203 protein-coding genes, 1 tRNA gene, 1 pseudogene and 1 riboswitch (2 of these 206 cut by a window edge) are annotated in these 229,766 nt (G+C 68.6%); of the genes and pseudogenes, 113 read left to right on the forward strand and 92 right to left on the reverse strand.

All coding sequences use genetic code 11. The features are described 5' to 3' along the window. Together NWFMUON74_RS03185 and sigJ are read right to left on the reverse strand one after the other, a co-directional pair. On the reverse strand, positions 1–895 hold the 5' portion of the coding sequence (locus NWFMUON74_RS03185; protein WP_187686504.1) for a pyridoxal phosphate-dependent aminotransferase. The gene continues 299 nt to the left of window position 1, outside the view; 895 of the gene's 1,194 nt are visible here — the first part of the coding sequence; the start codon lies at positions 893–895; its stop codon lies off the left edge, out of view. Positions 896–1,007: 112 nt separating this feature from the next. Beyond that, positions 1,008–1,931 (reverse strand): RNA polymerase sigma factor SigJ, encoded by a 924-nt coding sequence (gene sigJ / locus NWFMUON74_RS03190; protein WP_187686505.1) that lies wholly within the window; start codon positions 1,929–1,931, stop codon positions 1,008–1,010. Positions 1,932–2,071: 140 nt separating this feature from the next. Between sigJ and NWFMUON74_RS03195 the strand changes: the two genes are divergently transcribed. Genes NWFMUON74_RS03195 through NWFMUON74_RS03210 form a run of 4 tightly spaced genes read left to right on the forward strand, consistent with a single transcriptional unit; the run spans position 2,072 to position 6,610 of the window. After that, positions 2,072–3,730, forward strand: a complete 1,659-nt coding sequence (locus NWFMUON74_RS03195; protein ID WP_187686506.1) for a DNA repair helicase XPB — start codon at positions 2,072–2,074, stop codon at positions 3,728–3,730. Positions 3,731–3,782: 52 nt separating this feature from the next. Next, positions 3,783–4,448 (forward strand): DUF3239 domain-containing protein, encoded by a 666-nt coding sequence (locus NWFMUON74_RS03200; RefSeq protein ID WP_187686507.1) that lies wholly within the window; start codon positions 3,783–3,785, stop codon positions 4,446–4,448. 41 nt (positions 4,449–4,489) lie between these two features. Further along, a complete protein-coding gene (locus tag NWFMUON74_RS03205; protein ID WP_187686508.1) occupies positions 4,490–5,131 on the forward strand; it encodes a LysE family translocator in 642 nt (213 codons plus the stop codon). Positions 5,132–5,185: 54 nt separating this feature from the next. After that, positions 5,186–6,610, forward strand: a complete 1,425-nt coding sequence (locus NWFMUON74_RS03210) for a M1 family metallopeptidase (protein ID WP_187686509.1) — start codon at positions 5,186–5,188, stop codon at positions 6,608–6,610. 6 nt (positions 6,611–6,616) lie between these two features. Here NWFMUON74_RS03210 and NWFMUON74_RS03215 read toward each other — a convergent pair whose 3' ends face one another. Further along, on the reverse strand, positions 6,617–7,468 hold the full coding sequence (locus tag NWFMUON74_RS03215) for a hypothetical protein (protein WP_187686510.1): 852 nt from the start codon (positions 7,466–7,468) through the stop codon (positions 6,617–6,619). Between the two features lie 328 nt (positions 7,469–7,796). On the opposite strand from NWFMUON74_RS03215, the gene NWFMUON74_RS03220 reads away from it, so the two are divergent. Beyond that, positions 7,797–8,228 carry an LppU/SCO3897 family protein gene (locus NWFMUON74_RS03220; protein ID WP_232110814.1) on the forward strand — a complete coding sequence of 144 codons (432 nt, stop codon included), beginning with the start codon at positions 7,797–7,799 and terminating at the stop codon, positions 8,226–8,228. 9 nt (positions 8,229–8,237) lie between these two features. On the opposite strand, the gene NWFMUON74_RS03225 is transcribed toward NWFMUON74_RS03220, so the two are convergent. Then, positions 8,238–10,586, reverse strand: coding sequence for a helicase-associated domain-containing protein (locus tag NWFMUON74_RS03225; RefSeq protein WP_187686512.1), 2,349 nt, complete (start codon positions 10,584–10,586; stop codon positions 8,238–8,240). A gap of 101 nt (positions 10,587–10,687) precedes the next feature. On the opposite strand from NWFMUON74_RS03225, the gene NWFMUON74_RS03230 reads away from it, so the two are divergent. Continuing rightward, on the forward strand, positions 10,688–10,876 hold the full coding sequence (locus NWFMUON74_RS03230) for a hypothetical protein (RefSeq protein WP_187686513.1): 189 nt from the start codon (positions 10,688–10,690) through the stop codon (positions 10,874–10,876). 83 nt (positions 10,877–10,959) lie between these two features. On the opposite strand, the gene NWFMUON74_RS03235 is transcribed toward NWFMUON74_RS03230, so the two are convergent. After that, positions 10,960–11,607 (reverse strand): transglycosylase family protein, encoded by a 648-nt coding sequence (locus NWFMUON74_RS03235; protein ID WP_187686514.1) that lies wholly within the window; start codon positions 11,605–11,607, stop codon positions 10,960–10,962. Positions 11,608–11,616: 9 nt separating this feature from the next. Then, positions 11,617–11,803: riboswitch (cyclic di-AMP (ydaO/yuaA leader) on the reverse strand. A 272-nt stretch (positions 11,804–12,075) separates the two neighbouring features. Continuing rightward, positions 12,076–12,297, reverse strand: a complete 222-nt coding sequence (locus NWFMUON74_RS03240; RefSeq protein ID WP_187686515.1) for a hypothetical protein — start codon at positions 12,295–12,297, stop codon at positions 12,076–12,078. Positions 12,298–12,477: 180 nt separating this feature from the next. Between NWFMUON74_RS03240 and NWFMUON74_RS03245 the strand changes: the two genes are divergently transcribed. After that, complete coding sequence (locus NWFMUON74_RS03245; RefSeq protein ID WP_187688894.1) at positions 12,478–12,891, forward strand: cold-shock protein; 414 nt, start codon at positions 12,478–12,480, stop codon at positions 12,889–12,891. Between the two features lie 85 nt (positions 12,892–12,976). Here the strand turns inward: NWFMUON74_RS03245 and NWFMUON74_RS03250 are convergent, their stop codons facing one another. The 3 genes from NWFMUON74_RS03250 to NWFMUON74_RS03260 are packed head-to-tail and all read right to left on the reverse strand — an operon-like array spanning position 12,977 to position 16,092. Beyond that, complete coding sequence (locus tag NWFMUON74_RS03250) at positions 12,977–13,510, reverse strand: DUF2771 domain-containing protein (protein WP_187686516.1); 534 nt, start codon at positions 13,508–13,510, stop codon at positions 12,977–12,979. A 26-nt stretch (positions 13,511–13,536) separates the two neighbouring features. Further along, positions 13,537–15,276 carry an MFS transporter gene (locus tag NWFMUON74_RS03255; RefSeq protein WP_187686517.1) on the reverse strand — a complete coding sequence of 580 codons (1,740 nt, stop codon included), beginning with the start codon at positions 15,274–15,276 and terminating at the stop codon, positions 13,537–13,539. 33 nt (positions 15,277–15,309) lie between these two features. Next, positions 15,310–16,092 carry a glutaminyl-peptide cyclotransferase gene (locus NWFMUON74_RS03260; RefSeq protein WP_187686518.1) on the reverse strand — a complete coding sequence of 261 codons (783 nt, stop codon included), beginning with the start codon at positions 16,090–16,092 and terminating at the stop codon, positions 15,310–15,312. A gap of 17 nt (positions 16,093–16,109) precedes the next feature. Here NWFMUON74_RS03260 and NWFMUON74_RS36810 point away from each other — a divergent pair, with 17 nt between their 5' ends. Next, a complete protein-coding gene (locus tag NWFMUON74_RS36810) occupies positions 16,110–18,443 on the forward strand; it encodes a DUF3027 domain-containing protein (protein ID WP_197986961.1) in 2,334 nt (777 codons plus the stop codon). Positions 18,444–18,496: 53 nt separating this feature from the next. Further along, complete coding sequence (locus tag NWFMUON74_RS03270) at positions 18,497–21,241, forward strand: sacsin N-terminal ATP-binding-like domain-containing protein (RefSeq protein ID WP_187688895.1); 2,745 nt, start codon at positions 18,497–18,499, stop codon at positions 21,239–21,241. 55 nt (positions 21,242–21,296) lie between these two features. On the opposite strand, the gene NWFMUON74_RS03275 is transcribed toward NWFMUON74_RS03270, so the two are convergent. Then, on the reverse strand, positions 21,297–21,911 hold the full coding sequence (locus NWFMUON74_RS03275) for a TetR/AcrR family transcriptional regulator (RefSeq protein ID WP_232110815.1): 615 nt from the start codon (positions 21,909–21,911) through the stop codon (positions 21,297–21,299). A 103-nt stretch (positions 21,912–22,014) separates the two neighbouring features. Next, positions 22,015–22,251: a DUF2530 domain-containing protein gene (locus NWFMUON74_RS03280; protein WP_425300383.1), complete on the reverse strand. Its 237-nt coding sequence runs from the start codon at positions 22,249–22,251 to the stop codon at positions 22,015–22,017. 63 nt (positions 22,252–22,314) lie between these two features. On the opposite strand from NWFMUON74_RS03280, the gene NWFMUON74_RS03285 reads away from it, so the two are divergent. Continuing rightward, on the forward strand, positions 22,315–22,752 hold the full coding sequence (locus NWFMUON74_RS03285; RefSeq protein ID WP_187686521.1) for a MarR family winged helix-turn-helix transcriptional regulator: 438 nt from the start codon (positions 22,315–22,317) through the stop codon (positions 22,750–22,752). 5 nt (positions 22,753–22,757) lie between these two features. Here NWFMUON74_RS03285 and NWFMUON74_RS03290 read toward each other — a convergent pair whose 3' ends face one another. The 9 genes from NWFMUON74_RS03290 to pdxH form a co-directional block, all read right to left on the reverse strand. After that, positions 22,758–23,147 carry a YccF domain-containing protein gene (locus tag NWFMUON74_RS03290; RefSeq protein ID WP_197987030.1) on the reverse strand — a complete coding sequence of 130 codons (390 nt, stop codon included), beginning with the start codon at positions 23,145–23,147 and terminating at the stop codon, positions 22,758–22,760. A gap of 97 nt (positions 23,148–23,244) precedes the next feature. Continuing rightward, positions 23,245–24,453 (reverse strand): GNAT family N-acetyltransferase, encoded by a 1,209-nt coding sequence (locus tag NWFMUON74_RS03295; RefSeq protein WP_187686523.1) that lies wholly within the window; start codon positions 24,451–24,453, stop codon positions 23,245–23,247. A 338-nt stretch (positions 24,454–24,791) separates the two neighbouring features. Beyond that, positions 24,792–25,946, reverse strand: coding sequence for an AI-2E family transporter (locus NWFMUON74_RS03300; protein WP_232110816.1), 1,155 nt, complete (start codon positions 25,944–25,946; stop codon positions 24,792–24,794). Positions 25,947–25,995: 49 nt separating this feature from the next. Next, a complete protein-coding gene (locus tag NWFMUON74_RS03305) occupies positions 25,996–26,256 on the reverse strand; it encodes a hypothetical protein (RefSeq protein ID WP_187689626.1) in 261 nt (86 codons plus the stop codon). A gap of 2 nt (positions 26,257–26,258) precedes the next feature. Then, positions 26,259–27,980, reverse strand: coding sequence for an nSTAND1 domain-containing NTPase (locus NWFMUON74_RS03310; protein WP_187686524.1), 1,722 nt, complete (start codon positions 27,978–27,980; stop codon positions 26,259–26,261). A gap of 124 nt (positions 27,981–28,104) precedes the next feature. Then, positions 28,105–29,322, reverse strand: a complete 1,218-nt coding sequence (locus NWFMUON74_RS03315; RefSeq protein ID WP_197986962.1) for a S1 family peptidase — start codon at positions 29,320–29,322, stop codon at positions 28,105–28,107. 314 nt (positions 29,323–29,636) lie between these two features. After that, on the reverse strand, positions 29,637–30,950 hold the full coding sequence (locus NWFMUON74_RS03320) for a citrate synthase (protein WP_187686525.1): 1,314 nt from the start codon (positions 30,948–30,950) through the stop codon (positions 29,637–29,639). A 235-nt stretch (positions 30,951–31,185) separates the two neighbouring features. Next, positions 31,186–32,469: an MFS transporter gene (locus NWFMUON74_RS03325; RefSeq protein WP_187686526.1), complete on the reverse strand. Its 1,284-nt coding sequence runs from the start codon at positions 32,467–32,469 to the stop codon at positions 31,186–31,188. A gap of 78 nt (positions 32,470–32,547) precedes the next feature. Then, positions 32,548–33,198 carry a pyridoxamine 5'-phosphate oxidase gene (gene pdxH, locus NWFMUON74_RS03330; RefSeq protein WP_187688898.1) on the reverse strand — a complete coding sequence of 217 codons (651 nt, stop codon included), beginning with the start codon at positions 33,196–33,198 and terminating at the stop codon, positions 32,548–32,550. A gap of 322 nt (positions 33,199–33,520) precedes the next feature. Between pdxH and NWFMUON74_RS03335 the strand changes: the two genes are divergently transcribed. Next, positions 33,521–34,666, forward strand: a complete 1,146-nt coding sequence (locus NWFMUON74_RS03335; protein WP_187686527.1) for a citrate synthase 2 — start codon at positions 33,521–33,523, stop codon at positions 34,664–34,666. A 12-nt stretch (positions 34,667–34,678) separates the two neighbouring features. Here NWFMUON74_RS03335 and NWFMUON74_RS03340 read toward each other — a convergent pair whose 3' ends face one another. Then, positions 34,679–35,449 carry a hypothetical protein gene (locus NWFMUON74_RS03340; protein WP_232110817.1) on the reverse strand — a complete coding sequence of 257 codons (771 nt, stop codon included), beginning with the start codon at positions 35,447–35,449 and terminating at the stop codon, positions 34,679–34,681. A gap of 261 nt (positions 35,450–35,710) precedes the next feature. Here NWFMUON74_RS03340 and serC point away from each other — a divergent pair, with 261 nt between their 5' ends. The 3 genes from serC (at position 35,711) to NWFMUON74_RS03355 (ending at position 39,539) form a co-directional block, all read left to right on the forward strand. Next, a complete protein-coding gene (gene serC, locus NWFMUON74_RS03345) occupies positions 35,711–36,838 on the forward strand; it encodes a phosphoserine transaminase (protein WP_187686528.1) in 1,128 nt (375 codons plus the stop codon). 170 nt (positions 36,839–37,008) lie between these two features. Beyond that, positions 37,009–38,148: a septation protein SepH gene (gene sepH, locus NWFMUON74_RS03350; RefSeq protein WP_187686529.1), complete on the forward strand. Its 1,140-nt coding sequence runs from the start codon at positions 37,009–37,011 to the stop codon at positions 38,146–38,148. A 656-nt stretch (positions 38,149–38,804) separates the two neighbouring features. Next, positions 38,805–39,539: a DUF6928 family protein gene (locus tag NWFMUON74_RS03355; protein WP_232110818.1), complete on the forward strand. Its 735-nt coding sequence runs from the start codon at positions 38,805–38,807 to the stop codon at positions 39,537–39,539. A gap of 8 nt (positions 39,540–39,547) precedes the next feature. Here the strand turns inward: NWFMUON74_RS03355 and NWFMUON74_RS03360 are convergent, their stop codons facing one another. Together NWFMUON74_RS03360 and NWFMUON74_RS03365 are read right to left on the reverse strand one after the other, a co-directional pair. Continuing rightward, positions 39,548–39,844 carry a DUF2537 domain-containing protein gene (locus NWFMUON74_RS03360; protein WP_187686531.1) on the reverse strand — a complete coding sequence of 99 codons (297 nt, stop codon included), beginning with the start codon at positions 39,842–39,844 and terminating at the stop codon, positions 39,548–39,550. Then, on the reverse strand, positions 39,841–40,644 hold the full coding sequence (locus NWFMUON74_RS03365; protein ID WP_187686532.1) for a TrmH family RNA methyltransferase: 804 nt from the start codon (positions 40,642–40,644) through the stop codon (positions 39,841–39,843). Before NWFMUON74_RS03365 ends, NWFMUON74_RS03360 begins: the two co-directional genes overlap by 4 nt. Before the next feature lie 145 nt (positions 40,645–40,789). Between NWFMUON74_RS03365 and NWFMUON74_RS03370 the strand changes: the two genes are divergently transcribed. Beyond that, positions 40,790–41,149 (forward strand): FKBP-type peptidyl-prolyl cis-trans isomerase, encoded by a 360-nt coding sequence (locus NWFMUON74_RS03370; RefSeq protein WP_187686533.1) that lies wholly within the window; start codon positions 40,790–40,792, stop codon positions 41,147–41,149. Between the two features lie 7 nt (positions 41,150–41,156). On the opposite strand, the gene NWFMUON74_RS03375 is transcribed toward NWFMUON74_RS03370, so the two are convergent. The 5 genes from NWFMUON74_RS03375 to NWFMUON74_RS03395 all read right to left on the reverse strand — a co-directional run bounded on the left by NWFMUON74_RS03375 (position 41,157) and on the right by NWFMUON74_RS03395 (position 47,465). Next, a complete protein-coding gene (locus tag NWFMUON74_RS03375; protein ID WP_187686534.1) occupies positions 41,157–42,326 on the reverse strand; it encodes a YhgE/Pip domain-containing protein in 1,170 nt (389 codons plus the stop codon). 79 nt (positions 42,327–42,405) lie between these two features. Beyond that, positions 42,406–43,758 carry a sensor histidine kinase gene (locus NWFMUON74_RS03380; protein WP_187686535.1) on the reverse strand — a complete coding sequence of 451 codons (1,353 nt, stop codon included), beginning with the start codon at positions 43,756–43,758 and terminating at the stop codon, positions 42,406–42,408. After that, positions 43,755–44,474, reverse strand: a complete 720-nt coding sequence (locus NWFMUON74_RS03385; RefSeq protein WP_187686536.1) for a response regulator transcription factor — start codon at positions 44,472–44,474, stop codon at positions 43,755–43,757. The genes NWFMUON74_RS03380 and NWFMUON74_RS03385 overlap by 4 nt, the downstream gene beginning before the upstream one ends. Positions 44,475–44,807: 333 nt before the next feature. After that, positions 44,808–45,194, reverse strand: coding sequence for a hemophore-related protein (locus NWFMUON74_RS03390; protein WP_187686537.1), 387 nt, complete (start codon positions 45,192–45,194; stop codon positions 44,808–44,810). A gap of 162 nt (positions 45,195–45,356) precedes the next feature. Next, positions 45,357–47,465, reverse strand: coding sequence for an AMP-binding protein (locus NWFMUON74_RS03395; protein WP_187686538.1), 2,109 nt, complete (start codon positions 47,463–47,465; stop codon positions 45,357–45,359). 318 nt (positions 47,466–47,783) lie between these two features. Here NWFMUON74_RS03395 and NWFMUON74_RS03400 point away from each other — a divergent pair, with 318 nt between their 5' ends. The 6 genes from NWFMUON74_RS03400 to NWFMUON74_RS03425 all read left to right on the forward strand — a co-directional run bounded on the left by NWFMUON74_RS03400 (position 47,784) and on the right by NWFMUON74_RS03425 (position 54,821). After that, entirely contained in the window at positions 47,784–52,019 is a 4,236-nt protein-coding gene (locus NWFMUON74_RS03400) for an ATP-binding protein (RefSeq protein WP_187686539.1), read from the forward strand. Continuing rightward, positions 52,016–52,429, forward strand: coding sequence for a roadblock/LC7 domain-containing protein (locus NWFMUON74_RS03405; RefSeq protein ID WP_011207200.1), 414 nt, complete (start codon positions 52,016–52,018; stop codon positions 52,427–52,429). The genes NWFMUON74_RS03400 and NWFMUON74_RS03405 overlap by 4 nt, the downstream gene beginning before the upstream one ends. 7 nt (positions 52,430–52,436) lie before the next feature. Continuing rightward, positions 52,437–52,811 (forward strand): DUF742 domain-containing protein, encoded by a 375-nt coding sequence (locus NWFMUON74_RS03410; protein WP_024800684.1) that lies wholly within the window; start codon positions 52,437–52,439, stop codon positions 52,809–52,811. Beyond that, positions 52,792–53,394 carry a GTP-binding protein gene (locus tag NWFMUON74_RS03415; RefSeq protein WP_174411295.1) on the forward strand — a complete coding sequence of 201 codons (603 nt, stop codon included), beginning with the start codon at positions 52,792–52,794 and terminating at the stop codon, positions 53,392–53,394. The genes NWFMUON74_RS03410 and NWFMUON74_RS03415 overlap by 20 nt, the downstream gene beginning before the upstream one ends. Positions 53,395–53,736: 342 nt before the next feature. Further along, positions 53,737–54,087: a DoxX family protein gene (locus tag NWFMUON74_RS03420; protein WP_187686540.1), complete on the forward strand. Its 351-nt coding sequence runs from the start codon at positions 53,737–53,739 to the stop codon at positions 54,085–54,087. A gap of 89 nt (positions 54,088–54,176) precedes the next feature. After that, positions 54,177–54,821, forward strand: coding sequence for a cysteine hydrolase family protein (locus NWFMUON74_RS03425; RefSeq protein ID WP_197986963.1), 645 nt, complete (start codon positions 54,177–54,179; stop codon positions 54,819–54,821). A gap of 6 nt (positions 54,822–54,827) precedes the next feature. On the opposite strand, the gene NWFMUON74_RS03430 is transcribed toward NWFMUON74_RS03425, so the two are convergent. From NWFMUON74_RS03430 to NWFMUON74_RS03445, 4 genes are all read right to left on the reverse strand, one after another. Then, entirely contained in the window at positions 54,828–57,086 is a 2,259-nt protein-coding gene (locus NWFMUON74_RS03430) for an ATP-dependent DNA ligase (protein WP_187686541.1), read from the reverse strand. Positions 57,087–57,190: 104 nt separating this feature from the next. Next, a complete protein-coding gene (locus NWFMUON74_RS03435) occupies positions 57,191–57,463 on the reverse strand; it encodes an antitoxin (RefSeq protein ID WP_187686542.1) in 273 nt (90 codons plus the stop codon). A 35-nt stretch (positions 57,464–57,498) separates the two neighbouring features. Further along, positions 57,499–58,659 carry an MBL fold metallo-hydrolase gene (locus NWFMUON74_RS03440; protein WP_187686543.1) on the reverse strand — a complete coding sequence of 387 codons (1,161 nt, stop codon included), beginning with the start codon at positions 58,657–58,659 and terminating at the stop codon, positions 57,499–57,501. Continuing rightward, on the reverse strand, positions 58,659–59,384 hold the full coding sequence (locus NWFMUON74_RS03445; RefSeq protein WP_187686544.1) for an enoyl-CoA hydratase: 726 nt from the start codon (positions 59,382–59,384) through the stop codon (positions 58,659–58,661). Before NWFMUON74_RS03445 ends, NWFMUON74_RS03440 begins: the two co-directional genes overlap by 1 nt. Before the next feature lie 87 nt (positions 59,385–59,471). On the opposite strand from NWFMUON74_RS03445, the gene NWFMUON74_RS03450 reads away from it, so the two are divergent. Beyond that, entirely contained in the window at positions 59,472–60,614 is a 1,143-nt protein-coding gene (locus NWFMUON74_RS03450) for an FAD-dependent oxidoreductase (RefSeq protein WP_187686545.1), read from the forward strand. A 16-nt stretch (positions 60,615–60,630) separates the two neighbouring features. Here NWFMUON74_RS03450 and NWFMUON74_RS03455 read toward each other — a convergent pair whose 3' ends face one another. Next, positions 60,631–61,488 carry an aldo/keto reductase gene (locus NWFMUON74_RS03455; protein WP_187686546.1) on the reverse strand — a complete coding sequence of 286 codons (858 nt, stop codon included), beginning with the start codon at positions 61,486–61,488 and terminating at the stop codon, positions 60,631–60,633. 68 nt (positions 61,489–61,556) lie between these two features. Then, the gene (locus NWFMUON74_RS03460) at positions 61,557–63,278 is read right to left on the reverse strand and encodes an acetyl-coenzyme A carboxylase carboxyl transferase subunits beta/alpha (protein ID WP_187686547.1); all 1,722 of its coding nucleotides are present in this window, start codon (positions 63,276–63,278) and stop codon (positions 61,557–61,559) included. Positions 63,279–63,466: 188 nt separating this feature from the next. On the opposite strand from NWFMUON74_RS03460, the gene NWFMUON74_RS03465 reads away from it, so the two are divergent. Further along, the gene (locus NWFMUON74_RS03465; protein ID WP_187686548.1) at positions 63,467–64,696 is read left to right on the forward strand and encodes a lipase family protein; all 1,230 of its coding nucleotides are present in this window, start codon (positions 63,467–63,469) and stop codon (positions 64,694–64,696) included. Positions 64,697–64,764: 68 nt separating this feature from the next. Here the strand turns inward: NWFMUON74_RS03465 and NWFMUON74_RS03470 are convergent, their stop codons facing one another. The 4 genes from NWFMUON74_RS03470 to NWFMUON74_RS03485 all read right to left on the reverse strand — a co-directional run bounded on the left by NWFMUON74_RS03470 (position 64,765) and on the right by NWFMUON74_RS03485 (position 70,010). Next, the gene (locus NWFMUON74_RS03470; protein WP_187686549.1) at positions 64,765–65,412 is read right to left on the reverse strand and encodes a DUF8020 domain-containing protein; all 648 of its coding nucleotides are present in this window, start codon (positions 65,410–65,412) and stop codon (positions 64,765–64,767) included. Positions 65,413–65,618: 206 nt separating this feature from the next. Then, entirely contained in the window at positions 65,619–66,356 is a 738-nt protein-coding gene (locus tag NWFMUON74_RS03475; RefSeq protein WP_187686550.1) for a CbiQ family ECF transporter T component, read from the reverse strand. Further along, positions 66,353–68,491 (reverse strand): ABC transporter ATP-binding protein, encoded by a 2,139-nt coding sequence (locus tag NWFMUON74_RS03480; protein WP_187686551.1) that lies wholly within the window; start codon positions 68,489–68,491, stop codon positions 66,353–66,355. The genes NWFMUON74_RS03475 and NWFMUON74_RS03480 overlap by 4 nt, the downstream gene beginning before the upstream one ends. 55 nt (positions 68,492–68,546) lie before the next feature. Beyond that, positions 68,547–70,010 (reverse strand): flavin-containing monooxygenase, encoded by a 1,464-nt coding sequence (locus tag NWFMUON74_RS03485; RefSeq protein WP_187686552.1) that lies wholly within the window; start codon positions 70,008–70,010, stop codon positions 68,547–68,549. 85 nt (positions 70,011–70,095) lie between these two features. Between NWFMUON74_RS03485 and NWFMUON74_RS03490 the strand changes: the two genes are divergently transcribed. Next, positions 70,096–71,193, forward strand: a complete 1,098-nt coding sequence (locus NWFMUON74_RS03490) for an AraC family transcriptional regulator (RefSeq protein WP_187686553.1) — start codon at positions 70,096–70,098, stop codon at positions 71,191–71,193. 16 nt (positions 71,194–71,209) lie between these two features. Here NWFMUON74_RS03490 and NWFMUON74_RS03495 read toward each other — a convergent pair whose 3' ends face one another. Continuing rightward, entirely contained in the window at positions 71,210–71,989 is a 780-nt protein-coding gene (locus tag NWFMUON74_RS03495) for a metallophosphoesterase (RefSeq protein WP_187686554.1), read from the reverse strand. Between the two features lie 78 nt (positions 71,990–72,067). Further along, positions 72,068–72,817, reverse strand: coding sequence for an RluA family pseudouridine synthase (locus NWFMUON74_RS03500; protein WP_187686555.1), 750 nt, complete (start codon positions 72,815–72,817; stop codon positions 72,068–72,070). A 126-nt stretch (positions 72,818–72,943) separates the two neighbouring features. Here NWFMUON74_RS03500 and NWFMUON74_RS03505 point away from each other — a divergent pair, with 126 nt between their 5' ends. Continuing rightward, complete coding sequence (locus NWFMUON74_RS03505) at positions 72,944–74,497, forward strand: amino acid permease (RefSeq protein WP_187688901.1); 1,554 nt, start codon at positions 72,944–72,946, stop codon at positions 74,495–74,497. Here the strand turns inward: NWFMUON74_RS03505 and NWFMUON74_RS03510 are convergent. From NWFMUON74_RS03510 to NWFMUON74_RS03530, 5 genes are all read right to left on the reverse strand, one after another. Further along, positions 74,494–75,846 carry a WS/DGAT/MGAT family O-acyltransferase gene (locus tag NWFMUON74_RS03510; protein ID WP_187686556.1) on the reverse strand — a complete coding sequence of 451 codons (1,353 nt, stop codon included), beginning with the start codon at positions 75,844–75,846 and terminating at the stop codon, positions 74,494–74,496. The two genes, NWFMUON74_RS03505 and NWFMUON74_RS03510, sit on opposite strands and share 4 nt — an antisense overlap. Positions 75,847–75,982: 136 nt before the next feature. Next, on the reverse strand, positions 75,983–77,782 hold the full coding sequence (locus tag NWFMUON74_RS03515; protein ID WP_187686557.1) for an acyl-CoA dehydrogenase: 1,800 nt from the start codon (positions 77,780–77,782) through the stop codon (positions 75,983–75,985). A gap of 99 nt (positions 77,783–77,881) precedes the next feature. Further along, on the reverse strand, positions 77,882–78,520 hold the full coding sequence (locus NWFMUON74_RS03520; RefSeq protein WP_187686558.1) for a TetR/AcrR family transcriptional regulator: 639 nt from the start codon (positions 78,518–78,520) through the stop codon (positions 77,882–77,884). A 70-nt stretch (positions 78,521–78,590) separates the two neighbouring features. Then, the gene (locus NWFMUON74_RS03525; RefSeq protein WP_187686559.1) at positions 78,591–79,811 is read right to left on the reverse strand and encodes a cytochrome P450; all 1,221 of its coding nucleotides are present in this window, start codon (positions 79,809–79,811) and stop codon (positions 78,591–78,593) included. A 44-nt stretch (positions 79,812–79,855) separates the two neighbouring features. After that, positions 79,856–80,533 carry a phosphoribosyltransferase gene (locus NWFMUON74_RS03530; protein WP_187686560.1) on the reverse strand — a complete coding sequence of 226 codons (678 nt, stop codon included), beginning with the start codon at positions 80,531–80,533 and terminating at the stop codon, positions 79,856–79,858. Positions 80,534–80,757: 224 nt separating this feature from the next. On the opposite strand from NWFMUON74_RS03530, the gene NWFMUON74_RS03535 reads away from it, so the two are divergent. From NWFMUON74_RS03535 to NWFMUON74_RS03550, 4 genes are all read left to right on the forward strand, one after another. Continuing rightward, the gene (locus tag NWFMUON74_RS03535) at positions 80,758–82,029 is read left to right on the forward strand and encodes a hypothetical protein (protein WP_232110819.1); all 1,272 of its coding nucleotides are present in this window, start codon (positions 80,758–80,760) and stop codon (positions 82,027–82,029) included. Next, positions 82,026–82,994, forward strand: coding sequence for a glutamate ABC transporter substrate-binding protein (locus NWFMUON74_RS03540; protein WP_187686561.1), 969 nt, complete (start codon positions 82,026–82,028; stop codon positions 82,992–82,994). Before NWFMUON74_RS03535 ends, NWFMUON74_RS03540 begins: the two co-directional genes overlap by 4 nt. Positions 82,995–83,004: 10 nt before the next feature. Then, positions 83,005–83,844 (forward strand): PP2C family protein-serine/threonine phosphatase, encoded by an 840-nt coding sequence (locus tag NWFMUON74_RS03545; RefSeq protein WP_187686562.1) that lies wholly within the window; start codon positions 83,005–83,007, stop codon positions 83,842–83,844. 96 nt (positions 83,845–83,940) lie between these two features. Then, positions 83,941–85,371 carry an amino acid permease gene (locus NWFMUON74_RS03550; RefSeq protein WP_187686563.1) on the forward strand — a complete coding sequence of 477 codons (1,431 nt, stop codon included), beginning with the start codon at positions 83,941–83,943 and terminating at the stop codon, positions 85,369–85,371. Here NWFMUON74_RS03550 and NWFMUON74_RS03555 read toward each other — a convergent pair. After that, a complete protein-coding gene (locus tag NWFMUON74_RS03555; protein ID WP_187686564.1) occupies positions 85,355–86,251 on the reverse strand; it encodes a DMT family transporter in 897 nt (298 codons plus the stop codon). The genes NWFMUON74_RS03550 and NWFMUON74_RS03555 overlap by 17 nt on opposite strands. A 329-nt stretch (positions 86,252–86,580) precedes the next feature. On the opposite strand from NWFMUON74_RS03555, the gene NWFMUON74_RS03560 reads away from it, so the two are divergent. The 3 genes from NWFMUON74_RS03560 (at position 86,581) to NWFMUON74_RS03570 (ending at position 89,171) form a co-directional block, all read left to right on the forward strand. Next, on the forward strand, positions 86,581–87,306 hold the full coding sequence (locus NWFMUON74_RS03560; RefSeq protein WP_187686565.1) for a ParA family protein: 726 nt from the start codon (positions 86,581–86,583) through the stop codon (positions 87,304–87,306). Next, a complete protein-coding gene (locus NWFMUON74_RS03565; protein WP_187686566.1) occupies positions 87,306–88,157 on the forward strand; it encodes a hypothetical protein in 852 nt (283 codons plus the stop codon). Before NWFMUON74_RS03560 ends, NWFMUON74_RS03565 begins: the two co-directional genes overlap by 1 nt. 267 nt (positions 88,158–88,424) lie before the next feature. Further along, complete coding sequence (locus tag NWFMUON74_RS03570; protein WP_187686567.1) at positions 88,425–89,171, forward strand: C40 family peptidase; 747 nt, start codon at positions 88,425–88,427, stop codon at positions 89,169–89,171. A 17-nt stretch (positions 89,172–89,188) separates the two neighbouring features. Here the strand turns inward: NWFMUON74_RS03570 and NWFMUON74_RS03575 are convergent, their stop codons facing one another. Beyond that, positions 89,189–90,442 (reverse strand): epoxide hydrolase family protein, encoded by a 1,254-nt coding sequence (locus NWFMUON74_RS03575; protein ID WP_187686568.1) that lies wholly within the window; start codon positions 90,440–90,442, stop codon positions 89,189–89,191. Between the two features lie 81 nt (positions 90,443–90,523). Between NWFMUON74_RS03575 and NWFMUON74_RS03580 the strand changes: the two genes are divergently transcribed. Beyond that, positions 90,524–90,973: a MarR family winged helix-turn-helix transcriptional regulator gene (locus NWFMUON74_RS03580; RefSeq protein ID WP_187686569.1), complete on the forward strand. Its 450-nt coding sequence runs from the start codon at positions 90,524–90,526 to the stop codon at positions 90,971–90,973. Here NWFMUON74_RS03580 and NWFMUON74_RS03585 read toward each other — a convergent pair whose 3' ends face one another. Further along, positions 90,974–91,207: a hypothetical protein gene (locus NWFMUON74_RS03585; protein ID WP_232110820.1), complete on the reverse strand. Its 234-nt coding sequence runs from the start codon at positions 91,205–91,207 to the stop codon at positions 90,974–90,976. 326 nt (positions 91,208–91,533) lie between these two features. Between NWFMUON74_RS03585 and tuf the strand changes: the two genes are divergently transcribed. Next, on the forward strand, positions 91,534–92,715 hold the full coding sequence (gene tuf / locus NWFMUON74_RS03590; RefSeq protein WP_187686570.1) for an elongation factor Tu: 1,182 nt from the start codon (positions 91,534–91,536) through the stop codon (positions 92,713–92,715). A 345-nt stretch (positions 92,716–93,060) separates the two neighbouring features. On the opposite strand, the gene NWFMUON74_RS03595 is transcribed toward tuf, so the two are convergent. Further along, positions 93,061–94,032, reverse strand: a complete 972-nt coding sequence (locus tag NWFMUON74_RS03595) for an MHYT domain-containing protein (RefSeq protein ID WP_232110821.1) — start codon at positions 94,030–94,032, stop codon at positions 93,061–93,063. Positions 94,033–94,123: 91 nt separating this feature from the next. After that, positions 94,124–95,818, reverse strand: coding sequence for a hydrogenase maturation protein (locus NWFMUON74_RS03600; protein WP_187686571.1), 1,695 nt, complete (start codon positions 95,816–95,818; stop codon positions 94,124–94,126). A gap of 214 nt (positions 95,819–96,032) precedes the next feature. On the opposite strand from NWFMUON74_RS03600, the gene NWFMUON74_RS03605 reads away from it, so the two are divergent. Next, positions 96,033–96,449, forward strand: coding sequence for a low affinity iron permease family protein (locus NWFMUON74_RS03605; RefSeq protein ID WP_187686572.1), 417 nt, complete (start codon positions 96,033–96,035; stop codon positions 96,447–96,449). 118 nt (positions 96,450–96,567) lie between these two features. Here the strand turns inward: NWFMUON74_RS03605 and NWFMUON74_RS03610 are convergent, their stop codons facing one another. After that, entirely contained in the window at positions 96,568–97,092 is a 525-nt protein-coding gene (locus NWFMUON74_RS03610) for a hypothetical protein (RefSeq protein ID WP_187686573.1), read from the reverse strand. 239 nt (positions 97,093–97,331) lie between these two features. Here NWFMUON74_RS03610 and add point away from each other — a divergent pair, with 239 nt between their 5' ends. Next, the gene (gene add, locus NWFMUON74_RS03615) at positions 97,332–98,366 is read left to right on the forward strand and encodes an adenosine deaminase (protein WP_187686574.1); all 1,035 of its coding nucleotides are present in this window, start codon (positions 97,332–97,334) and stop codon (positions 98,364–98,366) included. 278 nt (positions 98,367–98,644) lie between these two features. Further along, complete coding sequence (gene rpoB, locus NWFMUON74_RS03620; protein WP_232110822.1) at positions 98,645–102,106, forward strand: DNA-directed RNA polymerase subunit beta; 3,462 nt, start codon at positions 98,645–98,647, stop codon at positions 102,104–102,106. 82 nt (positions 102,107–102,188) lie between these two features. Here the strand turns inward: rpoB and NWFMUON74_RS03625 are convergent, their stop codons facing one another. Genes NWFMUON74_RS03625 through NWFMUON74_RS03635 form a run of 3 tightly spaced genes read right to left on the reverse strand, consistent with a single transcriptional unit; the run spans position 102,189 to position 103,475 of the window. Next, positions 102,189–102,386, reverse strand: a complete 198-nt coding sequence (locus NWFMUON74_RS03625; protein WP_197986965.1) for a DUF397 domain-containing protein — start codon at positions 102,384–102,386, stop codon at positions 102,189–102,191. Position 102,387: 1 nt separating this feature from the next. Continuing rightward, positions 102,388–102,594, reverse strand: coding sequence for a DUF397 domain-containing protein (locus tag NWFMUON74_RS03630; RefSeq protein ID WP_187686577.1), 207 nt, complete (start codon positions 102,592–102,594; stop codon positions 102,388–102,390). Beyond that, a complete protein-coding gene (locus tag NWFMUON74_RS03635) occupies positions 102,591–103,475 on the reverse strand; it encodes a helix-turn-helix domain-containing protein (RefSeq protein WP_187686578.1) in 885 nt (294 codons plus the stop codon). Before NWFMUON74_RS03635 ends, NWFMUON74_RS03630 begins: the two co-directional genes overlap by 4 nt. A 266-nt stretch (positions 103,476–103,741) precedes the next feature. Between NWFMUON74_RS03635 and NWFMUON74_RS03640 the strand changes: the two genes are divergently transcribed. From NWFMUON74_RS03640 to NWFMUON74_RS03650, 3 genes are all read left to right on the forward strand, one after another. Beyond that, on the forward strand, positions 103,742–104,080 hold the full coding sequence (locus tag NWFMUON74_RS03640) for a hypothetical protein (protein ID WP_187686579.1): 339 nt from the start codon (positions 103,742–103,744) through the stop codon (positions 104,078–104,080). Positions 104,081–104,461: 381 nt separating this feature from the next. After that, a complete protein-coding gene (locus NWFMUON74_RS03645) occupies positions 104,462–104,668 on the forward strand; it encodes a hypothetical protein (protein WP_187686580.1) in 207 nt (68 codons plus the stop codon). A 57-nt stretch (positions 104,669–104,725) separates the two neighbouring features. After that, positions 104,726–105,775 carry a TfoX/Sxy family DNA transformation protein gene (locus NWFMUON74_RS03650; protein WP_187686581.1) on the forward strand — a complete coding sequence of 350 codons (1,050 nt, stop codon included), beginning with the start codon at positions 104,726–104,728 and terminating at the stop codon, positions 105,773–105,775. A gap of 82 nt (positions 105,776–105,857) precedes the next feature. Here NWFMUON74_RS03650 and NWFMUON74_RS03655 read toward each other — a convergent pair whose 3' ends face one another. Then, positions 105,858–106,760, reverse strand: a complete 903-nt coding sequence (locus tag NWFMUON74_RS03655) for a LysR family transcriptional regulator (protein ID WP_187686582.1) — start codon at positions 106,758–106,760, stop codon at positions 105,858–105,860. A 114-nt stretch (positions 106,761–106,874) separates the two neighbouring features. Here NWFMUON74_RS03655 and NWFMUON74_RS03660 point away from each other — a divergent pair, with 114 nt between their 5' ends. The 3 genes from NWFMUON74_RS03660 to NWFMUON74_RS03670 all read left to right on the forward strand — a co-directional run bounded on the left by NWFMUON74_RS03660 (position 106,875) and on the right by NWFMUON74_RS03670 (position 109,832). Further along, positions 106,875–107,933, forward strand: coding sequence for a beta-propeller fold lactonase family protein (locus NWFMUON74_RS03660; protein WP_187686583.1), 1,059 nt, complete (start codon positions 106,875–106,877; stop codon positions 107,931–107,933). Between the two features lie 8 nt (positions 107,934–107,941). Further along, positions 107,942–108,700 (forward strand): 2-keto-4-pentenoate hydratase, encoded by a 759-nt coding sequence (locus NWFMUON74_RS03665; protein WP_187686584.1) that lies wholly within the window; start codon positions 107,942–107,944, stop codon positions 108,698–108,700. A 376-nt stretch (positions 108,701–109,076) separates the two neighbouring features. Continuing rightward, positions 109,077–109,832: a class I SAM-dependent methyltransferase gene (locus tag NWFMUON74_RS03670; RefSeq protein WP_187686585.1), complete on the forward strand. Its 756-nt coding sequence runs from the start codon at positions 109,077–109,079 to the stop codon at positions 109,830–109,832. Between the two features lie 16 nt (positions 109,833–109,848). Here NWFMUON74_RS03670 and NWFMUON74_RS03675 read toward each other — a convergent pair whose 3' ends face one another. Further along, on the reverse strand, positions 109,849–110,166 hold the full coding sequence (locus NWFMUON74_RS03675; protein ID WP_232110823.1) for a DUF222 domain-containing protein: 318 nt from the start codon (positions 110,164–110,166) through the stop codon (positions 109,849–109,851). Positions 110,167–110,535: 369 nt separating this feature from the next. Between NWFMUON74_RS03675 and NWFMUON74_RS03680 the strand changes: the two genes are divergently transcribed. Continuing rightward, on the forward strand, positions 110,536–111,093 hold the full coding sequence (locus tag NWFMUON74_RS03680; RefSeq protein ID WP_187686586.1) for a TetR/AcrR family transcriptional regulator: 558 nt from the start codon (positions 110,536–110,538) through the stop codon (positions 111,091–111,093). Between the two features lie 37 nt (positions 111,094–111,130). Here NWFMUON74_RS03680 and NWFMUON74_RS03685 read toward each other — a convergent pair whose 3' ends face one another. Then, positions 111,131–112,252 carry an alpha/beta hydrolase gene (locus NWFMUON74_RS03685; protein WP_187686587.1) on the reverse strand — a complete coding sequence of 374 codons (1,122 nt, stop codon included), beginning with the start codon at positions 112,250–112,252 and terminating at the stop codon, positions 111,131–111,133. 464 nt (positions 112,253–112,716) lie between these two features. Here NWFMUON74_RS03685 and NWFMUON74_RS03690 point away from each other — a divergent pair, with 464 nt between their 5' ends. Beyond that, positions 112,717–113,451 carry a dienelactone hydrolase family protein gene (locus tag NWFMUON74_RS03690; RefSeq protein ID WP_187686588.1) on the forward strand — a complete coding sequence of 245 codons (735 nt, stop codon included), beginning with the start codon at positions 112,717–112,719 and terminating at the stop codon, positions 113,449–113,451. Between the two features lie 177 nt (positions 113,452–113,628). Here NWFMUON74_RS03690 and NWFMUON74_RS03695 read toward each other — a convergent pair whose 3' ends face one another. The 3 genes from NWFMUON74_RS03695 to NWFMUON74_RS03705 all read right to left on the reverse strand — a co-directional run bounded on the left by NWFMUON74_RS03695 (position 113,629) and on the right by NWFMUON74_RS03705 (position 115,900). Further along, positions 113,629–113,838, reverse strand: coding sequence for a hypothetical protein (locus NWFMUON74_RS03695; protein WP_187686589.1), 210 nt, complete (start codon positions 113,836–113,838; stop codon positions 113,629–113,631). A gap of 204 nt (positions 113,839–114,042) precedes the next feature. Continuing rightward, entirely contained in the window at positions 114,043–114,915 is an 873-nt protein-coding gene (locus NWFMUON74_RS03700) for a LysR family transcriptional regulator (RefSeq protein WP_187686590.1), read from the reverse strand. 13 nt (positions 114,916–114,928) lie between these two features. Continuing rightward, entirely contained in the window at positions 114,929–115,900 is a 972-nt protein-coding gene (locus NWFMUON74_RS03705; RefSeq protein ID WP_187686591.1) for an AraC family transcriptional regulator, read from the reverse strand. Between the two features lie 144 nt (positions 115,901–116,044). Here NWFMUON74_RS03705 and NWFMUON74_RS03710 point away from each other — a divergent pair, with 144 nt between their 5' ends. Continuing rightward, the gene (locus tag NWFMUON74_RS03710; protein ID WP_187686592.1) at positions 116,045–117,088 is read left to right on the forward strand and encodes a saccharopine dehydrogenase NADP-binding domain-containing protein; all 1,044 of its coding nucleotides are present in this window, start codon (positions 116,045–116,047) and stop codon (positions 117,086–117,088) included. A gap of 79 nt (positions 117,089–117,167) precedes the next feature. Then, complete coding sequence (locus tag NWFMUON74_RS03715; protein ID WP_187686593.1) at positions 117,168–118,664, forward strand: MFS transporter; 1,497 nt, start codon at positions 117,168–117,170, stop codon at positions 118,662–118,664. Here the strand turns inward: NWFMUON74_RS03715 and NWFMUON74_RS03720 are convergent. Next, positions 118,598–119,707, reverse strand: a complete 1,110-nt coding sequence (locus tag NWFMUON74_RS03720; RefSeq protein WP_187686594.1) for an NAD(P)H-dependent amine dehydrogenase family protein — start codon at positions 119,705–119,707, stop codon at positions 118,598–118,600. The genes NWFMUON74_RS03715 and NWFMUON74_RS03720 overlap by 67 nt on opposite strands. Positions 119,708–120,069: 362 nt before the next feature. Continuing rightward, positions 120,070–120,672: a TetR/AcrR family transcriptional regulator gene (locus NWFMUON74_RS03725; protein WP_187686595.1), complete on the reverse strand. Its 603-nt coding sequence runs from the start codon at positions 120,670–120,672 to the stop codon at positions 120,070–120,072. A gap of 215 nt (positions 120,673–120,887) precedes the next feature. Between NWFMUON74_RS03725 and NWFMUON74_RS03730 the strand changes: the two genes are divergently transcribed. The 6 genes from NWFMUON74_RS03730 (at position 120,888) to NWFMUON74_RS03755 (ending at position 124,592) form a co-directional block, all read left to right on the forward strand. Then, positions 120,888–121,631 (forward strand): hypothetical protein, encoded by a 744-nt coding sequence (locus tag NWFMUON74_RS03730; protein WP_187686596.1) that lies wholly within the window; start codon positions 120,888–120,890, stop codon positions 121,629–121,631. Further along, complete coding sequence (locus NWFMUON74_RS03735; RefSeq protein WP_187686597.1) at positions 121,628–122,329, forward strand: hypothetical protein; 702 nt, start codon at positions 121,628–121,630, stop codon at positions 122,327–122,329. The genes NWFMUON74_RS03730 and NWFMUON74_RS03735 overlap by 4 nt, the downstream gene beginning before the upstream one ends. Before the next feature lie 13 nt (positions 122,330–122,342). After that, a complete protein-coding gene (locus NWFMUON74_RS03740) occupies positions 122,343–122,924 on the forward strand; it encodes a cytochrome c oxidase subunit 3 family protein (RefSeq protein WP_187686598.1) in 582 nt (193 codons plus the stop codon). A 2-nt stretch (positions 122,925–122,926) separates the two neighbouring features. After that, positions 122,927–123,214 carry a cytochrome C oxidase subunit IV family protein gene (locus tag NWFMUON74_RS03745; RefSeq protein ID WP_187686599.1) on the forward strand — a complete coding sequence of 96 codons (288 nt, stop codon included), beginning with the start codon at positions 122,927–122,929 and terminating at the stop codon, positions 123,212–123,214. A gap of 34 nt (positions 123,215–123,248) precedes the next feature. Continuing rightward, complete coding sequence (locus NWFMUON74_RS03750; protein WP_187686600.1) at positions 123,249–124,169, forward strand: undecaprenyl-diphosphate phosphatase; 921 nt, start codon at positions 123,249–123,251, stop codon at positions 124,167–124,169. Between the two features lie 108 nt (positions 124,170–124,277). Further along, a complete protein-coding gene (locus NWFMUON74_RS03755; RefSeq protein WP_187686601.1) occupies positions 124,278–124,592 on the forward strand; it encodes a hypothetical protein in 315 nt (104 codons plus the stop codon). Between the two features lie 6 nt (positions 124,593–124,598). On the opposite strand, the gene NWFMUON74_RS03760 is transcribed toward NWFMUON74_RS03755, so the two are convergent. Next, entirely contained in the window at positions 124,599–124,766 is a 168-nt protein-coding gene (locus tag NWFMUON74_RS03760; protein WP_187686602.1) for a hypothetical protein, read from the reverse strand. Between the two features lie 18 nt (positions 124,767–124,784). Here NWFMUON74_RS03760 and NWFMUON74_RS03765 point away from each other — a divergent pair, with 18 nt between their 5' ends. Together NWFMUON74_RS03765 and NWFMUON74_RS03770 are read left to right on the forward strand one after the other, a co-directional pair. Then, entirely contained in the window at positions 124,785–125,435 is a 651-nt protein-coding gene (locus NWFMUON74_RS03765; RefSeq protein WP_187686603.1) for a hypothetical protein, read from the forward strand. Between the two features lie 65 nt (positions 125,436–125,500). Continuing rightward, complete coding sequence (locus NWFMUON74_RS03770) at positions 125,501–126,220, forward strand: DUF6882 domain-containing protein (protein WP_187686604.1); 720 nt, start codon at positions 125,501–125,503, stop codon at positions 126,218–126,220. Between the two features lie 18 nt (positions 126,221–126,238). Here the strand turns inward: NWFMUON74_RS03770 and NWFMUON74_RS03775 are convergent, their stop codons facing one another. The 3 genes from NWFMUON74_RS03775 to NWFMUON74_RS03785 all read right to left on the reverse strand — a co-directional run bounded on the left by NWFMUON74_RS03775 (position 126,239) and on the right by NWFMUON74_RS03785 (position 127,995). Beyond that, entirely contained in the window at positions 126,239–126,922 is a 684-nt protein-coding gene (locus NWFMUON74_RS03775; protein ID WP_187686605.1) for an LppU/SCO3897 family protein, read from the reverse strand. A 102-nt stretch (positions 126,923–127,024) separates the two neighbouring features. After that, positions 127,025–127,405 carry a PPOX class F420-dependent oxidoreductase gene (locus NWFMUON74_RS03780; protein ID WP_187686606.1) on the reverse strand — a complete coding sequence of 127 codons (381 nt, stop codon included), beginning with the start codon at positions 127,403–127,405 and terminating at the stop codon, positions 127,025–127,027. Next, positions 127,402–127,995, reverse strand: a complete 594-nt coding sequence (locus tag NWFMUON74_RS03785) for a dihydrofolate reductase family protein (protein WP_187686607.1) — start codon at positions 127,993–127,995, stop codon at positions 127,402–127,404. The genes NWFMUON74_RS03780 and NWFMUON74_RS03785 overlap by 4 nt, the downstream gene beginning before the upstream one ends. Before the next feature lie 91 nt (positions 127,996–128,086). On the opposite strand from NWFMUON74_RS03785, the gene NWFMUON74_RS03790 reads away from it, so the two are divergent. From NWFMUON74_RS03790 to NWFMUON74_RS03815, 6 genes are all read left to right on the forward strand, one after another. Next, on the forward strand, positions 128,087–128,539 hold the full coding sequence (locus NWFMUON74_RS03790; RefSeq protein WP_187686608.1) for a winged helix-turn-helix transcriptional regulator: 453 nt from the start codon (positions 128,087–128,089) through the stop codon (positions 128,537–128,539). 144 nt (positions 128,540–128,683) lie between these two features. Continuing rightward, positions 128,684–129,115 carry a VOC family protein gene (locus NWFMUON74_RS03795; protein WP_187686609.1) on the forward strand — a complete coding sequence of 144 codons (432 nt, stop codon included), beginning with the start codon at positions 128,684–128,686 and terminating at the stop codon, positions 129,113–129,115. Positions 129,116–129,256: 141 nt separating this feature from the next. After that, a complete protein-coding gene (locus NWFMUON74_RS03800; protein ID WP_187686610.1) occupies positions 129,257–129,667 on the forward strand; it encodes a DUF4254 domain-containing protein in 411 nt (136 codons plus the stop codon). A gap of 453 nt (positions 129,668–130,120) precedes the next feature. Further along, positions 130,121–131,065 carry a ParA family protein gene (locus NWFMUON74_RS03805; protein WP_187686611.1) on the forward strand — a complete coding sequence of 315 codons (945 nt, stop codon included), beginning with the start codon at positions 130,121–130,123 and terminating at the stop codon, positions 131,063–131,065. Next, entirely contained in the window at positions 131,062–131,781 is a 720-nt protein-coding gene (locus NWFMUON74_RS03810) for a hypothetical protein (protein WP_187686612.1), read from the forward strand. The genes NWFMUON74_RS03805 and NWFMUON74_RS03810 overlap by 4 nt, the downstream gene beginning before the upstream one ends. Positions 131,782–131,803: 22 nt before the next feature. Beyond that, positions 131,804–133,408, forward strand: coding sequence for a restriction system modified-DNA reader domain-containing protein (locus NWFMUON74_RS03815; RefSeq protein ID WP_197986966.1), 1,605 nt, complete (start codon positions 131,804–131,806; stop codon positions 133,406–133,408). A 322-nt stretch (positions 133,409–133,730) separates the two neighbouring features. Here NWFMUON74_RS03815 and NWFMUON74_RS03825 read toward each other — a convergent pair whose 3' ends face one another. Further along, positions 133,731–134,684 (reverse strand): hypothetical protein, encoded by a 954-nt coding sequence (locus NWFMUON74_RS03825; RefSeq protein ID WP_187686614.1) that lies wholly within the window; start codon positions 134,682–134,684, stop codon positions 133,731–133,733. Positions 134,685–135,022: 338 nt separating this feature from the next. Here NWFMUON74_RS03825 and NWFMUON74_RS03830 point away from each other — a divergent pair, with 338 nt between their 5' ends. Both NWFMUON74_RS03830 and NWFMUON74_RS03835 read left to right on the forward strand, forming a co-directional pair. After that, the gene (locus tag NWFMUON74_RS03830; protein ID WP_187686615.1) at positions 135,023–135,652 is read left to right on the forward strand and encodes a TetR/AcrR family transcriptional regulator; all 630 of its coding nucleotides are present in this window, start codon (positions 135,023–135,025) and stop codon (positions 135,650–135,652) included. A 163-nt stretch (positions 135,653–135,815) separates the two neighbouring features. Continuing rightward, on the forward strand, positions 135,816–136,790 hold the full coding sequence (locus tag NWFMUON74_RS03835; RefSeq protein ID WP_187686616.1) for a hypothetical protein: 975 nt from the start codon (positions 135,816–135,818) through the stop codon (positions 136,788–136,790). 100 nt (positions 136,791–136,890) lie between these two features. Here the strand turns inward: NWFMUON74_RS03835 and NWFMUON74_RS03840 are convergent, their stop codons facing one another. Beyond that, the gene (locus NWFMUON74_RS03840; RefSeq protein WP_187686617.1) at positions 136,891–137,430 is read right to left on the reverse strand and encodes a maleylpyruvate isomerase family mycothiol-dependent enzyme; all 540 of its coding nucleotides are present in this window, start codon (positions 137,428–137,430) and stop codon (positions 136,891–136,893) included. Positions 137,431–137,546: 116 nt separating this feature from the next. Between NWFMUON74_RS03840 and NWFMUON74_RS03845 the strand changes: the two genes are divergently transcribed. The 5 genes from NWFMUON74_RS03845 (at position 137,547) to NWFMUON74_RS03865 (ending at position 143,431) form a co-directional block, all read left to right on the forward strand. Continuing rightward, positions 137,547–137,987 (forward strand): MarR family winged helix-turn-helix transcriptional regulator, encoded by a 441-nt coding sequence (locus tag NWFMUON74_RS03845; RefSeq protein WP_187686618.1) that lies wholly within the window; start codon positions 137,547–137,549, stop codon positions 137,985–137,987. A 103-nt stretch (positions 137,988–138,090) separates the two neighbouring features. Continuing rightward, positions 138,091–139,335, forward strand: coding sequence for an MFS transporter (locus NWFMUON74_RS03850; protein WP_187686619.1), 1,245 nt, complete (start codon positions 138,091–138,093; stop codon positions 139,333–139,335). A gap of 189 nt (positions 139,336–139,524) precedes the next feature. After that, the gene (locus tag NWFMUON74_RS03855; protein WP_187686620.1) at positions 139,525–140,736 is read left to right on the forward strand and encodes an esterase/lipase family protein; all 1,212 of its coding nucleotides are present in this window, start codon (positions 139,525–139,527) and stop codon (positions 140,734–140,736) included. 327 nt (positions 140,737–141,063) lie between these two features. Next, complete coding sequence (locus NWFMUON74_RS03860) at positions 141,064–141,429, forward strand: hypothetical protein (protein WP_232110824.1); 366 nt, start codon at positions 141,064–141,066, stop codon at positions 141,427–141,429. A gap of 781 nt (positions 141,430–142,210) precedes the next feature. Continuing rightward, positions 142,211–143,431 (forward strand): MFS transporter, encoded by a 1,221-nt coding sequence (locus NWFMUON74_RS03865; protein ID WP_187686621.1) that lies wholly within the window; start codon positions 142,211–142,213, stop codon positions 143,429–143,431. A gap of 30 nt (positions 143,432–143,461) precedes the next feature. On the opposite strand, the gene NWFMUON74_RS03870 is transcribed toward NWFMUON74_RS03865, so the two are convergent. From NWFMUON74_RS03870 to NWFMUON74_RS03880, 3 genes are read right to left on the reverse strand one after another with little or no spacing between them, the layout of a single operon-like run. Further along, positions 143,462–145,210, reverse strand: coding sequence for an ABC transporter ATP-binding protein (locus tag NWFMUON74_RS03870; RefSeq protein WP_187686622.1), 1,749 nt, complete (start codon positions 145,208–145,210; stop codon positions 143,462–143,464). After that, positions 145,207–145,488 carry a P-loop NTPase family protein gene (locus NWFMUON74_RS03875; protein ID WP_187686623.1) on the reverse strand — a complete coding sequence of 94 codons (282 nt, stop codon included), beginning with the start codon at positions 145,486–145,488 and terminating at the stop codon, positions 145,207–145,209. The genes NWFMUON74_RS03870 and NWFMUON74_RS03875 overlap by 4 nt, the downstream gene beginning before the upstream one ends. Continuing rightward, a complete protein-coding gene (locus tag NWFMUON74_RS03880) occupies positions 145,485–147,284 on the reverse strand; it encodes an ABC transporter ATP-binding protein (RefSeq protein ID WP_232110825.1) in 1,800 nt (599 codons plus the stop codon). The genes NWFMUON74_RS03875 and NWFMUON74_RS03880 overlap by 4 nt, the downstream gene beginning before the upstream one ends. A gap of 137 nt (positions 147,285–147,421) precedes the next feature. On the opposite strand from NWFMUON74_RS03880, the gene NWFMUON74_RS03885 reads away from it, so the two are divergent. Further along, entirely contained in the window at positions 147,422–147,985 is a 564-nt protein-coding gene (locus tag NWFMUON74_RS03885) for a TetR/AcrR family transcriptional regulator (RefSeq protein WP_187686624.1), read from the forward strand. Positions 147,986–148,257: 272 nt separating this feature from the next. Here the strand turns inward: NWFMUON74_RS03885 and NWFMUON74_RS03890 are convergent, their stop codons facing one another. Then, complete coding sequence (locus tag NWFMUON74_RS03890) at positions 148,258–148,455, reverse strand: hypothetical protein (RefSeq protein ID WP_187686625.1); 198 nt, start codon at positions 148,453–148,455, stop codon at positions 148,258–148,260. Positions 148,456–148,566: 111 nt separating this feature from the next. Then, complete coding sequence (locus NWFMUON74_RS36815) at positions 148,567–149,718, reverse strand: hypothetical protein (protein WP_187686626.1); 1,152 nt, start codon at positions 149,716–149,718, stop codon at positions 148,567–148,569. A 149-nt stretch (positions 149,719–149,867) separates the two neighbouring features. Here NWFMUON74_RS36815 and NWFMUON74_RS03900 point away from each other — a divergent pair, with 149 nt between their 5' ends. From NWFMUON74_RS03900 to NWFMUON74_RS03920, 5 genes are all read left to right on the forward strand, one after another. Continuing rightward, positions 149,868–150,239: an ArsR/SmtB family transcription factor gene (locus NWFMUON74_RS03900; RefSeq protein WP_187686627.1), complete on the forward strand. Its 372-nt coding sequence runs from the start codon at positions 149,868–149,870 to the stop codon at positions 150,237–150,239. Then, positions 150,236–151,330, forward strand: a complete 1,095-nt coding sequence (gene arsB / locus NWFMUON74_RS03905; RefSeq protein WP_269475316.1) for an ACR3 family arsenite efflux transporter — start codon at positions 150,236–150,238, stop codon at positions 151,328–151,330. The genes NWFMUON74_RS03900 and arsB overlap by 4 nt, the downstream gene beginning before the upstream one ends. A 73-nt stretch (positions 151,331–151,403) precedes the next feature. Beyond that, positions 151,404–151,832 (forward strand): arsenate reductase ArsC, encoded by a 429-nt coding sequence (locus NWFMUON74_RS03910; RefSeq protein ID WP_187686628.1) that lies wholly within the window; start codon positions 151,404–151,406, stop codon positions 151,830–151,832. Between the two features lie 271 nt (positions 151,833–152,103). Then, complete coding sequence (locus NWFMUON74_RS03915; RefSeq protein ID WP_232110826.1) at positions 152,104–152,781, forward strand: class I SAM-dependent methyltransferase; 678 nt, start codon at positions 152,104–152,106, stop codon at positions 152,779–152,781. A 50-nt stretch (positions 152,782–152,831) separates the two neighbouring features. Continuing rightward, positions 152,832–153,419 (forward strand): class I SAM-dependent methyltransferase, encoded by a 588-nt coding sequence (locus NWFMUON74_RS03920; protein WP_187686629.1) that lies wholly within the window; start codon positions 152,832–152,834, stop codon positions 153,417–153,419. A 71-nt stretch (positions 153,420–153,490) separates the two neighbouring features. Here NWFMUON74_RS03920 and NWFMUON74_RS03925 read toward each other — a convergent pair whose 3' ends face one another. The 4 genes from NWFMUON74_RS03925 to NWFMUON74_RS03940 form a co-directional block, all read right to left on the reverse strand. Continuing rightward, the gene (locus tag NWFMUON74_RS03925; protein WP_187686630.1) at positions 153,491–153,841 is read right to left on the reverse strand and encodes a DUF3703 domain-containing protein; all 351 of its coding nucleotides are present in this window, start codon (positions 153,839–153,841) and stop codon (positions 153,491–153,493) included. Between the two features lie 40 nt (positions 153,842–153,881). After that, positions 153,882–154,607 (reverse strand): cation efflux transmembrane domain-containing protein, encoded by a 726-nt coding sequence (locus NWFMUON74_RS03930; RefSeq protein ID WP_187686631.1) that lies wholly within the window; start codon positions 154,605–154,607, stop codon positions 153,882–153,884. Beyond that, positions 154,607–154,936 carry an ArsR/SmtB family transcription factor gene (locus NWFMUON74_RS03935; protein ID WP_187686632.1) on the reverse strand — a complete coding sequence of 110 codons (330 nt, stop codon included), beginning with the start codon at positions 154,934–154,936 and terminating at the stop codon, positions 154,607–154,609. Before NWFMUON74_RS03935 ends, NWFMUON74_RS03930 begins: the two co-directional genes overlap by 1 nt. Positions 154,937–155,511: 575 nt before the next feature. Continuing rightward, positions 155,512–155,724 (reverse strand): hypothetical protein, encoded by a 213-nt coding sequence (locus NWFMUON74_RS03940; protein WP_187686633.1) that lies wholly within the window; start codon positions 155,722–155,724, stop codon positions 155,512–155,514. Between the two features lie 380 nt (positions 155,725–156,104). Between NWFMUON74_RS03940 and NWFMUON74_RS03945 the strand changes: the two genes are divergently transcribed. The 3 genes from NWFMUON74_RS03945 (at position 156,105) to NWFMUON74_RS03955 (ending at position 163,830) form a co-directional block, all read left to right on the forward strand. Further along, entirely contained in the window at positions 156,105–160,670 is a 4,566-nt protein-coding gene (locus NWFMUON74_RS03945; protein WP_197986967.1) for an NACHT domain-containing protein, read from the forward strand. 710 nt (positions 160,671–161,380) lie between these two features. Next, entirely contained in the window at positions 161,381–161,830 is a 450-nt protein-coding gene (locus tag NWFMUON74_RS03950; protein WP_187686634.1) for a hypothetical protein, read from the forward strand. After that, the gene (locus NWFMUON74_RS03955; protein ID WP_187686635.1) at positions 161,827–163,830 is read left to right on the forward strand and encodes a recombinase family protein; all 2,004 of its coding nucleotides are present in this window, start codon (positions 161,827–161,829) and stop codon (positions 163,828–163,830) included. The genes NWFMUON74_RS03950 and NWFMUON74_RS03955 overlap by 4 nt, the downstream gene beginning before the upstream one ends. A 159-nt stretch (positions 163,831–163,989) precedes the next feature. On the opposite strand, the gene NWFMUON74_RS03960 is transcribed toward NWFMUON74_RS03955, so the two are convergent. The 3 genes from NWFMUON74_RS03960 to NWFMUON74_RS03970 all read right to left on the reverse strand — a co-directional run bounded on the left by NWFMUON74_RS03960 (position 163,990) and on the right by NWFMUON74_RS03970 (position 166,650). Further along, entirely contained in the window at positions 163,990–164,925 is a 936-nt protein-coding gene (locus NWFMUON74_RS03960; RefSeq protein ID WP_232110827.1) for an AbiTii domain-containing protein, read from the reverse strand. Positions 164,926–165,704: 779 nt separating this feature from the next. Then, a complete protein-coding gene (cutA, locus tag NWFMUON74_RS03965; protein WP_187686636.1) occupies positions 165,705–166,028 on the reverse strand; it encodes a divalent-cation tolerance protein CutA in 324 nt (107 codons plus the stop codon). Further along, positions 166,012–166,650 (reverse strand): helix-turn-helix transcriptional regulator, encoded by a 639-nt coding sequence (locus NWFMUON74_RS03970; protein WP_197986968.1) that lies wholly within the window; start codon positions 166,648–166,650, stop codon positions 166,012–166,014. Before NWFMUON74_RS03970 ends, cutA begins: the two co-directional genes overlap by 17 nt. 245 nt (positions 166,651–166,895) lie before the next feature. Between NWFMUON74_RS03970 and NWFMUON74_RS03975 the strand changes: the two genes are divergently transcribed. The 5 genes from NWFMUON74_RS03975 to NWFMUON74_RS03995 all read left to right on the forward strand — a co-directional run bounded on the left by NWFMUON74_RS03975 (position 166,896) and on the right by NWFMUON74_RS03995 (position 171,094). Further along, positions 166,896–167,288, forward strand: coding sequence for a hypothetical protein (locus tag NWFMUON74_RS03975; protein ID WP_187686637.1), 393 nt, complete (start codon positions 166,896–166,898; stop codon positions 167,286–167,288). Between the two features lie 44 nt (positions 167,289–167,332). Further along, positions 167,333–167,953, forward strand: a complete 621-nt coding sequence (locus tag NWFMUON74_RS03980; RefSeq protein ID WP_187686638.1) for a helix-turn-helix domain-containing protein — start codon at positions 167,333–167,335, stop codon at positions 167,951–167,953. After that, positions 167,950–169,068, forward strand: coding sequence for a hypothetical protein (locus NWFMUON74_RS03985; RefSeq protein WP_187686639.1), 1,119 nt, complete (start codon positions 167,950–167,952; stop codon positions 169,066–169,068). Before NWFMUON74_RS03980 ends, NWFMUON74_RS03985 begins: the two co-directional genes overlap by 4 nt. A 590-nt stretch (positions 169,069–169,658) precedes the next feature. Beyond that, positions 169,659–169,880, forward strand: coding sequence for a helix-turn-helix transcriptional regulator (locus NWFMUON74_RS03990; protein ID WP_187686640.1), 222 nt, complete (start codon positions 169,659–169,661; stop codon positions 169,878–169,880). A 2-nt stretch (positions 169,881–169,882) separates the two neighbouring features. Next, the gene (locus tag NWFMUON74_RS03995; protein WP_187686641.1) at positions 169,883–171,094 is read left to right on the forward strand and encodes a tyrosine-type recombinase/integrase; all 1,212 of its coding nucleotides are present in this window, start codon (positions 169,883–169,885) and stop codon (positions 171,092–171,094) included. Between the two features lie 15 nt (positions 171,095–171,109). Here the strand turns inward: NWFMUON74_RS03995 and NWFMUON74_RS04000 are convergent. Together NWFMUON74_RS04000 and NWFMUON74_RS04005 are read right to left on the reverse strand one after the other, a co-directional pair. Further along, a tRNA-Arg gene (locus NWFMUON74_RS04000) sits at positions 171,110–171,182 on the reverse strand. A gap of 47 nt (positions 171,183–171,229) precedes the next feature. Continuing rightward, on the reverse strand, positions 171,230–172,735 hold the full coding sequence (locus NWFMUON74_RS04005; RefSeq protein ID WP_187686642.1) for a flavin-containing monooxygenase: 1,506 nt from the start codon (positions 172,733–172,735) through the stop codon (positions 171,230–171,232). A 259-nt stretch (positions 172,736–172,994) separates the two neighbouring features. Here NWFMUON74_RS04005 and NWFMUON74_RS04010 point away from each other — a divergent pair, with 259 nt between their 5' ends. The 4 genes from NWFMUON74_RS04010 (at position 172,995) to NWFMUON74_RS04025 (ending at position 177,442) form a co-directional block, all read left to right on the forward strand. After that, a complete protein-coding gene (locus NWFMUON74_RS04010) occupies positions 172,995–174,629 on the forward strand; it encodes a long-chain fatty acid--CoA ligase (RefSeq protein ID WP_187686643.1) in 1,635 nt (544 codons plus the stop codon). Positions 174,630–174,716: 87 nt separating this feature from the next. Next, positions 174,717–175,187 carry a PaaI family thioesterase gene (locus NWFMUON74_RS04015; RefSeq protein ID WP_187686644.1) on the forward strand — a complete coding sequence of 157 codons (471 nt, stop codon included), beginning with the start codon at positions 174,717–174,719 and terminating at the stop codon, positions 175,185–175,187. A 148-nt stretch (positions 175,188–175,335) separates the two neighbouring features. Beyond that, positions 175,336–176,952: an acyl-CoA synthetase gene (locus tag NWFMUON74_RS04020; RefSeq protein ID WP_187686645.1), complete on the forward strand. Its 1,617-nt coding sequence runs from the start codon at positions 175,336–175,338 to the stop codon at positions 176,950–176,952. A gap of 112 nt (positions 176,953–177,064) precedes the next feature. Next, positions 177,065–177,442 carry a DUF2255 family protein gene (locus NWFMUON74_RS04025; protein WP_187686646.1) on the forward strand — a complete coding sequence of 126 codons (378 nt, stop codon included), beginning with the start codon at positions 177,065–177,067 and terminating at the stop codon, positions 177,440–177,442. A gap of 63 nt (positions 177,443–177,505) precedes the next feature. Here NWFMUON74_RS04025 and NWFMUON74_RS04030 read toward each other — a convergent pair whose 3' ends face one another. Both NWFMUON74_RS04030 and NWFMUON74_RS04035 read right to left on the reverse strand, forming a co-directional pair. Next, complete coding sequence (locus tag NWFMUON74_RS04030) at positions 177,506–177,898, reverse strand: SCO5389 family protein (protein ID WP_187686647.1); 393 nt, start codon at positions 177,896–177,898, stop codon at positions 177,506–177,508. A 58-nt stretch (positions 177,899–177,956) separates the two neighbouring features. Beyond that, positions 177,957–179,018, reverse strand: coding sequence for a nitronate monooxygenase (locus tag NWFMUON74_RS04035; RefSeq protein ID WP_187686648.1), 1,062 nt, complete (start codon positions 179,016–179,018; stop codon positions 177,957–177,959). A gap of 247 nt (positions 179,019–179,265) precedes the next feature. Here NWFMUON74_RS04035 and NWFMUON74_RS04040 point away from each other — a divergent pair, with 247 nt between their 5' ends. The 6 genes and pseudogenes from NWFMUON74_RS04040 to NWFMUON74_RS04070 form a co-directional block, all read left to right on the forward strand. Next, positions 179,266–180,078: a M23 family metallopeptidase gene (locus tag NWFMUON74_RS04040; RefSeq protein ID WP_232110828.1), complete on the forward strand. Its 813-nt coding sequence runs from the start codon at positions 179,266–179,268 to the stop codon at positions 180,076–180,078. Between the two features lie 122 nt (positions 180,079–180,200). Next, a complete protein-coding gene (locus tag NWFMUON74_RS04045; RefSeq protein ID WP_232110829.1) occupies positions 180,201–181,115 on the forward strand; it encodes a helix-turn-helix transcriptional regulator in 915 nt (304 codons plus the stop codon). Positions 181,116–181,323: 208 nt separating this feature from the next. Next, entirely contained in the window at positions 181,324–188,691 is a 7,368-nt protein-coding gene (locus tag NWFMUON74_RS04050) for a non-ribosomal peptide synthetase (RefSeq protein WP_187686651.1), read from the forward strand. A 141-nt stretch (positions 188,692–188,832) separates the two neighbouring features. Then, a complete protein-coding gene (locus NWFMUON74_RS35835) occupies positions 188,833–202,944 on the forward strand; it encodes a non-ribosomal peptide synthetase (protein WP_232110830.1) in 14,112 nt (4,703 codons plus the stop codon). 181 nt (positions 202,945–203,125) lie between these two features. Beyond that, positions 203,126–204,169, forward strand: coding sequence for an alpha/beta hydrolase (locus tag NWFMUON74_RS04065; RefSeq protein WP_425300427.1), 1,044 nt, complete (start codon positions 203,126–203,128; stop codon positions 204,167–204,169). Positions 204,170–204,243: 74 nt separating this feature from the next. Then, positions 204,244–205,521 (forward strand): annotated as a pseudogene (locus NWFMUON74_RS04070) (Nramp family divalent metal transporter); the annotation flags it as partial. Between the two features lie 8 nt (positions 205,522–205,529). On the opposite strand, the gene NWFMUON74_RS04075 reads toward NWFMUON74_RS04070, so the two are convergent. Further along, positions 205,530–206,393, reverse strand: coding sequence for a polysaccharide deacetylase family protein (locus tag NWFMUON74_RS04075; protein ID WP_187686653.1), 864 nt, complete (start codon positions 206,391–206,393; stop codon positions 205,530–205,532). Between the two features lie 65 nt (positions 206,394–206,458). On the opposite strand from NWFMUON74_RS04075, the gene NWFMUON74_RS04080 reads away from it, so the two are divergent. Then, positions 206,459–206,848, forward strand: a complete 390-nt coding sequence (locus NWFMUON74_RS04080) for a MerR family transcriptional regulator (RefSeq protein WP_187686654.1) — start codon at positions 206,459–206,461, stop codon at positions 206,846–206,848. Here NWFMUON74_RS04080 and NWFMUON74_RS04085 read toward each other — a convergent pair. Continuing rightward, positions 206,832–208,349, reverse strand: a complete 1,518-nt coding sequence (locus tag NWFMUON74_RS04085) for an aldehyde dehydrogenase family protein (protein ID WP_187686655.1) — start codon at positions 208,347–208,349, stop codon at positions 206,832–206,834. The genes NWFMUON74_RS04080 and NWFMUON74_RS04085 overlap by 17 nt on opposite strands. Before the next feature lie 593 nt (positions 208,350–208,942). On the opposite strand from NWFMUON74_RS04085, the gene NWFMUON74_RS04090 reads away from it, so the two are divergent. From NWFMUON74_RS04090 to NWFMUON74_RS04100, 3 genes are read left to right on the forward strand one after another with little or no spacing between them, the layout of a single operon-like run. Further along, the gene (locus NWFMUON74_RS04090) at positions 208,943–210,007 is read left to right on the forward strand and encodes an ATP-binding cassette domain-containing protein (RefSeq protein ID WP_187686656.1); all 1,065 of its coding nucleotides are present in this window, start codon (positions 208,943–208,945) and stop codon (positions 210,005–210,007) included. Positions 210,008–210,048: 41 nt separating this feature from the next. After that, positions 210,049–210,816 carry an ABC transporter permease gene (locus NWFMUON74_RS04095; protein WP_187688915.1) on the forward strand — a complete coding sequence of 256 codons (768 nt, stop codon included), beginning with the start codon at positions 210,049–210,051 and terminating at the stop codon, positions 210,814–210,816. A gap of 41 nt (positions 210,817–210,857) precedes the next feature. Continuing rightward, the gene (locus tag NWFMUON74_RS04100) at positions 210,858–211,721 is read left to right on the forward strand and encodes an ABC transporter permease (RefSeq protein WP_425300797.1); all 864 of its coding nucleotides are present in this window, start codon (positions 210,858–210,860) and stop codon (positions 211,719–211,721) included. A gap of 102 nt (positions 211,722–211,823) precedes the next feature. Here the strand turns inward: NWFMUON74_RS04100 and NWFMUON74_RS04105 are convergent, their stop codons facing one another. After that, positions 211,824–213,080, reverse strand: coding sequence for a TetR/AcrR family transcriptional regulator (locus tag NWFMUON74_RS04105; protein WP_187686657.1), 1,257 nt, complete (start codon positions 213,078–213,080; stop codon positions 211,824–211,826). 131 nt (positions 213,081–213,211) lie between these two features. Here NWFMUON74_RS04105 and NWFMUON74_RS04110 point away from each other — a divergent pair, with 131 nt between their 5' ends. The 3 genes from NWFMUON74_RS04110 (at position 213,212) to NWFMUON74_RS04120 (ending at position 216,246) form a co-directional block, all read left to right on the forward strand. Beyond that, complete coding sequence (locus NWFMUON74_RS04110) at positions 213,212–213,994, forward strand: enoyl-CoA hydratase-related protein (RefSeq protein ID WP_187686658.1); 783 nt, start codon at positions 213,212–213,214, stop codon at positions 213,992–213,994. Positions 213,995–214,386: 392 nt separating this feature from the next. Beyond that, positions 214,387–215,145 (forward strand): SDR family oxidoreductase, encoded by a 759-nt coding sequence (locus tag NWFMUON74_RS04115; protein ID WP_187686659.1) that lies wholly within the window; start codon positions 214,387–214,389, stop codon positions 215,143–215,145. 75 nt (positions 215,146–215,220) lie between these two features. Beyond that, complete coding sequence (locus NWFMUON74_RS04120; RefSeq protein ID WP_187686660.1) at positions 215,221–216,246, forward strand: SDR family oxidoreductase; 1,026 nt, start codon at positions 215,221–215,223, stop codon at positions 216,244–216,246. Here NWFMUON74_RS04120 and NWFMUON74_RS04125 read toward each other — a convergent pair. Together NWFMUON74_RS04125 and NWFMUON74_RS04130 are read right to left on the reverse strand one after the other, a co-directional pair. Then, positions 216,212–217,417, reverse strand: a complete 1,206-nt coding sequence (locus NWFMUON74_RS04125) for a lycopene cyclase family protein (RefSeq protein WP_187686661.1) — start codon at positions 217,415–217,417, stop codon at positions 216,212–216,214. The genes NWFMUON74_RS04120 and NWFMUON74_RS04125 overlap by 35 nt on opposite strands. 30 nt (positions 217,418–217,447) lie before the next feature. Then, positions 217,448–217,924: a hotdog fold domain-containing protein gene (locus tag NWFMUON74_RS04130; protein ID WP_187686662.1), complete on the reverse strand. Its 477-nt coding sequence runs from the start codon at positions 217,922–217,924 to the stop codon at positions 217,448–217,450. A 519-nt stretch (positions 217,925–218,443) separates the two neighbouring features. On the opposite strand from NWFMUON74_RS04130, the gene rpsJ reads away from it, so the two are divergent. The 14 genes from rpsJ to NWFMUON74_RS04200 all read left to right on the forward strand — a co-directional run bounded on the left by rpsJ (position 218,444) and on the right by NWFMUON74_RS04200 (position 225,933). Then, a complete protein-coding gene (rpsJ, locus tag NWFMUON74_RS04135) occupies positions 218,444–218,749 on the forward strand; it encodes a 30S ribosomal protein S10 (RefSeq protein ID WP_003938093.1) in 306 nt (101 codons plus the stop codon). A 14-nt stretch (positions 218,750–218,763) separates the two neighbouring features. After that, positions 218,764–219,429 carry a 50S ribosomal protein L3 gene (rplC, locus tag NWFMUON74_RS04140; protein ID WP_187686663.1) on the forward strand — a complete coding sequence of 222 codons (666 nt, stop codon included), beginning with the start codon at positions 218,764–218,766 and terminating at the stop codon, positions 219,427–219,429. Beyond that, positions 219,426–220,115 carry a 50S ribosomal protein L4 gene (gene rplD, locus NWFMUON74_RS04145; protein WP_187686664.1) on the forward strand — a complete coding sequence of 230 codons (690 nt, stop codon included), beginning with the start codon at positions 219,426–219,428 and terminating at the stop codon, positions 220,113–220,115. Before rplC ends, rplD begins: the two co-directional genes overlap by 4 nt. Further along, positions 220,112–220,417, forward strand: coding sequence for a 50S ribosomal protein L23 (rplW, locus tag NWFMUON74_RS04150; RefSeq protein WP_187686665.1), 306 nt, complete (start codon positions 220,112–220,114; stop codon positions 220,415–220,417). The genes rplD and rplW overlap by 4 nt, the downstream gene beginning before the upstream one ends. A 33-nt stretch (positions 220,418–220,450) precedes the next feature. After that, on the forward strand, positions 220,451–221,281 hold the full coding sequence (gene rplB / locus NWFMUON74_RS04155) for a 50S ribosomal protein L2 (RefSeq protein ID WP_187686666.1): 831 nt from the start codon (positions 220,451–220,453) through the stop codon (positions 221,279–221,281). Between the two features lie 15 nt (positions 221,282–221,296). After that, the gene (rpsS, locus tag NWFMUON74_RS04160; RefSeq protein WP_024800475.1) at positions 221,297–221,578 is read left to right on the forward strand and encodes a 30S ribosomal protein S19; all 282 of its coding nucleotides are present in this window, start codon (positions 221,297–221,299) and stop codon (positions 221,576–221,578) included. Continuing rightward, positions 221,575–221,973 (forward strand): 50S ribosomal protein L22, encoded by a 399-nt coding sequence (gene rplV / locus NWFMUON74_RS04165; RefSeq protein WP_187686667.1) that lies wholly within the window; start codon positions 221,575–221,577, stop codon positions 221,971–221,973. The genes rpsS and rplV overlap by 4 nt, the downstream gene beginning before the upstream one ends. After that, positions 221,974–222,783, forward strand: a complete 810-nt coding sequence (rpsC, locus tag NWFMUON74_RS04170; protein WP_187686668.1) for a 30S ribosomal protein S3 — start codon at positions 221,974–221,976, stop codon at positions 222,781–222,783. Positions 222,784–222,786: 3 nt separating this feature from the next. After that, positions 222,787–223,203 carry a 50S ribosomal protein L16 gene (gene rplP / locus NWFMUON74_RS04175; protein WP_187686669.1) on the forward strand — a complete coding sequence of 139 codons (417 nt, stop codon included), beginning with the start codon at positions 222,787–222,789 and terminating at the stop codon, positions 223,201–223,203. Further along, positions 223,203–223,442 carry a 50S ribosomal protein L29 gene (gene rpmC, locus NWFMUON74_RS04180; RefSeq protein ID WP_187686670.1) on the forward strand — a complete coding sequence of 80 codons (240 nt, stop codon included), beginning with the start codon at positions 223,203–223,205 and terminating at the stop codon, positions 223,440–223,442. Before rplP ends, rpmC begins: the two co-directional genes overlap by 1 nt. Positions 223,443–223,512: 70 nt before the next feature. Continuing rightward, positions 223,513–223,809, forward strand: coding sequence for a 30S ribosomal protein S17 (gene rpsQ / locus NWFMUON74_RS04185; RefSeq protein ID WP_067581284.1), 297 nt, complete (start codon positions 223,513–223,515; stop codon positions 223,807–223,809). A gap of 151 nt (positions 223,810–223,960) precedes the next feature. Beyond that, positions 223,961–224,326 (forward strand): type II toxin-antitoxin system RelE/ParE family toxin, encoded by a 366-nt coding sequence (locus tag NWFMUON74_RS04190; RefSeq protein WP_232110831.1) that lies wholly within the window; start codon positions 223,961–223,963, stop codon positions 224,324–224,326. After that, on the forward strand, positions 224,323–224,649 hold the full coding sequence (locus tag NWFMUON74_RS04195) for an XRE family transcriptional regulator (RefSeq protein ID WP_187686671.1): 327 nt from the start codon (positions 224,323–224,325) through the stop codon (positions 224,647–224,649). The genes NWFMUON74_RS04190 and NWFMUON74_RS04195 overlap by 4 nt, the downstream gene beginning before the upstream one ends. A 273-nt stretch (positions 224,650–224,922) precedes the next feature. Further along, positions 224,923–225,933 carry a DUF6585 family protein gene (locus NWFMUON74_RS04200; RefSeq protein ID WP_187686672.1) on the forward strand — a complete coding sequence of 337 codons (1,011 nt, stop codon included), beginning with the start codon at positions 224,923–224,925 and terminating at the stop codon, positions 225,931–225,933. A 3-nt stretch (positions 225,934–225,936) separates the two neighbouring features. Here the strand turns inward: NWFMUON74_RS04200 and NWFMUON74_RS04205 are convergent, their stop codons facing one another. The 3 genes from NWFMUON74_RS04205 to NWFMUON74_RS04215 form a co-directional block, all read right to left on the reverse strand. After that, positions 225,937–226,542, reverse strand: a complete 606-nt coding sequence (locus NWFMUON74_RS04205; RefSeq protein WP_187686673.1) for a maleylpyruvate isomerase N-terminal domain-containing protein — start codon at positions 226,540–226,542, stop codon at positions 225,937–225,939. Between the two features lie 35 nt (positions 226,543–226,577). Then, positions 226,578–229,043, reverse strand: a complete 2,466-nt coding sequence (locus NWFMUON74_RS04210) for a hypothetical protein (protein ID WP_187686674.1) — start codon at positions 229,041–229,043, stop codon at positions 226,578–226,580. Between the two features lie 241 nt (positions 229,044–229,284). After that, positions 229,285–229,766: the 3' portion of a CPBP family intramembrane glutamic endopeptidase gene (locus NWFMUON74_RS04215; protein WP_187686675.1), read on the reverse strand. The gene runs 274 nt beyond the window's last position; the window shows 482 of its 756 coding nt (coding positions 275–756); the start codon falls outside the window, past its right edge — the gene reads right to left on this strand; it ends in the stop codon at positions 229,285–229,287.

Genomic DNA, 229,766 nt, shown 5'->3' on the forward strand with positions numbered 1-229,766 from the left:
GCTTGTCCGCCAAGCCGTCACGCAGTGCCGCGACCCAGGGCAGCTCGTTGTCGAGGGCATAGGCGACCGCCGGTTGGAACGGGCCGCCGCCGACGAAGGTGAGGAACTGCTTGGCCGCGATCACCCCGTCGATCAGCGGCGCGGGTCCGCACGCCCAGCCGATCTTCCACCCGGTGACGCTGAAAGTCTTGGCGGCACTGGAGATCACGACGGTCCGCTCGGACATGCCCGGCAGGGTGGCGATGCTGATGTGCTCGTGCCCGTCGAAGGTGAGGTGCTCGTAGACCTCGTCGGTCACCACCAGCAGGTCGTGCTCGCAGGCCAGCTCGGCCACGGCCCGCAGCTCCGCGCGGCCGAGTACCGTCCCGGTCGGGTTGTGCGGCGAATTCAACAGCAGCAGTCGGGTTTTCGGTGTGATCGCGGCACGCAGGCTGTCCAGGTCGAGGGCGAAGCCGTCGCCGTCCGGCACCAGCCGGGCGGTGCGCCGGGTAGCGCCCGCCAGCGCCACCGCGGCGGCGTACGAGTCGTAGTACGGCTCGATCAGCACGACCTCTTCGCCCGGCTCCACCAGACCGAGCATCGACGCGGCGATGGCCTCGGTCGCGCCCACGGTCACCAGCACCTCGCGGTCCGGGTCGTACCGCATGCCGTAGCGCCGCGCCCGGTCCGCGGCCACGGCCTGCCGCAGCACCGGCATGCCCCGGCCGGGCGGGTACTGATTGCCGCCGTCGGCGATGGCCTGCCGGGCGACCTCCAGCATCGCGGCCGGTCCGTCACTGTCCGGGAATCCCTGCCCCAGATTCACCGCCCCGTGCCGTACCGCCAGCTCGGTCATCTCGGCGAAGATCGTCGCCCGGAAGGGGCGCAGGCGGGCAACGGTCGGCATCTGCTGCATGCGCACCACGGTAGCCCGCCCCGCCCCCACGGCCCGGCACCGCCGGACTCGTACGCCGACGCTGGACGCGCGCAGGCGGTACGGCGGGCGGGTCGACGTAGCGGAGGGTCGATCAGTGCGGCACCCGGATGCCCTTGAGTTTGGCCGGGTTCACCAGGTCGTAGGCGCCCGAGATCAAGCCGTCGGTGACGGTGAAGGCGAGGACGCGGGTGGGGGAGCCGGGGATGCCGTCACGCGGGCCGCGCTCGTGTAGTAGCAGGCCCAGTTGACCGTTCACATCGACGAATTCGGACTCGAGTTCGCTCGGGTCGGCGAGATCCACGTCGTACTTGCGCAGCAGGCCGAGACCCAGCCGGGCCAGCTTCTCCGCTCCCACAACGGAATTGAGCGCGGTACGGGTGGTGCCGCCGGAGTCGGCGATGAACACCGCGTCCGGATGCAGGGCCGCCACCACCTGCTCGATGTCGCCGGAATACAAGGCCTCCAACAGCTTCTGCACCGCGGCCGCGTGCTCGGCGTCGGAGACCGGCTCGGGGCTTCGCGCCGCAGCCTTACGCGCCCGCGTCGCCAGCTGGCGCGCCGCCTCCACCGAGATGTCGAGAATGTCGGCGATCTCCTCGAACGGGACCGCGAAACCGTCGTGCAGCACGAACGCCACCCGCTGCGGCGGGGTCAGCGACTCCAGCACCACCAGCGCGGCCAGACGGCAGTCCTGCTTGCGGACCACGGCTTCCAGCGGGTCGGGGGCCCCCGACGGCTTGCGGGCCGTGACAATCGGTTCCGGCAACCATTGCCCCACATAGCTTTCCCGCCGTGCCGCCGCACTACGCAGCCGATCCAGGCAGATGCGGCTCACCACGGTCGTCAGCCAGGCCCGCATGTCCTCGATCTCCGACTGCCGAGCCGTCGCCAGCCGCAGCCAGCTCTCCTGCACCGCGTCCTCGGCATCGGCCACACTCCCCGTCAGCCGATAGGCCACCGAGAGCAGGTGCGCTCGGTGTGATTCGAACAGATCGGCGAGCAGAGCGGCAACCATTGCGCAGATTCTACGGCGGTGGTAATAACACCCCCCGCTCCCCCCGAGAGCTGCGCCGACAGCGAAACGCGACCCAGCCCACACAGCCCTGTCGGTCCGTTCGGGAACAATGGACCACGGCCCACAACCGAGGAGGTGCCGTGACCGAGGGACCACTCATCGTCCAGAGTGACAAGACCCTGCTGCTCGAGGTCGATCATGCGCAGGCGGATGCGGCTCGGCAGGCTATCGCGCCGTTCGCCGAGTTGGAGCGGGCGCCCGAGCATGTGCACACCTATCGGGTGACGCCGTTGGCGCTGTGGAACGCGCGGGCGGCGGGGCACGACGCGGAGCAGGTGGTCGATGCGCTGGTCAGCTACTCGCGGTATGCGGTGCCGCAGCCGTTGCTGGTGGACATCGTCGACACCATGGCCCGCTACGGGCGGTTGCAGCTGGTCAAGCATCCGGCGCATGGGCTGGTGCTGGTCAGCCTGGACCGCGCGGTGCTGGAGGAGGTGCTGCGGCACAAGAAGATCCAGCCCATGCTGGGCAGCCGGATCGACGACGACACGGTGGCCGTGCACCCGTCCGAGCGCGGCCGGATCAAGCAGATGCTGCTCAAGATCGGCTGGCCCGCCGAGGACCTGGCGGGGTACGTCGACGGCGAGGCGCACCGCATCGAACTCGACTACGAGACCACCGAGTGGCACCTGCGCGACTACCAGGAAATGGCGGCCGACTCGTTCTGGGCCGGTGGGTCCGGCGTGGTGGTGCTGCCCTGCGGCGCGGGTAAGACCATGGTCGGGGCCGCCGCGATGGCCAAGGCCGGGGCCACCACGCTGATCCTGGTCACCAATACCGTCGCCGGTCGGCAGTGGCGGCGCGAGCTGCTGGCCCGCACCTCCCTGACCGAGGACGAGATCGGCGAGTACTCCGGCGAGCGCAAGGAGATCCGCCCCGTCACCATCGCCACCTACCAGGTCATCACGCGCAAGACCAAGGGCGAGTACAAGCACCTGGAGCTGTTCGACAGCCGTGACTGGGGCCTGGTCATCTACGACGAGGTGCACCTGCTGCCCGCCCCGGTCTTCCGGATGACGGCCGACCTGCAGTCCCGCCGCCGCCTCGGCCTGACCGCGACGCTGGTGCGCGAGGACGGTCGCGAGGGCGACGTGTTCTCCCTGATCGGGCCGAAACGCTACGACGCGCCGTGGAAGGACATCGAGGCGCAGGGCTGGATCGCCCCGGCCGACTGCGTCGAGGTGCGGGTCACGCTCACTGAGGCCGAGCGGATGAGCTATGCCACCGCCGAGCCCGACGAGCGCTACAAGCTGTGCTCGACCGCCCGCACCAAACTGCCCGTGGTCGAGTCGATTCTGGCCCGGCACCAAGGCGCACCGGCTCTGGTGATCGGCGCCTATCTGGACCAGCTCGAGGAACTGGGCGAGCATCTGAACGCCCCGATCATCCAGGGCTCCACCCGGACCAAGGAGCGCGAGTCGCTGTTCGAGGCGTTTCGCAACGGCGAGATCCCGGTGCTGGTGGTGAGCAAGGTGGCCAACTTCTCCATCGACCTGCCCGAAGCGTCGGTGGCCGTGCAGGTTTCGGGCACGTTCGGCTCCCGCCAGGAGGAGGCGCAACGGCTCGGCCGCCTGCTGCGCCCCAAACAGGATGGGGGACAGGCGCATTTCTACTCCGTGGTGGCGCGTGACACGCTGGACGCCGAATACGCCGCCCACCGGCAGCGTTTCCTCGCCGAACAGGGGTATGCCTATCGCATTACCGACGCGGACGACCTGCTCGGCCCGGCGCTCGGATAACCGAGGCGGTTCATCGGAGAAAATGCCTCCGCATACGTGTTAGGAATAGGACGTGCGACGCTTCGAATTCGCGGTGGACCGCGAACACGCCCGAGCGGTGAACGAAGTGCTCGCGGCCATCCGGCGATTGCGGATCCTGGCGTTCGCCGCCGCGATCGTGCTGGGCCTCGGCACCGCCGGCCTGATCCGGTTGCAGCACCCGTACTCGTTCCTGCTGGCGGTCGCGTTCGCTCTGGGCACCATCACCGCGCTGTTCGTGGCGGTATGGACGCCGTACCGCTCGCGCATCGAGAAGCTCTACGCCGAGGGCGAACTGGTGCCCGCGGTGGTGTCGGGCAAGCACGCCCGCGGGGTGACGCTGCTGGCGCTGGTCAATATCGCCAAACCCGGCTGCGACCCGAGCTACGCGCTGATCACGCGGGTGGTGCGGGCACTGCCCGGACACCGCCAGTGGCCCGGCGAGCAGGTACCGGCGGTGACGGTGCGCGCCGACCGGGCGCCGAGTTCGGTCGGCGACCTGCGGCAGGCGGTCACGGCCATGCCGATCGCCTGGGGCACCCGCGATCCCGGCGTCATCGAGCGTGCCCGCGCGGCAATCAGCGACGTGGAGTGGAAACTGCTGGCCGACAATCTCGATCTCGCCGAGAAGGTCCGGCGCGCGGATGCCAAACGACTGCTGCTGGATCCGCAACAGCTGCCGGGCGAGCTGCACGGCTGAAATCCGTGGAAGCCGGGGGCGGTGTTCTCTAGAATTGGCCGGTGATTCCCGCTGGAAATATCGCGGCGTTCCTGGTCGCGGCGACCGTCCTCATCGTGGTTCCCGGCCCGGGTGTGCTGTTCACCATCGGCCGCGCGCTGACCGACGGCAAGCGGGCCGCCCTGGTGTCGGTGGTCGCCCACTCCCTGGGTGTACTGCTGGTGCTGATAATGGTCGCGGCGGGCCTCGGCGCGGTCGTCGCGGCATCCTCGATCGCGCTGACCGTCGTGAAGTTCACCGGCGCGCTCTATCTGATCTACATTGGCGTGCAAGCGATTCGGGAGCGCCACTCGCTGCGCGAGGCGCTCGAGACCCGGGCGCGGCAGCCGGAGCGCACGCGCCGGGTGGTTCGGCAGGGCTTCGTGGTGGGCGCCACCAACCCCAAGGCGATCATCTTCTTCTCGGCCGTCCTGCCGCAGTTCGTGGACCCGGCCGGCGGCCCCATTCCGGTGCAGATGCTGATGCTGGGCGGCATGTTCCTGGTGATCGCGCTGGTGTCGGACAGCGTGTGGGCGATGCTGGCGGGTACCGCCCGCAACTGGTTCGCGCGCTCCCCGCGGCGGCTGGAAGCGGTCGGTGGCGCGGGCGGCGTCATGATCATCGGGCTGGGCGCGAGCGTGGCGGTGACGGGCAGTAGCAACTGAGCGCACTAGCATCGAGCGTCGGTCGGCACGCCGTGCCGGAAAGGGGCTCGCTGCATGGGTGCGTACAACTGGACGCGTTGTCTCACGGTCACGGCCCTGATCGCGGGCGCGCTGGCCCTGCCCGGACACGACCGGGCCGCGCACGCCCAGACTCCGGCCGACCCGTTCGTGGGTGCGCCGGGCCTCGGTGATCCCTACTATCCCGACGACGGCAACGGCGGCTATCAGGCGGAGCACTACGACGTCGCGATCGACTACGACCCGCCCAGCCGACGGCTCACCGGCACCGCCCGCATCGACGCCGTCGCGACCCAGGCGTTGCGCATGTTCGACCTGGACTTCGCGGGCCCCGCGGTGTCCAGGGTGACCGTCAACAATCTGCCCGCCGGCTTCGCCCGCAGCGGTGAGCACGAGTTGGTCGTCACCCCGGCGGTGCCGGTGCTGCCGGGCCTGCCGTTCACCGTCACCGTCGAATACTCCGGCATCCAGGACGACCACCGGGAAGCCGGCTGGACCATCTCACCCGGCGGCGGCGCTTTCGTTGCGGGCCAGCCGCATTCGGCCACCACCTGGTACCCGCTCAACGACACGCCGCTGGACAAGGCGACCTTCGACCTGACCGTGACGGTCCCGCGGGAATGGGACGTGATCTCCAACGGCCTGCGGGTGCGCGACACGGTCGACGGGGCCACCCGCACCGCGCGCTGGTCGACACAGCACCCGACGGTCGGTTACCTCACCACGGTCGCCATCGACCGTTTCGAGTTCCTGGAGCAGCGCCGCGCCGACGGCACGCCGCTGGTCAGCGCCTTCGCCCCGGACGCCGTCCGGCACCGGAAATTGGAGCAGCGGCTGCCCGAGGTGCTCGACTTCCTCGAATCCCTCTACGGCCCTTACCCGTTCGAGAGCGCGGGCGGCATCTACATCGACACCGACCTGCGCATCTCGCTGGAGACCCAGACCCGCCCGACCTACGCGCCGTGGACGGACCTGAACACCCTCGTCCACGAGAACGCGCATCAGTGGTGGGGCGACTCGATGTCGGTGCGGCAGTGGTCCGATATCTGCCTGAACGAATGCTTCGCCAGCTATACGGCCGACTATCTGTGGCCGGAGCGGAAGGAGGGCGAGGACGTCGACGCCCGGTATCGAGAGACGGTCGAGAAGTTCCGCGATGAACCCCAGCGCTGGGAGACCCGCTTGCAGGACCCCGGCGTCGGAAAGGAATTCACCGCCGTCTACTACCGCGGACCGCTGTTCCTGCACGCGCTGCGCCACACGATAGGCGACGACGTCTTCTTCCCGGCGATCGCGCAGTTCGTGCGGTCACACGCGTACGGCAACGCCACCATGCCGGAGTTCCGGCAGTTCATGCAGTCGAAGACCGCGGTGGATCTCTCGGGTTTGTTCACCGCGTGGCTGGACCAGGCGGCCGTGCCCGCGGACGAATACCTGTACCCGGGGTCCTTGCGCGGCTGATCCGGCTCACTGCCCGGGTGCCCGCGAGCGGGCCTTCTCCACCCAGCGCCGCACCCGGTCCAGTTGCCGCTCGGCCTTGTGCGCCGCCTCCTGGGCCGAGCGCTGTGCCGCCGCGGCGAAGCGGCGCTGTTCCTCGGCGCGCTCCAATTCCGCGCGCAGGGCAGCGATCCGGTCATCCGCCTCGGTCACCCGCGCGGCGGCGCGGTCGAGGTCGGCCTGCGCCGAATCGATTGCCTCGCGGGCGGATTCGAGGGCCGCGAGCGCATCGTCGAGTTCCTGCCGGGCGGCCGCGTCGCGGTCCTCGGCGGATTTCGCCCGACCCGGCTTCGGCCGCTCGGATGCGGGCGCGGCGGCGCGATCCGGTACCGCGGCCAGCTCCGGTCCGGCCGGACCGAAGCCCTCGTAGTTGGCCGCGGCAGTCAGCGTCCCCGCGCGCACGTGGTCAGCCACGGCGGGATCGGCCAGCGCGGCGTGCAGGGTCTGGCCCACCTCGCGCAGGACCGACTCGCTGAGCGTGCGGTCGTGCCCGGCGGCGAGCTGACCGGCCTTGCGGGCCAGCGCGTTCACCACCTGCTGCCGCTGAGCGGTCAAGTCGCGCAACTGTTCTCCGGACAGTCGGCGCTGGGCGTCGCGTAGCGCGTCGCCGAGTTCGAGCAGTGCGGTGACCTCCTCGGGCGCCTCGTGGGCCAGTAGGTTCACCGCCCAGGCCGCCACGGTGGGTCTGCGCAGTTTGCCGATCGCGGCCGCGAGCTTCCGATCCCCGTCGGCGCGCGCGGCTTTCGCCTGCTCATCGCGCGCTGCGGTGAACTGTGCGGGGTCGAGCGCGTAGAGCCGGCGGGTCGCCTCCTCGAGCGTCATGGTGCCGAGCGTAACGATTTCGTAGCCGATTCCGACCTAAGATCACGATCCGCGCGGCTATGGTGCGGGCAGAGCGTGAAAGGTATCGAGCGTGAACCTCTTCGAACTGCAACTGCTGACCGGCTTCCTGCCGCGGATGCTCAATTTCAATCTGCTGGCCCTGTACGGCCTCGGCATGTTCCGCTGACCCTGCGGCATTTCCGGCGTCCGATGTTCCCGTCCTCCCCGCGATCGGCGTAAAGCATTGGGCGCGAAAGGTTTTCGGGGGAAACGCGCCGTTGTTCCCGTACTGCTGGCAACGGCCGCCCTGGCGGCGGGTTGTGCGGCCGTGCAGAGCGCGAGCCGGACCGACACCGCCAGGGCACAGGTCGGCGACTGCATCCACGTCATCGAGGGCTCGACCACCGACTCGCGGACCGAACCGGTCGACTGCGCGTCGGAGCGGGCCGTCTACACGGTGATGTCCACCTCGCCCACCCGCGCCGACTGCGGCCGCGAATATTCCTCCTACGAGGAGACCTTCCACGGCGGCACCACGGCGTTTCTGTGCCTGGCACCGAATCTCAAACCCGGCAGCTGCTATCACCAGGACCGCGACACCGGCTTCGCCTACGCGGACTGCGCGTCCGCGGCGGCGACGGTCCGGGTGGTCGCGCGGATCGACGGGCGCCACGACTCGTCGCTGTGCGACCCGAGCGCGACCTACCTGTTGCTGTCCGAGCCGAAAACCACGTTCTGCATGGTCAATCCGAAGGCCTGAGCGGGCCGCCTACTGGTCCACCAGCGCCACCGAGGCGATGCGGTGCAGCACGAAATGGCGGACCGATCCGGTCACCGGATCCAGCGCGTCCAGCTGCCCGCCCGCCACTTGCAACGGCTCCACCACCCGCTGACTGGCGACACCCTGGGCATCGACGTAACCGATGTGCACCGGCCGCCGCACCCGCGCCGCCAATTGCAGCAGGGCCATGGTGGCGGCCGTGCTGTTGCGGCTGCCGTCCGACCGGACCGCCTGCCCCGATCGAGCCTGTGCCGCCTTCTCCCCGGCACGCAGCTCACCCACCAGCAGCCGCAGTTGCGCACTGCTGGGCGGGGTGGGCCGCCACGCCTGCCGGGCATTGGTCCGGGCCGGGATGCGCGCGCCGCGCGGACGCAGGTCGACGATCGTGCCCGACGAATCCTCGCCCGCCGGAGCGAAACCCGCGGCGCGCAACTGGTCGAGCACCTCGCCGAGCGAGGCCTGCGAGATTGCCACGGTCGGGGCGACCGCGCGCAGCGCCAGCCGCTCGGCGACCGGGGTGGCCAGCACCTCGGCGAGCAGCGCCGGGTCCTCGCTGCGCACGAACGACTGCGCCATCCCGGCGCGCAATCGGCCGTGGCGGCGCGCGACATCATCGATCAGATAGGTCAGCGACTGCGGCACCGGGGTGCGCGAGTGCGCCGCGAACAGCTGATGCAGTTCGGCCGCCGTCATCCCGGCGTCGAGCGCCCGCCGCACCGACGACTCGCCGATCCGGTAGACCGTCGCGGCGCCCGCGGATTCGACATCGGCCACCAGTGCGATGCGGCTCTGCAGATCCGCCACCAGCGGCCCCGGTGCGACGATCGTCAGATCCGCCTGCACCAGTACATGATCCACCGGGTCGGGCAGAGCGGACTCCATCTCGGCCTCGGCGTCGGAGGTGCTGCCGTGCAGCAGGGCGCGTCCCGCCGAGGTGAGGGCGCCGCGCCCGATCAGCCCGAGGGCGCTCGCTTCCGCCAGGGTGCGCTCGACCGCCTCGGTGCGGAAATGCCTGCGCCAGCGCGGTTGCCGCCACGCCAGCACCCGGGCGATATCCGGCGGTGATACGGCGGCCCCGGGCGGCTGCTCGGCCAGCAGCGCCAGCACGGCCCGCCGATCCCGGATCGCGTGCACATTGCGCAGCTCGAGCGAGAGCGCGGCCAGCGGTTTGTCGTTCGCGTCGCGGCCGCCGATCATCCACGGGAACCGATCCAGCTCCAGCCACGCCTGGGCGAGGACGGTCCAGCGCCGGGCCGCCGGGCCGTCCAGCCAGCCGTCCGCGGCCGCGGTGGGAGCCCAGTAGTCGTCGACGGGGTCGCCCGGCGGCGGTGGTTCGGGAGTGCCCTTGTCCAGCAGGCGCGCCGCCGCCAGCACCTCCACCAGCAGGCCCACCCGGCTCTCCTCGATTCCGGTGGCCTTGGTGATGCGCCGCAGCTCGCGCACGCCCAGACCGCCCGAGCGCAGCGCCGGCGCGGGCGCCTGCGCCAGCACCTCGATGATGTCGGCGCAGTGCCGCAGCAGTTCGCCGGTCTCGGTCGCGGCGGCCGCGTTGGTGTCGGCCGCGGTGTGCTTGTCGAGTTCGGGCCGCGGTGGCTTCAGGGCGTGCGGGTCGGTGACCGGTTCGCGGCGTAGCACCTGGCCCACCGCGGGCGGTAGTTCGACGGTCTCCTTGTCGACCCAGTCGAGCAGCCGCGCCGCCAGCAGACGCTGGATCGGCCGGTCCGGCGGCGTGCCCGGCGCGGCGTCGCGAGTGCGTCCCCGCGGCCCGGTGGTCGCCAGTTTGTCCAGCAGTGCCCGTTCGGGGGAGCCGATTCCGGACAGGGCCGCAACGATTTCCGGTTCGGTGAGCGCGTCGGGGATCTCGGTGGTGCTGCCGAGTGGCCACGGCAGCGCGTCCTTGGCGGCGGCCACCAGGTACAGCTCGGCGGTGCCCCACGCGAGGGCGCGGGCGGTCAGCCGATCGACGGCGGCGTCGACGGCGGCCCGCGCCACCCGGTCACCCAGCAACTCGTGCAGGCGGGCGCGGGGGAGCGGGGTGGTGTGCCGATCCGGGACCGCCGCGTGGTGCACGGCCAGGGTCTCGATCACCGCGAAATCGAGGGTGTCGAGTTCGTCGGTGGCGCGCAGCACCGAGGCGCGCTGCTCGGCGCGGGCGGCCAGCACCGACATCGAGGACGGCAGCGGCACCGCCAGATCGGGCCGCAGCTCGAGCAGCGTCACCAACTCGTCGTCCGAGCGGGCGGCCAGCCAATCGGCCAGCGACGCGACGTCGACGGAACCGGTGGCTGTCGTGGAGTGCTCGTCCCCGGCCCGGGGTGCGTCGTCGGTCGTGGTCATCCCATCCAGCGTACGGCCGGGCGCGGTGCGCCGCTGGGCCGCCGTCACACAGCGCCGCGGCGGCCGGACACGACCGCTCGGTTCCATGCCAGAATTGGGCCGTGGTGAACAAATCGAAGAAACCTTATGTCGACAACGGCTGGCCGCAGGTCGCCAATGGCGACCACGCGGTGACCGAACTCTCGTCGACCCGTTCCGGTGGGCTCTCGCCCTACGGGGAGGACACCGAATTTCCGGTGCCTGCCGAAGAGGTGCCCTACGTGCACCCGCACACGGTCATCAACCGCTGACCGATCGACGACAAGGCCCCCGTACCGTGCCGGTGCGGGGGCCTTGTTGTAAGGATTCGGGCCGTAAAGGGTTCGGGGAACGCTCAGTTGGGCAGCAGGCCCTTGTTCGCCTCGAAGAAGTCGACCACCTGCGGGTCGAGCTTGACGCCGTTGGCCTTCGCGGCGTTCAGCACGTCGAGGGCGGGCTGGGGCACCTGGATGCCCTGCGACTGCGCGACGGCGATGGCCTTGTCGACGGCCTGGAAGACTTCCTGGCTGCGGTCGGCGGGCGCCTGGGTCTGCTGCGGGGCCGCCTCGCTCTGGGCCGTGGGGCTCCAGTGCGGCGTCTGCCGGGCGGGGGCCGGAGCGGTGCGCTCCTCGGCGGCGCCGTTCAGCCCGAGACGGGACGAGCAGGACGGCCACGCGCCCCAGCCCTGGGAGGCGAGGACCTTCTCGGCGACGGCGATCTGCTGCTCGCGGCTGGCCTGGTTGGCGGCCGGGGCGTACTCGGTGCCGCCGTGCGCGGCCCAGGTGCCCTGCGAGAACTGCAGTCCACCCTGGTACCCGTTACCGGTGTTGATCCCCCAGTTGCCGCCGGACTCGCACTGCGCGAGTTTGTCCCACTCCTGGTCGGGTGCCGCGGCGGCGTTCCCGGCGAGAGCGATACCCGCGCCGCCCACGATCGCGCCCGTGACGGCGACCTTGGCGACGGTGCGGCCGGTGTTGGTCGGCTTGCGATGGCGTCCACTCATATCGGGTCGTCTTCCTCTCGTACGCGCCTGCGAGGTGAGCTGTCGGGTTCGGACTGAGAGGCCGTCCGGTCCCGGTGCACCTCGCGGTGCGGTGGGACTTCACCCCAAGGAACCGATCGGTGGCGAACGGTCCCGCTTCCCTGCGTAGGGAACGTGGGTTCCCCGCCCTCGCCCCTGCTTCCGTCGGGGTCCGTACCCGCGGGGCGAGGCTCGGTGCGGCGGGCCGGTGGTTCCGGGACTGCTCCCGGCTGCGTTAGACCGTACGACGATTGCCGCGAAAAATCACCATTTGGTAACCGGCGTGTATGGCCGGGTCTCGGTCCGCCGCAACGCCTTCCGTATCGCGTCTGCGCTGGTGAGTGCGGCGTGTCACGGTGATGCATCGGCCGTGACCGTCCCGTGACCCTTCCGTGATGTGATGAGAATCACATGTGTAGCGCGATAACGAACTGGGCAAATACCGGACGGCTACCGTGACCGGCGGCCGGACCAGAGCGCGAAGACCACCGCGAGCAGCAGTCCCAGCGGCGTTCCGATCATCGCGACCAGGTACAGCCACAGTCCGGGCTCGCCGTCGGACACGATCGGTGTGAGGAAAATGGCGACGACGGCCAGCACGCCGATCGCGAACAGACCCAGGGCCGCGTACAGGAGCGGATCGCCGGAACGGCGCGGGGAGGACTCGGGCATTACTGCACCGTAAAACTGGTGTGCTCGGCGGATCGGCACCGGGGTAGACTCGATGCCAATCGCGTCCTGCATAGCTGTGTAGGGCGCGTTCTTTTCGCACGCAGACGAGTCCCGGAATCGATTCCGGGACAAAGGTTGTGCCCGGGAGGTCCGGGCATCGATGACGAACGGGTGAGCGCAGTGCCGACCGGCAGGGTGAAGTGGTACGACGTCGAAAAGGGCTTCGGCTTCCTTTCCCAGGACGAGGGTGAGGACGTCTATGTTCGGTCGTCTGCGTTGCCCAAAGGTGTCGAGGCGTTGAAGCCCGGGCAACGAGTCGAGTTCGGGATGGCGGCCGGGCGGCGCGGTCCGCAGGCGCTGAGCCTGAAGCTCCTGGAGCCGCCGCCCTCCGTGCGCGGCGGTCAGGCGCGCAAGGAGCCCGCCGCGCATCCCCGCCAGGCGCCCGACGACCTGCACGGCATGATCGAGGACATGATCACGCTGCTGGAGGCGAAGGTGCAGCCGGATCTGCGCAGGGGCAAGTACCCCGATCGCAAGACGGCCCAGCGCATCGCCGAGGTGGTGCGGGGCGTCGCCCGCGAGCTGGATCAGTAATCCCGGCGCCGCGTGTTCGCGGGCCTGCGGCTCGCGTCGGAGCGGCCGCGAGGTCGTGCCGAGAGGTTGTGGGGGCAGGCGCTTTTCAGGCGGTTCGGATGGACCAGGCCTGGTACGGGGCGAAGGATTCGGCGCCGGTCTCGTCCCGGGTGGGGACGACCAGTTGGACTTCCACGCCTGCCAGGCGCAGGTCCGGTTCGGGGTGGGAGGGGACGGTGATCGCGAGCGTGCCCTCGGGGTAGTCGCGGTAGGAGGCGAGGCGTTGCACCGCGGTGCCGTCGGGCAGGTCGTACTCGAGCACCATCACCCAGGGGGCATCGGCGATGTGGCGGGGCAGCGAAAGTTGCAGGGGCGCACCGGCTGGGGTGGGCAGGGTGACCGTGGTGGCGCCCTCGCGGCAGTTCAGGCCGAGCTGGCCGCTCGCGTCGGACTGCGTCACCTCGCAGAAGCGGTACGGCGGCACGGTGGCGGCGGTGCCGTGCGCGTAGGCGGTGATCTCCGGGTCCGGCTCGTCGGCATTGCGGACCGCCACGGCCACCACGGCGGCGACGGCGACCACCACCACGAGTACCGCAGCCGCCGCCAGCGCGAGGATCGTGCGGGTACCGAGCTTGGGCATGGCGTATTTCCTGTCGGCTCGTCGGGTCAGTTCGAGGTGGCGGGGCGGGCCGAATCGCCGGACAGGCCGGGAACTTCCTGTTTCGCGTGTTGCGGCCGGTTGCCGCCCCAGCCGGGCAGCAGCGAGTGACCACGGTAGCTCACGTAGGTCTGGATCAATCCGATCGCGAGTACCGCGGTGACGACGGCGAAACCCTTCCAGTACACGGTCGGCAGCAGCACGCCGCCCGCGCCGCCGATCACCCACGCCAATTGCAGCACCGTCTCCGAACGGCCGAAACCGGAGGCGATCGACTCCGGCGGCAGGTCGTCCTGGATCGACGCGTCCAGCGACACCTTCGCCAGCGCGCTCGCGCCGGACGCCACCAGCGCCGCGGCCGCCGCGCCCAGCAGATTGTCGAGCAGCGTCGCGAACAGGGCGACGATCGTGCACGCGGCCGTGCAGGTCACGACGATCAGGGCCGGGCGGCCCAGCTTCATCCGAGCGCCCGAGGCATTGCCGACGAAGTTGCCGACCGCGGCCGCCGCGCCGACCACACCCAGCATCGCCGCCTGCTGCACCGGGCGGTGCTCGGTCGATTTGGCGACGAAGGCCACGTAGAAGGTGAGGAAGCCGGTCAGCACCCGGACCGTGCCGTTGCCCCACAGCCCGGTCACCACCGCCCGGCCCAGCGGCTGACGGCGGCGGCTCGGTTTCACCGGCTGCCCGTCGCGCGACACCGCGGTGCGGGCGTCCTTCTTGTGGTAGCCCAGCGTCGCGGGCACCTCGCCCTCGGTGACCTCCACCCAGGACGGGATCCGCAGGCTCAGATACGCGCCGGCGGCGGCGATCAGCGCCGCGAACACCAGCGCGCCCGGCGATCCGGCCACCGCCGCGACCACACCGGCCACCGCGCCGGCGCCGAGCGTGCCGCCCACCAGACCGAACACCGTGAGCCGGGAATTGGTGCGCACCAAGTCGATATCCGGTGGCAGCACCCGCGGCGTGACGGCGCTCTTCAGCACCGCGAACGATTTGCTCAGGATCATCATGCACAGCGCGAGCGGATACAGCGCCCAGCCGTCGACGTTGAAGATCAGCAGGAACGCGATCACTATTCGCACGGCGAACGAGGCGGCCAGCGCCACTCGGCGGCCGTGCTGCAACCGGTCCAGCAGCGGCCCGATCAGCGGCGCGATCACCGCGAACGGGGCGATCGTGATCAACAGGTACAGCGCCACCTTGGATTTGGACTCGGCGGTGGCGCTGGCGAAGAACAGCGTGTTGGCCAGCGCGACGGCGATGGCGGCGTCGAGGGCGAAATTGGCCATCGTCGCGTACACCAGTGCGGTGAGCCCGGACCGGTCGGCGCCGTCGGCTTTCGCGGCGCGCTGGAAGGAGTGGAAACCCTTCTCGGTCAGTTCGAGGCTGCGCATCGCGACGACCCGGGTCACCGTCAGCTTGCGCGGGACCCGTTGGCGGCCTTTGATTTTCGTGGTGTCCGCGGGTGGTGGCGGTTCCGGCGCGGGCTGTTGCGGCGGTGGCTCCGGTTGCGGAGCCCGCGGCGGGAGGTCGCGGGGCGGTTGCCCGGCGGCCAAGCGGCGCGTGACGAATTCGGGTACGTCGGGGTCGCCGCCGTGCTCGGGCAGCGGCGGCAGCGGACGGCGGGGCGGGGCACTCGGGGGCGGCGGATACCGGTCGTAACCGGGATGCCGCCGATTGAGCGGGTACTCCTCGCCGTCCCACGGACCTGGTTCGGTTCCGGAGGAATCGCGGGAGGCAGCCACACAACGAGTCTATGGGTCGCCCCGCCGGGCCGTTCACGCCGGGACGAAGCGAACCTCGAACAGGACCGGCCAGTACTTGCCGGTGATCAGGAACCGGTCGGTGCCGGGGATCTGGGCGATTCCGTTGAGCACGTCGACACCGGCGCGCTCGGTCGGCGAGAGCAGCCCGCCCGCGTCGATATCGCCCAGCACCGCGCCGCTCTCGGGATCGATGCGCAGGATGTGGTCGGTGTGCCAGACATTGGCGTAGACCGAACCGTCTGCGGCGCAATCCAGTTCGTTGAGCCTGGCGTTGTGGTGGCTGGTGAGCCGGATCGAGCCGACCGCGTCGAAGGTGACCGGGTCGCGGAAGGTGAGGGTGTCGCTGCCGTCGCTCATCACCAGGCGGTCGCCGCGGGTGCACAGGCCCCAGCCCTCGCCGTCGTAGTGGACGCGGCCGCGCTCGGCCAGGGTGATCGGGTCGCGGGCGAAGGCGGTTTCGTTCTTCCAGGTGAGTTGCCACACAGTGGAGCTCGCGCGGGTGATGCCCTCGCCGAAGTATTCGGCGGGCAGTTCGGCGCGCGCGGTGCGGCCCGCGTCGGTCAGGTCGGTGACGCGCACCTCGGAGCGGCCCGCGAGACCGGTGCTCTCGTAGAGCAGGCCGTCGTGGATTTCCAGGCCCTCGGTGAACGCGCCGCGGTCGTGCGGGCGGGTCGCCACCACCTCGACACGCAGCGGCGGAGCGCTGTCCGGGCGGTCACAGGCGACGGTTCCGGTGACCACCGCGGCCAGCAAGATCGGTCCGGTCGCGGCCCACGCACGGCGTTTGCGCTTCATACGGCAAAATGTAGGACGTGAGCGCAGTATCTGTTTCGGAGTCCGGTGTGCGACCGATCCTCGCGGAGGCGGTCGACCTGGCTCGGCGTGCGCTCTCGGAGCTGCAGCCGACGGGTGTCGGCGAGCATCTGGGCGTCACCGCGGAAGACGAGTGCGCGGCCACCCACCACTTCGCGGCCACCCTGCCCGGCTACGCCGGATGGCAGTGGGCCGTGGTGGTGGCGGCGCCGCCGGAGGCCGAGTACGCGACGGTCAGCGAGTCCGCCCTGCTGCCCGGGCCGGACGCGCTGGTCGCCCCGAAGTTCGTGCCCTGGGACCAGCGCGTGCGCCCCGGCGATCTGGCGCCCGGCGACCTGCTGGCCCCGCAGCCCGACGACCCGCGCCTGGTCCCCGGATACCTGATCACCGGCGACCCGGTGGTCGACGAGGTGGCCGAGGAGATCGGCCTGGGCCGCAGCCGGGTACTCAGCCGTGAGGGCCGCGAAGAGGCCGCCGAACGCTGGTACGCCGAGTACGGCCCCGACACCGACATGGCCCGCGCCGCCCCCGCCACCTGCGGCGTCTGCGGCTTCTTCGTGCCCTTGGCCGGCGCTCTGCGCTCCGCGTTCGGCGTCTGCTCCAACGCCATGGGCGCCGACGGCCACGTCGTCCACACCGAATACGGTTGCGGCGCACACTCCGACACCGTTCTCCCCACCGGTGGCGGCTCTCCCCTCTACGAGGCATACGACGACGCCGCCGTCGAAATAATCCCCACCGCCCAACTCCGCTCCGCCGCCGAGGAGAAGCCCGCAGAGCCCGGGCGTGTCGAGTCCGCCGCCGCGGGTGAGTCCGCTCCCGGCTCGGATACTTCCGCTGACACCGAAGCGGCTGCCGTTACCGAGTCGGCGGCCGCCGCCGGCGAATCCGGTAATCGAGCGAGTGCGGTTACCGGGGCGTCGCCTGTGGATGCCGCTGGGGAAGACACGGCCTCGACCGCGGTGGATCCGGCCGATGCCGCGGCGGACACCAGCGCCGCGGTGACCGGTGAGCGCCCGGAAACGGCCGGGGAGCACGGCTCATCCCTGCCCGCCGATGAGTCCCGCCCCACCGAACCGACCGATGACGCCACCCGCGCGGAGGCCACTGAGATCGGAGGGCCCCCGGCGTCCCAGGACGCCGGTGCGACCGCACCGGACAGCGCCGCGCATTCGGATGTCCCCGAACCCCAATCCATCTCGGACAGTGCCGCCGAGACGTCGACGGATACACAGACATCGACAGCTGCCGAGGCGTCGGCGGGTGTCGAGACCTCGGAAGGTGCCGAGGCGTCAACGGGTGTCGAACCGTTGGCAGGTGCTGAGGTGTCGGCGGGTGTCGCGACCTCGGAAGGTGCTGAGGCGTCAACGGGTGCTCAACTGTCGGTAGGTGCTGAGGCATCGGCAGATGCGGGGGCGGGGTCCCGCGCGGGTTCCTCGGAATCCGATACGGCTGCGACGAATTCCGTCGACGCGGACGATTCGGCCGGCGAGGAAACCACCGCGAGTCTCGATGCGGCTGCCCCGAATACCGACGCTGTGGACGATGCCGTACGCGCGGACAGCGCCGCGGGCGTCTCCCACTCTTCGCCGCATGTGCCGGAACCGAGCACATCACAGCCCACCGCGAACGAGGCTGCCCGCACAGCCCAGCCAGCCACCTCCGATACGGCCGAATCCGCGACAGCTGACGACAACGCCGACGAGCCCGCCCCGGCGGGTGACGATGCCGCCGAACCCGCGGCGGTCGATGATGGCGCCGTCGAGTCTGCAACGGATGCCGACGATCTCGCCGAGCCCGCGGCGGTCGATGATGGTGCCGTCGAGTCTGCAACGGTGGCCGACAGTCTTGCCGAGCCCGCGACGGTCGGAGACGGCGCTGCCGAGTCTGCGGCGGTGGACGACAGTCTTGCCGAGCCCGCGACGGTCGGAGACGGCGCCGTCGAGCCTGCGGCGGTGGTCGACGATCTCGCCGAGCCCGCGACGGTCGGAGATGGCGCTGCCGAGTCTGCGGCGGTGGACGACAGTCTTGCCGAGCCTGCGAGGGCCGGAGACGGTGCTGTCGAGACTGCGGCTGTTGGTGAGGGTGCGGCCGATGGAGTTGCTCGGTCGGGTGCGGCGGCCGAGGTGGGGGAGAGTTCCGGTGGGCCGGGGTCCGGCTCGGGGACCGGGGAGGTCGCGGAGGCTGTGGCCGAGGTGGGGGCTGTGGTTTCCGAGGTTCGGGAGGGGGAGCAGTCGCATGGGTCGCGGGAGCCGGGGCAGTACAGCGACGGGTGGGATGTGTCGGCGGTGCGGGTGGAGCACGGCGAGTCCGGGTCGGCGGGGGAGCACTGAGCGCCGAGGGAGCGGTCGCCGATCCGTTCGAGACGGCGGCGCTGCGCGCCGGGGTGCTGGCCGCCTGGCGGGATTCGCCGACGCGGCTGCGGGAGGACGCCGCTACCGAGGCCGACCTGGTCTGTGCCGGTTACCGTGATCGCCTGCTGACCGAGCTGGCGCAGAACGCCGCCGACGCCGCGGCCAAGGCGGCCGTTCCCGGCCGGCTCGTGGTGCGGCTCGAGGGCGCCGACCTGCATATCGCCAATACGGGTGCCCCGCTGGACATCTCGGGTGTGCACGCGCTGACCGCCTTGCGCGTCTCGGCGAAACCGGGCGCCGCGTCGTCGGTGGGCAGGTTCGGGGTCGGCTTCACCGCCGTGCTGGCCGTCGGCGACGAGATCGAATTCCGGTCCACCACCGGATCGGTGCGCTTCTCCCGGATCGAGACCCGGAACGAGTTGCGCGCCAAAAACATTCACGTCCAAGACGATACGGGCTTCATCCCCCCGGCCCTGCGGCTGGCCTGGCCGAGCGCCGCGCCTCCCGCCCCCGGTTACGACAGCGAGATCGTGATCCGATTGCGCGCCGACGTCGATGCGCCGGAGTTGCTGGCCACCATGCGCGCGGAAGCGGCCGACCTGCTCCTGGAACTACCCGCGCTGCAGATCATCCGGATCGGCGACGACGAAATCGCCAGCACCGTAACAGATCTCGACAACGACGTGCGGGAACTGCGGATCACCGGTCTCGGCCGGAATGAGACCTGGTGGCAGTACTCCACCGGCCGCGCACGCTGGCTGCTCCCCGTCCGAGACGGCCGCCCGCACCCCGTCGAACCGGACGTCCTGCGCGCCCCCACCCGCTCCGACGAGGAGCTCTCCGTCCCGGCCCTGCTCATCGCCGACATCCCGATGCAACCGGACCGCCGCCGCGTGCTGCCGGGCGCGCGGATAGCCGAATTGGCCGACGGCTACGCCGATTTCGCGCGCGCCCTGCCATCGCGCGACCGGTTGGTCCTGGTGCCGTCGCCCGGTTTCGCCCGCAGCGAGATCGACGGATCGCTGCGCGAGGCCCTGACCGCCGAACTCCGCACCGCGTCCTGGCTGCCCGTACTGGACGAGCATGGCCGAGCGCGGCCGGAGATCACCGCCGCACCCCGGCGCGCGAGTGTGTTCACCGGCATCACCACGGAATTGGCGGCACTCTTGGCGAATGTCGTAGGCCCGCTGGTGATTCCGGAGCTGTCCGGCCGGACGGTGTCGGAGGCATTGGCCGTGCTCGACGTGCACCGCATCGGCCTGGCGCGGATTGCGGAGCTGTCGATCGGCCTGGAACGCCCGCCGCAGTGGTGGTATTCGCTCTACGACGCCCTGGAACCGTTCGTCGGTGATCCGCTAGCCGTCGAGGAACTGGGCGCGCTGGCGGTCCCGCTGGCCGACGGACGTCTCGTCACCGGCCCGCGCACCGTCGTACTGGACGATCAACTGGCCGTGCCGATTCCGGTGCGGTGGGCTCGCCTGGTCCATCCGGAGGCCACCCACGAGCTACTGGCCCGGCTGGGCGCCCGCCCGGTCACGGCCGGCGACCTGCTCGACGATCCGGCGCTGCGAGCGGAACTCGAGCACGAGCCGGGCGACCCCGAAACCGTCGACGCCGTCCTGGGTCTGGCCGCGCAGCTGACCGACGCCACCGGCCCGGACGCGGCCGGTCTGCCGTCCTGGCTGGGATTGCTCGAGCTGCCCGACGACACCGGCGCCGCCCTGCCCGCGGACGAACTGCTGCTGCCCGGCGCCCCGCTCGCCGAGGTGCTGATGGCCGATTCCCCGTTCGGCACAGTGGATTCCGCGTTGGTCGAGCGCCACGGCGCCGCGCCGCTGCGCGCCGTGGGTGTGGGCTGGGGCTTCACCGTCGTGTCCGAGAGCGACCCGACGGGCCCGGATCACCACCTGGACGACGAAGAGCACTGGTGGGCGAGCCTGCCGGAGGATCCGCCGGAGTTAGCCGCCGTGCGAGACCTGGATCTGGTGGACGACCCCGCGTGGCCGAAGGCGTTGCGGCTGTTGCTGTCCGAGCCCGCGACCCGCCGCCTGCTCGCCGACCCGGACGGCTACACCGCCTGGTGGCTGCGCCGCCACGCTCACATCGACGGCCGTCCGCTCGGCCTGTTCCGTGCCCCCGGCGACCCGGTATTCGCCGATCTGCTACCGGAATTGGCCGGATTCACCCCGGCCGAACTGGCGGCCCTGCGCGGCGTCCTGGCGGATCCGGCAACCATCACGCCCGATCTGGCCGCCGCACTGCTGGATGCCCTCGCCGACCCGAGCCGGACGCCCTCGCCCGCCGCGATCGCCGAGGCCCACCGCCGCCTGGCCGCGGTCCTGGACCACCTGGATCTGGACGAACTGGCCCTCCCCGAACGCGTCCGCGCGCTGTCGGGCGCGGTGATCGACCCCGCCGACGCCCTGGTGCTGGACCACCCCTGCTACGGCCTGGCCATCCCCCCGGACCGCTTGGTAGCCGGGGACATCGGCACCGCCCCCGCCCTCGCCACCCTGCTCGATCTGCCGCTGGTGTCGGAGGCCGTCACCGCCGAAGTCCTCGGTGCGGGCACGCCGACCAGCTGGGCGTCCGAGCCCCTCGGTGTCCTGCTGCGCCTGCAATCCGGCCGCCCCACACCCGACGGGCCGCTGATCCTGCACGACCGACTCCAGGTCCGCCTGTCCGGCGCCTACGAGACCACCACCGACGTCCCGTGGTGGGTGGCGGGCGACACGACTCACCTGCGCCGCCACCCCGCCCGGGATCTGCCGCGGTGACCGAAAACCCTTACCCGGCTACGACTTCCAAGGGATGCCCAGCCGCGATGCCGAGTCACACGGCATAAGAGGTGATCATCTCCGCCAGGACGTCCAGCTGCCCGCGCACCGCCGCGCTGTCGTTGTCCACCAGCCACCGCAGCACGATCCCGTCGATCACCGACAGCGTGAACCGGCTCAGCGTCGGCACGGGTACGCGCCATTCGGTCCCGGTTGCGTCACGGGCGTGTTCGAGCACATCCCCGACGGTGGAATCGTTGAACGCGTACTGCTCGCGGGCGATGGCGAGTTTGGCCGGTGTCTGTTCGCTCTCGCGTAGCGCGTAGGTCGTGGTTTCGTAGGTCAGCAACTGCCGTTCGGGCGTGGCTTCGATGTTCAACCACAGAAGTTCGAGGCTTGCTCGGACCAAACTTTGAAGCGATTCTTTTCCACTTCCGACGTCCTGCCAGACCGTTTCGTTGGTCTCTACGGAATCGCGTAATTCCATCGACAGCGCCTTGACCAACTCGGTCATCAGCGCGTCCTTGTTTTCGAAACAGTAATGCACCACACCGAGCGAAACTCCGGCTGCCTGAGCCACATCGCGTGTGGTCACACCAGCTACACCCTTTTTTTCGGCGAGTCCGATGGCCGCCTCGATAAGGTGGGCTCGACGTTCTTCGACGCTCAATCGGGAGGACACTCAACGCAGTTAAGCGGGAATGAGCCGTGCAGTCAATTCGCGTGCCGCGGAAGTGTGTGATGGACGGACGACCAAGAGGTCTGAGAAACGCTTACAGGCCCGTCTGGGCGCCCTTGTCGCCGCGCCGCGCACCGCGACGCTGGATGACGAAGATGGCGTAACCGAGCAACCCGACAGCCAAGCCCATCAGGCACACCGGCCGCGCGTCGGCCCAATCGCCGTCGGCCCACACCAGCACGGTCGCGACGGCCCACAGCGCCGACCCCACCGCCAGCACGGGGCGCGGGTCGGTGAGCCGCGGCGGAATCTCCGGCACTTTCTGGATCACGTTGTCCACCATACGGCGTGAACACGCGTCCCCTGTCTGACCTGTCCCGTATCGTTTGGCTCTGTGACAACGCCTTCCGACATCCGTGCGCTGGCGGCCGAACTCTCGCTGACGGTCGTGCGTCTGACGCGCCATCTCCGCGGCCGCCGCGCCGATGCGCAGATTTCGCTGACCCAACTGTCGGCGCTGGCGACACTGAACCGCGAAGGCGCGATGACACCGGGAGCCCTGGCCGCGAAGGAAAGGGTGCAGCCGCCGTCGATGACGCGCGTGATCGCCTCGCTGGCGGAACTGCAACTGGTGAAGCGCGACCCGCACCCCACCGACGGCCGCCAGATCATCGTCTCGCTGTCGGAGGCCGGGCGGGCGCTGATCCAGGACGAGAACAACGCCCGCGAGGCGTGGATGACAGAGCAGTTGGCCGGGCTGAGCCACGATCAGCTGCGAGTGCTCGACGATGCCGTCGACATCATGAAACAGATTGTGGCCGAATCGGAATAGCCCCCTCAGCGGGCGAACGCCCCCTCGCTCGGCACGATCTCGCGCCCGAGCGGCATCAGCGACACGGGGATGAGCTTGAGATTGGCCCACCCGAACGGGATCCCGATGATCGAGACGAACAGCGGGATGCTGGTGAGCAGATGGCCCAGCGCCAGCCACCACCCGGCGAAGATGACCCAGACGACATTCCCGATCAGTGACGGCGCCCCGGCGTCCGGCCGCACCACGACCTCGCGGCCGAACGGCCACAGCACGTACGCCGCGATGCGGAACGACGCGATGCCGAACGGGATCGTGACGATCAGAATGCAGCAGACGATGCCTGCCAGCAGGTAGCCCACTGCCATCCAGAAACCCGCGAACACCAGCCACAGCACATTCAGGACGAACCGGATCAGGGTCACGCCTCCAGCATGCCAGGCTCGCGAGCACCCGGCCACCACCGGGAAACCGGCCGGCTGCTCCGGTGGCGGCGTGGCTGTGCGCCCGGGGTCAGAAGAACCAGCCCAGCTCTGCGGACCGGTCGGTGGCGAAGGCCGCGTCGAGGGCGTGCACGTGGCCGAAATCCTTGGCTCGCAAGCGGTTCGCTGCCGCGAACGCGCGGGCCGGGTGCGCGCCCAGGTACATGCTGCCGAGCACGTCTATGCCGAGTTCGACATCGGGCTCGGCGGTGGTGGGCTCGCAGTCGGCGACACCGTCGCGCACGCGCAGGGCGAAGGCGCCACCGGCGGAGCGGAACGGGTCGTGCACCTGCAGCACGAGGCTCAGATCGCCGTTGTACCCCCGGGCCGACAACGCGGCCGGGACGTCCATCACCCGCAGCCACAGCCCGTCCCAGCGCCCGGTGGTGCGGACCAGCCGCGGGTCGGTGAGCAGGTACGGAAGCGGGTCGTCGATGCCGAGCGTGGCCGTCACGGTCTGGACCAGATCGAGCCCGAGCAGCACGCGCCAGAGCGCGGCGTGCGCCTCGGGGGTGACCGCCCGCAGCTCGAGCACCTCGACTCCCAGTCCGGCCTCGGACCGCTCGTGCCGATACAGCGCGTACCCGTCCGGGTGGACGAGCGCGAACAGCCCCCGCGCGGCGCCGAAACGCGCGAGCTTCAGCCGCCACGCCGCATCCGGCTGTTCCTGCGCGCCGGGCGTCAGCCGCCGCCAGCGGTCGTAGCGGCGGGTGAGCGCCGCGGACACGTCGTCGTTCATCGGGGTCAGTTCGACGCCGCCGGGATCCGGTGTGGTGGAGCGGAATTCGGCGAAGCGGCGGTCGATGGTCACCCGGTTCTCGATGACGGCGGGCCCGTATCCGAAGCGGCCGTAGATGGTGCCCTCGCTGGCGGTGAAGATGGTCACCGGCAGCCCCGCCGCCTCGGCCCGCCGGTGCATCTCGGTATACATCGCGCGCAGGATGCCGCGGCGCCGGTGCGTGGGCGCCACCGCCACGCCCGCGACGCCGTTGGCCTGGACGGTGCGTTCTCCCGGCACCGTGAGCGTCATGGTGGTGTCCTGGGTATGGCCGACGATCCGGTCGTCCGCGACTGCCACGATCCTGCGCTCGAGCGGGAACAGTTTCGGGCTGTGGTCGATGAAGGCCCGCTCCATCTCGGGTTCCGGCGGTCCGCCGAACGCATTGGACAGCAGCGCCCCCGTCGCGGCCAGGTCGGCCTCGGTCGGCGTCCTCAGGGTGATGTCGGATGCGATCGCCATGGGTCGACCATCGCACGCGCACCCGCGCCGACGCACCCGATTATCGCGCCGGCGCGCCTCGCTCCGGAGCGCGGAGCGGCCGGACTCCGATGTCGTACGGGCTTCGTTGCCCGCACTGGCCGCGCCGCGCGTCCGGAAAACCGGGCCCGGCCCGCATCGGTGACCTGTCCGGTCCGCCGTCCCCTCCCAGCCGGCAGTCCGGCGCGATGCGGGCCGGGTGTGCGAGGTTTCGCCCTCGCGAAAACCACTGTGCGCGAGCGTGCTTCCGGTCCGCTTAACAACCGCTTGGCACTCGAGTCGCGCGCTGCTCGATCGCCAGCGCGGCAAGCCTGTCGGCGTTACTCCTGCGAGCGGTCGCGTTCGGCGGCGGCTCTGCGCCGCCGCCTGCGTGCCGAGGTGGTGCGCTCGATGCGCGGATCCTCGGCCACCGCATAGCGTTTCACGTATTCGCCGAGGAACGCCTGCACGGTCGCGGTGGCCGGGATGGCCAGTAGCGCACCCACCGCGCCGAGCAGCGCGCCGCCGGCCAGCACCGCCAGCAGCGCGATGGCCGCGTGCACGTCGACGGTGCGCTGGGTGATGCGCGGTTGCAGCAGATAGTCCTGGAACCACTGGTAGACGATCGAGAACAGCACGATCCACACCGCGTCGAGCGGCCGGATGGTCAGCGCCACCAATACCGGCAGCACGCCCGCGATATAGGTCCCGACGGTCGGCACGAACGAGGCGATCACACCGAACCAGACGCCCAGCGCCACCGCGTTCGGCAGCCCCAGTATCGCCAGGAACGCGCCGTGCGCGACCGCGGAGATCACCGCCAGCAGGGCCCGCGAGTACAGGTAGCCGCCGGTCTTCTCGATCGCCAGATCCCAGGCGTGCAGCACGGTGTCCTGTCGCTCCGGGGGCAGCAGCGAGCACAGCGCGCGGCGCAGCCTGGGGCCGTCCGCGGTCAGGTAGATGCTGAACAGGGCGATCGTCAGGAACTGGGCGAGCCCGCCGAGGATGGTGCTCGACACGCCCCACACGTTGTTCGCCGCTCGCGACGCGTAGCCGTTGATGACGTCGGAGTCGCGCAGCAGCCGGTCGGACAGCTCGTGCAGCGTGAAATTCTGGTGGAAGGTGCGGTTGACCCAGTCGACGAGATCGTTGATCAGCTGCGGCGCCTCGTTCGCCAGCTTGCTCACCGTATCCACCAGCAGTGTCGCCAGCGCCGCGATAAACCCTGCGACGCAGGCGAATACGGCGACGAACACCAGACCGGTCGCCAGGCCGCGCGGCACGCCCCGGCCGACGAGGACGCCGACCGCCGGTTCCATCGCCAGTGACACGAAGAACGCCACCAGCATGATGACGAGAATCCCCAGCAGCCGGTGGAACGCCCAGTCCGCCAGTTCGAACAGGCCGAGGAACAGGAAACCCAGCACCATCGCACGCGGCAGCCAGGGCGGCATCCGGCGATGCGCCCCGGCGGCCGCGGGCGGTTGCGCGGCCATGGCCTCAGTCTGGCCGATGCCCCGGCGATTTCCTGGTTACGACGCGGGGTCAGGGCTCCGCGCGCTGATCCAGCACCATGCGTCGCGCCTCGACCAGGGTTTGCCGGGCCCGGCGGCGCATCCGGCAGGTGTCGACGCCGCAGTCGAGATGGCGCTGCATGATGTGGTGGGCCTGCTCGAGGGTGAGGCCACCGGGGTCGGTATGGCAGGTCAGCACGCCGGGGACGCGATGGTCGACCATCGGCAATTCCATTGTCGGAAAGGCGTAACGGTCGTCGGTGGCGTGGCCCGGCTCTCGGCGTTCGGTCATGATCAGCTCCTGATGAACTCCGACGGTCCGCCCGCCTCGGCCGGTTCGTGGCTCAGCTCCGCGCGGACCTCCGGGGCGGCCAGCTCCGCCCGCGCGCAGGCGCGCAGGAACTCGGTGGCCACCGCGCTCAGCGCCGGACTGGCATGGCGGACCGCGGAGCTCAGCCGGATGCTGCGATACAGCAGGCCGGGATCGCGGTCGGCGGCATCCCATTCCGCGGCGTCGTCCTCGATGCGATGCCGCCACAGCAGCGCGGCGCGATGTTCGGAGATCCAGCCCGACAGGCGCTCCCAGCCGAGCAGGGTGTCGTGCACCAGCGTCGCGTGCCGGTAGTCGACCGTGATCAGGCGCTCGCGGACGAGCCTGTCGACCAGCCGCACCCCCGACACGGTCTGCCCGGCGATGCGGCGCAACTCCGCCCCCGGTAGCCGCCGGCGCGCCACACTGCCGTCGCGATGCACGGTGACCAGCGCGAGCAGCAGCTGGCGGGCGTCGGCCTGCTGGTCGGGAGTCAGGCGGGTCCACGCCTGCTCGGCGACGGTGCGGACGGTGCGCTCGGGTCCGCCGACGCGGCGGTAGCCGGTGACATCCAGCCGATTGTCGGTATGACAGGACCACATCGACCGCATGGTGGCGTGCAGCACGGGCAGCACTCCGGGGTCGGCGTGCTGGCGGTCGGTCGGATAGCGAGGTGTCTCGAGAGCCGACAGCAGCAGCTCCACCACGCCCGGGTCCACCGTCACCCCGCGCGTCCGCGGTGGCCCGGTGATCGCCGAGGTGAGTTCCTGGCGGGTCATCGGGTTCAGGGTGAAGCTGTTGTGCTGGATCGCGTGGGCGAGCCAGGGATACTGCGCGCAGTCGGCCAGGTGGTCGGAGCGCACCGCGACCACGACCGAACCCACCGCGCACAGCCGCTTCAACGACAGCAGAAAGCGTTCGCGCGCAGCGGGTTCCACGCTCGGGTCGAACAGCTCCTCGAACTGGTCCACGATCAGCAGCGGGCGCCGGTCCGGCTGGAGGCGGGCGTCCTCGCCGACATTGTCCGCGAAATCGGCTATGGCGGCGAAGATTCCGGCCAGAGTGCGTTCGGGGTCGGTGCTGGGGCTGGTGATCGCCGTCGTCCACCGCTCCGTCTCGGCGGCCAGGACCGCGAGCAGACCCGCCCGCAGCAACGAGGACTTGCCGATGCCCGAAGCACCGGTCAGCACCACGAGGTCGGCCGAACGGTGCGGACTCGCCGACGCGCGCACCAGCTCCAGCAGTGCCGCCAAGGCCCGCTGCCTGCCGAAGAACGCCGACTCGTGCTCCTCGCGATAGACGCCCGTATCGGGGTACAGCTGTGCCGCGGGTACCGCGGGCTGCCCGATCGGCGCCGTGCGGGCCGCGGCCCACAGCGAGCGCCAGGCCCGCAGGTGCGCCGCCTCGCCGGGTATTCCGCCGCGCCGCCGGGCCCGGGCGTGCAGCACCTGCAGCACCGGAAGCAGCGATTCGAATTTGGCGGGAACGTTGCGACCGCTCATCCAGTCGCTGATGCGCTGCGCCGAGGCCAGCGCCGAACGGCTTTGACCGCTACCCTCCCCGGCCCGCTGCTGCGCCAGCATCGCGACATTGCGTAACGAGGGAGCCCCCGCGGCCCGGTGCAGCGCGCCCAGCCGCCGCGCGAACTCCTGCCGAGCGGATCTGCCGTGGCTCTCGTGGCGGACGCTGATGGTTGCCGACTTCATGTGTTCCCCCGAACGGTTCCACAAGATCGATCAGCCAACCGCCGATCGATCGTTTGACCTCTACATCCGATTAGACGGAACCGGTCCGGCTTCAGTTCCCTGTCCGGACAGGATTTTTCACCGATCATCCGGCGATCCGCACCCCGTCGGACCAGACCTCGATGCGACCGCCCGCGTTGCGCGCGGTGACCACACAGACGATCTCGTCGCCGGACACCTCCCCGGCGTCGGCGAGGGGCAGCGTCGCCCCGTTCGCGTTCGGAATGGGCGTCAGCACGGTGAAGGGGCCGGACGAGGACTTCCCGGACCAGCCGATCGTCACCTCGTCCGGCGCCTGGCCGCGTTCGAGATCCCATGCGGGCGCCGCGCAGTGCAGCGCCTGCTCGTGCGTGGTGATCGCCGGGCGCGCGGCGGGGTAGGGCCCGCGCTCGGGCAACGGGCCCAGTACCCAGTCCCGGAAGGCGGTGACATCCGCGAAGCTCTGCGGTGCGGGCAGCGCGCAGGGCTGACCGGCGGTTTCGCTGCCGAAGCTGAAAACGCCGACCAATGCGGCTGTTTCGCGCTGGAACGACACCGCGGGACTACCGCTGTCGCGCCAGCAGCCCATGGCCGGTGGCGTCGCGAAATCCCGCGCACACATGACGGAGGGTTCGTCGACGAGTGCGGGAGTGGCCGCGGCGCAGTCGGATTGGGAGATCACCGTCAGATCGCCGCGGTGCAGCACGTCGTTGCGATACTCGGGGTCGTCGAACGGCACCGGCTTACCGGTGTTTCCGTGCGCGAAGAAGGACACCGGCGTACCGGCCGCCGGGCGGTCGGCGGCGATCGGCAGTACCGGCACCTCGGTGACCGGCCGGTCCAGCACGACGACGGCGAGGTCGTTGCGCGCGGCGGCGGTGTCGTCGCTGCCCGCCGCGACGGGCGACCGCACGATCTCGAACTCGGGAACCACCGCGACCGAACGGACTTCGCGCACCACACCGGGATCCCGCGAGAGCACCCGGGCGTCGAGGTGGACCCGCAACCGGCTCGGGTCGACCCCGTCCACGCAGTGTGCCGCCGTCACCACCCGGTCGGGTGTGATCAGCGCGCCGCCGCAGCCCGCGGTCTGGACCAGCGGGCCCGCGCCCACGGGCTCGAATGTGGCCACCCAGGGCGCTGTCCCCGCCTCCGGAACGGGGAGGCCGTTGACCATGGCCGGTGCGGGAGCGGCCGAGGCGAACACGGCGGCCGCCATCGTTGCGGCGCAAGCGATCCGGACGGCGCCGCGGCCCAGCGACAGCGCCGTGCCCGCGCGGGAAGCCCGCGCGGCATTGCCGTTTCCGTGCAACTTGTCGATCACACCGACAAGTCTGTGCGGTCGCGAGCCGGATCGCCTCCTACCACGGAATGATTCTGTGCGCGTTGCTCATTCGAGGGAGTCCCGGAACGCACGAAGTCCCGTCTCCGCGACCGCGCCGAGGCCTGTCTCCGCGACCGCACCAAGTCCCGTCTCCGCGACCGCATCAAGTCCCGTCTCCGCGACCGCGCCGAGGCCCGTCTCTCCGATCGCGCCGAGGTCCGCCTCTCCGGACGCACGAGGCCCGCCTCTCCGAATGCACGAGGCCCGCTTCCTGACAGGAAGCGGGCCTCGGCCGGACCGGAAGCGAAACAGGCTCAGCGACCGTCGATATCGCTGTAGTCGCGGGCGCCGTAGCCGGTGTAGATCTGGCGCGGGCGGCCGATCTTGATGGGCTCGGTGTGCAGTTCGCGCCAGTGCGCGATCCAGCCGGGGAGACGGCCCATCGCGAACAGGACGGTGAACATGCGGGTGGGGAAGCCCATGGCGCGGTAGATGACGCCGGTGTAGAAGTCGACGTTCGGATAGAGGCGGCGCTCGACGAAGTAGTCGTCGGTGAGCGCGGCCTCCTCGAGGGCCTTGGCGATGTCGAGCAGCGGGTCCTGCACGCCGAGCTTGCCGAGGATCTGGTCGGCGGTCTTCTTGACGATGGTGGCGCGCGGGTCGTAGTTGCGGTAGACGCGGTGCCCGAAGCCCATCAGCTTCACCCCGTCTTCCTTGTTCTTGACCTTGCGGATGAACTCCTTGACGTCGCCGCCGGTGGCCTTGATCTCGTCGAGCATCTCCAGCACGGCCTGGTTGGCGCCGCCGTGCAGCGGGCCCCACAGCGCGTTGATGCCGCCCGACACCGAGGTGAACAGGTTGGCGTCGGACGAACCGACCAGGCGCACGGTCGAGGTGGAGCAGTTCTGCTCGTGGTCGGCGTGCAGGATCAGCAGCATGTCCAGGGCGGCGGCGACCTCCGGGTCGACCTCGTAGGGCTCGGCCGGGAAGCCGAAGGTCATCCGCAGGAAGTTCTCCACCAGCGACAGCGAGTTGTCGGGGTAGAGGAACGGCTGGCCGACCGACTTCTTGTACGAGTACGCCGCGATGGTGGGCAGCTTGGCCAGCAGGCGGATGGTGGACAGCTCGACCTGCTCCGGGTCGCGGGGGTCCAGCGAGTCCTGGTAGTACGCCGACAGCGCGTTCACCGCGGACGACAGCACCGGCATGGGATGCGCGTTGCGGGGGAAGCCGTCGAAGAATCGCTTCAGATCCTCGTGCAGCAGGGTGTGCCGCCGGATCCGGTCGGTGAAGTCGTCGAGCTGGGCCTGGGTCGGCAGCTCGCCGTAGATCAGCAGGTAGCTGACCTCGATGAAATTCGAGCTCGCGGCCAGCTGCTCGATCGGGTAGCCACGGTAGCGGAGGATGCCGGCCTCACCGTCGATGTAGGTGATCGACGATTTGGTCGGGGCGGTGTTGGTGAACCCGGGGTCGTAGGTGACGTATCCGGTGCTGGCGAGCAGCTTGCCCAGTTCGATCCCGTCGTTGCCCTCGGCGGCCTTCGTGACCGTCATGGGGTAGTCCCCACCGGGGTAGGACAGTACCGGCTTGGCGTCGTCGTCGACGTTGATGATGTTCTCAGCGGGCACGGAAGGATCCCTCTCAGGCTAGAACCGTAGGCACCGACGCGGTCGGCGTGCGATGCGCCTACCTCAACGCTAGTCGCTGGGTGGTGCAGGTGATCAGCGAGGGTCTGCGTTAACTACCTCACGGTCACTTGTCTGCGAGGTGAGCTCGACCGTGTGGGCATGGTATTGGCGCGGTGCCCGCGGGACGACCGTACGGTCTGCGTCGTCCGGAGCATTATCGCAGGCCGAGGTGTCGCTACGGTGCCGGGACCTCGGCGTGCGCGCGCGGGACCCGATACCGCACGAACGCCGGGAGCGCCGCGGCGGCGATCGCCACCCCGACCACCACGAGCACTCCGCCCCCGGCCGCGGCGACGGCGGTTCCCAGCGCGGCGGCCGCGAAACCGTGGGCAACATCACCGATTCGCGGCCCGCCCGCGACCACCACGATGAACACGCCCTGCAGCCGACCGCGCATCTCGTCGGTCGCCACCTGCTGCAGCATGGTCGTCCGCAGCGCGGCCGAGAACATGTCCACCGCGCCGCCGAAGGCCAAGCAGCCCAGCGCGATCCAGAGTCCGGTCCGGACGGGCAGACTGTGGCCCGTGGCACCGACCGCCACCCCGAACCCGACCATCGCCAGTCCCCACAGCGCGATACACACCACCACGGCCAGCCCCTGCCGCCGGACGTGGCTCAGCCAGCCGGAGAACACCCCGCCCGCGACCGCGCCCGCGGAGATCGCCGCGAACAACAGGCCCAGCGCGACGCCGCCCTCGGCCGGGTCGCCGAAGCTGTCGCGGGCGATCTGCGGGAACAGCGCCCGGGGCATGCCGAAAACCATCGCGACGATGTCGACGGCGAACGAGGCCAGCAGGATGCGCTGGGTCGCCAGATAGGCGAACCCCTCGAAGACCGTCCGCACTCCGGCCCGCCGCTGCGAGCCCGTGGGTGGCACCGGGGGCAGCCGCCACACCGCCCACAGCGTGGCCAGCAGCGCCACCGCGTCCAGCAGATACAGCGTCCGCAATCCGGCCACCGGGATCAGCGCACCGGCGAGCACCGGCCCGGCGATCGCGCCGAACTGCATGACCGTCATGTTGAGCGAATTGGCCGCCGGCAGTAGATCGGCCGACAGCAACCGGGGGAAGATCGCCGCCCGGGTGGGCTGGTTGACCGCGAAGAACGCCTGCTGCACCGCGAACAGGCCCAGCACCAGCCACACATTGTTCAGCCCGGCCGCGGCCTGCGCCCAGAACGCCAGCGCCGTCAGGCCGGTGCCGGTGCTCGTGACGAGCAGCAGTTTGCGTCGGTCCATCACGTCGGCCAGCGCACCGCCCCACAGGCCGAAGGCGATCAGCGGCACCAGGCCGAACAGCCCGGCCATGCCGACATAGCCTGAGCTGCCGGTGATTTCGAAGATCTGCTGCGGCACCGCCACCACGGACAGTTGCGCGCCGATCACCGTGACGATGCCCGTGACCCACAGGCGGCGGTAGTCCCGATCGCGTAGCGGAGCGACGTCCGCGAGGAGCTTCACCGAGGGAACAGTAACCGTGCGAACAGTGCCACGGTCACCGATTTTCGGTGAGTCATCCCATGATTACAAGGCTTGCGGTCAGGGCTGCAGGCGCTCGATCTTCATCGCGGAGGGATCGGTATTGCCCGCCTCCAGCAGGACCCGGATCCGGTTGTGCAGCCGGCTGCGCCGGCCCTGCCAGAACTCGACCTGCTCCGGGCGCAGCAGATAGCCGCCCCAGTTCGCGGGCACCGGCAGTTGCTCCACGCCCTCGAACCGGGCGGTGACATCGGTCAGCGTCCGGTCCAGATCCGTCCGGGACGCGATCGGCCGCGACTGCTGCGACGCCCACGCGCCCAGTTGCGAATTGCGCGGGCGCGAGCGCCAGTACACGGAGGTGACCTCCGGGGGCACGGTCGCGACGGGGCCGCGGAGATTCACCTGACGGCCGAGCGCGGGCCAGGCGAAGGTGATCGAGGCGTGCGGTACCGCTGCGAGCTGGTTGCCCTTGGCGGAGTCGTAATTGGTGTAGAAGGTCACACCCTCGCTCGACAGCCCCTTGCACAGCACGGTGCGCGAGGCGGGGCGCGGACCGGCGTCGGTGAGTTCCACGGTCGCCAGCACCATCGCGTTGGGCTCTGCGATACCGGCGCGCGTGGCCTGCTCGATCCAGCTGCGCAGCAGTGGTTCCCAGCCCTCGGTCAGCCACGACTCGTCCAGATCCGGATCGCCGCCGTACTCGGCCCGCATGGCCGCGATGTCCAGCTGCGCCCGCAGCGCCAGGTCGATTCCGGCCGCCTCGGGCCGCTCCGCCGCCCCAGGTGAATTCTGCTCCTCGCGCATGGGCCAGACGTTACTCCGGGGTAGTGGAAGGACTAAGGTTCTTAGTGATCGACGCGCGCGTCCGATTTGTGCGAACAGGCCGCGACCAGCGACGTCGCATCGGATTCGGCGGGAGTGGGGCGCCCCTCGGGGGAGAGCGTGTGAGGGCACGCGAGACCGCACGAACGCCGGATCGCCTACCGCGTGGCCGCCCGGATCGTGCGGCTCGAATTGCAAGGAGCGTCACAACATGACTGCCAGTGCTGCGGCTTCTACCGGCCCCGCCGTACCCCCCGATTTCGTCAGCGGTTTGGAAGGCGTGGTGGCTTTCACCACCGACATCGCCGAACCCGACAAGGACGGTGGCGCGCTGCGCTACCGGGGCGTCGACATCGAGGACCTGGTCGCGAACAAGGTGACCTTCGGCGATGTGTGGGCGCTGCTGGTCGACGGTGAATTCGGCCGCGGCTTGCCGCCGGCCGAGCCGTTCCCGCTGCCGGTGCACACCGGTGATGTCCGCGTCGACGTGCAGGCCGGGCTGGCCATGCTCGCGCCGATCTGGGGCTACCGGCCGCTGCTCGACATCGACGACGACACCGCGCGCGACAACCTGGCGCGCGCTTCGGTGATGGCGCTGTCGTACGTGGCGCAGTCCGCGCGCGGCATCTATCAGCCCGCGGTGCCGCAGCGCAAGATCGACGAGTGCGAGACCATTACCGAGCGGTTCATGGTCCGCTGGCAGGGCGATCCGGATCCGCGCCACATCGAGGCCATCGACGCCTACTGGGTGTCGGCCGCCGAGCACGGCATGAACGCCTCCACCTTCACCGCCCGCGTCATCGCGTCCACCGGCGCGGACGTCGCGGCCTGCCTGTCCGGCGCGATCGGCGCCATGTCGGGTCCGCTGCACGGCGGCGCCCCGGCGCGCGTGCTCCCCATGCTCGAACAGGTCGAGAAGACCGGGGACGCAAGGGCTCTGGTCAAGGGCATCCTGGACCGCAAGGAGAAGCTGATGGGCTTCGGGCATCGGGTGTACCGGGCCGAGGACCCGCGCGCCCGGGTGCTGCGCGCCACCGCCGAGCGGCTGGGTGCCCCGCGCTTCGAGGTGGCCGCGGCGCTGGAGCAGGCGGCGCTGGCCGAACTGCGGGAGCGGCGGCCCGACCGCGCCATCGAGACCAATGTCGAATTCTGGGCCGCGGTGATCCTCGACTTCGCCGAGGTGCCGGCGCACATGATGCCCGCGATGTTCACCTGTGGCCGCACGGCCGGTTGGTGCGCGCACGTGCTGGAGCAGAAGAAGCTGGGCAAGCTGGTTCGCCCGGCCGCCGTCTACACCGGTCCCGAGCCGCGCCCGGCGAATTCGGTCACGGGCTGGGAGAGCGTGGCGCGCAAGTAGTTCGGCGCGCCGTCACGCCTCCGCCGAGGCCTCCCAGTCCACCGCGACGGACTCACCACGGTCCACGGTGAAGAATGCGACCTCCAGATGTCTGCCCAGGTCGACCAGTTCGATCGAGGGCAGCGGGACCGGTTGCACGATGCGCACCCGCCACGGTTGCGGTTCGTCCCACGCCCGCAGCTCCAGATCCAGCCGCAGCACCGGATCGTCGCGGCCGCCGTAGTCGGCCGCGACGGGGGCGGCGGCGAGCACCGTGGCATCGGCGCGGCGGCCGTCGGCGAGGATCTTCGCGATGCTGACCCGGGTGGCCTCGGCCGGGCTCGGCACGTACAGCAGCACGCGGTCGCGGTCGCCCGGGTCGACCCGGCAGCCGACGACGTCACCGGGCCGCATCAGTTCCAGGTCCGCCTCGGACACGCGCTGGCGCACCCGGGTCTCGTACGGCTGCTGCCCCTCCGCCTGTACCCGCACCCAGAAGCGGTGGCCCGGTTCGGTGCGCCGGGGCCGCACGCCGAGCACCGTCGCGGTCCCCGGGATGCCGCGCACCGACAACTCCCGCCGAGCCGCGGGGGACAACGCGCCGTTGCCGACGAACCCGTGCGACTCCAGCCGAATCACCAACCACCGCAACAACACATCGAGCCGTCGCCGCACCCCGCCGATCCTCCGCCCCCGGACACGATGCTCGTCGTCGGCGGGCCGATACACCTCGCCCGCCCGCTCGGCCCCACCCGGCAGCGGTGGCCCAGCCGCCCCCGGCTGATCATGCGCCGCCGTACTCATCCGCGCCCTTCACTACCGACTCGAATCAAGTCCGCCATCGCTGCGTGCCCCGGATGGTGTGCGCGCGTGCCGGTGCGGTCGGGGGCGGGCAGTGGCGCGGTGCCCGGGGTTTGCCTGCCGCGCTCGGTCATGGGCATACCGTAGCCGTACTGTGGCCTGCGCCACGGTAATACGGGTGGGCGAATCGGTATGGGGCGGGCGTCGCGGCGGGCGGTGACCCACCCGCGTTCGGGCCCGGGGCCAGCCTTTAGGCTGGTGGCCATGACCGCTGCGTTCCCGACCATCCCCGACGATCTGAAGCCCGCCGACGGACGGTTCGGCTGCGGCCCGTCGAAAGTCCGCCCCGAGCAGTTGCGCGCCCTGGCCGAGGTCGGCGCCTCGGTGATGGGCACCAGCCACCGGCAGAAGCCGGTCAAGGATGTGGTGGCGCGCGTGCGCTCCGGCCTGCGCGAGCTGTTCTCGCTCCCCGACGGTTACGAGGTGGTGCTCGGCAACGGCGGCACCACCGCGTTCTGGGACGCGGCCGCCTTCGGCCTGATCCGTGAGCGCTCGCTGCACCTCACCTACGGCGAGTTCAGCTCGAAGTTCGCCACGGTGGCGAAGAAGAACCCCTTCATCGGCGACCCGATCGTCATCTCGTCCGACCCCGGCACCGCGCCGGAGCCGGTGTCGGATCCGGCCGCCGACGTGATCGCCTGGGCGCACAACGAGACCTCCACCGGCGTCGCGGTTCCCGTGCAGCGCCCGGCGGGTTCGGAGAACGCGCTGATCGCCATCGATGCCACGTCCGGTGCGGGCGGCCTGCCGGTGCACATCGCCGACGCCGACGTGTACTACTTCGCCCCGCAGAAGTGCTTCGCCTCCGACGGCGGCCTGTGGATCGCGCTGATGAGCCCCAAGGCGCTGGAACGGGTTGCCGAGATCAAGGATTCGGGCCGCTACACGCCGGAGTTCCTGTCCCTGCCGATCGCGGTCGACAACAGCTCCAAGGACCAGACCTACAACACCCCCGCCCTGGCCACCCTGCTGCTGTTCGCGGACCAGATCGAGTGGATGAACGACAACGGCGGTCTCGACTGGACCGTCAAGCGCACCCTCGACTCCTCCTCGCGCCTGTACTCGTGGGCCGAGTCGAGCGAATACGCCACCCCCTTCGTCGCCGACCCCGCCCACCGCTCGCAGGTCGTCGGCACCGTCGACTTCGCCGACTCGGTCGATGCCGCCCAGGTCGCGAAGGTCTTGCGCGCCAACGGCATCGTGGACACCGAGCCCTACCGCAAGCTCGGCCGCAACCAGCTGCGCATCGGCATGTTCCCCGCCATCGACCCCGAGGACGTCTCGCAGCTGACTCGTTGCGTCGACTGGGTGGTGCAGGAGATTTCGAAGTAGACTCTGCGACGCCGCTACACCGAATAGTGCAGATTAGCGCGCGTGGAAGGTCTGTCGCCGACTTCCGCGCGCGTGTCTTGCCACATGAATCTCAGAAGTGCACTACTGTTCCAGAACGTGGGCGGTGTCGCGAGCCTGGCTGTGATCGACGCAGCGATAAGGAGGTAACGGTGCGTGAACTTCGAGTGATCGGATTGACGCCCGATTCCGCGCACATCGTGTGTGTCGACACCGAGACCGGCGTGAAGTACCGGCTGCCCGCCGACGAGAAGCTGCGTGCCGCGGCGCGCGGAGACCTTGCCCGATTCGGCCAGATCGAGATCGAAACGGAAGCAACTATGCGTCCTCGCGATATCCAGGCCCGTATTCGTGCCGGTGCCTCCGTGGAACAGGTCACCGAGGAGTCGGGCATGCCGACGTCTCGGGTGGAGCGCTTCGCGTATCCGGTGCTGCTGGAGCGTGCGCGTGCCGCGGAACTGGCGCAGAAGGCGCATCCGGTGCGCAAGGACGGCCCCGCCGTGGAGACCCTCATCGATGTCGTCTCCGCCGCGTTCGCCGAGCGCGGGCACAACATCGACATCGCCGAGTGGGACGCCTGGAAGGACGAGAAGGGCTACTGGGTGGCCCAATTGCAGTGGCAGGCGGGCCGTTCGGTGATCGCCGCGCACTGGCGTTTCCAGCCCGACGCGCACGGCGGCTCGGTGACGCCGCTGGACGACCCGGCCACCGACCTGATCGATCCGGACTTCGGCCGGGCGCTGCGCGGCCTGGCGACCATTCTGCCGGAGTCCGCCGCCGAGGCCGCGCCGGTGGAACCCGCGGCGCCGGAGTCCGCGGCACGGAACTCCCACGAGCCCGCCCGCGTCGCCGTGGAGGAGCCCGCGCCCGCGCCGCGCACCTCTCCGGAACCCGCCCAGATCACCGCCGGGGAGAGCGAGCCCGAGTACTTCGAGCAGCGTGCCGCGGTCGGCGGCAGCGCGGTCCCCGTGTCGGCGAAGGGCACGGCCGCCCCGGCCCAGCCCGCGCACAAGAGCGCCCCGGCCACGCCGCCGCCCGCCTCCCCGGGCAGCGTCGCCGCCGCCCCCGCCGCGAACGCCCCGGCCACACCGGCGCCCGCGCCGCCTCCCGCGCCCCCGTCCGCCGAACCCGCGGCCGCCGCCACCCCGCCCGAACGCGCGCCCGAGTCCACCCAGTCGACCAAGCAGGGCAACGCCAAGGGCCAGAAGCCGTCCCGCTCCAAGCGCGGCGGCAAGGCACCCATGCCTTCTTGGGAAGACGTGCTGCTGGGCGTCCGCAGCTCGGGTCACTGAGCCTTCGGCGTCTGCGCCGCGCCCATTCGCCACGGTGTGGTTCGGCTGTTCGTGCGGACGCGTCCACGTGAGCCCTCGTGGCGCTCCGGCGTCTTCACCGATCTTTCGCCTGGTTGATCGCCCAGGTGCTCGGGTCGCGACCGCCCGGGTGCCGAGTACGACTTACCTTGCGCGACTCGGCTTTCCGGGCGCGGCGCGGTCGGTGTCGTGGGCGGCTTCTACGGGGCGTCTGCCGGAATCGGAGCCTGATCGAGCCGAACGAGCCAGGCCCCGTCGGCTGTGCCGGGCGAGAGCCGGCTCGGGGACGCATGCGTCGGCGGGGCTGGGGACGATTGTGTATGTGGGTGACTAGGTGGCGGGAGAGTGGGTATGCCGCTGGTGGATTTGAAGGTTGGGCGGGTTGTCCGGTGGTTGCCGGATGTGGGTGACCGGTGCCGTGCGGGTGGTTCGGAGCCGGTGGGTGATCAGGGCTCTTGACACGCGGAGCGGAATGCGAAGCGCGAGGTTTTCGGGTGTTGGGGGAGTAGATTTTTCGTAGGGCCGCGCGATGGGTCGGGCGGTTTCGGGTGCGTCGCAGTGGTGGGGCGGCGCCGGATATCCGAGGTTTGCTCGCGGGTAGCTAATGCTATTCGTCCGAGAATCGGGAGGTGTCGGAAGTGCCGTCTACAGCTTCGTCCCTCTGGTACGTCGACGACCCCGACCCGGTGTCGGTGCTCCGCGCTCACCCCGATCCGGATCCGGAGGCCGCTCTGGCTCTGGCCAAGCAGCTCAACCCGGATCGCGATGTGGTGCCCGCCGCGTCGGGCACGCTGAAGGTGTGGGCGGGCCCGGATCCGGGGGCGGTCTACATCGGGTGCTATCCGGGGGTGACGGTGGTGTGCACGGGACAGGCCGCGCTCGCCCGCCCGACCACACTGCCCGAATTGCTGGTGCGGCCACTGGCCTCCGAGCACACCTATCTCGTTTCCTACGACATTCCGCACGGCTGGGGCGCGTTCGCGCATTGGGAGCGTGGCGAATTCCGCCGCGCGTTCAGCGCCACCCGGGTCGACATCCTCGAGGACGAGGGCTTGCCGCTGGTGTGGGAGCGCCCGTTCTGGGCCGGTGAGCATCCCGTGCATCTGCAGGCCGGTGAGTTCCCCGACCCGCAGACCCTCCCGTTCGACCCGCCCGCCTTCGCCGACGAGGCCAACCTGGAATGGCTCGGATTCCGTTACCGCGGAGCGACTTCCGACGACGCGCTGCGCCCCACCGACATCGCCGTCTGCGGTTTCAGCCTGTATCCCAAGGGTGAGGCGCCGCGGCCGATCCTGCCCGAGGAGCTGAAGATCCCGGAGCCCAACGGAAAACGCTGGTTCGGCTGGCTGCGCAACCGCGATCGGGTGTCGTAGGCCGGGATTCAGGCGGCGGCCGCGGCGATCAGCAGGGCGATCCAGCCGAGCAGCACGCCCGCGCCCACCCCGCCGAGCACCCAGCGCGTCACCGGCGTGTTGCGCCAGCGCCAGGCGGTCGGGGCCGCGCCGCCGACCGCGACGAGGTTCACCGCCACCGCCAGCAGCCAGTGCACCTGGGCGAGTGCGTTGCCGAAGGAGTAGACCCCGGCGGCGGTGAGCAGTGCGACCAGGGTCGCCACCGCCAGCCCCGGCGCCCACGGGGTCGGTTCCGGGTCGGGCCGGGTGCCGTTCGGCTGATTCACGAGATGCGCACCCTTTCGTAGAAGGCCATGGCCGCGGCGGTGGCCACGTTCAGGGAGTCGGTGCCGGGCGCCATCGGTATGCGCGCACGGATGTCGGCGGCGTCCATCGCCGCGGCCGTCAGGCCCGGCCCCTCGGCGCCGAGCAGCAGCGCCACCCGCTCACCGGTCATCGCGTCGGCCAGGTTCGCCGCGGCCGCGTCGGGAGTCAGTGCGATCAGGCGAAAACCTTTGTCCCGCAAGGACTCCAGGCTGCCAGGCCAGTCCGGCAAATAGGCGAACGGCACCCGCAGCACGTGCCCCATCGACACCCGCACGGCGCGCCGGTACAGCGGATCGGCGCAGCGATCGCCGAACAGTATCGCGTCGGCGCCCAACCCGGCCGCGTTGCGGAAGATGGAGCCGATATTCTCGTGATCGTTGACGCCCTCCAGCACCGCTACCGTGCGCGCATCGCGCAGCACCCCGTCCACCGCGAGGTCGGCGGGGCGGCGCGCGGCGGCCAGCACGCCACGATTCAGATGGAAGCCGACGACTTCGGCCATCACCTCGGCGCTCGCCCGGTAGTACGGGACCGCGACGTCCGCCAATTCCGCTGCCAGCGCGTCGTACCGGCGGGCCACGCCGAACAGCGCGAACGGCGCGAACCGCGAGGCCAGCATGCGCTGCACCACCACGACGCCCTCCGCGATCACCAGGCCCTTGCCGCCGGGCAGGTCGGGCCGCCGGTCCGCGGAGTTGAGGTCGCGGAATTCGGCGACCCGGGGATCGGCGGGGTCGTCGATGTCGATCACTACGGCCACGGGCAACCATCTTGCCCGCCACGGCCCGGCCCCGCGTCTCCGGTCCGCCCGGGAGTGTGACGCGGCTCGTCCTCCCGGGAGGTTTCGACCCGACCACTATGGTTAACACTGTCTGTCGGCCTATCCATCGAACAGAAGAGGACGCATGACCAAGCCGCAAGTCGAGTTTCAGGAAGGCCCCGCGCCCACGGAGCTGGTGATCAAGGACATCGTCGAAGGCGATGGCCCCGAGGCGGTGGCGGGCGGCACGGTCGAAGTGCACTACGTCGGTGTGGAATACGACACGGGCGAGGAATTCGACTCCTCCTGGAGCCGCGGCGAATCCATCACATTTCCGCTGCGTGGCCTGATTCAGGGCTGGCAGGACGGTATTCCGGGCATGAAGGTCGGTGGCCGCCGCCAGCTCACCATCCCGCCGGAACTCGCCTACGGCGCGGAGGGCGCGGGGCACCCACTGTCGGGTAAGACGCTGGTCTTCATCATCGACCTGCTGAACGCGAGCTGAGCCCGCGCTAGTTCCGCACGATCTCGACGGGGTCGCTGATATTCGTCGCGATCGCCGACTGCTGATTGCTGCTGCGGGCGGGCAGCGCGTTGAGGGCGTTGCCGCTCTGCGTGTTCAGGTTCGCGACGATCTGCTGCAGTTGCTGGACGCCGCCGGTGAGCGCCTGCATCGCGCCGGTGAGTTGAGTCGCGCCCTGATCGGCCAGTTGCGGAACCTGTTTCGCCAGTTCGGCGCCCTGGTTGAGCTGGGCGCCCGCACCGGACAGCCGCTTCGCCGCGTCCCGCAGCAGCGTGCCGACGGGTGTGTCCGGGTCCGTGCTGGAGCCGGTGAGCTGGGCGAATCCGGACAGCTGGGCACCGGCCTGGGCGGAAACGCCGCGCAGCGCCTCGAGTTTGCCGATGACATCGGCCAGCTGCGGGTCGCCGGCGAAAGGCAGGGCGCGCAGCAGCGGCAACACCTGGTCGAGACCGGTACTGAGCGTATCGGCGGTGCCGGAGATCTGGCCGATGGTCACCCCGGTCGCGTCGAGTGCGCTCGCCAGGCTCTCGGCCTGCGTGGTGGCGGCTCCCAGAGTGTCGTTGAGCTGGGCGATGCCCGCGGTCAGCTGTCCCGCGCCGTCCTTGGCGGTGTTCAGGAAGCCGAGCATCTGGTCGGCGCCGCCGGTGAATTGACCCGAGGCGTCGGCGGCCTGCTGCACACCGGCGCCGAGCAACTGGGACGTGAAGGCCACCTGCTGCACCGAGCCGCGGGCGGTGCCGACCGCGGCCAGGGTCTGATCCACACCGGCCGCGCTGATCCGCCGGGTCACCTCGTTCACCGCGTCGTTGACCACGTTCGGGTCGGCGTGCGCGTTGGTGTCCACGGTGACCTGTGCGCGATGCGGCTGCGCGGAGACCAAGGTGGCCAGCGACGAGGACAGATCACCGGGCAGCGTGATCACCGCGGCGTAGTCGGCGGTGCTCGCCGCACCGGGCGCCGCGACCGTCCACTCGTGAATTCCGCCCTCCTGCAAGCCTTTCACGATCTTCGCGCCGGTCTGTCCGGTGTCGGAGTTGACGATCGCCACCGCCGTGGGCGCGGTGGCCGACTGGCGCAGCCAGAGCACGCCGCCGGTGGCCGCACCGGCAACCAGCAGCACGGCGACGACCAGGATCCAGCGGGTACGTTGTGCGATCACAGCACCACCGTAGAGGTCCGGAATGGGCCGGGCGTGGCGCTTCTCTGAGGATTCGGTAAGGGATCGGGTTGCTCGCGAATTACTCTGGCGGCCAATCTGTTTCACGATCCGGCAGCATCAGCACCAGCCGCACTCCGGACATGGTGCCGTCGTCGAAGAACGCCCGGCCGCCGTGCAGCTGCGCCTGCTGGGCGACCAGCGCCAGGCCCAGCCCCGACCCGCCCTTGGCGGCCCGGCTGCCCCGGTAGAACCGCTCGAACACCGCGGCGCGTTCGTCCGGCGCGATGCCGCGGCCGTTGTCGTCGACGGAGATCACGATGTAGCCGTCGGCCGTGCGGTGCGCCGACACCAGTGCCTCGGTGGCGCCGCCGTGCCGGACCGAGTTCGCCAGCGCGTTGTCCACCGCCAGCCGCAGACCGGTGGGCAGGCCGCGGGTCACCAGCTCCGGGTCGGTCTCGATGCGAACGGTCAGCTGCGGGAAATGGCGCATGGCGTCGTGGGCGGCCTGATCGACCAGATCGCCCACATCGGTTTCCACGTGGTCGCGGTCGTCGGTGAGTTCGCCGGCGGCCAGCCGTTCCAGCGCGGCCAGCGTCGCCTCCACCCGGCCCTGACCGCGTTGCAGGTCGGCGAGGATCTCCGCGCGCTGGTCCGCGTCCAGGTCCAGAGTGCGCAGCACCTCCAGGTCGGTGCGCATGGCGGTGAGCGGGGTGCGCAGCTCGTGCGCGGAGACGGCGGCGAAGTCGCGGGCGGTCTCCAGCGCCGCGGCCGTCTCCGCCTGCGCCCGCTGCACCCGGCCGAGCAGCGAATTCACCGCCTCCGCAAGCTTTTCCGCCTCGCGCACGCCGGAACCGCCGACCGGCGCCTCGCTCTGCACCGTGCCACTGCGCGCGCCCACCTGCCGGGTGAGGTCCACGATCGGCCGGACCGCGCGCCCGCCGAACACCCAGCCCAGCCCCGCCGCGGCGGTGACCGCCAGCCCCGCCGCGACCAGCACCCAGCGCCGCTGTTCGGAGGTGGCGTGATAGGCGTCGGTGAGCGGGATGGCGATCGAGACCGTGCGGCCCTCCGGCTGGTTCTCGGTGGTGGTCAGCACCCGGAACGGGGTGCCGTCGATATTCAGCGTCTGCGAGCCGGGCTTCAAGGTGGGCAGCCGGACGCTGGTGGAGGCCACCACGTCCCGGTCCTGGCGAACCGTGACCGCCATGTCCTTGTTCGGGGTGACCAGCGACAGCACCCCGACCGCGATCACCGGTTGCATCAGCACGATTCGCGCGGCGATCGTCAGCTCCTGATCGGCCTGCGCCAGATTGTTGCGTTCCAGCGCGCGCACCGACACCCAGCTCAGTACCGCGGCGATGATGATCGCGCCCAGCGCCGCCGCCCCCGCCACACGGGTGCGCAGTGAGTACGAGTGGCGCGGGCGTCTCATTTCGGTGCCCGCAGCACGAAGCCCACGCCGCGGATGGTGTGCAGCAGCCGCGGCGTGCCGCCGGTCTCCAGTTTGCGCCGCAGGTAGCCGACGAACACGTCCACCACATTGGTGTCGGCGGCGAAGTCGTAACCCCACACCAATTCCAGCAGCCGCTCCCGGCTCAGCACCACGCCCGCATTGCGGGCCAGCGTCGACAAGAGTTCGAATTCCCGCTTGGTCAACTCGATTTCGTCGCCGTGCAGCAGGGCGCGATAACCGGCGACATCGATCTCCAGTGGACCTACCGTGATGATGTCCGGATTGGTCGGCGTGGCCGCGCTATCGGTGCGGCGGCGCAGCAATGCCCGGATGCGGGCTACCAATTCGGCCAGGACGAACGGTTTCACCAGATAGTCGTCGGCGCCGGACTCGAGGCCTGCGATTCGGTCGCCCACTGAATTGCGCGCCGACAGGACGCAGATCGGTACCTCGTTACCCATCGCCCGCAGGGCCGTGACAACCCCGGCCCCGTCGAGTACCGGCATATTCATATCGAGCACGATCGCGTCGGGAGCGCCGTCGCTCACACAGCGCAGCGCTTCCGCGCCGTCGCGCGCGATCAGCACGTCGAACCCGGACAGGCGCAGCCCGCGTTCGACGGAGGCCAGCAGATCCTCGTCGTCGTCGACCAGCAGGACCCGGGGAGTGTCACGCTCGCTCGTCACGGTTTCCATTCTGGTGGCTTGGTTGGGGGACTGGGGGCAGCCGCGCGGTGGTTGCGTGGGGGCGAGGTGTTGCGGTTTGTGTGGTGTGGGTGCTGGTTGGCGTGCTGTGGGGAGGAACGGCTGTGTTTTTGGCCTCCGCTTCGCTCCGGCGGGTTTTCGGCGCCCTGTGGCTCGGTTTTCGAGCACCGCTGCTGGCTCCTTCGTCGCTTCGCAGCGGTGCTCGAAAACCGAGCCGCGCCGAAAACCTTTGGGGTTGGCGAGCTATGGGGAGGTTTTTGGCGGAGGGGGGTGGGCGGGGTGGTTATCTTGCGAGGGGGTTGGCCTGCCTCGATCGGGTCTTGCTCAGTAGTTGTGGCAGGAGTCGGCTACCGCCTGGATCGTCTGGCGTACCGCGTTGGCTCGCGGGTCGTTTTCCGCCTGCTGGACCTGGTCCGGGTGTTGCTGCGCGTACTGCTGCAATTCGGCTCGGCGCTGCTCTACCGGCTGGTCGAACTTCTGCTGCAGCATCGACTTCTGCTCGGGGTTGGCGTCGAGCATGGCTGCCAGCTGGGGGTTCTTGTCGTGCAATGCCGCGTCTACCTGAGCGAAGCTGCAGTCGGAGTCGAGTAGCGGGGCTACCAGTTCGGTCGGGTCGGCGGAGGCTGTGCCGGGGATCAGGAGGGCGGCGGCGGTGGCCACGCCGCCGATGGTCAGGGCGGCACCGGTGAATCGCGGACGCAACGAGAACATGAAGCTACCTTTCGGGTCGAGGACACCACCGGGGCCGGGCGGAGACCGCGGCCCTGGCGCTCGTTCGGTGACCGGTATACCCGGCCCCCGCCGAGACAACCCGACGTTAGGGCAGCGATGTAGGAGCCTGTTGAACCGAGACTGAGAAAACTGTGAGGGCACTCACCGGACGGCCGGGTGACCGTCGGCGGGAGTATCCGAATCGTCGGGTACGCCGGGGTCGGCGGTCTCGCCGCCGGGCCGCTCGTCGGCGCGGCTGGCCAGGATCTGGTCCTCCAGCGCGACCAGCACGGCCGGATCCTCGATGGTGGCGGGCATGTCGGGGCGCTCGCCGGAGGCGATCTGGCGGATGCTGCGGCGCAGGATCTTTCCGGACCGGGTCTTGGGCAGCGCGTTCACCACGATCACGTCGTGCAGGGTGGCGATGGCGCCGATCTGGTCGCGTACCCGCTCGATCACCTCGGCGCGCAGCCGCGCCGGGTCGACCCGCACGGCACTTTCGCCGACCTCACCGGCCTTGAGTACGACGTAGGCGATCGGGCGCTGGCCCTTCAGTTCGTCGGGGATGCCGATCACGGCGCATTCGGCGACGAGTTCGTGGCCGGCGACCGCGGCCTCGATCCCGCCCGCCGACAGCCGGTGCCCGGCCATGTTGATCACGTCGTCGCTGCGGCCGAGTACGAACAGGTAGCCGTCCTCGTCGAAGTAGCCGGAGTCGCCGGTCAGGTAGTGGCCCGGATACGCGGACAGATACGAGCGGACGAATCGCTCGTCGTCGCCCCAGAGGGTGGTCAAGGTGCCGGGCGGCAGCGGCAGGCCGATGACGATATTGCCTTCGGTGCCGGCGGCCACCGCGTCGCCCTCGTAGTCCAGGACGCGGATGCGGTAGCCCGGCACCGGCAGCGACGCCGAGCCCGGCTTCACCGGAAGTTCTTGCAGGCCAAGCGGATCCGCGCAGATGGGCCACCCGGTCTCGGTCTGCCACCAGTGGTCCACCACGGGGCAGTCGGGGCGGTCGGCGAGCAGCGTGTCGCGGGTCCAGGCGAAAGTCGCCGGGTCCAGCCGCTCGCCGGCGCAGAACAGCGCGCGCAGCGACGAGAGATCGTGGCGCCCGGCCGCGGTGGCGTCGGGGTCGGCGCGGCGGATGGCCCGCAGCGCGGTCGGCGCGGTGAACATCACGTGCACGTTGTGCTGGTCCACCAGCCGCCAGTAGGCGCCGGGGTCGGGGGTGCCGGTCGGCTTGCCCTCGTAGAGCACGGTGGTGGCCCCGACCAGCAGCGGGGCGTAGACGATGTAGGAATGCCCGACCACCCAGCCGATATCGGAGGTCGTCAGCATCACCTGACCGGGGCCGACGTCGTAGATGTTGCGCATGGACCAGGTCAGCGCGACCGCGTGCCCGCCGTTGTCGCGGACCACGCCCTTAGGCTTCCCCGTGGTGCCGGAGGTGTAGAGGATGTAGAGCGGGTCGGTGGCCGCCATCGAGACCGGTTCGGCCGGTTCGGCGTCGCGGATCATGTCGGCCCAGTCCAGCCATTGCGCGGCAATGGATTCGGTGGGTCCGGGTAGCTGATCGGCGGAGGGCGTCGCGAACCGTATGGTCGGAAATCCGTTGCGCTGCTTGACCACGACGTGCCGGGGCGCGGTCGTGGCGACCTGGTCCAGCGCCTGCAGCACGATCGGCGGGTACTCGATGCGCTTGCCCGGTTCCAGGCCGCCCGAGGCGGTCACGATCAGCACCGGTTCCGCGTCATCGATGCGGGCAGCCAGTTCGTGGGAAGCGAACCCGCCGAACACCACCGAGTGCACCGCGCCGATCCGGGCGCAGGCCAGCATGGCCACCACCGCCTCGGGGATCATCGGCATATAGATGACCACCCGGTCCCCGGTCCGGACGCCGAGCCGCAGCATCGCGCCGGCGAACTGGGCGACCTCGGCCAATAATTCGGCATAGGTGTAGACAAGCGTGGCGCCCGTCATAGCCGAGTCGTATATTAGGGCGGGCTGGTCCGCGCGGCCGCCGGTCGGTACGGGTTCGTCGGTTGTCGAGCCCACTTCCGGTGTGAGATCGCGCACATGCCGGTCCAGCGCGTTGTAGGAGGTGTTCAGTCGACCATCGGGAAACCAGCGGGCGGTCGGGCGGGCCGTGCTGTCGACGATCTGAGAAGGTGCAACGTCCCAGCTGATGGCCTTGGCGGCAGCGCCCCAGAAGTCGGCGGGATCGACCAGGCTGGTCTGGTAGGTAGGCCGGTACTCCTGCTTCGCGTTCAACCGTGTGACTCCCTGCCTCGCCTCGATGCCCGCCTCGATAGATCAGCCTGATTGTGGCAGACTTCACGCGACGTCCGGACGGGCGCCGCGACCTTTGATTTTGTCTGGAACCGCCAGGTCAACGGCTGGACGTTGCCAACAGGTCACACAAGAAGTTATTGATCCGTTAGAATCGCATGCCACATATGTCGGCCGTCATGGACGCAAATTCTCGGCCAGCCGCAGTTCTCGGTCAGACCTGCCTGCCGAGCCACGCCCACGCTCGTGGGAGGCTCGCTGATGGCGCATGGCTGGGGCCAGTTTGGAAAGTGAGTGGAGATGCGTGACGCCGCTAGGTCCGGCAGGAAGCGTTGGGCGCTTAGCAACTGGGACCTGCGTTGGAAGGTTACGGCGGTACTTGCCGTCCCCCTCCTCGTCGCGGTGGTGCTCGGCGCCTCCAGGATCGCGGCTCAGTTCAGCGACTCCAGTGAGCTGGACGCCGCCCTCAAGCACGTGCAGACGATCCCGGCCGTCACCGGCCTGAGCGCCGCGGCCGCCACGGTCGCCGGTGAGCAGATGGTTCAGCTCGGCCCGAACCAGTCGCTGGTGCAGGAGGCCGATCTCACCCAGCTCGACAACGCCATCATCGCGGCGGAGAAGGCCGCGCCCAGACTGGACGGTGTGCCGGGCGGCCGGGCCGCGATCGAGGGAATGATCAACGGCGCGAAGGCCGTTCGCGCCCAGGGCACCGCACCGGCGAAGACCATCGACGACGCTCTCAACCAGGAAGAGTCGATCCGGCAGAACAGCGTCCGTACCGCCGAGGCGATCACCTCGACCATTTCCGATCCCCGGGTCGAGGCGGCGAAGCTGCGACTGGTCGACTCCCTCAACACCCGAGCCGTGCTGATCTCCGAGACCGCGGGTATGGCCGAGGCGATTCGCGGCAACGCCAAGGACGGTCTGCGCGACTCGCAGATCGCCGCGAACACCGAGCGTCAGATGCTGGGGATTCTCGCGCACCGCTTCCCGGACGGCGATCCGGTCATCGCGGATCTGACCCAGCTGGTCAACAACCGTATCGCGCTGGTGAACGGGCCGCAGGCGGCGTCGGGTCAGATCCCGCTGCAGGATCTGCGGCAGTCGGTCCTCGACAGCCTCGCCGGCTACCAGAAGGTGGTCAGCCAGTCCAGCGCCGATATCGACGCACAGGTGAAGAGCCTGGCCGACAACGCCCGCACCGGTGCCGTCCGCTACGCCGTGATCGTCATCGCCACCATCATGGCGGCCCTCGTGCTCGCGGTGCTGATCGCGCGCTCGATGATCGTCCCGCTGCGCAAGCTGCGCCTGGCCGCGCTGCGCGTCGCCGAGCACGACCTCGGTCACGAGGTGTCCCGGCTGCGCGACGGCGCCAGCCCCGAGGACGTGCCGCTGGAACCGATGCCGGTGCACACCGAGGAGGAGGTCGGCCAGCTCGCCCGCGCGGTCGACGACATCCACGGGCAGGCGCTGCGCCTGGCCGCCGACCAGGCCGCCATGCGTACTCAGGTCAACGACATGTTCGAGACCCTGGCCCGGCGCTCGAAGTCCCTTGTCGACCATCAGCTCTCGCTCATCGAGGCGATGGAGTACGACGAGAAGGACCCGCGCCTGCTGGAGAATCTCTTCCGGCTGGACCACCTCGCCGCCCGCATGCGCCGCAACGGTGACAACCTGCTCATTCTGGCGGGTACGCCGAAGCAGCGCCGCGGCAAGACGGCTCCGGTCGAGATCGCCGACGTGCTGCGCGCGGCCATCTCCGAGGTCGAGGACTACGAGCGGGTGAAGCTGGGCGCCACCCCGCGCGGCGCCATCACCGAACCGGCCGCCTCCGACCTGGCGCACCTGTTCGCCGAGCTGCTCGACAACGCCCTGCGCGCCTCCCCGCCGGAGACCGACGTCAAGTTCACCTTCGCCCAGGCTCACGATCAGGGCCTGCTCATCGAGGTCGCCGACCGCGGCATCGGTATGCCGCCCGCGGAGATGGCGGAGATCAACCGCCGCCTGGAAAGCACCGCGGAGGTCGGTCCCGACACCGCGCGGCACATGGGCCTGTTCGTGGTCAGCCGCCTGGCCGAGCGGCACGGGCTCACCGTGCGGCTGCGGCCCACTTTCGACACCGCCCGCGATCCCGGCGTGACGGTGACCGTGCACGTGCCCAAGGCGATCATCGTGACGCCGGGCGGCGCCGGGGTGCAGATCCCGTCGCAGCAGTCCGGCCCGCAGCAGCAGGCGGTGCAGCCGCAGCGGCCCAGCCCGGCGTCGATGCAGATGCGCGCGGTCACCCGCACACCCAGCGGCAACATGATGGTCACCGTGGACCCGACCGCGAGCGGGCCCATCGGGGCCGACGGCGAGCGGAACGGAACGGAACGCCCGGGCGGCGAGCGTCCGGCGGCCGCCAACGGGGCCGCGCCCGCGAATGGCGCGCTGCCGCAACGCCAGCCCGGCACCGCGGTGCCCGGCGGCCTGCCCAAGCGCGAGCCCGGAGCGAACGGCCCGACGGTCCGCCACGGTGTGGCCGGTGCCGAGCGGCGTCCCGGTGACGCTCCCCAGCCCGGTGGGCTGCCGCAGCGGGAACCGGGGGCGCACGGTCCGCAGGCGCCGGCGGCCCAGCCGGCCGCGAATCTGCCGCAGCGCGGTGGCCCCGCGCCCGCGGCTCCGCAGGCCGGACTGGCGGCGAACATGCTCAAGCGGGCGCCGGGCGCCGGTGGTCCGCAGCCCGCCCGGCCCGCCGGATTGACGGGTCTGCCGCAGCGTCCGGGTGGTCTGCCCCAGCGTGAAGGCGGTCTGCCGCAGCGTGAGCCGGGTGCCGGTGGGATCCCACCGCGGGAGCCCGGTGGCAGCCTGCCGCAACGTGGTTCGGAGCTGCCGCAGCGCGGTGGTTCGCTGCCGCAGCGCAATGCCGGTGGCACCGGTCTGCCGCAGCGTTCGCCCACCCCGCCGCCCGGCGAGGACGCCCCTGAGCGCCCCGCGGCCAAATTGCCGCAGCGCGAGGCCGGGCCGTCCGGTCTGCCGCAGCGGGAGCCGGGTGCGGGCGGCATTCCGCCCCGCGATCCGAAGGCCGGTGGTCTGCCGCAGCGGGAGTCCGCCGCGAACGGCCTGCCGCAGCGGGAGGGTGGCCGCAATGGTCTGCCGTCCCGGCGGCCCGGTGGCGGTCTGCCGCAGCGGGAGCCGGGTGCCGGTGGCATCCCGCCCCGCGAGTCCGGCCCGGCCGGTCTGCCGCAGCGCGGTTCCGGGGGTCTCCCACAGCGTGAGGCGGCCGGAACCGATCTGCCGCAGCGGGATTCCGGAACCGGCCTGCCGCAGCGTGAGTCCACCGGCGGTCTGCCGCAACGGGATTCGGGCCTGGGCCTGCCGTCCCGGGAGTCGAGCGGTGGCCTGCCGAAGCGTGACGCGGGCAGCGGCCTGCCGTCGCGCGAGCCCGGCGGTGGCCTGCCGCAGCGGGAGTCTGCTGCGAACGGTTTGCCGCAGCGGGAGTCGGGTCTCGGCTTGCCGTCGCGGGAGTCCAGTGGTGGTCTGCCCCAGCGCGAGCCCGGCAGTGGCCTGCCGCAGCGGGAGTCTGCCGCGAACGGCTTGCCGCAGCGTGAGTCGGGTCTCGGCTTGCCGTCGCGGGAGTCGAATGGTGGTTTGCCGCAGCGGGAGTCGGGTCTCGGCTTGCCGTCCCGGGAGTCCGGTGGAGGTCTGCCGCAGCGCGAGCCGGGAAGTGGCTTGCCGCAGCGGGATTCGGGCTTGGGTCTGCCCTCGCGGGAGTCGAGCGGTGGTCTGCCGAAGCGGGACGCCGGTACCGGGCTGCCGCAGCGGGAGTCGACCGGTGGTCTGCCGCAACGGGATGCGGGTCGTGGCTTGCCGCAGCGGGAGTCGGGCCTCGGCCTGCCGACGCGGGAATCGAGTGGCTTGCCGCAGCGCGAGTCCGGCGGCAGTCTGACCCAGGATTCGGGCGGCGGTCTGCCGCAGCGGGCGGCGGGCTCGACGGGGCTGCCGCAGCGGCAGCCGGGCGCCGGTCTGCCACCGCGTCCCGCGCCGACACCGGGCCTGAGCCTGCCCCAGCAGGAGCGCTCCGCGTCCGAGAGCGACGAGTCGGCCGGCGGCGAGGGCCGCGAGCGCGGCCGGCACAGTTTCAAGTCCAACCCGCAGAAGACCGCGTCGTTCTTCCAGACCCGGCTGCAACCTGCGGACGACTCCGGTGCGTCGATGGGCACGCCGATCTTCGCCGAGATGATGTCGGCGTGGCTCGCGGATCCCAACGCGGACCGGTCCCAGGTGGCCGCTTCCTTCGAATCACCAGGTGACGAAGGTTGGCAGGCTGCCCGGCGGGCCGTGGAGGCCCAACCCGAGAAGCGGACGGCGGCCGGATTGCCTCAGCGCGATCCCGGCAACCGCCTGGTTCCCGGTGGCGTCATCGGAAAGGCCGATAGCACGCCGAAGCGTGATGCAGAGTCCATCAGGTCAAGTCTGAGTCGTCACCAGCAGGGCGTCCGGGATGGCCGCGCAATGAGAGCAATGAACCTAACCGGAGATAAAGGAGACCGATGAACCCCGATCTAGGTGGTACGAACCGTCAGCTGGATTGGCTGGTTTCGAACTTCGCCAACGAGGTTCCGGGCGTCGCTCATGCCGTGCTGGTGTCGGCTGACGGTCTGTTGATGGCCGCGAGCGCGCAGCTGCCCGTGGACCGTGCGGAACAGCTGTCGGCGGTGACCGCGGGGCTAGCGAGCCTCTCGGTCGGTGTATCGAATCTGTTCGAAGGCGGCACCGTGCTGCAGTCGGTAGTCGAAATGGAACACGGCTACCTGCTACTGATGGCGGTCGGCGACGGCTCCTATCTCGCGGTGCTGACCAACACGTCCTGCGACATCGGGCAAGTCGGCTACGAGATGGCGCTGCTTGTCGAGCGAGTCGGCCAGACAGTTCAGGCCACACCTCGCGTCACGATGGGTTCCTGATGGTGGGATGGACATAGACAACCAGCGCATGGGGAGCGCCGAGCCGAGCCTCGTTCGTCCATACTCGTTGACCGCCGGCCGTACGCGGCCGACGGTCGAGTTGGCGTTGGAGGCACTCGTCGCATCGCATCCGGTCGCCCTGGAGCGGCAGTTCGAGCTCACCAACATCGAGACGTCAATCGTGGAGTTGTGCAGAGAATCGCCGTCTGTCGCAGAATTGGCCGCCCGTCTGGGTATTCCGATCGGGGTGGCTCGAGTTCTCGTCGCCGACCTCATCGAGGCCGGTCATGTGCGGGTGTCGGCGACTTTGAAAGACGATTCGAGCGACGATGAACGTCGCGAGCTGATCGAAAGGGTTCTCAGTGGACTCCGGCGTATTTGATTCGACGGCCCAGGTCGATACGCGCACCAGTAAGCCCACCTCGGCGAAGATCGTGGTCGCCGGTGGATTCGGTGTGGGTAAGACGACCCTGGTCGGTGCGGTATCGGAGATCGTTCCGCTGCGCACCGAGGCATTGGTGACCAATGCCAGCGTCGGTGTCGACAGCCTGGCCGCCGTGCCGACGAAGGCCACCACCACGGTGGCCATGGACTTCGGCAGGATCAGCCTTGCCGACGACCTGGTGCTGTACCTGTTCGGCACCCCCGGCCAGTACCGCTTCTGGTTCATGTGGGACGACCTGATCCGCGGCGCCATCGGCGCCGTGGTGCTGGTCGACACCCGCAGGCTGGAGGACAGTTTCGCCGCGGTCGACTACTTCGAGGCGCGCAGTCTGCCATTCCTGGTGGCCATCAACGAGTTCGACGATGCCCCCAAGTACCCGCTCGAGGACATCCGCCAGGCGCTGGCGGTGCCCGCGGACGTGCCGATCATGTCGATCGACGCCCGCAGGCGCGAGCCGGTGAAGCAGGCGCTGGTCTCGGTGACCGAGTACGCGCTGCGCAAGGTCGTCCAGGGCTACTGAATCATGGTCCGCCGCAGCGAGTTCCGGCGCTGTGGCGGGTCGTGACGCTGCCCGCGCGCGCCCGGCGATGATGCCTAGGGTGACACGCGGGTGTCAGGCGTGCCGGTGATGCGGTGCTGTCGCGCGGTGCCACGGCACGGTCGATGAGTGTCGGATGTGCCGGACATCCGGTGGCGTCGGACCTGCCCGGTGGCAGCGCGAGATCGGCATGCACGTTGCCGGGTGCTGCGCGGAGCGCGTTATCGGTCATGCCATTCGGTTATGGCTACAGGTATTGGACGGGCCGCGCCGCTGCGGGCGAGGGTTGGGGTGTTCCCCGATGCTCGGCCGAAAGGTACTTCGATGTTCGCCGTCTACGCCACCGTCGTGGTGGTCGCCGCCCTCGCCAACGTCGCCGCGGCGTGGGTCGACTTCCGCCGCAATCAGTGGGTGCTCGACAACATGACCAGCTACGGCGTGCCGCACTCCTGGATCGTTCCGCTCGGCCTCGCCAAGGCCGTGGGCGCGGCCGGTCTGCTGGTGGGCTTGGCCGTGCCGCTGGTCGGCGTGGTCGCGGCCGCCTACCTGGTGTGCTATTTCGTCGGCGCCGTCGCCACCGTCCTGCGAGCGCGCTGCTACTCCGACGTGATCTACCCGAGCGGCTTCCTGCTGTTCGCGGCGGCCGCCCTCGGCCTCGGCGTCACCGTCGTCTGACCGTTGCGCCGGTGGCGAAATTCCGGCGGCGGGCGCTCGGCCCGCCGGTAGGGTGAGTCGAAACCGTTTGCGGCAGAAGGAGAAGCGCGGTGCGCCACGGTAACGGGCTGGAGATTCCGGAGGACCTCGGCGAGCTGTGCTCGCCGCGGCGGATGGCAGTGATCGTCTACGACATGCAGGTCGGCGTGCTGGCGCAGCTCGATGACGGCGCGGAGATCGTGACCCGGGTGGAGCGGGTCGTGCGGGCCGCCCGCCGCGGCGGCTACCCGGTGATCTTCCTGCGGCACATGTTCCTGCCCAAGCGGCTCAGCGGTCTGTTCGCGTTGCGGATGGCGATGTCGTGGCAGGGCGTGGACTCGGTCGAGGAGGTCACCCCGATCCTGCAGCGCGACACCCCCGGCTTCCAGCTGGTACCCGAGTTGCAACCGGGCCCGGACGAGGTGGTGTTCGACAAGACCTCGATGTCGGCCTTCGAGGGCACGCCGCTGGCCGCGACGCTGCGCGACCTGGGCATCGTGTCGTACGCGATCACCGGGGTGGCGCTGGAGATCGGCATCGCGCCCACGGTCGCCCATTCCACCGACCTCGGATTCGTTCCGGTGGTGGTCCGCGATGCCTGCGGTGGACGCGACCAGGAGGCGATCGCGCGGGCCTACGACGACTTCGCCTTCCAGGGCAACGCCGTGGTCACGGACATCGATACGCTCGTCCCGCTGCTGGAGCAGGGCGAGTGATACTCGTCAGTCGGTGGCGGGAATCCACGCCGGGTGCCACATGCGCCCCGCCTCGGTCCAGTTCATGTAGCGGACGGTGCCGGTGAGGTTCGGGGTGGCCCAGACCGCGTCCTTGCGTTCCTCGGGGGTGAGGTCGTTGTCGAACGGGCTGGTCTTGCGTTGCAGACGGCGCAATTGTGTTGCCAGCTCGGACATCTCCTGCTCGCTGAAGCCGGTGCCGACGCGGCCCACGTAAAACAGTCTGCCCTCGTGGTGGACGCCGACCAGCAGCGAGGCGAACTGCCGCGCCTCGCTGCGCCGCCAGCCGCCGATCACCACCTGCTGGGTGCGCCAGTTGCGGGACTTGACCCAGGACTGCCCGCGCTTGCCCGGCAGGTACACCGAATCCTTGCGCTTGGCGATCACGCCCTCCAGCCCGTGCTCCTGGCTGTAGCGCAGCGCCGCCGCGCCGGGGCCGTCCAGTTGCGGGGGCACCACCAGCGACGGGGCGCGACCGGCCAGCGCCTCCAGGACCCGCCGCCGGTCGGAGTAGCGCTTGCGCAGCAGCGAGGTGCCGTCCAGGTACAGCACGTCGAAGGCCACGAACACCGCGCGGGCGGCATCCGCTTGCAGCAGGCCGAGATTCGCGACGCCGTGATCGTCGAAGACCACCGCCTCGCCGTCCAGTACGGCGCGATGACCGTCGAGTTCGCGGCCCAGGGCGGCCAGGCGCGGATAGCGGCCGGTGACCGTATTGCCCGCGCGGCTGCGCAGGGTGACCTTGCCGTCCTCGATCTCGGCGATCAGCCGGAAGCCGTCCCATTTCGTCTCGAACGACCACTCGTCGGTGTCGAGGACGGAGACGTCGCCGGTGGTGGCCAGCATCGGGGTCAGGCCGTGCGGGAACTGCGTGGGCGGTTTCGGTTTGCCATTCGGAAGTGGTTGCTGCGCAGGAGCTTCCGACTTCATCAGGTGCATGAGCCACTGGTTGCCGTTGGTCTGGATGAAGGCGTAGCGACCGTCGAGGCGGGAGCCGTGCAGGTGCACGATCACCTCGTCCTCGCGCCACTTCTCGGTCTCGTAGGTGCCCGTGTCCCAGATCGTCATCTCGCCGCCGCCGTACTCGCCTTTCGGGATGGTGCCGTGGAAATCGAGGTACTCCAGCGGGTGATCCTCGGTGTGTACGGCCAGGCGGTTCTCCTTCGGCGTGGTGGGCGGGCCCTTCGGCACCGCCCACGACACCAGCACGCCGCCGCGCTCCAGCCGCACATCCCAGTGCAGGCGGCGGGCGTGATGCTCCTGAATCACGAACCGGTTGTCCGCGCCCGAGCCGGGCGGCCCGGCGGGTACGGGCTCGGGTGTGCGGGCCGGGTCGCGCATGGATCGGTAGGTGGAGAGCGGGTCGGTGGCCTGCTCCGCCAGCGGGGGATCCAGGCCGGACAGCACATCGCCGTTGTCCCGCCAGCGAGCCAGGACCTCGTCGAAGGTCAAGTGCCGCAGGCGTTTACGGTCCTCGATCTCCGCCCAGGTGCGCGGTGCGGCGACCGTCGGATGGGTGCGGCCGCGCAGCGAATACGGGGCGATGGTGGTCTTGGACGGATTGTTCTGGCTCCAGTCCAGGAAGATCTTGCCCGGCCGCGCGGCCTTGGCCATGGTGGCCGTGACCAGCTCGGGATGGAGTTTCTCCAGGCCCGTGGCGAGTTGCTTGGCCACCGTCGACGCGCCGCTCGGGGTGAGTTCCCGGTCCAGCGGGACGTAGATGTGGATGCCCTTGCTGCCGCTGGTGACCGGGTAGGCGTCCAGCCCGGCGTCGCGTACCGTCTCGCGGATCCACAGCGCGACGCGGGCGCATTCGTCGAGCCCGACGCCGGGGCCCGGATCGAGATCGAACACCAGGCGGGTGGCCGGACCGCGCTCGCCCCGCACGAAACGCCATTGCGGCACATGGATTTCCAGCGCGGCCTGCTGTCCGAGCCACGCCAGCCCGGCCACCGAGTCCAGCACCGGGTAGGTGACGTGGCGATCGGAATGCTCGACCGTCTGCCGCTGGAGCCAGCCGGGTGCGTGCGAGGCCAGATTCTTCTCGAAGAACGAGGGCTCGGCGACCCCGTTGGGCCAGCGTTTGCGGGTGACCGGCCGCCCGGCGATGTGCGGCAGCAACGCGGGGGCGATGGCGGTGTAGTAGTCGATGACCTCGCCCTTGGTGGTGCCGGTGGCGGGGTACAGCACCTTGTCGAGGTTGGACAGCTCAACCTCGATACTCCCGAACCGGCGGCGGGACACCATATTCGAATTCTAGTGGCCGCCACCGACAAGCAGCGGCCGTGCGCACCGTGAAGGGCCGTCGCCGTCTCGTATTCGAGACGGCGAGCGGCCCGTCACGGCGACGATCAGGGGGTGGGGCGGCCCGGGTCGGCCGGGGGTTCGGGCGCCGGGGGCGGCGGTGTCGCCGGACCCTGACCCGGTTTCGCCTGCCCCTGCTCGGGGATGGCGTTCTTCACTGCCTCGGTGCCCTTGCCGATCTTGTCGGTGTACTTGCCGCCGGTCTTCTCGTCGATGAAGCTCCCGGCCTTGTCCACCACACCGTGGATCTTCTCGGCATTCTCGGAGGCCGCGTCCCTGCCCTTGCCGACCAATCCCTTGAGTGTGTCCAACAGACTCATAGGTCCTGCTCCTTACTCATCGGTCTTCGGCTGGATCACTTGCGCACATCTTCCCACCACGAGACCTGCGGTGATACCGCATTCGCCGCGATCCGCTGGCCGGGCAGCGGCACCGCGATCGGGGTGCCGGCGGCCCGGGCGGCCGCGACCACCCGCTGGACCGGCTCCGACCAGCCGTGGAAGGCCAGGTTGAACGTCGCCCAGTGAATCGGGATCAGCAGTCCGCGGCCCGCGTCGCCGACACAGACGTCGGCGTGGGCGCGCACCGCCTCCTCCGGGTTCATGTGGACATCCGGCCAGTGCACGTCGTACGCGCCGATCGGCAGCAGGGTCATATCGAACGGGCCCAGAGTCGCGCCGATCTCCGCGAACGCCTTGGTGTACCCGGTGTCGCCGCCGAAGTAAACCCGGCGCGCCGGGCCCGCGATCACCCACGAGGCCCACAGCGTGGTGTTGCGGACCAGCCCGCGGCCGGAGAAGTGCCGGGCCTCGGTGCAGGTGAGCACCAGGTCGCCGTCGCGCGCGCGGCCCAGTTCGGACAGGGAAACCGAAGCGCCCCAATCCAATTCGATGATCCGCTGCTCGGGTACCCGCCACTTGCGCAGGTGCGCGCCGATGCCGATCGGCACGATGAACGGGGCGTCCTGACCGGCGGCCAGGGCGCGCACGGTGTCGCGGTCGAGGTGGTCGTAGTGGTCGTGCGAGATGACGATCGCGTCCAGCGGCGGCAGCTGGTCGAGTGGGACGGGCGTGGGGTGCAGACGGGCCGGGCCGATGGTGGGCGACGGCGAAACCCGTTCGCTCCACACCGGATCGGTGAGGACCCGGTACCCGTCGATCTCGATCAGCGCCGAGGCGTGCCCGTACCAGGTGACCGCGAGATCGGCCGCCTGCTCCGGGACCTCCGGGGTGGCGAGCGGGATGACGCCGGGGGGACGGCCGACGCCGGTGCGGGTCAGCGCGGAGAACAGCAGCGACAGCGACGAACCCGGCGCGAACTGATTGCTCGGCTCGGTGTTGTGGAACTGGCGGTTGCGGTAACTCGCCGAGCGCGACGCGGTCAGCGCGATGGCCGCCGCGGAGGCACCCATCGACTCCGGCAGGCCGCGCGCGGCCCGCAACGCCCAGGTCAATCCGACCGCGCCGGCGATACCGACGGCCGCGCGGCGTACGGCGGAACCCGATGCCGAATTCATCAGCGCCCCGCGAACTTCGCCGAGCGCTTCTGCTCGCGGGCCAGCTTGGCCTCCTTGGCGTCGTCGCTGCGCCAGGCGGCCTCCAGTGCGGCCCGCTGCTCCGGACTGTCCTCGCCGCGGGTGCCGTCGTCGTTGAACACCAGCTTGAGATGACGTAACGACAGCGGCGCCAGTTCGGCGATCGACTTCGCCCACGCCTGCGCGTCGGCGAGCGTGCCGATGCGGTTGGCGAAACCGAAAGCGTAAGCGTCACTTGCGGTTACGGGCTCGGCGCCCAGCAGGACCGTGCGCGCCGGGCCGCCGCCGATCAGCGCCACCAGGCGGCGGATCGTCCAGCGGTCCACGGAGATGCCGAGTTTCGCGGCCGGGATGGCGATGTAGGACTCGGGGCTCATCACCCGCAGGTCCGAGGCCAGCGACAGCTGGACGCCGGCGCCGAGCGCGCCGCCGTTGATCGCCGAGATCACCGGCACCGGAATCGTCTCGAGCGTGCGCAGCATCTCCATCAGGGCGTCGAGGAACTCCTGGGAGTACACGCCGGACAGGTCCGCCCCCGCGCTGAAGATCGGGCCCTGGCCGGTCAGCACGATGACGCGGGCGTCCGCCGCAGCGGTCGTGACGGCTTCCCGCAGCAGCCCGACCAACTCCAGGTTGAGGGCGTTGCGGCGCTCCGGGCGCTGCAGTTCGATGGTGACCACGTCACCATCGCGGCTGACTCCGAGCAATCTGACCTCCCCGTCCGTGCGGTTTCGAATACTTTCACTCTATGCGGCGAAAGGTTGCTCGAGCACTCTCGACGCACCCCGCGTACCGTGACGCCGGTGACCGCACCCGATTTCGAGATCCTGGTGATCGGCGCCGGGCAGGCGGGGTTGTCCGCCGGATATCACCTGCGGCGGCTGGGATTGCGACCCGAACGGGACTTTCTCATCGTCGATCACGCACCGGGACCGGGTGGGGCCTGGCAGTTCCGCTGGCCGTCGCTGACGCTGAGCACCGTGAACCGGGTGCACGACCTGCCCGGCATGTCGTTCGCCGAGACGTTGCCGGAGGGTTCGGCGACCACGCGGGCGGCGACCGCGGTGCCGCACTACTTCGCGGTGTACGAGCAGCGCTACGACCTGCGGGTGCACCGCCCGGTCTCGGTGCGCGTGGTCTGCGATCGCGCCACTCCGGCCACCTGCCCCGACCGACAGGTCGACGGCCTGCTGCACGCCGAGACGGAGGAACCCGCCGGAAGACCGGCCGGGGAACTGCGGGTGCGCGGGCTGATCAACGCGACGGGGACATGGGAGAAGCCGTTCATTCCCTACTACCCCGGCGCGGAGACGTTCGCGGGGCGGCAGTTACACGCGCACGACTACCGCACGGCCGAGGAGTTCGCGGGCAAGCATGTCGTGGTGGTCGGGGCGGGCGTGACGGCGGTGCAACTGCTGGACGAGATCTCGCGGGTGACGACCACGACGTGGGTGTCACGCACCGAACCACGCTGGCGGGAGGGGCCGTTCACGCCCGATGCGGGCCGCGCGGCCGTGGCGCTGGTCGAGGAGCGGGTGCGGCGCGGGCTCCCGCCGCGGTCGGTGGTGTCGGTGACCGGATTGCCGGTGGACGAGCGCGTCCGCGCGGCGCGGGCGCGCGGGGCGTTGGACTGGCATCCGATGTTCCGGAACATCGAGAGCGACGGGGTGCGCTGGGCCGACGGCACCCTCCAGCGCGCCCAGGTGATCCTGTGGGCCACGGGTTTCCGCAGCGCGCTCGACCACCTCGCGCCGCTGCGCTTGCGCGGCCCGGGCGGCGGCATCACCATGACGGGCCGGCTGGCCACCCAGGTGGCCGCGGATCCGCGGATCCACCTGCTCGGCTACGGTCCCTCGGCGAGCACGATCGGGGCCAATCGAGCGGGCCGGGCCGCCGCGGTGGAACTCGCCGGTCACCTCGGACTTCGGAACCGGTAGCGATCGTAGGTACCGGTCAGTCTTCCAAGCCGACCGCGAACGTAGCCGGGTCGGGACCGACGCGGGTGCCCGCGTCGAGGGCGGTGATCCGGGCCATCTGTTCGGTCGTCAGCTCGAAGGAGAACACGTCGAAGTTCTCCCGGATCCGGGCGGGCGTCACCGACTTCGGGATGACGACATTGCCCAGTTGCAGATGCCAGCGAATGATCACCTGCGCGGGGGTGCGGCCGATCTCCCGCGCGATCTCGGTGACCGTCGGGTTCTTCAGTTCGGCGCCCTGCCCGAGCGGGCTCCACGCCTCGGTCGCGATGCCGTGCTCGGCGTGGAACGCGCGCAGCTCCGCCTGGGCCAGGCTGGGGTGCAGTTCGATCTGGTTCACCGCCGGGGTCTCGCCGGTCTCCCCGATCACCCGCTCCAGATGGTCGCGGTTGAAGTTGGACACCCCGATGGAGCCGATCCGGCCCTGCGACTTCAGCGCCTGGAACGCCCGGAAGGTGTCGATGTAGCGGTCGGCCCCCGCGACCGGCCAGTGGATCAGATACAGGTCCAGGTAATCCAGACCCAGTCGCCGCATGCTCGTCTCGAAGGCATTCAGCGTCGAGTCGTAGCCCTGATCGGAATTCCACAGTTTTGTGGTGACGAAGACCTCGTCACGCGGCAGTCCGGAGTCCCGGATCGCCTGCCCCACCTCGGCCTCGTTGCCGTACGCGGCGGCCGTATCGATGCTGCGGTAACCGGTCTCGAGGGCCGCGGTCACCGTGCGGAAGGCCTCGGTTTCGGGTACCTGGAACACACCGAAACCGAGCTTCGGGATCACATTGCCGTCGTTGAGGATTATCGACGGGACTGCGCTGGTCTCGCTGCGAAAGGTCACCTTTCCGACCGTAGAAGCGGTTTACCGGCCCGTCAACGAACGCCCGGAGCGTGTTCTGTGCGGGAGTGTCAGGGCCGGGGCAAGCCGAGTCGCCGGTAGCGCAGGTGGCGGGCGGCGGCCAGTTCGTGTGACGGCCGTGCGCGCAGCCGCGACAGTTCCTCGGCGAGGGCGGCGACCATGCGGCGGGCGAAGTCGACGGGTTCGTCGGCGGCGTCGGAGTGCTCGGGGACGATGCGGTCGACGATGCCGTCCGCCAGCAGGTCGGCGGCCCGGATGCGTTGGGCGGCAGCCAGTTCCGCGGCGTGCTCGGTGTCGCGGTGCACGATGGCGCTGGCGCCCTCCGGGGGCAGCGGCGCCAGCCAGGAGTGCCGGGCGGCGAGCACGCGGTCGGCCGGGAGCAGCGCCAGCGCGCCACCGCCGCTGCCCTGCCCGAGCAGCACCGAGATCGTCGGCGTCGCCAGCGTGACGAGGTCGGCCAGGCAGCGCGCGATCTCGGGTGCCAGGCCGCGCTCCTCGGCCTCGCGGGACAGCGCCGCCCCGGCCGTATCGATCACCAGGACCAGCGGCAATCGCAGCTCCGCCGCCAGATGCATGCTGCGCCGGGCCTCCCGCAGCGCGGCCGGGCCCATGGTGTTCTCCCCGGTCTGCCCGGCCCGGTCGTGCCCGAAGACCACACACGGCTGGCCGCGCAGCCGTGCGAGCGCGTGCACCACGGTGCGATCCGATTCACCCTGTCCCGTCCCGCTGAGCGGTACCCGATCCGTCGTGTGGCGCAACAACTCCCGAATCCCGGGCCGATCCGGCCGCCGGGAGCGCGCCACCGACCGCCATGTCGCCTCGACCTCCGAAACGTGTTGGTGTGAAGCGGGTTCCGCCGATCCGACCGCCTTCGAGTCCACCGGCGTAGGGAGGGTGTCCCGCGTCGAGCGCTCCGAGAAAGATTCAGGAACAGCGGTTTCAGCGCGGTCGGTGGCGTCCGCTTCCGCTGGTGTCGCGGGGGTGGGCGACTGGGAGTGTTCGGATGTGGCTGCCGCCCCGCCGTACATAACTGCCACTGCCTTTGTTCCGTTGTCGCGCAACGCCTTCGGATCCGGAGGCGCGGGCGCCGGTCCGGGGACGGCGGTAGCGCTGGTCACGTTCAGTACGCGGTGCGCGATCCGGCGGAAGACGCGGACCGGGACCACGCCGTCGATCACTCCGTTGCGGTAGAGGTTCTCGGCGGTCTGGACGCCCGGCGGGAACGGCCGGCCGTAAAGGGCCTCGTAGACCCGGGGGCCGAGGAACCCGATCAGGGCGCCCGGCTCGGCGAAGGTCATGTGCCCCAGTGAACCCCACGAGGCGAACACCCCGCCCATCGTCGGGTGGCGCAGATACACCAGGTACGGGTGCCCGGCCGCCTTGTGCGCCGCCACCGCGCCCGCGATCTTCACCATCTGCACGAAGGCCACGGTGCCCTCCTGCATTCGGGTGCCGCCGGAGGTGGGCGAGGCCACCAGCGGCAGCCCGAGTTCGGTGGCCCGTTCGATCGCGGTCACGATCCGTTCGGCCGCCGCCACCCCGATCGACCCGGCGAGAAAGCCGAATTCGCAGGCGATCACGGCGACCGGCCGTCCCCGCAATCGCCCGGCACCGGTGAGCACCGATTCGTCGGCGCCGGACCGCTCGGCCGCCGCACGCCGCTCGGCGCGGTAGCGTGCATCGGCGTCGACCTCGATCGGCGGCCGGTCCCACCCGACGAACGAATCCGGGTCCAGCAGTTCGCCGAGTAGTTCGCGCGCCGAGATCGTCACCGGCCGAGCCTAACCACGTCCCGGTCGCGGCGCCCTTCGTGGGTCACCGTTCTCCTTCGTCTTGGCAACGGCCGTTGACCTGCGGGTTTCCGCCGGGTTACGGTAGGTGCCCCGATGATGTGGAGCGTTCGGTACGGACCCGTGACCGGGGTGCCCGCGTGTCGGTGGGAGGCGACGCGGGAGGTGCGATGGGTTCGGGGCACAAGGGGTCGGCGTACCGGGCAGGCTCCGCTCTGGCTGTCTTCGCGGTGACGGTGGTGCTGGCCGTGCTGCCGGTTCCCGTCGCGCGAGCGGATATTCCGTTCCCGGACGACGACCCGTTCTACGCGGCGCCGGGCGATCTCGCGCAGCAGCCCAACGGCGCGGTGCTGGGGTCGCGGCCGATCTCGCTGCTCGATCTGCCGATTCCGGTGTCCGCCTGGCAGATTCGCTATCGGACCACCGACTCGGCGGATCGCCCGCTGCTCGATGTGGCGACGGTGATCGTCTCGCCGATGCCGTATCCGGGCCCGCGGCCGCTGCTGTCCTACCAGGTGGCCGAGGACAGCTTGGGCACCCGGTGCGCGCCGTCGTTCGCCCTGCGCGGCGGCCGCGACCCGGGCGTGGTGAACACCATGCTGGATCTGCCGTTCCTGACCGAGACGCTGCGGCGGGGCTGGGCGGTGGTGGTCGGCGACTACGAGGGGCCGCGCTCGCGCTTCTTCGACGGTCCGACCGCCGGACGCGCCGTGCTGGACGGGATTCGGGCGGCGCGCTCGTTCCCGCCTGCCGCGGTCGGCGGCGGCCCGGTCGGCGCTTGGGGTTACTCGGGCGGCGCGTTCGCGACCCTGTGGGCGGCGGAGCTGCGCTCGCGGTACGCGCCGGACGTGCGGTTCGCGGGCATCAGCGCGGGCGGCGTTCCGACCGATATCCCGGCGATCGCGCAGCGGGTCGACGGGGGAGTGCAGGCGGGTCTGGCGCTGCTGATCCTGATGGCGCTGGCGCGCAACGATCCCGATTCCGGCCTGCTCGGGTTGCTGAACGACCGAGGCCGCGCTCTGCTGGCGGAGAACGCGACCGCGTGCGGGTCCGATCTGGTCCCCAAGTACGCCGGGGCGCGCGTGGACGATTTCGCCGCTGTCCCGAATGTGCTGGCACATCCCGTCTTCCGGGCCGTGGCGGCGGCGCACGAACTCGGTGCGACACCCCCCGATACCCCGATGTACCTGTATCACGGCATCACCGACGATCTGATTCCCGTGGCCGGATTCACCCGGCTCGTCGAGAACTATTGCGCCGGGGGCGCGAATCTCACCGCCGTGCACTCACCGTTCCCGACCCACAACGGCGCCGCTATCGGCGAGGCGTTGGGTGGCATGAACTATCTTTCCGACCGTTTCGCGGGAGTGCCGCAGCCGGCGGGCTGTGTCGTTCGCTGACACCGGAGTTCCGGTGCCGCGTGGGCCGCCCCGCGGGCACGGGCGCGCGGGGCGGCTGCGGCGCTGGGTCAGCGGCCGGTAGCGTCCATCCACTTGGTCGTGCCCGGCGGAGCGGACAGGGTGCTCAGGAGATCTATGCCCGCGATGATCAAGGTCGGGCCGCCCGCGACCACGGTGCCGATGATGCCCCCGATGGCCGCACCGGTGAGGATTGTAGCCGGTTCCAAGGGCAGCACCGCCAAGCCGAAGACCAAACCGGCCAATGCTCCCAGCGCCGTGCCGATGAATCCGCCGACCGCCGTGGCGATGCCGAACTGCGATCCGAACGACTGCATGGCGAGCTGGTTCTCCATCAGCGAGGCCACCGGCGTCGCCGGAGCGGGCCGGGCCGCGGCCGCGTTCTTGACGGCGGTGAGCTCCAGTACCCGCCCCTCCGAGCGCACCGCGTGCGGCAGCGGGTATTCCAAGCCGTCCTGGCGGATCGAGAGCGGCAGTGTGACCAGCGTATTGCCGTCGGCCGACTTGACGTCGACGGTCCGCTCGTCACTCGACACTTCGAAGAACCCGCCGTGCAGGGTGGTCTGGACCGTATTGCCGACCAGGGTCGTCTCATAGCGCACATCGGGCGTGGCCGGGGATGCGTGGACGGTGCCGGCCCCCACGGCAACACCCACGACCACCGGCAGCGCCGCAGCGGTGAATTTGCGCAGTTTCATTTTTCAGTTTTCCCATCTTCATCAGGAATCGTGGTTGTCGGAAGCCCCCCGGACCCGCGCTCAACGACCCCTGACACAAGTCACCCCTGGTGCGCGGGCCCGTCGACCCGGCTACACGACGTGTGTAACTGTACCGTCACCAGACAGCTCCGGGTACCGGAAATCGCTCCAGAGAGAATATCTTTCGATGGACCGGCGAGTTTGCTCTAGGTGAGAACGTCCACCAGGACCGCGCCCGCGCAGACCACGACCACCACGGCCAGCGCGATCGCGTCGCGCCGACCGGGCCCGGTGGGATGCGCGGTGAGCTGGCCGGTGCCGCCGCGGGCGGTGATCGCCTCACCCAATTCCCCGGCCCGGCGGGTGGCGACCGCCATCGCGGCGGTCAGGATGTCCAGCAGCGGATTCACCGCCGCGCGCTGCAGCGCCGAATCCTTGGGCCGCAATCTGCGTGCGGCCCGCAGCACCCGCATCTCGTCCAGCAGCAGCGGCAGCCCGCGCAGGGTGAGCGCCACGACGACGGCCCACTCGTCGACCGGGATGCGCAGTTTTCGCAGGGGCGCGCCCAGGGTCGCGAGCGCCGGGGCGATCTCGCCCATCGGCGTGGTCCAGGCGATCAGGAACGAGGTGGTCACCAGGACCAGGCCGAACACCACCACCTGCGCGTACCGCAGCACGGCCGCGCCGCCGACCGGAACATTGACCAGCGCACCGACCACCAACATGGCCCAGAACCACCACGGCAGTCGCGGCAGCGTCCCCAGCGGCAGCCGTGCCACCAGCCCGATGACCACCAGGAAGAGCACCGTCATGCCGATCACCGGCCACGACGGCAGCACCATCAGCAGCACGCTGATCAGGAACGCCGCGATCATCTTCGTCCCGGCCCACATCCGGTGCACGGGGCTGTCGACCGGAACCTGGCGCAGCAGCACGGTACTCATGAGGGATCTCCGGGTGCTCGGGGGCGCTGGATGCGCAGGCGCGCGAAGGTGGCGGTCGGCTCGGTGACCGACTCGGGACGGCGCTCGCCGGTCGCGGCGACGGTGTGCTGCGCGGTCTCCAGGATGAGCCCGGACCGCAAGTGCACCGTCCGGTCGCACACGGCCGCCATATCGGCGACATCGTGCGAGATGACGATCAGGGTCAACCCCGAATCACGCAGTCGGGCGAGCAGTTCCACCACCTCGGCGCGGCCCTCCGGATCCAGCCCGGCCAGCGGCTCGTCCAGCACCACGACCTGCGGCCGGGCCGCCACGATCGCGGCCAGCACGACCCGCTTGGCCTGCCCGCCGGACAGTGATTCGATGGACCGCGAGGCCAGCATCCGGTCCAGGCCCACCGCGTCGAGCGCCCGCCCGACCGCGCCGGAGCCGGTGCCGCTGCCGCCCCAGTCCTCGATCTCCGCGCCCACCGTCTGCCGCTGCAATTGCAGCCGGGAATGCTGGAAGGCCAGTTCCACGGCCCCGATTCGCTTGTGCACCGGCCGGATCCGGGTGTGCTCGCGCAGCGTGCAGGTACCGCCGGTCGGGACGATCAGCCCGGCCATGATCCACGCCAGCGTCGACTTGCCGGAACCGTTGCCGCCCACCACGAGCAGCGCCTCGCCGCGCCGCACCGTGAGGTCGACGCCGTGCAGCGCCGCGGCCGACCACGGCGTGCCGCGGTTGTAGGTGTGCCGCACCCCGCGCAGTTCCAGCAGCGGCTCGCCCACCGGGCGGCGGCGGGCGGCCCGCACCGGGCGCGGCCAGGCCGGCAGCCGCTCGACCTGATGTCCGCCCGCCAGATGCACCACGCGATCGGCGGCCGCCGCGTCGGCCTCGTGGTGGGTGACCAGCACGACCGCCATCGGATGCCGCTGCGGCAGCGCGGCGAGCAGCGCGACCAGTTCGCGGCGGCCGTCCGGATCGATCATCGAGGTGGCCTCGTCGGCGATGAGCAGCGCCGGTTTGCGGGCGAGGGCGGCGGCGACGGCCAGGCGCTGCTGCTGACCGCCGGACAGCGTCGCGGTCTCGGCCCGGCCGAGCCCGCCCAGTCCGACCTCCCGCAACAGCGCCTCGACATCGACCTGCGCGGCGAGTTCGGGTGGCAGCCCCCACACCACGTCGTCGGCGACCAGCACGCCCAGCGTCTGGCTCTCGGGCCGCTGCAGCACCAGCGCGGTGCCGCCGAGCACGCCCAGCCCGGCCGATCCGGGCCGTTCCACGGTGCCGCCGGTCGGCGGCCGCCCGGCCAGCACGCGGGTCAGCGTCGACTTGCCCGATCCGTTGTGCCCGACCACGGCGACGAATTCGCCGACCCGCACGGTGAGGTCGATCCCGGCCAGCGCCTCGGTCCGCGCGCCCGGGTAGCGGAACGACACATCACGCAGCGTCACCGGCAGCGGTTGCACCGGCCGGTCGTCGACGGGTGCGTCGAGCCGGTCCACGCCGGGCAGCCAGGCCAGCCGGTCCAGCACCGAACCCAGCGCGTACCAGGAGAAGAGCGCTGTCGCCACCATGCCGCCGAGCACACCGGCGCCGACGAAGACCCACCACCAGCGCAGGATCAGGTCAGCGAGATCGGCGACCGCATGTCCGGCGCCCGCCAGCCGGGCCTGCCCGGCCAGGTTCTCGAACCCGCGCGACGCGTTGCGGATGTTGTCGAACAACAAGTTTCGTGCCGTGGAGAAGATCAGCAGCCAGCCCAGGATCACCGCGGACCAGATCAGTCCGGCGACGACCGAGAGCCCGAGCACCGCCGCCAGACCACCGCGCCGCCGCTTGACGCTGCCGACGATGCCGCCCAGGGTCGCCGCGCTGACCACGGTGATCGCCGGGACCAGCCCGCCCGCGACGAACGTCACCAGCGTCGCCGCGACCGTCGTGGTGACGATGGCGCGCAACCGGTAGCGATGCGCGAGCAGGCCCAGCGGCACGGCGGCGACGAGATTCAGCGCCGCCGCGAACGGGATCACCGAACCCAGGGTCACCAGCCCGACGGTGACGCCGCCGAGCACCGCTCCGGTGGCCAGCTCGATGGGGCGCAGCGGACCGTGCACGGGCGTCGGCCCGGTCCCGGGCTGGGGTGGAGCGGTCACGGGTCAAGTCTGCCAGTTCGTTTCTGTGACATCTCTGGCATGAGCGCCGACGAGGTCAAGATGGGGTTACGAGGTCGTAGTCGGCGGGGTTCAGCCGCCGGGTGCGCAACCGGTAGGAGGTGACGGTGCCGGGCCAGTTGTTGGTGATGCGCCCGGCGGCGTTGCGGTACCAGCTGCTGCAGTGGGTCCACGGCGTGCGTCGCAGGCGGCGTTGGGTGTGCTCGTCGAATGCGCGCGCGACGGCGGGCCGGACCTCGAGGCCGCGGCCGGGATGGGCGGCGAGGTAGCTCAGGGCGTGACGGATATAGCGGGCCTGGCACTCGATCATGTAGACGATCGAGCCGATGCCGAGGTTGGTGTTGGGCCCGTACATCAGGAACAGGTTGGGGAACCCGGGTACCGCCATGCCCAGGTAGGCGCGGGCGCCGCCGGTCCACACCCGGTCCAGCTCCACCCCGCCGCGTCCGGTGACGCGCATGGGCCAAAGGAATTCGCTGCCCTTGAAGCCGGTGCCGTAGACGATCACGTCGGCGGGATGCACCTCGCCGTCGGTGGTGCGGATCCCGCCGGGCACGATCTCGGCGATGCCCGTGGTCACCACGTCCACATTCGGCCGGGTGAGGGCCGGGTAGTACTCGTTGGAGAACAGCACGCGCTTGCACAGCACCGGATAGTCCGGGGTCAGTTTGGCGCGCAGGGCCGGGTCGGGCACGTCGTGGCGCAGCGCCCGATGGCCGAGCCAGGTGGCGATCCGGCGGATGGGCGGAATCGAGGCCAGGCCCAGCGAGAGGAATTCCAGAAAGCACCACACCCACAGCCGCTGGGCCAGGCGCAGACCCGGCACGTGCCGGAACAGGGTGTGGTGCACGGGCCGGTATTCGCGGTCGGTGCGGCGCACCACCCAGGCCGCGGTGCGCTGGAACAGCGTCAACCGCGCCACTTCCGGCTGGATCGCCGGCACGAATTGGATTGCGCTGGCCCCGGTTCCGATGACGGCGACGCGTTTGCCGGTCAGCTCCACCGAGTGGTCCCACTGCGCCGAGTGGAAGGCGGGACCGGCGAAGGTCTCGCGTCCGGGGATATCGGGCAGCCGCGGCCGCGACAACTGGCCGACCGCGGAGACGACCACGTCGGCGGTGTAGTCCGCGCCGTCGGCGGTGCGCACGGTCCACCGGCCGGTGGCCTCGTCGAACGCCGCCTCGGTGACCTCGGCGCCGAACCGGATCCGCTCCAGCAGGCGGTGCTTGTCGGCGATCGCGCGCAGATAATCGTGGATGTCGCCGCGCCCGGAGTAGCGGTGCGGCCAGTCCGGCCGCGGCTCGAACGAGAACGAATACAGCGGCGAGGGTACGTCGCAGGCGGCGCCGGGATAGGTGTTCTCCCGCCACACCCCGCCCAGATCGGCGGCGCGTTCCAGGATGGTGAACGCGCCGAATCCGTTGCGCTGCAGTTCCAGTGCCATGCCCAGGCCACCGAATCCGGCGCCGATGATGATGACCGACGGCGTTGTCGCGGGCATTGTGGTGCTCCTCACAACTTGCTTCTCATCCTTACTGTAGGGAGGGACCGCGAACTGGATCGACATATTCGGCCATAATCGCTATATGGCAACGGTGCAGCACCCCGGCATTCGCAACTGGGACTTCCCGCGTGGGGTGGCGAGCGTGGCGCTGATGGTCGGCTACGCCCGCGAGCACGGCCTGCCCGCCGCCCGCATGCTGCGCGGCACGGGACTGTCCGAGCGTGTCCTCGCCGACCCCGACGTGCAGATCGACGCGCACACCGAATTGGCGGTGGTCCGCAATCTGGTGCGGGCGCTGGCCGACGACCGCCCGGCGCTGGGTGTCGAAGTGGGCCGCCGCTACCGCATCACCACGTTCGGCATCTTCGGCTTCGCCTGCGTGTCGAGTCCCACACTGGGCGAGGCGATCTCGTTCGCGCTGCGGTTCCTGGAGCTGAGCTTCACCTTCTGCATTCCCGTAACCCGCTGGGAGCCTGGGGAATTCGTCGCCGATATCCACGACGAGCTGGTGCCCGCGGATGTCCGGCGGTTTCTGGTCGAGCGCGATGTGCTCGCCATGCACCAGGTGATGACGGATCTGCTGGGGCGCCCGCTGGAGCTGATTCGCGCCGAATTCGACTATCCCGAGCCGGATTACGCGGATCAGCTGACCGAGATCATCGGCACGCGGCCGCGATTCGGGCGGCCGCGGAATCTGTTCTCGCTCCCGCCCGAAATCCTGGAACAGCCACTGCCCCAGGCCAACGAGCACACCTGGGCGATGTGCCTGGCCCAGTGCCGCGACCTGGTACACCGGCGACGCGCCCGCACCGGCATCGCCGCCGAGGTCCGGGAGCGGCTCATGCCGCGCGGCGGCGCCGACGGTTTCGCCGCACCGCCCGGAATCGACGCCGTCGCACGCGATCTCAACATGAGCACCCGCACCCTGCGCCGCCACCTCGACACCGCGGGCACCAGCTACCGCGCCCTGCTCGACGAGGTCCGCCGGGCGCTGGCGGAGGAAATGCTCACGGCCACACCGCTGTCGGTGAGCGATGTGGCGATCCGCCTCGGCTACGCCGAAGCCTCGACCTTCATCTACGCCTTCAAACGCTGGACGGGCACCACACCCTCGGCCTACCGCCGCGAGCGCGTGGTCGCCAACGGACTGACCGCGGGATCGCCATCGCGCCGATTCTGAAGGCCGGGGGAGTGTTTCAGCGGGGCTGTACGGCGATCCGGCCGCCCATGGGGACGATGCGGACGACCGAGGTCAGGCGGTGGCCGTCGATGGCGTGCAGGACGAGGGACGGGTCCGGGGCGTAATCGATGGGCACCTGCCCCGGGCCGCCCACCTCCCACTGCCCGCCGATCAGGGACGCCACGCTGGGCGCGACCACCAGCTGCCGGCCGCCGAACAGCGTGGTCGCCATCGAATGCATATGCCCGGTGACGACGCCGACGATCCGCTCGTCCGCGGCGACGATCCGCTCCAGCCGGTCCGGATTCGCGAGCCGGATCGGGTCGACCACGGTGCTGTACATGGGCATCGGCGGATGGTGCAGGGCCAGCAGCACCGCGGTGTCGGCCGGGGTGTCGCGCAGCAGTTCCGTCAGCCAGGTGTAGGTGTCGGCGGACAGCTCGCCGCCGCTCTCGCCGGGGATGGTCGAATCCAGCAGGGCCACGGTCAGCCCGTCCAGGCGCAGGGCCTGGTTGATGGGCTCGTCGGAGGGCGGTTGGCGCAGCAGCACTTCGCGCAGGTTGGCGCGGTCGTCGTGATTGCCCGGCAGTATCCACACCGGGACGTCGGCCCGCAGCGCGGCGCGGGCCTGCTCGTACTGTTCGACCTTGCCGGAGTCGGTGATGTCGCCGGTGACCAGGATCGCGTCGGGCCGGTGCGGCAGGTCGGCGAGGTAGGCCAGCACCCGCTCGACCCGTTCGGTGTTGTGTGCGTGCGAGTCGAAGTGGGTGTCGCTGAGCTGTGCCAACACAATCATCGGCGTCCGCTTTCTCGTGGGAATCGCGCCGTTGCGCCCGAGCGTGCCTGGTCGGCACACCCCATCCAGGGTAATTGGCTAGAGCCCGCCGAGTACCTCGGCCGCCGGTGTGAGCGTGGTCTCGCCGACGGTCCAGAAATCCGGTCCGGGTGGGGCTTCCAGATCGAGCACGCCCGGCGTCCGCCAGGCCGCCTCCAGGCGCAGCCGCCAGGAATGCAGGTGGGTGCGCGGATATCGCCCGGACCTGTCGAACAGCGGATCGCCCGCGATCGGATGCCCGATCCAGGCCAGGTGCACCCGGATCTGATGGCGGCGCCCGGTGATCGGACGGACCGCGAGCAGCGTGTACTCGTCGGCGCGCAGCACGGTGGTGAACTCGGTGCGGGACGGATAGTTCTTGCCCGCCAACAGGTCTCGTTCGTCCACCTGCCAGCTGTCCGCGGTGTGCACGATGCGGTCGCGGGGCGCGGCGATCCGCACCCGATTCTTGCGGCCCACGCTCAACGGCAGCTCGATGCTGCCGTGGTCGGGCAGACCGGTCGACGCCGTGATCGCCAGGTAGGTCTTGTCGGCCGTGCGCTTGGTGAACTGCCGGGTGAGTTGTCCGTGCGCGCCGAGGTCCTTGGCCAGCAGCACCAGCCCCGAGGTCACCTTGTCGATGCGATGCACCGGGTAGAGGGTCTCGCCGTGGTCCGCGGCCAGTTCGACGATATCGGTGTCGTGCCGTTCGCCGGTCACCGAAATCCCGGCCGGTTTGTTCAGTGCGAGGATCGCGGCGTCCTCCTCGAGCAGGCACCGTTGTCGCAACTGTGGCCATCGCGTATCCACGGCACTCACCCTAAAGTGCCGCCCGGAAATGGTTTACCGTAACGTCACTTACCGTTGTTGAATGAACCGCTACATGACGGTACATTATTGCGCGACATGATTTGACTCACAGTTAGGCCCATGGTCATGGCTTCAGTCCGGCGACCTGTGGAACTGTCGGCGCTGGCGGATGCGTTGCACGCGGAAGATGCCGGGTATCGAAGATCTCTGCACGCGCGGCAGCTGCAGATGATCGCGATCGGCGGCGTCATCGGGACCGGACTGTTCCTCGGCGCGGGCGGGCGGCTGGCGGGCGCCGGGCCGGGGCTGTTCCTGGTGTACGCCGTGTGCGGTGTCTTCGTGTTCTTCATCCTGCGGGCGCTCGGTGAGCTGGTGTTGCACCGGCCCTCGGCCGGGTCCTTCGTGTCGTATGCGCGCGAATTCTACGGTGAGAAGCTGGCTTTCGCGGTGGGATGGACGTATTTCTTCCACTGGTGCATGACCGGGATCGTCGACATCACCGCCATCGCCACGTATTTCCGGTACTGGGGTTTCTTCGAGGCCGTGCCGCACTGGCTGCTGGCATTACTGGCACTGGTCGCCGTGGTGTGTACCAACCTGATCTCGGTGCGCTGGTTCGGCGAACTGGAATTCTGGGTAGCCCTCATCAAAGTCGTTGCGCTGGTGGGCTTCCTGGTGGTCGGCACGATATTCCTGGCCGGGCGGTTCACGATCCACGGCGAACATACCGGGGTGGGCGTGGTGGCCGAGCACGGCGGCCTGTTCCCCACGGGCGCCCTGCCGCTGATCACCGTGACCACGGGCGTCGTATTCGCCTATGCCGCAGTCGAACTGGTCGGAATCGCGGCAGGTGAGACGCGCAATCCCGAAGAGGTCATGCCGCGCGCCATCAATTCGGTAATCGCCCGCATCGCCGTGTTCTATGTCGGCTCCCTGATCCTGCTCGGACTGTTGTTGCCCTACACCGCTTTCCACGCCGGTGAGAGCCCGTTCGTGACGTTCTTCGCGGGCATCGGCCTGCCCGCCGCCGGCACGGTCATGAACCTGGTCGTGCTGACCGCGGCGTTCTCCAGCCTGAACGCGGGCCTCTATTCGACCGGCCGGATCCTGCGCTCCATGTCGATGAACGGCAGCGCTCCCGGCTTCGCGGCGCGGATGTCGCGCAACGGCGTGCCCTACGTCGGCATCCTGGCCACCGGTGCGATCGCGCTGATCGGGGTCGGGCTCGACGCGGTGGTGCCGAATCAGGCGTTCGAGATCGTGCTCAACGTGTCGGCGCTCGGCACCATCGTGTCGTGGACGGTGGTGCTGCTCTGCCAGCTGCGGCTGTGGTACCGATGGCGGCAGGGCGTGGCGTATCGTCCGAAATTCCGGCTGCCCGGCACGCCGTACACCACCATCGCGGCGCTGATCTTCCTCGCGGCTGTCGTGGCGCTGATGGCCTTCGGCGGAACCCCGGTGCAGCGCACGGCGGTGCTGGCCCTGGTCGCGGTGCTCGGTCCCGCCCTGATCTGCGGGTGGTTCCTGGCCCGCCGGAAGGTGCTGCGCATCGCGGAGATCCGGCACGGCCACGCCGGGCAGTTCCCGGTGCTGGCCGAGCGGCCGTGGCCGGGCCGCCCGGAGGAGCCGGAGGTCATCGTCGAGCAGCCCCGCGGCAAATTCCCGGAGGGCGGCGTCTAGCCCGTGGCGTGCGCCAGGTCCGCCAGCGCGGTCTCCAGGTGCTCGATCATGCGGGGCAACTGCGGGACCGAGCGACGGCAGGCGACCAGACCGAAGTCGAGCGTGTCCGCGGTGGAGGTGACCGTGATGTTCACCGCCTGACCGTCGAACGGGATCGACAGCGGATAGTTGCTGTCCAGCCGCGCGCCCTGCAGGTACACCGGTTTACGGGGGCCGGGGATATTGGAGATCACCAGGTTGAACGGAACCCGGGGCAGCGCTTCGAAACCCGGCAGCAGCGTCATACCCAGCGGCGACATCAGCAGGGCCGACAGCGCTATCGCCTCCAGTCGCGGCAACTGCTGGAACACCCGCTTCGATCGTCGCATCGATGCGCTGATCGCCGAAAGCCGCGCCGCCGGGTTGGCGAGGTCGGTCGCCAGGTTACACAGCACCGCCGCCACCAGATTGCCGTCCGAGTCGGCGTCGGCGCTGCCGCGCAGGTCCACCGGGACCATCGCGGTCAACGGCTTGTCCGGCAACGCGTTTCGTTCCATCAGGTAGGAGCGCAGGGCGCCGGCCGACATGGCCAGCACCACATCGTTGACGGTGGCGCCGGTGGCGCGGCGCACCGCGTGGACGCGGTCCAGCGGCCACGAGCCGACCGTCACGCTGCGCGCGCCGCCGATCGGGACGTTGAACATCGACGGCGGGGCCGCCAAGGGCAGCTCGAGCTGCCCCTCGGCCAGCGCGCGGGACGCCCCGGCGGCGGCGCCGACCCCGGTCGCCATGCGCGGCAGCGTCTTTCGCAGCTGCTCCCACATTCCGGGCGCCGCGTCGTCGAGGACTTCGGAACGGCCCTGCGTCCACGGGACGCGCAGGCGGGTGTCGTACGGGTCGTCGGTCAGCGTGCGCTGCAGCAGCCGCAGCGCCGACACCCCGTCCATGAGCGCGTGATGCACCTTGACGTAGACCGCGAACCGGCCGCCGGACAGCCCCTCGATGATCCGGCCCTCCCACAGCGGCCGGTGCCGATCGAGCAGGCCGGAGTGCAACCGGCCGACCAGGTCGAGCAGCTCGGTGCGGCCGCCGGGCGCGGGCAGGGCGCTGCGCCGCAGGTGATAGCCGAGGTCGACGTCGTCGGCGTGCGACCACACCAGGCTGGAGAAGCCGCCGAGGATGCGGCGCTGGCGACGGCGGAACCGGGGGCGCACATCGGTGGCCGCCCTCGCCTCCTCGTACAGCTCGCGCACGAAGTCGTCGGTGGCGTCGGGCGGCGGCTCGAACACTTGCAGACCGCCGACGTGCATCGGGTGCTCGCGGGATTCTATTGCCAGGAAGATCGCGTCGATCGGGTTGAGAAGGTCCATCGGTTCCGCCTATACCGGGTGGGCTCGAGGCCCTGTCGGGTACGGGACGGCATCGTTGCCACCACGAGGTCGAATACGTAATACCCTAACACCGCACGTATTCCGCATTGTCGCAAATCCGGCGGCGGAACGCGGCCTACAGGCAGTCGTCGTCGAGGTCCAGCGTGGTGCGGTCGAGCGAGTCGAGCAGATCGAACAGTGGCGTCGTGCGCGGCAGCTCCCATCGGAAGAAATAGCGGGTCGCCGCGCGCTTGCCGTCGTAGAACGAGCCGGTGCGGCCGTGCGCCGCCACCGCCTGCTCCAGCCAGATCCACGCCAGCACCACATGCCCGAACGCCTCCAGATAGGCCGCCGAATTGGCCAGTGCCGGTGCGGGGTCCAGGTCCTTCCAGAGCAGTCCGGTGGTGGCGACCACCCGTCCGGCGGACTGCTGCAGCGCATCGGCGTAGTCGCCCAGCTCGCCGTCGGCGGTGGCGCGCGCGGCCGCGACCGTCGCGCCGATGGTCTCCAGCAGCAGGGTCAGCGCCGCCCCGCTGTCCGCGGTGACCGCCCGCCCCAGCAGGTCGAGGCTCTGAATGCCGTGTGTGCCTTCGTGAATCGGGTTCAGCCGGTTGTCGCGGTAGTGCTGCTCGACGTCGAAGTCGCGGGTGTAGCCCGCGCCGCCGTGCACCTGGATGGCCAGATCGTTGGCGGCCAGGCACCACTGGCTGGGCCAGCTCTTCGCGATCGGCGTGAGTACCCGCAGCAGTGTGGTCGCCCGCCGGACGTCGGATTCGGCTGTGGCGCTGCGCTGTTCGTCCACCAGCGTGCCGCAGTAGAGCTGCAGTGCCAATGCGCCCTCGGCATAGGCCTTCTGCGCCAGCAGCATTCGCCGCACATCGGGGTGGCGCACGATGGCGATCTGCGCGGTCGACTGGCCGCGGGCGGTGGCCGGGCGGCCCTGCGGCCGGTTGCGGGCGTAGTCGAGCGCCTTCAGATATCCCGTGTAGCCGAGCGCGGTGGCGGCCAGTCCCACGCCCAGCCGCGCCTCGTTCATCATGTGGAACATGTAGGACAGTCCCCGGTTCGGCTCGCCGACCAGGTAACCGACCGCGCCCGGCTGCCCACCGGGGGTGAAGGCGCCGTCGCCGAGCACCGGCGCGGTGTTGACCGTCCCCCGCCAGCCCATCTTGTGATTGATCCCCGCCAGCACGATGTCGTTGCGCGCGCCGACGGAGTCATCGGCCGCGGGCAGGAACTTCGGCACGATGAACAGCGAGATGCCGCGGGTGCCGGGGGGTGCGTCGGGAATCCGCGCCAGCACCAGGTGCACGATGTTCTCCGACAGTTCGTGGTCGCCGCCGGAGATCCACATCTTGCGGCCGAACAGGCGATAGGTGCCGTCGTCCTGTGGGACGGCCCGGGTGGTGATGTCGGCCAGGCTCGAACCCGCCTGTGGCTCCGACAGCGCCATGGTGCCGAAGTAGCGGCCCGCCAGCATCGGCCGGACGAAACGGTCGATCTGGTCGTCGTCGGCGTGCGCCGCCAGCAGGTTCGCGTTGCCCATGGTCAGCATCGAGTAGCTGGTGGTGGCGACGTTCGCGGCGTAGAACCACGCCATGCACGCGGAGAACACGGTGTAGGGCAGTTGCATGCCGCCCACCCGCTCGTCCATCGCCGCGCTGACCAGGCCCGCCGCGCCGAACGCGTCCAGCGCCTGCTTCACCGCCGGCAGAATATGCACCTTCTCGCCGTCGAAGGTCGGCTCGTGCAGGTCGCTGTCGCGGTTGTGCGGGGCGAAGTACTCGGTCGCCAACTCCCGGCTCAGGCTCAGCACCTGGTCGAAGGTGTCGCGCGAATGCTCCCGGTAGCGCTCGCGGGCGGTCAGCCCGGTCACGTCCAGCCACTCGTAGAGGAGGAACTCGATATCGCGGGCCGACATGATCAGCGAATCCATGCCCACCACCCTTGTGCGCCCGGCGAGCGCGCGCAACCCCCGGCAACCCGATGCCCGCGCAGGTCCGAGCGGGCGAAGACCGCGGTGCCGCGGTGCCGGTCAGGTGTGCGCGACGGTGACCGCGGGCGCGACGAACCGGCGCAGCAGCTCGCGTTCCTCGGCCTCGTCGCGGCCGGGGACCGTCAGCAGCGACACGATGACCCGGGTGAGCCAGCGCGCCCGCAGCGACAGCTCCCGTTGTGCCGCAGCGTCTTCGGTATCGAACAGCGAGCCCGCGATGGCCTCGATCACCTCCGAGGTCTCGGCGATCTCCGAGGTGAGGCCCGCGTCGCCGGGGCGGAACCAGGCGATCAGCAGCGGGTCCGAGCGCACCGCTCGCAGCGCCGCCAGTACGCCGGCCACCACCCGGTCCGCGGGCGCGGCGGTCGCGTCGATCTCGCGCAGCACCGCGGCGCCGATGCGGCGGGCCTCGCGGTGCACGAACGCCAGCCGCACGGCCTGCCTGCTGTCGAAGTACCGGTAGAGCGTCGCGCGGGAGCAACCGGCGGCCTTGGCGATATCGGCCATGCCGGTGGCGGCCACCCCGCGCGCGGCGAACAACTCGGCGGCCGCGTCGAGGATGCGCTCGGCGGCGTGCGCCGCGCGCGGCTCGCTCAACCAGCGCTGCCCGCTCTCTCCGGCATGACCGGGCCGCTGCGTGGTGACGCTTCGCTGCCGCCTCCGCGGCTGACCGCTCATGCGGTGTCCTTTCCGGCGTGAGCGGGCCGCTGCGTGGTGATGCTTCGCTGCCGCCTCCGCGGCTGACCGCTCATGCCGCGGCCCGGAAGGGGACGCTGACCGGCCACCGCACGTAACTGCCGTCGGTGTAGCGCACCTGGTCGAGGTCGACGGTGAAGGCGGGGCAGCGGGTCAGCAACTCCCGTAGCGCGATGGTCGCCTGCATACGGGCCGCGGCCGCGCCGAGGCAGTGGTGGTTGCCGTTGCCGAAGGTGAGGATGTTCTTCGGCCGCCGGAGGATGTCGAGTTCGCCTGCGTCCGTGCCGTATTCGCGCTCGTCGCGGTTGGCCGACGCGTACAGCAGCAGCACCCGCCGCCCGGCGGGGATGGTGACACCCTCGATCTCCACGTCCCGGGTGGTGGTGCGGGCCAGGCCCTGCACCGGCGAGGTGAGCCGCAGGAACTCGTCGATCGCGCCGGGCAGCAGGTCGGGATCGTCGAGCAGCAGCTGACGCTGCCGCGGGTACAGCGTCAGCAATTGCACTGCCCCGCCGAGGTTTCCGGTGGTGGTGTCGTTGCCGCCGGTGATCATGGTGAAGGCGAAGCCGAGAATCTGCAGCACGCCGCCCACGTCGCCGTCCGCCGCCAGGCCCGAGGCCAGCAGGTGTGAGATGGTGTCGTCCCCGGGCGCGGCGCGCCGCCGCTCGATCAGCGCCGCGAAGTACTGGCTCAACTCCCCGACCGCGGCCTGGGCCTGCAGCACGCCACCGGTGGCCGAGGCCGCCACGATGGCCTCGCTCCATTCGTCGAACTTGGCCCGATCCGCTTCCGGCACACCGAGATAGTGCGCGACCACCATCGTCGGCAGCGGTTTGAACAGCTCGGCGGCGATGTCGCCACCGCCCGCGGCGCGCATTCGCTCGATCCGCTCGGCGACGAATTCCCGTACGGCCGGGCTGATCTCCTGCACCTGGCGCGGTGTGAACCCCTTGGCCACCCGGCGGCGGAACACCGTGTGATCCGGCGGGTCGGTGAACACGAACGGCCGGTTCTCGCCGAGCCCGATCTCCGACAGATTGTTGTAGTCGACGGTCAAACCCTGTGCGGAGGAGAACGTTTCGGGATCGCGGACCGCGGCGTACACGTCGGCGTAGCGCGAGAGCACGTAGTAGTCCTCGTGCGGGCGGTCCTGCGGGACCACGTGGTGCACCGGGTCGAACTCGCGCAGCGCGGCATACATCGTCCAAGGGTCGCGCCAGCTGTCGCCGGACCGGAGGCGGAACCGAGCATCGTGAGACATAACCTCATGCATGTCTCGACCGTAAGACAAATGGGGCTATGTGTCTAGAACGTGTTTCAGACGGTGCGGATCGGCTGGGTGGGTGACCGGTCGCCCAGCTCGCCCGCCGCCCGGTCGAGCAGCGCGCGCACGGTGTCCTCGCTGACCTCGTCGAAGTGGCGATACCACTGGCCGATGGTGTGGAACAGCGCCGGTGTCTCCAGGCAGATCACGTTGTCGGCGAACCCGGTCAGGGCCCGGATCGGACGGCAGGAACCCACCGGCACGGCGAACACCACCCGCGCCGCACCGCGGGCCCGGGCCAGTTCGCACGCCGCCCGCGCGGTGTTGCCGGTGGTGACGCCGTCGTCGACGAGCACCACGGTGCGCCCCGCGATCCGCGGTTGCGGCCGGTTGCGCCGCAGCCGAGCGCTGTTGCGCAGCACCGTCTCCCGCGCCTGGCGTTCCACCCGGGACCGCTCGGGCGGGGCGATGAAAGCCCGCACCACCAGGTCGTCGTCGACCACGCGGACGCCGGATTCGGCGACCGCGCCGAACACCAGCCGGGGCCGGTCGGGAACCTCCAGCTTGCACACCACGGCGACGTCCAGCGGCGCCCGCAACGCGGTGGCGACCTCGAACGCCACCGGCACGCCACCGCGCGGCAACCCGAGCACGATGGTCTCGGGCCCGCGGAAGGCGCGCAGGCGTTCGACGAGCCGGCGGCCGGCTTCGCGGCGATCCAGGAAGGGCATCCGTCTCACCCTGACAGTCGTGAAGGAAGGGGTCGAGTCGCGGCGGTGGACTCGGAAGACAGGTGGGTACTCTACGCCCGCTCGGGCCTCGGCAGGACCGGAATGGTCGCGAACTTCTTGCCTTTCGGTCTCGGTTTCGGTGCCGATGCGGTCGCCCGGCGCATCCCAGGCGGCTACCGTACGATCGCGATCGGAACTCCTGGTGGACCGAGGGGGAGGGGAGTGTGGGACTTCGCCTACCGGCGCCGGTCCGCAACGGTGCGGAATGGTTGCGGCGCTTCGCCGCGACGACCCCGGGCGCGATCGTCGTGATCGCGGTCGCGGCCGTCGTGCTGTGCCTGCTCTCCGGCCTGGTCTGCGCGAACGAGCTGAGTGCCAAGACCGCTCGGCGCGACGCGGCGCTGCAGCGTTCGGAGCCGCTGGCCGACGCCGCGCAGCGGCTGTACGTGGCGCTGTCGGCCGCCGACGCCTCGGCCGCCACCGCATTCCTCACCGGCGGCATCGAATCGCCGCAACTTCGCGGGCAGTACCAGCAGGCCCTCGCCGACGCCGCCGACGCGCTGGCCTCCGCCACCGCGGGCGGGGGTGACGCGCGGACCCGGGAGGTGGTCGCGCGCATCTCCGCCGACCTCCCGGTGTACACCGGCCTGGTCGAGTCCGCGCGGGCCAACAACCGCCAGGGCTTCCCGGTCGGCTCGGCCTACCTGCGCGAGGCCTCGGGCCTGATGCAGAGTTCGCTGCTGCCCAGCGCCGCCCGGCTCACCGAACAGCGCCACGCCGCGCTGCGTGCCGACCAGCGCGCCATCACCGGTCCGCCGTGGGCGGCGCTGGTGTTGCTGGTGCTCACGCTGGCCGGTGCGGCGGCCGCGTCGCGAATCCTGGTGCGGCGCACCAACCGCCTGTTCAATCCGGGTGTGGTGGCCGGGACGGGCGCGACGGCGCTGGCCCTGTTGTGGATCGTGCTGGCGACGGTCGTATCGAACGAGGCGATCGACACCGGCGGCGGCGGTCCCACGTCGCGCGGCGAAAACCTGGCGCAGGCACGGATTCTCGCGCAGCAAGCCCGCACCGACGAGACCCTCGAGCTGATCACCCGCGGCGACACCAAGGAGACCGAGGAGGACTTCAAGACCAAGACGGCGCAGCTGGACGCCGAGCTGGCCAGCGTCGCGGGCGCGGATTCGCCCCTGCGGCAGCAGTTCTCGCAGTGGACAGCCGGGCACGAGCGGCAACTCGAGCATTACAACTCCGCGAACTATCCGGCGGCGGTGGAGCAGGCGATCGGCTCCGGCCCGGACTCCTCGGCCCAGCGCTTCGCCGAACTGGACACCTCGCTGCGGGACGGGCTCGAGCGGACGCGGGCACAACTGCGCGATCAGATCGCCGGGGCGGGCGACGCGTGGATCGGCGGCGCGGCAGGCACATTGGTGCTGCTGGTGCTCGCCGCCGGTGCCGCCGTCACCGGACTGTGGCCGCGGTTGCAGGAGTTCCTGTGAACACGCGGATACTGCGCGCGGCCCTGGCGCTCGCGTCGATCGCCGTACTGGCCGCCTGCGGTGCGGATCCGGCCGTGCCGCGGTCGGGGCCGGTGGTCGCGGTGAATCCGTTGCCGCCGAAAGCTCGCGAGATCACCACGCCGCCGGGGTCCGACCGCAGCTGCGACGCCGAGGCGAGCCTGCGGCCGGGGCCGCAGCCGGATCCCGGTGCGATGCCGCCCGGTTCGGCCATGGCCCGCATCGTGCAGAAGGGGCGGGTGACGGTCGGCGTCGACCAGAACACCTACCTGTTCGGCTTCCGCGATCCGGCCACCGGTCAGCTGGAAGGCTTCGACATCGACCTGGCCCGCGAGATCGCCCGCGACCTGTTCGGCGACCCCGACCGCATCGAACTGCGCTCGGTGTCCACCGCGGAACGGCTGCCCGCCCTGCAGAACCACCAGGTCGACCTCGTGGTCCGGACCTTCTCGGTGACCTGCGAGCGCCGCCGCGAGATCGGCTTCTCCACCGTGTATTACAAAGCGGCGCAACGGATTCTGGCACCGCGCACGGCGGGTGTCCGCGCGCTGCCCGACCTCGCGGGCAAGCGGGTGTGTGTCACCTTCGGCGCCACCTCCTCCGGTCCGCTGTTCACGCTGCCGAACCGGCCCAAGGTGCTGGGCGTGGACAACTGGACCGACTGCCTGGTCGCGTTGCAGCAGGGGCAGGTGGACGCCATCAGCACCGACGAGCCCATTCTGGTCGGACTGGCCGAGCAGGATGCCAATCTCCAAGTCGTCGGCGACCCACTGGGTTTCGAGAACTACGCGGTCGGGGTGCCGAAGGGGGAGGACGACATGATCCGCTTCGTCAACGGCGTGCTCGACCGGATTCGCGGCGACGGTACCTGGCAGCGCCTGTACGCCGCCCATCTCGGCGCGCTCGGCCCGTCCGCGGGGGCGCCGGCCCCGCGCTACAGCGGTTAGGGGGTGTGCGATGAGAATCCTGACTCTCGCCGAGCTGGACACGGACCGCGGCGCGGCCGGGCTGGATGCGGTGCAGTTGGTCACCGATCGCGGAATAGTGCACGCGCGCAACGAGGATGCCGTCGCGGCGGCGGTCCTCGAGCGGCCGGACGGCCCCGTGATCGTGGTCGCGGTCTCCGACGGCGTTTCGTCCTCCGACGACCCGCAGGCGGCCTCGGGCGCGGCCGTCCGCAGCGGCGTCGCCGCCTGCCTGGCCGCCCTGACGGAAGACCGCACCGCCGAGGACGCGCTGCTGCGGGGGCTGGCGGCGGCCTTCGCGGCGGTCCGGGACCTGTCCGTCGCCGAGGGGCATTCCCCGTCGTGCACCTATGTGGCGGCGGTGCTGCGTCCCGGCCGCGACGGCGAGTACGCGATCTCGGTGACGAATGTCGGTGACAGCCGGGCCTATTGGCTGGCCGCCGACGATACCGGCACACCGTCGCGGCGGCTGACGTCCGACGACTCCTTCGCGCAACTGCTGGTGACCGGTGGCGTGGAGGAGGAGTCCGCGATGCGCGACCCGCGCGCACACGTGCTCATGCGCTGGCTCGGCGCCGATTCCGAGCACGTCCCCGCCGACACCCCCGTGCATTCGCTGCGCGTGCGCGGCCCCGGCGTGCTGCTGCTGTGCAGCGACGGCATGTGGAACTACCTGCCCGACGCCGCGGGCCTCGCCGCCGTGGCAACCGCCGCCGACCCCGCTCGCGCCGCCCAGGACCTGGCCGACTACGCGGTGCGCTCGGGCGGCGCCGACAACATCACCGTCGCCCTCGCCCCGGTGCCGGCGCGCACGACTCCCCGCCCCGGCTGATCCTCACCGCAGACTCTGATCGGCCGACGCTGGACAACGGGGTTGTTATCGCTCACATTTACAGTGCCCCGATCAGGTAGTGCAAGGAGCAGACACATGCCAGCGAGCCCAGCGATGCGTGACCTCTTCCGGCGCAAACCGATCGAGCTGATCGAGGACGAGCCCTCCGGCGGCCTGCGGCGGGCCCTGGGCCTGTGGCAGCTGACCGCCATCGGGGTCGGCGGCATCATCGGGGCGGGGATCTTCGCCCTCGCCGGGTCGGTCGCCCACGACACCGCCGGGCCCGCGGTGCTCCTCTCGTTCCTCATCGCGGGCGTCGCCAGCGCCGCCGCCGCGCTGTCCTACGCCGAGTTCGCGGGCCTGATTCCGAAGGCCGGGTCGGCCTACACCTACGGTTACGCCGTGCTCGGCGAACCGGTCGGGTGGCTGATCGGCTGGGATCTGCTGCTCGAGTACACCGCCATCGTCGCGGTGGTGGCCATCGGCATCTCCGGCTACATCTCCTTCCTGCTGGAGCAGCTCGATATCGCACTGCCGGTGTGGATGCTCGGCGCACCCGGCACCGGCGACGGGCACTACGTGGATCTCTTCGCCGCACTGCTGTGCCTGCTGATCGCGTTCCTGCTGAACCGCGGCATCAAGGCGGCGGCGCGGTTCGAGACCGCGGTGGTCGCGGTCAAGGTCGTCGTGGTGCTGGTGGTGATCGTGGTCGGCGCGTTCTACCTCGACAGCGGCAACTACAGCCCGTATTTCCCGTTCGGGTTCGGCGGCGCGGTGACCGGCGCGTCGACGGTGTTCTTCGCGGTGTTCGGCTACGACGCGATGTCGACCGCGGCCGAGGAGTCGGTGGACGCCAAACGCCACCTGCCCAAGGCGATCCTGCTGTCGCTGGCCGTCTCGATGGTGCTGTACGTGCTGGTGTGCCTGGTGCTGACGGGCATGCAGCATTACACCGAGATCAACCCGAAGAGCGGGCTGTCGTCGGCCTTCGAGTCGGTCGGACTGCCCGGGCTGGGCAGCCTGATCGCGGCCGGGGCGATCGTCGGCATCATGACCGTGCTGTTCACCTTCATGCTCGGCGTCACCCGGATCTGGTACTCGATGAGCCGGGACGGGTTGCTGCCCAGATGGTTCGCCAAGACGCACCCGACCCGGCACGTGCCGACCCGCATCACCTGGATCGCGGGCGCGGTGTCGGCGGTGATCGCGGGCTTCCTCCCGATCGGGGAGGCGGCCGAGCTGACCAACATCGGTATCCTGCTGGCCTTCGTGGTGGTGTGCGCGGCCGTCATCGTGCTGCGCTACCGGCAGCCCGACCTCCCGCGCGGCTTCCGCACCCCGCTGATGCCGATCGTCCCGCTGATCGGCATCGGCTTCTCGCTCTGGCTGATCACCTACCTGAAGCCGGAGACCTGGGCCCGCTTCGGGGTGTGGTTCGCGCTCGGCCTGATCGTCTACTTCGCCTACAGCCGACGCCATTCGGTCCTGGCCACCGGCGGTGAGCTGCCGCCTACCTCCGGTAACTGATAGCCAGGGCGGTGACCAGCAGGCCCGCCCCGCACCAGCCCGGCACGCTCAGCCGGTCACCGAGGATCGCCGCCGACAGCAGCGCGGCGGTCAGCGGTTCCAGCAGCGCTGCCAGCGCGGCGAGAACCGGTGCGGCGGTACGCAATCCGCGGAAGTAGGCGGTGTAGGCGATCGCCGTCGGCGCGCTGCCCAGGTAAGCGGCCGTGAGCAGCACGTCGGGCCGCAGCGGCAGCGCCATCCCGGACACCAGGGCCGCCGGGGTCAGCAGCAGCCCGCCGGTGAGCATGCCGAAAGCGGTGGTGCGCAACGGATCCAGGCCCGCGACGGGCGTCGCGGTGATCAGGGTCATGAGCGAGAACCCCGCCGCGGCCAGCAACGCCGTGCCCACTCCCGCGGCCAGCGTCCCGCCGCTCGCGGTGCCGCCGGGCGACCAGGTGAGCAGGATGAGCCCGCTCACCGCGAGGACGATCGCGAGCATCGTGGCCCCGCCCGGCTTGCGGCGGTCGCGCACCGCCGTGCCCAGCGCGACGAACACGGGCAGCGTCCCGATCGTCACCATAGTCGCCAGACTGACCGAAATATGTTGCACCGCAACGAAATAGCTGGCCTGATAACAGCCCAGCAGGCCGCCGGTGACCAGCACCCGCCGTCCCGCCGCCCGGGTGCGCGGCAGTCCGCGCAACCCGCCCGACACCGCGAGCAGCGCGACCGCGAGCGCGCCGCCGAGCAGCAGACGATAGGTGGCCACGGACAGCGGATGCAGACCGGCCCGGTCGGCGAGCAGGGATCCGGCGAGTCCGCCGGTGCCCCAGAGAATTCCGGCGGCGATCAGCGCCGCCGCCGAACGGTCGCGCGCGGGCGCGACGATGTCGACAGACATGAAGAAGTGCTCCTGCGTCGAAGGAAGGATGACGACGACGCGGGGCAGTTGTCTCGATGGCCTACCGGCTGGCGAACCGCCCCGCTCAGGCGGCGGGCGGCGGCGTGACTACGAAGATTCGGTGCACGGTGACACTGTAGCGCCCGGCGCGCGGACCCACAAAAGTCAAGTTCCTTGACCGAAAGCGCCGAGTGGGATGTGTCCAATTGGACACACCGCCCACCACCCGGCAAATATCCGCATTCGACTTACATGCGTGTAAGACTGGACGGCGCACAGTGTTGCTCTTCTCATGCAAGGTTGCTCTCCTCATGCAAGGAGGACCGTCCGTGACGAATTCTGCTGCATCACTGGATCTGCCGAAACCCTTGGTGGTCACCTTGGGAAATCTCAAAGGCGGCGTCGGTAAAACCACCTCCGCCTTTTTCCTCGCCGGTTACTTCGCGCTCGAGCACGAGTTGCGAGTGCTGGTCATCGATGCCGACCCGCTGAGCCAGACCGGCTATTCCTGGTATCGGCGGCTGCAGAAGGGAGAAGTGGATGTGCCCTTCACGCTGATCGCGTTCCCGTCCCGGCACGTCGACGACTGCATCGCCGACAATGCCGCGAACTACGACGTGATCATCGTGGACGCCGGAGGTGAATCGGCGGAGATATTCAAGGCCGCGATTCCCTCCACCGACGAGCTCGTCCTGTTGACGAGCGTGAGTCCCTCGGAGGTGAAGCGAGTGCCCAGTACCTATCGGGCCGCCGAGGAGGCGGCCGTCGACGCGGCCCGCGAAATCCGGGTCCGGGTCCTGATGACGAAGGTTCCGGTGACGATGAAGAAGGGCGTCAACGTCTCCACCGAATATCGCACCCAGCGGGCACAACTGGAGGACGCCGGTTACGAGGTGTTCGGTTCCTATCTGAGCGCCTGGAAGTGGTATCGCGAAGCCGCCGACGGGGAAGTCGGCGAGGGGGCCGAGAACCCACTGCACGATCTGGGCGAATACCGGCAGGTGGGCGACGAATTGGTGAGTCCCTACCGCATCGCGCTGGGGGTGCCGGCCTGATGCCTCCGCAACGCAGGAAATCCGTGATCGGCGCCAAATCCGGCAATGCCGCCGTCGCCGAGAATCCGCTGGCCGACACCGCCGAGCACACGCCGCCCGTCTCGCCGCTGCGCGACGCGGAGTGGCGGCGCTCGGCGCGGAATCTGTCGGTGGTGCAGCCGGATTCGCCCCCGCCGCCCGAACCGGCCGCGAACGTGCTGACCATGCCGCTGCCGACACCCGGCGACGGCCCGCTCAGTGACCACGAGCAGGCGCAGCTGTCGGCGTGCGAATCCTCCATCGGCACACTGCGCCTGGCGTTCTGGGCGGCGGGCAGGGCGCTGCAGATCGTCCGCGACGGGCGGCTGTATCGCAGCGAGTACGGCACCTTCGACGACTACGTCGAGCAGCGCTGGGATATGCAGCGCTCCTACGCCCACAAGCTGATTCGCGCCTGGCCGCTGGCCGCCAAGCTGCACCCGATGGCGCCCGGCATCAACGAGGGCCAGATCCGCGAGCTGCTTCCGGTGGCCGCCGAGCACGGCGAGGAGGCGGCGGTGACCGTCTACGCCACGCTCGCCGCCGACGAGGTGAAGATCACCGCGGGCAAACTGCGCGAGGCCGCGGCGGTGCTGCCGGAACGCTTCGACAAGGAACTGGCCGTGCAGCGCCTGCAGGCGTGGCTGCGCGGTGAGCTGAGCCAGGAGCGGGACGCGGACCCGGTCGATCTGTTCAGCACCGTGGAATCACGGCTCGCGGCCCTGACCCGCCGGGTGGTCCGCGGTTCCACCGACGACCCCGGCGCGGCCCGGGAATTCGCGGCCCGGCTGCGCGACATGGCCGAGCGGATCGAGCAGCAGATCACCGCCTGAGCGCGATCGAAAATGCCCCGCGGCGGAATTGAAATCCGCTGCGGGGCATTTCTTCGAGATCTGACAGTTTTCCATTGTTTATCGTCTTGTTATCGCATTTGCCCACTTATCTGCTTGCATTCAAATGAATGCGGGCGAATCATGACACCTCGGATCCGGCTGGACTGACATGAAAGACGCGAACTTTTCGAATCTGTTCGGGGAGCCTGGCCGACGCAATACGGCGTCGCAACCGGAGCCTCGACGAGAGGATCGGAGGACCGCATCATGGCAGGAACCGACGACGTCCGATATACCCGCAACACGCGGCGCCTGTTCTGGTGGCTGACGGCCGCCGCGGCGGTGGTATTCGGTGCATTCGGCGCACTCCTACTGAGCTCGGGCCAGGCCGCGGCGCAGCCGATATCCGTTCCGGGAATCGGTTCGATCGAGGTGCCGATCGAAATTCAGGCGCCGGCGGGAATTCCGGAGACCGTGCCCGCGGTCGAGCCGGTGGCGCCGAAGGTCGCACCGCATTCGGAGGCGGCCGTCACCGGAATCGTGAATCAATTGCAGACCGTCATTCCGGGCATCGATTTCCGGGCGTTGCTGCCGCAGGTGCCGGACGTGCCGCGCGCCGACCTCGTGCCCGATACGCTCGCGCCGCCCGCTCCGGCCGCGACACCCGAGAAGACCCGCGGTGAACGGGCCGTCGAGGCGGCGGAGTCGAAGATCGGCGCGGCCTACGGCTACGGCGCGGCGGGCCCCGACTCCTTCGACTGCTCCGGCCTGGTGCAGTGGTCCTACGGGCAGGCCGGCGTCGACGTGCCGCGCACCAGCTATGAGCAGCTCTCCGCCGGTACCCCGGTCGACATGGACGAACTGCAACCCGGCGACATGGTGTCGTTCTACGGCGGCGGCCACTCGGCCCTCTACGCCGGTGACGGGAAGGTCATCCACGCGGGGACCAGCAGCACGGGCGTGCAGCTGACGGACCTGTCGGAGATGCCCGCCAGCGGCGCCCGGCGCTTCTGAGGCCCGCGATGTACGAGTCAGCGCCTGCCGCGAAAAGTGCGCCGCAGATCATCGACCCATTCGTCCGGGGTCTCCCAGGGAATGAAATGACCGCCGCGCTCGTGGGCGGTGACATTGACCAGGTTGTACCAGCTCGCCCGGGGATCGGCGAGAAAGTGCTCGACACGGCGATCGGTGGTCACGCCCGGCGGATTCTCGTGGGCGACGAAGGTGATGCCGGTCGGTGCCTGCACCACGGGCTGCCGGTCGTGCGACGGCGTCCACGGATAGCGATTGTTGTTGGCGTAGGTGCGAATCGAGGTGCCGATCGAGTTCGTCGCCCAGAAGATCGTGGCGTGCGTGAGCAACTCGTCCGGGGTGAACACCGATTCCAGATCACCACCATTGTCGCTCCAGCTCTTCCACCGGCGCAGGATCCATGCGAGCATCCCGGCGGGGGAGTCGGACAGCCCGACGGCCAGCGTGCTGGAGTCGAGCATATGGGCTGCCAGATGGACGGCGAAGCGGCGATCGAATTCGATGACACGGGCGTGCACCGCGGCGGGTAAGCCGTCCGGAATGGGCCGGCCCGCACTGTAATCCCATGCCCGGTCACCGTTGAACAGCGTCAGCTTCAGGCCCGAGCCGATATGGATGCCGTACAGCTCGTCGGCGTACTTGTGCCCGAGCTGACCGGTGACCAGCGCCCCGACATCGCATCCCGCGGCGGCGTAGCGGCGGTGCCCCAAGATCTCGGTCATCAGGGTGTGCCAGAGATCGGCGACTTTCCAGAAATTCATATCGGGGTGGTGGGGCAGCGGTGTGGAGAACCCGAAGCCCGGGAACGAGGGGACGATGACGTCGAACGCCTCGGCCGGATCGCCACCGTGCGCGCCCGGGTCGGCCAGCGGGTCGACCACCTTGGCCCAGTGCCAGAACGTCCACGGCCAGCCGTGGGTGAGAATCAACGGGGTGGGGGCGGGGCCGACGCCCGGCTTGCGCATGAAATGCACGGGCGCGCCGTCGATCTCGACGCGGTAGTGCTCGTAGCCGTTGATCCGCGCCTCCGCCGCGCGCCAGTCGAAGCCACCGCGCCAGTAGTCGACCAGGCCCTCCAGATAGCGGCGGTTCACGCCGTAGTACCAGTCCTCGTTGCCCACATCGTCGGGCCAGCGGGTGAGTTCCAGCCTGCGCCGCAGATCCTCCAGCACCGCATCCGGTACGTGGATCGGGCTGGGGCGCAAGGGGAACGGCTTCTCCGCGGCGTCGTGGCGGTCCGGTTGCTGTGGCATTGGTCGCCTCTCTGCGGTATCCGGTCGGTACGACGCCATAATACATAAGTAGCTTATATAAGCATCGGATATAGTTCCGGCATGGACGACACCCGCGACGACGATCTGGACGTGGACGCCCTCGCGACGGCGATCGAGACCTTCAACCGCTACTACATCCGCATCCCCACCACGGCACAGCTGTCGTTCACGACGCTGTCGGTCCTGGACACCCTCGCCGCGGCGGGCAAGCCCATGCGGCTCACGGATATGGTGCGGACCGAACAGATCAGCCAGCCGGGCCTGACCCAACTCGTCGGCCGGCTGGAGCGCGACGGCCTGGTCGAGCGCCGCCCGGATCCCACCGATCGCCGGGCGGTACTGGTCCACCTCACCGAGGCGGGCCGCCGCGTCGGAACGTCGCGGCGGGCGGATCGCGTCGAACACCTGCGGCCCGTGGTCGCCCGGCTCTCCGCGGCGGATCGCCGTGCGCTGGCCGCGGTGCTGCCGGTCCTGGAGCGGCTGGCCGCGCTCGGCCACGCCGCCGACTGATCAGCTGGTGTGCAGGAACAGCACGTCGTAAGCGCGCCGGGCGTCCTCGGGAAAGACCAGGATGCGCATGCGATTACGGGCGCGCCCGGCGCGGCCTCGCGTGGACCGGATGCCGTGGTCGCGCAGTAGCCGCGCCACATCACCGGCCGTGGTCTCGTCGAAGACCGTCGCCACGGTCACCAGCAGCCCGTAGTCGTCGTCCGCCGGCCTCTGCCGCCGCCACACCATGCGCATTACGAGTGACTTTCGTTGTCGCTGTCCATCACGCCGTCCCTTCTGATTCCAGCACAGCCCATCCGGGTCGCCGGCACCGGGCAGGGTCCGCGCCGAAAACCGGTGGCGCGGGCGCACGCGCACCGGGCACCATGATCGGCATGTTCCGGCAGTCCATCGTCGCATCGCCCGCGGTCGCGGGCGCGATGGCTGCTGCCCTGGCGGTCGCATCCGCATTCGACGGCGCCCGACGCTGACCTTCCCCGGGATGTCCCCGGGACCTCGGCCGGGGAAGGTGGCTCGGCGCGCGAGGTCCCGAATTCGGTACTCCCAGGAAGAGTTTCATCATGGCCAAGCAGGTCTTCGTCCGCACCAAGCCGCACCTCAACATCGGCACCATGGGTCACGTCGACCACGGCAAGACCACGCTGACGGCCGCCATCACCAAGGTGCTGGCGGCCCGCGGCGGTGGTTCATTCGTGCCGTTCGAGCGCATCGACCGCGCGCCGGAGGAGGTCGCCCGTGGCATCACCATCAATCTGTCGCACGTCGAATATGAAACGGCCGCAAGGCATTACGCGCACGTCGACATGCCGGGTCACGCCGACTTCGTAAAGAACATGATCACCGGCGCCGCCCAGCTGGACGGCGCGATCCTGGTGCTGTCGGCGCACGACGGCGTGATGCCGCAGACCGTCGAGCACGTGCTGCTGACCCGGCAGGTCGGTGTCGAGCACATCGTGGTGGCCTTGAACAAGGCCGACGGCGCAGACCCCGAACTGCTCGAGCTGATCGAGCTGGAAGTCCGGGAACTGTTGAGCGCCAACGGGTTCGACGGTGCCGGGGCGCCGGTGGTGCCGGTCTCGGGGCTGCGCGCATTGGCGGGTGACCCGCACTGGGAGGCCGAGCTGCTGCGCCTGCTGGACGCGGTGGACGCCTACATCCCGACCCCGGTGCGCTACACCGACGCGCCGTTCCTGCTGCCGATCGAGAACGTGCTGACCATCACCGGCCGCGGCACGGTGGTGACCGGCGCGGTCGAGCGCGGCCGGGTCCGGATGGGCGACCGGGTCGAGCTGCTCGGCTACGGCGGCGCGCTGGAGTCGGTGGTGACCGGAGTCGAAACCTTCGGCCGCACCATGGAATTCGCGGAGGCCGGGGACAACGTCGCGCTGCTGCTGCGCGGCGTGCAACGGTCCCAGGTGCGGCGCGGTCAGGTGGTCGCGGCGGTCGGCAGCGTACGCGTCCACACTCGTTTCACCGCGCGCGTACACCTGCTCTCGCCCGCGGAGGGCGGCCGCCGCACTCCCATCGCCACCGGCTACCGCCCCCAGTTCTTCATCCGCACCGGCGACGTGGTCGGCGATGTCACCCTCGCCCCCGACACCCCGTCGGCCACCCCAGGCTCCACCATCGAGCTGACCGTCACCGTCGGCCAGCCGACCCCCTTGGAGCCGGGCCTCGGCTTCGCCGTCCGCGAGGGCGGCCGCACCGTAGCCGCCGGAACGGTCCTGACAGTCCACGACTGACCCAGGACCACACCCCGCCCGCCCAGGCGCTCCCGCCCCACCCCACTGCCAACCGACAAACCACATCCGCCTCACCGGAGCAACCGGTTCGGCCGTGTGCCTTGCCGGTGGGCTGGTTCGGCCGTGTGCCTTGCTGGTCGGCTGGTTCGGCCGTGTGTCTTGCCGGTGGGCTGGTTCGGCCGTGTGTCTTGCCGGTGGGCTGGTTCGGCCGTGTGTCTTGCTGGTCGGCTGGTTCGGCCGTGTGTCTTGCCGGTGGGCTGGTTCGGCCGTGTGCCTTGCCGGACGGCTGGTTCGGCAGTGTCCCTTGCCGGTCGGTCGGTTCACCGGCCGACCGGCACAGGGTGGTCAGGGGCGGCGGTTCGGGTGGGGGGTGCCGAAGCCTGGTTGGTGGTCGGCGGCCTGGCTGGCGGCGCGGAGGCTTACCGAGGTGGGGACGGACTGTTGCTGCTGCTGGGGTGGGCGGGGGGCTCGGACGGGCTGGCGCGGGGCGTCGGAGAAGGGGTCGAGACGGGGCCAGCTGCGCCCACTGTCGGCCAGCTCGGGCTCTTTCTCCAGCGCCTCGGACTCCCGCCGCGAGGGCGCGTCCACCTCGGCCAGGCCGACCAGCACGATCAGCATCATGGTGACCAGCGTGACCGTCATGATCAGCGGCGTGAGCAACTCCACCGGCTCCACCCCGCTGCCGCCCATGGCGTGGTCACCGCGGTGCGCGCTCATCGACGCCATGCCGGTGTAGTGCATCCCGCAGACCGCCAGCCCCATGATCACCGCGGCGCCGAGGGTCGCGCCGAACCCGTGGACGTGCAGCATGAACCACAGCGCCGCCGTCGCCGCGACCACCGCGATCACCACCGACAGCGTCACCAGCCCGAAGCCGTACTCCACGTGCGCGCCCGCGTGCATCGCGGACATCCCGAGGTAGTGCATGGCCGCCACACCCACGCCGGTGACCGCGCCACCGACCGGTAGCGCCACGATCTCGCGGCGCACCCGCACCACGATGGACAGCCCGATCCACACCACCACGATCGCGATGGCCGCGCTGAGCAATGTCATCGGAATGTCGTAGCGGACGGTCATCCCCTGAATGGAGAAACCGAGCATGGCGGTGAAGTGCATGACCCAGATGCCGCAACCACCCAGCGCCACCGCCGCGGCGACGAGCCAGCCGCCCGGCCATCGGGACGACCGGGCGTGGACGGCACAGCGAAGGCCGAGCACAGAGCCGATGAACGACATGAGATACGCGAGAATGGGGGTCAGCAACCCATGGTTGAAATGGTCGAGCTCGAGCACGGCGATGTTCTCCAATGGCAACAGCAGTTATCAATCCGTGACCGGACCATAGTTCAATCCGGTGCGGGTTGGGGATTGCAATGTGAAAGCTTCGTGCCGCTGGATCAGCGGCTCACGCTAGTAGGTGGGTCGGGGTCACTTGCGGACGTACCTTGTGCACGAAGTTTCGGCGTAGCCGGTGGTACGGCTCGTTCTCGCCGTAGAAGTTCTGGCGCATTTGCGCCAGTTCGTAATCCCGGTAGGCAGACAGCGGCTTGGCGGCCTCGTCCGCGGCGCGGCGCTGCTTCTTCGCGACCAACCGGTCGGCCAGTTCGGGCGCCGCGGCCAGCGCCTCGGCCTGCCCGCGCACCCACGCCCGGAACTCCTCGGCACTGCCCGGGACCACCCGGTCCGCCAGGCCGAGTGCCGCCGCGCGCCGAGCGCCGACCGGCAGCGTCTCGCGGGTGAGCCGGTCGGCCATCTCGGTGCCGACCCGCCGCGGCAGCGTGTAGGTCCAGTACTCCGACCCGTGCAGGCCCATCAGCCGGTAATGCGGATTGAGCACCACCGATTCGCGGCACCACACCTCGTCGGCGGCCAGCGCCAGCATCACCCCACCGGCGGCGGCATTTCCCGCCAAGGCCGAGATGACCAGCTTGTCCGTGGTGGTCAGGATCGCCTCGACCAGGTCGTTCATCGCGTTGATGTTGTGCCAGGACTCCTCGGCCGGATCGTCCGCCGCCTCGATGACATTGAGGTGGATGCCGTTGGAGAAGAAGTCCCGCGGCGGCCCGAGCACCAGCACGGCCACCGGCCGTTGCGCGGCCTGACGATAGGCGGCCAGCAGCCGGCGGCACTGGTCGGTGCTCATCGCGCCACCCGCGAAGGCGAATTCCAGATAGCCGACCTCGCCGTGCTCGCGATACCGCAGTTCCGACCAGGTGTCGCGGGTGGCCGCCTCGAACGGCGTCACCGGAACCTCCGGAACCCCGGCGAGCAGTTCGGGTCCCAGCTCGTCGACCGCGGGCCGCTTGAACGTGGCCGGTCCGTCGGGCGTCCGCCGCGGCCGCAATTGCGGCAGCCACACCGCGCCGTCGACGGTGGCCCGGCAGATCGCGCCGTCGCGAGTGGCGATCACCGAGCCGGGGAAGCCGCGCAGCCGATCCTCGTTGTGCCCGCCGTGGAGGAAATACTGCCGCCCGAACAGCTCGTCCAGCACGCCCGGCTGGGAGTCGGCGGCCCGCAGCCGCCGCAGCACGGTGGCGGTGTCGTCGGCCGACCAGTCGATGCGGCGGTACTCCTGGGCGTGATAGGGCCGCAGCTGCCCGCGCACGTCGGGACGGCTGTAGTCGAGCGGTTCGGGCATGAACCCGCTGTCGGCGAAGCGCTCGACGGCGAGCAGCACCGCGCGCAGGGCCGCGTCGGCGACCTCGTTGCGATACAGCTCGCTCTTGCCGCACACCGCGACCGGGAAGGGCTCGCTGGCCCAGATCGGCCCCGCGTCCATCTCGGCCACCGCCTGCAACACGGTGACGCCCCACTCCGTCGCGCCCTCCCGGATGGCCCAGTCCAGCGAGGACGGTCCACGGTCGCCCTTGGGACCCGGATGCACGATCAGCACCGGGTAGCGGGTCCAGATGTCCTCGGGAATCGCCGAGGTGAGCATCGGCGCCAGGATCAGATCCGGTTGAAAATGACTCACCCGCGCACGCAGCAGGTCGTCGCCTAGCGCCAGTTCGACACCTACCCGGTGCCCGTGTTCACGCAGCTCGGTGTGCACCCGCTGCGTGAGACTGTTGAATGCGCTGGCGACCAGCAGGATGCGCACGGTTTTCCTCCATCAGGCGGTGCTGCGGGCGGACCGGAATCGCCGATCCGAGTGAATCGTCCTCCACGAAACTAGCGGGACGCCAAATGCGGTGCATCTCGGGCACACCCGGAGCAACTGCCGGGCGTTTCGCCACGCCCGGCGCGGGTATCTCGGGAGTGCCCACGCCACGCGCGGAATGGGGCCGCGAAACCCGTGCCGAGCAGGAGGGACGATGTCCGACAACAACTCTCGGGGCGATCACACCGTGCTGCCGACCCAGGTCGGTGACGACCGGTCGGTGTTCGACAGATTCGCGACCGTGGTTGCGGACCGGGTCTCGCAGGCGTGGTTCTTCACCGGCTGCGCGCTGATCGTCGTCCTCTGGGCGCCCACCATCCTGCTGACCGATCTCGACACCTGGCAGCTGATCATCAACACGGTGACGACGGTCATCACCTTCCTGTTGGTCGCCCTGCTGCAGAACACCCAGCGCCGCGCCGACGCCGCCGTCCAGCAGAAACTCAACGCGATAGCCGACGGCCTCGCCGATCTGATGCAGGCCGTCGGCACCGACAACCCCGAACTCCAGCAGGACCGTCGCGAACTCCTCGCCGCCGTCGGCCTGGAGTACCGCGAAGGCGCCGACTGAACGGAAGGCGGCCATACGGGAATCGGCTTGCCCGCGTACGGAGTTGGGCCACTCCCGAAGGTCGGCGCCGGACCTGGCGGTTACTCGGCGAGCTGAATCGCGCTCGCCGCGTGGACGATCAGGCCATATTGCCCTCGTAGCAGAGGGAGCCGGTGCGCCAGGTCGCCTCGGGGCGGGCCGTTCCCGCGCCGAAGTGCCAGCCCGCTACGGGCCCGGCGGCCTTCCAGAACAGCCGCCCGTCGGCCGCCCGGACCACCTGGTAGATGTCGTCGGTGCCGGGGATCAGCTGGTAGCCGCTGCAGTAGTCGTTGTACGAAGTGCCGGGCTGGCGGGCTCCGGCGCTGAACCGCCCGGTGGGATCGGTGCGGGCTCCCGGGTTGGCGACGGTGTCGTGGCGATCGGTCGATGCTCCGGCGAACCAGTACGGCGCGCCGAGATTGTCTGCCCCGCAATGGTATTCGCGGCCACCGGCGACCACGGTCGTGCCGGGGTGATGCGCGACGCCGTCCCAGGCGCAGGCCGCGGGGTGGATCGCCGCGATGTGGGAATTCGCCGCGGCCGGACCTGTCCCCAACCCCAGCCCTCCGACGATCATCGCCGCGATCGCGGTGAGTGTGAACGTTGCGCGAGGAACATGTGCCATGACTCTCGCCTCTCTGCTCGCCGTTGAGCAATCTACTATCTACGTACGTAAATAGTAGATTACGAACGTCGCATCGCGCCACGTCATGAGTGCCACAGTCGACCGCGGATCCGGTCCGGCCGGACAGGATTCGGACCGTCGTGGCAATCGGCGCCGTGTCATGTCCGGGACGGTTCCGGTCCTCGGTGCCACGCCGGTATTTGCGCGCGAATCAGGGGATGCGGGGTGATCATGGAGGTATGTCGAGCGACCTCGCCGCCTTCGTGCGCGGACTGCCCAAGGCCGAACTGCACCTGCACCTCGAGGGCACGCTGGAGCCGGAGCTGAAATTCCGGCTGGCCCGTCGCAACGGTATCGAGCTGCCGGAACGCACGGTGGACGAGGTGAGACAGACCTACGACTTCCACGACCTGACGTCCTTCCTGCAGGTCTACTACCCGGCCATGCGGGTGCTCCAGCGGGCTCCGGACTTCCACGACCTCGCCTACGAATACCTGCTCCGGGCCCACGCCCAGGGCGTGCGGCACGTCGAGATGTTCTTCGACCCGCAGGCCCACACCGGCCGCGGCGTCTCCTTCGACACGGTGATCGGCGGATACCGCTCGGCGATCGTGCGGGCGCAGCGCGAGGTCGGCATCTCGGCCGAGCTGATCCTGTGTTTCCTGCGCGACCACTCCGCCGAATACGCCATGGCCACCTTGCTGGAGGCGCTGCCGTACCGGGGTTGGATCATCGGCGTGGGCCTGGATTCCGACGAGCGCGGCAACCCGCCGAGCAAATTCGCCGCCGTCTTCGAGCGCGCCCGGCACGAGGGCTTCCAGCTCACCATGCACTGCGACATCGATCAGCAGAACTCCCTCGAGCACATCCGCCAGGCCCTCGAGGACATCGCCGTAGACCGTATCGACCACGGCACCAACATCGTCGAGGACGAGCGCCTGGTGGAGTTCGCGAAGTCCAGGGGCATCGCCTTCACCTGCTGCCCGGTCTCCAACTCGTTCGTCACCGCGCAGATGAAATCGGCCGAGATCACCGGACTGCTCGAGCGCGGCGTGACCGTCACGGTGAACAGCGACGACCCCGCCTATTTCGGGGCGTACGCCGCCGAGAACTACACGGCCCTGGCCGACCAGGCCGGGCTGGACTCCGGGCAACTGGCCGAGCTGGCCCGAAACTCCTTCCGCGCCTCCTGGATCACGCCGGCGCGGCGCGAGCGGTATCTCGCCGAGATCGACGAGTACGTCGACCGCCACCGGGCCGATCGCGCGACTTGACGAGTCGCGGGGTGCGATGCCATTATAAATATGGGAGGCACCGGAAATCGGGTGCTTATTTCTTTGCGTCTCTAGACATCTCCCTGTTCTGGGTGTAATTTGGGTCTTCGCGCCGGGGCGCGTCCTGTCCGACTCTCGAAATACTCCACCGTGGAAAGCGGCACTGTCCGTATGCCGCTTTTCCCGCGTTGCCGTCGAGTCGGGCCTGGATGGCGTCGGGCACGGCGCGCCATGAAAACGCCCGCAGGTCAAGCAGATACCGTGACGAAGGACGCATCTTGGCAGTCTCGAATCAGACCATTCCCGGCGCACCGAAGCGTGTCTCTTTCGCGAAAGTCCGTGAGCCACTGGAGGTCCCGGATCTCCTGGACGTGCAGAAGGAGTCGTTCGGCTGGCTCATCGGCGCGCCCGCCTGGCGGGCCCGTGCGGCCGCGCGCGGCGCCTCGCCGGTCAGCGGATTGGCGGAGGTACTCGAGGAGATCAGCCCCATCGAGGACTTCGCCGAAACGATGTCGCTGTCGCTGTCCGATCCCCGCTTCGAGGAGGTCAAGGCCCCGGTCGAGGAGTGCAAGGACAAGGATATGACCTACGCGGCGCCGTTGTTCGTCACCGCGGAGTTCATCAACAACAACACCGGTGAGATCAAATCTCAGACGGTCTTCATGGGCGATTTTCCGATGATGACCGAAATGGGCACTTTCGTCATCAACGGCACCGAGCGCGTGATCGTCTCGCAGCTGGTGCGCTCGCCGGGCGTCTACTTCGATCGCACCACCGACAAGGCGACCGACAAGGACCTGCACGCCGTGCGGGTCATCCCGTCGCGCGGCGCGTGGCTGGAATTCGACATCGACAAGCGCGAAACCGTCGGCGTGCGCATCGATCGCAAGCGCCGGCAGCCCGTGTCGGTACTGCTCAAGGCGCTCGGCTGGACCAGCGAGCGGATCGCCGAGCGCTTCGGCTTCTCCGGGATCATGATGACGTCCCTGGAGAAGGACAACACGGCGGGCACGGACGAGGCGCTGCTGGACGTGTACCGCAAGCTGCGGCCGGGCGAGCCGCCGACGAAGGAATCGGCGCAGGCCCTGCTGGAGAACCTGTTCTTCAAGGAGAAGCGCTACGACCTGGCTCGCGTCGGCCGATACAAGATCAACAAGAAGCTCGGTATCCACCCCGGCGAGGCCGAGGGCCCGCGGGTGCTCACCGAGGAAGACATCGTCACCATGATCGAATATCTGCTGCGCCTGCACGCGGGTGACAAGACGATGACCGCCCCCGGGGGTATCGAGGTTCCGGTCGAGGTGGACGACATCGACCACTTCGGCAACCGCCGTCTGCGCACCGTGGGCGAGCTGATCCAGAATCAGTTCCGCGTGGGCCTGTCGCGCATGGAGCGGGTGGTGCGCGAGCGCATGACCACGCAGGACGTCGAGGCGATCACGCCGCAGACGTTGATGAACATCCGGCCCGTGGTGGCGGGGATGAAGGAGTTCTTCGGCACTTCGCAGATGTCGAATTTCCTCGACCACCGCAATCCGCTGGCGAGCCTGACACAGAAGCGCCGGGTGTCGGCGCTCGGTCCGGGCGGCCTGAGCCGCGAACGCGCCGGTCTGGACGTGCGCGACGTGCACTACAGCCACTACGGCCGCATGTGCCCGATCGAGACGCCGGAAGGCCCGAATATCGGCCTGATCGGCTATCTGTCGGTGTACGCACGGGTGAATCCGTTCGGTTTCATCGAGACGCCGTACCGAAAAGTGGTGGACGGCAAGGTGACCGACGAGGTGGTCTACCTGACCGCCGACCAGGAAGACCTGCATGTGGTGGCGCAGGCGAACGAGCCGCTCGATGCCGAGGGTCGATTCGTGGAGCGGCGTATTCCGGTGCGCCGCAAGAACTCCGAGGTCGAGCTTGTCGGTGTCGACGAGGTCGACTACATGGATGTGTCACCGCGCCAGATGGTCTCGGTGGCGACCGCGATGATTCCGTTCCTCGAGCACGACGATGCCAACCGTGCCCTGATGGGCGCGAACATGCAGAAGCAGGCCGTGCCGCTGATCCGTACCGAGTCGCCTCTGGTGGGCACCGGTATGGAGTTGCGCGCGGCGGTGGATGCCGGTGACATGGTCGTGAATGAGAAAGCCGGTGTGGTCGAGGAGGTTTCGGCCGATTACATCACCGTCATGCACGACGACGGCACGCGCCGTAGCTACCGCATGCGGAAGTTCTCGCGGTCGAATCAGGGCACGTGCGCCAACCAGCGTCCGATCGTGGACGAGGGCCAGCGGGTCGAGCAGGGCCAGGTGCTGGCCGACGGTCCGTCCACCGAGAACGGTGAGATGGCCTTGGGTAAGAACCTTCTGGTGGCTGTGATGCCGTGGGAGGGGCACAACTACGAGGACGCGATCATCCTGTCGCAGCGCGTGGTGGAGGACGATGTGCTGACCTCGATTCATATCGAGGAGCACGAGATCGACGCCCGTGACACCAAGCTGGGTGCCGAGGAGATCACCCGCGACATCCCGAACGTCTCCGACGAGGTCCTCGCCGACCTCGACGAGCGGGGCATCGTGCGCATCGGTGCGGAGGTGCGTGATGGTGACATCCTCGTCGGCAAGGTCACGCCGAAGGGCGAGACCGAGCTGACGCCCGAGGAGCGCCTGCTGCGGGCGATCTTCGGTGAGAAGGCGCGCGAGGTCCGTGATACGTCGCTGAAGGTGCCGCACGGCGAGTCCGGCAAGGTGATCGGTATCCGGGTGTTCTCCCGCGAGGACGACGACGACCTGCCTCCGGGTGTGAATGAGCTGGTGCGTGTGTATGTGGCGCAGAAGCGCAAGATCCAGGACGGTGACAAGCTCGCGGGTCGTCACGGCAACAAGGGCGTCATCGGGAAAATCCTGCCGAAGGAGGACATGCCGTTCCTTCCGGACGGCACCCCGGTCGACATCATCCTGAACACCCACGGTGTGCCGCGTCGTATGAACATCGGCCAGATCCTGGAAACCCACCTCGGCTGGATCGGCAAGGCGGGCTGGAACATTCAGCTCACCGACGGCACACGGCCCGATTGGGCGCAACGCCTGCCGGAGGAATTGCTGTCCGCCGACCCGGACACCAATATCGCCACCCCGGTATTCGACGGCGCCCGCGAGGAAGAACTGGCCGGGCTGCTCGGTTCCACGCTGCCCAACCGCGACGGTGAGGTCATGGTCGGGGCGGATGGTAAGGCGACGTTGTTCGACGGTCGTTCGGGTGAGCCGTTCCCGTATCCGGTGGCGGTGGGCTACATGTACATCTTGAAGCTGCATCACTTGGTGGACGACAAGATTCACGCGCGGTCGACGGGTCCGTACTCGATGATCACCCAGCAGCCGTTGGGTGGTAAGGCGCAGTTCGGTGGTCAGCGCTTCGGTGAGATGGAGTGCTGGGCCATGCAGGCCTACGGCGCCGCCTACACCCTGCAGGAACTGCTGACGATCAAATCCGACGACATCGTCGGCCGCGTCAAGGTCTACGAGGCGATCGTCAAGGGCGAGAACATCCCCGAGCCCGGCGTCCCCGAATCCTTCAAGGTCCTCCTCAAGGAACTGCAATCCCTCTGCCTCAACGTAGAGGTCCTCTCCGCCGGCACCACCATCGAACTCCAGCAAAGCGACGACGAGGTAGACCGCACCGCCGCCAACCTCGGAATAACCCTCTCCCGCAACGAATCCCCCACAGTGGACGACTTGACGGGGTAACCGTCAACAAGCAGCAGCGGCTCCACCGACGGTTCCCCCATATGGAGCCGCTGCTGTAAACACCTGCGGCTCTAGCAGTCTGCTAGAACCGCCCGTCGTGCACCTCCTGAGCGAACGCATCCCATTCGCCGGGGGTGAAGGTCAACACGGGGCCAGTGGGATTCTTCGAATCTCGAACGCCGACATTGCCCTCGGGCAGCCAAGCGACCTCGAGGCACTGGGAGCCGCTGGCGCTGAAGCTGCTTTTGAACCAGCCCGCGTGGGACAGGTTCGCCTGCACGCTATGCACCCTCGTGCTGGGCGTCGCGAATCGCAGCGGTGAATGCATCCCACTCGCTAGGCGTGAAGGCCAGTGCGGGGCCGGAGGGGTTTTTCGAATCTCGAACTCCTACATCACCGTTCGGTAGCCAAGCGACCTCGACACACTCTGTCTGGCCGCCGCTATGGCTGCTCTTGAACCAGTTGACTGCGAGTGGGTTCCTGGTCATGCCGCGTAACTCCTAGCTGTCCGTCGGAGCAGATCCCGCGTCCCTGGCTCATCCAAGGCCGTGCTTCGTATGGCTGTGGCAATGCCATGGTAGCGCCGGACGTCGTCGTCGTGTTCCAAGTACAAGTCGGCCTTACCGCCGCCCTCGCAATAGACGACCGGTGGCTCCACCGGGCGACCGTTCGCGTCTCTGCCGAAATCGATAATGGTGAACGGCCCGTGTACAAGCCCCCAAGTGCAGCCGGCAGAGAATGGAGCCATCCGTACGGAAACGTTCGGTCGCTTGCTGAGTTCGGCGACCTGCCGCAGCTGCCCGGCCATGATTCGTGGGCTGCCGATCAGGCGATGGATCGCTGATTCGTGCAACAGCACCTCCAACCGAACGGGATCGGCCTTTCGCGTCACGATTCTCTGACGCTTCATACGCAGCTCTACCCGCCTCTCGACGTCCTCGCCGCTGCTGTAATAGCTGCCTATCAACGCCTTCGCGTAGTCGGGCGTTTGCATCAGCCCCGGCACGATCTCGTGGTACGTAATGATGTGCTGTGCAGACGCTTCCAGGCCGACGTACATGTTGAAAGTGGGATCACTGTACAGACCGCTGAATGCGGTGTACCAGCTCTTGACCTGGGCTTGCTTCGCCAGCTCGAGTGTGCGCGCGGTGTCGCCAGGGCCGACTTCGTACAGTTCGCACAGCGATCGTATGTCGATGATCTTGAACTTTTTCACCCCGCCCGTCTCCAGGCGTTGTAGCGCGGTTTTACTCAGTGCGACCAGTTGCGAGGCTCGGGACAAAGACAGGCCGCGGCCCTCTCGTGCTTCACGGAGAAACCGCCCGAGTTGTCGTAAGGCGAGTGTCGATGCTTCATCGTCGCTGATCATCTGATGGTTGCTTCCTGTGTCAAAAGCGGACCGATGGAGAGCCGAACGCGGACCGGACTGCATACCGAACGCGGACCACGTCCTGGCGTTTTGCGTCAATTTGATGCGGATCGTCCGAGTTTGCCGATCTCTCGTCCAGCGCGTGATGTGCTGTGCCCGGCGTCCTTGGTAGCGCGCCAGCTGTGTGCCGACAGCTGGACCGTTGCCTCAGCTTCTCACCCGGACGCCCAAAATCCAACACACTCATCAGGTTTCGGGGAGTAACCATGGCACGAGAAGATCGTGGCGGCGGGCGCGTCGATCCAGCGGGTATCTGCGGGCTGGCGGAGGTGGAGTCGGCGCATCGGCTGATGCGGCGGCACCGTGGGTGCCGCGTCGAGCATTGCGAGTGGAAGCGGGTCGCCTACCTCACGCTGGTGCTGCACGGCCGGATCGCGCCGCAGGAGCTGGGGCCGCGCGAACGCGCCTACCAGCGGGGCATTCCGTTTCCGGAGATCGAATTCACGACGGACCCGCCTACGCTGCAACAGGTTCTGGATGGGCTGACGCGATTGGCTATGCCCACGCTCTACCCGACCGACGAGCGTGAGGGGGATCCGCGATGAGCCCGTGGGAGTCGATACACAGCATCCTCGCGGTGGTCGGGGCGGGATTGTTCGCGGTGGTCGCCGTGGGGTGCGTCTGGCCGGTTGTCCGCCCTCGCCACGACGCACCGGCACACCGCCCCGGGCGAGCACACGGCCCACTGCGCACCTACGAGTGGCCTATGGACTGGACCTGCGACCTTCCGAATCGCCCCCTCTCCCTGCGAGATGCGCACCGCGCGATGCAACTGCACCGCGAACACGACTGCGCCCGCAAACGAGCCGCCTTCGCCATGCTCGTCGCGCACGGCCACATCGTCCCGGATTCCACACGGCTGCACAGCCTTCGGGGGAGCCAGCGATGAACGTCGATCGACCGCGCCCTGCCCCGCGAGGCACGCGATGAATGGTTACCGTCTGTGCCCGGTCTCGCGTGACCCGGCTCGGGAGCGGGTGCGGAGGCTGTCGGCGCGGGCCGAAAACGCTGGGTATTACCTGGTTCGGCAGTCCGCGCCGCCGTACGAGTGGAAACTCCTGGACGCGTCGGACGGCGAGCCGATACTCGTGGCTGCCACCCTCGATGCCGTCGAGCGCTGGTTGAACAGTTGAGCGGGCGTGCGGAAATCGGTTGTGCGGGAAGGCGGACTCTGGCCTCATGGAAGCACGATGAGCAGAGTCAAGACGCAGCGTCCAGGAGTCGCCCGCACGGTGGGCGACGGGATGAAGCTGCACCGGAGGTCGATGCGGTTGGACGGTCACGTCCACACCGTCATCTCGTTGCGTCCTGGCACGTCGATCAGGTTCAGCACAAATCGTTTCCACGACACCTGGCACCTGCTCTCCGACGAGCGCGGTTCGAAGCTGCTGGCGCATCTCCTGTGGGGCATGAGCTTTCAGTCCCGCCCGGGGACGCTGGTGGTCGTCGACCGTCCGTTCCTCACCCCGACCCCGTTCGACGCCGACCCGGCCGACCCGATCGTTCTGGTACCCGGGTGGTGCACTCGACTCGGCCCCCGTGCGGCACGAGACCTGGTGCGGCGCTTGCCGTTACGCTCCGCACCGGAAGGAACCGTACGCTGGCGCACCCACGGCTTGGCCGCCGCAGGCGACGACGCGTACCTCCCGTACCGGACGCCGGAGCGTGGCCACACCCGACGCCTGTCCGGCGCGATCGTGGTCACGCCCTCCACCCCGGCGGAATGCCGCCACTGGGCCGCGAGCGCCCTGGCTCTCGACACCACCCGATATCCCAGCGACCACACCTACCTCGGCCCCTGGGACCACGGCCACGAGGGCGAGATCCAGATCTTCCGAAACTTCCACCGCATGGTCGGCACGGCCCGCCGCGCCCGCCACGAGGTCTTGCACCGCCCGACCGCTCCCACCGACCCGAACGCGCTGCGAATCGCCGTGTGGGACAGGGCGGATGTGCTCAACGGCACCGCCTACCTCCACGTACGCGTATGGCGGGACAGCGAATGGCAACTGGGCCATTACGCCGCCCGTTGGCTCGCCGCCGCCGTGGTCCACTCCCTGGCGGATCTCGAACAAGTCGGTGCGATCGAGACCTACCGCCGCCTACAAGCCGCCGGAATCAAGGGTCTCACCACCCGAATGCTGTGGGCCCTCGACGCCGCCGTACACGGCCACACCCACCACAGCGTCACGCCGCAGCGCAAACGCGAGCTACTGGCGGAACTTCGCTCATCGCAGTAGCCCGGCTCCTCGCAACCCGTGAGTCAACCGGACCCGGCTCGCTGGGCAGATGCGGATCTGCTCGGCGATGACCAGGAATACGTCAGTCGGAGCGCGTTTCGATGATCGACCGGAATGTGGCTGCCACGTGCTGGCGGAACCATCGGTGCGCGGCATCGGCGTCGGTGCGGGGATGCCAGGCCATGCCGATCTCCAACGGCGGCAGGTCGAGGGGGATGGCGAAGGTGCGCATGCCGAGGCTGCCGATGGTGGAGTTCCAGTGCGCGGTGGTCAATGCGACGAGATCGGTGGAGCCGGCGAGTAACAGGGCGCTGGTGTGGTTGGGCACGACAACTCGCACTCGGCGGCGCATGCCGCGCGCAGCCAGGGCGGTATCGATCGGGCCGTGCGTCTTGCCACGTCGTGAAGTACCGATATGGTCCGCGTCGGCGAATCGGCGCACGTCGATCTCGGCGTCGAACAGTGGGTTGTCGCATCGTGCCACGCCCAGTAGCTCGGTTCGGGTCAGCGACGTGTGGCGGGTTTCCGGGTCGAGGTGTCCCAAGACCCCGAGTTCGAGGTCGATGTCGCCACGCCGGAGCCCGTCGGTGTCTTCCAGCGCCTCCGGCATGAACACCACGTCGACGCCGGGAGCCTCGTCGTTCAACCGCCGCAGGAGCGGTTCGGTCAGACTGGATACGAACAAGTCCGCGGCCTGAACGGTGAACGCTCGTCGCAGTGTGGACGGATCGAATTGCGTTCCCGGACCGAGTATCTCGTCAGCTTCGGCGAGCAGTGCACTGAGCTTCTCGCGGATGTCGAGCGCGCGCTGAGTGGGTACCAAGCCTTGGCCCGCTCGCACCAGCAGCGGGTCGCCCGCTTGCCGGCGCAGCCGGGCGAGTGCCCGGCTGATTGCCGGAGGCGAGGTGCCCAGGCGCTCGGCCGCCCGCGTGACGCTGCTCTCCCACAGCAGGGCATCGAGTACGCGAAGCAAGTTGAGGTCCACTACGAGCAATCCTTAACACCTGAGATAACTATTCATTCTCAATAATTGCATTGTTCGCAAGGGACCGGCGATGAAGTCTGGAGCGTGCCGCAGAACTCACCGAGGAGTACGCCCATGAACACGGAATCGCCGCGTGCCGGTCGCGATGGTGACGTCCTGGCCGTCGTCAGCCAAAGCGGCCCGACGGTCACCTTCTTCGATGTCGCGACCGACAGACCTCTCGGCGTGCTCGAGCTACTCGCCGAGCCGCACGAATTGTGTTTCGATGCCAGGCACCGAATGTTGTGGTGCACCAACACCTACTACTCGGGCTATTACCACGCCAACCAAGGGCGTCGCACCCACCTGACCGTGATCGACCCCGACGCGCGGCGCATCGTCGACCTGGTCGATCTGGCACCCGAGCATGCCCCGCACGGATTGGCCCTCGACTGCGTCCGTAATCGGCTCTACGTCAGTGTCGAAGGCGATGACGACCGTCCCGGCGGCGTTGTCGTGATCGATACCGAGACCCGAGAAGTGTTGGGCCGCATGAGCACCGGCGCGCCAGGCCCGCACTGGTTCGCTATCGACCCCGCCGGCGAGAAGGGCTTCGCGACGAACAAGGAGGCCCCTTTCGTGTCGGTCCTCGACTTGCGGACCGGAGACCTCGTCAAGGTCGATGTGCCAGGCAGCGAAGGGCTCGCCGTCTCGGCCGACGGCAGCGAGGTCTACGTCGCCGCGCCCTACGGCTCGTTCACCGGGAATGCGGCGCAGAGCCGCCCGGCCAACGGAATTCGTGTCATCGATACCGCGACCTGCCGCGTGGTCGATGTGCTGGCGACCGAACATGTCGTGTTTCCGGTCTGCCACACCGCCGACGGCGTGTTGTTGGCCGCCGAACTGCGGATGACACCGGGAGGGCCCTCGGCATTGGGCAGCCATGTGCCGGGGCGGCTCAACGCCTTCGACACCGCCACGCGGACACGCATCGCGACCGTCGAACTGACGGGTCGATTCCCGCTCACCATGACCGCATCCCCCGACGGTCGGCTCGCTTACGTCGCCGCGGTGACCTCGTCCACCGTCGACATCGTCGACCTGCACAGCTGGCGGGTCCTCAAATCGCTCGATATCCCGAGACGCGGCGAGCCCGGTGCGCACGGACTGGCCTACATTCCCCGCCCGAACTGAGCATGGCGATGAACCTCGACGACATCGCCCGTCGGCTCGACGCGGCGCGCGAAACCCGCACAGCGCTCACGTCTTTCAGTGCTGCCGACCCGACGTTCGACATGACGGCGGGCTACGACGTACAGCGCCGCCGCCGCGCCGGGCGCACCGTCGCAGGCTGGAAACTGGCATTGACGTCACGCGCCAAGCAACGCCAGGTGGGCGTCGCAACACCGCTCTACGGATTTCTGGACGCCGGCGACGCCCTCGATCCCGGCCGGCCGGTGGACGTCGGATCCCTGATCGCGCCACGGGCCGAGCCCGAACTCGTCTTCACGATGGGCGACGACCTTGCCGGACCTCACACGACCGCGGCGCAGGTGCTCGCCGCCACCGACTCCATCGCCGCGGGTATCGAACTCATCGACTCCCGCTACGTCGACTACCGGTTCTCCCCGGCGGATCTCATCGCCGACAACACCTCGGCCGCAACATATCTCGTCGGCCCCGGTCGCCCGCCGCAGGACCTCGACCTGCCGGTGCTCGGAGTCGTACTGGCGAACAACGGGCACATCGTCGACACGGCAGCGGGAGCGGCGGTTATGGGTCATCCCGCAGCTGCCGTCGCATGGCTGGTGCGGCAGTTGCACATCCAGGAAGGCTGCGGCCTGCGCCGTGGCCAGGTCGTGCTCTCCGGGGGCCTGACCAGCGCGGTGCCGGTCACCGCCGGTGACACCGTAACCGCCCGGTTCGCCCACCTCGGCGCCCTCACCCTCGACTGCAGGTGACAGACAGTAGGCGACGACCCTCACCCGTCTCCGCCTCAGCTCGCTGCTTTGCAGCACCCGCCACATCTTTCTGGGGCGCGGGCGGGGCTGCGGGGGTGCTGGTACGCAGCAGATCGGTCAACAGCTCCGCGGTGTCGCGGTGGCGGAACTTTGCTCATCGCAGTAGCCCGGCTCCTCACAACCGTGAGTCAACCGGACCCGGCTCGCTGGGCAGATGCGGATCTGCTCGGCGATGACCGGGAATAGGTGAGTCGGAGTGCATTTCGATGATCGACCGGAATGTGCTTGCCACGTGCTGGCGAAACCATCGGTGCGCGGCATCGGCGTCGGCGCGACCGATTCGGCCCGGGGGCAGGCGTAGGTTATGCGTGTCACAATGACGCCGGAAATTACCCGCCGATCGCATATCCGAGAAGGTCCTTTGAGCGGCGCATCCGGTTCCCTGCCGAACCACATCGACGAGATCGAGGGGTGGTTCTACCCCACGGACCATTACCTTTTCGACTGGGTACTGGGCCGCCATGACGCGGCGTCGGGCGATTTGGTCGAGCTCGGCGTGTATATGGGGAAGAGCGCCATCTACATGGGACGACATCTGCGTGAAGGAGAGACGTTCACCGTCTGCGACCTGTTCGACACGCCCGCTCCCGATACCCGGACCGACAAGGAGATGCGGGTGTACTACTCGACGCTGACCCGGGCGAAGTTCGAGCAGAACTACCTACGCTTCCATGACGTTCTCCCCGTGATCGTCGAAGGTCCGACAGCGATGCTCCCTTCTCGCGTGACCCCGCAGAGCTGTCGGTTCGCCCACGTCGACGCCTCCCATCTCTATGAGCATGTCAGCGCGGACATCGACATCGTTCGCGATCTATTGGCACCGGACGGCGTCGTTGCTATCGACGACTATCGCAGCCCGCACACTCCGGGCGTCGCGGCGGCCACTTGGGAGGCTGTGCTGAACAAGGGGCTGCGCCCGATCGTGGTATCGGAAAGCAAGTTCTACGGTACGTGGGGCGACGCCGATCGCATCCAATTCGATCTGCTTCCATGGTTGTTGGCCCACCCACAACTTGGCGCCGAAGTCCATCGCGTTCTGGGGCACGGGCTGATCCGCGCGCACCACCGATAGACCAACCGGACTCGCCTCAGCTCGCTGCCTGCAGCACCCGCCACATCTTTCTGGGGCGCGGGCGGGGCTGCGGGGCCGCGTATTCGATTCGACGGCGCGCTTCGTGGGTGCTGATACGCAGCAGATCGGTCAACAGCTCCGCGGTGTCGCGGTAGCCGGTGCCCGCGGCGAGGCCACGGCGCTCGGCTTCGGCGACGGCCGCGCGCATGGCGGCATCCAGCCGTCTCCGGCGGCGCTCGGTTTCGACGAGGGTGCGCAGCAAGTCGACATCGGCCACGTCCTGCCATCCTGGTGCTGGAGCATGCGGCGCCAGCGCGGTCGAATGTATGTTCACGCGGAACAGGCTACCGCACATAGAACATATGTTCGACAGTCCTGTCCAGCCCGTCGAACTTTCTGGCAGGGTTGCTCGGTTTACGCTCCGCGCACAAGATCAGGAGGGAGACGCGCGTGGCCATGGGGCACCGCGAGATCGCCGCCATGATGCGCGCCGACAGACCGCTGCTGCGGCATACAACACGATCAGACCACGCCGAACACTCGGCGACCGAACACCCAGCGTCGTCCATACCGGTCGCGACCAGCGCACAACCGCTCGATAAGCGGCAGCGCAGGACGTCTCGGGGCATCGGGCGACGACGTTGTCTCGAGCGGCGACCGAGATAGGGTTGGGTCGACGCCAGGTGATGAGTCAGGACTGGAGATGCCTCGCAACAGACGTCCGCAGGATCGGGAAGAGAAGCGTGCGGAGATCGTGGTGGCCGCTCGGCGGTTGTTCGTCGAGGAGGGATACGACGCGGCCTCGATGGCGCGGATCGCTCGCGACGCCGGAGTGGTGTCGAACACGCTGTACTGGTACTTCCAGGACAAGGACGCGGTATTGATCGCGGTCCTCGACGCGGTGCTGGCCGACTCGATGGCCGCCTACCGGGAAGTGCTGGGCTCGGGGCTGGCTGATCGGCTGTTGTGGCTGGTCGAGGAATTGGAGCAGCTGGGGCGGTTGGTGAGCACGGTGCACACGCGCGCCGAGGAGTCCACGGCTATCCGGGAATGGCACGAGCAGTTCCACGCGCTGGCCGAGGGATTGTTCCGGGCTGAGCTGATCGAACTCGGTGTGCCCGGTGACGACGTGGATTCGCTGGTCGCGATCGGCGTTTTCGTTGTCGAGGGCTTGCTGACGCATCCGGCGGAGCCGGCCCAGCGGCGCGCGGTGATCGAAACGCTGCTGAACAGCGCTCGCGGTCTCGCCGCAGCCGCCTGAGTGCCTGATCTCCGCGCGTCCACCGGCGCGCGGTGACCTACTGCGTGTCGTGTGCGGTGTAGTCGAATTGCCTTGCCAGGAAAGAGAGTTGGTCACGCACGGCGCGATCGAAGTGCTCGCCGACGTAGATGTCGAAGTGGTCGCAGGGGTAGTTCTGCACGTGCACGTGCGCCAGGCCACGCGCGCACCGCTCGGTGGTCTTCGCGGGCGCGGCCGCGTCGTTGTCGCAGACACACAGCAGCGTCGGGGTGCTGAAGCGAGCCAGGGCGCGACCGGGCCGATCGAGCGGAAGGCGCAGCACCAGCCGTGCGGCCAGGGCGTTGGCGGCATCGAATTCGCCGTCCGGGCCGCGCAATACACCCCATACGCTGTCGCGTCCGACACCGGACGCGGATGCTCCGTCATCGTCGATCTCGGTCAGCTCGATGTGCTTCGATACCTGAGCCCGCACCGACGGCAGCCGTTTCAACACTGCGCTGGTGCGTCGCGAGAGCCGTGTCCCCGCGGGCAGGAGCGCGGAGGCACCGGCCAGGGCGTCGGGTGAGGCCACGAACGCGGGCATCCAGGACGTCCCCGTCATCGGCACCAGGATCGGCTTCGCGCCGAACCAGGAACCGACCGTGTCGAGGATGCCGGCCACTGTCAGGGCTACCGCGCTGAGCGGATTGGTCCGGATGCGCGACCACAGCGATGCCGGTCCGTCGGTGAAGGGGCACTGGGCCACGACCGCCGCGATACGGGTGTCTTCGGAGGCGACCTGAAGGACATGTCCGCCGCCGAAAGAGCTGCCCCACAACGCGACCCGATCGACATCTACCTCCGGTAGCGTGCGCACGAAGGCCACAGCGGCATGCCAATCGGCGCGTTGCCGGCCGATATCGAGGAGCTGGCGCGGCGCCCCGCCGCTGGCTCCCAGGTGACGATAGTCGAACACCAGCACCGACCAGCCCGCCTCGGCGAACCGTTCCGCGTAGGCATCCAGGCGCATCTCCCGCACCGCGCCGAGCCCGTGCCCCATGATCACCATCGGGCGCGGGCCGTTCACGTCGGGCGCGGTGTACAGCCATGCCGCGCACTCGTCCTGGCCGGAGGGAAACGAGACCTCACGCCGCCGCACCGCTACCGTCTCACGCCGATCGGCAGACTCACTGATTCCCATGACTCGCGTCCTCCGCTTCACCACCGCTCTTCTTGGACGTCATCCAAGAAGCAGGCCGTGGCTACAGTAAGGGTTTCTTGGACGTCAGTCAAGAAGTCGCCGGGGTCACGGATCTGCCGCTGGCGGCAACCCGAACCCGCCATTGCGCTGGGTCTATCCGCTGAGGCCCAGCAGGGCCCGCATCGGCCGCAGCGAGATTCACACCCGTCACACCGGCCGCTCGGCCCCGATCATCCTGTGTTGTCGCCATACGCCGACGAACAACCTCATGGGCCGCGATACCCAGACGGAAAAGACATTGGTGGGCGGCGCCGACCACTGATAGCCTGCCGGAGGCCGGGCCTGAACATGAGGAGGTGGTACCCGTGAACGCAGTATCGACGTGGGTGCTCCCCTCCGGGGTCACGGTCGGGCGATAGGTCGTCCGGGAGCGCCGTACCAGTGCACTCCCGAAAGGCACGACCATGTATTTCACATCCGAACAGCGCCTCGACGACGACATTCTCGAGCGGGAATTCGCGCTCGGGGAGATCCCGGGCCTGCTGTGGACTCCGCCCGCTTCCGGACCGGCGCCGCTGATTCTGCTCGGTCACCCGGCCGGACTCGGGCTGCGAAAGATGTACCCGCGCTTGCTGTCCCGGGCCCGGCACGCCGTGGCGGAGGGCTTCGCCGCGGCCACCATCGAACACCCTTGGAACGGTGACCGGCCCCGTCCGGCCGCAGTCGAAGAGGTTCGCGCCGACCTGCGCCGGAGGCTGGCGGCCGGCGAGCCGGTCGATGACGAACTCATCGACCGGCTCATCCTCCCGCTGGTCGACGAGTCGGTCCCGGAATGGCAGGCCACCCTCGACGCCCTGCTCGCGCTGCCCGAAATCGGTGGCCCGGTGGGTTATTCGGGCGGTGTGATCTCCATCGGCACCCGGTTGGCGGTGGTCGAGCCGCGCATCTCCGCGGCAGTGCTGTTCGCCGGCAGTTTCGTGCCCCGCGCCATCATCGAGGAGGCCCGCCGGGTCGCCATTCCCCTGCTGGTCCTGCTGCAGTGGGACGACGAAGGAAACGACCGGCAACGGTCCCTGGACCTCTTCGACGCCTTCGGCTCCAAGGAAAAGTCGTTGTACGCCAACCTGGGCGGGCACGCCGGCGTCCCGCAATTCGCGGGAGAGGAAGCGAGCCGGTTCTTCGCCAGGCACCTGAAGTGAGGGCGGGCGGCCGGGCAGCGGCAGGCACCGCCCTGCTCGGCCGCCATAGGACACCGCGCCACTGAAGTCCCTGCGCCCCAGTCGAATCGATATCAGAGCGCATCTGAGAACTGGGATGGCCCGATCCGTTCTTGCACCGACCGTTCAGATCGTCGAACGCAATGACGGCATGGATCATCAGTCCGTAACTGCGAGCGAGAGGACGGCGGCGTGCGACTGTGAGATCAACACGAAATCCGCGAAGAGATTCGCGTAGTAATCCCGAGGGACGATCTCGACTTCCACCGCGATCCGAATCTCCCCGAGGTGGAGAGATATCGCCTCGATGAGCCCGTGGATCAGCACATCCAGCTCCGCGTCGTCGACACCCGGATGCCGAGAGCCCATGGGTAACAGCGCACCCCGGAAAAGTTGTGGCCAGCGAGATGCCGGTTTGATCGGCCGGACAGAGCGAACTGGGTGGTCCACCATTCGTCGCACGACGTCCGGCAACGGTTCTCGAAGCGGTCCAGTGAGTATCCCGTGTTGTCGGTTCCACAATTCGCGCCCCGACCACGCCGCCACCTCACCCGCGCCGGGTGAATCGTTCCTCTACCCGCGGCCGAGGTCGCGTAGTGCGTCGATGACTGTTCGGGCGGCGTTGGAGGGGGTGCGCTGGGCGTCGTGGGCGATGCTGAGCTTCCATGGGACCGGGGTGCGCGCCTGCTCGCTGTATTCGACGCCGGTGAAGTGCCGGGCCACCGAACGGGGCACCAGGACGACGCCGAAATCCTTGGCGGCCAACTCCAGTGCGAAGATCTGGTCCGCCACCTCGATCACCGGGCGGCGGTTGGGGTACAGCTCGTCCGCGATCGTCCGGATGCCCCAGCCAGGCGGGAAGTCGATGAAGCGGATGCCGTCGAGGTCGTCGGCGCGGTACGGGCGTCCGGCGAGCGGATGGCCGGGCGCGGTGCACAGCACCAAGGTCTCGGTACTGACGGAATGCGTTGTGATGCCGGGGATTTCGTCGCTCATCCCGGCCAGCAGCGCGATATCCATACTGCCGTCGCGCAGACCCGCGATATTCCCGGCGACGCCCGAGGTGCTCTGCCGCATCTGCAGTGTGACCCTGGGATGGCGGCGGTGCATCTCGGCGATCACCGCTGCCAGGTCGAGCGCGCGGATGTTCATGAGGTTGCCGATCACGACCTCGCCGCGGACCTGCCCGCGCGTGCGGTCGATCGCGTCCACGACCTCCCGCCGCGCCCGCAGCATCGCCCGCGCCGGACCGACCATGGCCTGCCCGGCCTCGGTGGGCTCGAGCGCCCGCGGCATCCGATCGAACAGCCGGGCGTCGAGTTCGTGTTCCAGCTTCGCCACGCTCGTCGACACCGCAGACTGCACCATGTTCATCGACCGCGCCGCCGCCGTGAACGACCGCCGCTCGTAGCAGGCGAGAAAGCATTCGAGCTGCCGTATCTCCACCCGGCAACACTATCTATTCTCTGGATGGTTCGATCGAATTCCATCGCTTCGATTGATCGCCTCGAGATTCCTGGTGTTCCTTCCGGAACTTCCCCGGCGGACAACCGAATTCGTTCTTGAACGCATGAGCGAACGCGAATCCGTTGGCATAGCCGATGTTTCGGGCAATCGCGGCCAGCGGCTCATCGGTGTCGCGCAGCTGGCGGGCGGCCAGCGTCATGCGCCACCACGTGAGGTAGGCGATCGGTGTCCGCCCGACCAATGTGGTGAATCGCCGGGCGAAGGTGGCTCGCGCCAAGCCCACCTGGTCGGCCAGCGCGGCGACCGTCCAGCCGTGACCGGGCCGGCGGTGGATCGCACGCAGCGCGGCGGCGACGGCCGGATCACGCAGCGCGGCAGCCCATCCCCCGGCGCCCCCGCTGTCGGCTCGCTCGTCCAGCCAGCTGCGCAGGATGTTCAACAGCAGTGCGTCGAGCAACGCGCGCAGCATGGCGTCGCGGCCGGGTTGCTCACGCCCCAGCTCGATGTCGAGCAGATCGACCAGGGTTCCCGTCGGGGTATGACGAGTCGTCGGCGCGGGCAGGTGGATGGTCTCCGGCAGATCCGCGAACATCGGATGCGTCCGGCTCCGATCCAACAGGTAAGCGCCACAGAGCAATACAACTCCGCCGAGCGGTCCCGGCGTCCGGTTCACCGCTGTCGGTTCCACCCCGCGCAGCGATGTCGCCGCGGAGCCGAGCGGCGTGGCGGGATCGTCGGCCAGCGCGTGCGGATGTCCGCCGGAAAGGAACACGATGTCACCCGGCCGCAGGGCGATCGGGTCACCGGCTGCCGGGTAGAACCAGCACGCGCCCTCGAGCACCACATGGAACCCTGCCGCGTCGACCGGCGGGAACCGCACACCGAACGGGGCGCGGTGCACGACGCGGGCCGCGTGCGGATCACCGACCCGCATGGCCGCGACGACATCCGACAATGGGTCCATTCGGTAAGAGTATCCAAGAGCGCGGTGACTGAGACTGATTCATATCTATTCGATACTTCTGCGCATTGAACGTCTCGACGAATGAGCCCTAGGTTCAATGTGTCGCACAGCTCGGGCGACCTTCACTCGGATCAGGAGTCGAAATTGCTCATCACCGTCACCGGCGCCAACGGCTATCAGGCCGGACTCGTCTTGGCCGAGTTGTCTTCCCACGAGGTGGAGATTCGGCTCGTCGGCCGCGACGCGGACCGGCTGGAAACCGCGGCCACCAAGGCCGGGTGCACCCGCGCCGACCGCCGGGTGACCGCGTTCGACGACCACGCGGGCCTGGTCGCGGCGCTCTCCGGCAGTGACGCGGTCATCAACTGCGCCGGTCCGTTCACCGCCTCCGGCGCCGCGGTCGTCCGCGCGGCCATCGACGCCGGCGCACACTACGTCGACACCGCGGGCGAACAGCTTTATCTGCAGGCCATTTTCGACACTTTCACCGACGCTGCCCGAACAGCCGGCGTGACGGTGGTGCCTTCGGCCAACGACGGCTGCCTGCCCACGGATCTCCTGGCCCATCTGCTCGCGGAGGCGGCCGGGCCACTGACGGAACTGGTGGTCAGCCACATCATCGTCGGTGGCAGTTCGTCCCGCGGCACCCTGCGGTCGGGCCTGGCGACCATCGACGCGATCACCGCGGGCGGACTGACCTATCACGACAGAGCATGGCGCACAGGGATTCCCGCGCGGCATTCGAACATCACCTTGCCGGACGGGGAAGTCCTGGCCATGGCCAAGATGCCGACGTGCGAGGTGATCACCATTCCGCGCCATGTCCAGGTCGACCATGTCGAGGCCCTGGTGGAGGCGGCCCTGATGGACCAACTCGCCGGGCCTGTCGCGGCCGGGTTCATCGACAGCCTCCCCGCGGGCCCAACCCCGGACGAGCGTGCGGGCCAGCGTTTCACCTACCTGCTCGACGCCGTGAATCGGCGTGGACGCCGGGTCCGGGGCGTGATCCAGGGCAAGGACACCTACGGCTGCACCGCTATCGTCGCCGTCCGAGCGGCCCGACGGCTGGCGGCGGGTGACGTCCCGGCCGGGGTGCTCGCTCCGGCACAGGCATTCGATCCCGCCGAGTTCCTCACAGCGCTGACCGGCCCGGGGCTGACCTGGTCGATCCACAACCAGCAGCCATGATGAGACTATCTATTCTGTAGATAGCCATATCGAAATTCATCGCTTCCATTGATTGCGTCCGCATCGGACGATGGTTGCCGTGAGTATTTCGACTGCCCCTCCGGCCGCCGGGCTGACGCGCTCGGTTGTCCTGGTCTTCGCGATCACCGCCGGTTCGTCCGCCGGTTGCCTCTACTACCTGCAGCCGCTGCTGCACGAGGTCGCGGGTGAGCTGTCGATCTCGACGGCCACCGCCGCTGTGGTGGTGAGCGCGGCTCAGGTCGGCTATCTGGCCGGGCTCGCCCTGCTGGTGCCGCTCGGCGACTTCCTGGAACGCCGCCGCATGGTGCCCGTGCTCTTGGCGGCTTCGGTTGTCGCTCTGGCCGTTTCGGCGGCGGCGCCGAGCCTGCCCGTCCTGCTGGTGAGCGTGTTCGCCACCGGCGTCACGGCCTCGGCCGCGCAGGTCGTGGTGCCGTGGGCTTCGGCGCTGGCCGAACCCGACCGGCGCGGGGAGATCGTCGGCACGGTGATGAGCGGGCTGCTGCTGGGCATCCTGCTGTCGCGGGTGCTGGCCGGTGCGATCGCGCAGCTGGGCGGATGGCGTGCGGTGCTGGTGGTGGCGGCCGGTATCCAGTTGGTGATGTCGGTGAGCGTGTATCTGCTGGCGCCCGCGACCGGCCGGGCGGCGCGCGTCCCGGGTGGGTCCGGTGAGCGGTACCCCGAGGTGCTCGCCTCGATCGTGACGCTCATCCGCGTTCATCCGGTGCTCCGGCATCGGATGGCGCTGGGATTCCTTGCCATGGCGTGCTTCTCGGGCGTGTGGACGGCGATCGCGTTCTTGCTCGCCGGTGCGCACGCGGCTCCGTATCACTTCTCCGAGTTCGCGATCGGGTTGTTCGGGCTCGCCGGTGTCGCGGGCGCACTGGGCGCTCCGGTCGTGGGACGGCTGGCCGACCGCGGAAAGCTGCGCGCGGTAACGACTTTCGTGTGGATCGTCGTACTGATCAGCTGGGCGCTGCTGGCCTGGGGCGGCCACAATGTGATCGCCCTGGTGCTGGCGCTACTGGTCTTCGACTTCGGCATCCAGGGCATCCAATTGTCCAACCAGAGCGCCGTCTACGCCCTCGACCCGGCCGCCCGCAGCCGCCTCACCACCGCGTACATGGTGACGTATTTTCTCGGTGGTGTGGCGGGCTCGGTGACGGCCGGGTGGGCCTACCAGACCGGTGGCTGGTCGCTGGTGTGCGAGATCGGCACTGCCGCAACGGCTCTGGGGCTGGCACTGTGGGCGCTGTGCGCCCGCCGCGCGAACACCCGCGCCCCGGAACCGGCCTCAGCCCACACTCCGGACGACCCGCGGATCATCGTGCCATCCACAGGGAAGTCCGCAGGTCGGCTGGAGCGTGATCTCCACCCGACCGCCCATGAACGTACGGACGATCTCCGAAGCCTGCGCCGGGTAACCGCACCGTGCGCAGGTGCCGAAGTAGTCGAGAGCGTCGCGGACGGTGGTGTGGATCGGCGCGGTGGTCATGATGCTCCGTCGGTGGCCGGCGGCACCAGGCCGCGGGGCAGGATCAGCGGGAGGTCGTTGTAGGTCAGGATGCCGGGCGGCGCGGCGACCACGGCGGGGATGGCATTGATCACCGGCATGGCCGTCATGATGTGGCCGAGGGTCATGAAATCGGCGATGGTCTCGGCCTGGAAGTCCGGCGGCGGTAGGAAACCGATGACGTTCTTCACCGTCGGCCGGCCGTCGACCTGCAGGACCCAGCCGTCCTGATCGATCTTCCAATCGGGTTCCAGCGTCTGGCCTTTGCGCCAGCGGATGTCGATCTCGACCACTGTCCGTCCGCCCACCAGCCCCTTCCAGGCGGCATGCACGCCCGCGACGCAACCCGCCCCGATGGTCCACGAACCGAGATCGAGATCGGCTGTGGTGCGGGCGTAGTCGGTGTCACAGCGAACGTCGTCGAGTGCCACGCCGAGCGCGTCGGCGATCAGGCGCACGGCCTCGCCGAAGACGCCGGTGCCGTGGGCGGTCATCGCCGGGAGTTCCGGATCGTCGATGGGGCGGCCGAAGCCGACCGGCCGCTCCGTCGCGGGGGAGTCGTAGAAGGTGGTGTCGGCGGCCTCGAACACGGTCACCTTGTCGACCCGGTCGCAGATTCCGGCCGAGAGGATGGCCATCAGGTTGATATAGCCCGGACTGATGCCCGAGCCGAACATGGTCGACCCGCCGCGTTCGCAAGCTGCCGCGATTCGCTCGCGGCCCTCGCCCTGGTTGTGGCCGGTGATGAAGGAGGCCGTCGCCACGACATCGATTCCGGCGGCGAGGATGCGGACCAGTTCGTCCACATCTATCCACATCGGGTTGTACACAACGCAATCCGGCTGCAGGGCCAGCAACGCGTCGATGTCGTCGGTGGCCTCGACGCCCAGTGGCGCGATGCCGCACAGCTCACCGACGTCGCGGCCGGACTTGTCCGGAGACCAGGCGTAACAGCCGACGAGTTCGAGGCCGGGATGAGCCGCGATGGCCCGGACCGAACTCTTGCCGACATTGCCCGTCGTCCACTGCACGACGCGGTGAACGCGTGGATCGGCCACGGTGCCTCCGGTAACCAGCTCAGCAGCCATGACCACTCCGTTCGGTACGTCAACGAGCGGTAATGACGTTATCATGAATGTAGTCTCAACAATCGAAAACCAGATGTTGCATATTCAAAATGGGAGAACAGTATTCTCAAACGGTGTCGGGAACTCCGCGGTCCAGGTCAGCCGTTACGGGCCGCAGCGCCGACGGCCGCCACCACGCCACCGTCCACCAGTAGATCGGTGCCCGTCACGAGGGGTCCTGGCGGCGGGCGATCGCGCGGCCCATTCCACCGGTACCGATGACTACCAGGACGTCATGAACCACGATCGCCTCCGTTCGCGAGACCGGGCGACGCTCGCCCGGTAACCAGATTCTCGCAAAATGGTAACCGTATATCGTCCGCTCACTCCGCCCGCAGGCCGAGCAGGTAGGTGGACAGATACTCCGCGAGAAACGGCGCCCGGATCTCCTCCGCCGGAGGCAGCATGATGAGCAGAGCGTAGAGGCCCGCCAGGAACGACACACCCTTGTGGAAGACATCGACGTCGGCGGGAATCTCCCCGCGTCCCTGGGCATTACGCAACTCCTCCACGACGGTGACGATCACCGGGTGCAGCAGCACCTCCTCCGACGGCGGCCGTGTGGACGAAAAGTGCAGCCCCAGGAAATCCTTGAACAAGCGGTGGCCCAGGCGGGTTTCGAGGTCCCGCAGCGATCGCAGCGTCGCGGTGAGCGTCGTCCGGACGTCGTGCGGTTCGGCGAAGCACTGCGCCAGGTCGGCGGCGATGCGGTCCTCCTCGCGCTTCTCCAGCTCGAACAGGACGTGCTCCTTGGTGGGGAAGTGGAAGAAGAAGGTCGCGTGCGCGACACCGGCCGCCGACACGATCGCGGCGATATCGGCGCCCGCCATGCCGTCGCGCTGGAACTCGGCCAGCGCCGCGCCCAGCAGTCGCTCGCGCGTCCGGCGGCCCTTCGTACCGCGCGTCGGCGGCTCGTCCTTCAGCACCTGACGTCGCTCTCCTCGGTTCCGGTTCCCCGGCGATTCTACGGCAGAGGAAACTGACTGAAATCAGAAAATTCTTCCCTTCCGGTGGTTCCGGGGGTTACCGTCACTGTGATGGGTCCCGTTGCCAGTCAGTGGGATTGGGTAGCCGGGCGCGGCCGTCGAGGCGTCGCGTTCCCGCAGCGTTCAACTGACTACGGTCAGGTTGGAGGGATCAGGTGCAGATCCTCGAACAGGCACAGGACCTGCCGAAGGCCGGAAATATCAAGGCGCAGTGGGTGAGTCTGTGGACGGCTCCGGCGGCGGCCGTCGTGCTGCTGCTGGCCTTCGTCGCCTTCCCCGGATTCCGCCCCCCGATGTCGCCCGAACTGTCGGCCGCGGAGGTGGCGGCGTTCTACCGGGACAACACGGCGTGGATCCGGTTCAGCATGGTCACCTTCAACCTGTGCGGGATCATGATCGTGCCGTTCTTCGCGGTGATCGTGGTGCAGATGAAGCGGATGCGGTCGCAGAGCCACGTCTTCGCCTACTGCTACCTCACGGCGACCATCAGCGGCGCGACCATCTTCGCGCTGTCGAACATCTTCTTCCTCGTGGCGGCCTTCCGCCCGGCCCGCGATCCCGAATTGGTGCTGCTGCTCAACGATCTGGCCTGGATCGTGTTCATCGCACCGGTCGGCATGGTGGTCAGCCAATTCCTCCTGCTCGCCGTCGCGGTGTATTTCGACGACGAACCCGAGCCGGTGTTCCCGCGCTGGGTGGGGCACTACGCGCTGGCGACGGGTGCGGCGATGATTCCGGCGGCCGGCGCGGCGGTATTCCGGACGGGGCCGCTGGCATGGGATGGGCTGCTGGCGTTCTGGTTGCGCAACGGCGCGTTCGCCGTGTTCCTCGTCGTCATGTTCTTCGTGTTGCGCCGCTGCCTGCGCCGCCAGGCCGCCGCCGAGGGCGTGGCCGGATGAAGGGCAAGCCCGATGTCCTGTTGATCTACTGGATCTTCCCCGGCTTCTACGCGGTTTTCGGCGTGATCATCTGCCTGCTGGCCCGGGTGACGCCCCCGCCGCGGCCCGATGTGACGACGGCGCAGCAGGTCGATTTCCTCGCCTCGCACAGCCTCACCATCCGGATCGGGTTCGGGCTGCTGCTGATCCTCCTCGGCGGCGCGGCGGTGACCAACGGTCTCGTCGGCTACCACATGAAGCGGATGTCGGTCGGTTCGGTATTCGCCTACGGCTACCTCGGCGGCATGGCGGTCGGCGCGCTACCGGGGTTCCTGCTCGTCGCCGCGTGCTTTCTCACCGCCACCTTCCGCGCCGATCGCGACCCGGAAGTCGTCGGCCTGCTCTACGACCTCGGGATGCTGTCCTACAACGGCTCACTGGGCTGCTTCTCCACCGCCTACCTGGTCCTGGCCGTCGCCGTCCTCTACGACAAACACGCGATCTTCCCGAAATGGTTTGCCTACGTGAGCGTTTGGCAGATCGCCACCGAGGTGATCGCGACGCAGATGTTCCTGTTCGACGCGGGCCCGTTCGCGTGGAACGGTTCGATCGCCTTCTGGCTGGCGGTCGTGGTGTTCAGCGTGTGGCTGGGCGCGCTGATCGTGCTGCTGAAGCAGGCGACGGCGCGCGAGCCCGCCGACGCGCCCGCCCTCGACTGAACGTAGGAGTGCCATGACGAAATCGGACTCGCTACCCGCGGCGCCCGTGCGAGGTCACCTGCCGGGCGACGGTCACATGTGGGTGATGGTACTCGGCGACATGGTCATCTTCGGCGGCTACTTCGTCATCTTCATGATCTACCGGACCATGGCGCCGGGCGAGTTCCTCGCGGCGCAGCAGCACCTCGATGTCGACATCGGTGTCGTGAATACCATTGTGCTGCTGACGAGTTCGTGGTTCGTCGCGCTCAGCGTGCTGGCTGCGCGGGCGGGTCGGCCGGAGCGGGCGATCCGGCTGGTGTATGCGTGCGGCTGCTGTGGTGCGCTGTTCGTACTGCTCAAAGCGTACGAGTGGGCACACGAGATCGCGGAGGGCAGAACGAATTCCGAGCTGTTCTATTCGTTCTACTACGTGCTCACCGGGGTGCATCTGCTGCACGTCGCGATCGGGTTGATCGTGCTCGGCGTCGTCGTCCGCGAACTCCGCGATCCGGCCCGGCGGCGGGTGCCGATGGTCGAATCCGGCGCGATCTACTGGCACATGGTCGACCTGCTGTGGGTCGTCATCTTCGCCCTGCTCTACGTGATGAGGTGACCATGGTAGACACGCGAACATCCACTGCCGCACGGGCGATCACGGCCGTGTGGATCGTGCTGGTGGTCGGCACCGCCGGAACCTGGTGGCTGGCGCCGGGGCACACCTCCGCGGCGGCGACGGGCAGCGTAACGGTCACCGTCGCGGTCCTCGCCCTCGCGGTGATCAAGTCGCGCTTGATCATTCGATACTTCATGGAGGTGCGGAGCGCGCCTGCCTGGCTGCGGCGGACCACCGACGTGTGGCTGGCCGTCCTGTTCGCGGCCGTGCTCGTCTGCTACCTGGTCTGATCTTCGGCAGTGGGCCTGTGTCAGACTCCCTGCGGTGCTCACCTATTTCGAAGCCGCGGTCATCGGTGTCGTGCAGGGGGTCACCGAACTGTTCCCGATCTCCAGTCTCGGCCATTCCGTGTTGATCGCCGATTGGTTCGGCGGCGACTGGGAGAAGCTGACCGGGCACTGCGAATCGCACGGCGGCGCGGCGTATCTGGCGTTCGTCGTGGTGCTGCACGTGGCGACCGCGCTGGCGCTGCTGTGCTACTACTGGCGCGACTGGCTCGCCATCGTCTCCGGGTTCGTGACGACGCTGCGGACCGGGCGCGCGCAGACGGTGCCGCAGCGGCTGGCCTGGCTGATCGTGATCGCCACAGTCCCCGTGGCGATACTCGGTACGCTGCTCGACCATTCGCTGCACGCGCTGTTCGGCGCGCCGATCTACGCCGGAATCTTCCTGACGCTCAACGGCGTCGCACTCGTCGTGGGCGAAGGACTGCGTCGCCGCAACGAACCGACGCTGGCCGAATACGGTCGCCGGTTCGCCCGGCGGCAGACGCGCACCGCGAACCTGCCCCGGCAGTGTGACCGGCCGCTGGCCGCGCTCGATGTCCGCGACGCCGTCGCCATCGGCCTCACCCAGACCGGTGCGCTGCTGACCGGCTTCAGCCGGGCCGGCCTGACCATGGTCGGCGGATTGTGGCGCGGTCTCGAACGCGAGCACGCCGCCAAATTCGCCTTTCTGCTGGCTACTCCGGCGATTCTCGGGGCGGGCCTGCTCGAGCTGCCGGAGCTGACCGGGCCCGAGATCGCCGCCATCCGGGGGCCGGTGCTGGTCGGTGCGCTGGTGTCGGGGGTGTCGTCGGCGCTCGCGGTGCGGTTTCTCGAAAGGTACTTCCGGACGCGGACTTTGCTGCCGTTCGCGGCGTATTGCATGGTCGCGGGGGTACTTTCGGTCATCCGCTTCCACTGACCGTGCTGACCAGCGCTTTACCGTCGCGCACGTTTGAACTCGCGCTGTGCGGCAATGTGCCGGAACAGGCACGGGCACGACGTCCGGCCGGAAAAGGGAAGTTTCAGCATGACCGTGGAAGGCCCGGCGGAGATTCCGCCTCTCGACGACGCCACCGACATCGCCCGCTCCGCCGAGGTGCAGCCGGGGGAGACGCTCGCGGACACCAGGAATTGGGCGGGGTTCGTGGTTCTGCTGTTCGGGGTGCTGGCTGCCATCGTCGCGATCACCGCGCTGCTGGCGGGCGCCTCCCAATTGGCGCTGGTCAGCGCAGTTTTCGCGGCGGCGGGCTCGGTGATCGGGGTGGGTTTGATCGTAATGGTGCGGCGGGGAGGCGGCCGTGGTGCGGGCCGGGATGCCCGACAGCAGCGAGCCCGGCACTGACCGAGGCTATTCGGCCGTGTCCGTCGGCGCGACGTCACCGACTCGCTCGTGCAGGCGTGCGCGGACCTGTTCCGGTGTGTAGGAACGCCGCTTGCGTTCCGCGCGGACGATCACGACTCCGGTCGCGGCGACACCGGCCGCGCCCGCCAAACCGAGTACCTTCCACCAGCGCATGTGCCTAGGCTACTGCGTATGGCGGGTACGAGCATCGACCTCGATCGCGCGCTCGAACTCACGCGGACCGGCGACCTCTGGTTGTTCCGCGGCAGTTCGGCGGCGGATCGGGCCATCCGGATGACCACCAACAGCCCGGTCAATCACGTCGGAATGGCCGTCGCCATCGACGATTTGCCGGTATTGATCTGGCATGCCGAACTGGGGCGCGCGTTGCCCGACATGTGGTCCGGCACCCGCCACCGCGGCGCCCAGCTGCACGACCTCCGCGACGCGGTACTCGTCTGGACCCAGCGCTACGGCCAGCGCGCCTGGTTCCGCCAGCTCGACCGCCCCGTCACCCGCGAGATGGAAGACAACGCCCTGCGCACCATCGCCCGTCTCGACGGCCTCCCGTTTCCGTCGACCACCGGCCTCGCCGCCCGCTGGTTCGGCGGACGCGTCGGCCGTTTCCGCCCGAAGAGATCGGTGCGCCGACCCGACCCGCCACAGGATCTGCGCAGTGCCTACTGCGCCGAGATCGTCGCCATGACCTACCAATCCATGGGATTGCTGCCCGAGCGCCGCCCGAATTGGTATGACCCCGGCCGTTTCTGGAGCGGTGACACGCTCGAGCTCTCCGAGGGATACCACCTGGGGGGAGAGATCAGGGTGGAAGTCGCGGAGTGACCGAGGACAGTGGCTTCCCACCCGTGTGAATGCCACTCGTCCGGCCGATGATTAGAGTCCGGCCGATGGGAGGAATTGTCGGGCGGGAATCGTCTGTCGCGGGTTTGATGGATGACGCGGCGTTGCTGTCGTTCGAGCACCAGGAGTACCTGAGGGAGGTGCTCGGGGTGCCGGCGTGGCACGTCGCCTACGAGCCACCGCGGTTCGAATTCAGCGGCGAGCGGGAGCTGGTGTGTACCCGGTTCCACGTGCTGGGCAGCGCCGCGCCGGGGCCGCAATCGTGGTTGTGGAGTTGGGCGAATCCCGACTGGTATCCCGACGAGGTGACCGAGCTGGCCCGAACCGTGCGCGATTACGGTGTGCGCCACGGTATTCCGCTGCTGTCGGAGCCGGAGGTGCCGTTCTCGGAGTTCCCGGAAGCGCCCACCGATCCACTGCGGGTCACCTGGCTCGTCGGCGAACTGGCCAAGGCGATTTCGGACAGCTGGACGTGGTACAGCGCCCCGGTCGGCGGCGGCACTCGCCTCGCTGTCCTGGTGGAGCACCCCGACCTTGCCGTGCCCCTGCCCGACATGCTGCGCGTCTCGCGGGTGATACAGGCAGCCGACCGGCTCGGGCTGCCCGACCATCGGCGCGCCATCCACAGCTACGCGGTGCGCCGGGGGCTGCGCGCTGACTTCGACGCCGACCGATCCAGGCTGTATATCGAAGGGCCGGAGCTCCAGGTCGCCGTGGCATTCGACGAGCGTGGTCTGTACACCGCCCTGTCAGCCGGAAAGCCATGACGATGTGCCGCAAGGGGTTCAGGAGAATCTGCGCACACAGAGGACGAAATACTTCGTGTCGTCCGAGTCGGTGAACGCGTCGTCGGCGTCCGGGTACTCGCGGCACCGGGAGGTGTCGTGAGTATTGTCCAGTCGCACAACGATTTTCGCTTGCGCGGCTGGATCCGAGCAGCCTGTCTCCACCAGTTGCGATGCTTTCGCCATCCGGAGGGCGCTGTGATCGCGGGTGTCGAGACAGTCGCCGGTCGCCAATTCGTCGGTGCCGCCGCCGCTTACGAGCACGCCCGCCACGATGCTCAGTGCGGCCGCCACCGGAAGCAGCAGGCCGAGGGCGGCGGGACGGCGCAGCAGCGGCTTGCCCGGATCCATCGGCTGCCGCGGACTGCCCGGTATCGGCGGCGCCAGCGCGGCCACCGTGGACCGCCCGGGCAGGTTGATCAGCATGGTGATCGGGTTGATGACCAACGACAGGAAGCCCCACCAGCCCAGCCAGGCGCTCTCCACCGTCATGCGGCGGTAGGTCGCCAGGCCGCAGTCGCGGCAGAAGGGACCGGGCTGCCGCAGGAACTGCATGACGATCAGCATGCCGCGGTGACCCCGGAAGTCCACGGGCGCAGCGGGAGTCGCGCCGCAGTAGGCGCAGTACACGCCGTTGGCGGACGCGAAATCCGGAACGGAATGCGATTGATCAGGTGCCGACACGGCTTACTTCCCCCCGGGTGTTGCGGTAGCGCGGTGCGCCGTGGGCGCGGACGGAACAGTAGCGGCCGATTGTCCAGCGGGCAAGCCCGAACGGACCGCGCCTCAGCCGATGCTCTGCCGATCCGGATCGATGAGGGCGGCGACGCGCTCCTGATCGCGGCCGTACGGCCCGCCGATGTACTTCCGCGCGATCCGGTCGACGATCTCCCAGCCCGCGTCACCGTCGATCCACGCGACGACCCGGCCGCGAACGAGGATCGGCTGGAACGGGTTGTCCGGCGCGGTCATGGAGAGCGCCACCCGCGGGTCGCGGTGCAGGTTGCGAGCCTTGCGGGAGGTCGGACCGGTGATGATCACGACGTGGTCGCCGTGCGTGCCGACCCACACCGGGACCGCGTGCGGACCGCCGTCGGGCAGGACGGTCGCGAGATGGGCCTGCGGCGTTCCGTCGAGAACCTGCCGCACTGCGGGATCGATGGTCATCGCCGCACCTCGTAACGGAGATGGGTCACGCCGGGCGCCGGAACCGCTTCGACGAGGCGCAGGCGAATGTGCTCGGGAAGGGTATGGAAGAAGGGGCGGCCACCGCCGAGCAGGATCGGAACCTGGTGCAGCACAACCTCGTCGACCAGTCCCGCGCGCAGCGCCGCGGTCGCGACCGCGCCGCCCATGAGCCCGACGTGCCCGTCGCCCGCGGCCTCGCGCGCCGCCGCGACCGCGTCCTCGATGCCGGTCGTGACGACGGTCTGCCGGGCGGACGCCGCCACCGGCCGCTCGTGGGCGAGCACGAACAGCGGAGCGGTCGGATGCGGGCTCCCGCCGCTGAAACCGTCGGAGTCCACATAGGTCCGGCGGCCCGCGACGATCGCGCCGATGCGCCCGGCGAGATCGTCGAAGACGCGAGCGCTGGCCGTGCTCAGCCGGAAACCGTCGAACACCCGGCTGGGTGTGTCCCCGTCGAAGTACCAGTCGAAGAGCATCCCGCCGTCGCCGAGGCCCCGCCCCGGACCGGGGTCGCGCCCGGTGATGTACCCGTCCACCGAGACCGCGTGCGCACTGATGACCTTGCCCATCTCCGTGTTCCCTTCTCGAGTTCCTTCAGGAGACGCAGCGACCATAACACTCTAAGTTCCCTAAGGGAACTCCAATCGCTAGACTGGTGCCATGCAGCGCACGAACTTCGGCGATATGGCCTGCTCGATCGCCCGCACTCTCGATGTCATCGGCGAACCCTGGTCCCCCCTCATCCTGCGAGACGTGTGGGTCGGCTACACCCGCTTCGACCAGATCCAGGCCGACCTCGGCATCTCCCGCAAAGTCCTCACCGAACGGCTGAACCACCTGGTCGACTCCGGCATCCTCGAGCGCCGCCCATACGACAGTCGCCCGCGCTACGAGTACGCCCTGACGCCCCAGGGCGCCGAACTCGTCGATCTGCTCATGGTCATGGTGCGCTGGGGCGACAAGTGGCTGGCGGGTAAGGCGGGACCACCGGTCCTGTACCGCCATCACGCGTGTGGCGAATTCAGCAGCGTCGACCTGCGCTGCGCGCACTGCGGTGAGCCGATGCACGCGGGCGACGTGGAGCTGCTGCCGGGACCGGGGGCGCGGGAGTAGGGCGCCGCGTCCTGCCATCACCACGCGCCCGCCCTCGGCCACATGTCGTGAACGGTGCGAATAATGTCGGTTACGACACTGCTGAACGGGATGGCTCGACCATAGGCTTCGTCTTTCGAAGCCACTTCACCTCCGGGAGCCTCCATGCCAGTCCTCGCGACCAGCGGTATCCACCACGTTCGCCTGACCGTGATCGATATCGAACGGTCCCGCGCCTTCTATCGAGATGTGCTGGGCTTCGAGGTCGCCGCGGAGTCGGCGGGCAGCCCGGACGACCCGCAGGTCCGCACCGATCCGTACCAGCTGTACGGCGGATGCGTGTTCCAGGCCCACGGCCTGCTGCTGGGTCTACGTCCGGTCGCCCCGCCCACCGACCGATTCGATTCCGAGCGAGTCGGCCTCGACCACCTGTCCTTCTCCGTCGCATCGAAGGACGAATTGTTCGCCGCCGCAACCCGTCTCGCCGCAGCGGGCATCGAACACGGCGAGGTCACCGACATGTCCCAGTTCGGCATAGCGATACTCTCCTTCGACGACCCCGACGGCATCCACCTCGAACTCACCGCCCCGCTGTGACGCGACGTGCGGGCGGTGGGGTCACCGGAGGGTAAGTCGATGCATGACCGGCACATCGACGCGCCGTACTGCGCGCTGCCGAACCCGAGCGAACTGTTGTGTGCGCTCCGGGGGCAGTTCTTGCGAAATGCGGTGTGCCGCATGGCTCACGACCTCACCGAGGTGCACCACTGCCTGCTCGTGGACGAGTCGCGCGCGGACCGCATGCGGCCGCGCCGCCGTCGGATCGTCGCCGAGATCGACAGCTGGGCAGACCTCAACCTGGCTCGCTCGGCGGTGGGCGCCCGAGCGCACATCGAAACCCTCGGGCAAACCATCGATCACATCGCCGCCGCAGCCGCCACGGCATTCCACGTCCTCAACACCGACGACCCGGCCGGCATCCTGATGCACCGCCACTGGACCAGGCTCGCCGAACTGGAAGTCGCCTACGGCGATCTGGTCCGCGACATCCGAGACGGCCGCCGCTACCTCCCCACCGCGCGGACCGCCCGCCCGCCTGTCTCGATAGCGGCGGGTCACGAATGTGGGTGGAACCGGACTCCGGCATAGCGCGTCGAACCGATACAGCGGAATACCACTGATTCCGCCATATCGGGGCTCGCCGCAGTCGCCGAGGACGAGATCTCTCGAAGCCGTCGGAGGACGGCGACCGGAAAATACCGCCCGGTGCTTACTTCTACGGCTATTGATAGAACCGGTCGGTATATCCCCGAAAGAACCCCTCATCGGTGCTGCCCCGGTTTCGTTCGGCGGCCCTGGAATCGGTTGCCGGGCGCGAAAGATGTTAGGAAACAGTCGGTTTCGACTTGCTCGCTCGTCCGTTGATGGCACCATCGATGGCAGCCGAGACCGCCGTCTCGTAGGGGAGGGAGTGTGCGTGTGGACGGCGAGGGGTGAACCGGCCGAGCGGGCCATAGTTTCGTCTCTTCGCGGGGATCGGCACAGCCAATGTGATGAGTATTCGCCGAAGCGGTCGGCGTCGGAGACCCATGGAGAGCGCGTATGCGGGTCGTTGCGATCATGAATTACAAAGGCGGCGTGGGGAAGACGACGCTCACCGCCAATCTCGGCGCGGTGGCAGCGGGGCGCGGTCTCCGTGTGCTGCTTCTCGACCTGGATCCGCAAACCAATCTGACCTTCTCGTTCTATTCGATCGATGAGTGGCACGAGCGGTTGAAGGATGGCCGGACAATTCGGCAGTGGTACGGAGGCGATATGCCCGGCCGGAATGTGACGCTGGCGGACCTCGTCGTCACACCGGAGCGGGTCAACAGCCTTCTCGGCGGAAACGGTGGGCAGCTGGATCTGATTTCCTCGCATCTCGGTCTCATCGACATCGACCTCGAGCTGGCGGCGCAATTGGGTGGGACCACGACCCTCGACGCATCCAAGCGAAGGTTCCTGGACCTGCACGGTTGCCTGCGCCGTGCCCTGGCAGACAGTCACTTCGCCGATTATGACCTGGTGCTGATCGACTGTGCGCCGAACTTCGGCCTCGTCACCAAAACCGCAATCGTGGCCAGCGAGCACATACTGGTACCGGCCAAGGCGGATTATCTGTCCACCCTGGGGCTGGACTACCTGGTAGGCAATTGCGCGGGACTGGTCGAGCAGTTCAACGAGTTCGTCGACCACAAGGGCGGCACCGGCGACCATGAGCCGATCGATCCAGGCTTTCTCGGCGTCGTTTTCACCATGGTCCAGATCTATTCGCAACAAGTGACGCTTGCCCAGCAACGCTGGATCGATGAGGTGACCGAGGCATCGCGGGTGCCCGTGCTGGCAAGCAGGATTCGCAACAGCTCCCGTCGCTTCGGCGACGCCGGCGAAACCGGTGTGCCCGCGATGCTGCGCAACGCCGTCAAGGACGAAGTCGTCAAAGAGTTCGATCAGTTGGCCGATGAGGTCCTCGGCGCGCTCGAACTGTCGTCGGGGGATCGCCGGTGAACGACCTGAACAGCCTTGCCGCCCTGCAGGCCCGCGTCTACCAGTTTCTGGAAAGTCAGGATGAAGCCACTCTGAGGGCAATCATCAGTGGCACGGCGAAACTCGGCGTGGTGATCGTCGGTGACGCATCGCCCGCGGCAGCGGCGTCACACCAGAGACCGCCCATCGCCTCTCGCGCACAGCCGGTTGTTTCCGATGTCCAGCCGCAACGCGACCCCGCGCTGGTGGCCCAGGAGCTTTTGGGTTTGCCGTTGGAGCGTCGGCGGTCCTATCTGAGTGCCACCACGCTCACCGTCTCGGAACTGAGGGAAGTGGCGAAGCGGCTGGGCTTGCGCCGCTACAGCAAGCTCGCGAAGGCGACGCTGGTCGAGGCGATGGCAAGCCATGGAAATCTCACGACGGGTGTGATTGCGGACCAGCCGCGCCCACCGGCGTCCTCGCCCGGCCGATCGAAAGCCTCAGCGCCGTCGATCGAACCCGCACAGCCGAATACTTCTGCGGCACAAATTGCTTCGCGCCTACGCGAGATCGATACCGAGGACGAGGGGGCGGCGTATATCCGCGCACAGCGGTTGGACCGGGCGACTCTGGTCGCTGTCGCCACCGAACTGCATCTCACCCGGGTAGATCGCCTGAGCCGCACCGAGCTCGAGAAACGGGTGCTCAAACAGGCCATCGGTGCTCGGCGCAGGTTCGCTGGGCTGCGGAAGTGGTGAGTAATCCATGACGAGTGGGGTAGTGACCGAACGAGACGACGAGACGATCGGCCGCTCGATGTATTTGATCGGAGGTCGTCGCGTTACGGTGCCGGACCTGCTGGATGCGGGCCTGCTGCAAGCCGGGGCGACGCTCCGGTTCCGTCGCAGCCGAATTGGCGTGACCTATGACGCGACGATCACCGAGGCGGGACGAATCCGGTTGGAACCCGATGGTGAGGAATTTCGCTCGCCGTCGCGGGCTGCCATGGTGGCGGCGGGGATGCGGGCTGTCGACGGGTGGCATGCCTGGTTCGTGGTCGAGCAGGACCGGATGTTGGACGCTGTTCGCCAGGAATTGCTGGACAAGGTGATTTCACAGGTGGCGGACGAAGCGCACCAGCGCAATGACGATACCGAGCGCCAGCGCATTCACGAGCGTCTGCGGCAGGCACGCAAGCGTGCGGACGAACACACACCGGAACGCATTTCGGTCCGCGATCTACTGTCACTGTGGGGAGCGTCGGATCGAGGCGATCACGTCAGCCGGATCGAGGCGGACCTCGCGAACCACGGATTGGTGACCTTTCCGAGTTTTCGCGCCGTTACCCTGGACACCACGGTGGCGTTGACCACGCCGCCGAATGCGGCGGAGGAGTCCGCAGCGACAGGTCTTTCCGGCGCCGAGGACGTTCCGGTCGGTGAAGACGATGAAGGCGACAGCGACCTCGATGTCCGGCTTACGGTCGGCAACCTGTCACCACTGCAGGGTGTGGAACACGTCGGGCCGAACAGCACGCTGCAAGAGGCGATCACCAAGTTGGAGCTCAACGACTTCTCGCAACTCGCCGTCCTCAGTGGTCCTCGCAATCTGCGCGGGGCCGTCACCTGGCGTTCGATCGCGCAGGCGATGCATCGCAAATCCGATGCGCATCTGGCCGATGCGATCGACGCACAGGCGGAGGTGGTCGACTACGATCGCGACCTGTTCGAGGTCCTCACCACACTGCAACAGCGTGACTTCGTATTCGTCCGTGACGAGAACAGGGCCATCAGGGGGATAGTCACGACAGCGGATGTGGCGCAGCGTTACGGCCAGATGTCCATGCCGTTCTTCCACCTGGGAGAGTTGGATCAGACGCTACGGTGGATTTTGAACCGGGCCTTGGATTTCGGGACCGCGCAACGACTGTGCAATGATCCGCCTTCATCTCTCGGCTGGAAGAGATCCGAATCATCCGCAACAAGGTCATGCACTTCCATCCGGACCCGATCCCCGAAGGCGCGGTCGACAAGTTGCGGCAGTTCAACAAGCTGTTGCACCGGTATCGCGAAAGAGTGTGAACGGGTCTGCTCCTGGCATCAACTTCTGGTCCCACGGCCTGGGGGCTGGGAACGGACCAGGGGGATGGGCCAGGTCAGGTTGATCAGGCGGGCGGTGGGGAGTTGCTTTTCTCGTTCGAGGATGGGGCCGGTGGATTCGGTGCCGAGGGTGGCGGTGGCGGTGCAGTCGCCGGGGCCCAGGGCGGTGAGTGCGCCGTGGCGGAGGGTGGCGGCAAGTGGCTGGATTCGCAAGGTGAGGACGAGTTCGACGGTGATCGAGCCGGTGGTTTGTCCGTCGACGAGGATTTCCAGGTTCGGGTGGTAGGTGTGGGTGAGTTCGTGGGTGAGTAGTTCGACGGTCTCCTCGGGGCCGTGCTGGGTGCGCGCCGCAGCGGTGTGGAGGCGGTCGTAGGCGCGCCAGCCGGCGATCGCGGCGTTGCCGACGTCGATGTCGAGCAGGCTGTCGATGGCGTCGGCGAATTTGGGGAGGGTGATGTCGCGTACGAGGCCGTCGAGGCTCGGCGCGGCGGTGTGCAGGGCGTGGTCGAAGCCGATCTCGCGCAGCCGGGCGGTGAGTTCGGCTCGGCCTGTTTCCTGGGATCCGTTGTCGTAGAGGATGGTTCGTGCGGTGATGGTGTCGGGGAGCATCAGCGTCGTACCTCTCGCACTGTCGTGACAGGGTCGGATCGGTGCAGGCGGATCCGCACTTCCGGTAGTCGCGGGGTTCGGATGCCCAGGCGGGGGTTCGGGTCCGGGTGGGCGCGGATCTGTACGTCGGGTGCGCGACCGGGGTGCCGCTGCCTCGACGCCGGGTCGGCGGCGTGGGCGGATTCGGTCTTGCGGCGGCGGAACGGTGCGGGGGTGGGGTTGCTGCTCGGTGCGGATGTTCGCGTTGCGGGTCTGCCGCGGCCGAACAGTATGACCGTGCCGACGACGGCGGCGAGGATCAGAGCGCCGGTCACCGCGAGCGGGCCGGAAAACGTTGCCTCCGAAGCATTTTCGGAAGCCTGCGCGTTCGCGGTCGGCGGAATGGCATCCACTTCGTCGATGTCGATGTCGATGTCGGTGCCGGTCCCCGTACCCGTACCGGTGCGGTCCGTGGTCGGTTTGCGGGCCGCGAGTACGGTGATGGACCTTGTCGAGGAGATGGAACTGTCCGCGGTGCAGGTGGCGGTCACGGTCGTCTTGCCCGGAGTGGCGTTCGCGGGCACCGTCACGGTCGTCTCGAACTGGTAGCTGGGGAAGGTCACCGTGGTGGTGGCGGTGGTCCAACCCGGAGCGACGGTTACCTTGCTGCACAGCCAGTTCTTGCCGCGGAGAGGGATCGTCGTGCCCTGCACCGCCGTCGACGGGACGTCGAAGATCAGCTGATATCCATCACCGGTGCCCCCGTCGGTGGTCGGTGACACCTTGCCCGTGGTGATACCGGTCGGCGGCGCCGACGTGCCGCTCGAATTCGGCGGCGGCGCAGTGGAAGACGGGACCGCGGACGTGGGAAACGTAGCGGCGGTGAGGATAACGGCCAGCGCGGCGGAGCCTGTCCAGAACTGCCGGATCAGGGTGCGGCGACCGGTGCGGATCGCCGCGGAAGGGATCGTCATGGCTGTGCACTCCGGGAAGCGCCCACCGCCAGCCGTCCCCGGCACGGCTGAGGTCGCGAAACAGAGGGGGAGCAACGGGATTCGTTGTCCGTCTACGGTAAGCGGCGCGAAGACAAGCGGCAACCGATTTGTCGAACGGACCAGCTCTCGATAAGGCCGGTTCTCGATAAGGCCGGTTCTGAATACGAAGTAGCTCGAGAACACCGCCAGCGCGATCGGCAGCCGAACCATTCCGGGCTCATTCGCTCGGCTCGACTCGAGTGTGGAAATTGCCCATCCGCCTGTTTCCTGCGGTTACACTCACCGGTGGTCGTTTCCGCGGGTGAGAAGGGGTTTCGATGCCGTCGAAGGTCGAGGGTGCGCGCCGGCGTCCCTCGCAGGAGCGGGCCAAGGCCACCCGTGACCGGATCCTGGATACGGCAGCGCGGTTGTTCGGTCAGCGGGGGATCGCCGCGACGTCGACGAATCGGATCGCGGCCGAGGCGGGCGTCAGTATCGGCACCGTGTACCGGTATTTCTCCGACCGGGCGGTAATGGTCGACGAACTGCTCGAACGGATGCTGGGAGACATCGAGGCGCGTTTCGTGCAGCGAGTGCTCGACCGACCGGACGAACCCTTCGCCGAGACGATGCGCGCGGTATTGGAGGTTGTCGCCGAGGATCTCGTCGCGCGGGCCGGGCTGGTGCGGGCGCTGGTCGCGGGCCTGCAGTACTACAGCAGCGGCTTGCCCGAATTCGAGCCACGGCTACGCGGCGTGGTCAAGACACTGCTGATCCGAACCCTCGGTCCGGGCGACGACCACACCTACGAGGTGATGAGCCTGGTCGTACTCAACACATCTTTCGCCGCCGTGGTCCGCGTGGCGGTCTCGGACATGGACCCGCACCAGCGCGCGGAAGCACTCGACATGACCGCGCGAGTACTCGCCGCGCTGCTGGTCAGCGAATCCACCGCCATTGCGGGATGACGGGATCGGTCATACGCAATGGGAAGGAATGCCGAGTAGGACGCGGTGCACAGCGTTACGTGCCATATCGGCGTTCCCTGGAAATCAAAAGTCGGATAACCGTTTCGTGCTACCGGATCGCGGTCGGTGGGTCGTGAACGATCGAACGGGTTACGGTGGGGGCATGTACGTTACGCCGCCGCAGGGGGCCGGGGCGCGGCCGAGTGGTGATCGCTCGGGGTTGATGCTGATCGGGCCCGGGTTCGCCGCGATCATCGGGTCGGCCATGTTCACCGCCGTGTATCGGATCGACGGGAGGTCGATGATCCAGACCGAACTCGGTCTGTCCGGCCCGGCGGTGCTGGTGACCTGTGTTCTCTCCTATCTGGTCGCGGCCGGGCTCGCCGTGGGGGTCGGGCTCGCGCTCGGTGCGCGTTTCCCGACGGCGGTGACCATGCCCGCGATCGGCCTCATGCTCCTCGGCGCGGTGGTGACCGCGCTCGCGGCGGGTGGCCTCTTGCTACTGGTGGGGCGCGTGCTCGGCGGGCTCGGCGCGGGTGCGGCAGCCGGAGTGTTCGTGGCGCTGGCGCGCCGGCTCGACGGTCGGCGCGGTATCGCGGCTGCCGTGGCGGGGCTCGGTGTCCTGGCGGCGGTGATCGCACCCGTTGTCGGCCAGCTTATTTCGGACGCGACGAGTTTCCACGTGGCGTACCTGGCGGCGGTGCCGTTCCTGCTCCTCGCGCTGCTCGCCGAAGCCGTAACCGCGATCGTCTCGGCCACCCGCCACCCCCACCCGCTTCCCTACGGCACGCCGTACCCATCACAACCCCCCGCGCAATACCCGAACCAAGCTCCCCACAACATCTCGCACTCACCGCAGGGCCCACCGCTCCAGCACCCGAACCCGGCATTCCACGGAACTCCGCAGTCCTCACCCCAACACTCGAATCCGGTTCCTTACGGCACGCCGCAGGGCCCACCGCCTCAGCACCCGACCTCGGCTGCCCCTGGCATGCCGCCGTCGCCGGAAGGCCCGCTACCCCAGCACCCGAACCCGGCTCCCCACGGCGCGCCGCCGTCCCCGCAGGGATCGCCAGCCCAGCACCCGAACCCAGCTCCCTACGGCACGGCGGACCCGTCGCAGGCACCTCCTCACTGAGCCTGGATCCACCGATGCGGGCGGGCGAAGTTCGCAATGGTCGAGTCCGTGTTCGACAGCGGTTCGGCACCCGTGCCGCACCGGCGAGTGCGTCGCGGCGTTACGCGCTCGGTTCCAGTCGTCCCGATAGCCCGAGCACGCCCGCCCAAGCGGTGTCGATCCCCTCGGGCGGTATCGGAAAATTCCGCAGAACCCGCGCGGCGATCGCCGCGTCCGGCCGATAAGGGAGGCCGAGGGCGTGCGTCAGGTCCCAGGTGTGCAGGAGCGTGGTGCTGATATGCGTTTCGTACAGGGTCGCGGCATCGGTCTCGACTCCGTTGAACTGGCAACGCCGGTCGGCGGAAGGTACGGAAGCGAAAGCGTCCCGTGCCTTCTGGGCGGTACGGCGGTACAGCCCCTCGAGGCCGCCGCCGTGCAGATTCAACGATGCTTCGAGAGTCGCTCTGCTCATCGAGGGCCGAGGCTGGTCCGCGGTCACCAGGGCCGCCGTTACGGCGGTGTTCTGAGCTATGAGGTGCACATACAGGTCGCCGACATCTCGGCCCGGTACGGGCGTTGCGCTCCTGAGGTCGCCCTGGGTCGCCTCGGAGAGGTAGCCCGCGAGTTCTTCGGTAACGGTGTGGAGGGTGGAGACATCCACGGGGTGTCCTCTCGTATCGCTGGCTTAACGTGACATGTGCAGGAATGAACCCAATCGTCTACCTCAGTAGACGAACCAATCGTCTACGACGGTAGACGATCATCCGGAGGTTGTCCATGACTGGTGCGAGCGACGCGCGGCTCGATGAGCCGGATCTGGCCGCACTCATAGCTCGGGTGCTGCCGCGTTTGGTCGCTCTGGAGGAGCCGATCCTGGCCGACGCGGGATTGTCGATGTGGGAATATGCCATCGTGGCCGAGGTGGCGTCGAGCGCCGCGATGTCGCAGCGGGAGCTGTCCCGGCGGACCCGCCGTGATCCCACTCGCTTGGGTCGGCACCTGGACGACCTGGTCTCCCGGGGGATCATCCGGCGGGAACGATCGCATGACCAACGACAGCGCACGGTCTGCTTGACCCCCAGCGGGCGAGCACTGTTCACCGAAGTCCACACGAAAATCCGAGCGATGGAGGACGACCTCCTCCGCACAGCCTTGTCGGTGAGCGACGCTACGACCCTCCGGCACTTGCTCACTCGCCTCGCCACCGCGTGCGAGTGAGACTTATTCCGTTGCGCGCACCCGAGCGAATCGTCACCATGGTTCGCCTGCACCCGGCTCGCCCCGTCGGGCGCCTACCAGCGACCCGACGAGGACCCCGACCATGCCGACCGCCGCGGCGAGCGAGAACACCGACGAAACCGGCCCGGGTCCGCTTCGGCTACTGCGATCCAACCGCTTCCTCCGCGCGCTGTTCACCGCGCGAATCGTTTCCTACGCCGGTGATTCGCTGAGCCTGGTCGCGCTCATGCTGCACGTCGCCGCCACCACCGGCCAGGGACTCGCCGTCGCGCTGCTGTTGTTGGTCGGCGATTTCGTGCCGTCGCTGCTGAGCCCCGTCGCGGGCGCCATCAGCGATCGGTTCGATCGGCGCCGCGTGATGATCACCTGCGAGACCGTCCAGGGCGTGCTCGTCCTGCTCATCGCCCTGTCGCTGCCACCGCTGCCGCTGCTGCTCCTGCTGGTGGCGGCCCGGTCCATCGCGGCGAACATCTTCGCGCCCGCCTCGCGTTCCTCGGTTCCCGCGCTGGTCGCCGACAAGGACTTGGCGACGGCGAACTCGGCGATCGGGTTCGGCGCCAATGCCGCCGAGGCCTTCGGCCCGCTGCTCGCCGGCGCGATGTTGCCGTTCCTCGGCATTCGTGGCGTGCTGCTGGTCGATGCCGCGACGTTCCTGATTTCCGCGGCCGTGCTGTGCGCGATACCGGCGCTCCCGCCGACGCGGGCCGATGACGGCTCGGAAACCCTTGTCGCACAAGCCCGAGCGGGGCTCGGCTACATCGTGCGTACGCCGTCCGTCCGCATCATCTGCCTCGGCTTCTGCGCGGTCGTCGCGTGCAACGGAGTCGATGATGTCGCCCTGGTCATGCTCGCGAAACAGACTCTGCGATCCGGGGATTCGGCGGCGGGCCTGCTGCTCGGCGCCGTCGGTATCGGCCTGCTGATCGGTTACGCGTTGCTCGGGCGCGTGGGGACACGGCTGTCGTTGACCGCGCTGCTGGTCGGTGGCTTCTTCGTCGGCAGTGCCGGAAACCTGCTGACCGGTCTGGCGTGGTCGGTGGCCGCCGCCTTCTCGGTGCAGGCCGTGCGTGGAATCGGCATCGCGGCAATGGATGTCGCTTCGAGCACGCTGCTGCAACGTATCGTGCCGGCCGGGCTGCTCGGGCGGGTCTTCGGAAACCTCTACGGCGCCATCGGCGTCGCCGCCGCGGCCTCCTACATGGTGGGCGGCCTGCTGCTCGACGCCACCTCCGCGCCGACCACGCTGATCGCCGCGGGCGCGAGCGGCATCGTGGTCACGGCGTCGGTCGCGCTGGTTCTGCCCCGAGCGCACGGCAAGTGCGGGTGAATTGTTCGTCATTCCCTGGTGCTGTGGCTGTTCCTATCGGCGATGTAATGCCGATGGTGATTTCCACGGACTGTTTCTTTTTGCCGCCGTGCCCGTGGCCGACCGGATTTAGCGTCATCCGGGGTCGCCGGAGTGCGCGAATACGGCACTGCGGGAACCGAACCGCACCTGTGTGCAGAAAGGTATCTGATGAAGCGAACGATCATCCGCGGGACATTGCGCACCGCCCTGGTGGCGAGCGCGGCGCTCCTCGCGTTCGGCCTTCCGGGCGTGGGGGTGAACGCCGATCCCGGCTCGGCGTCCAGCGAGCAGCAGTTGGCCGATGTGATCGGGCGGGGTTTGAAGGATCCGGCCGCGCATCCGATCGCTGATACGGGCAGCGCGGGCAGTTCGGGGTCGGCGTGCACGTCCGGTAGTGGGGCGGGGTCGGGTAATGGTTCGGGTGACTGTTATGGGGGTTCGGGGTCGAGTTCGGGCTCGTCGGGTGGGCATTCGTCGGACACGGTGGGGTTCGGTCCGGCGTCGACGGCGTTTCTGGCGGCGTTCGGTTACGGGTTGCTGAATCCGAATGTGGCGCCGCCGGGGAGTAATGATTGGAATTGCAAGCCGACTGCGGAGCATCCCGAGCCGGTGGTGTTGATCCATGGGACGTGGGAGAACGCGTACAACAACTTCGCGTTCGTGTCGCAGCCGATTCATGATGCGGGTCATTGTGTGTTCACGTTCAATTATGGTCAGTCGAATCTGGTGGAGGGGGGTGGTCTGGGGTCGGTGTTGCCGGGTGCGAACGGGACGGGGTTGATTCAGGATTCGGCGAAGCAGATCGCGGTGTTCGTGGATCGGGTGTTGACGGCGACGGGTGCGCAGAAGGTGAACATCGTCGGTCATTCGCAGGGTGGGGCGGTGTCGCGGCAGTATCTGAAGTTCGAGGGTGGTGCGTCGAAGGTGCATCATCTGCTGACTTTCGGTGCGACGAATCATGGTACGACGTTGCTGGGTATCGGGGCGTTGGGCCGGGCGATCAACAATTTCGGTATCGATGTGCTGGGTCTGGTGGAGATCTTCGTGGGTCATTCGGGGATTCAGCAGACGGTGGGCTCGGATTTCATCAACACGCTGAATGCGGGTGGTGACACGGTGCCGGGTGTGGATTACACGGTGGTCGGTACGCGTTATGACGAGATCACGACGCCGTATGATTCGACGTTCTTGACGGCGGGGCCGGGTGCGACGGTTCGTAATATCACCCTGCAGGACGGGTGTGAGCAGGATCTGTCCGATCATCTGACGTTGATGTATTCCCCGCGGGCGTTGTCGATCATTCTCAACACCCTCGATCCGTCACAGCCGCTGCAGTGCACCTTCAACCCCTGGGTCATCGGGGGCGGCGGGAAGCTGTAGCACCCGGACGTATGCCTCCGCCGGCGGACCCGACCATGCCTTCCAGCCGTCGGCGGGCATACCCACCCCGTCGAGCTGTCGATGACGTCGCTCCGGCGGCCTCTGCCCGGCCGCGTGCGGCAACATCGATCGCATGACGGGGAATCCGCCGAGTGGTCTTTCGCAGACCACTCGGCGGATTCGTACGATCCGGACCACGGCAACAAGCCATTTCGACTTCCGTGCCGCTCGCCTGGAGGAGGTGGCCTTCGGCGGCGCTGTGTTCGCCGGCGTTAACGACTTCGTGTCCACGCTCGATTGCTGGATGTCTACTACGGAGGGATTCTCATGAGCAGAACAGTCGCCGCCACTCGGATCACGGTCGCCGCGGCGTCGGTCCTGGGATGTGTCGCGGTATTCGGGGCCGGTACCGCGAATGCCGCGCCCGAGGACTGCACTGTCACCCGGGACCTCGTCGGTGCGACGGCGGCCTGTCACGACGTCGACGCCCCCGCGGGCCGGGAATACAGTCTGGTCGTCGAGTGCTTCGGCCTGGCCCCCGTGCCGTTCGCGTTCCCGTTGGTCACCGTAGGCCCCTACCGAGGCAGCTGGAGCGGTTCGTTCAGCCCGTCCGGCGGCGGCTCGGCATCCTGCCTGGGCCCCATGAGCATCGGCACCGTCACCAATGCCTACGTCCGGATCTATCGCGACTGATTCCAGTGCCGCAAGACCGTTCGTAACGAAAGGGACTGGCCCGCCGCTCCGAGCGAACCCGCAGCCGCCGACATCGATCTCTCGACCGGATCGTCCGAGGTGGTCGGCTCGGATAAGCGACCGTGACCGGCAAAGGGTCGAAATACCGAACAGGCCGTGCGGCGCGTGCGTGGCCGTCGTGACAGGGCCGACTGGTGTTGAGCGCTGCGGCAGTTCGGTCGCACCACCTCGGGCGGCACGCCTGGCATGATCTGCCGCGCCCAGGACATGCATGCCCGGAACCACTGTGGCGCCCCCTGGACGTCGTCTCGCGCAACAGCACGAGGTCCACCGGGTGACCGCGGTGTGGTGTGCGGCCACGGCGGGTTCACGTATCACGGTCGATCGTCCGCCTCGGCGAATACCCAAGGCTGCCAAGGTCTTTGCCGCGCTGACGGTTAGGCCCGCGCTCGTTGTCATCGCTGGGACATCGCGTCGATCACCTCATGCCTGCCGAAGATGTCGGCCACTCTCGGGTTCTCCCAGGAGAACCTCACCTTGGTGTTCAACGCCTGTGTCATAGCCGTCGGCGGGTTGCCGGTGGAGCGACTTTGCGACCGTCGCCGAATGTACCTATGTGGAGGTTGGCTAAGCTATATTGACTGACCATCAGTCAGTAAGCGATTGTTCTGGGTGAGTGAAGGTGATCGGTGAGAGTGGCAGGGGTGTCGTCGGGCCTCAGACCTAGGCGTTCGCTATCGAACTACCGTCAAACACTCAATGTCGGGCGTGGCCTGGAATCGTGAGGGAGAGTGGTGGGCGGTTCGGTGCTCGGCGTAATCGTGGTCTGGTAGGGGTCGGCCTTCTCTACCTGGCGACCAATATCGGGTATTCGTTCTTCTTTTTGGCCTTCGGCACGATTCTGCTGGAGGGAGGGGTGCCGCTGGGGACGGTCGCGCTGGTGAATCTCGTGGGAGTCCTGTATGCCGCCCGATTCCTGCTGGCCCCGATAGTCGACCGCCACGGGTCGGCTCGTCTCGGCCAGTATCGGGGATGGTTGATCTGTACCCAGCTCGGACTGCTCGTCGCCTTGGCCGGTCTGGCCCCGCTCGATCCGGTGCAGGACCTCCCCGCGGTGCTGGTGGTGATGGCCGTCGTGCTGGTGCTTTCGGCGTTCCATGACACTGCGCTCAACGGGTTGGCCGTTCGGTTGATCGCTCCGGCGGATCACGGCCTCGCCAATGGAATACAGATCGCCGGGGCGAGCCTGTCGGTACTGATCGGTTCCAGTGGCGCGCTGCTGCTCTATTCGCGGTCGGGGTGGACCGTAACCGTGTGTGCGCTCGGAGCTGTCTTTCTCGTGCCGCTGGGGTTGCTCACGCGTCTTCGCGAACCGTCGGCCGAGCAGCGGGAACGGCCGTCGGTGCTGTGGACCGCCCTCGCGGACTCGGTGCGGCAGCCGCGGCGAGTGATGTGGATTCTGGTGGTAATTCCGCTGTTCGGGCTCGCGGAATGGCTCGGCACGGCACCACAGTCGGCGATGATGCTGGATGTCGGCTGGTCGATGGGCCGGATCGCGACGGTGCAATCGGTGGCGATATCGGTGCAAGTGGTGGCGGCCTTCAGCGCCGGGGTGATGATCAGCCGGTGGGGGCGGTCGGCGTGCGCACTCGTTTTCGGTACGGTCGGCGGGCTGAGCGTGCTGGCACTGCTGCCGCTGGCGGCAGGTGAAACCGTGTCGGTGCTCACGTCTTTCGCCGTGGTGGGAGTGGCCATCGCCTATGGCGCGAAAGTCACATGGTTCGCCACTATTTCGATGCAGATGGCACGCCGCGAGACAGCGGCTACCGATTATTCGGTCCCGATGTCGCTCGAGGGCGCGGCCGTTACAGTGATCAACTCGGCCGGGCTCGCTATAGCAGCGGCTGTGGGTTTCGTTTGGTTGCTCGCGGCCGCAGTGTTCGTCGCTGTGGTGGGAACCGGACTCGCGGCGGTGTGGGTACGCGGGCGGGTGGGCCGCTGACGAGCGGCCCACCTTGTCGTGCGTATCGGGTCAGGCGTGCTGGGTGATACGCCAGCTCCGCGCTCGATGTGCATGCCCCAGGAGACGAGCGTAATAACTGTCGGTGGCTCGCAGTTGTTGTGGCGTACCGGTTTCGGCGATGCGGCCGGATACGTCGAGAGTGACGATCTGATCGGCAGCATCGAGGGTGGCCGGCCGGTGCGCGATGACGACGACGGTGCGGGCGGGATCACCGGCGAGTTCCGCGATGGCACGGCTGATGGCGTGCTCGTTCTCCGGGTCGAGGGCCGAGGCGGCCTCGTCTATCAGGACGATGGGGGCGTCCTCGAGCAGGGCTCTGGCGATGGACACCCGTTGCCGTTCCCCTCCGGATAGTGCGGAACCGCCTTCGCCGACGCGGGTGTTCCAGCCGTCGGGCAGCCGTTCCAAGAGATCCTCGAGGCGGGCGGCGCGGGCTACCCGTTCCAGGTCCTCGGCCGTTGCGTTCGGCTTCGCGATCCGTAGGTTTCCTTCGATGGTGTCGTCGAAAAGGTATACGTCCTGGAAGATGATGGCGATATGTCCGAGCAGGGTGGCTGGGTCGTAGTCGCGGACATCGACGCCGCCGATACGCACCGTCCCGCTGTCTGTGTCGAAGAAACGCGCGATCAGTTTCGTGATGGTGGTCTTCCCTGATCCGGAAGGTCCGATGAGCGCTGTGGTGCTGCCCGCCGGGCAGCGGAATCCGAGCCCGGTGACCGCGGGTTCAGCGCCACCCGGGTAAGTGAAGGTCACCTCGTCGAATTCGATATCCGCCGTGGCTATTTCCCGATGTGGAGTGTGTCGTGCCGGCAGCGTCGGCGTGTCCAGGAGTGTGCCGACCCGGCCGACGGCGTTGTCCATCGCATGCAGTGCGCCGATCAGTTCGATGAGGTTGCTCAACGGCTCCAGGAACCGGACAGCCAGGACGAGCAGTGCGATGGCCTCGGGGACGCCGAGTGAGTCCTCGAAGAGCAGAGCCGTGGTGAGCAGCAGTACGGCGAGGAAGCCTGTCAGCACCACAGCGGTGTAGGTGAGGTCGGGCACCATCGCGCGCCGGAGTCCGCGCTCGTAGACCCGCCGGTGTTCGTCCAGGGATCGCAGCATCGGTGCGGATCCGGTGCGGGCCCGTCCCGCCGCGCGCAGGACCGGTTGCGCCTGGCCCAATTCGATGGCTCGGCCGGCGATCTCCGCCGCGGCTCGTTCGAGATCTATCTCCACCGCCGAGTTGATCCGGCCCGCACGGCGTAGCGCGGTCAGCGCGATGGGCAGGACGAGTGCGAACAGAACGGAGATCCGCCAGTCGACCGCGGCCGTGACAGCGACAATGGTCAGCGGGGTGAGTATCGCGGTGATCGCGGGCCCTCCGGTGCTGACGGCGAGTTGGCCGATATTTCCGGCATCCGCGGTCAGTGCTCGGGTCAGCCGGGACTTGTTCTCCGGAGCGAACCAGCCGAGCGGCAGCTGGGCGGCATGCTGTACGAGACGATGCCGTAGCTGTCCCGAGACCTCGGACGCTGCCGTGAATCCGATAGGGGTCGCGACGACAGTAAGTGCGCCGTACACGAGTAGACCGATCGCCGCGGCCACCAGCCATGGTGCCGCTTCGGTGAAGTCGGGTTCCGGCTGCACCAAGGCTCGTAAGATGGGGATGAGCGTGCCGAGCAGCAAACCCTGGAGAACGGCTTGGGCGGCGTTGAGCGCGCCGAGGCGCGCAATCAGTCGCGGGTGCGGGACCAGCGAATATAGGTGGCGAATCATAGGGTTGTTCCTGTCTGCCAGGCGCGGTACGCACGGGCGAAAATTCCGTCGAGTTGCAGGAGTTCAGCGGCCGTGCCGCGTTCGGAGAGTCGGCCGTCCTGGAACACCGCGAAGGTTTCGGCGGTTCCGGTAGTCGAGGTGATACAGATCGTCAGTCCGTGCACCAGGCCACTCAACGCGGATTCGGGCGCGCATGTGGTGGTGTCGTCGGCGGGAAGGACGACCAGCGCGGCGCCGGGCAACCGCGGCAGTACTGCGAACGGCCGGTAGCGAGTCATCGGCCCTCTTCGTTGTGCTGCGTCCGCCACATTCGTGCGTACAAGCCGTCGAGGCGGAGCAGTTCGGCGTGTGTACCGCGCTCGGTGACTCGGCCGGCGTCGAGCACAAGGATCTGGTCGGCGGCGGCGATGGTGTGGAGGCGATGGGCGATGACGATCACCGTCTTGTCCTGCACCAGGCTCGATAAGGCTTGCTGGACAGCGGTTTCGCTGTCCGGGTCCAGGGCAGCGGTCGCTTCGTCGAGGATGACGATCGGCGCATCGGAAATGATCGCCCGGGCGATGGTCAGACGTTGACGCTCACCACCGGACAGATCGGCACCGTCACCGAGCACAGTGTCGTAGCCGAGGGGAAGTGCTTCGATGACATCGTGTATCCGGGCTGCGCGTGCGGCATTACGAACAGCCTCGTCGTCTGCGCCGGGCGCGCCGATGCGAATGTTCTCGGCGACGGTATCGCGTAGCAGTGCTACGTCTTGGAAAACAAGTGACAGTGAGGCCAGCAAAGCGCTGGAACTCATCTCGCGGATATCGACCCCGCCGATCCGGATCGCGCCCTGCGTGACGTCGTAGAAGCGGGGGATAAGGCCCGCAAGGGTCGATTTCCCCGCGCCGGAGGGGCCGACTACGGCTGTGACGGTCCCCGGTTCGCACACCACAGTGACAGCGTCCAACGCCGGGCTGCGGCCGTCGTAGGAGAAGGTGACTCGGTCCAGCTCCACTCGGCTGCCGTTCGGGATCTGCGGCGTGGTGGTTTCGGGAAGCGGAGTGCGGGTCAGCAGCGACTCTATGTTCTGTGCTGCGCTGCGTCCCTTGCGAAGACCTTGCGAACCGTGAATGGCAGGGTTGATCGCCGTCGGAAGGCCCACACCGACAATGAGAAACGGCAGAACATCAGCCATGGCTGCCGAACCGGTGTACACCAGCGCGATCCCGGCTCCACCCAGAACGGCGAGCAGTGTCATCTCCGAGGCGAGCAGGCGTGCGAATGCCGTGCTGTATCGCGTTTCGTTCGCCCACGCGGCCAGCGCGTGGGCATGTTCGGTGATCGCCTCGTCGAATCGCTGTTGAATGCGTCCACCCGTCCCGGCGGCCTTGACGACCGCGATGCCGTCCGCGAATTCCACACCGGCCGCGCCGATTCGGGCTTCGGCGGCGAGCAACCGTTCCATATGTCCGGTCATCGACCGCATGGCCACCCGGTAGCTGATCCCCAGCAGCGCCAGTGCGCCGACAGCGACCGCTGTGAGGGTCGAGTCGACGAAGACCAGGTAGGTCACGCCGATCGCGACGGAGACCACAGCGCCGACCATCTCTCCCAGCGCGTGCGCGATGAGCTGGTGCATCTCCTCGAGGTCATTGGTCATCCGTTTGTTGACCTGTGCAGATCCGCTGGTGCGGAACCAGCCCAACGGCAGCGAGCCGAGATGGCGCACCATCCGTACTCGCAGTTCGTGCAGGAGTTTCGCGTCAGCGAAATGACCGAGTCGCGACGACCCGTAGACAAGCAGCAGGCGAAGTGCGGCGCCGAGGGCGCCGATCATCGCCCATGTCCAAGCCATCGGGGAAGAATTCTCCAGCCCCCGGTCCAGCACCGTCCGAGCGGTTTCCGCGACCGCAATATAGGGAACGACGCCGCACGCCGACGCGGCCGCGGATAGGGCCGCGCACCCGATCAAGTGGGCACGAACCGGTTCGAGCAGGCGCGTCAGCGCCCCGACCGGCGCGAGTCGATTACGCGGTGGCTCATCGGGCGGGCTTTCCGAGGGCATTGCGGGCGAGATGGTGGTGGTCATGATCCTCCGTGTCCTAACTTGCGACTGACCGTCAGTCAGTACGGTATTAGGCAACCCTCACCAAGGCAAGCGCGACCGAGGTCGCGACGGCTTGCGGAATGCGGCTCGGTAGTATCGGGCCGGCGAAGGGAGCGACTGTGACCCGGACGAAACCGCCGGCGCAGCGGCGTGGTGAGCTACTGGACGCGGCGGAACAACTGCTGGTGAACAAGGGCGTGGACGCATTCACCGTCGACGACGTCACCGTCAGCGCCGGAGTCGCCAAAGGTACTTTCTACCTGCACTTCTCTAATAAGGCCGACCTGCTCAACGCCCTGCGTGACCGCTACGTACGCCGATTCGCCGACACCCAGCTCGCGGCCGCCCGGCGAGTTGCCGGAGTCGCCGGCATCGAAGAGTGGATGCGTGCGGGAGTAAGCGAGTATCTGCGCGAAATCAGGTTGCACGATGTCCTGTTCCACCCGGCTACCTACGACCGCGAAGCGCCGAACCCACCCGTCGAAACGTTGACCCAACTACTCGCGGAGTTGCGGCCGGCCCCGCCCGACCCGCTGGCGACCGCAGTGATTCTCTACTCGGCGATGCACGGAGCGACCGACCATATCGCGCACAAGCCCGACGACGAGAATCGCATGCTCGACGCGCTGACCCAGCTCTGCCGAGATCTGCTGGCGCCTGGGGGAAGCAGACCGAGCAAGTAGCTCGGTGCATGAATATGCCCGGGCGGTGAATCTTGCGAGAGCCTTGCCTTCTGTTTCCCAGGATCGAACCAGGGCAACCGTTTAGCCTGCGCATCGTCGGTTCTGTTGCTGATTGGTCGCGGATTGAGAAATCAGGTTGACTTGAGGAAATGTCATCGTACGTTGTGCCCCCGGCGGGGCTCTATAAGGATGGGACCGGTGTCGACCAGCGGTTTTCGTGGGGGACGTTGACGATCGAAGCGGGTTTCGGCTATTCGACGTCGGGTTGATCGTTATGGATCGGTCGATGGTGGATCGTCGGTGGTTGAGGCTTGTGGATGGGCCTGCCATTGGGTGATCTCGAGTAAGGCGCTGGCTTGTTGGCGGGCGAGGCGTTCGCCGTCGATGACGTGGATCTGGAAGGTGGCGGTCGGTTCGGGGCGCGGCGTCGTCGGGGGTGGGGTGTGTGCAGGGTGGGTCTGCTCGGTCATAGCCGTCATTGTGCGTTGAGAGGAGACAGGCGGTTACGGGGTGGCGGGCGAAGGGTTTACGAGCTGTGGGTTGGGAAGGGTTCGGTGAGGCGTCGCGAGTGGCGAAATTCTTCAGGATCCGGTCGGCCCGGCGAACTCGCCGATCTGCCATGTCGGGCCGCGCAGTGTGACGAAGAGGTCGACCCATCCGGCTTCTTGTATCTGTTGGCCGAACGGGCCGATTGTTTCCCGTTGCTCGGCTGACCGGTTGGCGTAGAACATTGCTTCGGGGAAGTTGTCGAAGACGAATCGGATACACGACAGTGGCAGTGAATGGACCGAGGCTCCGGGTGGGGTGGAGTCTTCGGTGGGTCCAGCGAATCCCGACCCGTGGACTGTGTCGCCTGTCGCGTCGAGGACGCCGACGATTTCGAGATAGCCGGCTGGGAATTCGCCCCCGCCGTCAATATCGGATTGGTTGTCTTTTGCCCGCCATACCGTGAATGTCACGTCAGGAAGTGTGTCGAACTTGAAGGTCGTGTTCGCAACGTCGTCTCGGGATTTGTCGAATACCGGTGCCGGGCCGACGACATCGCCTGCCTGGAATCCGTCGAGCGTCCCCAGCAGGGGAGCCGCTGTCGACCGGGGGACTTCTCGCCCGCTGCGACGCAGCGTTAGAAGAAGTTCCTCGGCGATGGTCCGCACGGATGCGTAGATTGGTGTCGGGATCGGTTCAGCCTCGGGGGCACCGGCGCCGAAGCGTTCGAATCCTGCGCTGTTCGAGTGTATGAGCGCGTGGGTCGTCTCGTTCAGCCGATCGATATGGGCCCCGCCGTCCTTGTTCGTGAGAGCCAGGACAAGGTCCTTCCGGCTGAATTCGGCACCGTTGGCGTCGAGGAGAACGGGGCGACGCCACCAGTCGTCGAAGCTTACGTAACGAGTCGAGTTGGACTGTTCGATCTGATCAGCGGTTCTTGCCAGGAAAGTGATCCTGTCATCGTGACCGATGCCCATGGTCGTCAGTCCGGGGCTACGAGCGACGATGTTCGGATCGCGGTCGATGACCGGAGCGCTGTCTGCCCACCGGAGGCTGTCTTTGATCCCGAGTTGGTCCAGCAGGCTGTGACTGGCGCTGGTGTCGTGGACCAATACCCTGATGACGAGGGCGATGCGCTTCGATTCGGGTAGTTCACCCCCGTCGAAAGCAGTGGCCGAGCTGGCAAGGAAGCGCAGTTGCTCGGACAGATCCTTCTCGAGATCACGATCGCGAGGGTGAGTACTCACAACGCAACGATCGCACGAAAAGCGTAGATGGCAATCCCCCGGCCCGCCCGTCGAAGACACAGCCGTCACGAAGGGGGAGGACGGCCTGGGAGCTGAGTTCATCCGGTGTTCGCTTGGCCGACGGTATCGATTGCTGTCAATATCGATGTATGTCGAAGTCGGAGTGGTCGCTCGGTGTGAGTGGGGCGTGTGAGGCTGGGCCGCTGGTCCGTCAGCCGTTGACCGGTGCGGATGCGGAGGAGCTGGCGGGGGTGTTCAAGGCGTTGTCGGATCCGGTCCGGTTGCGGTTGTTGTCTGCGATCGCTGCTCGGTCGGGTCGGGAGGGGTGCGTGTGTGATGTGTCCGATGGGTTCGACGTGTCGCAGCCGACGATCTCTCATCATTTGAAGGTGCTGCGCGAGGCGGGCTTGCTGACCAGTGAGCGGCGGGCGTCGTGGGTGTACTACCGGGTGGTGCCCGACGCATTGCAGCGGCTGTCGCAGGTGCTGGCGGTCGAGGCCGGATTCGAGGTGACCGCGTGACCGCTACCGCTGAACACCCGGCGGTGGTGGGGAAGCTGTCGACGCTGGACCGGTTCCTGCCGGTGTGGATCGGTGCCGCGATGGCCGCTGGGCTGCTGCTCGGGCGGCTGGTTCCCGGTCTCGGCGATGGGTTGAGCGCGGTCGAGGTGGATGGGATTTCGCTGCCGATCGCGGTTGGGCTGCTGGTGATGATGTATCCGGTGCTGGCGAAGGTGCGCTACGACCGCCTCGACACCGTGACCGGCGACCGCGGCCTGCTCCTCGGGTCGCTGGTCTTGAACTGGGTGATCGGCCCGGCGTTGATGTTCGCCCTGGCCTGGTTGCTGCTGCCGGACCTGCCCGAGTACCGCACCGGTCTGATCATCGTCGGTCTCGCGAGATGTATTGCGATGGTGATCATCTGGAATGATCTGGCGTGCGGTGATCGTGAGGCCGCGGCGGTGCTGGTGGCGTTGAACTCGGTGTTCCAGGTGGTCATGTTCGCGGTGCTGGGCTGGTTCTACTTGTCGGTGCTGCCGGGCTGGCTCGGGTTGGAGCAGACCTCGATCGATGCCTCGCCGTGGCAGATCGCGAAATCGGTGCTGATCTTCCTCGGCATTCCACTGCTCGCCGGGTATCTCACCCGCCGCCTGGGCGAGCGCGTGAAGGGCCGCGCCTGGTACGAGTCCACGCTGCTGCCCAGGCTGGGGCCGTGGGCGTTGTACGGGTTGCTGTTCACGGTCGTGATCCTGTTCGCGTTGCAGGGTAAGCAGATCACCTCGCATCCGGTCGATGTGGTGCGGATCGCGGTCCCGTTGCTGGTGTATTTCGCGGTGATGTGGGGCGGCGGCTACCTGCTCGGCGCGGTGCTGCGGCTGGGGTATGCGCGGACGACGACGATGGCGTTCACCGCGGCGGGCAACAACTTCGAACTCGCGATCGCGGTGGCGATCGCCACCTACGGCGCCGCGTCCGGCCAGGCCCTCGCTGGCGTGGTGGGCCCGTTGATCGAGGTCCCGGTCCTGGTCGGCCTCGTCTACGTCTCCCTCGCGTTACGGAAACGCTTCTCTGCCACCTCGTCCGCTGTCGAACCGTCCGGAGCCTCGTCATGACCGACAGTCGTCTCGCACGCGCCGATCAGGTGCGCGACACCGTGCTCGTCTAACCGGAAGGGGCTGGCGCGCAATGATTTCCGCATCAGTTGGGTCGGGGAAGCCGAGTGTGTTGTTCGTGTGCGTGCACAACGCGGGCCGGTCGCAGATGGCGCAGGGATTCCTCACCCGTCTGGCCGGGGATCGGATCGAGGTCCGTTCGGCGGGCTCGGCGCCGGCGGAGTCGATCAATCCGGCCGCGGTCGAGGCCATGCGCGAGGTCGGTATCGACATCACCGCCCAGTCTCCGAAGGTCCTCACAGCAGGCGCGGTGCAGGCGTCGGATGTGGTGATCACCATGGGGTGCGGTGACGCCTGTCCGTACTTCCCGGGAGTGGATTACCGCGATTGGGCCCTTGACGACCCCGCCGGTCTCGGGGTGGCGGCGGTGCGGCCGATCCGCGACCAGATCCGCAAGCTCGTCGAAGAGCTGGTCGCCGACCTGCTCCCCGACGACACCTGACACCGGCCGAGCACGCCGTGGCTGCCCACTCGGCTTCCTGTGCGGCCGGTGGCGAGGTCTCGTCGACCGCTGCTCATCTCGGTCTTGCGGGCCGACCATGACATCCAGTGCGATGCACGAAGGGGTCCGACCGCGTCTGCGACGCCGTCGCCTTGTTGTCGGCCGCCGGGGCGCGGCCGAGTCCGTCCGGCACCGCGGTGCTGTCCTGCCGGATGATGGGTTGGCCTTGCTCGTCGGCACGGTCCAGTAGGCGGTGGTCGATACTGGGTGTGTGACGAGCGCAGACGTGCAGGAGCCCGGGGAGCACGAGCTGGGTGAGGTGCAGCGGAGGCATTGGCAGGCCACCTACGAGGCGAACCCGGAAATGTACGGGCAGGCACCGTCACAGCCCGCGATGCAGGCAGCCGAGGCGTTCGCGGCTGCGCAGGCGCACCGGGTCCTCGAACTGGGCGCCGGGCACGGCCGCGACGCCCTGTATCTGGCCCGAGCCGGATTCGCCGTGCACGCAACGGATTTCAGCGAGACGGGGCTGGAGCAGCTGCGCGCTCGCGCCGAGGCCGAGGATCTTACCGAGGTCACCACGGCGATGGTCGATGTCCGTAAGGCGTTGCCGCTGCCGGATGAGTCGGTGGACGCGGTGTATGCCCACATGCTGCTGTGTATGGCGTTGTCGACCACGGAGATCCGCGCTCTGGTCGCGGAGGTCCGGCGGGTGCTGCGGCCCGGCGGGGCACTGTTCTACACCGTCCGTCATACCGGTGACGCGCACTACGGTGCCGGGGTCGACCACGGTGACGACATCTACGAGCACGGCGGGTTCGCGGTGCACTTCTTCTCCCGACAGCTGGTCGACGACCTCGCCGCCGACTGGAAACTCCAGCAGGTCAATGAGTTCGAGGAAGGCGCGCTGCCGCGACGGCTGTGGAGCGTCGTGCAGACCCGGCCCTGATCGCGCCGATCGCCGCACCGGTCTCGACCGGGCGCGGTAGCGTGGCGGCCATGACCGCGGTGGTGCGCATGCTCTACACCCTCGCCTACCGGCTCAAGATCACGCCGTGGGACACCGGGCGGCCGCCGCGGGAACTGGTGGACCTGGTCGAAGGCCCATCCGCGCTCACGGCGGGGCGGGCGTTGGATATCGGGTGCGGCACCGGCACCAACGTCGTCTACCTCGCTCGTCACGGCTGGGATACCACCGGCCTCGATCTCGTCGGCCCCGCCGTCGCCGCCGCGCGCCGCAAGGCGGAAGCCGCCGATGTCGACGCGGTCCTGGTCGAGGCCGACGTCACCCGGCTATCCGATCTCGATCTCGGTGACCGGTTCCAGCTGATCCTCGATCTGGGCTGCTACCACAGCCTGTTCCCGGCCAGTCTGCGCGAGGACTACGCCCGCGCGGTCACCGCGGTCGCCGCGCCGGGGGCGACGTTGCTGCTCTACGGGTTCCTGCCCGGCCGCAAACCCGCGCACACCGTGACCGGTGACGAACTGCGGCACCGGTTTCCCGGCTGGCAGCTCGTCGGCGAGGACGCCGGCACCAACTGGCTGCCGACCACCGCCTTCCGCCTGCGCCGAAACCTCAGCGACTGAGAAATAGCACCGACCCGGGTGCCGTTGCGCGGCGGTCCGGTTCGCGCCCGCGCGTTCGACCGGCCGGATCGCTAGGCGACGCGGGCCCGCAGGAGTGCTTGCAGGTCGGCGGGCAGCGGCATCGGCTGGCGCAGGCCGACGGTGGCGCGGCCGGTGTTGCCGTCGGGGTAGCGGCCCGACAGCGATCCCGGTGCGGCCACGACGATCCGGAGGATCTGGCCGAGCGCTTCGCGGCGGTCGCGCTGGCGGACCGCGAGAGTGAGCATGGCGACGTGGTTGCGGGTGTGCGGCCAGAGATCGGGCTGAGACAGAATGTGCGCGCGCTCGAGATGCACCCACCGGTGGTCCGGGACGGGAGCGTGCTTCGCCGCTCGCAACTCGTCGTGGCAGGCCCCTCTCGCCGCTTCCGGAATCCGGGACATCACAACACCTTTCAGGAACGAAGGGGGTGAAAGGGGGTGGTCAGTCGCAGCAGTCGCAGTCGTGCCCGGCCCGCTGTTGCCCACCGGCCGTGCCGAGAGCGGTGGTGGGTGCGGGGCAGCAGGCGTCGCCGCGCCAGGCGCTGATGCCTTCCCGCACCGCGATCGCCGCGATCACGAGCGCGGCGATCGGATCCGCCCACGACCACCCGAACAGGCTGTTGACCAGCAACCCGGCCAGCAGCACCGCCGACAGATACGTGCACAGCAGGGTCTGCTTCGAATCGGCGACCGCCGACACCGAGCCGAGTTCGCGCCCGGCGCGGCGTTGCGCGGCCGACAGCACCGGCATGATCACCAGACTCGCTGCGGCCAAACCGATCCCGACCGCCGAATGCCGGGCCTCGCCAGCACCGAGCAACCCGCGCAGCGAGTCCACGGTCACATACGCCGCGAGGGCGAAGAACGAGAACGCGATGATCCGCAGCGCCACCTTCTCCCGCGCCTGCGGATCGCGGCCGGAGAACTGCCACGCCACCGCCGCCGCGGAAGACACCTCGATCACCGAGTCCAGACCGAACCCGATCAACGCGGTCGACGACACCCGTGCACCCTCGGTGAGCGCGACCACGGCCTCGACGACGTTGTAGGTGATGGTCGCGGCCACGAACCAGCGAATCCGCCGCCCCAGCACCACCTTCCGCGACGCCGACGGCCCGGGGACCTGGACGGCCGAGGGCAGCGACGGCATCCCCAGCGGCACCGACATCAGCAGCACCCGTCCGTGTCCGAGGCCGGGCAACACGCCGGATCGACCGCCAGCACCAGCTCAAGCAGATCACCCAGCGCAGTCGCGATGCGCTGATCGGCCAGCTCGTAGCGGCTCCGCCGCCCCTCCGGAGCCGCGACGACCAGACCGCAACCACGAAGACACGCAAGATGATTCGACAGAATCTGCCGCGACACCCCGATCCGCTCGGCCAGCTCCGACGGATACGCCGGACCAACACGCAAGCTCAACAGGATCTGAGTGCGAGTCGCGTCCGACAACGCGTGCCCGAACCGGGTCAGCGCGTCACGCTGCACTACGGCTTCCACTCATCCGATAATACAGTTTCCCGTGTATTCATCAATGTCTGAACCGTTTGAGTGTTCCGCCCTGCGCGGACGCTATCCGGTCTCTCGTCGCGGAACTCGAGGGCGGGCAAGGATCCCGATCCCGTCGGTGTCAGATTCGCGCGGCCACCGCCAATGCCAGGTTCGCACGCCTACCGGCCTGGAGATCCGAACTCGCGCTGTTGCCGAAATGAATATCGCGCAGCCGTGAGCGGTCTAGGTTGTGCTGCGTCGCAATTCGCGCGTAGTCGAGCGTCTGCCTTCCGTTCAACCCATCTACCAGCTGTGTTAGCTGTCAGCAACCCCGGATGATTCGAACCTGCGACACGTGAGCTGGGGTTTCTTGTCCACAGGAATTCCTTTACCGCGCAAGTACTTGTTTGACCTGCGCGAATACTTGTCCCTCCGGTGCCCCCGGCGGGGCTCTATAAGGATGGGACCGGTGGCGACCAGCGGTTTCGCTGGGGGACGTTGACGATCGAAGCGGGTTTCGGCTATTCGCCGCGGGATTGACCATGTTCGTCGGTTGGTAAGCCGGTCGGTTTTAGTGGGTCGTGCTACGGGTCGGTCGGTGGTGCGTCGTCGGTGGTGGGGGCTTGTTGGCGTGCCTGCCATTGCGCGATCTCGAGGAAGACGCTGGCTTGTTGGCGGGCCAGGCGTTCGCCTTCCTCGCCGTCGACGACGCGGATCTGGAAGCTGGCGGTCGGTTCGGGGCGCTGCGCGTTCGTGGGATTGGCTTGGTTGTGTCGTGGTTTGGTCGGCTCGGTCATAGCTTCAGTGTGCCGAGGGAGAAGCGGCTGCGGGAATAGTTGGCGAGTAGTTTGCGGACCAGCAGGGCGTGGTCCGACCGTCCGCGCCAGCATGCCGCTGCGCTCGATCACCAAATGCGTGTCAGTGACAATGACCGCCGCCCCGGACCCTCTGGCAATGAGACAAGCCACCCTCCCTGAACTCATTGAGTGGGGCAGTATCCGAGCCGTGCGACACGGAGACCGCCGCGGCCACCCTGCAACGTGCTTCAGCCGCGCGAGCACCAGCCGACAGGGTTCGGGCGAGGTTACGGACCGCCTGGTGAAGCTGGGCCTCCACCGATGGTATCGGCGCGGGAAAGGTTGTCCTGGCGAATGATTGGGGCTGACAGCTGAATGCCATGAGCAACTGTCATGATGGGGAGATCGAGAAATCCGAACAGTCGAGCAGCGCGGCAACTGCCACGCCACAGCATCTGGCGCGGCCCCGAATGGCCGGCGCCAGTGGTGGTGTCGCGGACAAGCTAGGCAATAAATACGAGTTGGCCTGGGCCATCCGTCACGCTCTGTTCTGTATTCAGGACGAGCGCCGCAGTCTCACGCTCGAAGAGATCGACCCTGAGCTGGCTGACGGCTCGGAGTTCACCTACGTCAACGAGCACGGCGACATCGCGGTGACCCAGGTGAAGCGCCAGAACAACATCACCGATCACTGGACGATCGCAGCCCTCAGAGGTCGTGGAGTCTTGGCGGCCGCTGCTCGTCACGTTGCCGCTGGGCGTGAGTTCCACTTCAGTTCGATGACTCCGAGTGGGGCACTTCGGGTCATGGCTGGCTTGTCACGGCAATCGGTGGACGCACAGCAGTTCGTTGCGCATCAGCTCACGCGCGAGTTGAGACCAAGCTTCGATGAGCTGACCGCGGCGAATGTTTTCGGAAGCTCTGAGGTGGCCTGGCAGACCCTGCGCGGTATGTGGATTGAGATTGAAGTCGAAGAGCAGATGGTCATGACCAACGCCATGCTCGCCGACGTGAGCTTGGAGGGCGCGACCGGCGACCTCATGGCGGTGGCCATAGGTGCGGTGCTGCTCGACAATCTGCGCACGCGGATGACGCAACGCGAGCTGCTTGACGCTCTTGCTCGCGACGGCATCACAAGGCGCGGCCTCCGGGCCATGCGAACGTCCCATGAGCAGGTGGTGGCAGCGACCCGGAGCTGGCGCGGCACGATCGAGCGCGAACTGCTCTCGCCATCGATCGAGAGGCAAGAAGCTGTAACTCTCGTCGACCTCATGACTACGACCCGCCTTGCACTTGTTGTCGGGGTTGGCGGTGGTGGAAAGAGTACTGTGCTTTACCAGGCTGCCCGTAAGTTCGAGGCGGAGGACGCCGAGGTATTGGCGCTCCGGCTCGACCGCCGTGGCGCCTTCGGTTCGACCGTCGAACTGGGCATTCAGCTGGGCTTCTCGACCTCGCCGGTTGCGGCGTTGCGACAGGCGGCAGACGGCCGCGATGCCTTCCTGATCATCGACCAACTCGACGCCGTGTCGCTAGTGTCCGGGCGCCTCTCGGCGCGCTACGACGTCATTGCCGATCTCATTCAAGAAGCAACGGCGGTTGACGGGGTGCGCGTCATCTTGGCCTGCCGACTATTCGACGTCGAGAACGACCACCGCATCCGCAAACTCGATGCGCGGAACGATGTCAAGCGCCTGACCGTCGAGCCGCTACCTGACGAAGCAGCGGCGGGCGCTGTCACAGCTATGGGTCTCGATCCCGGCTTGCTCACTGCTACGCAACGTGCACTCCTCCGGTCACCGCTTAACCTCGTCCTGCTGGAGACGGTCGCCGACCAGCCAGGTGCCCTGGACTTCACCTCCCGAGGATCGCTGTTCGAAGCCTTCTGGCGGCGCAAAGAACAGACCTCCGAGGAGCGACGGCCTGGAACCTTGTTCAACGACGTGCTGGCCCGGATCGCTTACACCGCGAGCGACAACCAGACGTTGTCCGTCCCCGTCGAGATCCTCGGTCCTGGCGACTTCATCAAACACGCGCGGGTCCTCGCCTCCGAACAGGTCATCGCGATCGAAGACGACAGGGTCTCCTTCTTTCACGAGACGTTCTTCGACTTCACCTTCGCCCGCCAGTGGCTGTCACGACACCAGTCGATGGTCGAATTTCTTTGCGCCCAAGAGCAAGAACTGTTCCGACGCGCGCAGGTGCGGCAGATCCTCGAGCTTCTCCGTGAGCGAGATCCCGATCGGTTCCGGACGGAGGTCGAGGCAGTCCTAAGCAGCGCAGATGTTCGCTTCCACATTAAGGAGACGGTGGTTGCCGTCTTCGCGAACGTCAGTGCTCCGACACTTGAGGATGTCGAACTTGTGCTGCGCATTGCCGACAGGGAATCCACGCTCACGAAACGGCTTTTGTTGCAGCTCGCACGCCCTACGTGGTTCGGCCCGTTCTACGCCCAGGGTCATATCGAAAGGTGGCTCGACGGCGACGACGCCGCACTACGCGATAGGAGCGTCAACTGGATGGGCAACGCCGGCGCCGAGCACGGCGCCGAGGTGGCTGACCTCTTGATGGCGCGGAAGCAGTCACCCGACTATGTGATGTGGCTCCGTTGGGTGACGCAGCGGGCCGACCTGCACCTGCACCGGCGGCTATTCGAGCTGTTGCTAGACGCAATCCGTGCCGGCCAGATCGACCCAGCCGATCGCAACCACTGGCTGTCGGTACACAAGCTGGCGGAATACCAGCCACTCTGGGCAATCGAGATGCTCAAGGCCTGCTTCGTGGAGAGTCCGTCTGCTCTGGCGCTCGGTGGCGACGACAAAGTGACGCTCCTCGGCATTCATGAGTACGGCGCCACTCAGATGATCGAGGCAGCATGCAAAGCAGAACCGCAAGCGTTCGCCGAGGCGTTCGTGCCGCACCTGCTGGCAGTCATGGAGGCTACACAATACGACCGCTTCGAGCGGGATCTTCTTCGCGACCGGCACTTCAGTCTGAGGCTTCGAACGGAGCCAAGGTACGGCGACGTCGATGACGCGTTGTACAACGGCGCGGCGGACGCGCTCGGGAAGTGTGCGCAGACGTCGCCGGAAGCCATCGAGTCGATGCTGCGGCTCCTGGCCGCTAACGAACACGACGCGGCGCAGTCGTTGTTGTATCGCGCACTGATTGCTGGGGCCGTGACCTTTGCCCCGTGGGCAGCCGAGCTGGTTCTCCAAGGCGGCAACCGCCTGAAAGCGGGCTACCTGTCCGATTCGCACTGGCTCTCGCGTGAGGTCGTTGAGGCCATAGCGCCGATTGTCAGCGATGAGGTCCACCTGCAGCTCGAAGAGCAGCTCCGAGACCTTCCCGCGACATACCAATCTTCCGACCTCCACCACAGGCTTCGGTCGTTCGGCTACACCGCCTTCAAGTTCCTATCCGCGCTCGACCCCGGGCGGCTAACTCCGCTGGGACTTCGACGACTACAGGAGTACCAGCGCAAGTTCGACCGCGATTTGCCCGAGCCACCGACCGGCATCATCGAGTACACGGTCGGGTCGCCGATTGGTGGCTCAGCCACAGGCAAGATGAGCAACGCGCAGTGGCTGCAGGCCATGGCAAAGCACGACAACGACGACCGTGACTTCGGCAGCGAGGTAGGCGGTGCTCGCGAGTTGGCGCAGCAGCTGAAGGAGCGAACGGCTGAGGATCCTCTTCGATTCGCTGGCTTGGCCATGCAGTTGACGCCCGAGATCAATGTGGCCTATCCCAGCGCGATCATGTGGGGCTTCGGAGAAGCATCTATTCCAGAGGAAGCACAGGACGCCGTCTTCGACGCGATCCGTTACATCATGAGTCTCGGCCTCGATGGTTGTGACCGCTGGCTTGGCTGGGCGGTCCGTCACGTCTACGACGAGGCACCTTTGGACATCGTTGAGATGGTCCTCGACCGGGCGATGCACGCTCCTGACCCTGTCGACAACTCGCCAGTCTTCGTACGCCGAGACGACCACCAACCCGGACGTGACATGTTCCAGAACGGATACAACACCTCGCGAGGAAGCTTGGCTGAGTCGCTCGGCGACCTCCTGGTCCACGACCTTGATGGCACGCGCACGGAACTCGTGGCCCCTCACCTCGCCGAGCTGGCGAGCGATCCAGTACTGAGCGTCCGCGCCTGTGTCGCCCACACCATCGCTGCCTGCCTACGGCATGCACGGCCAACGGCCTACACAGCCTTCGAACGCCTCATCGACGCCGACGATCTCCTACTTGCCTCGGACAAGTTGGACGACCTGATGATCTACATCGGCAACGCCGATCCAGAAGTGATCGATCCGGTTATTAATCGCATGCTCAGCTCAACATATGCCGAAGTTCGGAGAGCAGGGGGTCGCCTGGCGGCATTCGCCGCCCTGCAATGGGGGCGTCCAGCGCTAATAGAGCGAGCTCTGGCCAGCGATGTGGAAGTTCGACGCGGCCTGGCTGAGGTCTGCGCAGCAAGGGTTGATCGATCCGCCGATTCAGAACTCGTGCTGTCTACTCTGCGCCACCTGATGCATGACGAGGACGATGAGGTTCGGAAAATGGTCGGCACCATGGCCGGTCACCTGCGCGGCGACGACCTGCGCCCTTACACCGAGTTCCTGGCTGACTTGATCGCGTCACCAAGCTACGTACACGCGGCCCCGCAACTGCTCATCACGCTGCAGGAAGCGCCGGACAAGGTCGACGATCTCATCGACCTCGCTGCACACCACTTTCTGAACATCCATAGTGAAGACGTGGCCGACATCAGGACCGGTGCTGCCGGGGATGCTCATTACATCTCGGATCTAGTGGTCCGTGGGTTGGCGCAGACTCGCGACCGTCAGCGCATCACAGCGCTACTCGATATCCTTGATCGCCTGCTTGAACTTGGTGTCTACGGAGTAGATCGAGCAATCGATGGAGCCGTGCGCAACTAGCTAGGAACTGGTGTTTGACAAGGCGTCCTTCCGACATGCATTTCTCGGCGTCAAGGTCAACATCCGGGCACTTCCAGCCGGAGTTGATCGACTTCGCCGTGGTCAGAAGCTATCTGGACACCGCGGCGAAGTGGGGGAAGGACCAATCCTCGTTCTCGGCGAAAAGTTCGATTAGCGACCACGCCAGAATCGTGAGGATCAGTGCACTAGCAGTCGCCCCCGCCACACCACAGAACGTCCGCTCATCGGCAAGAGCGGTCGTTCAGCCTGATTGCTGACCGTGTGCTATAGGGTCATAACTGGCCGCAGATGGGGAGCCACAACTGGCCGGCCTCGAGGAACTTTCAGTGGCCGCTGACAGACCATCCACGCTCGCGCGCCGAGTGCTTGGCCTCAACGAGACCGACGCCGAGCCCAAACAGCGAGACTCGACGCAGACCAGCGAGACATCCTGTCTCGCACCATGCCCGCCAGTCTCGCACCGGCCCGCGACCGGCCGTACCCAGCACAGACGAGAAAGATCGAAAAAATTTCGCGAAGGGGTTTACAAACCCACGACGAGAGGTACGCTGGTTGACCCAGTGTGTCGATCAGAGCCTACAGCACACCCATAATACAACTTGAGGATTCCTAGGGTATGCCGTCGGTGAGGGTTCGTCAAGCTGGGACCACAACTGAAGCATGCGTGATCGCTGGCCTCGACGGGTGCCATGGCAATCGAGGAGTCGAAGCGGACACCGAACCCGACAACCGCGACCGACGCCCGCGGCACCCCGCCACAAGCAGAGGGGCCGCAGGCAACGGAGGCGCCCATGCGCACACCCGACAACTCCGACGACGACATCAACGACGACCCCGACAACCCCGGAGAGAACAAAGACGCCGTAGTGATTCCGCTACGGCGAAAAGCATCTAGAGATAACTCCGAAAATAGAAACGAAGGATCGCCAAAAACTAGCTCTGACCTGCCAGTTTGGCGGTACGATAAATCCAGGAAACGCGTCGCCGACCAGCGTTATGCTGGTCACGTCCATTATGTTCACGGTGCACGTGCCGAACAATTGCGTGGCGAACTGGCCGATGTCACTGCGCAATTGTTGGCGTGGGCCGTGCAACAACAATCCGATGATCGATCCAGGCAGGATGGTGCCGCCGCATGACGCCCGACGACCCGCCCGTGAATCCGCCCGCCCCCGCACTGACCCACCGGACGGCATCGCTGTCGGCGTCTGTGCCGGTGTCGGGGCCGTCGGGGTTGTCCGACTACGCGGTGTCGCCGCTGGGGATGCCGGTCGCGGTGTTGCGCGACGAGGTCCGGGTGGCGTTTCTGGGCCGCACCTCCACCGAGGATCAGCAGGACCCGCGTCAGTCGATGCTGCGGCAGCTGAACAACTGCAAGACCGCGATCCCCGACTCGTGGGTGATCGTGGCGCACTTCTACGACGTCGAGTCCGGCCGCATGGACCTCGACGACCGCGGCCACGGCAGCGACTACGACCGCTTCGACATCCCCATCGCCCGCGACGGCGGCGTCGCCGACCTCCGCGACGAAGCCGCCCACTCCGGCCGCCGCTTCGATGTCGTGATCTGCGAAGCCGTCTCCCGCGTCGCGCGGCGCACCTACGAGGGCCTGTCGATCGAACGCGAACTCGAAAACGTCGAAGTGCCGTTGTTCGCCGCAAACGAGCCGATCACGTTGTCCGGCAGCCGCGCACAGCGGATCCTGCAACGCAGGATCAACCAATCTGTGGCCGAATACGAAGTCCTCAACACCCTCGAACAATCCTGGGGCGGACTGTGCACTCACGTGCGTGAGGGCTGGAACATCGGCAAACCCCCGTACGGGTACAAGGCGAAAACCTACCGGCATCCGAATCCGACCAAGGCAGCCAGGGGACAGACCAAGACCCGGCTGGAACCGGACGGGGCGCGCGGGGAGACGGTCACCCAGATCGCGCTGTGGCGCCACCACGAAGGGCTCGGGTACGACACCATCGCCGAGCGCCTCAACACCGACCTAGTGAAGTATCCGCCGCCGGAACCACCCGGCCGCGAGCGTGCCCGGGGTGCGTGGGGTAAGACGAGCGTGTTCGAGATCCTGAAGAACCCCAAGTACACCGGATTCCAGGTGTTCAACCGGCGCGCGTCGCGGTCGCGGCGCGGGAAGGTGAACGACCCGGTGAAGTGGGTGTGGTCCACCGAACCCGCGCACGAGCCGTTGATCCCGAAATGGATGTACGACGAACTCGCCGCCCGCCGACAAGCCCGGCGCGGCTCCCGCGACGGCAACACCCGAAACACTCACCCCGCGACGCGGCGCACCTACCTGCTGCGTGGCATGGTGTTCTGTGGATGCGGGCGGCGGATGTTCGGCAACCACCGCCACAACAGCGGCTACTATATGTGCTACCCCCGCAACAACAACCGGGGCCGCCCCGCCAAATACACCGGCCATCCCAAAGCGGTCTACCTCCGCGAAGACGCCGTCCTGGACGCGCTCACCCGCTTCTTCGCCGACCGGGTCTTCGGCCCGCACCGCCGCGACCTGTTCGCAGCCGACCTCGCCGGCCTCGACGACCGCGCCACCCGAGAGCGCCAAGCCGCGCGGGAACGACTCCAGCGAGTCGTCGCGGACGTGACCCGGCGGCAGAACGCGGTCCTGCGGCAAGCCCAAGACGGTGACCCCGATGACCCCTTCGCCAAGGGACTGCGTGGCACCTACAACGATCTCGACGCCGAGAAGACCGCCGCACTGTCGGTCATCGCTCAACTCGACGCCGCCGACAACGCCGAACCGCATCGTCCCGGCACCAGCGACATCGCATTGCTTGACGCCCTGCCGTACCTGGCACTCAATCTCGCCCACGCGCCGGAAGCGTTGCTGCGCAAGCTGTTCGAGATCACCCAGCTCGCCGTCCGGTTACACGACGACGATGACCAGGTGACCATCACCATCACCCTGCCCGCCGACCACATCCCCGACATCACCCACACCGCAGAAAGGATCACCAACACCATGCCCCCAACACAACCAACACCTGCCCACACGGCAGAAACGGGTTGTGTAGATGCTGTACGTGCCCCCGGCAGGATTCGAACCTGCGACACCCGCTTTAGGAGAGCCGTTTATGCCCGGTTTGCGGTGATTGGCAGTCGTTAACCCTGTTGGCGGTGCGGCCCTACGTGCGGTTTTGTTGTTAGTGGTGTTGGTAGTAAAGCGCTGTATGCGGCAGGGCTGCGTACTCTCTGCGTACCGAACACTCAGTGCCGCCTTCGCAGGGGCGAGCCTCCCTCCCTTGTGGTGGTCCGGGGCGCGCCGTCACGACGTGGAGGTGTCTACCTCGCGGAGTGTCAGCATTTCGCCCAAGGCGATATAGGTTTGCAGGAAGACGAAGCGAGCTTCTTGGATCGTGACTTCGGCGTGAGTGCCAGCTGAGCACCGGTCGTAGAGTTCGCGGATCGTGAGACGGAGACGGTCACGACGACTCTTGGCGATCCCCTGCTGATGGGTGTACGCCTGGAGGCGGTTGAGGACGTTCTGTTGTCCGACCTTCAGTTCCACGTCGCCAAGCGAGTAGGGGTTTTCCTGGGCGGGGAATAGATAGTCGGCGCATGAGTCGATCAGACGCCGGCACGTTGTGAGCCCCTGACTCACCGACTCCGCGTCGCCGTCTCGAAGCCGCTCCGAGACACGCTCGATCTTGTCCAGCGCCGTCCCGCTGGCCGCGGCCAGCGCCCCATCCACGTTGGTCTGGACAGTGGCGAAAAGGGTCGATTGGAGTTCGCTGAACAGCAGCTCGTGGTAGATCTCAGTCACCAGACTGTAAGTCGTGGAGACTACCGCGCCGCAGATGGACGACAAGGGCGCCGTCTGGTTGGCGTACTGGACAATCTTGTGGTCGTGCTCCCGGGCAGCTACCGAGGCAAACTCGCCTGAGTAGTTGCCACCGCCTCGAAGTGCAGTAATCGCCGATTCAGAGCTTTCAATGGCGGCTTCAATGTGCGATAGCGGTGCCGACCACCACTCACCTTCGGCTCCTTTTCGCCCAGCGCGTTCCACCCACGGATCGTTGTAAGCGCTCGATGGGTAGCCTTCCCGCTCGTACCGCAGGAAGGTTTGCAGCTCGTCATGCCCGACAAGCCGCGCTAGCCTACTTGCCTTGTGGACGACGTCACCCGCCTTCAGACGCCGCAGCTCGATGTCGGCGAGCAACTCCTCCGCCAAAGAGAGTGCCTGGTCCTGTCGGTTCACCATGCAATCTTCTCGTAAGAGGCGGGCGCTTCGTTTCATCAACGCAAACGGCCCCCCGTTGCTGGTGCGTCATCGGTCGGATCGGGGTTCTCTGCCCGTGGGACACGTGGGTTGTCCCGGGGCTGTCCCGGGGTTGTCCCGGGGACTGTGATTCCGATCAGATCCGATCCATCCGGTGGAAAAACTGTGTTTGACGTGCGCCTTCGGCGCAGGCTCTCACCCTCGCCTGTCCCCGATTCTCTAGCGCTTCGCTGTTTCTAGAGAATCGGGGACAGGCGAGGGTGAGAGCCAGTGGTAGTTCAGTGAGTGTGTGAGGTGAGGGGGATGAATCGGGGACCATAAGAGAGTGACCATAAGAAGGGGTTGGGTGCCGTGTGTTGCGTTGGGTAGGTAGCCGGGTTGGTATGCGGCGCATCCTGCGGATGCGTGTTCGCGCGTCAGGACGCGCTCAGTGCCGTGGTCGGGTTTGTCGCTTAGCGGCGGTTGAACAGAGTATTCCCCCTCTTAAGAGGTAAGCGTGAGTGATAGAGCCCGGCTCAGGTTGATGCATATGCGTCAAGTTGGTTTGAGGCGTATGCATCAACCGACGTGCAGCACTGCCCGCGGAGTAGGGGGCCGGACGACCTTCGCTTTTGATGCATACGCCTCAACAGAGACGGCGCGCGTTTGTTCTAGGGCGTGATGCGTATGCATCAAACGTCGATGGATCGGCCGTCACCTAGCGAATCGGACAAAGCGAACGCCTACGTTGTGCCGCAGAGGCATTCGAATGACGAGAAGGTCTACTCGGCGTCGGTCGAGTCGAGTACCCACGCCCGGTAATCGGGGTCGCTGTCGACTACCGGCACTGCAAGAACCTGTGGTGTGTCATATGGGTGCCGATCATTCGTTAGCGCAATGATCTTGGGGACAAGGGACCTGCGCGTGTGAAGGATGACCAGGGCCTCAGCGTCCTCGGACACGTCTCCCTCCCATCGATAGATGGATCGGACGGCAGGCACGATGTTTCCGCACGCCGCAAGTCGCTCAGAGACGAGCTCGCGTGTGAATGCCGCGAGCCAGTCAGCGCTCTCTGCCGTGATCGTTACATCAACCAATTCGTCCACGGGACTCTCCGTTCGTTGCGATCAACTGCTCAACGATGCGACGAGCATCGTCAGCGTCTTTGGCCATTGCACCCCAACCTGTGATCACTTCACCGTCGTAGCTCATGCCTACCCATCGGCCGTAGGCGGTTGTACCGTGCTGGTGAAGGGCGAGGTACATCGACCCCTTGGACCGAACGGCACCGTCCGTTGCGCGGTACCACCCGATCAATGCTTCGTTGTCCCACAGGCGGAACTCGCCTCGCCAGGCATACGTGCCACCTTCGAGAGTTACCGATATCGCGCGACTGGCGTCAAGGTGGATTCGGTCGCCCTGCTGTGTGGCTTGCATGTTGTGCACATCGACACGCGAAACGCCGTCCTTCTGAGTCTCCCAGGCGGCCCACCACTCACCGTTCAGATTGAGCCCGGTCGGGACCTCGCCGGCCAACTCGGAGAGAGAGATGCCCAAGGCATCAGCAAGCTTGACCGCGACCGAGAATGCGGGCTCTTGCTCTCCTGCTTCGTAGCGAACTACCTGCCGAAGGTTCACGCCGATCGCCTCCGCCAGCTGAGATTGCGTCATGCCCAGCTGATTTCGGTGGGTCCTGATCACCTCCGACATAGCCAACTTTGCCGTCATTGTCTTCGCCTAACTCTTGCGGATGTGACGTACTAGTCCTACAGTACGACTAGGCGAATAAGTCGCCTAGCAAGACTTAAACGTCTCACACTGGGTCGGATGTTCCGCGTCCGGCCGAAGGGATGGTGTCGACCCCATCACAAGGAAGGCTCCCCGGCAGTGTCCAGCTACCGGGGAGCCCAGCACCAAAGCGGGTTGCAGCCCGCTTCAGCATTCGTGCACTTCAGAGATCGGAGCCCTGAAGCATGTCCAGTGTAAATCGATGGTCCGGCCTCGACGGCGCGGCGGATGAGCCGCAGTCGTCGGAGGTCGATGAGATGGCCCGGGACACCACGCGCACGGCGCGGCGTGTCGGTTCGGCGGCGGCCGGATTCGTTGCCGGTGTGCGGCGGGTCGATGCGAGCCGTGAGCGGGAGCGCGCGGTGCGGGTGCGGGCGGTCGCCGATGCCGCAGATCGTTTCTTCGCGGCGCATCCGGACCGGGGTGACCGTGTCCAGGCGCGCCGTGACGCCGATGCAGTAGACATCGCGATGAGCCGCGATACCGATGAGCGGATCGGGCAGTATGCGGCCTGGTACCGCGAGTGGAATGCCGCTCAGGATCGTCGGGGCGCTGTGGATCGGCGGCGGTCGCGGTGACTCGTATGCCCGAGCGTCAAGGCAATGAGCGGCTGCGGCGCGCGTTGTTCGACGCCCGCATGACACCGGAGCAGCTCGCGGAAAGGCTCCGGGTCGATCCGAAAACGGTGCAGCGGTGGATCTCCACCGGCCGGGTGCCTTACCCGCGCCACCAGTTCGCGGTCGCGGCCGCGGTGGGGGTCCGGGAGGTCGAGCTGTGGCCGGACGCGCGCGTCACCGTGTCCGAGGATCTGCGCCGCGCCATCGACTATCAGCGCGAGAGCACACCGGCCCCCGAGGTGCCGCCGTACGTGCGTGAACAGCTCGACCGAGCCGCGAGCCGCGATGCCTTCAACGGTCGCACCGAGCGCCAGGCGGGCGAGTTTCGTAACACCCCTGCCGCCCCGGCGGGCGGCGGTTACGAAACCCCCGCCCAGGATGGCAAGGCGCGTATGCGGGAGCTGATGTCCTGGGTTGACCACACCGCGCCGATCAAGGAACACGAAATCCACAGTCGCGCACCGGAGTCTCGGTCGTGGCGTCCTGCGACCGAAGCCGATTACCCCCACCCAGGGTTTCGGTTGGAAGCACGGATTCTCGACCATCCGGACCGCGCGGACCAAGACACCGAGAGCGTTGCCCGGCCGAACGTCACGAAGCTCACCGATCGGAGGCGGGCCCGATGAACCCAGACCACAAAGGAGGAGCTGGCGGGCGCGCTGATCTGGAATCGGAGGCGTTCCGGCGGGTTGTTGCGGGATTGCGTGAGGACGGCGCGGGCTACCGAGAGATTGCCGCTCGGCTGTCCATCACGGCTCGTGAGGTGGAGGCGGTGCTGGGTGAGGTCGCCGCGTTGCGTGCGGCCGGGTGCCGGGTGCGGGATATCGCGGAACGGGTCGGGTCGACACGCTCGGTGGTGCAGCGCCTGGCGGCCCCCGAGGGTGGCACCCGCCGCCGGGTGGCCACGGCCGCGCCGCGAACCACGCAGGCGATGACGCTGCTGGCTGACTCGTACGGGCTGCAGGTGGATCTGCTGGCGATATTCCTGGGCACCGACCGCAAGCGGGTCTATCCGCTGATCCGTGCCTTGCAGCGTGACCACCTGGTCATGCCGTTGGTTCAGGTCCAGCCAGGTGACAAGTGGGTGGTGCCCACCGGTGCGGGCGCGGCGTCGTACCTGGGCTGGAACCCCTACACGGTGTGGCGGCCGCGTGAGAAGGACGCCGGCCATTACCGCGCGGTCGCTCAGGCCCGCCTGATCGTGGGCGCCACCGACCGGGAGGCGTGGGTGTCGGAGCGGCAGCTGCGCCACGAGGCCGCCGCGCGGGTCCGCCGGAACCGAGGCCACCGCGGGCGCAGTGGCGACCCGCTCGGGGGCGCGCACATCCACGACGGCCGGTTCCTGGGCGTGGTGAACGGCATCTACGGGTGGTGGGCGCTGGAGGTCGAACTAACCGCCAAGTCCGCCCGGAACATGGACATCGCCTTGCAGGGCGCGATCCGGTCCGCACGCGCCGCAGAGCCTGCCCCGATGGTCGGGCTGCTGTATCTGTGCCGTGGCAGTGACGTCCGTCGTGGTGTGGACGCCGCCCGCCTGCGGCTTCCGACCGAGCTGCGGAACATCGACGGCTTCGTGTTCGAGATCGGCGACTTCGACCGGCATTGGACCGAATTCCTCGACCACTACACCACCAGGCGGGAAGCGGAGAAACGCGAACGCATGCGCAACAACCCGCTGCGGCGCCTGCCTGCGCCGACCCCATCCCTCGATCATCACAGCGCAGGAGGGCGCACCCGATGAACACCGACCAGGAGCTACACCGCCGCGAATGCGACAGCAGCGGTGTGTACCCCTGCGACGGTCGTCGCGTACGCACCGGCCAGCCGTCGCAGGCGGTCAAAGTCGACACCTCCGGACGCCGGAGCACCGCCCACCTCGCTCGTGCCCCGCACCGCGCCACAGCCGACGCCTGCGGCGAACTGCTCTGGGTGTGCGCAGGCGACAACCCGCCCGCGACGGTGCGCATCGCCGCCGCGACACTGCGGCAGCCCCGAATCATAGTCGTCGCACTCACCGACCTCATCACCCGTTCGAAATCAGCTCAGATCAGCAAACCAGCATGCCGGGGCGCTGCGACACGGAGGCGATAGCCCATGCGACACCCACGCACCAGACGGGCACATGCCACGTCATCGACTCTGCCGCTCACATCCGGCCTGCCGCTTAATGGCACGTCATGCGACTGCGGGTGCGACGCCCGCGACGGCCTGCGCACCGGTCGCGACGCCTGCGACACCCGGTGCGCACCACGCGACAGCGTGCGCATCACCCCCGACAACAGATGCGACACCACCGACCGCCCGGCCACCACCGATCACCGAGGACACGTCATGAACACCACCACCCGTACCGCTGACCGTTTGCTGCAAGCGCCCGACTGCGAAGCCCTGACCGGTATTCCGGCGTCGACGTGGCGCTACTGGGCGCACATCGGCGACACCACCAAGCCCGCCAGTTTCAAGCTCGGCCGCCGCCGCGTCTGGCGGATGAGCACGGTTCTCGCGTGGATCGAGGCGCAGGAAGCCGCGACCACCAACCAGGTCGAGGGCTGATCATGGCCGCGCGACGGAACCGCCGGGCCGGGGTCGAAGATCTCTGGTACAAGACCGTGCGCGATGAGGACGGCACCGAGCGGCGTGTGCCTTCCAAGCTGTATGGCAAGGGCAAGCGTTGGCGTGCCCGGTACGTCGACGACGGAGGCCGGGAGCACAGCAAGCGGTTCGCCCGGAAGGTCGACGCTCAGGCGTGGCTCGACGGTCAGACAGCAGCGGTGGTCACAGGTGTCCATGCCGCGCCATCGGCCGGCAGGATCACGGTCGGCGAAGTCGCCACGTCCTGGCTGGGCGGCAACCCGCAGTGGGAGGAATCCACCAGCGCGCGCTACAAATCCATTGTGCGCAAGCATATTCGGCCAGTGTGGGGATCGGTTCGGCTGTCCGACCTATCGCACGAAACGATTCAGCGGTGGGTCGCCAGTCAGGTCGAGGCCGGTGTAGCGGGCGGCACCGTGCGCAAGAACCTCGGTGTGCTGTCTCAGATCTGCGACTACGCGGTGGTGTCGCGGCGGATCGCGATCAACCCGTGCGCGACGGTGAAGCGGCCGAAGCAGGCCCTTGCCGGACGTCGTTACCTGTCGGGCGTCGAAGTCGAGCAGCTGGCGGAGCAGGCCGGAGAGAACTGGCTTACGGTCATGGTGCTGGCGTACTGCGGCCTGCGGTTTGCGGAGCTGGCCGGGATGCAAGCGGCCGACGTGCATATGCTGCGGCGCCGGTTCCAGATCGAACACACGATTACCGAGGTCGACGGCGTACTCGTCGCCAAGGCTCCGAAGGATCACCAGCGACGGAGCGTGCCCTTCCCGGCATTCTTGGCAAAGCCGCTGGCGCAGCGGCTTGCTGGCAAGGCTCCCGAGTCTGAGGTGTTCACTTCGAGCCGCGGAGCCGTTCTCCGCGTGCGGAACATGCGCCGCGACTGGTGGGATGAGGCCACAACTGCCGCTGGCCTTCCTGGGTTGACGCCTCACGAGATGCGGCACACTGCCGCCTCGCTGGCGGTCTCTCAGGGCGCGTCGGTGCTCGCAGTGCAGCGAATGCTCGGTCATGACAAGCCGAGCACGACGCTCGACGTGTATTCCGATCTGTTCGATGACGACCTCGAAGAAGTGGCCGCACGGCTGGATTCGGCGCGCGCCGACTACTCCGCTGCGTACAGTCTGCGTACGGAATCGGATTCCGAGCCGATCGAACTCGGCAGCATGGGCACTTGAACTGCGGTAACGCAGTGCCCCCGGCAGGATTCGAACCTGCGACACCCGCTTTAGGAGAGCGGTGCTCTATCCCCTGAGCTACGAGGGCGGGCCGGGGTTGCGTGGTGCGCAGTTGGGTCCGGCTTGGGCGGGAGTCTACCGGGTTGGGGTGGGATCGGTGGTATCCGTGGTCGAGGGGGTGGTGGCGGTGGCTTCGTCGTAGGCGGTGGGGTCGAAGTGGCGGGTTTTCCAGCGGTAGAGGACTGTGGCGCCGGGCCAGTTGTTGGTGATGCGGCCGGAGGCGTTGCGGTACCAGCTGGAGCAGAAGTTCCAGGGGGTGTCTTCGAGGCGGCGCTGGAGCCAGGCGTCCCAGTCCTGTTCGGCGGCTGGGCGGGCGGAGAGGTAGTGGCGGGGGTGGGCGGCGAGGTAGCGGGTGGCCTGGCGGATGTAGCGGGCCTGGGACTCGAGCATGTAGATGATGGAGCCGGAGCCGACGTTGGTGTTCGGGCCGTACATCATGAACAGGTTGGGGAAGCCGGGTACCGAGATGCCGAGATAGGCGCGGGCGCCCTCGGGAGACCATTCGTCGGAGAGCTTGCGGCCGCCGAGGCCGTAGATGTTCATGGGGGCCAGGAACTCGGTGCCCTTGAAGCCGGTGCCGTAGATGATGACGTCGACCTCGTGGTCGACGCCGTCGGTGGTGCGGATGCCGGTGGGTGTGATGGCCTCGATGCCGGTGGTCTCGACGGTGACGTTGGGCTGGGCGAGGGCGGGGAAGTATTCGTTGGAGAACAGGCCGCGCTTGCAGCCGGGGGCGTAGTCGGGGGTGAGCTTCTCGCGGAGCACGGGGTCGGAAACCTGCTGCGCGCGATGGCGATCGGCGAGGGCGACGACCGGCTTCTTCATCGCGGGGATATCGGTGAGGGCCAGGGCCAGCACCTCGAACAGGCCCCAGATGGCGAAGCGTTCCGCGAGACGGCTCGGCGGGAAGTACTTGAACAGCGCGTGATGTCTTGCGCTGTACTCGGTGTCGAACTTCGGCAGCACCCAGGCGGCCGACCGCTGGAACAGCGTCAGGTGGCCCACCTTCGGCTGGATGCGTGGAATGTACTGGATGGCACTGGCGCCCGTGCCGATGCACGCCACCCGCTTGCCGGTGAGATCGACGCTGTGGTCCCACTCGGCGGAGTGGAACGCGGGGCCGGTGAAGGTGTCGATGCCGGGGATGTTCGGCATGGCCGGGCGCGACAGCTGGCCCACCGCGGGCACCAGGACGTCGGTGGTCAGCGTGGCGCCGTCGGCGGTGCGGACATGCCAGACGCCTTGTCGCTCATCGAATTCCGCGTCGGTCACTTCGGTGCCGAACCGGATCTTCGCGGGGATGCCGTGCGCGACGGCCACCTCGCGCATGTAGGCGTGGATGTCGGCCTGCTCCGAGAATCGCCGTGGCCAATCGGATTTCGGCGCGTACGACCACGAGTACAGCGGCGACGGGACGTCGCAGGCCGCGCCCGGATAGGTGTTCTCCCGCCACACGCCGCCGAGGTCCTCGGCCTTCTCCAAGATGGTGAAGGTGTCGATGCCGGCGCGCTGTAATTCCAGCGCCATGCCGAGGCCGGCGAATCCGGCGCCGATGATGAGGATGGACGGCGTGCGAGTCATACCATGAGATTAAGTGCCCCCAGAGTGGGGGACGAAGAGATCTACGGACATCGAATCCATATTTCCGGCCACGCGGTTTCGGGATTACCCCCAGGTCGCGGGCGTATCGCCGTCTGTTGTCGGAGTTTTCGTACCCGCTGTTCGCGCCGCGTGTTGTCGGCGTCGGCCGACTTCGGGCGACGTGGTTACCGGTGAGTTCGAATTCGGCTATCCTCGCGGCAGATGTGACCTCGTTCACTGGTGAGGAGTGGCGGTTCAGATGTTGAGCACGATGCAGGACGAGCAGTTGTCGCTGGCGACCTTGCTGCGCTACGCGACGACGTTCCACGGCGACGCGACGGTGTCCACGTGGACCGGCGACGGGGTGCGCACCACGACCTTCCGCGAACTCGGGGTGCAGTGCGCGCGACTGGCGAACGCGCTGCGTGGCCTGGGTATCGGCGAGGGCGACCGGGTCGGCACGTTCATGTGGAACAACACCGAGCACATGGCCGCCTACGCCACGGTGCCGGCGATGGGCGCGGTGCTGCACGCGCTCAACATCCGCCTGTTTCCGGAACAGCTGGTCTACGTCGCGAACCATGCCGAGGATCAGGTCGTCATCGTCGACGGTTCGCTGGTGCCGATGTTCGCTCAGTACTTGCCGCAGCTGCGGACGGTCCGGCACGTGCTCGTCGCCAACGGCGACGCCGCGAGCCTGACCGCGCCCGCGGGTGTGCAGGTGCACTCCTACGCCGAACTGCTTGCGGCCCAGCCGGATACCTTCGACTACCCGGTGATCGACGAGCGCTCGGCGGCCGGGATGTGCTACACCTCCGGCACCACCGGCGACCCGAAGGGCGTGGTGTACTCGCACCGCTCCAACTGGCTGCACGCCATGCAGGTGGTCTCGCCGAACAGCATGGGCTTCACCGCCGACGACACGGTTCTGACGATCGTGCCGCTGTTCCATGCCAACTCCTGGGGCATCCCGTACGCGGCCATGATGACGGGCACCAGCCTGCTGATGCCGGACCGGTTCCTGCAGCCCGGCCCCCTGCTGCAGATGATGGCGGCCGAGAAGCCGACCTTCGCCGCCGCCGTTCCGACCATCTGGGGCGGCGTGCTGGCCGGGCTGGAGGCCCAGCCGCAGGACATCTCACACCTGCGCACCTGCGTGGTCGGCGGCTCCGCGGTGCCGCCCGCCATGATGCGGGCCTTCCAGGAGAAGCACGGCGTGCGGCTGCTGCACGCGTGGGGAATGACCGAGACCTCGCCGCTGGGCAGCGTCGCGCATCCGCCCGCCGGGGTCGAGGGCGACGCCGAGTGGGACTATCGCTACACCCAGGGCCGGTTCCCCGCCGCGGTGCAGGCCCGGCTGGTCGGCGACGACGGCTCGGTGCAGCCCAACGACGGAACAGCGTTGGGGGAGCTGGAAGTTCGCGGTCCGTGGATCACCGGCTCGTACTATTCGCCCGAGGGCGCGGTGGTGGATCCGGACAAGTTCCACGACGGTTGGCTGCGCACCGGCGACGTCGGCAAGATCAGCCCGGACGGCTTCCTCACGCTGGTCGACCGCTCCAAGGATGTGATCAAGTCCGGCGGCGAGTGGATCTCGTCGGTGGACCTGGAGAACGCGATCATGGGGCACCCGGCCGTGGCGGAGGCCTCGGTGATCGGCATTCCCGACGAGAAGTGGGAGGAGCGGCCGTTGGTGGCGGTCGTGTTCAAGGAGGGCGTCACGGCCGAGCCCGCCGAACTGCGCGACTTCCTCGCCGACAAGTTCGCCAAGTGGCAGCTACCCGAGTATTGGACCGTCATCGACGAGGTGCCCAAGACCAGCGTCGGCAAGTTCGACAAGAAGCGGCTGCGGGCACGGTTCGCCGACGGTGAGCTGAAGGTCACGGCACTGTAGCCCGGGAGCTGTTGGCAGGCTGTCAACAGTATGTCGTACGCTGTGCGCACCGGTTGCCGACCGGTGCACGCAGTGAAGGGATGGCTCATGGCCGAGACGAGCAGCGACGCTCCGGCGTTCGCGGACATGGTGAACGGGGCGCTGGAGTTCACGATTCCGATCGCGCACACGATGGGTGTGCGGGCGCTCGAGGTGCGGCCCGGATTCGCCGCGACCACGGTGCCGATCGAGGGCAACGGCAACCACTTCGGGGTCATGTACGCCGGTGTGCTGTTCACCGTCGCCGAGATCCTGGGCGGGGCGATCCCGATCGCCACCTTCGACACCGCGAAGTACTTCCCGCTGGTCAAGGATCTGCAGATCTTCTTCCGCAAGCCCACCAAGACCGACGTGCGGGCGCAGGCCGAGTTGTCCGAGGCGGAGATCGCGCGCATCGTCGCCGACGCCGAGGCCGACGGGAAGGCCGACTTCACGCTGAAGGCGACCGTCACCGACGCCGACGGCGTGGTGGTCGCGGAGACCGTGGGCCTGTATCAGCTACGTGCGCACGGGAAGTAGCGGCCGGACCCCGAGGGGGTGGGCGCGCTCCGGGGAGTCGCGCTAACCTGGGGGCTCTCGCCGCAGGCGGGTGGACGAGGAGGTCCGGCATGGTTGCTGTTCGTGCGTGCGCCGCGGGAGATGACTACCGCGGCAAGGGGGTTGGCGCATGACGGTGAACCTGTTGAAGACATTGGGCGTCCGGGCCTGGACCGAACTGGAGTATCTGTGGCTGTGCGTGGGCAGCGGCGTGGTCGGCCTGGAGTCGCCGATGCCGCTGCTGGCGGCGGGCGTCGAACTGCTGCGGCACGGCGGTTTGCCTGCGCTGCTGCGGCTTTCGGCGGGCCGTTACGGTGATCGCACCGCGGTCGTCGACGAGCTGGGCGCGCTGAGCTACCGGGAACTCGACGACCGCTCGAACCGGCTGGCCAACGAGTGGCGCAAGCGCGGCCTGCGTTCCGGTGAGGGCGTGGCGATCCTGGCCCGCAATCACCGCGGCCTGCTGGACGCCATGTTCGCCGCCGCCAAGTGCGGCGCCCGAATCATCCTGTTGAACACCGACTTCGCGGGACCGCAGCTGCGCGACGTGGCCACCCGCGAGGGCGCCGATCTGCTGGTCTACGACGAGGAGTACGAACCGATCCTCGGCGATCTGAGCCCGCGCCGCGGCGCGTACCGGGCCTGGACCGACACCAGCCATCCGAGCAGCCTGGAGGCCCTGATCGCCGCGGGTTCGGCTGCGTCGCCGCCGATCACCGGGCCGGGCTCCAAGATCATCCTGCTGACCAGCGGGACGACCGGCACGCCCAAGGGCGCGGCCCGTTCGGAGCCGCGTTCGCTGGAGCCGCTGGGCGCGATCCTCAGCAAGGTGCCGTTCCGCGCCCGCGAGGTGACCGAATGCCCGGCGCCGCTGTTCCACACGCTCGGTTTCGCGATGTCGTTGCTGGCCATCGGATTCGGCTCGACCCTGGTGATCCGGCGCCGCTTCGATCCGCAGCAGGTGATCGACAGCATGTCCCGGCACCGCGCGACCGCCCTGATCGCGGTGCCGGTGATGCTGGCCCGCATCGCCGACCTCGGTCCGCAGGCGCTGACCGGGCGCGACCTGTCCCGGCTGCGCATCGTGTTCGTGGCGGGGTCGCAGCTCGGCGCCGACCTGTGCCGGCGGATCACGGCGCTGTTCGGCCCGGTGGTCTACAACCTGTACGGCTCCACCGAGGTCGCGTACGCCACCATCGCCACCCCCGCCGACCTCGCCGAGGAGCCCGGTTGCGTGGGCAGGCCCGTGCTGGGCGCGGTGGTGCGGGTTCTCGACGAGCGGGGCGCCGAGGTGCCGCCCGGGGTGACCGGCCGCATCTTCGTCACCAACGCCGCGCAGTTCGAGGGCTATACCGGCGGCGGTGACAAGGAACGCGTGCGCGGCCTGATGTCCTCCGGCGACCTCGGCCACTTCGACTCCGCCGGAAGGCTTTTCATCGACGGCCGGGACGACGACATGATCGTCTCCGGCGGTGAGAACGTCTTTCCGGCCGAGGTGGAGGAATTGCTCAACGCGCACAGGGGGATTCGCGAGGCCGCGGTGATCGGCGTCGCCGACGACCGGTTCGGCGCGCGCCTGAAGGCGTTCGTCGTGCGCGACGACGACACCCTCACCGCCGACGACGTCAAGTCGCACGTGAAGGCGCACCTGGCGCGCTACAAGGTGCCCCGCGACGTCGTGTTCCTGGGGGAACTGCCGCGCAACCCGACCGGCAAGGTCCTCAAGCGGATCCTGCAGGAACTCTGATCCGAGCCTGCCGGACCGCTTGGTACGGAATGTCCGTGTCGCAGCCGGGGCCCGGGGTCGCGAGGGGGAAAAATGCTTCCGAGCGCACCAGCGGGACCCGGAAGGAGACGCGATGGCGAAGTGGACGGCCGCCGAGCTGACCAGGATCGCAGAGACGGAGGAACTGCAACTGGCGGCCGCGGGCCGGGACGGCACGCTGCGTATGCCGGTGACGATCTGGGTGGTGCGCCACGGTCGCGACCTGTACGTGCGCTCGGTGAACGGGGCGGACTCGGCCTGGTTGCGGACGGCGCGCGACAGCGGCCACGGCCGGATCCGCGCGGGCAGCATCGACCAGGACGTCGATTTCGCCGCTGCCGACCATGCCCTCGACGACGAGATCGACCACGAGTACGCGACGAAGTATCAGCGGTACGCGGCCAGCATCATCGCCGAGATCACCAGTGCCAAGGCACGATCCACCACCCTGCGGCTGCTGCCGCGCCAATGACGCTCGCTGACACGCGAATCGGCGCGGGCGGAGATGTTCGCCCGCGCCGTTCGGCCTGCCGGATCAGCAGTTACGCAGTTCCGGGCTCTGGTTGAGCAGCTGTGCCCGGGTGGAGATGAAGCGCGTGTAGGTCTCGCCGCCGACCGCCGACAGCGGGAACGCCGCCACCCGATGGCAATTCTGGAACGCGATCTTCACACCGAAGTGCCGCTCCAGGCCGCCGCGGATGGAGTCGGACGCCATGGCGCGCAGCAGCTGGCCGCGGGCCACCTCGTCCGGAGGAGCCACTCGGTTGTCGGCGAATTCGGCTGTGCCGGAACGCAGGTCGGCTGCCACTCGGCTGACCACCTCGTAGGCGTAGGGCAGCGAGTTACGGACACACTCGACGAACTCGTCGTCGGAGACCTCGCCGCGTTCGGCACGCTCGAGTAGTGCGGTTGGGACGTCCAGTGACATAGCGCTCTCCTCGTGGGACAGGCGGATGGTGTCATCCGATTCTAAACGAGAAACGTTGTCAACAATCCTGGATTGTGCGCGAAAGTGCCAGTTTCAGAGCGTTTTTCGTCTCGGCGGACAACGAACGCACCAGGTCGGCGGCGGGGACCGCGCTGGTCAGCGTATGTGTTTGGCCTGCCCAGAGGTTCACCGCGTCGGCATTGCCCGCGGCGCGCGCCTGCTTGCGCAACGGCCCGGTGGCGTAATGGATTTCGGGGTAGGCGGCGGGTGCGTCGGGGTGGTCGAGGATGAACCGGTTGCGCAGCCCGCGGGCCCGGCGGCCGCTGAAGGCGCGGGTCAGCATGGTCGGCGCGTCGATGACCAGAGCGTCGCGATGCAGTTGCGCGGTACCGGCCTCGGGGCAGTTCAGGAAGGCCGTGCCCAGCTGCGCGGCGGCCGCGCCGGCGGCCAGCACCGCAGCGATGCCCGCGCCCGTGGCGAGGCCGCCCGCGGCCACCACCGGATGGTCGGTTGCGGCGGTGAGCAATTGGAGCAGCGCCAGGGTCGACAGCGGATCGGCGGCGTCGTCGGCGGGACGGTCGACGAAGGTGGCGCGGTGCCCGCCCGCCTCGGCGCCCTGCGCGATCAGCACGTCCGCACCAGCCTCGATCGCGGTGCGCGCCTCGCCGACCGAGGTCACCGTCACCCAGGACTCGGTGCCCACCGACCGCAGGCGGTCGATCTCGCGCGCCGACGGGCAGCCGAAGGTGAACGAGGCCACCGCGACCGGATCGGCGACGAGGGCGTCCAGTTTGGCGTCCCAGTCGTCGGTGTCGAAACGGGCCTCGCCGAGCGGGAATTCGCGGCCCAGGCGTTCCAGATAGGGGGCGAAGTGTTCCGCCGGCGTCGGCGCTCCGGGGACGAACAGGTTCACGCCGAACGGGAGGGCGCCGCGGTCGCTGTCGAACAGCAGGGCGCGGGTGCGCACGATCCGGTCGGCGAGGTCCGCGGCGTCGAGGTATCCGGCGGCGAGGAATCCCAGTCCGCCCGCGGCCGAGACGGCGGCCGCGAGTTCGGGTGTGGAGGGCCCGCCGGCCATCGGCGCGAGCACGATCGGGGTTCGCAGGTCGTCGATGATCACCGGCTCAGTCTGGCTTATGTAACAGCCGATCGGGCCGTCGCATGGCGGATCACCTGGACTTTCGGCCGAGAAGGTTGCGAAAAGGTCACGACGGAGTACAGTTTCCGTCACGGCGTATGCCGAATCGTTACCGAAAATGAGGTTTCGATCGCGACGCCACCCGAGTTGATCGACGCTAGGACGAACCTTGCCGCAGCACCGTGAGACCTCCACCTCAGTATCTGTCAGGGACTTGCTCGGAGATGGTGTGTGCGCCGGTCGTCCGAACCGGCACCGCGCCGAGCCGCGCACCGGCGACCGGGTGAAGCTGGCGGCCAGCGCCGCGGTCGCGGCGGGTGCCATCGTCGGCACCGCGGCCCAGCTCGCGAACGCCGCCCCGCTGTTGCCGATCGGGCACGAGAGCAGCAGCGGCGACGCGATCGCCCGGGACGCCGTCGAGGAATCGGCGGCCGAGGCGAAGCAGGCCGTCGCGGCGCCCGTGGCCGAGCCCGTGGCGGCTCCGGCGCCCGAGCCGCAGGCGCAGGCCGCGCCCGTCGCCGCGCCGATTCAGCCGGCCCCGTTCGGGCTGCAGAATCTGCCGCCGGAGGTCGCCGGTCCGCTCGCCCAGGCCGAGCAGGTGATCAAGGGCCTGCAGAACCAGGTCGCCCCGTCGGCCCCCGCGGTGCGCCCGGTGGCCGGTGCGGTCAGCTCCGATTTCGGCGCGCGCTGGGGCGCGTTCCACTACGGCGTCGATTTCGCCGACGCCATCGGCACCCCGATCCACTCGATCGAGGATGGCACCGTGATCGAGGCGGGTCCGGCCTCCGGCTTCGGCCTGTGGGTGCGGGTCAAGCACGACGACGGCACCACCGGCGTCTACGGCCACGTCAACGACATCCTGGTCAACGTCGGCCAGCGGGTGCGCGCCGGTGACGTCATCGCCACCGTCGGCAACCGCGGCAACTCCACCGGACCGCATCTGCACCTCGAGGTCTGGGACGCCGCCGAGAACAAGATCGACCCGACGCGCTACCTGGCCGGCAAGGGTGTGATCCTGTCGCAGCAGTGGGGACCCCAGTAATCGTCGCGGGTGTCAGCGGCCGGGTACGGACACGGCCGACGGTCGTGGGGGCTGGTGGTGTGACGGGTTTACACGAATTGTTCGATACCAGATCCCTGCACGGCCGGGCGTACGCGGCACTCGTGCAACACCCGCGATCCAGTCTGGCCGAGCTGGCCGCTTACCTGGAGTGCTCGCCCGAGGTCGCCGAGGCCGCCCTCGACCGGCTGTGCGAATTGCAGGCGGCCGTCCGCATCGATGGCAACGGCACCGTCGTGTGGGACGCCCACGCGCCGGAGGCCCTGTCCGAGGCCGAGTCCCGGCGTCGCCAGGCCGACACCGCCCGCATGCACGCGGCCGCCGCGCGACTGGGCGAGACGTTCCGATCGGTGCGCCGCACCGTCCGCGGCGGCGGCACCATCGTCGCGATGTACGAGACCCGGGAACTGGTCGCCGAATTCGAGGACCTGCACCGCACCGCCCGCAACAACGTGCGGCTGGTCGAGCGCGGACCCTATATCTGCGATATCGACCGGGCAGAGCGGATGTTCGAGTTGAAGTCGGCCCGCATCGACGCCGGTGTCCGCTATCAGACGCTGTACCAGGACACCGTCTATCAGGATGCGGATCGACTGCGGTACGCGCTGTCCACCAATGCCGCCGGGGCGCAGGCGCGCACGCTACCCGATCCGCCGCTGAAGGTGATGATCGCCGACGGCGAGCGGGCCAGCCTGGTGCTGCACAACGACGAGCGTCGCGCCGACCCGATGGGCCTGCGCATCGGTCCCTCGCCGACACTGGACCTGCTGGTCCGCACCTTCGACGTGCTGTGGTCGCTGGCCGCGCCGATCTCGGTGAATCCGAGCGAGCCGCTGGACGAGCGCGATCGGGCCATCCTGACCCTGATGGGCCTGGGCGCCACCGACGACACCATCGCGCGCCGGCTCGGCATGTCGCGCCGCACGGTGGTGCGGCGGACGGCCAGCCTGCTGGAGCGGCTCGGCGCGAGCACCCGGTTCCAGGCGGGCGTGCAGGCGATCCGGCGCGGGTGGCTCTGAGCCGCACACGCCGACCGCTGTGACGCGGCCCACCGAATTCGACTCCTCGCGCAACGACGGGGCACCCTCGTACCGATGAGTAGAGGAGGCTCGCGCAGACGCCGCCGAGCACCGCGACGACCCCTATATGATTGCCCGGACCGTGCGAGGCCCGCCGATATCGTTCGGCCGTGCGGACCTGCTGGACGCGAGAGGTGAATGCACTCGAATGGAAACTGCCCGCCGATCCGCTCGTGGAGGCCGCCGTCGTCGGTCGGGCGGCCCGCTCTTCGGACAGCTGCTCACCGCGGCGGTGGAGTCCGCCGCCGAGTCGGTGGCGATCCGGTTCGCGCCGGCCGAGGATCCGTCCGACGCGCGTGAACTCACCTACCGGGAACTGGACGAGGCCTCCTCGCGGCTGGCCCGGGAGCTGATCGACCGCGGGATCGGCGCGGGCGACGTGGTCGCCATCGGCATCACCCGCTCGATCGAGTCGGTGCTGTCGGTGTGGGCCATCGCCAAGACCGGCGCGGCCTACGTGCCGGTGGACCCGACCTATCCGGCCGAACGCATCGCCCACATGGTGTCGGACTCGGGCGCCGTGCTGGGCCTGACCACCTCCGCGCACCGCTCCGCCCTCGGCACCGGCGTGTACTGGCTGGAGTTGGACGACCCGGTGGTGCGGGACCGGGTGGCGGCGCGGCCGTCGCATCCGATCTCCTACACCGACCGGGTGCGCCCGCTCACCGAACAGCACCCGGCCTACGTCATCTACACCTCGGGCTCGACCGGGCGGCCGAAGGGCGTCGTGGTGACCCACGTCGGCCTCGGCGCGCTGGTCGCGGCGGAGCGCGAACACTATGGGGTGGGCGAGGATTCGCGCGTGATGCACGTGTGCTCGCCGAACTTCGACGTCTCCGTGCTGGAGTTGATGCTGGCGTTCTCCTCGGGGGCGACGCTGGTGGTGTCGCCGCCGGAGATCTTCGGCGGTTACGAGCTGGCCGATCTGCTGCGCCGCGAGCGCGCCACGCACATGCTGATCACGCCCGGCGCGCTGGAGTCGGTGGACCCGACCGGACTGGACGACATCGAGACCGTGATGGTGATCGGTGACCGCTTCGGCCCGGAGCTGGTGGGCCGATGGGCGCGCGACGGGCGGACGTTCGTCAACGGCTACGGGCCGACCGAGGCCACCATCCTGGTGTCGTCCATCGCGCTGGAGCCCGACGGGCCGATCACCATCGGCAATCCCATCCCGGGAGTCGGTGTGTTCGTGCTGGATTCGCGGCTGCGCCCGGTTCCGGCGGGAGTGGTGGGTGAGCTGTATCTGGCGGGTCCCGCGCTCGCGCAGGGCTATCTGAATCGGCCGAGCCTGACGGCGGGCCGGTTCGTGGCGAACCCGTTCGGCGCGGAGACCGCGAGCCCGGGGTCGCGGCTGTACCGCACGGGAGACCTGGTGCGGCGCAACGAGTCCGACGGCGGCATCGAGTTCCTCGGCCGCTCCGACTTCCAGGTCAAGGTGCGCGGCTTCCGGATCGAACTGGGCGAGATCGACAACGCGCTGACCGAGCATCCGGACATCGACTTCGCGGCCACCCTCGGCCGCACCCTGCCGTCGGGCGCCACCACGCTGGTGTCCTACGTGCTGCCGCGCGCCGGAACCACGGTCGACACCGGCGAACTCGAAGAGTTCCTCGGAAAGTCGTTGCCCGCGTACATGATTCCGGCGCTGATCATGGTGCTGGACGAGATCCCGCTGACCCCGATCGGCAAGCTCGACCGCGCCCGGCTACCCGAACCCGCCTTCGCCGCAAGGGAATTCCGCGCGCCGTCCACGCCGGTCGAACAGATCGTCGCCGACGTGTTCGCGGCGCTGCTGGTGCCCGCGGGGCCGCAGCCCGATCCGGCCGCCGGTGAGCCGGTCGGCGCGATGGCGGCCGGGCGGGTCGGCGCCGACGACGACTTCTTCGAACTGGGCGGCAACTCGCTGCTCGCCGCGCAGGCCGCCGCGCGCATCGGTTCCGCGCTGGATGTGCGGGTGCCGGTGCAGCTGCTGTTCGAGGCATCGACGGTGGCGGCGCTGGCCGAACGCGTGGAGCGGCACGCCGGATCGGCGGCCGGGCAGCAGCTGCGGCCGATGCCGCGGCCCGAGCGCATCCCGCTGTCCTACGCCCAGCAGCGGATGTGGTTCCTGAACCGCTTCGATCCGCACAGCGCCGTCAACAACATTCCGGTCGCCGTGCGGCTGACCGGTGCGCTGGACCTGGACGCGCTGCGCGCCGCGGTGCGCGACCTGGTGGAGCGGCACGAGGTGCTGCGTACCGTGTACCCGGACCTCGACGGCGAGGGCTACCAGCTGGTGCTGCCGCTCGCCGATCCCCGCGCGGTGCCGGAACTTCCGGTGGACCACGCCACCGAGGCGCGGGTCCCGGCGCTGGTCGCCGAGACCGTGACGGCGGGATTCGACGCCACGGTCGCGCCGCCGGTGCGGCTGCGCGTGCTGCGGCTCGCCGCCGACGACCACGTGCTGATCTGCGTGGTGCACCACATCACCGGTGACGGCTTCTCGATGGGCCCGCTGACCCGTGACCTGATGACCGCCTACCTGGACCGGGTGCGCGGCGGGGCGCCGGAGTGGTCGCCACTGGCCGTGCAGTACGCCGACTTCGCGCTCTGGCAGCGCGAGACGCTGGGCGCGGAGGATGATCCGGAATCGGTGCTGGCCCAGCAGATCGCCTTCTGGCAGCAGCAGCTGGCCGCCCTGCCGGAGCAGCTGGACCTGCCCGCCGACCGGCCGCGCCCGGTCGTCGCCACCAACCAGGGCGCGACCCTCGATTTCGAGATCGACCCCGCCGTGCACGCCGCGCTGAATCGTATTGCGCACGGCAACAATTCGACCCTGTTCATGGTCGTGCACGCGGCGCTCGCGGTGCTGCTGGCGCGGTTGTCGGGCACCCGCGACATCGCGATCGGCACTCCGATCGCCGGGCGCGGCGAGGCCGAGCTCGACGATCTTATCGGCATGTTCGTCAACACTCTCGTGCTGCGCACCGAGGTCGATCCCGGCGCGCCCTTCGACGAACTGCTGCGCTCGGTTCGCGGCACCGACGTGGCCGCCTTCGGGCACGCCGACGTGCCGTTCGAGCGACTGGTGGAGCTGCTCGATCCGGCGCGCTCGGCGTCGCGGCATCCGCTGTTCCAGGTGATGCTGACCTTCCAGAACCTGGCGCCGGCCCAGCTGGAGCTGCCCGGCCTGGCCGTGTCCGGTGTGGACCTGGCCGTGCCGCTGGCCAAGTTCGACCTGCAGCTCGCGCTGGCCGAGCGCGTGGACGAACACAATGTGCCGCAAGGCATGTCGGCGTCGTTCACCTACGCCACCGACCTGTTCGACGAGGCCACGGTGCAGGACTTCGCCGATCGGTTCCGGCGCATCCTGGGCGCGGTGGCGGCCGAGGCCGCGGTGGTCGTCGGCGATATCGACGTGCTGGCGCCCGGCGAGCGCGAACTCGTACTGCACGAATGGAATTCGACCGGCGCCCAGGTGCCGCCGGTCACCCTGGTGGATCTGCTCGCCGCCCAGGCGCGGCGGCGGCCCGACGCGACCGCGATCCGCTACGGCGACACCACGCTGTCCTTCGGCGAGTTGCAGCGGCGGGCGAACCGGGTGGCGCGGGCGCTGATCGCGCGGGGCGTCGGCCCGGAATCGCTGGTGGCCGTGGCGGTTCCGCGCACCGAGGAGCTGCCGGTCGCGCTGCTGGGCGTGCTGGTCGCCGGCGCCGGATACCTGCCGATCGACACCACCTACCCGGCGCAGCGGCTGGAGTTCATGCTCTCCGACGCCGCCCCCGCGTGCGTCCTGACCACCGCGTCCGAACGCGACGCGCTGCCCGGCGGCGCCGTCCCGGTGGTGCTGCTCGAGGAGGCCGCGGACCGCTCCGACGCCCCGGTGACCGACGCCGACCGGGTCGCGCCGCTGCGGCCGCGGAACCTGGCCTACGTCATCTACACCTCCGGCTCCACCGGTGTGCCGAAGGGCGTCGGCGTCGCGCATCGCAACGTGCTCGAACTGTTCGCCAACACCCAGCTGCTGTTCGAGTTCGACGAGACCGACGTGTGGACGCTGTTCCACTCCTTCGCCTTCGACTTCTCGGTGTGGGAGCTGTGGTGCGCGCTGGCCAACGGCGGCGCGGTGGTGGTGGTCGACTACCTGACCTCGCGGTCGCCGGAGCTGTTCCGCGAGTTGCTGATTCGCGAGCAGGTCACCGTCCTGAACCAGACCCCCTCGGCGTTCTACCAGCTGGCCGAGGCGGACCGGGCCGCGCACGCCGGCGGCGCGGGCAAGTTCGCGCTGCGCTACGTCGTCTTCGGCGGCGAGGCGCTGGACCTGCGGCAATTGCAACGCTGGTACGAGCGGCACGCTTCCGACGCGCCGCAGCTGGTCAACATGTACGGCATCACGGAGACGACGGTGCACGTGTCGTTCCTGGCCGTGGACGAGCGGCTGGCCGACAACCCGGCCAGCGTGATCGGCCGCGCGCTGCCCGGCCTGGACTCCTACGTGCTCGACGACCGGCTGCACCCCGCGCCGGTCGGAGTGGCCGGTGAGCTGCACGTGTCCGGCGAGCAGCTGTCGCGCGGCTACCTGGGCCGCCCCGGCCTGACCGCCACCCGATTCGTGGCGAATCCGTTCGGCCCGGCCGGATCCCGGATGTACCGCACCGGCGACATCGGCCGGTGGGCCGGGTTCGGCGGCGAGGCGAATCTGGAGTACGCCGGGCGCACCGATCAGCAGGTGCAGCTGCGCGGCTTCCGCATCGAACTCGGCGAGATCGAGTCGGCGCTGCTGCGCTGCGAGGGCGTCAGCCAGGCCGTGGTGGTGGTGCGTGCCGACGAGCAGGCCGGTGACCGACTGGTGGGATACGTTGTCCCGGAAGCGGATACGCGGCTCGACCCGGTGGCGCTGCGCGGCCGGGTGGGCGAGTTCCTCACCGCCTACATGGTTCCCGACGCCGTCGTGACGCTGGACGCGCTGCCGCTCACGCCGAACGGCAAACTCGACCGCAAGGCGCTGCCCGCACCGGAATTCATCGGGTCGGCCGCGTTCCGGGCGCCCGGCACTCCGATCGAGCAGGCGGTGGCCGACGTGTTCGCCGGGCTGCTCGGCGCCGGGGAGGTCGGCTTGGACGACGACTTCTTCGGCCTCGGTGGCAACTCGCTGCTCGCGACCCGGGCGGTCGCGCGCATCAACGAGGCGCTGGACTCGAATGTCGCGGTCCGCGAGGTCTTCGAGGCCCCGACCGTGGCCGCGCTGGCGGCGCGCATCGTGCCCGGCGCCGCGGCCGGGACGGTACGCCCGAAGCTGGCGCCCGCGCCGCGCACCGACCGCATCCCCCTGTCGCTCGCGCAGCAGCGGATGTGGGTCATCAACCAGCTCGATCCCGAATCACCGTCCTACAACATCCCGTTGGCGGTCCGGCTCACCGGCGCACTGGACGTGGCGGCGCTGAGCCAGGCCGTGATCGACGTGCTGGAGCGGCACGAGGTGCTGCGCACCCGCTATCCGGCCGGCGGTCCGGGCGGGCTGCCGTATCAGGAGATCCTGTCGGCCGCCGACGCGCTGCCCGACGGGCTGCCGGTGGTGGACGGCACCGACCCGATCGAGCGCGTCACCGAGCTGCTGTCGGCGGGATTCGATGTGACGCAGGAGGTTCCGGTCCGGGCCCTGCTGCTGCGCAACGGCGAGGACCACCTGCTGGCGATGGTGCTGCACCACATCGCGGGTGACGGCGCGTCGCTCGCGCCCCTGGCCCGCGACCTGATGACCGCCTACCTCGCCCGGCTCGAGGGCGGTGAACCCGGTTGGGCGCCACTGGATGTGCAGTACGCCGACTTCGCGGTGTGGCAGCGCGGGGTCATCGGCACCGACGACGATCCGGAGTCGATCGCCGCGCGGCAGCTGGACTACTGGCGCACGCAGCTCGCCGGAATTTCCGGGGCCGCCTTCCTGGCGCCGGATCGGCCGCGGCCCGCCGTGCCGTCGATGCGCGGCGGCATGGTCGGGCTGGACGTGCCCGCGCCGGTGCACGCGGGCCTGCTTCGCATTGCGCGTGAACACAATTCGTCGTTGTTCATGGTGGTGCACGCGGCGCTGGCGGCACTGCTGGCCCGGCAGTCGGGCAGCGCCGACGTCACCGTCGGCACGCCGATCGCCGGGCGTGGCGAGCGGGCACTCGACGATCTGGTCGGCATGTTCGTCAATACGCTCGCGCTGCGCACCGGGGTCAGCACTGCCGACACCTTCGACGCGCTGGTCGAAAAGGCCAGGGAGACCGACCTTTCGGCGTTCGCGAACTCCGATATCCCGTTCGAGCGGGTGGTCGAGGTGGTGTCGCCGGGCCGCACCGGTGAGCAGAGCCTGTTCCAGGTGATGCTGGCGTTCCAGAACACCGAGCAGCCGACGCTGGAGCTGCCCGGCCTGACCGTGGCGGCGCTGGACAGCGACCGGGTGGCCGCCAAGTTCGATCTGCAGGTCATCGTCGAACCGCGCCACGACGCGGCGGGCGCGCCCGCGGACCTGGTCACCGTATTCACCTATGCCACCGACCTGTTCGACGAGTCGACGGTGCGAGCGCTGGGCCGCCGGTTCGAGCGCATCCTCGCGGCGGTGGCCGCCGATCCGCAAGTGCTCGTCGGCGATATCGACCTGCTGGACGAGCAGGAGCGCGCCCGGATCGAGGCACAGCGGCCCGAACCGGTGGAAACGGTCGCGGCCAACGGCACCGCGCTGGCGCAGGCGCTGGCGGCCGCGGTCGAGGACGATCCGGACGGTCCGGCGCTGGCCTTCGGTGAGGACGCCGTGTCCTACCAGGAGCTCGGCGCGCGCTCGTCGCGGCTGGCCCGGGTGCTGATCGGGCGTGGCTGCGGGCCGGGCACGGGCGTCGCGGTGCGGCTGGATCGCGGCATCGAGGCGACGGTGGCGACGTGGGCCGTGCTGAAGGCGGGCGCCGCGGTGGTTCCCGTCGGTGACGGTGCCCGCCTGCCCGAGGCGCTGGAGATCAAGGTCGGCCTGACGGCCGGGTCGGCGCCCGCGGGCGACGGCGTGGACTGGCTGGTACTCGACGATCCGGCGGTCGTCGCCGAGGTGGCCGGGGAGTCGGCGCGCCCGGTGACCTATGCCCATCGGACGCGACCGCTGCGCGGTGTGGACACCGTCTTCGCCGCCGCGGGTGTCACCCTGAGCTACGACCAGCTGGCGGCGGCCGTGGACCGGCTGCGCGAACGCACCGACCTGACGTTCGAGTCCCGGACGTTCCGCCGGGGCCGCGCGGACGTGCCCGCGGCGCTGCTCGAGGTGGTCGCGGCCGGCGCGGCCGGTGCATCGCTGGTGCTGGCGGAGGCCACGAGCGCGGCGCTCGCCGACGAATGGGTCACACACCTGTTCCTCGACGCGGACGTGCTCGCCGGGCTGGCTCCCGAGCCCTTGGAGGACCTGCGCGCCGTGGTGATCGAGCAGGGGGCCGTTCCGGCCGGATTCGGCGCCGCCGAGGTCGTCGTGGCCCTCGGTGAATTGCTGCCCGGCGATAGCGAACGGCTGTGATATCTCCTGACCCTGAACTCTGGGGCGTGCGTAACCAGGGTGGATGCGGTATGGGCGCGGACAGGGCATGATCGGTGAGGTTCACGACAGGTACGGAGAAGGTTTCATTTTGATGTTCGGAGTTGCTGGCGGGGTGTTCGAGTGAGCCGACCCGAACGTCGGCGGCCTACTCGTACCAGGCGCTCCCGTGTCACCACGCTGCCGAGACTGCTGGCGACCGCCGTCGAGACCAATCCCACCGGTACCGCGCTCGTGTTCGCGGATGCGTCGGCGTCGTTGGCGGTGTTGTCGTATGCGGAGTTGGATGAGCGGTCGACGCGGTTGGCTCGGTTGTTGATCGAGTGGGGTGTGGGTCCTGAGGTTGTGGTGGCGGTGGGGGTGCCGCGGTCGGTGGAGTCTGTTGTTGCGGTGTGGGCGGTGGCGAAGGCGGGGGCTGGTTTTGTTCCGGTGGATCCGGGTTATCCGGCGGAGCGGGTGGCGCATATGGTCACCGACTCCGGGGCCGCGCTGGGCCTGACCGTGTCCGCCGCGCGGGACGCCCTGCCGGGTGATATCGAATGGCTGGTGCTGGACGGTGCGGTTCGCGACCGGCTGGAGGGTATGTCGGCGGAGCCGCTGGAGAATGCCGACCGGTTGCGGCCCTTGCGGGCGGAGCACCCGGCGTATGTGATCTATACGTCCGGTTCGACGGGCAAGCCGAAGGGTGTGGTGGTCACGCAGGCTGGTTTGTCGAGTTTCTGTGATGAGCAGCGTGAGCGTTACAGGGTTGGGAACGATTCGCGGACTTTGCATTTCGCGTCGCCGTCGTTCGATGCGTCGGTGTTGGAGTTGTTGCTGGCGGTGGGTGGTGCGGCGACGATGGTGGTGGCCGCGCCGTCGGTGTACGGCGGTGACGAACTCGCCGCCCTGCTGCGCCGGGAGGAGGTGACACACGCCTTCGTCACCCCGGCCGCGCTGGCCTCACTCGACCCGGCGGGGCTGGACGACCTGCGCGTGATCATCTCCGGTGGCGAGGCCTGCCCGCCGGAACTGGTGCGGCGCTGGGCCGTTCCGATCGCCGACGGCACGCGCGAGTTCTACAACGGCTACGGGCCGACCGAGACCACGATCATGACGAACATCAGTTCGCCACTGATCCCCGGGGAAACCATCACCATCGGCGCGCCGATCCGGGCCGTCACCGAGTACGTGCTGGACGACCGGCTGGCGCCGGTGCCCGACGGCGCCGTCGGTGAGTTGTACATCACCGGAGCGCAATTGGCCCGCGGGTACCACCGCAGGCCGTCGCTCACCGCCGCGCGATTCGTGGCGAATCCGTTCGAGCCGGCGGGTTCCCGGCTCTACCGCACCGGCGATCTCGTGCGCCGCACCGTGTCCGGTGAGCTGGAGTATCTGGGCCGCAACGATTTTCAGGTGAAGATCCGAGGTTTCCGGATCGAGCTGGGGGAGATCGACGCGGTGTTGTCCGCGCACGAGTCGGTCGACTTCGCGGTGACCGTCGGGCACCGGCTCGACACCGGCGCGACGATTCTCGTCTCCTACGTGCATCCCGTGGACGGGGCGGTCGAGGTCGAACAGCTGCTGGAGCGGGCGAGCCGCAGCCTGCCCGCGCACATGGTGCCCACGACCGTCATGGTGCTCGACGAGATCCCGCTGACCCCGGTCGGCAAGCTGGACCGCGCCGCGCTGCCCGCACCGGTGCTGCAGGCCAAGGAGTTTCGCGCGCCGTCCGGTCGCCTCGAGACGCTGGTCGCCGAGATCTTCACCGAGCTGCTGCACCCCGCCGCGACCGTCGGCGCCGACGACGACTTCTTCGATCTGGGCGGTAACTCGCTGATCGCCACCCAGGCCGCCGCCCGGCTGGGCGCGGCGCTGGGCACCCGGGTGCCCGCCCGGCTGGTGTTCGAGGCGCCGACCGTCGCCGGCCTCGCCGCCGGGATCGAACCGCTGGTCGACGCGGGCGGGCGCATTCCGCTGACCCCGATGCCGCGGCCGGACCGGATCCCGCTCTCGCCCGCGCAGCAGCGGATGTGGTTCCTCAATCAGTTCGACACCGCGTCGGCCGCCAACAACATCCCGGCCGCCATCCGGCTGTCCGGCGCGCTCGATGTGGCGGCGCTGCAGGCCGCGGTCGCCGACGTGGTCGAGCGGCACGAGACGCTGCGCACCGTGTACCCGGCCGAGGACGGCACCGGGTACCAGGTCGTCCTGCCGACCGAGCAGGCCATTCCCGATCTGGTCGCCGAGCCCGTGGCCCCGGCCGAACTCGAGGCCCGGCTGGCGGCGTTCGCCTTCGCCGGATTCGACGTGGCGGCGGAGGTGCCGCTGCGAATCGCCCTGCTGGCCTTGGATTCCGGCGCCGTGCCCGCCGACCACGTGCTCGCGATCTCCGTCCATCACATCGCCGCCGACGGCGCGTCGATGGCGCCGCTGGTGCGCGACCTGATGACCGCCTATCTGGCCCGGTGCGGCGGCCTCGCGCCCGACTGGGCGCCGCTGCCGGTGCAGTACGCCGACTACACCCTGTGGCAGCGGGCCGTGCTGGGCGACGAATCCGATCCCGATTCCGTGGGCGCCGTTCAGCTCGCGTATTGGAGTTCGACGCTGGCCGGGCTTCCGGACCGGCTCGACCTGCCCGCGGACCGCCCGCGTCCCGCGGTGGCGTCCGGGCACGGCGGTCAGTACGCGTTCGAACTCGACGCCGACGTTCATGCCCGGCTCGTGGAACTCGCACAGGCGGCCGGTGTGTCGTTGTTCATGGTGGTGCACGCGGCGTTGGCGGTGTTGCTGGCGCGGTTGTCGGGGATGGACGACATTGTCGTCGGCACGCCGGTGGCCGGGCGCGGTGAGGCCGAACTCGACGATCTGATCGGCATGTTCGTCAATACCCTGGCACTGCGGACCCGCGTCGATGCGGCGGCGCCGTTCACCGACCTGCTGGCAGAGGTGAAAGAGACCGATCTGGGTGCGTTCTCGCATGCGGAGTTGCCGTTCGAGCGTTTGGTCGAGGTGCTGGATCCGGTGCGTTCGCAGGCGCATCATCCGTTGTTCCAGGTGGCGCTGTTCTTCCAGAACATGGACAAGCCCACGCTGGAACTGCCCGGCCTGAGCGCCGCGGCCGTCGAATTCGACGGCGCCATAGCGAAATTCGACCTTCAGCTCACGGTCGTCCCGCACGAGGAGGACGCTGCCCCCGCCGGATTGGCGGCCCTGTTCACCTACGCCGCCGACCTGTTCGACAAGCCGACCATCGCGGGCTTCGCCGAGCGCCTCACTCGCATCCTGACCACCGTGGCCGCCGACGCGCGGTGCCCGGTCGGCGCGATCGAACTGCTGTCCGGAACCGAGCGCGACCGCATCCTGCGCGACTGGAACGAGACTCGGCATCGGGTCGAGCCGGAGCTGCTGCTCGACGGTTACCGGCGCGCGGTGGCGCGGCAGCCCGACGCGGTGGCCGTGACCTACGAGGGCGCTTCGCTCACCTACGCCGAGTTCGACACCCGGGTGAACCGGCTCGCGCGGCTGCTGATCTCGCGCGGCGTGGGCCCGGAAGCCTTGGTGGGCTTGGCCGTTCGGCGGTCGCTGGACCTGGTGGTGGGAATGTACGCGATCATCGCCGCGGGCGGCGCGTACGTGCCGCTGGACCCCGACCATCCCGCCGAGCGCATCGGCCACATCCTCGACACCGCCGAGCCGGTCACGGTACTCACCACCGCTGCGGACGCCCCGGCGGTGGCCGCGGCGCGCGACGTGCTGGAGATCGACCGGACCGACCTGTCGCAATTCTCCGGCGAGCCGATCGCCGACGCCGAACGCCTTGCCCCGCTGCGTGATTCACACCCCGCCTACGTGATCTTCACCTCGGGATCGACCGGCCGCCCGAAGGGCGTTGCGGTGTCGCACGCGGCCATCCACAACCAGATCGAGTGGATGCTCGCGCAGTACCCGCTGGGCCCCGGCGATGCGTACCTGCAGAAGACGGCGACCACGTTCGACGTCTCCCTGTGGGGTTACTTCATGCCGCTGCGGTCCGGCGCGCGGCTGGTCGTCGCCACCCACGACGGGCATCGCGACCCGTTGTACGTGGCGGAAACCATCGCCGCCGAAGGTATTACGGTCACCGACTTCGTGCCGTCGATGCTGACCGTGTTCGCCGCGCACCTGACGCAGGGTGCGTGCCCGAGCCTGCGGGACATATTCGTGATCGGCGAGGCGCTGCCGCCGGAGACCGTCGACGCGGTCCGCCGGGTCTGTGGCGCGCGGGTGCACAACCTGTACGGCCCGACCGAGGCCGCGGTGTCGGTGACCTACTGGCAGGCGCGCGGCGACGACCGGACGAGTGTTCCGATCGGCTTGCCGCAGTGGAACACTCAGGTCTACGTTCTGGACGGGCGGCTGCGCCCGGTACCGGCGGGCGTGCCGGGGGAGCTGTACCTGGCGGGTGCGCAGTTGGCGCGCGGCTATGTGCGGCGGCCCGATCTGTCCGCCGACCGGTTCGTCGCCAACCCGTACGGTGCGGCCGGTTCCCGCATGTATCGCACCGGCGACCTGGCGGTGTGGCGCGCGCCCGAGGGTGAGCTGCCCGCGCGGCTGGATTACCTGGGGCGCACCGACTTCCAGGTGAAGTTCCGCGGCCAGCGCATCGAGCTGGGCGAGATCGAGACCGCGCTGCTGGCCGAGCCCGCGGTGAGTCAGGCGGTGGCCGCGGTGGTGCCGTCGGCGCTCGGTGACCAGCTCGTCGCGTACGTGGTGCCCGCGCCCGGCCTGCGCCTGGATCAGGCGGATCTGCTGGCGGCCGTGGCGAAGTCGCTGCCGGTCTACATGGTGCCCGGCACGATCGTCGTGCTGGACGCGTTCCCGCTCAACGCCAGTGGCAAGCTCGACCGCAAGGCGCTGCCGGAGCCGACCTACTCCACCCGCGAATTCCGTGCCCCCGCGACGCCGGTCGAGGAGATCGTGGCGGAGGTGTTCAGCGAGGTCCTCGGCCTCGACCGGGTCGGCGCGGACGACGACTTCTTCGCCCTGGGCGGCAACTCGCTGGTCGCCACCCAGGTCGCGGCCCGGCTGGGCGTGGCCATCGACGGCCGGATACCGGTGCGGACGGTCTTCGAGACGCCGACGGTGGCGGCGCTGGCCGCCGCGATCGAATCGCACACACACGACAGCCGCGGCGTCGAACTCGGCGCCCTCGAGCGGCCCGAACGGTTGCCGTTGTCGTTGGCGCAGCAGCGGATGTGGTTCCTGAATCGGTTCGATCAGGATGGTGATACGGCGGGTTCGGCGGCTTATAATTTGCCGTTCGCGTTGCGGCTCACCGGGAATCTGGATGTGGCGGCGTTGTCGGCCGCGCTCGACGATGTGGTGGTGCGGCACGAGGTGCTGCGCACTGTCTATCCCGAGACGGCCGACGGCCCGGTGCAGGTGGTGCTGCCGGTGTCGGCGGCGGTCGGGCACCACGGAGCGGACGCGACCGCGCATGTGGGCGGGTGGGTGTCCGTCGTGCCGGAGCGGCTCACCGCCGAGGGCGCGATCGCGGCCGTGTACGAGCTGGCGGCGACGCCGTTCGACGTCACCACCGAGGTGCCGATCCGGGTGCGGCTGTTCGACATCACCGACACCGCCTCCGATGCGCGCGAATACGTGCTGGCCGTGGTGGTGCACCATATCGCGGCGGACGGTTCGTCCATGGCCCCGCTGGTGCGCGACGTGATGACGGCGTACGCGGCGCGCACCGCGGGCGCGGACCCCGGCTGGGCGCCGCTGCGGGTGCAGTACGCCGACTACGCGGTCTGGCAGCGTGCGGTGCTGGGTGACGAGTCGGATCCGGGTTCGATTGCGGCGCAGCAGATCACGTTCTGGCGGCGGGAGTTGTCGGGTTTGCCGGATCTGCTGGAGTTGCCTGCGGATCGGCCGCGTCCGGCGGTGGCGTCGTTGCGTGGTGGCCGGGTGGAGTTCCGGGTGGACGCGGAGACGCATGCGGCGTTGAGCACGCTGGCACGTGCGCATGGTGCGACGTTGTTCATGGTGGTGCATTCGGCGTTGGCGGTGTTGCTGGCGCGGTTGTCGGGGACTGATGACATTGCGGTGGGTACGCCGGTCGCGGGTCGTGGTGAGGCGGAGCTGGATGATCTGATCGGGATGTTCGTGAATACGGTGGTGTTCCGGACGCGGTTGGATCGTGGCGAGAGTTTCGTGGAACTGCTCGCACGCCAGCGGGAGGCGGATCTGCGGGCGTTCGCGCATGCGGATGTTCCGTTCGAGCGGTTGGTGGAGGTGTTGAATCCGCCGCGGTCGACGGCGCATCATCCGTTGTTCCAGGTGGGTTTGTCGTTCCAGAATTTGGCGCGCACGGAATTGTCGCTGCCTGGTCTGGAAGTCGCGGGTGTGGATGCGGATCTGGATGTGTCGCAGTTCGATCTGCATTTGATCGTCGGTGATACGTATGACGAGCAGGGGAGCCCGGCGGGTATCGGTGGGTTCTTCACCTATGCGACCGATCTTTTCGACGCTGCCACGGTGGAAGGTTTCGCGGCGCGGCTCTCGCGCATTCTGACCGCCGTCGTCACCGACGACACGGTTCCCGTCGGCGACCTCGAGATCCTGACCCCGGCGGAACTCGCGCACGTCGTCGCCGACCGCAATGCCACCACGCACGCGCTGGACGCCGCCGCGACGCTGGTGACCCTGCTCGACCGCTCCGTCGCGGCGGCGCCCGAGGCGGTCGCGCTGGTCGCGGACCTGCCGGACGCCGAGACCGGTCGCGCCGAACTGAGCTTCGGCGAACTCGACGCGCGGGTGAATCGCCTTGCCCGGCACCTGATCTCGCTGGGCGTCGGCCCCGAATCGCGAGTCGCGCTGCTGCTGCCGCGTTCCATCGATCTCGTGGTCGCCATGTACGCGGTCGCCAAGGCCGGCGGCGCCTACGTCCCGATCGACCCCGACCAGCCCGCCGAGCGGGTCGACTACATCCTGGATACCGCGCAACCGGTGTGCGTGCTGACCACCGGGGCGGTACAACCGCGCCGCGACGCCGCGACAGCGGCCGCCGGTCCGCGTCCGGTGGTCGCGGCCGGAAACGGCGCGGTGCTCGATTGGCGCGGACGCTCCGAGTCCATGCCCGCCCTGCTCGAGGCATCGGTGGACGCGGACACAGCCGCCCACCGCGCGGCGGAACCGGACGCGGGGCCGCGGATCGTCGCCCTCGACGCCCTGGACCTGACCGCGCACTCCGCCACGGCCGTCACCGACGCGGATCGCGTTGCGCCACTGCGTTCCTCGAACACCGCCTACGTCATCTTCACCTCCGGCTCGACCGGCCGCCCGAAGGGCGTGGCCGTGCCGCACGCGGCCGTCGTCAACCAGTTGACCTGGAAGACAGCGACGTTCGGCCTGGGCGCCGACGACGCGGTGCTGCTGAAGACCGCGGCGACCTTCGACCTGTCGGTGTGGGAATTCTGGTCGGCGGCGGCATCGGGGGGCCGCCTGGTCATCGCGATGCCCGACGCCCACCGCGACCCGGCCTACCTGAACGAACTGCTGGCCCGCGAGGCCGTGACCACGCTGCACGTGGTGCCGTCGATGCTCGACGCGCTGCTCACCGACGCCACCACCCGCGCCGGCGGCCGGGCCATGGCCGGACTGCGGCGGGTGCTGGCCATCGGTGAGACCCTGCCGGGCGCGCTGGCGCAGCGGTTCCTGTCGCTCTACCGCGACGTCGAGCTGTACAACGCCTACGGCCCGACCGAGGCGGCAGTGTCGGTGACGAACCACCTGGTGACCGCGGCCGACCAGGTCTCGGTGCCGATCGGCGTGCCGGAATGGAACACCCGGGTGTACGTGCTCGACGCGCGGCTGCACCCGGTCCCGGACGGCGCGGCGGGCGAATTGTACCTGGCCGGTGCGCAATTGGCGCGCGGCTACCTCGGCCGTCCGGAGCTGACCGCGGACCGGTTCGTGGCCGACCCGTTCGAGCCGGGCGCGCGGATGTACCGCACCGGCGATCTGGTGGCGTGGAACCCCGCGGGAGAACTGGAGTACCGGGGCCGCACGGATTTCCAGGTGAAGATCCGCGGCTTCCGCATCGAACTCGCCGAGATCGAGGCCGCGCTGCTGGCACTGCCGGAGATCGCCCAGGCGGCCGTACTGGCCCGCAAGGACGGCCGCAGCGGCGACCGGCTGGTGGCCTACCTGGTGCCGACCGGCGAGGCGCTCGACACCACCGCGGTCGGGTCGGCGCTGAGTACCGCGCTGCCGAACTACATGATCCCGTCGGCGTTCGTCACCCTGGACGCGCTGCCGCTCACCGCCAACGGCAAGCTCGACCGCAGGGCGCTGCCCGAACCGGTGGTGGAGACCAAGGCATACCGCGCCCCGCGCACACCCGCCGAAGAAGTGGTGGCGGATGTGGTCGCGGAGGTCATCGGCCTGGAGCGGGTCGGTCTGGACGACGACTTCTTCGCGCTCGGCGGCGACAGCATCATGTCCATCCAGGTGGTGTCGCGGGCCCGGGCTCGGGGCGTGCACTTCTCGCCGCGCGACATCTTCGGCTCCCGCACCGTCGAGGCGCTGGCGCGCGTCGCCACCGTGCCCGCCGACGCCGACGCACGGATCCGCACCGGACCGGTGCCGCTGCTCCCGAACGCGGTCCGGCTGCTGCGCCTGGACCCCACCGGCCGTGACTGCCGCGCCATCTCGTTGGCGGTGCCCGAGGACTGCGGGCCCGACCGGGTGCACGCGGCCGTGCAGGCCCTGCTGGACCGGCATCCGATGCTCTCGGCGCGTCTCGAAACAGCAACGGGCACAGCTGTACCCGAGGTTCCGGAGGGGAACGGGGCCGGGGCGAGCCCGTTCGGCCCGCCGGTGGGCGTGCGGATCCCGGCGGTCATCGCGGAGGCGGAGAACGTCGCCGAATCCGGTTCGCTGCCCGGGCACGTGGGGGGCGGCCCTGATTCCTGGGCCGACCATGTCACCGAGTTCCTGCCGGTGGTCTTCGATGCCCCGACCAGCCTGCTGCCCGCCCCGACCGCAGAGGCCGCGACCGAGTTCCTGCCCGTCGTCCGATCGTCCGCCGTCGATACCGGCGCCCACTTCGTCCGCCGCGCCGAACTACCGGATCCGACCCAGGAAATCGTTGGGAGCCTTGTGCTTCCCGACACCGTTGTGCTTCCCGATACCGTTGCCGAGGTCCCGCTGCGGCGGTTCGCGCCCGTGGCGAACGTGGCCGAGGTCGCCCTGCGCGCCCTGGCCGCCGACCTGGACCCGGCCGCCGGGCGCAATATCTGCTTCGGCCTGATCGCGCCGACCGAACCCGGCGACACGACGGCGGTGCCGCCCGTGCTCGTGATCGTCGCGAACGGCCTGGTCGTCGACGATGCCTCCTGGCGCACCATCATCGATGAGCTGTCCACCGCCTGGTCCGGCGGCCACCCCACGACGACCGGCGTCGACACCGGACCGGCGGATGTCGCGCACACGCTGGCGGCCCGCGCCACCGATCCCGCGACAGTCGGCGAAATCGACTGGTGGCGAACGGCTCTGGCCGATGCGCCCGCGGACATCCCGGTCGGCGATCTGGATCTGACGGTGCGCGGCCGGGTTTCGCTGGTGGTCACCGCCGAGGGCGCCGCCGCCGTGACCGCGGTGGCCGCCGCCTACCACGCCACCACCGAAGAGGTACTGCTCGCGGCCCTCGCGCTGGCACTGGAGTCGGGGCAGCGCGGACCGGCGGCCGAGGCGGTCGGCTCGGTCGTGCGACTGTTCGCCGACGGCCGCGCCGTGGCCGGACCCGGCGCGGCGGGCGCGGTCGGCGGGTACACCGCCGCCTACCCGTTCGTGCTGGGCCTGGACGCCATCGACGTGGACGACGCACTGCTCGGCGGCCCCGCGGCGGGCCGGGTGATCGCCCAGGTCAAGGAGCGCCGTCGTGCCGTGCCCGCCGCCGGAGTCGGCTACGGTCTGCTGCGTTACCTCAATCCCGACACCGCCACGGACCTGGCCGCGCTCCCGCACGGGCGCACCGCGTTCCGCTACCGCGACCTGCGTCCCGCCGACGCTTCGCCGGACACCGCGCCCGCGGACCTGTTCCTCGACATCACCATCGACGCCACTGCCGACAGCCTGCTGGCCCGATTCGACTACGCCGCCGCGGTGCTGGACGCCGAACAGGTGAAAGAGCTTGCCGGGCAGTGGGTCCGGGCGCTGGGCGGGCTGGCCGAGCACGGGACGCACGCGGACGCGGGCGGCTTCACTCCGTCGGACTTCCCGCTGGTGCGCCCGGCGCAGTCCGATATCGACCGGCTGGTCCGGGACTATCCGAACCTGTCCGATATCTGGCCGATGACACCGTTGCAGTCGGGGATGCTCTTCCACGCCCTGCTGGCCGACGCCTCGGTCGACCTGTACACCACGCAGTTCACCGTCGATCTCGGCGGCAGTGTGGACGTGCCGCGGTTGCGCGCGGCGGCCCAGGCCATGCTGGACCGGCACGACAACCTCCGGGTCGCCTTCGCCGCCGACGCCGCCGGCAATCCGGTGCAGGTCGTCCTCGACGATGTCGAAGTGCCCTGGCGCACCGTGGATCTCAGTGACGTCCCGGCGCACGAGGTGGATGCGGAGCTGGCCCGGCGCACCGCCGCCGACTACGCCGACCGGTTCGACATGCGCACCGCGCCGCTGCTGCGGTTCACCCTCATCCACACCGGCTTCACCGCGGGCAACACGTATCGACTCCTGGTGACCAGCCATCACATCCTGCTCGACGGCTGGTCCACGCCGCTGCTCATGCGCGACCTGCTGATGCTGTACGCGCTCGGGCCGGACGCGCGGCACCTGCCGGAGGTCCGCCCCTATCGCGACTACCTGGCCTGGCTGGTCGACCAGGATCGCGACGCCGCCCGGGCGGCCTGGCGGCGGGCGCTCGCGGGCGTCACCGAGCCGACACCCCTGGCCCCGGTCGATCCGGGCCGCGAAATCACCAGCGGCGCAGGCGAAACGGGCTTCGACCTGTCGGTGTCCGACACCGCCGAGCTGACCCGGCTGGCCGCGCGGCTGGGCGTCACCGTCAACACCGTGGTGCAGGCGGCGTGGGGCCTGCTGGTCGGGCGCAGTACCGATCGCGACGACGTGGTCTTCGGTGCCACGGTCTCCGGCCGCCCGCCGGCGCTGCCCGGTGTCGAAACCATGGTGGGCCTGTTCGTCAACGCGATTCCGGTGCGGGTGCGGCTGACGGCCACCGAGACGCTGAGCGGCCTGCTGCGGCAGTTGCAGTCCGAGCAGGCGGACCTGCTGGACTACCACTACCTGGGGTTGAGCGAGATCCAGGCGGCCGCGGGTGTCGACGGGCTGTTCGATTCGCTGGTCGTGTTCGAGTCGTATCCGATCGATCGCGACGGCCTGGACCGCGCCGGTGCGGTCGACGGCGTGCACGTCACCGGCATCGGTTCGGTCAACGGGACCCACTATCCGGTGACGGTCATGGTGTCGCTGGACGACCAGCTGCGGGTGTCGCTGCAATACCTGCGGGACGTGTTCGACGAGGCGACGGCCATCGCACTGGCGCAACGACTTTCGGCCCTGCTCGGCCGTTTCGTGACGACGCCGCAGGCCCGCGTCGCCGAGGTGGACGTGCTGCTGGCGAGCGAGCGCGACGAGCTGGCCGCCCGCAACGCCACGACGGCGCCCGAGCTGCTCGACGCCGCGACGCTGCTCTCGCTGTTCGACGCGCAGGTGGCCCGCACTCCGCAGGCCCCGGCGCTGTACTTCGGCGACAGCATGCTGACCTACCACCAGCTCGATGTCCGCGCCCGGGCGCTGGCGGGGGAGCTGGCCGATCGGGGTGTCGGACCGGAAGCGCTGGTGGCCGTGGCCATGCGGCGCTCGATCGATCTGGTCGTCGCGATCTACGCCGTGCTGCGGGCGGGGGCGGGTTACGTCCCCGTGGACCCCGATCACCCGGCCGAGCGCAACGAATTCGTCCTCGGCAACGCGCGGCCGGTGTGCGTGCTCACCACCGGCGGTGACGGCTTCGAAACCCGCACGGGGACACCGGTTGTCGTGGTGGACGAGCTGCCGCTAGACGGTCGCGGCCGGGAGTTCCCGCCCGCACACCCGGACGGCATCGCCTATGTCATCCACACATCCGGGTCGACCGGGCGGCCCAAGGGCGTGACGATCACCCACCGGCAGATGGTCAATCAGTTCCGATGGGCACAGCGCTGCTACCCGCACGGCACCGGCGACGTGGTACTGCACAAGACACCGATCACCTTCGACATCTCGACCTGGGAACTGTTCTGGCCGTTGCAGACCGGCGCCGCGGTGGTCGTCGCCGAACCCGACGGCCACCGTGATCCGGCCTACCTGTCGCGGCTGATCGAGGAGCGGTCGGTCAGCACCGTGCATTTCGTGCCGTCGATGCTGGACGCCTTTCTCGATATGGAAGCGAATCCGGCAGTGGCGCAGGGGTATCCGTCGCTGCGCTGGATCTTCGCCGCGGGTGAGGCATTGTCCGGCGAGACGGCGGCCGCCTGCGCCGAACTGCTCGAGCGCACCGAATTGGTGAACTGGTACGGCCCGGCCGAGGCCACCGTCGTCACCGCGGCGCCCGCGACCGCTACCACCGGTGCGAGCGTGCCGATCGGCAGCCCCGTGGCCAATACCCGGGTGCACGTGCTCGACCGGCAGCTGCGGCCGGTACCACCGGGCGCACCGGGCGAGCTGTACGTGGCCGGAATCCAACTGGCCCGCGGCTATCTCGGCGCGCCCGCGCTGACGGCCGAACGCTTCGTCGCCCACGACGGCGGCGAGCGCCTCTACCGTACCGGCGACATCGTCCGCTGGCGCGGCGGCGTACTGGAATACCTGGGCCGCAGCGATTTCCAGGTCAAACTGCGCGGCCAGCGGATCGAACTCGGTGAGATCGAAGCCGTGCTGACCGGCCACGGCACGGTGCGGCACGCGGTGGTCTCCCTGGTGCGCAGCGGTTCCGGTGATCGGCTGGTGGCTCACGTCGTACCCGCTCCCGGCGCCACCGTCGAGGAGGCCGCGCTGCTGGCGCACGCGCGAGATTCACTGCCCGGCTACATGGTTCCCGCCGCCCTGGTGGTGCTGGACGAACTGCCGCTGAACGCCAGCGGCAAGCTGGACCGCCGCGCGCTGCCGATGCCGCAGCTCTCCGGTCGTCCCTACCGCGCGCCCTCGACGCCGTCGGAAGAGACGGTCGCCGAGGTGTTCGGCGCGGTGCTGGGTGTCGAGCGGGTGGGCGCGGACGACGACTTCTTCGAACTCGGCGGCAATTCCCTGATCGCCACCCGCGCGGTCAGCCGCCTGCGCGCGCTGACCGGCACCGAGGTGCGGGTGCAGTGGTTCTTCACCGGGTCCACGGTCGCGGCGCTGGCCCAGCGGCTCGAGGACGCCCAGGACCTCGACTACGACTTCGACCTGGCGTCGGAGGCCGCGCTCGAGGTGGTGCTGCCGATCCGCGCCCACGGCACGGGCGCACCGCTGTTCTGCATTCACCCGATGTACGGATTGTCCTGGTGCTACGCCGGACTCGTGCGATTCGCGGGCGATCGGCCGATCGTGGGCTTGCAGTCGCCGGTGCTGTCGGAGGACGACCGGTTGCCGGAATCGGTGCGCGATATGGCCGTCCGTTACGTCGAGGAGATCCGGCGGGTGCAGCCGGAGGGTCCGTACCACCTGCTCGGCTGGTCGCTGGGCGGGGTGCTGGCACACGAGATCGCCACCATGCTGCAGGCCGCCGGTGCCCGGGTGGCGGTGCTGGTGATGCTCGATAGTCGCCTCGACATCGACCTCGGCGATTTCCGCGCCGCCGTGCGCGAGGTGCTCGCCGAGATCGGCATCGGCGCGGAGGCGCTGGTCGGCGACGGCGATATCTACGATCTCAGCGAACCGGCGCTGGCCACCCTGCACGCCACCCTCCCGCCCGACCTGGCGCTGTTCACCCCCGAGCGGTTGCGCCGCATCTACCGCAGCGCCGTGCGGTCGGCGGAGATGATCGTCGAGCACCGGCCCGGGGTGTACCGGGGCCGGCTCGACTACTTCTCCGCGCGCGACCGGTCGACCGGGGCGGACAACTGGCGCGACTACGTCGACGGCGAGATCGTCGATCTCCCGGTCGACGCCGTGCACGAGGAAATGGTGGCGCCCGAGGCGATGGCGCAGATCGGCCCGCAGCTGAGAAAACGTCTCGCTACGAGGGCCGACGGCGCGGCCGGAAACGCCGATCGGGCATGATGAGGCGGTCGCCGCGTAACGATGTCCTCTGGTCGGACGACTAGAAAGGCCGTAGGGTCGGGCGCGGCGTCGCCCGATTCGTGGGTGTCGGCACGGGGCGCCGACGGGAATCGCTGGACCGAAAACCGATGAGATAGCGAAGGTGTGAGCATTGATTCGTCGACACTTCCGGCGTAGTGGCCTGCGGGCAGCCGCCGCGATCGCGGCCACAGGAGTACTCGCCGGCGTGGTAGCCGGAATCGGCGCACCCACCGCCTCGGCGGACGACCCCATCATCGCCTCGAAGACCCTGCTGGGCGATCCGAAGTCCCCGGACGGGTCCTACATCTCCAAGGCGACCTACAAGGACGACCGCAACATCCGGCTGTACGTCTACTCGGCCGCGATGGACAAGACCTTCCCCGTCGACGTGCAGCGCCCGGCCGACGCCTCCGCGCCGCGCCCCACGCTGTATCTGCTCAACGGCGCGGGCGGCGGCGAGGACGCGGCCTCCTGGCAGCAGAAGACCGACATCGTCAACGGGTTCCTCGCCGACAAGAACGTCAATGTGGTGCAGCCCATCGGCGGCAAGTGGAGCTATTACACCGACTGGATCAAGGACGACCCGACGCTGGGCCGCAACAAGTGGACGACGTTCTTCACCGAGGAGCTGCCGCCGCTGATCGACGGCGCGCTGGGCACCAACGGCGTCAATGCCGTTGCGGGCCTGTCCACTTCGGGCACCACCGTGCTGAACCTGCCGATCCACGCCCCCGGCCTGTACAAGGCCGCCGCCGCCTACTCCGGCTGCGCGCAGACCAGCGACCCGGCCGGGCGCGAGTTCGTCAAGCTGACCGTCAACACCTGGGGCGGCGGTGACGTCACCAACATGTACGGCCCGGACGACTCCCCGGTGTGGGCGGAGAACGACCCGTACGTGCACGCCGAGCAACTGCGCGGCCTGGACATGTACATCTCCACCGGCAACGGCCTGCCCGGCGTGTACGACACCCTCAACGGTCCCTACGCGCTGCCCGGCGCCTACGGTCTGGGCAACCAGATCCTGATCGGCGGCATCATCGAGGCGGGCACCAACTACTGCACCAGCAACCTGAAGACCAAGCTGGACAGCCTGGGCATCCCCGCGACCTACAACTTCCGGAACTCGGGCACACACTCCTGGGGCTACTGGCGCGACGACTTCATGAACTCGTGGCCGGTACTGGCCCGGGGTCTGGGTCTCTGACACTCCACCAGGGCAGACGTACCGCCCCGGCCGCTGTAGCGGTCGGGGCGGTCACATTTTCCGGGTCAAGCTCAACAAAAAGTTCGGATACCCATAAAATAAAATTCATGAGTACCGTTGTCTCGCCTCGCACCTCGTTCCGCCGGGCGAGATCGGCCTCGATCCTGCTCGGCCCGGCCTTCGTGGCCGCTATCGCCTATGTCGATCCCGGCAACGTGGCCTCGAACATCAGCGCGGGCGCGCAGTTCGGCTACCTGCTGGTGTGGGTGATCGTGATGGCCAACGCGATGGCCGCGCTGGTGCAGTACCTGTCGGCGAAACTGGGTCTGGTCACCGGCCGCACGCTGCCGCAGGTGGTGCGGGACCGGGCAAGCCGGCCGATCCGGCTGGCGTACTGGGCGCAGGCCGAATTGGTCGCGATGGCAACGGATCTGGCCGAGGTGGTCGGCGGCGCGATCGCGCTGAACCTGCTGTTCGATCTGCCCCTGCTGCTCGGCGGCGTGATCACCGGCGTGGTGTCGATGGGGCTGCTTGCGGTGCAGAACCGCCGGGGGCAGCAACCGTTCGAACGGGTCATCATCGGCCTGCTCGCCATCATCGCGATCGGATTCATGGCCAGTGTGGTGATCGCCCCGCCGTCGGCGCCGAGCGCGCTGGGCGGACTGTTGCCGCGCTTCGACGGCGCCGAGAGCGTGTTGCTGGCGGCGGCGATGATCGGCGCGACGGTCATGCCGCACGCCATCTACCTGCATTCCGCACTCTCGCGGGACCGGCACGGACAACCGGAGGAGGGCCCGGCGCGGGCGCGGCTGCTGCGCATCACCCGCGTCGACGTCGGCCTCGCGATGGTGATCGCCGGTGCGGTGAACCTGTCGATGCTGCTGATGGCCGCCAACACGCTGAACGGTCGCGACGACGTCGACTCGCTGGAGTCCGCGCACGCCGCGGTGAGCGACGCGCTGGGCCCGTGGGCGGCGCTGCTGCTGGCGGTCGGGCTGCTGGCTTCCGGGCTGGCCTCCACCTCGGTCGGCGCGTACGCCGGTGCGATGATCATGGAAGGTCTGCTGAGCCGCCGCATTCCGCTGCTGCTGCGCCGCCTGGTCACCCTGGTTCCGGCGCTGATCATTCTGGCGGTGGGGATCGATCCCACCCGCGCGCTGATCATTTCGCAGGTGGTGCTGTCGTTCGGCATTCCGCTGGCGCTGATTCCGCTGGTGCGCTTCACCGGTGACCGCACCCTGATGGGCGCCGACGCCAACCACCGCTGGACCACCAGGGCGGCCTGGTCGATCGCCGCCGTGATCTCCGCGCTGAACCTGCTGCTGATCTACCTCACCGTCACCGGCGGTTGACCCCGCGGCTAATGGTTCGTCGCGTAGTGCTCGGCGATGTCGTCGCTGGTGGTGACCCACACTCCGGGGTGGTTGACGACGTAGTCGAGGGCCTCGTCCAGGTAGCGGTGGCGGAACGCCTGGCCGGTGACGAAGGGATGCAGCGCCAACCCGAACACGCGCCCGCTGTCGGCCGAGTCGGCGTACAGCTGGTCCACCTGGTCCTTCACCATCCGCACGAAGTCCGGCCCGGTGAGGCCCTTGGTGACGAAGACGCCGATGTCGTTGAGTTCCACCGAGTACGGAACACTCAGCAGCCCGGGCACATTCAGCCGGTAGGGCTGGTCGTCGTTGGTCCAGTCGAGCACGTAGCGCAGGCCCAGCTCCGCCAGCAGTCGCGGGGTGTCGAAGGTCTCGGTCAAGCCCGGGCCCATCCAGCCGCGCGGCCGGTAGCCGGTGGACTTCTCGATGGCCGTGACGATCTCGCGCAGCGCGACCCGCTCGTCTTCCACTGACAGCCCGGTGTGCAGGTGGCTGTTGCTGCTACCGTGCGCGAGCCACACCCAGTCACGGGCCCTCCCGGCCTCGATGATCTGCGGATACCGCTCGCCCGCATCGGAATTCAGCAGCGCGCTGGCGCGGATGCCGTGCTTGTCGAGCAGTTCCAGCTGCCGCCAGAACCCGACCCGCGGGCCGTAGTCGCGCCAGCCGTAGTTGAGGGCGTCCGGCGTCAGCGAGGTGGTGCCCTCGTAGGTGGCCGTGCCGGGCAGATCGACGTAGAAGTGCTCGATATTGAGGCCGACGTAGAAGGCGACCCGCTTGCCGCCGGGCCAGTGGATCGGCTCGCGTTCGGTGATGGGGCTGTAGTCGAAGAGGGTGACGTCTTTGCTCATGGCGCTATGCTCGAACCCTCACATAGATGTGAGGGTCAAGCGAGAGTTGTTGTGAGGTAGGGCATATGCGAATCGGTGAGCTGGCGGAGCGCACGGAGACCTCCCCGCGCCTGCTGCGCTACTACGAGGAACAGGGGCTGTTGCGGGTGGGCCGCACCGCCAACGGCTACCGCGACTACGACGAGCGCCTGGTCGAACAGGTGCTGCACATCCGCGGCCTGCTGGAGGCGGGCCTGCCGACCCGGCTCATCAAGCAGATCCTGCCCTGCCTCGACGATCCGGCCGACATCCATTTCGCCGATGCCGACCCCGAGATCCTGGCGACCCTCGAGCGGCAGCGCGACCGGCTGGCACACCGCATCGAACTGCTGATCCGCAACCGCGATGCCATGACCGCCTACATCGACTCGCTGCGCAGCTGCGCGCGCGAGCCGGACGCTACCGTCCGTGCCTGAGCCGGAAGACGGCCTTGGCCCAGCGCAGGTGGCGCGGGTGACGGTCGAAGGTGGTCAGGTTGACCGGGGCGCGGTAGCGCTTCTGCGCGATGGCCAGGGTGCGGCTGAACTCCCGCAGCCCGGCCTCGCCGTGCGCATGGCCCTGGCCGTACTCGCCGACCCCGCCGAACGGCATGGACGGAATGCCCGCGGAGGCCATCGACGAATTCACCGTCACCACACCGGTTCTGATGCGGTCGGCCAGTTCCGGCACCGCGCGCACGTCGCGGGTGAACACCGCCACCGCCAGGCCCTGCCCGGCGGCGTTGATGCGCTCGACCGCCTCGTCCATGGTCGCGACGCGGTTCACGATCAGCACCGGCCCGACCGCCTCGCCGGTGATCGCCGAACTGTCCTCGGGCACGTCGGCCAGCACGATCGGCTCGATGTAGGGCTCGCGGATCGAGTCCAGGCCGCCGACCACGGCCCGGCCGCCGCGCGCGATGGCGTCCTTGACCTGTCGTCGCACGATGTCGACCTGCGATTCCAGGATCATCGGGCCGTAGGAGGCGCGGCGGTCGCCGCCCGGCCGTAGCTTGCGGGCCTGCGCCGCCACCTTCTCGAGGAAGGGGTCGTACACCGATTCGGCGACGTAGGCGCGCTGGATGCCGGTGGGGCTCTGCCCCGCGTTGGACATGGCGCCGAAGACGGCGGCCTCGGCGGCGTCGTCGAGTTTGGCGTCGACCTGCACCACCATGGCGCCCTTGCCGCAGTGCTCCACCACCACCGGTGTCATGGACTGCGCGCACAGCGAGATCACTTCGCGGGCACCGCTCTCCGACCCGGCGTAGGCGACCTTGTCGAGCCGGGCGCGGCACAGCGCGGCGCCGGTGCTGCTGTCGCCGGTGATCACTTGCAGCACGGGCTGATTCGGGGCCAGCCGGCTCCAGCTCTCGGCCAGCCAGACGCCGACGCCGGAGGTGAGTTCGCTGGGTTTGAACACCACCGCGTTGCCCGCGGCCATGGCGTAGGCGATCGACCCCATCGGGGTGAAGACCGGATTGTTCCAGGAGCCGAGCACACCCACCACGCCCAGCGGCAGGTATCCGACCGAGGCGCGCTGATTGCGGGTGAGCCAGGTGGAGCCGAGCCGGCGGCGGCCCAGCGCGCGTTCGGCGTTGCGGGCCGCCCAGTCCAGGTTCTCCACCGCGAGCATGACCTCGATGGCGGCCTCGACCTCCGGCTTGCCGGTTTCGGCGCAGACGATGTCGACCAGTTCACCGGCATTGCGCGCGATGGCGCGCTTCCAGTCCAGCAGCCAGCGCCGCCGGCCCGCGAATCCGAGTGCCGCCCACCATTTCTCGGTGGCCCGGGCGGCCCGGACGGTGCGGGTCACCTCGCCGGTGCCCATCATCGCGAAGTCGCCCACCGCCTCACCCGTGCGGGGATCGAAGGACGTGAGCACCTTCGGGCGGACCGTCCCTCCCGTGTGCGCTGCCGTGCGGCGCGCCGACTCGGCCATTGGTCACCCTCTCGCTGGCGAATGCTCCGGCAACCGGTCCTCCCCGACCGGATCGCGATTGCCGCAGACAGGTGAGTGTCTTCAATTCCCCTGTCCGCCAGACTATGGGCGCGCCCCCGCCACCGACAAGAATGGGTTATCGAGCCAGACCACCCGGTCTGTCTGCGGACCAGCGCCGATCTGCGCACGAGCGGCAATAAGGATTGAAATGTGAGTAACGCCACAAGTATTCGCGCGCGGGTTTGGGTACCGGCCGTTCGGCCCGGGAACCCCCGAAGCCAGGCCCCCGCAATCACGTTGCCGCAGAACGCCTATCCCATGCCCACACCCACCCTGCCGAACACACTCACAACCAGTCGGCAAGGAGACACTCACGACCAATCGGCAAGTGCACACTCGGGAAGCATCCGCCACGGACACACTGACGAACCCCGGCAAGGAAAGGTCCCCCTCACGCAACCACAAACCCGCCGCGGCGAAGCCGCGGCAATTGAACACAGTAACATCGCGGCAGGTGGATGGGATCACCTACCGAGGCGTGCACACGGCGTTCCGGACAATCCGGTCGCTGCCCGGTCGATAGTGGAGAGTTGATGCCGAGCTTGGACAATGCGGAACCGCAACCCCCGGGAGAGCCGGAGACGGCCGGGACGACCGCGGGCCCCGACGACCGCGTCGTAGCCGACGCGGTGCCGGTGGTTTCGGAACCGGCGGTGGTGGTGTCGGAGGTCCGCAAGTCCTTCGGTGACGTGCACGCGCTGCGGGGTATCAGCTTCACCGCCGAGCGTGCCAGCGTGCTCGGCATCCTCGGCCCCAATGGCGCGGGCAAGACCACCGCGGTGAAGATCCTCTCCACGCTGCTGCGCCCCGACGCCGGGACGGCCGTGGTGGCGGGTCACGACGTCGTGCGCGATCCTGCGGGCGTGCGGCGCTCGATCATGATGACCGGGCAGTACGCGGCGCTGGACGAGAATCTGTCCGGCCGGGAGAACCTGGAGTTGTTCGGCCGCTTGATGGGCCTGGCGAAGAAGGCGGCCCGGCAGCGAGCCGACACCTTGCTGGAGGAGTTCGACCTGGTCGGCGCGGGTAAGCGTGCGGTGCGGCACTATTCGGGCGGCATGCGGCGGCGCGTCGATATCGCGTGCGGGCTGGTGGTCCGGCCGGAGGTGGTTTTCCTCGACGAGCCGACCACGGGCCTGGACCCGCGCAGCCGCCAGGGCGTCTGGGATCTGGTGACCGCGCTGAAACAGCAGGGCATCACGGTGCTGCTCACCACGCAGTATCTCGAGGAAGCCGATGTGCTCAGCGACAACATCATCGTCATCGATAAGGGCGCGGTGATCGCCGAGGGCACGGCCGACGCGTTGAAGGAGAAGACCGGCGGCAGCTATTGCGAGGTGGTGCCGCTGGATCCGAAGCAGCTGCGCACCGCCGCCGACGCACTGGGCGAGCTGCTTCCCGAGGCCGTGCGCACCGACGTGCTCGCCGACGGCGCCGACCGCGTATCCATACCGGCCCCCGACGGCGCGGCGACCCTCGCCGAGGCGGTGCGTCGGCTGGACGCGGCCGGGGTGGAGCTGGCCGACATCGCGCTGCGCCGACCCTCGCTCGACGATGTGTTCCTCTCCATCACCGGGCATTCGGGCGGGAATCAGTGACCGTCTCGACCGCGACCGCCGAGACCCGGCTGTTCGCCGATATGCCGCCCGCGCGGCCGTCGAGCTTCGCGCAGTGGCGGGCCCTGACCGGACGGCTCGTGCGGACCATGGTGACCAAGGGCGAGCTGATCGTCGCTGTGATCACGCCGCTGGTGTTCACCGTCGGTTTCTATCTGCCGCTGCGCTTCGTGATGAAGGTCGGCGGCATCGATTACGCGCAGTTCGTCATGCCGATCATCGTGTTGCAGACCATGGCGTTCACGATGATGTCGAATGCGCAGATCGCCGCGATGGAAGCGCTTACCGGGCTCAACAGCCGCATGCAGACCATGCCCATCGGGAGTCTGGTGCCGCTGGTGTCGCGGCTGTCCGCGGGCCTGGTCCGATCGGTGACATCGCTGGCCGCGGCGATCCTGTTCGGGTATGTGATCGGATTCCGCTTCGTGGCCGGGTTCGGGCAGGCCGTGCTGTTCCTGGTCTTCTCGCTGGCGGTGGGCACGGTGCTGGCGATCGGCGCCGACGGGCTGGGCAGCTTGACCAAGAGCCCGGAGTCACTGAGCCAGGCATTGACGCTGCCGACCTTGATCTTCGGCATGCTGTCATGTGGTTTCGTGCCCGAGGTGGGTTTCCCGGCGTGGATCCGTCCGTTCGTGCGGAACCAGCCGATCTCACAGTTCTCCTTCGCCATGCGCGACATGGCCGAGCACGGGGTGAGCTGGCATGTGCTGTGGGTGCCGCTGGTGTGGCTGGCGGGGCTGGCGATCGCGTTCGTGCCGCTGGCTGTCTGGGCGAATACGAGGCGGGCGTGAGTAGCGGGGCGGGAACGGCGGAGTCGGCGGTGGGCCGGGATATCGGTGAGGAGCGTGCGGACATCGCTGCGAAGGACGTCGATTCGTTCGGCGGCAGGAGCCCGCTGCCGGTGGCGCCGCCGCAGTCGGAGCGCGCGCTGTCGACATGGGCGCGGCACAGCCTGATCCAGTGCCGCCGTCTGCTGCTGGTGTGGTCGCGTGATCCCGCGACCACCATCCAGGCGTTGATCTATCCGGTACTGACATTGCTGATGTTCAAGGTCGTGCTGGGCTACATGATCGAGAACGCCACCGGCATGCCCAGCTACTACGGCATGGTGCCGATGATCACGCTGGTGGCCGCCATGTCGGGTGCGGTGGTCAGCGCGCTGGGTTTCCGGACCGAGAAGATCACCGGCCTGCTGAGCCGGTTCTGGACCATGCCGATCCATCGGGCCGCCGGGCTCACCGGACGGCTACTGGCCGAGGCCATCCGGGTACTGATCTCCACGCTGCTCGTGGTCGCGGTCGGGGTGTGCATCGGCTTCCGGTTCTGGAACGGGCCGCTGGCCTCGCTGGCGATGATCGCCATTCCGGTGCTGTTCGGCGTCGCGTTCGCGGTCATGGTGACGGCATTGGCCACGGTGTCCGAAGGGGTCATGCTGGTGAACGTCATCGCCATCGTGAACACGCTGCTGATGTTCTTCAACTCCGGATTCGTCCCGACCTACGCCTATCCGCCCTGGCTGCAGAAGACGGTGGAGAACCAGCCGATGAGTACCGCGGTCGACGCCATGCGCGGCCTGGCCTGGGACGGGCCCATCGCCACGCCCCTGCTCAAGACCATCGCCTGGATCGTCGGCATGATCGTGGTCTTCGCCTACCCCGCCGTCCGGGGATACCGCCGCGCCGCCGAAACCGCCTGATCCTGGCGAAGAGCCAGCCGGGCTAACGGGGAAGCCCGGCGGGATAACGGGGGAAGCCCGGCGGGATGGCGGGGAAGCCTGGCGGGACGGCGGAAGTTTGAATCAGCCTTCGGGTGAATTCTCGCCCAGCAGAGCCGCGTTCATCAGCGCCTGCATGCGGGCGAGGCTTTCCGGGCGGCTGTCGAAGCGCATGCGGCGGCCCACGTCGACGACCTGGGCGATGGCCGCGTGGACGCGGAAGCGCGCCTCGGCCGGGTCGCCGTCGAGCAGGTGCGCCCACTCCAGCACGTTCTGCCGCTGGATGGAGCGCAGCTTCTGCTGTTCGGCGGCGGGCAGATTGGAGAACTCGGCGAAGTAGACCGGCAGGATCTCCGGCATCGCGAAGGTGAGCCGCGCGAATCTGGCCGCGATGCGCAGCGCGGCATCGGAGCGGCTGGTCGCCTCGGCGAGAGCCTCGGAGTTGGCGATCGCGACCCGCTCGCCGGTGCGGTGGAAGGCCGCGGCCAGCAGGTCGGACTTGCTGGAGAAGTACCGGTACACGCTGGAGGCGTTGATGCCGACGGCCGCGCCGATCTCCTCGATGCTGGCCTCGTGGTAGCCCTGCCGGCCGAAGATGCGGATGGCCTCGGTGAGCAGTTGCTCGCGCTTGCTGCTCAGCGGCAGCCCGCGCACGGCCGATTCCGGTGTGGCCGGGCCGGGCGGGGGCGGTAGCTCGGTGTGCAGGATCGAGCGGCAGATGTCCTGCAGCAGATCGGTGAGCCGGCTCGTGGCCAGCGCGGTGCGGTGGGCGGTGATGCTGCCGATCGCGCCGAGCATTCCGGTCGCGAGGATTCGGATGTCCAGCGGCGACGCGTCGGGTCGCAGCGGAGCGATCGCGTTCTCGACGGTTTCGTGCAGGCCGTTGTAGATCACGCGGATGCGCGCGCGGTCCTCGGGGCCGAGATACCGGCGCTCCCACCGGTAGAGCCCACCCTCGCGGCGCACCTCGATGGTGTGCTCGGCCAGCGCCCGGATCAGCGCGGTGAGTCGCGATTCCGGATCCAGCCGCGGGTCGTCGGCGCCGCGCGCGGTGTCGAGCAACTGTTGCGCCCCGGCCTCGGCGGCCGCGACCAGCAGCGCGTACTTGTTGGTGAAGTGGCGGTACAGCGCGGGACCGGAGATGCCGACCTCGGCCGCGATCTCGTCCACGCCCACCGGGTGGTAGCCGCGCTCGCTGAACGCACGGGCAGCGACCCGCACGATCTGCGCTTTCCGGTTCTTCGGCCGACGCTGCACCGGCGCACGGCGCTCGCCGCGTCCGTTCGGCGAGCTGTCCGGTCGCGCGGAAGCGAGCCCGGCCTCGCTGCGATCCGCGACCATACACCTCTCCTTCTGCCGTGCCGCCCTTGTTGACAGCGCCGGACAAGTCAACCTAAGTTAACCACAATTCGCAAAGTTAACCATCATTCTGGTGTCGTCGCCGACACCGGCGGCCTTCCTGGGGAGTTGCCATGAGCACCACCGACCACACCGGATTCACAGCCGTCCACGACGGGCCGGTGCTGCGCGTCACCATCACCAACCCCAAACGCAAGAACGCCATCGGCTACGACACGATGGTCGGGCTGGGCGAGACCTTCGCGACCGTCGACCCGTCGGTGCGGGTCATCGTGCTCACCGGCGAAGGCAGCGACTTCTGCACCGGCGCCGACCTCTCCGCCACCGCCGCCGAGGCACAGCGCGGCATCACACCCGAGATGACCATGGACGCCGCCAACCGGCTGGTGCAGGCGATCGTGGACGCGCCCGTACCGGTGGTCGCGCGGGTGCGCGGTGCGGCGGCCGGGATCGGGGTGGCGCTGGCGCTGGCCGCCGACCTCACCTACGCGAGTGAGGATTCCTATTTGCTGCTGGCGTTCATCAATATCGGGTTGATGCCCGACGGTGGGGCAGCGGCGTTGGTTGCGGCGGCGGCCGGGCGGGCGGTGGCGGCTGAGATGGCGTTGGTGGGGGAACGGCTTTCCGCTGGCGAGGCGAAGGGGTTCGGGCTTATTGCCGGTGTGCTCTCCGGCGAGGAGTTGGATGCGAAAGTCGAAGGGGTGGTGGCGAAGTTGGGGGGTGGGCCTCGGCGGGCGTTGGAGTTGACCAAGCGGGCGTTGAACGGGGCTGCGTTGGGGGCCCTCGATCGTGCGCTCGAGGTCGAAAAGGCCGGCCAGGTCGAACTGCTGCAATCGGCAGACTTCCTGGAAGGGGCGACGGCGATGTTGCAGAAGCGGAAGCCGGTGTTCGGGTAGGGGGAGGAGGGTGGCGTGTTGAGTTAGGTGGGGGCTGTATTTTTGGCCTCCGCTTCGCTCCGGCGGGTTTTCGGCGCCCTGTGGCTCGGTTTTCGAGCACCGCTGCTGGCTCCTTCGTCGCTTCGCAGCGGTGCTCGAAAACCGAGCCGCGCCGAAAACCTTTGGGGTTGGCGGGCTATGGGAGGGTTTTGGCGGAGGGGGTTGCGTGGGGTGGGAAGAGTTGCTTGAAGGGTGAGGAGTTGCTCGCGGGGTGAGGAGTTGCTCGAGGGTTGAGAGGTTGCGTGAGGGTGGGGGTTGCCTGAAGGCGGGGGAGTTGCCTCAAGGGGGTGGGTGGGCATGTCACAGTGGGGTGGGGGTTGGCGTCTTTCTTGTGTCACTACGGAGCAAGGGAGATGGCGATGCGGGTTGCGGTGTTGGGAGCCAGCGGGCGGATCGGGCGTGACGTTGTCGACGTTCTGAAGGGCCGAGGGCACGAGGTGGTCGCGGCCACTCGGGAGGTGGGTGTGGATGCCTACAGCGGTGGGGGATTGGCGGCCGCGTTGGCGGGGGTGGAGGTGGTGGTGGACGCCATCAACGCCGCCACCACCGAGACCGATGCGGTGGTGGACTTCTTCCGCACTATCGGGCACAACGTGCAGAGCGCGGCGGCCGACGCGGGAGTACGGCGGATCGTGTTGGTGTCGATCATCGGGATCGATGAGTTTCCCGCGGGACATTATGCGGGGAAGGTGGCGCACGAGCGTGCCTATCGGGAGGGGGCGGTGCCGGTGCGGGTGCTGCGTGCCGCGCAGTTTCACGAATTCACCGAGATGATGTTGGACTGGACCACTCAGGGTGACACGGCATATGTCCCGAAGATGCGGACGCAGTTGGTCGCCGCCCGTACGGTCGCGGAGCGCTTGGCGGCGATGGTGGTCGAGCCGGATGGGGCGGACCTGGTCGAGATCGCCGGACCGCACGAAGTGAACCTCGCGTCCGCCACGGCGAAACTGGCCGCCCGGCGCGGTGTTCCGGCCCACGTCCGCGAGGTGGTCCTGGACGACGACCCCAATCACCGGCTCCAGGCCGACGGTGCGCTGCTGCCGCGTCCAGGTGCGATCATCGCGGGGCCGACCTTCGACGAATGGTTGGACGCGCACTATCCGGCATAAGAACGGCGGCAATCCGGCGAACGGCTCGCAACTTGCCTACCGATAACCGAACCTGCTACGCGCTAGTCTGACAACATGGCTTACCTGGTTACTGGGGCGACCGGGTGCATCGGGCGATATCTCGTTCCGGAATTGCTGAAACGTAGCGACGAGGTGTACGTACTGGTGCGGCCCGGTGCGGATTCGGCGTATCGCTTCGATCGGCGCACCCGGGAGTGGGGTGGCGGCGAACGGGTGCGGCCGGTGCGCGGCGACCTCGGCGCGCCGGGCCTCGGCATCGACCCGGGCTGGCTGGCGGCGCGGCGGGGCGGCATCGACCACGTCTTCCACCTCGCCGCCGGGTCGGACGCCACGGCGCCGGGTGGCACCCGCCATGTGGTCGATGTCGCGGAGCGGCTGGAAGCTCGAGTGCTGCATCATGTTTCGACGGTCGAGGTGGCGGGTGCGGCGGCGGGGCCGTTCACCGAGGGCATGTTCGATATCGGCCAGGCGCTGCGCACGCCGCGCCAGCGCGCCGCGTTCGAATCCGAGCGCCTGGTGCGGGAGCAGGCGCGGGTGCCGTGGCGCATCTACCGGCCGTCGATCGTGCTGGGGCACTCCCGCACCGGCGAGGTCGACCGCGTCGCGGGGCCGTACTACTTCTTCCGGCTGCTGCGCATGGCCGCGCAGCTGCCCCGGATCCTGCCCCTGCTGGCACCCAAACTCGGCGAAACCAATGTGGTGCCGGTCGATTTCGTGACCCGGGCGCTGGACCACATCGCGCACGGCCCGGCGGCGTCCGGAACCACCTTCCATCTGGTCGACCCGCGTCGTCAGAGCGTCGCCGACGTGCTCAACCTGTTCGCCGATCAGGCCGGAGTGCCGCACCTGCGGGAGGTGATGCCCAAGCAGACCCTCGACACGATGACCCGCCTGCCCGGCCTGGCCTGGGCGCTCCCGCGGCTGGGTGTACCGCGGGACGTGCTGGAGCACAGCGAATTCGGCTGCTGGTTCGACCACCGCAACACCACCGCCGCGCTGACCGGCACCGACATCCGCGTCCCGCCGCTGGCCGGCTATGCCCCGATCATCTGGAAGTACTGGATCGAGAACTGGGTGTGACGGGTTCCGTGGCGTACTCGTAACCCACCCAGCGGTTCCGGTTGGTCCACCCGACCAGGTCGTAGCGCCAGCGGAACGGCCAGGTCCGCGCCACCGTCATGAACAGCACCGCGCCCAGGGGCGCGTAGTCGTCGTGGGCGGACAGCAGCGCGCGCTGGCGGCGCGGCGAGGCGGTGAAGAACGCGTCGAACATGGCGATGGACTGCGCTGTGGTCAGCCGCCCCAGGCCGTAGACCCCGCGCATCCGCATCCAGTACACCAGCCGCGCCCGCCGAGACCACAGCGCCGCAACGGGATCCGCGCCGGCGCGCAGCGCGTCGATCGCGGTGTCCGCCAGGGCGAGCGAATCGGCCACGCTGTAACCGGTGCACGGATGCATCATCCCGCCCCGCGAGCCGAACGGAATCGCCCCGCCCGCACCGCGTTTCGGCGGCGGCTGGTCCAGCGGGTAGTGCGCCGCCTCGCTCGGCTCGTCGCCGCGCAGCCGGATGCCATGCGCGGCAAGGCGATTCAACGTGCGGCGGCGCAGTTCCCGCTGCGGCATCCCGCCGCGCAGCCCGAGGCTGGTCTCCTCGAAGATCACGGTGCCGTCACCGAGCGGCACGGCGTACAGGAACGACGGCGGCTCGTGCGGACCCGCCCCGTTCTCGTCGCGCCAGTCCAGCAGCAGCCCCTCGCCGTCGCCCACCATCGGCGCGGCCCGGTCCGCGTCGACGAAGATGCCGTGCGCGCTCGCGGTCCGGCGGCTGCCGGGGGAGGGCAGGCCCCGGGCGTCGAACACCGTCGCCGCCGTAACGGTGGTCCCGTCGTTCAGTTCCACCCGATGCGCGTCCACGCTGGTGGCGCGCCCGGCCAGCACGGTCGCCCGCTCCAGCGAAAGCGCGTCGCGCAGGCCCTGTTTCGACAGCACGCAGTACGGCCGATCGATGCGATGCTCGGCCTTCGTCCACACCACCGGGGCCTCGATGCGCTGCGCGATCGCGCTGTCCGGCAACCATTCCGGCAGTTCGTCCACCCAGCAGGAGTAGGTCGGCGGCCACAACCGGTCGGGTCGCGGGTCCACCGCCACCACGCTCAGCCCGGCCCGCATCGCCCGATGCGCCAGCGCCCGCCCGGTCGGGCCCAGGCCGACCACGCACACATCCGCGTCCGGGACAGACCGAGCGTTCATGGTTGTCATTCAAGCAGCCGCGCGCGCCGCCTACTTCGGCGTGACCCACGTCGTGATGTCGGCGTGCACCACCTCCACGCCCTTCTTGTCGTAGATCGAGACGGGAACCACCACGTCCAGCCCCTCGGTGAGCGAGGCGAAGTCCGGAATCTCGGCCAATCGCGCGACGGCCCGCAGCCCGGACTCCGCCTTGGTCAGGTATCGCACGTTCATGGCCTTGGGGATCCAGCGGTGCGTCGTCGGCACCGTGGCCTCGCTGAGCATGCCCATCGCCACCTCGGCGAGGTTGCACGCGGCGATGGCGTGGAAGGTGCCCAGATGGTTGTGGATGCCGAACCACTTCGGCGCGGTGACCTCGCACAGTCCGGGTTCCAGCCGCGTCACGCTCGGCACCACGGTCCCGAAGTACGGCACCCGGGCGACCATGCCCAGGGAGAACAGCGCGTGCCCGAGCCGGTTGTCGGGCAGCTTCTTCCAGCCGCGATAGGTGGCGGTCTCGTTCGTCATGCCGCTATCTTACTCGCTAGTAAGATAGCGGCATGAGCGGCCGTGTACTGTGGCGCAGGCCGGACGGCGGCGCTGGTGGCGGGGTTGTCGGCGTCACACGGACCCCGATTTGAACTCGCCCGGACGGCTCAGGCATACTGTTCGGGTTGCCTGCATCGGGTGGCGTGTGTCCTGCGGATATTCGCCCCGGCCGGTGTCGGGCGAGCAGTACCCACTCTGTATCCCGTCGAGTCCGGCGCGGATACATCCGGGGCGACGTTCCGAGGCCAAGGGAAGAGATTTCTGCCGAGGCCGACGAATGAGCAGACGGGCGACACGCCCGACCGCGTGGACCGGAAGAACCATGACAGATGAACAGCGGCGAGGGATCGGGTCGAACCCCGGTCGTGGTCTGGACGGATTGCGTCAGCTGTGATTTCTCAGGTTCGGGCATGCAAATGAGGGTGCTTCGGAAGGCGACTTCCGCGAGCGGCCTCCACACCGAAAAGCGAAAGCTAAGCGGAGAAAAGGACACTCAGCGTGGCGGGACAAAAGATCCGCATCAGGCTCAAGGCCTACGACCATGAGGCGATCGATGCGTCTGCGCGCAAGATCGTCGAGACGGTGACCCGCACCGGTGCCCGTGTGGTCGGGCCGGTGCCGTTGCCGACCGAAAAGAACGTGTACTGCGTCATCCGTTCGCCGCACAAGTACAAGGACTCGCGCGAACACTTCGAGATGCGCACCCACAAGCGGCTGATCGACATCCTCGACCCGACGCCGAAGACGGTCGACGCGCTCATGCGCATCGATCTGCCGGCCAGTGTCGACGTCAACATTCAGTGACGGGGACTGTAGATATGACTGACAACAAGAATCGGCCGGCGACCGGCATCCTGGGCACCAAGCTCGGCATGACCCAGGTCTTCGACGACAAGAACCGCGTCGTTCCCGTGACCGTCATCAAGGCCGGCCCGAACGTCGTGACCCAGATCCGCACCGAGGAGCGCGACGGCTACTCCGCCGTGCAGCTGGCCTTCGGCGCGATCGACCCGCGCAAGGTGAGCAAGCCCGTCGCCGGGCAGTTCGCCAAGGCCGGCGTGACGCCACGCCGCCACGTCGCCGAGATCCGCGTCGCCGACGCCTCGAGCTTCGAGGTCGGCCAGGAGCTGTCCGCCGACGTGTTCGAAGAGGGCGCGTTCGTCGACGTCACCGGCACCAGCAAGGGCAAGGGCTACGCGGGCACCATGAAGCGCCACGGCTTCCGCGGCCAGGGCGCCTCGCACGGTGCGCAGGCCGTGCACCGCCGTCCGGGTTCCATCGGCGGTTGCGCCACCCCCGGCCGCGTGTTCAAGGGCATGCGGATGTCGGGCCGGATGGGTAACGACCGCGTCACCACGCAGAACCTCTCGGTCCACAAGGTGGACGCCGAGAACGGCCTGCTGCTGATCAAGGGCGCGATCCCGGGTCGCAAGGGCGGCATCGTGATCGTCAAGAGCGCTGCGAAGGGTGGTGCCCGGGCATGAGCACCGATACCAAGACCAACCTCACGCTGCCGGTGAAAGAGCCGGGCGGCAAGACCAACGGCACCGTCGACCTCCCCGCGGAGATCTTCGACGTGACCGCCAACATCGCGCTGATGCACCAGGTCGTCGTGGCCCAGGAGGCCGCCGCGCGCCAGGGCACGCACTCCACCAAGACCCGCGGCGAGGTCCGCGGCGGTGGCAAGAAGCCGTACCGCCAGAAGGGCACCGGCCGCGCCCGTCAGGGCTCGACCCGTGCGCCGCAGTTCACCGGCGGTGGCACCGTGCACGGCCCGCAGCCGCGCGACTACTCGCAGCGCCTGCCGAAGAAGATGAAGGCCGCCGCGCTGCGTGGCGCCCTGTCGGACCGCGCGCGCAGCGAGCGGATCCACGTCATCACCGAACTGGTCGCGGGACAGACGCCCTCGACCAAGAGCGCCAAGAGCTTCCTGGCCGAGTTGACCGACCGCAAGAAGCTGCTGGTCGTGGTGGGCCGCGAGGACCTCGCCGCGTGGAAGAGCGTCGCGAACCTGCCGCACGTGCACCCGATCGCGCCGGACCAGCTCAACACCCGCGACGTACTGAACAGCGACGACATCGTGTTCAGCGTGGAGGCCCTGAACGCCTTCGTGCACGGCCCCGCGGAATCTCCGCAGAACACAGTGGCTGCACAGGAGGACAGCAAGTGACCACCATCGCCGATCCCCGCGACATCCTGCTCGCGCCGGTCATCTCCGAGAAGTCCTACGGGCTGATCGAGGAAGGCACCTACACCTTCCTGGTGCGTCCGGACGCGAACAAGACGCAGATCAAGATCGCCGTGGAGAAGGTCTTCGGCGTGAAGGTGACCAGCGTCAACACCGCCAACCGTCAGGGCAAGCGCAAGCGGACCCGCTTCGGTTACGGCCAGCGCAAGAGCACCAAGCGCGCGCTCGTGACCCTCTCGGCCGACAGCAAGCCCATCGAGATCTTCGGAGGCCCGGTCGCGTAAGCGGCGGGGAGTCCAGAAAGCAGAGAAGAACTCATGGCAATCCGTAAGTACAAGCCGACTACGCCGGGCCGCCGCGGCTCCAGCGTCTCGGACTTCGCCGAGATCACCCGGTCGACCCCCGAGAAGTCGCTGCTGCGCCCGCTGAGCAAGTCCGGCGGCCGCAACGCGCACGGCCGGATCACCACCCGGCACCGGGGCGGCGGGCACAAGCGCGCCTACCGCATCATCGATTTCCGTCGCCTGGACAAGGACGGCATCCCGGCCAAGGTCGCGCACATCGAGTACGACCCCAACCGGACCGCGAACATCGCCCTGCTGCACTACGCGGACGGCGAGAAGCGCTACATCCTCGCGCCCAAGAACGTCACCCAGGGCACGAAGATCGAGTCCGGCGCCGGCGCCGACATCAAGCCGGGCAACAACCTGCCGCTGCGCTCGATCCCGACCGGTACCACCATCCACGCGGTGGAGCTGCGTCCGGGCGGTGGCGCCAAGATGGCCCGTGCCGCCGGCATGAGCATCCAGCTGCTGGGTAAGGAGGGCGCCTACGCCGTCCTGCGTATGCCCTCCGGTGAGATCCGCCGCGTCGACGTGCGCTGCCGCGCCACCGTCGGCGAGGTCGGCAACGCCGAGCAGTCGAACATCAACTGGGGCAAGGCCGGCCGCATGCGCTGGAAGGGTCGTCGCCCCACGGTCCGTGGTGTCGTGATGAACCCCGTCGACCACCCGCACGGTGGTGGTGAGGGCAAGACCTCCGGTGGTCGCCACCCGGTCAGCCCGTGGGGTCAGCCCGAGGGCCGCACTCGTAAACCCAACCGTCCGAGCGACAAGCTCATCGTCCGCCGTCGCGGCAAGAAGCGTTAAAGAGGAGGTTAAGACATGCCACGCAGCCTGAAGAAGGGCCCGTTCGTCGACGAACACCTCCTCAAGAAGGTGGACGTCCAGAACGAGAAGAACACCAAGCAGGTCATCAAGACCTGGTCGCGTCGTTCGACCATCATCCCCGATTTCATCGGCCACACCTTCGCCGTCCACGACGGCCGCAAGCACGTGCCGGTGTTCGTGTCGGAGAACATGGTCGGGCACAAGCTCGGTGAGTTCGCGCCGACCAGGACCTTCAAGAGCCACGTCAAGGAAGATCGGAAGAGCAAGCGGCGATGAGCACAGAAACTCAGAACCCGACCGCGCGCGCGACCGCCAAGTTCGTCCGCGTGACGCCGATGAAGGCCCGCCGGGTCGTGGACCTGGTCCGCGGCAAGCGGGTCGAGGATGCGCTGAACATCCTCCGGTTCGCGCCGCAGGCCGCGAGCGAGCCGGTCGCCAAGGTCGTGGCCAGCGCCGCGGCGAACGCCGAGAACAACCTCGGCCTGAACCCGGACACCCTGGTCATCTCGACGGCCTACGTCGACGAGGGCGCGACCATGAAGCGCTTCCAGCCGCGTGCCCAGGGACGTGCGTTCCGAATTCGCAAGCGCACCAGCCACATCACCATCGAGGTCGAGAGCGTCGCAGCCGCCGCCCCGGCTCGTAGCCGCCGGAAGGGAGGGGCTAAGTAAATGGGACAGAAAATCAACCCCCATGGCTTCCGCCTCGGTATCACCACCGATTGGAAGTCCCGCTGGTACGCGGACAAGCAGTACAAGGACTACGTCAAGGAAGACGTCGCGATCCGCAAGCTGCTGTCCACGGGCATGGAGCGGGCCGGCATCTCCAAGGTCGAGATCGAGCGCACTCGTGATCGCGTCCGGGTGGACATCCACACCGCGCGTCCGGGCATCGTGATCGGCCGGCGTGGCGCCGAGGCCGACCGCATCCGCGCCGAGCTGGAGAAGCTCACCAAGAAGCAGGTGCAGCTGAACATCCTCGAGGTCAAGAACCCCGAGTCGGATGCGCAGCTGGTTGCTCAGGGTGTGGCCGAGCAGCTGTCGAACCGTGTGGCGTTCCGTCGCGCGATGCGCAAGGCCATCCAGTCGGCCATGCGTTCGCCGAACGTCAAGGGCATCCGCGTGCAGTGCTCGGGCCGCCTCGGTGGCGCCGAGATGTCGCGCTCGGAGTTCTACCGTGAGGGTCGGGTGCCGCTGCACACGCTGCGCGCCGACATCGATTACGGCCTGTACGAAGCCAAGACCACCTTCGGCCGCATCGGCGTGAAGGTCTGGATCTATAAGGGCGACATCGTCGGCGGCAAGCGCGAGATCACCGCGTCCGAGCCGGGCCGCAACGAGCGTCCGCGTCGTGAGCGGCCGAGCCGTCCGCGGCGGTCCGGTTCCTCCGGCACCACCGCGACCAGCACCGAGGCCGGGCGTGCCGGCGCCGCGACAGCGGTGGCGGAGCCGGCCGAGGCCGCATCTTCGAAGGAGGGCTGACCAATGCTGATGCCTCGCAAGGTCAAGCACCGCAAACAGCATCACCCCAAGCGTTCCGGCATGGCCAAGGGCGGCACCTCGGTGGCGTTCGGCGACTACGGCATCCAGGCGCTGGAGCCGGCGTACGTCACCAACCGCCAGATCGAGTCGGCGCGTATCGCGATGAACCGGCACATCAAGCGTGGCGGCAAGGTGTGGATCAACATCTACCCGGACCGCCCGCTGACCAAGAAGCCCGCCGAGACCCGCATGGGTTCCGGTAAGGGTTCGCCGGAGTGGTGGGTCGCGAACGTGAAGCCCGGCCGGGTCATGTTCGAAATGTCGTACCCGAACGAGGAGACCGCTCGCGAGGCCCTGCGCCGCGCGATGCACAAGCTCCCGATGAAGTGCAGGATCGTGACCCGGGAGGAGCAGTTCTGATGGCTACCGCCAATCCGGCCGCTGAGCTCCGCGAGCTCGATGACGAGGCCCTGGTCGCGAAACTGCGTGAGTCCAAGGAAGAGCTGTTCAACCTGCGCTTCCAGATGGCGACCGGTCAGTTGCAGAACAACCGGCGTCTGCGTGTGGTCCGCCACGAGATCGCGCGCATCTACACGGTCATGCGCGAGCGCGAGCTCGGCCTGGCCTCCGGTCCTGAAGGCAAGGGAGACGCGGCATGAGCGGTCAGGCGCGTAGGCGGCAGCGGAGCGTAACCACGCAGCGCCCCGCTCTTGCCGGAAAGGAAACAGCATGAGTGACGCCAAGGGCCCGGCCAAGACGCCGGCCAAGCAGGAGGAGCGTGGCTCGCGCAAGGTGCGCATCGGCTACGTCGTCTCCGACAAGATGACCAAGACCATCGTGGTCGAGCTGGAAGATCGCGTGAAGCACAAGCTCTACGGCAAGATCATCCGCACCACCTCGAAGGTGAAGGCACACGACGAGAACGAGATCGCCGGCGTCGGCGACCGCGTCCAGCTGATGGAAACCCGCCCCCTGTCCGCCACCAAGCGCTGGCGCCTGGTGGAGGTCCTGGAGAAGGCCAAGTAACCCTCTCCTCGGCTGAGTCGAAAAGCGAAGGCCCGCTTCCCTTTCGGGAGGCGGGCCGTCGCCGTTCCATGGCGTCCGGTGGCAGACTCCTGGACTGATGACCATTGCCATTCTCAGTACATAGGCGTACTGTGAACTCTACGATCTTCCGGTGAGCTATCGCCTGGAGATGGTCGATGAAGTCCGTGACTGGCTGCATCGGCTGCGTCGTGTCGACCGGTCTTCCGCCCTGCTCGTAGGCCAGGCCATAGCCGCCTTGTTGGAGGAAGGTCCGGCGTTGGGGCGTCCGCTGGTGGACCGGATCAAGGGCTCATCGCTACACAATCTCAAGGAGTTGCGGCCGGGATCGGCCGGTGCCAGCGAGGTCAGGGTTTTGTTCGTCTTCGATCCGGAGCGCAAGGTAGTGCTTCTGGTTGCGGGTGACAAAGCAGGCAATTGGAGCGGTTGGTACCGAACCGCGATCCGCGAAGCGGAGCAGCGGTACGAGCAGTATCTGGACGAAAGGGAGCGGATATGAGCCGGACGCACGGTTATGACCGGGAGAGCTTCCTGTCCGAATTCTTCCCCGACGAGGCCGACCGCAGCGAGGTGGAGCGTGGTGCGCAACACCTTGTCGAAGTCAGCCGCGCGACTCGGCTGGCCGAGATGCGCAAGCGTCTCGGATTGACACAGGCCGAGGTGGCGAAGCGCATGCATGTGCGCCAGGAACGCGTCTCAGCGATCGAACGAGCAGCGGTGAGCGTCAGCGAATTGCGAACGCTCGCTTCCTATATCGAAGCGCTCGGCGGCCGCCTGGAGATCGTCGCGGATTTCGGAAGCGAACGCCTGGTCGTTGGTTGACGTAGGTGCGGGAGACCCTCACCGGGGTGGGCGGCGGGCAGCGTGTCGACTTCGTTCCCGCACGGCGAAACTCGGCGATGGGCGGGGGCGGGGGTGGGGGCTGCCGGCGGGCGGATTACTCTCCGTGTGGCTGCGATTCTCGGGTGCCGGGGATAAGTGGCCGAAAGGTTAAGGCATGCTTTCTTTGTTGTGCTCGAACCGCGTGGAGCAGTAGCGGGATTCCGTCGAGTCGAATACGATCCGCGCGGAACCAACCGTCCGTTGGAGGAACAATTGACCACCCCGAGCACGCAACAACGCGAGACCGGGGGAACCGGAGGTCGGCGCACGGTACCCCTGTCGCAGCTGATCTACCTCTTGGCCGACCACGACAAACTCGGCGAGCACCGCCAGACGTTCCTGCTCGCGCCGATGAGCGGGGACGCGGTGGTGCGCGGCTGCGCGCTCGTGGCGAGCGGACTGGTCGCCGTGGGCGGCCTGTGCGCGGCCGCGGGGTCGTGGCTTGGATGCGGTGCGCTCGGCGGGCTGGCCCTGGTTCCGGCCGCGATCGCGGTGCTGCGCCGGCGTCGTAATCGCGGAAACCGCAAGGCCCGCCTGGATCTGTTCGATCACGGCATGACGGTGTATCGCGGCGCCGAGGACATCGTGGCGTTCCGCTGGGACACCGTCGAGGTGCGGCAGCAGGTTATTCCGTTTCACAATGCCGCCACCGCGACGACCGACTATTCGTTCACGCTGACCGGACCGGGCCCCAGCACAGCGACTTTCGACGAGAATGTCTTCGAACGCGCCGGCGAATGGGGCCCCGCTATCCAAACCGCGGTCACCGCAACCCAATTGCCCGGAGTGGTCACCGCGATCGATAGCGAGGAGACGGTGCTGTTCGGCGACATCGCCGTGAACCTGATCGAGCTTGCCCACGCGGGGAAGTCCTATCCGTGGGAGCACATTCAGCGCATCGAGGCGCAGCACGGACTGGTGTGCATCAAGGTCGACGGACAATGGATTTCGCTGGAACCGGTGGAATCCATACCCAACTTCTATATTTTCAACGAGGTGGCCGAACGGCTGCGGCTCGCGGCGCTGGAAGAGGCGAATGCCGCGGCCGCCGAGGAACGCGCGCCGGTGCCGAATGGCACGATCGCGCGGCCCGCCGTGACCTTCCTCGGCGGCGCCGTCACGCCGACGATCCGGCCCGAGCCGACCGGTGCGGTATCCGGGCAGCAGGGTGAGACGGTCGGAGCACTGGGCGCCGCCGGCGATTCGGTCGAGCAGCGGCCCTGACGGCTATCGCATGACCGGCAGCACCCGGGCCTGCGAACGGCCGGTGGCTGCCTCGATGAAATCGACCGGATCCGCCACCGCGGCGAGGATTTCGGCGGTTCGGCGCAAACCGGCCGGTGGCACGGGTGCGCCGCCGATGGCGTCGATCAGGTCCAGCAGGTGCACGGTCGCCTCGACCGTGGTGGTGTCCGCTATGGCCTGGAAGCTGACCGTGCCGAGGATCGGGTGGGTGAGCCCCGCATCCGGTGCGGCGGACCGGAACTCGGCGATCATGGCGGGGCCGAATTCGGCGAAGTAGCGCACGAGCGTTTCGGCGCCGACCGCTGCCGCCTGCTGGGCCCCCGCGGCGACGTCGTCGGCGAGAGTGTGTGCGGGACCGCCGGGTTCGTTGAAGCGGCGCAGCCATTGCGAGCTACTGGTCACCGTGGGCGCCTGCACCTGTTGCCCGCGCAGGAAGTGCAGCACTTGGTCGTCGGGCGCCATGTGCGCCACGAGATCCTGCACGGTCCACCCCGGCAGCCGGGTGGGCGTGGCCCACTGCTCGGGTGTCAGGGCGGCGACTCGTTCGCCCCAGGTGCGGGACAGCTCCTCCAGGACTGTGATTTCCATGTGGGCCATGATCCTCTGCGGGAACCGATCGAGCGTCAACCGCTGACGGCGTAGGGGCGGCGGATGCGGCGGGCGGCCTCGAGGATGCCGAGAATGCGGGAACCGGGCAGGCCGATGGACGCGCCGATGGCTGCGGGTGTCCAGGATTCGTCGGCCAGGGCGAGGATTTCGGCGAGTTGTTCCACGGGGAGCTTCGACAGGCGGCGTTCGGAGATTTCCCGGGCGACGGCCCACACGCCGACATTGTCGATCTCGGCGGCCAGGTCGGCGGCCGTGGCCCGGGTATCGGTCGAATCCTCCTCGACCGCTTCGTTGTCCGTGACGGCGAAGGGGCGCCGGTACTTCGTGACATCGATCGGCGCGGGCTCGTCCAGGGCGAGCTGAGCACCCTGCTGAGAGTTCTTGCGCGCCCGCGGCTTACGCTCCGACCCGCTGTCCGGGCGCTCGCCGTCGAGCTCCGCCATGTCACGCTTCGACGGAGTACCGGTCGGAGACGTGGCGCTCTGTCCTGTGGCGGTCGCCTCGGGATCGGCGGAAACCTCCGCTGTCACCGCACGGCCGGCAGCCGACACATCGGTCTCCGAACCATCCTCCGACGCCGGGTATCCGTTGACATCTTCGGCGTCCGCCTCGATCGCGTGACCAGCCGAGTAATCCCCGTCGGAAGGCACTGCCGCACTGGGCTCGTCCGCTGCCCCCGCGACCGGATGGCCATTGCTCGCCGGACCGGAGCCGGGCGGGAGATCCGCGTAACCCATAGGGTCCGCCTCCTCAGGCGAGGCCGACGGATAGGTCTTGCCGTTGGTGTGCCCATGCCCATTGTGTGCCGCCCCGGTCGTCGGCTGGGCGGGCGCTTCCCCGGCCGTGCCGGATTTCTCGGCCGCCGTGGACGAATACGAGTTTCCGTTGGTCCGCCCCGTCGGATAACCCTCACCGTCATGCCGCGCGGGCGTGACAAGTGGATACGCATACCCATTGGCCTGCCCCGCCGGGCGCGCCCGACCATTGGTCTGCGCAGCCGCAGATGCGTGGTCGTCGGACTGCGTCGCGGGGCGCGTGTGGCCGTTCGGTTGCGCCATCGGTGCCTGGCCATTGGTCCGCACTGTCGGATGTGCGTGGTCGTTGGATCCCGCCACGGGGTGAGTACGGCCGTCGGTTTGCGCTGCCGGGTACGTGTTGCCGTTGGTTACCGCTGCCGGGCGATGGTGGCTGTCGGATTGTGCCGTCGGGTAAGTGTGGCCATTGGTCTGTGCCGTCAGGTCCGCGTGGCCGTCGATCTGTGTGGCCGGATGTGGATGGCCGTTGGTGTGGGCCGCCGGGTGTGGGCGGTCGTTGGGTTGCACCGCCGGATATGCGTTGCCGTTCACCCGGGCTGTCGGTTGATCATGGTCGTACGTATGTGCGGCCGGGTGCGGGTGGCCGTTGTGTGCCGTGCCGGATGTGGGCGTGGTGTGCGGGTGGCCGGGTGGCTCGGTGTGGCCGGATGTGGTTGTGGGGTGGGGGTTCCCGTGGGTGTGCGGTGCGGGATGGCCGTGGCCGGAGGGTGTCTCGGAGAGGCCGTGGAGTACGGAGGGGTAGGGCGATTCGGCTACGGCCGCGAGGCGGCGGGACGCTTCCCCCGACCCGTCACGCAGCGGCGCGAAGGCATCGACGATGCGGTGCGTGACCGTGCGGGGCGTCGACGTGGATTGGTCGGGTATGGCGTCGATGAGCTGGGCGTACCGGGCGGACACCCACGCGTGCAACCAGATCACCACGCCCACCATGACCGGAGCGACCGCGGCCTCCGCCGCGCGTGCCGGAGCGCCCGCCGCCACATGCGGCCCGGCGTTCAGCGCGACGGTGACACCGAGCAGCGCCGCCTCCAGGAAAACGACCTTCCCCCGAGCGATTTCGCGGCCCCACCGCGCCGCCGTGGTCGCCACCACCATGATCGTGATGATCGGGATGGAGATCATCGCCTCGAAGCCGTAGCTGAGCCAGTACAGCGGGTCGGACATGTCGCCACTGGGGACCAGGTTGTGCTGCACGTTCACGCCCGCCCACACCATGCCGAGCACGACCACGCCGATGAGCGCCCGCGAGGACCACTCGGCGCGTCGGTACAACTGGGCAAGGCGCGCATCGGGATTCGACACCCGGCGGCGCGCGGCGAGCGCCTTCCGATGCCAGCGGGCGTCGGCGTCGTCGGCGCGGCGCAGGGCCGCGGCCACGCGCCGGTCGCGCTTCTCGGCGGACAGTTCGGCGGAGACGGCCCGGCGGCGCTGGCGGCGGCGCTGCGCCCGAATCCATTCCGCCAGATCGCGTTCGGCGGCGATCTCCGATTCCGAGAGCTCGTCGAACAGTGCCGGATCGGTCTGCAGCGGCAGCTTGCCGCGCGCCGTCGCCACGCGCTGCGCCAGGGCGGCGATCTCCGCGTCCACCGATATCGCCGCGTCCACCGACATCGCCGCGTCCACCGACATCGCCGCATCCACCGACATCGCCGCATCTGCCGACATCTCTGCATTCCCGGCCGACTGGTCGTCGCGCATCGCGAGCCTTCCATGAAGCAGGTAACGTGCCGAATATCCGCAACAGCCGATTACTCGAACATATGTGTGACCGCAGTGAGAGTAATCCGTGACCTACCCGCGGTCAATGGCGACACCGAACATCAGTTCGGTCGGAAATCCGAAATCGCACGTCCGGCCGCTACTTTCGAGCGCGAATTCGAGTGCGTGTCGCGCCGGACCGGCGCCGTCAGCGCAATGCTGTATGCCAGAGAATCGCCGCGGTCAACGCTCCGGCCCCGTTCAGCGACCAGTGCAGCGCGATCGGTGCGAGCAGGCTGCCGCTGCGCCGCCGCAGCCAGGTGAACACGGCGCCCGCCGCCGCCGTGGCGAGCACCGCGAGGGCGATGCCCCCGATCTGCCCCGCCACGCCGCCGCCCAGGATGGCGCTCAGCCCGCGATTGCCACTGGTCAGACCGAGCGAGGAGGCGATGTGCCAGAGGCCGAAAAGCAGTGAGCCGGCCGCGAATACGCCGCGCACGCCGTAGGCTCGGTCGAGGGCGCCGTGCAGCACGCCACGAAATGCCAGCTCCTCGGGAATGGCGGTCTGCAGTGGGATCACGATCATCGAGGCGATCAGCGCGCCGGAAATGGTGGCGTAGCGGTCGGCCAGGAAGAACGGACGGGTGATCGGCAGCAACGCGCCGATCGCCACTGCGCTCAGCACGATGC

The organism is Nocardia wallacei (assembly GCF_014466955.1).
GTDB classification, from domain to species: Bacteria; Actinomycetota; Actinomycetes; order Mycobacteriales; family Mycobacteriaceae; genus Nocardia; species Nocardia wallacei.

Excerpts from the sequence above, each read along its gene's own strand:
- NWFMUON74_RS03880 (WP_232110825.1), bottom strand. The coding sequence starts at position 147,284 with ATGACCACCACCATCTCGCCCGCAATGCCCTCGGAAAGCCCGCCCGAT.
- NWFMUON74_RS03990 (WP_187686640.1), top strand. The coding sequence starts at position 169,659 with ATGAACACCACCACCCGTACCGCTGACCGTTTGCTGCAAGCGCCCGAC.
- NWFMUON74_RS04120 (WP_187686660.1), top strand. The coding sequence starts at position 215,221 with ATGGCTTACCTGGTTACTGGGGCGACCGGGTGCATCGGGCGATATCTC.
- NWFMUON74_RS03680 (WP_187686586.1), top strand. The coding sequence starts at position 110,536 with ATGCCTCGCAACAGACGTCCGCAGGATCGGGAAGAGAAGCGTGCGGAG.
- rpsQ (WP_067581284.1), top strand. The coding sequence starts at position 223,513 with ATGAGTGACGCCAAGGGCCCGGCCAAGACGCCGGCCAAGCAGGAGGAG.
- NWFMUON74_RS03695 (WP_187686589.1), bottom strand. The coding sequence starts at position 113,838 with ATGGGCTCTCGGCATCCGGGTGTCGACGACGCGGAGCTGGATGTGCTG.
- NWFMUON74_RS03210 (WP_187686509.1), top strand. The coding sequence starts at position 5,186 with ATGGGTGCGTACAACTGGACGCGTTGTCTCACGGTCACGGCCCTGATC.
- NWFMUON74_RS03660 (WP_187686583.1), top strand. The coding sequence starts at position 106,875 with ATGAACACGGAATCGCCGCGTGCCGGTCGCGATGGTGACGTCCTGGCC.
- NWFMUON74_RS04030 (WP_187686647.1), bottom strand. The coding sequence starts at position 177,898 with ATGTCACTGGACGTCCCAACCGCACTACTCGAGCGTGCCGAACGCGGC.
- NWFMUON74_RS03580 (WP_187686569.1), top strand. The coding sequence starts at position 90,524 with ATGGACGACACCCGCGACGACGATCTGGACGTGGACGCCCTCGCGACG.
- NWFMUON74_RS03800 (WP_187686610.1), top strand. The coding sequence starts at position 129,257 with ATGGCTCACGACCTCACCGAGGTGCACCACTGCCTGCTCGTGGACGAG.
- NWFMUON74_RS03670 (WP_187686585.1), top strand. The coding sequence starts at position 109,077 with ATGACGCCGGAAATTACCCGCCGATCGCATATCCGAGAAGGTCCTTTG.
- NWFMUON74_RS03485 (WP_187686552.1), bottom strand. The coding sequence starts at position 70,010 with ATGCCCGCGACAACGCCGTCGGTCATCATCATCGGCGCCGGATTCGGT.
- tuf (WP_187686570.1), top strand. The coding sequence starts at position 91,534 with ATGGCCAAGCAGGTCTTCGTCCGCACCAAGCCGCACCTCAACATCGGC.
- NWFMUON74_RS03490 (WP_187686553.1), top strand. The coding sequence starts at position 70,096 with ATGGCAACGGTGCAGCACCCCGGCATTCGCAACTGGGACTTCCCGCGT.
- rplD (WP_187686664.1), top strand. The coding sequence starts at position 219,426 with ATGAGCACCGATACCAAGACCAACCTCACGCTGCCGGTGAAAGAGCCG.
- NWFMUON74_RS04110 (WP_187686658.1), top strand. The coding sequence starts at position 213,212 with ATGAGCACCACCGACCACACCGGATTCACAGCCGTCCACGACGGGCCG.
- NWFMUON74_RS04095 (WP_187688915.1), top strand. The coding sequence starts at position 210,049 with ATGCCGCCCGCGCGGCCGTCGAGCTTCGCGCAGTGGCGGGCCCTGACC.
- NWFMUON74_RS03955 (WP_187686635.1), top strand. The coding sequence starts at position 161,827 with ATGACGCCCGACGACCCGCCCGTGAATCCGCCCGCCCCCGCACTGACC.
- NWFMUON74_RS03295 (WP_187686523.1), bottom strand. The coding sequence starts at position 24,453 with ATGGCGATCGCATCCGACATCACCCTGAGGACGCCGACCGAGGCCGAC.
- NWFMUON74_RS03870 (WP_187686622.1), bottom strand. The coding sequence starts at position 145,210 with ATGATTCGCCACCTATATTCGCTGGTCCCGCACCCGCGACTGATTGCG.
- NWFMUON74_RS03650 (WP_187686581.1), top strand. The coding sequence starts at position 104,726 with ATGAGCAGAGTCAAGACGCAGCGTCCAGGAGTCGCCCGCACGGTGGGC.
- NWFMUON74_RS03765 (WP_187686603.1), top strand. The coding sequence starts at position 124,785 with ATGGCGGGTACGAGCATCGACCTCGATCGCGCGCTCGAACTCACGCGG.
- NWFMUON74_RS03530 (WP_187686560.1), bottom strand. The coding sequence starts at position 80,533 with ATGCCCTTCCTGGATCGCCGCGAAGCCGGCCGCCGGCTCGTCGAACGC.
- NWFMUON74_RS04195 (WP_187686671.1), top strand. The coding sequence starts at position 224,323 with ATGAGCCGGACGCACGGTTATGACCGGGAGAGCTTCCTGTCCGAATTC.
- NWFMUON74_RS03250 (WP_187686516.1), bottom strand. The coding sequence starts at position 13,510 with ATGCCCAAGCTCGGTACCCGCACGATCCTCGCGCTGGCGGCGGCTGCG.
- NWFMUON74_RS03555 (WP_187686564.1), bottom strand. The coding sequence starts at position 86,251 with ATGTCTGTCGACATCGTCGCGCCCGCGCGCGACCGTTCGGCGGCGGCG.
- NWFMUON74_RS04115 (WP_187686659.1), top strand. The coding sequence starts at position 214,387 with ATGGCGATGCGGGTTGCGGTGTTGGGAGCCAGCGGGCGGATCGGGCGT.
- NWFMUON74_RS03505 (WP_187688901.1), top strand. The coding sequence starts at position 72,944 with ATGGCTTCAGTCCGGCGACCTGTGGAACTGTCGGCGCTGGCGGATGCG.
- NWFMUON74_RS03340 (WP_232110817.1), bottom strand. The coding sequence starts at position 35,449 with ATGAGTACGGCGGCGCATGATCAGCCGGGGGCGGCTGGGCCACCGCTG.
- NWFMUON74_RS03215 (WP_187686510.1), bottom strand. The coding sequence starts at position 7,468 with ATGACGCTCGAGGAGGCGACCCGCCGGCTCTACGCGCTCGACCCCGCA.
- serC (WP_187686528.1), top strand. The coding sequence starts at position 35,711 with ATGACCGCTGCGTTCCCGACCATCCCCGACGATCTGAAGCCCGCCGAC.
- NWFMUON74_RS03470 (WP_187686549.1), bottom strand. The coding sequence starts at position 65,412 with ATGAAACTGCGCAAATTCACCGCTGCGGCGCTGCCGGTGGTCGTGGGT.
- NWFMUON74_RS03305 (WP_187689626.1), bottom strand. The coding sequence starts at position 26,256 with ATGACCGAACGCCGAGAGCCGGGCCACGCCACCGACGACCGTTACGCC.
- NWFMUON74_RS03585 (WP_232110820.1), bottom strand. The coding sequence starts at position 91,207 with ATGCGCATGGTGTGGCGGCGGCAGAGGCCGGCGGACGACGACTACGGG.
- NWFMUON74_RS03985 (WP_187686639.1), top strand. The coding sequence starts at position 167,950 with ATGAACCCAGACCACAAAGGAGGAGCTGGCGGGCGCGCTGATCTGGAA.
- NWFMUON74_RS03385 (WP_187686536.1), bottom strand. The coding sequence starts at position 44,474 with ATGGAAACCGTGACGAGCGAGCGTGACACTCCCCGGGTCCTGCTGGTC.
- NWFMUON74_RS03300 (WP_232110816.1), bottom strand. The coding sequence starts at position 25,946 with ATGGCCGCGCAACCGCCCGCGGCCGCCGGGGCGCATCGCCGGATGCCG.
- NWFMUON74_RS03790 (WP_187686608.1), top strand. The coding sequence starts at position 128,087 with ATGCAGCGCACGAACTTCGGCGATATGGCCTGCTCGATCGCCCGCACT.
- NWFMUON74_RS03510 (WP_187686556.1), bottom strand. The coding sequence starts at position 75,846 with ATGGACCTTCTCAACCCGATCGACGCGATCTTCCTGGCAATAGAATCC.
- NWFMUON74_RS03900 (WP_187686627.1), top strand. The coding sequence starts at position 149,868 with ATGTCGAAGTCGGAGTGGTCGCTCGGTGTGAGTGGGGCGTGTGAGGCT.
- NWFMUON74_RS03690 (WP_187686588.1), top strand. The coding sequence starts at position 112,717 with ATGTATTTCACATCCGAACAGCGCCTCGACGACGACATTCTCGAGCGG.
- NWFMUON74_RS03770 (WP_187686604.1), top strand. The coding sequence starts at position 125,501 with ATGGGAGGAATTGTCGGGCGGGAATCGTCTGTCGCGGGTTTGATGGAT.
- NWFMUON74_RS03740 (WP_187686598.1), top strand. The coding sequence starts at position 122,343 with ATGACGAAATCGGACTCGCTACCCGCGGCGCCCGTGCGAGGTCACCTG.
- NWFMUON74_RS04080 (WP_187686654.1), top strand. The coding sequence starts at position 206,459 with ATGCGAATCGGTGAGCTGGCGGAGCGCACGGAGACCTCCCCGCGCCTG.
- NWFMUON74_RS04020 (WP_187686645.1), top strand. The coding sequence starts at position 175,336 with ATGACGGTGAACCTGTTGAAGACATTGGGCGTCCGGGCCTGGACCGAA.
- NWFMUON74_RS03570 (WP_187686567.1), top strand. The coding sequence starts at position 88,425 with ATGGCAGGAACCGACGACGTCCGATATACCCGCAACACGCGGCGCCTG.
- NWFMUON74_RS03310 (WP_187686524.1), bottom strand. The coding sequence starts at position 27,980 with ATGAAGTCGGCAACCATCAGCGTCCGCCACGAGAGCCACGGCAGATCC.
- NWFMUON74_RS04025 (WP_187686646.1), top strand. The coding sequence starts at position 177,065 with ATGGCGAAGTGGACGGCCGCCGAGCTGACCAGGATCGCAGAGACGGAG.
- NWFMUON74_RS03430 (WP_187686541.1), bottom strand. The coding sequence starts at position 57,086 with ATGGTGTCCCGCCGCCGGTTCGGGAGTATCGAGGTTGAGCTGTCCAAC.
- NWFMUON74_RS03805 (WP_187686611.1), top strand. The coding sequence starts at position 130,121 with ATGCGGGTCGTTGCGATCATGAATTACAAAGGCGGCGTGGGGAAGACG.
- NWFMUON74_RS04010 (WP_187686643.1), top strand. The coding sequence starts at position 172,995 with ATGTTGAGCACGATGCAGGACGAGCAGTTGTCGCTGGCGACCTTGCTG.
- rplP (WP_187686669.1), top strand. The coding sequence starts at position 222,787 with ATGCTGATGCCTCGCAAGGTCAAGCACCGCAAACAGCATCACCCCAAG.
- NWFMUON74_RS03515 (WP_187686557.1), bottom strand. The coding sequence starts at position 77,782 with ATGGATTCGCTGATCATGTCGGCCCGCGATATCGAGTTCCTCCTCTAC.
- NWFMUON74_RS03855 (WP_187686620.1), top strand. The coding sequence starts at position 139,525 with ATGAAGCGAACGATCATCCGCGGGACATTGCGCACCGCCCTGGTGGCG.
- NWFMUON74_RS04085 (WP_187686655.1), bottom strand. The coding sequence starts at position 208,349 with ATGGCCGAGTCGGCGCGCCGCACGGCAGCGCACACGGGAGGGACGGTC.
- NWFMUON74_RS03745 (WP_187686599.1), top strand. The coding sequence starts at position 122,927 with ATGGTAGACACGCGAACATCCACTGCCGCACGGGCGATCACGGCCGTG.
- rpsS (WP_024800475.1), top strand. The coding sequence starts at position 221,297 with ATGCCACGCAGCCTGAAGAAGGGCCCGTTCGTCGACGAACACCTCCTC.
- NWFMUON74_RS03390 (WP_187686537.1), bottom strand. The coding sequence starts at position 45,194 with ATGTTCTCGTTGCGTCCGCGATTCACCGGTGCCGCCCTGACCATCGGC.
- NWFMUON74_RS03875 (WP_187686623.1), bottom strand. The coding sequence starts at position 145,488 with ATGACTCGCTACCGGCCGTTCGCAGTACTGCCGCGGTTGCCCGGCGCC.
- rplB (WP_187686666.1), top strand. The coding sequence starts at position 220,451 with ATGGCAATCCGTAAGTACAAGCCGACTACGCCGGGCCGCCGCGGCTCC.
- NWFMUON74_RS03960 (WP_232110827.1), bottom strand. The coding sequence starts at position 164,925 with ATGGTGAACCGACAGGACCAGGCACTCTCTTTGGCGGAGGAGTTGCTC.
- NWFMUON74_RS03830 (WP_187686615.1), top strand. The coding sequence starts at position 135,023 with ATGCCGTCGAAGGTCGAGGGTGCGCGCCGGCGTCCCTCGCAGGAGCGG.
- NWFMUON74_RS03860 (WP_232110824.1), top strand. The coding sequence starts at position 141,064 with ATGAGCAGAACAGTCGCCGCCACTCGGATCACGGTCGCCGCGGCGTCG.
- NWFMUON74_RS03475 (WP_187686550.1), bottom strand. The coding sequence starts at position 66,356 with ATGAGTACCGTGCTGCTGCGCCAGGTTCCGGTCGACAGCCCCGTGCAC.
- NWFMUON74_RS03610 (WP_187686573.1), bottom strand. The coding sequence starts at position 97,092 with ATGGCACATGTTCCTCGCGCAACGTTCACACTCACCGCGATCGCGGCG.
- NWFMUON74_RS03665 (WP_187686584.1), top strand. The coding sequence starts at position 107,942 with ATGAACCTCGACGACATCGCCCGTCGGCTCGACGCGGCGCGCGAAACC.
- rpmC (WP_187686670.1), top strand. The coding sequence starts at position 223,203 with ATGGCTACCGCCAATCCGGCCGCTGAGCTCCGCGAGCTCGATGACGAG.
- NWFMUON74_RS03975 (WP_187686637.1), top strand. The coding sequence starts at position 166,896 with ATGTCCAGTGTAAATCGATGGTCCGGCCTCGACGGCGCGGCGGATGAG.
- NWFMUON74_RS03705 (WP_187686591.1), bottom strand. The coding sequence starts at position 115,900 with ATGGACCCATTGTCGGATGTCGTCGCGGCCATGCGGGTCGGTGATCCG.
- NWFMUON74_RS04130 (WP_187686662.1), bottom strand. The coding sequence starts at position 217,924 with ATGACGAACGAGACCGCCACCTATCGCGGCTGGAAGAAGCTGCCCGAC.
- NWFMUON74_RS03890 (WP_187686625.1), bottom strand. The coding sequence starts at position 148,455 with ATGACCGAGCAGACCCACCCTGCACACACCCCACCCCCGACGACGCCG.
- NWFMUON74_RS03545 (WP_187686562.1), top strand. The coding sequence starts at position 83,005 with ATGAGAATCCTGACTCTCGCCGAGCTGGACACGGACCGCGGCGCGGCC.
- NWFMUON74_RS03845 (WP_187686618.1), top strand. The coding sequence starts at position 137,547 with ATGACTGGTGCGAGCGACGCGCGGCTCGATGAGCCGGATCTGGCCGCA.
- rplC (WP_187686663.1), top strand. The coding sequence starts at position 218,764 with ATGACTGACAACAAGAATCGGCCGGCGACCGGCATCCTGGGCACCAAG.
- NWFMUON74_RS03825 (WP_187686614.1), bottom strand. The coding sequence starts at position 134,684 with ATGACGATCCCTTCCGCGGCGATCCGCACCGGTCGCCGCACCCTGATC.
- NWFMUON74_RS03780 (WP_187686606.1), bottom strand. The coding sequence starts at position 127,405 with ATGACCATCGATCCCGCAGTGCGGCAGGTTCTCGACGGAACGCCGCAG.
- NWFMUON74_RS03835 (WP_187686616.1), top strand. The coding sequence starts at position 135,816 with ATGTACGTTACGCCGCCGCAGGGGGCCGGGGCGCGGCCGAGTGGTGAT.
- NWFMUON74_RS03495 (WP_187686554.1), bottom strand. The coding sequence starts at position 71,989 with ATGATTGTGTTGGCACAGCTCAGCGACACCCACTTCGACTCGCACGCA.
- NWFMUON74_RS03225 (WP_187686512.1), bottom strand. The coding sequence starts at position 10,586 with ATGACCACGACCGACGACGCACCCCGGGCCGGGGACGAGCACTCCACG.
- NWFMUON74_RS04015 (WP_187686644.1), top strand. The coding sequence starts at position 174,717 with ATGGCCGAGACGAGCAGCGACGCTCCGGCGTTCGCGGACATGGTGAAC.
- NWFMUON74_RS03465 (WP_187686548.1), top strand. The coding sequence starts at position 63,467 with ATGGGTTCGGGGCACAAGGGGTCGGCGTACCGGGCAGGCTCCGCTCTG.
- NWFMUON74_RS03950 (WP_187686634.1), top strand. The coding sequence starts at position 161,381 with ATGGCAATCGAGGAGTCGAAGCGGACACCGAACCCGACAACCGCGACC.
- NWFMUON74_RS03755 (WP_187686601.1), top strand. The coding sequence starts at position 124,278 with ATGACCGTGGAAGGCCCGGCGGAGATTCCGCCTCTCGACGACGCCACC.
- NWFMUON74_RS04005 (WP_187686642.1), bottom strand. The coding sequence starts at position 172,735 with ATGACTCGCACGCCGTCCATCCTCATCATCGGCGCCGGATTCGCCGGC.
- NWFMUON74_RS03605 (WP_187686572.1), top strand. The coding sequence starts at position 96,033 with ATGTCCGACAACAACTCTCGGGGCGATCACACCGTGCTGCCGACCCAG.
- NWFMUON74_RS03235 (WP_187686514.1), bottom strand. The coding sequence starts at position 11,607 with ATGAGTGGACGCCATCGCAAGCCGACCAACACCGGCCGCACCGTCGCC.
- NWFMUON74_RS03645 (WP_187686580.1), top strand. The coding sequence starts at position 104,462 with ATGAATGGTTACCGTCTGTGCCCGGTCTCGCGTGACCCGGCTCGGGAG.
- NWFMUON74_RS03920 (WP_187686629.1), top strand. The coding sequence starts at position 152,832 with ATGACCGCGGTGGTGCGCATGCTCTACACCCTCGCCTACCGGCTCAAG.
- NWFMUON74_RS03525 (WP_187686559.1), bottom strand. The coding sequence starts at position 79,811 with ATGCATGAGGTTATGTCTCACGATGCTCGGTTCCGCCTCCGGTCCGGC.
- NWFMUON74_RS03970 (WP_197986968.1), bottom strand. The coding sequence starts at position 166,650 with ATGACGGCAAAGTTGGCTATGTCGGAGGTGATCAGGACCCACCGAAAT.
- pdxH (WP_187688898.1), bottom strand. The coding sequence starts at position 33,198 with ATGCGGGCCGAGTACGGCGGCGATCCGGATCTGGACGAGTCGTGGCTG.
- NWFMUON74_RS03850 (WP_187686619.1), top strand. The coding sequence starts at position 138,091 with ATGCCGACCGCCGCGGCGAGCGAGAACACCGACGAAACCGGCCCGGGT.
- NWFMUON74_RS03405 (WP_011207200.1), top strand. The coding sequence starts at position 52,016 with ATGAACCCCGATCTAGGTGGTACGAACCGTCAGCTGGATTGGCTGGTT.
- NWFMUON74_RS03640 (WP_187686579.1), top strand. The coding sequence starts at position 103,742 with ATGGCACGAGAAGATCGTGGCGGCGGGCGCGTCGATCCAGCGGGTATC.
- NWFMUON74_RS03435 (WP_187686542.1), bottom strand. The coding sequence starts at position 57,463 with ATGAGTCTGTTGGACACACTCAAGGGATTGGTCGGCAAGGGCAGGGAC.
- NWFMUON74_RS03940 (WP_187686633.1), bottom strand. The coding sequence starts at position 155,724 with ATGACCGAGCCGACCAAACCACGACACAACCAAGCCAATCCCACGAAC.
- NWFMUON74_RS03685 (WP_187686587.1), bottom strand. The coding sequence starts at position 112,252 with ATGGGAATCAGTGAGTCTGCCGATCGGCGTGAGACGGTAGCGGTGCGG.
- NWFMUON74_RS03720 (WP_187686594.1), bottom strand. The coding sequence starts at position 119,707 with ATGGCTGCTGAGCTGGTTACCGGAGGCACCGTGGCCGATCCACGCGTT.
- NWFMUON74_RS03260 (WP_187686518.1), bottom strand. The coding sequence starts at position 16,092 with ATGAAGCGCAAACGCCGTGCGTGGGCCGCGACCGGACCGATCTTGCTG.
- add (WP_187686574.1), top strand. The coding sequence starts at position 97,332 with ATGTCGAGCGACCTCGCCGCCTTCGTGCGCGGACTGCCCAAGGCCGAA.
- NWFMUON74_RS03410 (WP_024800684.1), top strand. The coding sequence starts at position 52,437 with ATGGACATAGACAACCAGCGCATGGGGAGCGCCGAGCCGAGCCTCGTT.
- NWFMUON74_RS03785 (WP_187686607.1), bottom strand. The coding sequence starts at position 127,995 with ATGGGCAAGGTCATCAGTGCGCACGCGGTCTCGGTGGACGGGTACATC.
- NWFMUON74_RS04075 (WP_187686653.1), bottom strand. The coding sequence starts at position 206,393 with ATGAGCAAAGACGTCACCCTCTTCGACTACAGCCCCATCACCGAACGC.
- NWFMUON74_RS03930 (WP_187686631.1), bottom strand. The coding sequence starts at position 154,607 with ATGTCGGTGCCGCTGGGGATGCCGTCGCTGCCCTCGGCCGTCCAGGTC.
- NWFMUON74_RS04050 (WP_187686651.1), top strand. The coding sequence starts at position 181,324 with ATGGAAACTGCCCGCCGATCCGCTCGTGGAGGCCGCCGTCGTCGGTCG.
- NWFMUON74_RS03995 (WP_187686641.1), top strand. The coding sequence starts at position 169,883 with ATGGCCGCGCGACGGAACCGCCGGGCCGGGGTCGAAGATCTCTGGTAC.
- NWFMUON74_RS03240 (WP_187686515.1), bottom strand. The coding sequence starts at position 12,297 with ATGCCCGAGTCCTCCCCGCGCCGTTCCGGCGATCCGCTCCTGTACGCG.
- NWFMUON74_RS03760 (WP_187686602.1), bottom strand. The coding sequence starts at position 124,766 with ATGCGCTGGTGGAAGGTACTCGGTTTGGCGGGCGCGGCCGGTGTCGCC.
- NWFMUON74_RS03550 (WP_187686563.1), top strand. The coding sequence starts at position 83,941 with ATGCCAGCGAGCCCAGCGATGCGTGACCTCTTCCGGCGCAAACCGATC.
- sigJ (WP_187686505.1), bottom strand. The coding sequence starts at position 1,931 with ATGGTTGCCGCTCTGCTCGCCGATCTGTTCGAATCACACCGAGCGCAC.
- NWFMUON74_RS04125 (WP_187686661.1), bottom strand. The coding sequence starts at position 217,417 with ATGAACGCTCGGTCTGTCCCGGACGCGGATGTGTGCGTGGTCGGCCTG.
- NWFMUON74_RS03630 (WP_187686577.1), bottom strand. The coding sequence starts at position 102,594 with ATGACCAGGAACCCACTCGCAGTCAACTGGTTCAAGAGCAGCCATAGC.
- rplV (WP_187686667.1), top strand. The coding sequence starts at position 221,575 with ATGAGCACAGAAACTCAGAACCCGACCGCGCGCGCGACCGCCAAGTTC.
- NWFMUON74_RS03420 (WP_187686540.1), top strand. The coding sequence starts at position 53,737 with ATGTTCGCCGTCTACGCCACCGTCGTGGTGGTCGCCGCCCTCGCCAAC.
- NWFMUON74_RS03370 (WP_187686533.1), top strand. The coding sequence starts at position 40,790 with ATGACCAAGCCGCAAGTCGAGTTTCAGGAAGGCCCCGCGCCCACGGAG.
- NWFMUON74_RS04090 (WP_187686656.1), top strand. The coding sequence starts at position 208,943 with ATGCCGAGCTTGGACAATGCGGAACCGCAACCCCCGGGAGAGCCGGAG.
- NWFMUON74_RS03910 (WP_187686628.1), top strand. The coding sequence starts at position 151,404 with ATGATTTCCGCATCAGTTGGGTCGGGGAAGCCGAGTGTGTTGTTCGTG.
- NWFMUON74_RS04105 (WP_187686657.1), bottom strand. The coding sequence starts at position 213,080 with ATGGTCGCGGATCGCAGCGAGGCCGGGCTCGCTTCCGCGCGACCGGAC.
- NWFMUON74_RS03925 (WP_187686630.1), bottom strand. The coding sequence starts at position 153,841 with ATGTCCCGGATTCCGGAAGCGGCGAGAGGGGCCTGCCACGACGAGTTG.
- NWFMUON74_RS03440 (WP_187686543.1), bottom strand. The coding sequence starts at position 58,659 with ATGAATTCGGCATCGGGTTCCGCCGTACGCCGCGCGGCCGTCGGTATC.
- NWFMUON74_RS03735 (WP_187686597.1), top strand. The coding sequence starts at position 121,628 with ATGAAGGGCAAGCCCGATGTCCTGTTGATCTACTGGATCTTCCCCGGC.
- NWFMUON74_RS03400 (WP_187686539.1), top strand. The coding sequence starts at position 47,784 with ATGCGTGACGCCGCTAGGTCCGGCAGGAAGCGTTGGGCGCTTAGCAAC.
- NWFMUON74_RS04210 (WP_187686674.1), bottom strand. The coding sequence starts at position 229,043 with ATGTCGGCAGATGCGGCGATGTCGGTGGATGCGGCGATGTCGGTGGAC.
- rpsC (WP_187686668.1), top strand. The coding sequence starts at position 221,974 with ATGGGACAGAAAATCAACCCCCATGGCTTCCGCCTCGGTATCACCACC.
- NWFMUON74_RS03795 (WP_187686609.1), top strand. The coding sequence starts at position 128,684 with ATGCCAGTCCTCGCGACCAGCGGTATCCACCACGTTCGCCTGACCGTG.
- NWFMUON74_RS03335 (WP_187686527.1), top strand. The coding sequence starts at position 33,521 with ATGACTGCCAGTGCTGCGGCTTCTACCGGCCCCGCCGTACCCCCCGAT.
- NWFMUON74_RS04205 (WP_187686673.1), bottom strand. The coding sequence starts at position 226,542 with ATGGAAATCACAGTCCTGGAGGAGCTGTCCCGCACCTGGGGCGAACGA.
- NWFMUON74_RS03945 (WP_197986967.1), top strand. The coding sequence starts at position 156,105 with ATGAGCAACTGTCATGATGGGGAGATCGAGAAATCCGAACAGTCGAGC.
- NWFMUON74_RS03380 (WP_187686535.1), bottom strand. The coding sequence starts at position 43,758 with ATGAGACGCCCGCGCCACTCGTACTCACTGCGCACCCGTGTGGCGGGG.
- NWFMUON74_RS03575 (WP_187686568.1), bottom strand. The coding sequence starts at position 90,442 with ATGCCACAGCAACCGGACCGCCACGACGCCGCGGAGAAGCCGTTCCCC.
- NWFMUON74_RS03565 (WP_187686566.1), top strand. The coding sequence starts at position 87,306 with ATGCCTCCGCAACGCAGGAAATCCGTGATCGGCGCCAAATCCGGCAAT.
- NWFMUON74_RS03520 (WP_187686558.1), bottom strand. The coding sequence starts at position 78,520 with ATGAGCGGTCAGCCGCGGAGGCGGCAGCGAAGCGTCACCACGCAGCGG.
- NWFMUON74_RS03635 (WP_187686578.1), bottom strand. The coding sequence starts at position 103,475 with ATGATCAGCGACGATGAAGCATCGACACTCGCCTTACGACAACTCGGG.